This window comes from Thermococcus sp. CX2, assembly GCF_012027555.1.
Classification (GTDB): Archaea; Methanobacteriota_B; Thermococci; order Thermococcales; family Thermococcaceae; genus Thermococcus.
Genome location: NZ_SNUQ01000002.1, coordinates 273,056 through 493,923, shown reverse-complemented (window position 1 = coordinate 493,923; position 220,868 = coordinate 273,056). Strand labels below are relative to the sequence as shown.

Below are 220,868 nucleotides of genomic sequence, written 5' to 3'. Positions count from 1 at the left end.
ACCTCTTCGAAGATGCGCCTGTTCTTCGGGTTGCCTATCCTGAGCGAGGTCTTTATCTTCGGGTTGAGGTGCTTTGCCAGTATGCACGCCAGCAGGTTGGCGTCGTCCTTGCCGGTTAAAGCCGCGAATGCATCCGCCTGCTTTATGTTTGCCTCCTCGAGCGTCTTCGGGTCGGTGGCATCGCCCTCAATGACGAGACCGTTGATAAGGAGGGAGAGCTCCTTGGCCCTCTCCTTGTCCATCTCGATTATGGTCACGTCGTGGCCCTCTTCCTCGAGCATCTTGGCAACGAGATAGCCAACCCTTCCGGCGCCCATTATCACGACGAACATCAGTCCTCACCGAGCAGGTACTTGGCTATTTCAGCATAGGCAGGCCTCGTAACGAGGATTCCTATGACCACGCCCAGTATTGTCGTGAAGGCGAAGCCCTTGAGGGTTCCGACGAAGTATATGAGCAGGAAGCTCATGGCCACTATCGTCGTCGCTGCCGAGGCGAAGATAACGAAGAACGCCCTTCCCATCCTCTTGAGAACGCCCGAGCGCCTGGTTATCCTAGTCTCCTTAGCCCCACCGAGGAGTTCGTCGGTTATTACTATCTGCTGGTCAACGCCCGTACCGATGGCGGCTATGATACCCGCTATGCTCGGCAGGTCGAGGTTCCACTGGATGAGTGCGGCGAATCCAAGGATGATTATTGCCTCGAAGAAGCTGGTTGAGGCAACTGGTATGGCTATCTTCCAGTTCCTGTAGTGGAAGTAGACTATGGCAAAGACCGCTATAAGCGCTCCGATACCGGCGAGCAGGGCCTGGTACTTGAAGTTCTCACCGAGTCTGGGGGAGATAAATTCCATTCCAACGACGTTGAGCTTGACTGGAAGCGAACCGCTCTTGAGGACGGTGTAAATCTGCTTGGCTTCCTGCTCAGCGGTGAGCCTGTCCGGGGCGGTTCCAGTTATCTGAACATCCTGCTGCGGCTGGCCGGTGGCGAGGCCCTCGCCCACAGAGTACGGGCCGTAGAGACCAAGGGTTCTAATGATGAGCGCGTGGTCGCTCTCGCCTGGACCCCTCTGGACGAGTCTGACGGTAACGTTCATGTTCTCGAGCTCACTCTGGAGGCCCTGGTTGAGGTCAACGAGGACTATCTTCTCCTTGCCCTCGGCCATTTCTGCCAGCTCATCGGCGGTCTGATTGGCATAAGCAACGACGGTTATGTTAAAGGCCTTGGTTATCCTCTGAAGCAGTGTCGGGGCTTCAGGAGCCTGGGCGTTGAACTCCGAGCTGTTCATGAGCTTATATACACTGTCAGGAACTACGAGAAGTGAGTTGACGGGTGGATCAAGGAACATGTCGACCGGCCATCCCGTCTTGCCCTTCGCCAGCTCGGCGAACTTCTCGGCGGCACTCTTGGATATCCTGAAGGGGACGCTCCATGTGTTGTCGGGCTTTATCTGGTAGATGCCGACGTACTCAACGTCCTGACCCGTTCCAAAGATTACCCCATCGAACTCCATGTAGAATACACCCTGGCTTTCAATGACGTTTTTAATGGCGTCGGCTTCTTCAGCAGTGGTGACGTTGGCGACCTTGACGAGCACTATCTGGTCCCCCTGGGCCTCAACAGTTATGTCCCTCAATCCCAGGGTGTTGAGCCTCTTCTGGAGCGAATCAACAACGAGCTGCATCGTGTCGGCATCAACGGGGTGCTCAGTCTGAGCGACAAGCGCAACACCGCCGCTTATATCTATTCCAAAGGTGAGCGGCCTAACAGCAAGGGTCACAACCGAGCCTATGAGGAACACGGTGAGAAGGATGATCCTCCAGTTCAGGAGGAGCTTTTTAGTTCTCCTTTTCATGCCTTACCACCCCTGATAGAGCCTCTGGCCAAGTACCACTTCAGCACCCCGGCATTGAGCAGCCAGGTGTTCATGAAGTCCGCGAGGAGACCGAAGATGAGCACCACTGCGATGTTGTCTATAGTCTGAGAGGTCGAGACGAGCCAGAGCACAAAGAGGGCACCGAGAGTGGTGGTGCTCATGGTGAATCCAGTCGAAACCGCCGAGAGGTAGGCATCCTCGATGGTGTCCTCCTTACGCTTCAGGAGCCTCGTGGTCAGAAGGATGTTGCTGTCCACGGTGTAACCAATGAGCATCAGCAGGGCCGCTATGGTTGCGGTTGTTAGCTGGATGCCGAAGATCCCCATTACTGCGACGGCTATCACCATATCCGAAAGGGCAGAGAACATTATGGTGAGCGACGGGACTAAGTTCCTGAAGAAGAGGAACACGACCACGGCCATTCCGATGAACGCCAGTATAAGAGCCCTGATACCCTGCTGCTGAGAAATCTCACCGAAGGTCGGCTGCACCTCGCTGTGAGTATACTCCGCGTCAGGATACCTGGTCTTCATGACCTTGATTATCTCAAGCGGGTCTGTTCCAGTGGGCGCGTAAACCCTCACACCCTTGGTGTCCACACCGCTGAAGCTCTCAACTCTCACATCAACGCCAATCTGGTCGCTGATGTATTTGGCGAGTTCATCCGGGTTGGCATCGACACCGTAAGCGGTGACAACCACACCTCCCTGGAGGTCTATTCCAAGGTGCGGAAAGTGAACCGCGAGGAGAATCAGAGCAACTATAAAGACCGCCAGAGGGTAGGTAATCATTTTCTTATAATCCATCCTGGCGAGAACACTCAGTTTCTTCTGTTTTTTCATTCGAACGGCTTCCCAGGCATCGGGCTCGCCCTTGGTTTTAGGTTTCGACATACCTTCACCCCTTCTTGAGTTTTTGCAAAACTTGTCGTTAGTTGGTCTGGACGAGTTTTAAAATTAGTGGTTCAATGATTAAAGATGGCCAGTGTTCATCGGATAATGCGAGGCTTAACTTTAAAAAGGGAAGGCCAAACCCCTCACTTAGGTGAGAGGCCATGGAGACGATAGGGTTTCACTATGTGGTTGAGGCTGCTGGCTGCGATCCAGAAATCCTTGGTAACGCTGACAAGATAAGGGAAATATTCCTAGAGGCGGCCAAGGTAGGCAAAATGGAGGTCAAAGCAAGCTATTTCTTCAAGTTCTCACCAACCGGTGTGAGTGGTGTAGTCATAGTGGCTGAATCCCACATCTCGATACACACCTGGCCGGAGAAGGGCTACGCGGCCCTGGACGTTTACACCTGCGGCACCACAGCAGACCCAGAAAAGGCCGTTGATTACATCCTCGACAAGATAAAGGCCCAGTACGCCCACGTTTCCGAGATAAAGCGCGGTATTGAGGAGGACGACGGAACCTTCACCCACATGATACTGACCTGGGAAGAGAAGCTCGAAAGAAAGAACGGGAACGGACAGGGCTAAGAGGTCCCTTTCCCTCCCCCACTTTTAAAACGTCAGAGCAGGTTCTTTATCTCCCCAAGTTTCTGCTCAATAGCTGCTATCGTCTCTCTGGCCTTCTCAAGCTTGCCTTTGAGTTCTTCGTTTTCCTTTCTGAGCTCATCAAGCTGGGCCTTAAGCTCAGCCAGGCTCCTCTTGAGCTTCTCGTACTCCTCGAGCGCTACCAGCTGGCCGCCTTTAGCTAAAACCTCGACGTTCCTGACGAGCTCATCAAGCTTTCCAGCCTTTATGAGCTCGTAGGTCTCCCTGACGAGCTGGCCGGCCTTAGTCTCGCCCTTGAGATGCTTCCTTATAGTAGCCTCGGTTCTTCCAAGTTCATCCGCTATCTCCCTCACCGTCATACCGGCCTTCTCCCTGGCTATCGCTCCAGCAGCGACTGCCAGACTGTCAACCCAGGTGAGCCTCTCTGCCGGATCCTTTATGAGCTCAATAACCTCTGGCCTGAAGAGGGTTGCGAAGAGCAAGATGCTTTCGAGCCTGTGTATTTCTTCCCTTCCAAGGGGGTTCAGCGGAACCTCCATCGCCACCACCTCCCCCAGCTTTCACTCGAGCTCGACGACAGTCCCCCTCTTGAGAACTTTGTCTGGGTGGACGACTATTCCCTTGTCAGTTATCTCGAAGGGGTGCCTCCTCATGGAGTGGCTCGTCCCGCGCATCTTCCACACTATCAGCGAGCGCTTGAGCTCGCCGTCGATTTCGTCCAAATCGAGCCTTATTATTCCGTCAACGCCGTGCTCAACTCCCGGTCCACCGAAGCCACGCTCGCCGACGCTTATCTGGCTCACAAGGATACTCGTAACCCCGAGACCGGCCAAAACCCTCTTGAGCTGCATGACTACACTCCTCGCGACAGCCGGCTTGTTGATGTAGAGGGTTGTAACCGAGTCTATAATGACCCTCTTGGCACCGATGTCCTTGATGGCCGTTCTAAGGACGTCTATAAACTCGCGGATGTCGGTAAGGTCGTGGACGATGTATTTCTCATACTCCTTGCTCTTGCCGATTCCGGCTGTGAATGCGTCAATCATGGCAAAAAGGCCTTCCTCCTCGTACTTCCTGACGTCCCAGCCGAAGTTGGCCATGTTCTGCCTAACCTGAACAGGATGTTCTTCTAAAGCCACGTATATTCCAGGCTCGCCGTTCTGGAGGCCGTTCCAGAGAAACTGCTGGCTGAAGATGGACTTTCCCGTTCCGGGCCCACCGCTCAGCAAAACCACGTTTCTCTCCGGGATTCCCCCGTGAAGAACCCCGTCCATACCCGGGATGCCCGTCTTTACCCTCTTCATCATCGGGCATCACCCCCGGAAGTTTTAGTTACCAGCAGTTAATTTAACATTTCAGTTTAAAAGCGTTACGTCGGAGTCAGAACCCTTAAGGACAATCTCCAAATAGTTACAGAAGACAACCCGAGTATTCACCAGGGCCAGTCAAAGAAAGCTGAATATCAGCGCCTCCTCCTGATGAACTCCCCTATGTCAGTAACATTTAGGATGAACTTGTTTCTGCTTTCGGGATTTATACGTCCTATACCGAGTATGATGCCATTTTCGTCATATACCACGAGCTTCTTCGTTCCCTGCCAGTCGTACTTCCTGACGCCGCTCCTGGGGACGTCTTTTCCCGTTGTGAAGAGGAAGCCCGCCCTGGGGCTTAGGATTGCGTAGTTTTTCTTAACATCCACAAAGTAGAAGAACTCGACGTTTGGATAGAACTTCTCGACAAGGTTTTTGTCCACCTTAATCGTGCCGACGAAGGTTCCGTAGGCATAGGGCTTAACTTTCAGGTTTTCAAGTTCTCCCCAAACGCGCTCGTTCACAGCATAGACGTCTCTAAACCTGCCCTCAACGACCGCAAAAGTATGGTGACTAAGCTCACCGTACTTCTCTGCCTCGCGAAGGATGAGGTCGTACTCCCACGCGGAGGCCCGTCTATAGCGGAGTTCATTCATCGACATCGGTCATGAGTTGGGGAAGCCGTTTATAAGGGTTAATCTTCTCAGTCGAGTTCCTCAAGTAGTTTGAGAAAACCGTCCATATCCGTCTTCTCTAATTCGCGCTCAAACTCAAGGCCGAGCTCAGCTATCTCCTCTGGGGTTATGACCGTCTCAGGATCCTCCGGGTTTATTCCTGGGCAGGACTCGTCGTAGTAGAGCCACAGTTTCTCCCCTTTATACTCGAAGGGCTCCTCCCCCTCAACTCCCAGGGGCTTTCTGGAGACCATGAATGGGTAGATGCGGCATATTATCGGGTTCCGGTCATGGATCCTGCACTTGCCTGTTTCCGGGTCGTGGAAGACGCAGCCGAGATCCCACTTACGGTAGGCCATGACAAAGCGAACCTTCCCGCCGTCAAGGGTCAGCATTACGGAGTCCTGTGGATCGTGGCCGGCCTTCACTATTTCTCTAATATCCTTTAAAGTTAAATAGATGAACCTTCCCCTACAGCAGTCAAGGCAGAACTTGCACTTGAAGTGGACGTCTTCTCGAAAAGATTTCGGCTTGAACCTCATAAAAAAACGTTAAAGAGAAGTCTTAAAAGAGTTCCGTTAGCTTTCCTTAGGGTAGGCTACTTTGAACGCTCCCCAATCGGTTTTTTCTCCGTAGGTCACCGTGAAGTTGACCAGCTCATAATTATCCGGGGCCGAATCCCTTTTGTATGCAATCAAATGGTAGCCGCTCTCCACGTACCAGTAGAAGGCACTGCTTATCATGAACAGATACTTTGGTATGACCAACTTCCTAACGCACTCCTCGCTCCTCACGTATTTCTGTCCATCCCAGAAGAGGACGTCGAGGCACCAGTCAGGATTCTGGAGATTCAGCACCACGGAGTTTCCATAATCCTCGCTTCCCTTCAGAATGAGGTGCTTCTGAAGGTCAACTGCGTTGCTCCAAGTGTAATTTCCGAGGGTTATGTTCTCCAGCAGAATTATCTGGCCCTTGGGAGCCGCAACACCGTAGGGAACGAGCTTGTGAGTGATTATCGGCACGAGGAGGTAGTAGAGAACTACTATCGCAATGATTGCGACGACGACAAGAATCTTAAGGGCTGACTCAGTCTCATAGGAGATTCTCATACCATCACCTCTTGGACTTACTAAGATTTTGAATAATAAAAAGGTCAGGATTTCTTTATCGCTACTTTCAGGGAGCCTTCTCCCGTAATTCCTCCGTAGGTAACGGTCAGGTTCACGAGTTCGTAGTTCTGAACGGGTTCAGTTTTGTGGAGAACCAGCACATAGCCAGGCTCGAGGTACCAGTAGAGTATCTCCTTGGCCTCATGGGTGGGCACCCTCCTAAAGGCGTACTGGCTCATTTGGATTTCATTGGAGCAGTTGTACTTCAACTGCCAGCCGTTGTTCGAACCGCCCCACACCCAGAGATCGAGGCACCACCCTGGGCTTGTTACGCTTATTGTCAAGCCATCACCCATGTTGTCATTGCCCTTCAGGACGAGAAGGTTGTTCTGAGAAGTTATAGGCACGGCGTTGGTGTAGTTGATGGAACCCATAGTGAAGTTCTGAGCGAGGACTATCTGGCCCTTGGGAGCCGCAACATCGAAGGGGTTTGGGTTATGAGAGAGGATAGGATAAATAACCGCGAAAAGGACGACCACACCTACTACGAAGACAAGGAAAAGAACCTTGATTCTGAATGAAGTCTCATAGGAGAGACCCTTCTTGGATTCCTCTTTCACTCGGAATCACCTAACTAATTCTAAGGAGTAAGAAGTACTTAAGATTTACTGCTAAGTGTCAGCGGAGGTGATGAGAAAGGCGGCGAAATTCACTGGAGAAGGGGCCCCTACTTGAGGCCCCTCTCATGTGTTTAAGTGGGCATCAAATTTCCCACTCTTTTCAAAGTTTGCATAACCCCTGTCGAGCCTCTTGGCAACATACGGACCGTTCTTGCGATAGCCAAACTTACGGTAATACTCCCTCACGCCGACGCCGCTTATGATGAGCATCTTCTTAACCTCAAACTCCTCGCGGGCTATCCTCTCGGCCTCCGCTAAAAGTTCCCTTCCATAGCCGCGATGCTGCCACTCGTACTTCGGCTTCCCACCTATTGGCACTAGAGGGCCGTAGACATGGAGCTCCCTGACAATGGCTGAAGGACAGCAGTTTATCTCCTTCCGATGGGCTTTTTCGCTCGGAATCCTCAGGCGGAGGAAGCCTATGAGGATGTCATTCTTCGTGTCCTCGAAGCTGAGGAATATCTCCTTCCCGCCGGCTGCGTCGTAGTCCTCTCTTAAGAGCTCGATGTGCTCTATTTCAGGCTCTATTCCGAACTTCTGCATCATATGGCCGACTTCCCTAAAGCGAATCTCCCTCGGGCGAATTCCTCTCTTAATCAGCTCGTTGAAGACGAGCTGTCCAAGGTTGGAGTGCTTGACGCCGTCGACGATGAGCTTCGCCGGGATGTCGCGCTGTATGCGCATAACGCGAACCCACTTGGGGAAGAGCTTGTATGCCTCAACCAATAGTTCAACCGCCTCCTCCGTGCGGTATGGCCTGTATTTCTCCTCCTTCCACCAGAAGTAGAGAGGAGCATCAGCGGTAACGAGCGTCGGGTATATCTTCAGCATGTCAGGCCTGAAGCGAGCATCCTCGAATATTGCTCTGAAGGTGTACAAATCCCTCTCGAAGTTGCTCCCAGGCAGACCGGGCATTATGTGGTAGTTTATCTTCAACCCAGCGTCGCGGAGGAGCTGGGTAGCCTTAACTATCTCCTCAACACCGTGGCCGCGCTTGGTCCTCTCGTGGATGAAGTTGAAAATGGTTTGAACACCGAGCTCAACGCGCGTCGTTCCCAGCTTGAGCATCCTGTCAATCTGCCTCTCAAAGGCCCAGTCGGGCCTCGTCTCTATCGTTAATCCGACCATCCTCACTTTAGCCTTCTCGTTCTTCCTCTGCTCGTCTTCGAGATAGTAATAGGGCTTTCTGTGGGTCTTCTCCCAGGCCTCCTTAAACTTCGGATCCTCATCAAGGACGGACTCGTCGCCGTGGACTATCAGGCGGACGAGCTTCTCCTCGAGGTTTTCTACGTCCCTGAAGTGCGGGAAGTCGTTCATGGCCTTGAAGGCGCACTTGATGAACCACTCCTGGTAATCCAGATCAACCGCAGGAAAAGTCCCGCCCTGGATTATGACCTCGACCTTGTCCACATCGTGACCTATGTCAGTGAGCTGCTTTAGCCTGCGCATCATGATGATATATGGGTGATAAGCGCTCTGGACGGCCCTCAGGGCGGAAGGTTCTTTTCCGGTGTAGCTCTGCGGCGAGCCGACGCTCGGACCGCCCGGGCAGTAGATGCAGCGCCCATGGGGGCAGGGGAAGGGCTTGGTCATCATGGCAACTATGGCAACTCCGCTTATCGTCCTGGTCGGCTTCCTCTTGAGGAGCTCCCGGAAGCGGTCGCGCTCCCCCTCGGGGATGGCTTTGAGAATATCAGAATTACCGGGAATCTTGCTCAGATGATACTTCCGCGAGACGATTATCTTATACCTGTTCAGCTCGTTTCTATCTTTAATCTCGCCCGCCAAAACTGCCCTCGCTATCTCTTCAACCGCTCGCCTGAAGTTGTCATTCTCACCCATACCAACACCTCTCGGAGCGAGTTGGGCAGGCCTTTTAAAAGGTTAGCTGGTCGGAGATGTTGCTCGAGATATTCAGTTAGTGAATACGGAGACGTTAAAAGCTCTCACGGGAATTAAGTTTGGTGGTCGAAATGGTCGCGCGAGACGAGATAGTCGCATTTCTCAACGAATACCTCAACATTAACGCCTTCCCGGACAAGTCAAAGAACGGTCTCCAGGTGGAGGGAAAGGAGGAAGTTGAGAGGATAGCCTTCACCGTCGACACGACGCTCAGGACGATAGAGAGGGCTGCCAAAGCCAGAGCCGACATGATGATAGTCCACCATGGTATCGTGTGGGGAGGAATAGACTATGTTACCGGAATCACCTACCACAGGCTTAAGGCGCTCTTCGATGCTGGCATGAACCTCTACGTCGCCCACGTGCCTTTAGATGCCCATCCAGAGGTCGGAAACAACGTCCAGCTCCTCAAACTTCTCGAACTTGAACCGAAGGAGCCCCTCGGGGAATACGGCGGCGTTTCAATAGGATACATTGGCGAGTTCGACGAGCCAAAGCCGATAGAGGAAGTGGCACAGGTTCTCGCAGAGAAGCTGGACACGACAGTTAAGACCTACGAGTTCGGGGCGAGGGAGATAAGGCGCGTCGGGGCAATAACAGGAGCCGGCGGCTTTGCACTGGAGGAAGCAAAGAGGAAAAACCTCGACCTATTCGTTCTCGGAGAGTTTACACACGCCAACTATTTGACGGCGATGGACTTAGGGATAAGCGTCGCGGTTGCTGGCCACTACAAGACCGAGACGCTTGGCGTTAAGGCTCTCATGCCAATTCTCCGTGAAAAATTTGGCGTCGAAGTTTTCTTCATAGACGAGCCTACTGGTCTCTGAGGCTTTTCACCTTTTCTATGAACTCTTGGGGTCCCAAAACCCTCAGCTCCACCCCAAGCTCCCGCGCATAATCCTCAACCCAGCCAAGAGGGGGCGTTTTGAAGGGATACACAACCCACAGCTCGGGAAAGCCTGCACGGAAGGCCTTGACCGCGTTGTAAAGAACCCTCTGGCGTATCCATTTGAACGAGTTCTCCATCTCAATAGCCACAAGCTTTCTCTCACCGTCGAGAACTGCCAAATCTATCCTGCTCCCGTCGGGAGTGCGGTATTCCCTTATCGCCCTGAGGCCGTTCTCGGAACACAGTGCTTCCGCCTCACGGAGGAGGGTTTTAACTTTAATTTTGACCACCAAGAAAAGTTTGAAAAATCAGCCGAGGCGCTTCTTCACCTCGGCTATGGCCTCTTCTGCCTTAAGGACGTTCTTTATCTTGCCTTGAGCGAGCTCCTTCTTTCCTCCACCGCCGCCGCCGGCTACGGAGGTAATCACCTTCGCCAGCTCTCCAGCTTTGATGTCGATGCCATCCCCTACGGCAACCACGAAGTGGCCCTCCCTGCTTATCAGAACCACGACGCGCTTTTCTTTGCGGAGCTTGTTCGCTGCCTCCCTCAGGTCGTTGATGGTTCCTTCAACAACTGCCCCGATGAACTCAATTTCTCCAACCTTCTCGGCCTTTCCTTCGAGCTCGTAAACGAGGAGCTTGGCCAGCTCCTTCCTGAGCTTCTCGACTTCCTTCCTTGCCTCCTTCCACTCGTTGAAGAACCTCTCCGCAGTCTCTGGCAGCTTCTCCGGTGGAACGCGGAAGATCTCACTGGCCTTCTTGAGTATCCTCTCAGTCTCCTGCATCCAGTTTACGGCGGCCTCTCCCGCGGCGAAGATTATTCTCTCAACACCATCCTGTATCCTCTCAGTGCGGAGTATCTTAATCGGGCCTATCAAGCCGGTGTTCGGTAGGTGCGTACCACCACAGGCCTGGACGTCCCAGTCCTCTATTTTGAGCACCCTGATTTCCCGTCCAGGAACGACACCGCCCTGATAGAGCCTGAAGCCGTACTTCATCTCGGCCTCGGTCCTCGGGAGCCACTCCCAGGTGACCTTCCTGTTCTCCATGACCACTCTGTTGGCGAGGCGCTCTATCTCCCTGAGCTCCTCCTCCGTTATGCGCTTGTAGTGGGCTATGTCCAAGCGGGCCCAATCAGTGTGGAGCTGGCTTCCGCTCTGCCAGACGTGCTTTCCGAGAACTCTAACGAGGGCGCCCATGAGAACGTGGGTACCAGTGTGGTGGCGCATGTGCTGTATCCTCCTAGCCCAGTCGAGCTTTCCGTGGACAGTCATGCCCTCCTTGAACTCCTCAGGCCTCTCAACGCGGTGAAGGATTACCTTGCCGACCTTCTGGACATCAAGAACCTTAACGCCATTGAGCTCACCCGTATCGTAGGGCTGTCCACCGCCCTCCGGGTAGAATGCCGTCTGGTCCAAAATGACCCAATCGTTGATGACCTTCAGAACCTTCGCCTCGAACTCCCTCATGAAGGGGTCCTCGTAGTAGAGCGTCCTCGTATCCGGGAGGTCCTTAACGAGCTCGAAGTCGACTATCTCGACCTTCTTCTCCTCTTTCTTAGTCTGCTTCTCGGCCTCTTTGGCGACGAGGGTGTAGAAGTTGTCCGGAATGTGAACCTTGATGCCTTCTCTTTCGGCTATCTCGGCGACTATCTCTGGCGTAAGCCCGTGGCTTTCGTAGAACAGTATGAGCCTCTCCAGCGGGAGCTCCTCTATTCCCTTTTTCTTGAGCTTCTCTATCTCCCTCTTCACGAGGTCGCTTCCGCGCCTGAGGGTATCGAAGTAGCGCTTCTCCTCGACGTTTATGATGTCGAGGATGACGTCCTCCATCTCCTTGAACTCAGGGTAGGTCGGGGAGAGCTCCTTTATGTGCATCGCGACTATCTCCGCCAGCGGAACCTCCAGACCGAGCTCGCGGAGGTGCCTTATGCTCTTCCTTATGAGGAGTCTGGCCAAATAGCCGGCCTTGACGTTCGAGGGAATAACTCCATCCGCCAGCATGAAGGTAAGGGCCTTAGTGTGATCAGCTATGGCGTAGATGAGCTCGTAGGGCCTTATCGATCTCTCGAGCTCTTCCATGCTTATTCCAACGCGCTTGGCAACCTCTTGACGAAGGGCCTTGAGGTCGCCCATATCCTCGATGTCGAACATTCCGGCTAAACGGGAGTTCTCTATCAGGATTCTCTCGTCTATCCTCTCTATCCCCGCCATCCTCTTGAGAGGCTCGACGACGTAACCGAGGACAGCGTCATAAGCTGTAGGAGTACCGTGACTCATCCAGACTAAGCGCTCGAGGCCGTAGCCGGTATCAACTACTCTCGTCTCCATGGGGACGTACTTGTCGCCCTTTATCTCGACCACCTGGCTCGGATCCGCGTTCTCTGGGGCCTTCTTGTACTGCATGAACACGAGGGTAGCAACCTCAAGACCGCGGTAGAGGACCTCGAAAGCCGGTCCGGCGTTTCCACCGCCAGCCCACGGGTTCTCCTTGAAGGTTATGTCCTCGGCCTTCATGCCGAGCTCCTTGGTGAAGAACTCAAAGGCCAGCTCAACAGTCTCGTCCATCCAGTATATCGGCTTGCCGGGATAGTTGAATGCGTGGTGAGCCATCATTTCGAATATCGTGAAGTGCCTGCCGGTTATTCCGACGTTGTCTATGTCCGTAAACCTTATTGAGGGCTGTGAGATGGTGAGCGGATTGGCTGGAGGATCGGCTTCACCGCTTATGACCCAGGGCTGGAAGTCCATAATTGAAGCACCAACGAGGAGAACGTCGTCTCTCCATCTCGGCAGAATGGGATAGCGCTTCACCCTGCCGTGACCGTGCTTCTCGAAGAAGCTCAGGAACTTTTCGCGCATCTCGTCGAGGGTGTACTTCTTCGGAATACCCGGCTTTCCGATGAACTCATACTCGTCGCACGGCGGGTCTCCGCAGGTTTCTCTATCGGGGTCGAGCGTCCAGAAGGGTTTTCCGCAGACTTTACAGGTCTTCCTCATCCACCCCTCTTCCTTGAACATTCTCGTGGTCATGTCCATGCTCATGAGCATCACCTCTTTTTAAGTTTGAAGTAAAAAGGAGCGGGAGGCTAATTAAGGTTTTTGTTAGTCCTTCAAATCAGCCTCCAAATCAACGTCAACGTCCTCGAACTGTTCCTCATCCACTATGACAAGGGGCACCTTAATCTTCCTGAGAAACTCCCTGAGGCGCTCCTCACGGCGCTCCATCATCTCAAGCTTGTGCCTCAGGCTGGCGTTCTCTACAGCCAGACGGTTGGCCTCGTCCACCTTCATGTTGAGTTGCATTCGGAGCTCTATTATCTGCTCCTCGAGCTCTTGAAGGGAGCGCTCCAGCCTACATATCTCTTCGTAGAGGTCTTTACACAGCCAGTGCTTTATCATTGCGGTCAGCCCCGCGAAACCTCCTCACCGATCAGGGGGCTCCAGAGTCATCATCCCAATACCCTTGGTGCTCTATGGTTTTAACACTTGCCCACACTTAAGGTTAATCTACTGGAACCATGGGGTTCACATGAAAATAGTCTCCGAGGAGCTAGCAGGGGAGCTCATCAGCTACTTCCGGAGCATCCGCTAAGGCTTTAAACTCACTCCACCAACATTTTCGTGGTGAAGATGATGGAGTCGCTGAAGAGGGCCTACTGGAAGTGGCGCTCCCGCTGCCCCTTCGTCAGAAAGCTCGAAGAGTGGAGAATGAAGAGAACGGCGAATAAATTCGAGGTAAAGAGAAAGTGAGGGTTTACCCCCTGAGAAGCCGCGAGAGCTCTTCCGAGACCCTTTCAATTTTAACGGCTATCTGCTCGCCCGTGACCATGTCCCTGACCGTTACCCTGCCCTCTGCGAGATCCTTCTTTCCAACGAGGACAACTATCGGCACGTCGAGCCTTCCCGCATAGTCTAGAGCCTTCTTGAGCTTCCTGCCCATGAGGTCGTAGTCGGCCGTGATGCCCTTCTTCCTCAGGTTCTGAGCTATTTCGATGGCCTTCGCCCTGAGCTCAAGATCTTTGCCTATTGGAACCACGTAGACGTCTGGCCTGAGCTTCGGTTCTGGAATCAGGCCCTTGCTTTCGAGGATTGGTATGAGGCGCTCTATTCCGATGGCAAAGCCCGTCGCTGGAGTTGGCTTTCCGCCGAAGACCTCTATGAGGTTGTCGTAGCGGCCGCCGCCACCTATCGAGCCTATCCCGAGGTCGTTCGGCGCTATCGCCTCAAAGACGACGCTCGTGTAGTAGTCGAAGCCCCTGGCTATGCCGAGATCTATGAGTACGAAGTCGTAGACGCCGTAAGCCTTGAGGAGCTCCACAAGCTCGTAGAGGCGCTTTATTTCCTCCCTCGCCTTCTCGCTCGTGAAGAGCTCCTCCGCCTTCGGGAGAACCTCGTCAGGCTTTCCTTTTATCTCTATCAGCGCCAGAACCTTCTCGATGCCCTCGTCGCTTAGACCGAACTCTCTCAGAGATCCTATGAAGTCTTCCCTGCTCATCTTGTCCTTCTTGTCGATGAGCCTCATCAAACCAACGTCATCACTAACGCCGAGCATCTTCGCGAACTCGTCGAGCAGAATGCGGTCGCCGATGTTGACGGTGAACTCCCTGAGGCCTGTCGCAAGGTAGCTCTCGACGAGGAGGGCTATGACCTCAGCGTCGGCCTCGACCTTGTCGCTACCGATGAGCTCGACTCCAGCCTGCCAGAACTCCCTATAGCGGCCGCTCTGGGGTTCTTCGTACCTGAACATGTTGGCGATGTAGTACCACTTCACCGGCTTTGGTGCGTTCTGGAACTGGTTGACGAATAAGCGCGCTACGCTCGACGTCATGTCAGGCCTCAGTGAGAGGTTCCTGCCGCCCTTGTCCTCGAAGGCGTAGAGCTGCTCCACAACCTCCTCACCGCTCCTCAGCTGAAAGAGGGCGGTGTATTCGAAAGTCGGTGTGAGTATCTCGTGAAAGTTGTAGCGCTCGAAGACGTCTCTTATCCTCTCAAAGACCCATCTCCTCTTCGCCATCTCCTCTGGCAAAAGATCTCGCGTCCCCTTGACCTTCTCAATTCTCATTTCAAACCCTCCCTCTGGTTGAGAAAGTAGGAAGGGGGTTAAAAGATTACCTACCAATTCCCCTTAAATGACAAACCTCAGGGGGCGGTCATCATGATGTATATCCCCACCACGCCCTGAACCATCATCTGCGCTCCAATGGCCATCGTGAACATACCGATTATCCTGATGAAGACACCGAGCGTTGTTTTGCTGATGTTCTTGATAACGTATAGGGTAAGGAACATCACGAGGGCTGTAAGGAGTATAGCAATGAATATAGCAGCGGTGGCGTGGTAGATTCCCTTCTCGGCTGTGAGGGTTATTGCCGTTGTTATAGCCGCTGGGCCGGCTATCAACGGGGTAGCCACAGGTACGGCAGCCAGAGCAAGGATGTTTTTCTCCTTCTTGAGGGTTATCATTCCACCGCTCTCAAGGGCCTCAAGACCTATCTTGAAGAGAACAAAGCCTCCAGCGACACGGAGAGCGTTGAGGTCTATGTGGAAAATCTCCTGGAGGATTATCTGGCCGGAAACCGCGAATAGGAGGAGGAGAAGAAATCCTATGAGGTTGGCCCTAACGATTAGGGCTCTTATATCCTCTATGTGGAAGTCTTCACGCAGCAGACTAACCAGGAGTACCTTATCGCTTGGGTCTATCATGATGAGCATGAAGAGGGCCGAACTCAGTATCGCCGTGAACTCACTCATAGCCTTTCCTCCGGCAAGGATTTTATAAACCTATGCCCTAAAGTGTGCACGCGATGATGAGACCGGCACTGACGGAAGGATGAAGAGCACTCGGTTGGCTGAGCTAATCCTTCGCGAAGGCCCATTTAAGAAGGGGTGGCGTCACGAGGGTTGTTGCCATGACCATCGCTATGGCTATCGAGAATGCCCCCCTGTCGAGGACACCCTCAGCCAGACCTATGTTGGCCATGATTAAGCCGACCTCCATCCTCGGAATCATTCCAATTCCTATCTGGAGGGCCTCTTTCGGATTGAACTTCGAGAGGAGCGCCCCGACACTGCAGCCAAGGACCTTACCCAACACTGCGAGGAAGGAGTAGATGAAGGCGAAGATTCCCGCGGCGAAAACGACCCTGACGTTAGTTTCGGCACCGACGCCGACGAGGAAGATGGGGATGAAAAAGGCGTAGCCGATGGTAACTATCTTGTCCGTTATCTTTCTAGCGTCATCACTTCCAGCGACGAGGATTCCAGCCAGGTAGGCCCCTGTTATTGCCGCTATCTGGAAGTGTTTGGCCAAATATGCGAAGACGAGCATTATGGCCATCGCCACGGTGGTGACCGTTTCGGGGAGATTTATCTTGTGGGACGTCCTGAGGAGCCTTTTCACCGCTTCCCGGCCAAGGAGAGCGCTTATGATAAAAAACGCCGCTATCTCAGCGAGTATTATCCCTATGTCTTGGACATAGACGGTTCCCTTTGTGTTGACGGCCACGAGGATGGTCAGGATTATTATGCCCAGGACATCGTCAACAACGGCAGCGGCCAAAATCGCCGCACCAACGCGGGTGCGCAGCTTTTTGAGCTCCATCAGAACGTTGGCCGTTAGGCTGACGCTCGTCGCGGTCATGACTCCACCGAGGAAGAGGGCCTGCATCTGGGGATAGCCCCACTTAATAGCGATAGCGTAGCCGAACAGGAAGGGAATCGCGACGCCCAGGGAGGCTATGAGAAAAGCCGGCAAGCCAACGTTCTTGAACTCATCAACATCTGTTTCGAGGCCCGCTAAGAACAGAAGCATTATCACTCCCAAATCGGCTATTAGCTTGACGCCCTCGTCGTAGGTAACGAAATCCAGCAGCGATGGGCCCAGGATTATGCCACCGATTATCTGACCTAATGCAGCTGGAAGGCCGAGGCGTGAACTGAGGTAGCCAGAGAGCTTTGCCGTTATCAGTATAACCGCGATCTCTAGGAAGACGTCCATTTTAATCCCCCATCGCTCGATTACAGGGACACTAGGCGGATGAGCCGGATTATGTCCTTGACTTCAAGGAGGCCGTGAACTCTCCCCTCATCATCGACGACCGGTAAATGATGCTTGCCCGTCTCAATCATCAGCCTTATCGCGTGGCCGAGGTTGTCGTTTACATCAACGGTTATCGGCTTGGTCACCATTATGTCCTCTACCCTGGTGGTTCTGTTCACGGAATACCTCTTTAGCAATCCAAGGCCCACTATGGAGTGCCTCCTCGGCGGATGGAGAAAATGTAATATGTCCTTCATGGTTATGAAGCCGATTAACCTGTCCTCGTCGTCCACAACAACGGCAGAGCTCTCCTCCTCACCCATGTTCTCAATAAGGGTTATGAGGGAATCGCTGGGATGAACCTTGAGAAACTCTTTGTCCATAACTATCTTGACGGGAACCTTCTCCACGTAGCGGATATTGTGGCTCAGCTCCGTCTTGCGCTTGATGTGGAGGAGCTTCCTCTTGCTGTGGATTATCATAATCTTCTTCGCCTTGGCGGCGGTTGATTTATCCTCAAGCATATTCTCACTGGAATATTGCTACTGCCCAATTGTGTTTAAAGGTTTCGGGAAGAGTTTTAAATAAAATTGTCAAAAAATTGCCAATAATCTGGAAAAACTCACCAAAAATTTGCCAAAAAGTTTTTAAGGAAATTGTCCCAAACCTCGACAAGGGAAATATGGTTTCTGGAAAGGAGTACGACGTCGTTATTCTTGGAGCCGGACCGGCTGGCCTTTTTGCGGCCTACGAGCTGGCTGAAAGGAGTGATTTTAAGGTTTTGATAATCGACGAGGGCGGTGACATCGACCAGCGCGTCTGTCCAATGTACGAGCTGGGCTACTGCATTGGCTGCCAGCCCTGCCACATCATGAGCGGCATCGGTGGGGCAGGTGGTTTAAGCGATGGAACAATAAATCTCAGACCGGACATAGGCGGTGATTTAACCGAGCTAACAAACGATGAGAACTACTCCTGGCAGCTCGTCTGGGAGGTAGACCAGATTTTCCTCAAACACGGTGCACCCAAGAACCTCTACAAGGGCAACCCAGAGCAGATAAGGGCATGGGAGAGGAGAGCCGCCCAGGCCGGTGTTAAGTTCGTCCCTATAATCCAGAGACATATCGGTTCCGATCACACTCCAGCAGTCATCGGAAGCATAAAGAAGCACCTTGAAGGTAGGGGCGTCGAATTCCTCCTCTGGACAAAGGCATTGGAGTTCGGTCAGGGCTGGGTCAGGGTGAGGCGTGGAAGGGACATCTTCACAATAAAGGCCAGGTACATCATCGTTGCTCCTGGAAGAGGAGGTGCAGACTGGTTCCACGACGTTGCGCAGAGAATAGGGCTGAAGGCAAAGCACGGTCCGATTGACGTCGGTGTTCGTGTTGAAGTTCCGGCGATAGTGATGGAGCCGATAACGAGCATCAACCACGACCCCAAGTTCCACATCTACACCGACACCTACGACGACTTCGTGAGAACCTTCTGCACCAACCCGAACGGCTTCGTCGTCGAAGAGCGCTACGATGGCTACGTTGGAGTGAACGGCCACTCGATGCGCGACAAGAAGAGCAACAACACCAACTTCGCTTTTCTCTCCAGGATTGAACTGACGGAACCCGTGGAGGACACCACCGCCTACGGAAAGAGCATAGCACAGTTAGCAACGACCATAGGTGGAGGAAAGCCGCTCCTCCAGAGGCTCGGCGACTTGAGGCGCGGTAGGAGGAGCACATGGAGCAGGATAAAGAGAAGCGACGTCGAGCCGACATTAAAGCACGTCACCCCCGGAGACATAGCGATGGCTTTGCCCCATCGTGTCGTTACCAACATCCTTGAAGGATTGGACAGGCTCGACAAGGTGATTCCAGGAGTCGCAAGCGACCACACCCTTCTCTACGCCCCGGAGATTAAGTACTACGCCATGCGTGCCGAGGTTGATGAGAACCTCGAGACGAGCATCGAGGGCATATTCGCCGCTGGAGATGGTGCGGGCCTGAGCAGGGACATCGTCAATGCCGCTGCGACCGGCCTCTTGGCGGCGAGGGGCATACTCAAGAAGGAGGGCCTCTACACGGAGAAGGACTTCAGAAAGCCAGGCAACTGGAGACACGTGATAGAGGCCATGTAGGATTAGAGGTAGCTTTTTAACCTCCTCCTTCTTTTCCCGCTTTGGTGAGAGAGAATGCCGATGAGATGCAAGTTCTGCGAGAAGCCAGCCTTCATCAAGCTCCACTACCCAAAGATGTACCTCTGCCCGGAGCACTTCACCGAGTACTTCGAGAGAAAGGTTAAGCGCACCATAGAGAGGTACAAGCTGCTGAAGCCCGATGAGAGGGTTCTTGTCGTTGTGAGCGGCGGAAAGGATTCAGCCGTTACCGCTTACGTGCTGAAAAAACTCGGCTACGATATAGAGTGTCTGTATATAAACCTCGGCATAGGCGAGTACTCGGAGAAGAGCGAGGAGTACGCCAAAAGGCAGTGCGAGATGATAGGCGCTCCCCTCCATATTGTCCGTGTCAGGGAGCTCTTGGGTCATGGAATTGGCGAAGTGAGGACGAGAAGACCCACATGCTCCTACTGCGGCTTAACGAAGCGCTACATCTTCAACAAGTTCGCCTACGACAACGGCTTCGATGCAGTCGCCACAGGCCACAACCTCGACGATGAGGCGAGCTTCATATTCTCCAACATGATGCACTGGAACACGCAGTATTTGGCCAAGCAGGGGCCGCTAACCCCCGGCGAGGGCAAATTCGTGAAGAAAATTAAGCCCCTTTACGAACTCACCGAGAGAGAAGTTGTTGCCTATGCACTTGCCAACGGCATAGAGTATCACATTGAGGAGTGCCCGCACGCTCGCGGAGCCACAACACTTGAGTTCAAGGAAGTCCTCAACGAGATGGAGGAGAAGAGACCGGGAACCAAGATAAACTTCGTGAAGGGCTACCTGAGGAAAAAGCACATCTTCGAGGCCGAGCTTGAAGAGGTAGAGCTGAGGGAGTGCAAGGTCTGCGGCATGCCGTCGAGCGGTGAGGTGTGTTCATTCTGCCGCTTCTGGCGCCTCGAGGAGCCGCTGGACTTCAGGGTAAGAAAAGATTAACGGCAAGGGCCGATGAGGTGAGCCTTTCGGGCCCTGATGGGTGATGAGGGCCTCCCTAGCTGAGGCCTCTCACAACTCCTTAAAGCGGAGCCTGAACCTCAGCTCTCCATCAACCGGGAAGAGCACCGTATAGCTGACGCCCTGCTGGATGAAGTCCCAGCCGGCCTCGCTCTGGGAAAGGGTCTTTATCGGGAACTTCCACACTAAAGCAGACCTGTCCAGCTCCAGGATGACCCTTCCGATGCCGTATGGGTCGTTCACCTCTATCTTATTGGCCTCGAATTCATCCGGCTCCTCCACGACACTGTGGACGGCCAAGTTCAGCTCGACGCCGAACAGCGCTCTGGCCTCGCTCTTCACGTAGTACTCGGCAACGAAGCCGTCCTCGGTCAGCTTTACCGTTTTCTCGACCCTCACAGGTCTCCCGGCAACGTTTCCATCGCGCCAGAGCTTTACTGCGCCACCTCCAAGCTCGAACTCGTAGGGCTTATCGATGAAGTCTCCAAGCTCGGTGTAGCGCACGAGCCTGTAGTCGTCGAGGCTCGTTTCAGCGGGCAGGAAGTGGTCCTGCAGGATGGCCCTGAGGTGACTGTCGTAGGCAAGCTCGCGCTTTATCTCGTCGGGTATCTTCTTTCCGAGCTCGTGTATGCTAGCAACTCCTTCGTCACCCCCTTCCTCAGGCGTAGCCGCCTCTGGAACCTCGTGGTAGTGCTCCCATCTCCTCGCCAAAACGTCGTTGTAGTTCACAGCTTTTCTCTTGGAGCTGAGCTCAAAGAGCGCTCCACCGTAGGGGGGCTTGAAGACGGCTATGAACCCATCGTTCTCCAGGAGAACCTCTTCCCTGCCATCGAAATCTATATCCTTCACGAGGTTTCCAGTGGAAACGTAGCTCTGGGCCCTTATTATGTTCTCCCAGACTGTCCTCCTCAGGTGGGGAAGATAAACACCGCCGAAGATGCCGTGCCAGTAGGCATCGTTGCACTGAGCTTTGAAGATAAACTTCCTCGCCTCCGGATTGTCCCTAACAAGCTTGCTAACCATGAGCATCCTCTTGTGCATGTAGTTGCTCTCCGGGTACTTGAAGAAGAAGTTCTTCCAGATGCCACCCCTGACGAAGACGCGGTACTTCTCGAACTGGCCGCGCTCCTTCAGCCTCTCCACAAACTCGACGAAGAGCTTGGCCTGTTTCGCTGGAAGTGACCACTCGCTCATCTCGAAGTATGAAGCGATTGGTAGGTATACCAGACCTTTCGGCTTGAAACGCCGGAGGTACTCTGAATAGAGCATCAGGTCTATCCTCTCGTCGCTCGAAACCCTGTCGAAGAACTCCCTGAGCCAGCCCTTCTTGTAGACCCACTCGTAGGTTCCAGGCCAGACGCCGAACTTCTCGCCGTCGTCGTGGAAGACCGCAACCTTGCTCTCGTCTCCGTCCTCAAGGCTGTGGAGGTACTCAAGCGTTTTCTCCACCGGTCTGAAGGGGATGAGGTAGCGGAGCTTCTCGTCTATCGGGAAGACCGCTATGACCTCACCACCGTCCTCTGTGTAATACGGCCAAAAGAGCTCCTCCTTCGACAGACCCGCGCTCATGAAGTGGTAGTCGTCAACTATGACGTACTCTATCCCCGCCTCGCGGAGGCTCTTAACCAGCTCCGGCTGCCAGACCCTTTCCGTGAGCCATACGCCCTTGGCGTCGTAGCCGAGCTTTTTCGCAAAGTCCTTGAGGAGCTTAATCTGCTCTATACGGTCTTCTTTCGGGATGGCAGCAAGGACTGGTTCATAAAAACCTGCCACGACTATCTCAAGCTGGCCCTTCCTCACCAGCGAGCGGAGGAGGTCAATGTACTCCGGCTTGTTCTTATCAAGCCACTCCAGCAAGGGGCCGCTTATGTGGACTGCGACTTTCATTCCTGGATACTCCTCGAGAATCTCCATAAACGGGCGATAGGAGCGATCGTAAGCACTCTCAAACACCCATCCGAAGTTGCCGAGAGGCTGATGGTTGTGTATTCCAAAGATGAAATTGACCATCGATGCACCCCCAAAATCATTATCACTACCGGTGATATCGGGAAAGGTATATAAATATTTTATGCACAGGTATCATCAATGGTGAACAGATATCACCAGAGGTGAATCCTATGAGGAAAGGCCTTGGAATTTTGATGGTGGTTTTGCTTTTTTTAAGTTTAGTTCCAGCAACTAAAATGGTAAGCGCCATGTACGGAACGAAGATAATCGACGGTGACTTAAGCGACTGGACGCCGTCGGACCTCATAACCGTTGGCCAAGACAATGGCCAGGCCGGCGCAAATCTAAGTAGGATGTACGTTGCCTGGGACGAGAACTATCTCTACATTGCTATAAAAACGGGCAACACCCAGAGCTGGGACGTGGCTTACGGAATAGGCATTGACGTTGACCCCGGGACCGGAAACGGCTACAACGGAACCAGTGACTCCTGGGGCAGGAGTATAAGCTTCGGAAACGGCTACGCGATTGATTACGAAATCTACTTCTGGTGGGGCTGGGATAGCGGCATGGGCACGGACAACTTCAACACCTGGACAGGAAGCGGATGGAACTACAACAGCATAAGCAGCATCGGCGGAAGCTTCGCTTATACGGGGGACACTTCCACTGGTCTCCAAATCCTCGAGATTAAAATCCCCTGGACGGCACTCGGAGGAAAGCCGGACAAGGTAGCAATTATCGCCTGGGTGACTGGAAGCGGCGGTTCGGCAGTTGACAGCCTCCCGGTGGATCCTGCGATAGACTACACCAACATCGGGAACGAATGGGGAGACGCAGATACATTCACCAACCTCGCCGAAATCTACGTCGCCCCCAAGACCATAGACGGCAACCTCAGCGACTGGGGCCCCTCGGATCTTGTGGTCATTGGCCAGGACAACGGCCAAGCCGGAGCCAATCTTGACAGGATGTACGTTTCCTGGGATGACACCTACCTCTACATAGCCATTAAGACCAACAATACTGCAAGCTGGGACGTCGCTTACGGTATTGGCATTGACGTTGATCCAGGAACCGGAAACGGATACACCACCGGTGGAGACTCCTGGGGTAGGAGCGTGGAGTTTGGAGCCGGGTACGCGATTGATTACGAAATCTACTTCTGGTGGGGCTGGAACACTGGAATGGGTACCGACAACTTTAACACATGGACCGGAAGTGGTTGGACTTACAACAGCATAAGCGGCGTTGGTGGAAGCTTCGCTTACACAGGGGGCACTTCCACTGGTCTCCAGACGCTTGAGATAGCAATACCGTGGAGCGCCCTCGGAGGAAAGCGCTCAAAGTTCGCAATAATGGCCTGGGTTACTGGAAGTGGTGGAAGCGCGGTTGATTCCCTCCCCGTTGACCCGGCAATAGACTACACCAACATCGGAGGAGAATGGGGAGACACCGACACCTTCACCAACCTGCTCGTCGGCGAGTGGTTCCTCATGCCGGACCTGGCCGTCAGCATCACCGGACCCGGCGTGGTTGGCCTCAACAGGATGGGCAACTACAACGTTACGGTCAAGAACGAGGGCTCCCTGCCCGTGACTGGAGCGACGGTCAAGGTCTACATCGACGGAAACCTCTACGCCAACTGGACGACCGACCTCGGAGCAGGAGAGGAGAAGTGGTTCCTCTTCAACTGGACGCCCAACGCTACCGGAACTTACACCATAAGGGCCGTCGTTGACGAGGAGAACGCCATAGCCGAGGCAAACGAGGACAACAACGAGTTCACCATGAGCGTTGACGTTGTATGGGTCGGCAACATCGACGTTGACGGAAACCCCAATGACTGGCTGGCGGTTACCCTTGAACCCAATTCATACACCGTCCAGAACGGATTCTTCATCTGGAGTGACCCCGTCGATGACCAGAGGCATGATAAGGACCCATACCTGCCGGGAGGAAGCTCATCGCACGCCGATCTCACAGAGGTTGGCGTAACCAAAGACGACAGGTACGTTTACTTCCTCTTCAAGTTCGCGGACATGAGCAACATCAAGATAGGAGACAACGGCGCGACCTTCATAGCGGTTCCGATAGACTACAAGGACGGCGGTGCATACTGGTTCGCCGGTGAGATGGACACCAACACTGTCATAGCATGGGACATCCAGATGGCGGTGAACCTTGGCGGAAGCGAATACGTTGGCCAGGAGCAGGCCGTGGCTTCAGCCGGCAACAGCGTTACTTCGCTGCTCTACTTCGTTGACCCCGAAGGAAACGTTATCCCCGTGGACGGGGCTCTTGTTGGAGTTGACCTCACCAAGAACACCGTAGAAGTGAGAGTTCCCCTGAGCGTCTTTGAGGGTGCGAGGAACTTCAACTTCCAGGTTGCCACCGGCTTCAGCTATGGCCCGGCCGTCTGGAACTTCGGAGACCCATTCGCCAACGACGGCAACAGCGATATCGTTGACACCATTACCCTCGAGCCAACCACCACCCAGGAGCTGGTGGACAACATCCCGGACTACTTCGTCCGCATAACCATGGATAACATCATCGAGAGCGCTGGCCTTGTTAGTGTCAAGGTGCAGAGGCTCATCCAGTACCAGAACACCTTCGTCATGATCAACAAGTTCTATGGCATAAGGAATTTCGAGAGGGACTACGCCCGCTACCAGGAGCTCGCCAACGAGCTCAGGAACATGCCGCTAACGGATGACATGCGGAAGAAGCTCGAGCAGTACGATTCCGAGCTGATGGACCTGTTGAAGCTTTACAATGAGGGCAAGTCCACGATAGACCTGCCGAACTACGCCTTCAGCGCCTCGCTCAAGATATACCGCTCTTACACGGGCCTCAAGAAAATGGTGAGGGACCTCGAGGCCATGCTCGAAAAGGCAAAGAGCGGCGAGCTGGAGAAGCAGGGAGAGATGGAAGAGCTCGCCAAGAACCTCACCAAGACCATAGACGGCAACCTCGACGACTGGAGCGTCGAGCCAGTTGCGGAGGACACTACCGGCTTCGGCCAGGACGGTGCGAACCTCAAGGCGCTCTACGTGGACTACGACGACCAGTTCCTCTACATAGCGCTCACCACGGAGAACAAGGCCTCCTGGAGAGTCGCCTATGGCATCTCGCTGGACTATAAGGAGGGCGGCTACACGACCGGTCAGGATTCATGGGCCAAGAAGATGAGCTTCAGCAGGGGCATCGACGCCCAGCTGTACTTCTTCTGGAACGGAGAGTTCTTCGGCGACAGGGGAACCAGCAACATAACCAGCGCCCAGCTCGTCCTCTGGAACGGAAGCTCCTGGATATACAACGACCTCAAGTGGACGGGCTTCTACGCTTACACCGGCGGCGCTGAGAACGGACTACAGACTCTCGAGATAGCCATTCCGTGGAAGGCCCTTGGAGGAAAGCCCTCCGAGATATACATTGTAGCCTACGTGACCGGTCAGGGGGCTGGGGACTCAGCAGTTGACAGCCTCCCAGACGACCCGAGCATTCATGACAGAGCGCCTGGAGAGGAGTGGACCGACGCAGATAACTTCACCACCTTCGCGAAGGTTGCGATAGAGTGAACCTTTCCCCTTTTCTGTTCTTCTTTATCTATTGGAGCTTCAAAGGACAAGAGCGTCCGCGAGATAGAGCACCACAGCTATCGCCAGCTGGTTCGAGAAGTTGTCATCGGGTAGCAGGTTATAGAACTCAGCAACCATCCCCGCGAGCGAACCAACAACTGCCAGCGGGAGACCAACGAGCGGCCAAAGGATGAACACGCCGGAGAGGAAGTAGGCAAGGCTTCCCTCAACGCTCTTGCCATTTTTAAAGCGGTGTCTTCCAAAGGACTTCCCAATTATGGCTGCAAGGGCATCGCCGATGGTAGCCACGGCTATAGCCCCGATGGCTATGTTTTTTGGGAAGAAATAGACCACTATAAAGGCGGCCGCCGCGAAGTATATGTGCGCCGCGACGCGGTATCGCTCGTGCTCACGCGTTATCTCTTCTATCTGCCTCTCAAGCTTCTCCACGCGCTCAATGACGTCGTCGTAGACATAGAGCCTGAGCCGCTCTTTGATTCTGTCCCTGAGCGCCTCGATTATCCTGAATGGCTCAAGGACGACGAATACGAAAAAGGCTACCCCAATCAAAGTGAGCGTCACGTCCTTTCCAAAAAGCAGATACGAAACCGGAACTAACACGCCAGTGAGGTGAAGGGACTTACGCTTCAGCTCGCTTTTCATGCTCATCCTTGATCACCCTTAGAGCCTCGATTAGGTCGTTAACAACGTAATCTGCGTGTTTGTGATGTCTTCCCTTGAAGTAGCCTCTCTTTACGAGTATAGTAACTGCACCAATGTCCTTACCGCCCCTCATGTCGGTGTCGTCCCTGTCGCCGACCATGTAGACCTCCTCTTCGCGGGGGAACTTGCTCCTAGCCAAACGGAAGTTGTGAGGGTCGAGCTTGCTGTGGCCGGTCTCGCCGCTGATTATGAGGGCATCGAAGTAGTCCTTTATGCCGAGGTACTCGAGCTTCTTTCTTTGCCAGTAGCTCGAGGAGTCCGTTATGAGCACTATTTTGGCTCCCATATCTCTGAGCCCCTGAAGAAAGGGGAGGGCATCGGGATAGAGCTTAAGGTTCGAAAAGAAGACTCTATCGACGAGGCTCATTATCTCCTCGAACTCTTCGGGGGTTATGCTCGCGTAGACCTTTCCGAGGAGCTTCTCTAGAATTTTATCGAGGTCCATCATGTGAAACTCCCGCGACTGCTCGAGCTCCCTATAGCGGGCGGTGATTATGTAGAAGAAAGACTTGAACTTCCTCCGTTTAAGAAGGAAAGGTATCAGGCGAATGAGTGTGTACTTTCCAGCATCCCAGGTGTTGCAGAGAGTGTCGTCGAGGTCAACAAGCACGAGCATGTTAAATGATTGGAGGGCTCCATTTTAATTCTTTGGGTTAAAGCTTTAAAAAGCCAAAGGAGAAGCCCCTAATGTATGGAGAAGGGAACCCTGCTCATAGCTCTTGGAATGGGCATGATATTCCTAGGCTTCTTCCTAGTCTTTATTGGAACCCTGCTGAGCGTAGGTGGAGAGGCCGAGGTCGAGGGCGGCGGAGTTATAATGATAGGCCCGATTCCGATAGTCTTCGGCACTGGCAGAGGGGCAACACTTGCGATGGTTCTCGCAGTAGTCCTGATGGTTCTCTGGATAATAGGCGCCCTGATTGCAAGGAGGGGATGATGTGGACTTTCTGGCGGCCCTTGCCATTCTACTCGTCACAGCAAAGAGCATCGAGTGGCTCTTTGAGAGGGTGGAGATACATCCCATCATAGCCCACGTCCTGACCGGAATAATGCTGGGGCCATTCGTCCTCGGACTCATAGAGCCGACTTCCGAGCTCAGCGTTCTGGCGGAGTTCGGGCTGATAATGATGATGCTCTACATGGGTCTCACCAGCAACTTCTCGGCGATAGCCCAGAACACCAAAAAAGCTGTAATAGTTGCAGTCCTTGGCGTGGCTTTCTCCTTCATCCTCGGCTTCGCTACGGTGGAGTTCTTCGAGAAGGGCACCTCAGCGGCGATTTTCGTTGGAGTCACTCTCGGAAACACTGCTATAGAAGTCACAAGCGGTATCCTCGTCAAAGAGCGCGTTAAACGAGAGATCTCGTCCATCCTCATGGGTGCAGCCTTCGTCGATGACATACTCGCGGTTTACCTCATAGGCATCATCACAGCGATGACCAAGGGTAGCTTGGACGCCCGTTCCCTCGGGATACTGACCATCAAGATATTCCTGTTCATAGCAATAATACTCCTAATCTCCGAACTCGTTTTCAAACGCTCCCACTGGTTCTACTCGATAGTCAAGAACCTCAACGTATTTTTCACATTCACACTCATACTGACGTTCGCTCTGGCGATAATAGCCGAGAAGGTCGGTCTTAACCAAATAATAGGAGCATACCTAGCGGGACTCACGATAAGCAGACTTCGCGAGAGGAAGGACCCCCTTGTCGTTACGAGAATAAAGCTCAATGAGCTGATAGAGGACTTGCAAGTTGTCCTCACGGAGTTTTTCATACCGCTGTTCTTCATCTACGTCGGACTGATGTTCAACCCGCCGTTAGCGGGCATCAGCCTGGCCTTGATAGGAACGCTTTACCTGGCGGCGGTCCTTGGAAAGCTCATCGGCTGTGGGCTGGGGAGCAGACTCTTCGGCCTGAGCTGGAAGGATTCAATCCTCGTTGGTATTGGTATGGGCGGAAGGGGAAGCCTAGAGCTGGCGATACTCACCTTCGGCCTCAACACAGGGCTCATCGATCAGACCATCTTCGCGAGCGTCATAGTCGTCTCGATGCTCACTGCACTGACGACGCCCCTGTTCTTTAAGACCTACATCAAAAAGGCAAAAGCTTAAATTGAATTGATTAAAGTAGTTCCGGGCTGGTGAGAGCATGTTCCCAAAAATAGGCGCGAGTGAAGAAGAGGTCCTGGCAGAGCTGGAGAAGAAAACGGCGAAAGATTTAACCTTTGGTTCTGGGCGGATTCTCGGCTCAATGTGCACGTATCCCCATCCCTTCGCCCAGAAAATTGTCATGAAGTACATCGACAGGAACCTCGGCGACCCGGGCCTTCACGTCGGAAGCCAGAAAATAGAAGAAGAAGCCGTGGAGATGCTCTCCAGTCTCCTGGGACTCGAGAAGGGCTACGGGAACATCGTCTCTGGAGGAACAGAGGCAAACATCCTGGCCGTGAGGGCCTTCCGCAACCTCGCCGACGTCGAAAAGCCGGAGCTTATCCTCCCAAGGAGCGCCCACTTCTCCTTCCTCAAGGCAAGCGAGATGCTCGGCGTCAAGCTTGTCTGGGCCGAGTTGAAGGATGATTACTCGGTTGATGTTAAGGACGTCGAAGCTAAAATAACCGAGGGCACTATCGGGATAGTCGGGATAGCAGGAACCACCGGACTGGGCGTTGTTGATGACATCCCAGCTTTGAGCGACCTGGCCCTCGATTACGGAATCCCCCTCCACGTTGATGCAGCCTTTGGCGGCTTCGTGATTCCCTTCGCCAAGGCCCTGGGTTACGATCTCCCCGACTTCGACTTCAGGCTTAAAGGCGTTCAGAGCATAACCATAGATCCCCACAAGATGGGGATGGCCCCGATTCCCGCTGGTGGAATAATCTTCAGAAAAAAGAAGTTCCTAGAGGCGATAAGCGTGCCCGCGCCCTATCTGGCTGGGGGAAAGGTGTGGCAGGCGACGATAACGGGAACACGGCCAGGGGCGAGCGCTTTGGCAGTGTGGGCCCTGATAAAGCACCTCGGCTTTGAGGGATACAAGGAGGTAGTGAAGCGCGCGATGGAGCTGAGCAGGTGGTTCGCGGCCGAGATAAAGAAGATACCGGGGGTTTACCTGATAAGGGAGCCTATGCTCAACATAGTCTCCTTCGGAACGAAGAACCTCGAAGAGGTCGAGAAGGAGCTGAAGAGACGTGGCTGGGGAATCAGCGCCCACCGCGGCTACATAAGAATAGTCATGATGCCCCACGTCAGGAGGGAGTACCTAGAGGAGTTCTTGAAGGATTTAGGGGAAATACTCACTCCGTAACCCCTTTGATATCAACATGCACGAAGACCCTATCCACATCCTTTATCTCCTCTATGCGCCTCTTCACCTCTTCACTTATGTCGTGGGCTTCCTTTAGTGTCAGCTCGGGCGGGACTTCTATGTGCAGCTCGACGTGGAGCCTGTTCCCAACGTAATGGGCCCTCAAATCGTGAACACCAAGGACGTTAGGAACGCTCAGCGCTCTGCGCTTTATCTCTTCGCAGAGCTCGAAGGGGGGCGCCTGACCGGTGAGATAGCCGATATTCTCAAGAAGGATATCAAAGGAAACCTTAACCAGGAAAGCCGCAACCACCAGACCAGCCAGGGCATCACCATATTCGAAGCCCAGCTTTTGAGTTCCCAGTCCAATGAAGACTGCGATGCTGCTCAGTGCGTCGCTCCTGTGGTGGTAGGCATCGGCTATTAAAATCTGGCTGTTGAGCTTCTTGCCGACGTGGAGGGAATAGCGCGCCATGGCCTCCTTCGCAAGGATTGAAAGAATCGTGATGGCAAGCATAATGGAATTTACCTCCACAATGCTTCCGTAAAGCATTCTAAAAAAAGCCTCTCTACCAATCTCATAGGCAACTATAACAAGGCCTTCACCGATGAGAAACGCCACCAAGGGTTCAAAGCGGGAATGACCAAAGGGGTGACTCTCGTCCGGTGGCTTTGAGGATATCCTTATGCCGAAGTAGCCGATGACGCTCGTCACAACGTCCGAGAGCGAGTGAACGCCGTCCGATATAAGTGCTATACTAGAGTACCAGAGACCCACGATGATTTTGATGAGCGCTAACAGGACGTTGCCGACGATGCTAACCCAGATGGGCTTATAGACATCCCTCATCGTATCACCTATTTTTGTGCATATGCACACAATACTTAAACGTTACCGTGCATAGAATTTCCGCCAAACTTTATTAGGTTTTCCAATTTTATTCGGGCCTCCTAATTAAACTGCCATAAAAATAAGGTCAACGGTCAGTCCGTCACTCCCTCATCACAAGCCTCAGGCAAGGCTGAAATCATCATCCCAGAAAAAGTGGAAGGATGGGCCTTAAAAAGGTATGCTCAGCGATCACCTTTCCTTCCTCACCACTCGGTTCGCCCATCATTCATCATCGCAGCATAACATACGTCCGGGGGGTTTTAAAGATACCCCTCCCTCACCGAAAGTTTTATACGCCTTAATGAAATTTAATTAAATGTCATTAAATATCATTAAAGACTGGAGGTGTATCGGATGGCTGACGAAAAGAAGTACACAACCGTTTCCATACCAAAGCCCCTCTACGACAAGATCAAGAAGAGGATAGAGGGCACCGGATTCACTTCCGTCTCAGACTACGTTACCTACGTCCTCCGCGAGGTTCTGGCGAGCCTCGAAGAGGAAGAGAAAGAGGAAGTCTTCACCGAAGAGGAAGAGGAGAAGGTCAAGGAGCGCCTCAGGGCCCTTGGCTACCTCGACTGATTTTCAAAACTTTTTGAGGTGATAGCATGGTCTCAAAGCCCCACGGGGGCAGGTTAGTCAGGAGACTCGTTGCCGACAGGACGAGGGAAAGGATTCTGAGTGAGCAGAAGGAGTATCCCGCCATAAAAATCGACCACGGCAGGGCCATAGATCTGGAGAATATCGCCCACGGCGTCTACTCCCCCCTCAAGGGGTTCCTCACGAGCGATGACTTCCAGAGCGTTCTCGACCATATGAGATTGAGTGACGACACTCCCTGGACCATCCCCATAGTGCTCGATATCAATGAGAGGACCTTTGACGAGGGAGATGCAGTTCTCCTCTACTACGGCGATTTACCCATAGCGAGGATGCACGTTGAGGAGATCTACACCTACGATAAGGAAGAGTTCGCGAAGAAGGTATTCAAGACGACTGACAGCGCTCACCCGGGCGTTGCTAAGGTCTATTCCATGGGCAAATACCTCGTCGGCGGCGAGATTGAGCTCCTCAACGAGGTTCCGAATCCCTTTGCCAAGTATACTCTGAGGCCCGTCGAGACGAGGGTCCTCTTCAAGGAGCGCGGATGGAAGACCATCGTTGCGTTCCAGACGAGAAACGTCCCACACCTCGGCCATGAATACGTCCAGAAGGCGGCACTCACCTTCGTCGACGGCCTCTTCATAAACCCAGTCCTCGGAAAGAAAAAGAAGGGCGATTATAAGGACGAGGTCATCATAAAGGCCTACGAGACACTCTTCGAGCACTACTATCCAAAAGATGCAGCGACTTTGGCGACGGTGCGCTACGAGATGCGCTACGCCGGACCGAGGGAAGCAGTGCACCATGCTATAATGAGGAAGAACTTCGGGGCGACGCACTTCATCGTCGGCAGAGACCACGCGGGTGTCGGCGACTACTACGGGCCCTACGAGGCCTGGGACATGTTCGACAACTTCCCCGACCTCGGCATAACACCGATGTTCATCAGGGAGGCCTTCTACTGCAGGAAGTGCGGCGGAATGGTTAACGCCAAGATATGCCCGCACCCGGAGGAGTTCCACGTCAGGATAAGCGGCACAAAGCTCAGGAAGATGATAATGGCCGGCGAGCAGCCGCCAGAATACATGATGAGGCCAGAGGTCTACGAGGTCATAAGGAGCTTTGAGAAGCCCTTCGTCGAGTGACTTTTTATTTTTGCGGGGTGGTTTAGGTGCACCTAATAGTCCACCACTGGGACACGGACGGGATAACTTCAGCGGCTTTGCTCGTCAGAGCACTCTGTTTAGAAGACTTCACAAACATGACAGCACCAATAGGCGAGTTCCGCTTCGATGAGAGGATCTGGAAGGCAATAGGGCAGGCTAAAAAGCTCTACGTGATGGACTTCAACGTTCCGGGTGAGGTGGAGAGGGTAAATGTCGAAACACTCTTCATAGACCATCACACGCAGCCGAGGATAAGGAACCCGAAGGTCAAGCAGATTAACCCCTTGCTCGACGGTAAATACTATCCATCGGCCTCGCTGGTGGTTTCCGAGTACTTCGGCCTCTGGAACACTTGGAGTGCCCTTGGAGTAATCGGTGACATCGGCGAGAGGGCATTTGAGATTCCTCGCGTTAATGAGCTCCTCGATAGGGAGGGCCTATCAAGGGAGGAGGCTTTAAGGCTCGTCGAGCTAATGGACTCGAACTACATAGCCGTGGACAGAGAAGCCGTTGAAGATGCCGTTGCAGTTCTGCTCAGTCAAGAAACTAAAGAACTCCTTGAATATGAGCCGTGGGTGAAGCGAGCGGATGAGATAAGACGCACAATAGAGGAAGCCCTCTCAAGCGTGACTGAGAGGAACGGCTTCGCGATAGTCGAGTTCGAGAGTCCGTTCAACATAATCTCCAAGGTTGCAAGGAGGCTCGTCTGGGAAATGGGCTTTAGAGGTGCCGTCGTTGTCAATAAGAACTTCCACGGGAAGGCTCAGCTCTACTTCAGGGTCTCGAAGGAGGAAGCCGAAAGGATAAACATGGCAGAAGTCATTGAGAGGCTCCGCATCCTCGGAACAAACGCAGGCGGCAAGAGGGAAGTTTTGGGATGCGTCTGTGAGAGGAAGAAGGTTGATGAGGCATTCAAGATTGTTGAGGAGTACCTGGGGTGATGTTATGAGCTTTGATGAGAAGGTTAAGAACGGGTTGGAGAACGTTAAGAAGGTCTTCGTCATTGGCCTCGACTCCGCTCCACCCGAGCTTTTGTTCAGCCGCTTTTTGGATGACCTACCAAACATAAAATGGCTCGTCGAGAGGTCAATCTATGGCCCGATGCAGAGCACCATTCCAGCCATCACCATTCCAGCCTGGATGGTGATGGCGACTGGAAAAACGCCAGGAGAGCTGGGTCTGTACGGCTTCAGGCACAGGAAGAAGGGCACCTACAACGACATCTGGATTGCTCACAGCCTTATGGTGAAGGAGAAGGCTGTGTGGCACTACATAGCCGAGAAGGGCAAGAAATCGATTCTCGTTGGAATTCCGCCGAGCTACCCGCCGAAGCCGATAAACGGCTGGCTCGTGTCGTGTTTCATAACCCCCGATGCCAGCGTGGACTACACCTATCCAAAGGAGCTCAAGGGCGAGATTGAGAGCCTCGTCGGTGAATACATCTTCGACGTTGTCTTCAGAAAAGAGAACCGCGACGAAGTCAAGGAGCAACTCTGGGAGATGACGGAGAAGAGGTTCGAAGTGATAAGGTACCTAATCGAGGAGAAGGACTGGGACTACTTCCAGTTCGTGGAGATAGGCCTCGACAGGGTTCACCATGCATTCTGGAAGTACTTCGACGAGAATCACCACCTTTATCCTGGCGACGACAACCCCTACCGGAACGTCATCCCCGATTACTATAAGCTCCTAGATAAAGAGATAGGCAAGACCCTGAAGCTCCTCGACCTCGACGAGACGGCTGTACTCATAGTTTCAGACCACGGAATAAAGGCCATGAAGGGAGCTTTCGCCATAAACCAGTGGCTCATCGAGGAGGGCCTTCTCAAGATCAAGAACCCTGAGATACTGAAAGACGGCAGACAGGTTAGATTCAACGAGCTCAAGGTTGACTGGAGCAAAACTACCGCTTGGGCCTGGGGCGGCTACTACTCGAGGGTCTTTCTCAACGTGAAGGGAAGGGAGCCCCAGGGAATAATCCCGCCCGAGAAGTTCCACCCGGTTAGGGACGAAGTCGCAGAGCTTATAAAGAACATACGCGGCCCGAACGGCGAGAAGTGGGACACCAAGGTGTTCTATCCAGAGGACATCTATCCCATCGCCAAGGGAGACAAGCCGGACATGATGGTTTATCTGGATGACTTGAACTGGAGAGCAGCGGGAACCCTTGGATACGAGACACCATACCTCCTCGAGAACGACTTGGGCCCAGACGATGCAGTTCACGCAGAATACGGCGTGTTCTCGCTGTATCTCCCCGGCATGGACGAGTCGAAACAGACCCAGCTCACAATCTACGACTTTGCCCCAACCGTGCTCAGGCTCTTCGGTATGAGAAAGTTGCTCAACGGAAAGAGCATCGTTTGACGGGTGGTAAGCATGGAGCAGAGAAACCTTGAGAAGGGCTTTACGGTATGGCTTACAGGGCCGAGCGGGGCTGGAAAGACGACTTTAGCTGTAAAGCTCGCCAAGAGGCTCAGGGAGATGGGCTACCGCGTGGAGATACTCGACGGCGACACGATAAGGAAGACCCTCTATCCCGAGCTCGGTTTCAGCAAAGAGGCAAGGGAAATGCACAACAGAATCGTCATCCACATGGCCAAGCTCCTCAGTAGGAACGGCGTTATAGCGATAGTCTCGCTGATTTCTCCGTATAGAGCGGTTAGAGAGCACGCAAGGAAGGAAATAGGAAACTTCATAGAGGTCTACGTCTACGCCCCGCTGGAAGTCAGGATCCAGCGCGACCCGAAGGGTCTCTATGCGAAAGCCCTGCGCGGCGAGATAAAGGGTCTCACCGGCTACGATGGCGTTTACGAAGAACCCGAGAACCCGGAGGTAAAGGTGGACAGCTCAAAGATGACGCCTGAGGAAGAAGTTGAACTCGTCATTCAGAAGGCCAAGGAACTTGGGTACCTACCGTAACGCTAACGGGGGAGGGGGCCAATGGAAGAAGCATTGGTTTTTATCGGTCTTGGCTTCTTCGTGGGGTTCCTCGTCGGTCTTACCGGTGTGGGTGGAGGAGCCCTAATGACCCCCTCCCTTATCTTCCTTGGCGTCGAGCCACTGATAGCAGTCGGAACCGACCTGCTCTACGCTACTGTAACGAGGGTTTTTGGAGTGTTCTTCCATCACAGGAGGGGCAGGATAAGGTACGACATAGCACTGAGGCTTTTCGCAGGAAGTCTGCCAGCGATAGCCCTTGGTGGGCTAATACTCAGGGAGATAAACAAGGAGGTCCTCAACGACTATCTCACACTCCTCCTCGGCCTTATTCTGGTCATCAGCGCGGTTCTGAGCCTTCTCAAGGGTGAGCTCCACGTTCCGATAAAGCCGAGGTGGGCTTACGTTTATCTCCTCGGTTTCATCGTTGGACTTACCGTGCAGTTCACCTCCGTCGGAGCTGGTGTCATAGTGAGCTTCACGCTGATGAACGTGGCGAAGCTCGACCCGAAAGAAGTTGTCGGCGTTACGATAGTCTACGGCCTGGCCCTCTCGGCCTTCAGCTTCCTCAACTACGCCCTCCTTGGGAGCGTTGACTACCACCTTGCGGTAGCTTTAATCGCGGGCACTTTGCCGGGCGTTTATCTGGGAACCCACGTCAACATGAAGGCCGAGAAGGAGAAGCTTAAAAGGGCGATAAACATCATAATTCTGCTGATAGGCATAATTACCCTCCTCAACAGGTGACGGGCGTGGATGAAGTCAACCAGGCACTCCACAAGATAGCGAAGGGCACCGGGATCGTATTTGCTGGCACAATCATAGCGACCATCTTGGGCTTCCTGACGCGCGCAATAATAGCGAGATATTTTGAAACGGATCAGTACGGCCTCTTTTCTCTCGCCCTAACTGTTTTAAACATCGGAGTCCTCCTCGCACTTTTGGGTCTTCAAAGCGGCCTATCTAGGGAGATTTCTCTCTACAGAAAACGGGATCCTGAAAAGGTTCCAGAGCTCGTTTCAACTGCCGTCCTTCTGGTCACGGCCACGTCTATCACCGCGGCCCTCCTCATTGCTCTCGGCTCCAGGTGGATAGCAGCCATATTTCAGGAAGAGTCCTTATCGTCAACTTTGAGGATACTCGCCCCTTCGCTTCCCTTCGCGGTCATGATGGCGATCCTCGTGACCGTCTCACGGGGATTTGGCCGGGTTAAGGAAAAGGTCTACTACCAGAACATTGTGTACCCAGTCACGTTTCTGGCATTTACAATTCTCGGAATCCTGGGGGGTTTTGGGTTTACATTCGTTTTTGTAGCTTACGTCCTCTCACAGTTCCTTGGGTTCATTACCTTATTTATCAATCTGTTCAAACTTAAACTGCTGCCCTCCGAACTTCGCTTCAACGTCAAGCTTGGGATAGAGCTCCTCACCTTTAGCCTTCCACTGATGCTTACGGGAATCTTGGACTACGTTATGAGCTGGACTGATACCCTCATGCTCGGCTACTACATGACCTCCGAGGTGGTGGGCCTCTACAACGCGGCCGCACCAATAGCCAGAATGCTCCCAGTATTCCTCAACTCAGCCGGATTTTTATACATCCCAACAGCAACGGCCTTTTTTGCTCAAGGAAAGCTACTCGAGATGAAGAGAATCTATCAAGTCATAACGAGATGGATTTTCCTCCTTACATTCCCAGCCTTCGTCTTGATATTAGTTTTTCCCGAGGCTACCATCGGCGCTCTCTTTGGCCCCAAATACACCGAAGCAAGTCTAGCCCTTGAGATCCTAGCGATTGGTTTCATGTTTCATACTTTCCTGGGGCTCAACGGGATGAGCCTCACTATAATCGGGGAGACGAGGGCTAACTTAGTCGGAAACCTCTTCGCAGCCACCGCAAACATCCTTCTAAACGTCCTCCTGATACCCATCTACGGAATAGAGGGCGCCGCCACAGCCACTGCGGTCTCGTACATAATCGCCAACATCTTCCGCTCAACGTGGCTCTACAAAAAGACGGGGATACACCCCTTCAGCGAGAGCTACGTTAAGCAGCTGCTCATAGGCCTGGGTATGGTAGCGGTTCTCAAACTCGTTAAGGTGCCGGTTGCAAACATCTGGATGGCCCTAGTAATCCTGCTGGCGTTTTTTGCAGTGTACTTTGCACTGATACTTCTCATGAGGAGCGTGGAATTGGAGGACGTCGAACTCCTCTCAGCGGTAGAAAGAAAGTTTGGAATTCGGCTGGGATGGATAAAGGGAATATTGGAGAGGTTCCTCTAGAAGGGAGGTCTCCAGTTTTTAAGGGCATCGTAGTCGGGCTCGGGCTCATTACCATAGAAGTCCATCCCAAACCACGAGACAACCTCCAAAATTGCATCAATTTGCCGTTCGGTAAGCTTCTCACGCCACTTGATGAGCTGTTTTGGAGTGCCGATGTAGGTCTTTCCATAGGTTTTGCGCGTAACCTTGCTCGGAGTTCTGAGCCTTTTTCTTGCCCCTTCAGGCACGTCCTCATTGATATAGCCAAAAATAGAATCCAGCTCCTCTTCGGGGTCGGTGATCAGACGCTCGTATATCACGGTGTACCATGGATACGGCCTCTCGGAGGCCAGCGGGATGTAGTTCTCAAAAGCCCAGATGGCCGCCAAGAGTTCTATCTGGGAGCTAATGCCCGAAAGCTTGTCCATTAGCCACTCACTCCCGGCCAGCTCAGAAACCTTCCTAACCTCGTCCAAGAACTGTTCCTTGGTTATCCGCGAGAAGTATCCAGTCACAAGCTGGGAGGCTATCGTTGCACAGGGATGACGGATTATGAAATAAACAGCCCTTAAATCGAAGGTATTTGCAACCCAAGGAAGCATCGTGTTGGCCCTCACGAACTTCACGAGGAGCTTATTTGCAGTGAGCCTTTTCAGGACTCTACCAGGTGCAAGATAGTGCTTGTAGGGAAACATCCCATAGGCCTTTCCAGTGAAAACACGCCCAAGGTACTCCCGGAGCTTTGGATAGTCTTCAGGAGTTGGGATGTAGGGATCGTAGTGGATGCCGAGTTTTCTGAACTCGGGATACCAGTTTGGATGAAATGGCTCAAAGACAGACTTATAGTCTGGCAGGGACTCAAGAATCTCCATGAGCCATGTGGAGCCCGAGCGAGGTGTTCCGGATATGACTATTGTCTCCATGATTTTGAAATCGTGCATACGTGCGCTGATTAAATCTATGGCGTAGTTAGTTCTGGAGATTGGAAATGAGAACAAGTTCATCGACTTTCTCCCCCCAACAGCAATCAACAAGTGGTTGAAAAAGGCCATTAAATAGTTTGCGACATCTTCATTTAGCTACCTTTTTATATTGTCTAGAGTTTTGTTTTTGATAGTGATACCCATGCTAGTATCAATTGTTATCTCAACGCTCTACAAACGTCCCAGGGAGTTTAGGGAGTGCCTCGAGTCTATAATCTCCCAGACCTTCCCCCCAATAGAGGTTATCATCATTAATGGTAGCTTCGATGGCTCGTGGGAAAGGGTTAGGCATGAGTTTGAAGGCATCTTCAAAAAAATGAAAAACAAGGGAATAGTCGTAAAGCATATTAGCGTCCCGGGAGCGAGTTTACCCCACGCAAGGAACATAGGAGTAAAGTCCTCAAAGGGAGATATAGTGCTGTTCCTCGATGATGACGTTGTACTTGAAGACGACTACCTGAAAAAGCTCGTTGAAGTTTATGAAACGTATCCAACTGCTATGGGGGTTCAAGGATTCATAACCAATAGAATCAACATGCACAATCCCCTAATCAGGTTTAAATTCCTCAAGTTCCTCTGGTGGCTCCTGCAGAGGGGTTACTACGAGGTAGACCTTCACAAACAGCTCCCTTCATTCTTTGAAATTCTCCCCTACAAGGTCACGAAGGTAATAAATAGAGAAAGCTTTAGCGGAACGAACATGTCCTACAGAAAGGAAATTTTTGAACACATGGAGTTCGACGAGCGTCTCAAGCGGTACGCAATCGGAGAGGACAAGGACTTCTCATATCGGGTTCACAAGATTTTTCCCAATTCTCTCTATCAAACCCCACATGCAAGGCTGATACACCAAGAGGCCCCAGCTGGTAGGCTTCCCTCCAAGCAGTTTGAAACGATGAAGCAGGTATACCACCTCTACCTTTTCTACAAGCTCTTCGAGCAAAACCCAAGGAACAAAACCTCCTACATACTCGGTAGAATCGGCGACCTCATGCTCCATTCCATTCTGTTCGTAACTTCCGGCTTTAAAAAGGAAAAAGCTCTCAAAATTGTTTACATGCTTGAGGCAATGTGGCTAGCCCTAGCCAACCGCAACAGGATTAAGAAGGGAGACATAAACTTCTGGATGAACAGGGGGAGCTGACGATGGGAAAGATAATCATACTCGGGATAGACGGACTCGAATACAACCTCATTGAAGAGTGGAATCTTAAGCATCTTAAACAGAAGGCATACACAAAGACCGACCTCTCAGACTTCAAGGTCATAGTAACCCCACCAATATGGGCCGCAATGCTCACTGGCCGAAAAGTTCCCGAGATAGAAGAGCCCTTCGTAAAACGGCAGAAGTTCTTGGCACAAGAAACCAACATAGCAAAGGACATTAAAAAGCCATTTTACGTTAAATTTGGAGCTAAAATCTTGCCCAGGGTAGTAAGAAAGATAATCGGCAACAGGATAGCTCCCAACCCATTTGAACACACCTACGATTACCTCCTCAGAACGAAGAAGTACAAAACAATCTTCGACTACTTCGACAAAACCTGGACCAACGGCGTCCCATCCTATGGGAGAAACGTCTCAAACCCAGAGGTAAAGGCAGCTATGGCGGAAGCCGTTAAGGGCAACCTAAAGCCCCTCGTGGAATACGCGATGAGGACTTACGAGCAGGACAGAAAAGCCCTCTTCGAAGCACTTAACGGAGACTACGAGCTTATCTTCTGGTACACCCCCTTCCTCGACGAGATTTCACACTTCTACATCAGGAAAAAGCTAAAGCTGATGAACCTGTATCTCGACGTGAACAGGCTTGTCAAGAGGGTTTCGGAAAAGCTGGACGAAGGCGACGTGCTCTACATAATCTCCGACCACGGCATGGAGCCCATTCCTGGCGATCCACGTGGGGGTGACCACTCCGACCATGGTTTTTTCAGCAGCAACACGGGGGAGCTTATAGAGAGGCCCCAAGATTTGTTTAAACTGGTCGTTGAGAAGGCGGAGGGGAGGAAGTGAGAAAGCCAAGAAGTTCCCGAACAAAGGGCTACATTATCGTAACTCCCGCAAAAAACGAGGAAAAAAATCTGCCTCTGTTAGCCAAGAGCGTCATCAACCAAAGCATTAAGCCGAAGCTGTGGCTCATTGTGGATGACAACAGTACAGACAGGACGGGAGAGATAGCGGAAGAGCTCTCAAGAGAGTTCGACTGGATTGAAGTCCTCCACCTCAGGGACGAGGTCACCGGCTACGACCTCAAATACCGCTATTCCGATGTCGTGAGGCGGGGCTTTAAAAGGGCCCTCGAAATAGCGCTCGAGCGGAGTTTGGTCTTCGGATACATAGGTGTTCTCGACGCGGACTTCATCCTCGAGAGAAGGTTTTTTGAGGAGCTAATTGACGCGTTCCACAAAAACAACAGACTTGGAATAGCGAGCGGGGGAGGATACTACATCAGAAACGGCCGCTTGGTATGGGAGGGCACCGATCCCAAGAGACCAAAAGGAAGCCCGAGGCTATTCAGGAGGGAGTGCTTCAGAGAGGTCGGGGGATACCGAGAAGGCCCAAGTCCAGATACGGTATCCCATTACCTTGCTAGGTTCCTTGGATGGGAGACTGGGCAGATCGTGGACGCCATAGCAGTTCAGCTCAGGGAAACAGAGGGCAGGTTCGGCTTTTTGAGGGGTTATGAGATGCTCGGGTGGTCGAACTACAAGCTCGGAGCGGCCTTCACTTCGATACTCGCAAGGGCAGCGTTCCTCATGCTGGACAACCCAGTCAAAACCTACGGCCTCATTGCGGGGTACTTAAAAGCGTTTAAAGCCCGGGAGATGAGAATTGAGAACGGAGACCTCAGGGAGATGATAAGACGCGACCTCTCGTTCCGGAGCAACGTGGAGAAGCTGAAAAGGATAAAAGCCGCGGCGAGAACCGTTCCAGTTAAGGAGAGTGGTGTCCGTGGATAGGCCGAACGTAATTCTCATAGTCCTCGATACCCTCAGAAAAGACTACAGCAAAGATATAGAGCGAATGTTAGTGGAGAATTTCGGCTTTACGAGCTATGAAAACGCCGTAGTCCCGTCTCCATGGACTATCCCGAGTCATGCATCGATGTTCACTGGCCTCTACCCCCTCTATCACGGCGTGCACGAGGGCAAAAAGAGAAAAGTGCCGGACGTGAGGTTCAGGGAAGACGGGACGTATCTGCACGAGGTTTTAGCTTCCCTCGGATATACAACCTACCTCTTCACTGCAAACTTCTTTATCGGGCCAGACTTCGGGATAAAGGGCTTTTCCGAATTCCACGACACGCTAAAGCCCCTCATCGAGGACCGGGACAGAGAGGAGCTCAACAGGGTGCTCAAAAAGTATCAGCCCAAAAATGGGCTGGAGCTTGTCAAAGCCTTGATGAAAGAGAAGAAGTTCGTCCTGCCTTTCAAAGTCCTCTGGAGAATTCTAAGCAGGTATGGTGAAGGGTGGCCAAAGGACAAGGGCGCAAAAGTTACGAACGAACTCCTCAGGGAACTCAACTTTGAGGCTCCATCCTACATCTTCATCAACCTGATGGAAGTCCACGAGCCATATTCCCTTTTTGAAGGATTCACGGACGCTCCGGTGGTCAACAGACTCCTCGGAGAAGAGCCCGAGCTGGTGGAGAAGTGGAGGAAAGGGTATCCAGAACAGGTCAAATACCTTGAAAAGAGACTCGTGGAGATGCTCAACATCCTTCAGGAGAAGGGGGTACTCGAGAACTCCATAACCATAGTGACCAGCGACCACGGTCAGCTGCTCGGGGAATACGGGGAAAAACTCGGGCACGGCGTTTTCCTCTATGACGAGCTCCTCAGGGTCCCGCTCCTCATCAGATGGCCCGATGGAGAGCCTCGCGAGGGAGAAAACGGATACATCAGCCTCGCAAGGATAAAGCCCCTAATTTTAAGCACCATTCGGGGCGAGGAATTCAGCCTTACTTCTGAGTACGCCATGGCGGAGAGCTTTGGCACTCACTATCCGTATCCAAACCTGGCGGAGGATAAAAAGGAGCTCGTCCAAGAGCTTGAGAAGTACAGGCTGAAGCTCTACCACAGGGACGGCACGGCAGTCTTCAACGTTGAGGACTGGCGCTTTGAAGAGATAAAAGCTGAGAAAGAGGATGAATTCAAGACCCTGGCCAAAAAGCTCATAGTCAAACATCTAAGCCTCTTCGCAGGCAAGGGGGTGGCCAAGTGAGGCCGGCCGTTTCCGTCGTTATTCCCACATACAACCGAAACGAGCTCCTAACGAGGGCCGTTGAAAGCGTTTTAAGCCAAGAATTCGACGACTTCGAGGTTCTCGTAATAGACGGTGCGCGAAGTGATTCAACGAGGGAACTCGTGCGCTCGTACGGGGACGGAAGGCTTCGCTACATCCCGCAGAGAGGGAAGGGAATAGCCGACGCGAGGAACCTCGGTGTTAAGAAAGCCCGGGGAGAGTACATAGCTTTCCTGGATGACGACGACCAGTGGCTCCCAGGGAAGCTCGAACTTCAGGTAGAGCTTTTTAAGAGCCTACCCATCGCATACGGCCTCATATACACTGCCTTCAACTACTACTATCTCGAGAGAAACAAAATCCTTGGAACCAAAAGGCCAAAGGCCAGGGGCAACGTTTACCGCCACCTGCTGAAGGACAATATAACGGGGACATCGACGATTATGGTGAGAAGGGAGTGCTTCAAAAGGGCGGGGCTCTTTAGGGAAAACTTCGTTACGTGCGAGGACTGGGATATGTGGCTCAGGATGTCGCGGATATGTCTTTTCGAGGCAATAGACAGCCCCCTGGTGAACTACTCAATCCATTCTGGACAGTTCTCTTTCTCCAGATATCTGGCCGGCAGGTACAGGATGATAGAGGCGCATGGGGACATAAGGCATGACCCTCAAGTTTTGAGTTATCACCTTCTCCAGATAGGCATTCTAAAGCTGTTCAGCGGTGACAGAACGGGTGGAACTGATGTACTCCGGGCCTTCAAGCTCAACCCCACAATGAGAGGCAACCTCCAAGATGTCCTCGGCTCTATTTTCGACGTGAGAACAAAGATATACATCCTGAAGTTCCTGGGCAGACTGTGAGTGCGATTACTTTTTAAACTCAGCTCAAAAACGCTTTATTAGGTGACTCAAATGAACAGCACGCTCATCATGATAATCATTGGCATCCTAGCATTTTGGGCCGTGCTCTACGCCCTCTTCGGAAGAAAATACGACGAAGAGCATGAAGAGGGCCTAGCAGTTGATCTTTTTATTGCAATGTGGCGGACAAAAAAGCTGCTGGGCCTCATCGACAATCTCGCCCATAGGTGGAAGCGCTTCTGGAGGATTTATGGAGACGTTGGTATAGTTCTCGGATTCCTTGGCATGGCTTACGTCTTCTATGCCCTTCTAAGGACCGCAATGAATACGATACAGAACGGAGGCGAGCAGGCCGGAGTCCAGCTTGTGATACCAGGCATCACAATCCCTCTCTCATATGGCCTGATAGCCCTTGTAGTTGTTATGGTCGTCCACGAGCTGAGCCATGGCATAGTTGCGAGAGCCGACGGATTGCCCCTCAAGTCGGTCGGCCTAGTCCTTCTTGCAGTAATCCCCGGTGCCTTCGTTGAGCCCGACGAAGAAGCCCTTAAGAAAGCTCCCTTACGTTCGAGACTGAGGGTCTACGGCGCCGGTTCGCTCGCCAACATAGTGACGGCGCTGATAGCGGTTCTCATAATCAACTTCGCCATAACGCCAGTTCTCCAGTCCTCTGGAATACTCGTGACAGGGGTTCTAGATGACGGCCCGGCCTACGGCGTCCTCCACCAAGGGGACGTAATAATCGCGATGGACGGCCAGCAGATAAAGGACATGGAGAAGTTCATCAGCTTCATGAACACCACCAAGCCCGGCCAAGTCGTAACGCTGACGATACTGAGGGACGGGGAGGAGATGAACGTCCAGCTGAAGCTCGGAGCGCATCCAGAGAACCCAGAGAAGGGATACATCGGAATCTACCCAGCCCCATACTACGTCTCAAAGGTAGGACACAACAACATAATCTTTCCGCTGTTCTTCACGTTCTACTGGATATACGTTCTCAACCTCGGAATAGGTTTGATGAACCTCTTCCCATTGATCCCCCTCGACGGCGGCAGAATGCTCGACGATATAGTTAATGCATACCTGCCGGAGAACGTTGCTAAACCCGTAAGGTATTTCACAATCGGGGTAGGGCTGTTCCTGCTGGCCTTGAACCTGTGGCCGGCTTTGAGGAGCCTTGTTGGGTGATCAGTTTAACCTCACGCGCCCCCAATATTATCTTTTCTCTCCCCACAAAAGTCTGGACAGCCCAAACTTTGACAGCCGTCAATAACCTTCGGGGCTGAAGGGAGGTTAGAAAATGAAATACCAGACCAACTTCAAAACTTCATGACCCCGTCGTGAACTAATCTTTTTAAACGGTATTACATTTGCTCCACCGGTGAGGACATGAAGTGCTCCAAGTGCAACCGCGAGGCGGTCTATCATGCACGCTACACCGGGAGATACTACTGTAGGAAACACTTCAACGAGATGGTGGAGAAGAAGTTCAAGGAGACCGTTAAGAAGTACAGGCTCATAGAAAAGGGTGAGAGGATAGCCGTTGGTGTGAGCGGCGGGAAGGACAGCGTCGTTCTGCTCCATCTCTTAGCTAAGCTCCAGAAAAAGTTCCCCTTCGAGCTGGTGGCGGTAACGATAGACGAGGGAATAGCCGGCTACCGTCCACCGAGCGTGGAGATAGCCAAGAGAAACGCCAAGAAGCTCGGAATAGAGCATAGAATCTATTCCTTCAAGGAGTACATAGGCTTCACCCTCGACGAGACGGTTCAAATCATGGGGAGCTTTGAGAGGGGTGAAAGGGTCGGAGCCTGCTCCTACTGCGGCGTCTGGAGAAGATGGCTCCTCAACTACGCGGCCAAAGATGTGGAGGCCGATAAGCTGGCTGTAGGCCACAACCTCGACGATGAGGTTCAGATGTTCATAATGAACATATTGAGGGGAGACATTGCCCGCTTGGGCAGGACCGGGCCTTACTACGAGGAGATTCACCCCGAGCTGGTTCCAAGGATAAAGCCCCTCCGCGAGATTCCCGAGAAGGAGATAATACTCTACGCGGTGCTGAACGAGATTGAAGTCGATTTGAGCGAGTGCCCCTACGCTGTCGAAGCCTTCCGCGCCGAGATAAGGGACTGGCTTAACGAGATGGAGGAGAAGCATCCTGGAACGAAGTACCAGATTCTCAGGAGCTACGACAAGCTCTTCCCGCTCATAGCGAAGACCTACACGAAGAAGACGAGCGAGCTTAACCGCTGCAAGATATGTGGCCAGCCGACGACGGGCGAGATATGCAAGGCCTGCCAGTTCAGGTTACAGGTGGAGAAGAAAGCTAGGGAGAGGGGCTTAACCTTTAGGGTGGAATGAAAGCTCATCACCACAGCCACTTCTCAAGGGACTGGAGTAACTTCTACGGCGTCCCCCGATGGGGGATCGAAATCACAGGAAGTCGAGAAGTTCATGGAGAGGCTCAGGCTCACGAGAGCCGGTGACTGAAGTTTTTTCTGCATTCCAGAGTTTCACCGGGTTATAAATAGCTTTACCGCGTATCTTTAATTGAGGTGAAAGCATGGAGGAAGTTAGGGAGCTTAAGAGTGTGTTGGAGAGGGTTGAGAGAAAACTTATCGCTGCCGGCAAGCTCTACGGGGCATTGAACTTCGCGGTATGGCTGGCAATAATGCTCCTCTACTACGACATCCTGGCACTCCTTGATATACCGTGGCAGTTCAACCTCGTCTACTGGCCGATTGCCTTTATCGTGGCGATAACGTTCACAGGAAGGGTGTGGAAGAGGTTCGTCGAGATAGCAAAGGCAACTGGCAGAGAGGTGGAGTCCTCAAAAAGGGAGGGAATGCTCATTGCCCTCTCGTGGATTCTCGGAATCGTGATAGGATGGGGAGTAATCCCTCAGACCTCAATAGCAGTTAACGCAGAAGCGAGGCTCGCGGTCGGCTTCCTGAGCTTCATAACGCTCTCCATACTCGGCATGTTCCTGGTCATAGCCAAGTTCAGCGGAACTGAGAAGGAGATGATTCCTGCGTTCCTCATTCCAGGAATACACATTCCTGTAGTCTGGAACATGGAGAACGGAGCCATGATTCTGGCCGGCTTCGTCGTGGCCTTAGGCTTCGCGGTCACGGTACTCCTCTACATCCACAACGCCTTCAAGGCCATCGAGTAGGGTGATAGAATGGAGTCCCTGCGGGAGCTGACGAAGAACCACGTCCTCGGAAATCCGATTCGGTTGGGCATTATGCTCTTTCTTCTGCCCAGAGAAAAGGTCCTGTTCCGAGATCTGCTCGAAGTCCTCGAGATAACTCCCGGAAACCTTGACTCACATTTAAAGGCCCTTGAAAAAGCCGGCTACGTTGAGATCTACAAGGTAATCGCCGATAGACCTAGGACTGCAGTTAAAATAACGGAGAAAGGAGCAAAGGAAATGGCAGAGTACCTAGCGACGCTGAAGAAGATCCTCAGCGAGATTTAGACTCGTCCTCAGCTTTTCTCATTAGCTCCTTAACGCGCTCGATGCGGTACTCCTCGATAAGGCGGAGGAACTTTTCAGTTTCCCTCTCGCGGTCTTCCTCCGCCCACTTCGCCAAGAGTTTCTCGATGGCCTTCTCCAGTGTTTCCCTCTCCACGACGGCAAACTCGTCAACCCTCTTGACGTCGAGCTCTTCGGAGGTGAAGAAGGGCACGTGGGCCTCCCTGAGAACCTCGGCAACGGCTAAAGGCAGGGGCTTCTCGGTTATCAAAGCGCGTATCCCCTTAGCCACGAGGGTCTCCGCTATGGCTTTTCCAGCTCCAGCGGGATTAACCACGAAGAGGACGTCACCCTTCCTGATTCCTATCTCCCGCTCAAGCCTCTCAAGCTCGCGCCAGCTGAGAACCTCCATGACCTTGAGCGGAACTGCACTTCCCCGTATCTCAATGACGTTCATCCGCTTAACTTGAGCCAGGTCTCTGCTCAAACGCTCGATTATCGCCTTCGCCTCTCTAAGTTCTCTCTCAAGCCTCTCTATGCGCTTGACCTTGGCCTCAAGCTCCCTCTCGCGGAGAACCTTCTTCCTGACCTCCTCGTCGTAATCCACGAGCCTCCTCTCGAGCCTTCCTATCGTCTTCCTCTGCTCCCTTATGATTCCCCTCAGTTCTTCGTTTTCCCTCTCGAGGAGCTCAATCCTCTTCTCAAGCTCACGGATTCTCCTGAGATAGGGCCCAAGATCAACGCTCGGCTTTTCCTCAGGCTTCTCCTCTTCCCTCTTCGGCCTCTCACGGAGGGTTACACGCTGCATGGCCTCGCCGAGGTTGTAGCCCTGAATCACAAGGGCCTTGACCTCATCCGCCTTTTTGGTCAGCCCTGCCTCCCGGAGCTTGGCCTCAACGTGCTCCAGCTTGGGCTTCAGGCGAAGGTAGGCCTTGTAGGCTGCAGCCAAGGCGTCGCGCTGGTGATCGTCCTCAACGCTTACACTAAGGTTTCTCAAAAGCTCGTTTTTCTCCTCCACGCGGAGGCTCTCCCTCGGGACGAAGAGCTGGGCCTTGAAGGATCGAGCTATCTTCTCGACGAAACCAGGGGCAGGATTAACGTCGGTTGCCACTATCACCGGATGACCGACGTCGCTTATGAAGCGGAAGACCTCGCCGACGGGCATGTTCCTCTCACTGTGGAGCGCCACTATGTTTCCGCTTAAATCTATAGCCGCTATTCCAACGGTTATTCCCGGATCTATGCCGACTATTATGCTTCTGCGCTCCTCTATGGCCCTCTCGCTCTTCAGCGGAGCAAAACCCAGCTCGGCCCTCTCGACGGGGTAAATCCTGACCTCGACGTCGCCGCCGCGCATGGGTCTTATTAAGCCAGCCAACTCTTCCCTGCTCGCGTAGACCTTAAACTCGCCCTTCGCCAGGCCGTAGTCCTTCTCTTCAACTTCTAAATCGAAGGGAACGTCGGCCCTCCTCAGCCTGTCCTCTATCTCCCTCACCTTGTCTCTAACCAGGTTGTGGACGCGCTTCCTATAGCGGTCCTGGCTCCAGCCGCCTTTCCCATGGCTCCTACCGCGTGTTACCTTGATTACGACCTCATCCTCGAAGGCCAGAACTTCATAGCCAACTCCCCTGGCAGCGAGGAGGGCGCATACCTTGGCCTCCTCGTAGGGATCGAACTTATCGCCAGCCCTTATCCCGTGCTCTTTAGCCAAGCTCCAGAGGGAGCGCTGCTCGCCAGGCCTTCCGGTTACCTGAACGAGCTTTGTCTCATTGGGTAGTGCCCGGAGGAACTTTCTCAGGTCATCACCCAGCTCGGTTACGCTGTCCATAGCGACTATATCCGGCCTCTTGCTCTGGATGAAGCGGATTAAGCGGTATAGAGTGAACTCACCCTTTCTCTCGAGTTTGCCGTTGAACCAGCTCACGACGGCAAACCTCTTGGGGTGCTCGCTTATTATGTCAATTCCGAGGATTAGAATAGGCATCACCCTCAGGGGGATTTATAAAAAGTTGGGAAAGGGCTTTAAAAAGATTGTTAGCCCTTCAGCGAGGTTCTAATAGCGACCTCGTAGGCCTTCACTATCGTTTCTAAGGCCATGGAGGGCCTAGGTTTGTCGAGGGCCTGCTCATAGATGAAGGGAACATGGATGAAGCCGGCTTTGGTTTCCATTCCCGCGACGGCTATCGTATGGAGGGCAGTGTACATAGCCGTGTTGCAGACGTAGGTTCCGGCGGTGTTTGAAACGGCCGCGGGTATCTTTGCTTCCCTCAAGGCCTTAACGATGGCTTTTACCGGCAAGGTGGCGAAGTATGCATCCGGTGCCCCCTCGAAAATCGGCTCGTCCTCCGGAACAAAACCCTCGTTATCGGGCATCGTCGAGTCCATTACGTTTATGGCAACGCGCTCCACCGTGATGTTCGGTCTCCCGCCGGCCTGCCCGGTCAGAATGACCAGATCCGGCTTTGTCTCCACTATGAGCCTCGGCAAGAGCTCTCTAACGCCCCTGAAAGTAACTGGAAGCTGGCGCTTTATCAGCTCTGCACCGGCGATCTCGTCCGGCAACCTCTTGACGGCCTCCCAAGAGGGGTTTATCTTCTCCCCACCGAAGGGCTCGAAACCAGTAATCAGCACCTTCATGATGACCACCGAAAAGGTTAGGTTTTTAGGTTTAAAAACGCACCCAGTGTGAGGGATGAGGATGAAGTACGACGTTCTTATAATAGGTGGTGGACCCGTTGGCAATTATCTCGCTAACCTGCTCGCAAGGGACTTCAGCGTCGCGGTGGTGGAGAAGAAGGGCTCCTTCGGAGGAAAAGCCTGCACTGGCATAATAGGGGCCGAGAACTTCGAGAGGCTCGGCCTTCCCGAGAGGGCCATCCTGAACAGGCTGAGGGGGGCAGTCTTCTACTCAAGGATACAGAGCTTTGAGGTGGAAAGGAAGGCTCCCCAGGCCTACCTCGTGGACAGAAAGATTCTCGAAAAGAGCCTCGCTGAGAAGGCCGCTAAGCGTGGAGTGGACTATTACATGGGCACGACTTTCCTAGGCTTCAAGAACGGAAAGGCAGTTCTTCAGAGGTTCGGCGAGAGGCTTGAGATTGAAGCTGGCTTCTACGTCGGCGCCGACGGCGTGAGCAGCACCGTGGCGAAGGCCATTGGAGCTCAGACAAACGCCGAGTTCCTGAGCGGCTACGAGGTTGAAGTAGTCGGTGACTTCCCGAGGAAGGACTTCGTTGAGGTGTGGGTAAACAAGGACATAAACGAGGAGTTCTTCTTCTGGGTTGCGCCGGTTAACGAAGGTCTAGCAAGGGTCGGAACCTTCGGAAGCCTCGATGCACTCTACAGGTTCCTCAAGATCAGGATGCTCAAGCCGAACGCTGTGGTCGAGTTCAAGGCCGGAAGCGTCGGTTTTGGTGTGAGAAAGCCATGGATCCGGGGCAACGTCGCTTTAATCGGTGACGCTGCACTTCAGATAAAACCCACGACGGCGGGGGGAATAGTGTACGGGATGATCTGCGCTCACGCCCTCAGAAGCGCCCTTCTCGAAGGCAGGCCCGAGGAATATGAAAAGCTGTGCAAGAGCATAAAGAGACAGATATCTTTCGGGCTTCGCTTCAGGAAAGTCTTCAAAGGCCTGAGTCAGGATGACATCGAAAAGGTTTTTGAGGTTCTCGGAAGTGAGGAGGCAAAGAAAGTAATAGAGAGTCAGGCCGACTTCGACGACCATGTTAAGACCGCCAAAGCCATACTTAGAAGACCGAAGCTCCTCGCGAAGCTCCTGAGGATAAGCCCGAGCATCGTCAGGTACCTCGTGTGAGGTGGGAGTATGGCAACGTGGAGAATGGGTCTTCAGGAGGAGTACCTCAAGGCAATAGCCGAGGGCAGGAAGAAGGTCGAGGGAAGGCTCTACGACGAGAAGAGGCAGGGGATAAAGCCGGGCGATACGATAATCTTCGAGAACAAGCTCATGGTGGTCGTGAAGGACATCAGAGTTTACTCCTCCTTCAGAGAGATGCTTGAGAAAGAGGGCCTCGAGAACGTCCTGCCTGGAGTAGATAGCATCGAGGAAGGCGTGAAGGTTTACAGAAAGTTCTACAGCGAGGATAAGGAGAAGAAGTACGGTGTTGCGGCGATAGAGGTAGAGCCTGTTGGGTGGGTTGGAGGCTAGCATTATGAAAACACAAAGGTATAAGTGTTCTTTAATTGCGTAAATCTTATGTACCTAAGAGCTTGTTTATTATTTTAGACTGAATGTATAATACAATTTTCATGGAGGAAGAGCAATGCAACCTTTAACCAAATTATACTCATATGCCCTAATTCACGCCCTTCATAGGGAAGGCCATGATTATATTGAAGTATTTTACCCATTTGTTCTTAGGGCTCTCCCCCAAGATTTCTCGTATTCAAAGATCAAAGATATTAGGGACATGATCAATCTCAGATTTGGATTTGATATTCCAAGATACGCCCTCGAAACAATAATAAAAAGGGCAATTAAAGACGAGTATATCGAATATAATAACAAGAAACACGAATATGTCCTTACCAAAAAAGGGCTGGAATTCATACAATCTATAGACGACATAGAGGAGAAACAAAAAAGAAGACTCAACAAATTTTTGCTTGACATGACCGAATTTATTAATAGAAATTCACCCAGTAGCACCCCAAAATATCAAAAAGACAGAGTAGAGGAGGGATTCTTCAGATTTATTGAGTCCAATATCAATCTCCTAATTGGATTCTTGTCGTCCCACATTTCCCCATTCCCTGAGGAAAAAGAGAAAAGTAAAGAACAGAGAAAGCTCGACATTGAAATTTATAAATACATCAAACATATATACGAAAACAATGATGATATGTTTGAGATATTTCAAGAGATAATTCTCGGCTCGATAATATCAATAGCTTTATTTTATGATCATACAGATCAAAATATCAAAGAGAAGTTCACACCATTGACTATTTACTTAGATTCTAATTTTCTGTTCAGTTTATTTGAACTTCATACAAAAGAGAGAAATAAAGCCACAAAGGAACTTTTCGACATGATAAAAAAATATTCTCAATTCAAAATAAAAGTTTTTGACTTTACTTTAGCGGAGATGGTTAGGGTTGTTAAGGGCTATCCAACTGCGATATCTAAATATTCAAGCAAAATCCGTGTCGATTCCTTATATGACATACTTCGAAAGAAAGGGTGGAAAGAACCTCAAGTAAACTACTTCATAGCAACTCTTGAGGACAGCGTGAAAGAATTGGGAATAGAGATTGAACACACCGATATAGACCTAAACAGATATAGCCCAGATTGTGTGGATAACCCATCTGAGATCAGGTTAAAACTGGCAAAATATAAACCACAAAGCATGTACAATTCAGACACGGCATTTTTTGAGTCCCAAAATCATGATTTAGCATCTATATGCCTAATACAAAAGAAGCGAGGAAAATCGCCCAGAAAGATTGAAAATGCAGAATACATATTTTTGACATCAGACCTCAAATTAAGTAAATTTAACTTAGAAACCTTTGGGCACAAAATCTCAGGAACAATACCCGAAGTTATACCAGACAGGCTACTAGCTACTATACTATGGCTCAAGGATCCTACACTAAATCCAAATCTACCCGTGCATGTAATAATCGCCTCATACTCTAATACCCTTTTAGTAGCAAGAGGAATATGGGAGAAGTTTTACCAGATAGTACTTCGTCTAAAGGAGTCGGGAAAGATTTCCCAAGATGACATTGCAACGTTATTTTATCATGACTACATTGAAACAGTACTCTTGGAATTCTCAGAAGAGGAAATAGACGAAATAAACGAAGAGTTTGTTCTTAAGTCCATAGAAGAAGCTACAAAAAAGATGGAAAAGGATATTGAAAAGAGGAAAGAACAAGAGATAGAGAAAAAATACACCACACTGATAAAACAAAAAGAACCTGAACTAATTGAAGAGGGCAAAAGAATACAAAAGGAACAGATACTAAAACGTGTTGAGAAGATATCAAATGAAAAAGCCAATAGATATTCTATTATTGTATGCACCGGAAGTGCAATAGCGCTATCTGCACTCCTAATATATTTATTGGGAATACCTGGAGCTATTGCTGGTTTAATTTTAGGAGGTGGTGGAACAGTACTTGAGATTCTCAAAGGATATCCTAAAATCAAGCCATTCATAAAAGAATGGATTAAGAACAAACAATTAAAAGAACTAGGATTGGAAGACTAAACCTAAACCTCATAGGTACCTCTCCTTCACCCAGCGGACGAAGTAGTCCGGGTTCAGCTCCTCGCCGATGGCCTTCTTTAAGAGCTCCTTCGGTGGGTAGATGCTGCCCCAGCGGTGTATCTTCTCCCTCAGCCAGGCCTTGATGGGCTCGAACTCGGCTCTGGCAACCTTCTCCTCGAAGTCCGGAATGTCCCTCTTCATGTGGTAGTATATCTGCGCTGAAAGGAGCGTTCCGATGCTGTAAGTTGGGAAGTAGCCGACAGTGCCGTGGGCCCAGTGGATGTCCTGAAGTATTCCCTCGGTGTAATTCTTGGGCCTTATGCCAAGGAGCCTCTCCATCTCCTCGTTCCAGAGCTCTGGGAGGTCTTTCGCCTTGACGCCCTCGTTGAGCATCATCCTCTCGAGCTTGAAGCGAAGGAGTATGTGGAAGTTGTAGGTTACAACGTCGGACTCGGTCCTGATGAAGTCCGGCCTGACCATGTTGAAGTAGAGGTAAACATCCTCAGGCGTGTAGGTGGCCATGAAGGGCAGGTTCTCCTTGAGCACGGGATGAATCAGCTCGGCGAACTCCCTGCTCCTTCCGATTACGTTCTCCCAGAACCTACTCTGGCTCTCGTGGATTCCAAGGGAGACGCCTCCAGCGATTGGGCTGAACATGAAGCGCTCATCCTGCTGGAGCTCGTAGAGGGCATGACCGAACTCGTGGACAGTGCTCAGTATGGTCCTCCTGAAGTCGTAGCCCTCGTATCTGGTCGTTATCCTGACGTCCCTTATGCCAAACTCCGTGGTGAACGGATGGGCAGAGACGTCAAGCCTTGAGCGGACGCCGAGCGGGAAGCCGAACTTCTCTAAAATCCAGAGGTTAACGCGCTCCATTTGCTCCCTCTCGTACTTCTCCTTTTCGAGCGGGTGGCTCTGCGGGACCTTTCCCTCCTCCATTATCTTTTCGAGGAGCGGCTTAAGCTCCTTCTCCAGCTTTTTGAACATCCTTTCGACGTCTCTGGTGGTTGTCCCCTCCTCAAAGAGGTCGAGCAGGGCATCGTAGGGCTCGTCCTCGTAGCCTAGGTAGTCAGCGGCCCTCTTGGCGAGGTCTATGATTCTGTCGAGCCAGGGCTCGAACTTGGAGTAGTCGTTGGTTCTTTTAGCCTCTTCCCATGCTTTCGTTGCCTGGCTCGTTACCTCGCTCATCTCCCTGAGGAACTCGGGTGGGAAGGACTTGCTTATCCTGATTGAGCGGTCGAGGACGCGAACGACGCCGCGCTCGTACTCGTTGAGGTCTTCGATTCCCTTCGCCTTCTCGACGAGCTCGACAAAGTCAGGCCTTAGAAGGAACTCCTGGCTAAGAACGGAAAGCTCACCCTGGGCAACGGAGCGCTCGAGTATGCCCTCCCTCGGCATGTTAACCTCCATGTCCCAGCCGAGAACGCTCTGGGCGTGGCTAATGGCCCAGATGCGCCTGTACTTGGCGAGAATCTGCTTGATGGTTTCGTTCTGGAAGACTTCCTCCATGGCAACCACCCCACTGTCTTTGATTCAGCATTGGAATTAGGCTCTTTTAATCTTTTCGATGAACATCTGAACGGAGGGGTAGAAATCGATTACTCAACCGGAAATCGCTTAAAGACCGGTTCATAATGATGGCCAAAATAAAAGACGGTGATGATGATGAACCTCGTCGTGCTCGGTCATGTCTCAATAGATCATCTCAGGTTTCCAGGCAAGGAGGAGATACTCCTTCCAGGAGGAGCCGCAACGGCAGTGGCGACTTCCGCGGCCTTAGCAGGGGCTAAGGTAGGCCTCGTTACCAAGGTGGGAGAGGATTTCCCGAGGGAGTGGCTGGAGAAGCTCTCATTGATCCTCGACGTTAGAGGCGTTCAGGTTCTCCCTGGAAGGACAATACACATCTACATGATATACCACGAGGACGGAAGCGTGGATGCACCCGTTGACATGGGAGTTGCCCAGGCCATGGGGGAAACGCCCATTCCCGAGGAATACCTCAAAGCCGAACTCTTCCACATAGCCCCCATTCCCCCAGAGGAGCAGCTAAAAGCCATCAAAAGGCTCGAAGGGAAAAGGATAAGCCTCGACTTCAACCCGACCTACATGGAAGACTACGAGAGGAAAACCGAACTTATGAAGGAGATAGTCTCGCGCGTTGAGGTTATCTTCCCCAACGAGAGGGAGGCGTTAACGATAACGAAAGCCGAGACCGTGGAGGAAGCCGCGAGGACTCTCCACGACTGGGGCGCGAAGCTGGTGGTCATCACAAGGGGCGAGAGGGGAGTTTTAATCTACGACGGAACCTTCAAAGAGTTCCCAGCACTCCCAATAAGCCCCGAGGAGATCGTGGATCCGACCGGGGCTGGAGATGCATTCGCGGGCGGCTTCCTGGCGAGATACTCGAAGGGAGCACCGCTCGAGGAGTGTGTTAGAACGGGTCTTGAGAGAGCCCGCGAGATCCTCAAAAAGATGGGGAGCTGGAGCATAGAGGTTTAGCTCTCAGCAACGGCCTTCGCGAAGACGTACAGGGCTATGAGCAGGAAAGCGGCCAAGGCAGTAACCTCGAGCCTCGGAAGGGCAGGGGAGATGCTCTCCATGAGGAGGTAAGTTGGAAAAGCCAGCACCACCGCAGCTAAGACGACGAAGTAGTGCTCCTTTGGAGCCCTCTCCCTGTCGAGGTAGCCCATCTCGATGGCCAGAAGGGTTAGGGCCATTATCGCGAGGCCGTAGAGACCGCCGGTGCGCGTGTATATCAGGAATGCTCCAATGGTCACGAGGAAGAGGGAGCCGATGAAGTACCACTGGATTCCCATAAGGCCAAGGGGGATTAGGAAGAGGGTCCTACCATCAATCCTCGCCAGCAGCGCAAAGAGGAGAGCCAATGGAATCACTGAAAAGAGCCGCCTCTTTATTTTCATAGGCTCATCACCTCTGCTATCGCTGACTTGAGGGGCTTCCTGACGTCCCAGTCGATTATTATTCCATAGGCTGCCATCTTCCTCAGCATGGCCTTTCTCTGCAGGTTTAAGAGCTTTAACGCCAGCTCCTCCTCCCTGTTCTTCGGCTCGAGGGCAGTGTATGGGTTGGGACTTATGATAACAACGTTGTAGCCGTACCTCGCCATGGTTTTAAGCGCCTCCCTGCTCTCTTCCGTCAGAAGGGGCGAGAAGTATAGCAGCTGAGCCCTCGCCGGGAAGCGGGACTTTATGAGATGCTCAACCTGGTAGGCAATCAGGTTGTTCTTGTCCGGCTTTGCTGTGCTGAGAAAGTCAACGCACTTGAAGAAGTGCCTCTTTCCGTAGTCCACCCTGATCCAGAGGGGGACTTCTTCAGCCAGTAGCAAACCGAAGCTCGTGCCGTTGTTAAGGGCGTCGAGCATGAGCGAGGCAGCAGCGCGGACGAGATGGTCAAAGACGAGCTCTCCCGTGTAGGAGGAATCGACGATGAAGACGACGTCCACCTTCCTCTCACTCTCGTACTCGTTGGCCATTATCTTTCCAGTCCTCGCAGTGGCCTTCCAGTTGATTATCTTGAGCGGGTCACCGGGCTGGTACTCCCTTATCGCGTGGAACTCGACACCTTCGCCGACCCTTGGCGACGGCAGTGGACCGACGGTTATCTTCGTTCCCCTTGTGGAGTATGGGGTGGGGACGTCCTCGATTATTGGGACACCAACGATTTCCGTGTAGAGCTCAATCTTCTTATCAACCTTGAAGAAGCCAAAGGGGTCACGGTAGCTGAGCTCGACCCAGTTGAACTCGTGGATTCCGCGCTTTATACGGACCTTATATCTAAGCGTTCTCTCCTCGCCCTTCTTTAGGGAGAGCACGTGCTCCCTGCTCCCCTCGACGAGCTCAAGGCCGGGCGGTATGTCCTCCACAAGCTTAAGGCTCGGGATTCTCTCATGGGACTTTATCCTGAGCCGGATCTCGACTTCGGTGCCCTCTAGAAAGCGATCATGGGGAATGATACGCTCTATCTCAACGTTCAGGCTGGGCTTGAAGAAGAAAACGGCTATGAAGAGCAGCCAGAGAATTGGAAGAACGAGGTAAACCATCTCCCAGCGGAGCAAGAGAAAGGCAAAGAGGACGATGAGCCACAGGGCTATCAGTATCTCCTCGGCCTTCTCGGTGGGCATCATTCTCCCAGCTAGTCCTGCAGGCTCTTCCCTGCCCTTGACGTCCGTTGGGGTCCGGAGTATGACCTCACCGCTCTCGGCCACTCTTTCACCTCACTCGAACTTGGGAACGGGAACGCGCTCAAGGAGCTTCTCCATGATGCTCTCCTGGCTGACCTTAGTATACCAGAGCTCGCGCTTGAGGATGAGCCTGTGGCTCAGGGCAGGAACGGCTATCGCTTTAACATCATCTGGAATCACGTAGTCCCTGCCCTCGAGTGCGGCATAGGCGCGGGAGAGCTTGAGGAGAGCAAGGCTTCCCCTCGGGGAGGCACCGACCTCTATCTCCTTTCTGTCCTCCCGGGTGGCGATGACGATGTCCGTTATGTACTCAAGGATGGCGTCGCTGACGTAGACATCCTCGATTGCCCTCTGCATCTTCACGACATCCTCGGGAGTAAGGATGGAATTTATGTCCACCTCCTCCTTCTTCCTTGCCATTCTCCTGCGGAGTATCTCTATTTCCTCTCCCCTGCTAGGGTAGCCAACGCGGAGCCTGACCAAGAACCTGTCGAGCTGGGCCTCTGGGAGCGGGTAGGTTCCCTCCTGCTCTATTGGGTTCTGGGTGGCTATAACTATGAAGGGCTTGGGCAGCTCGTAGGTCTTACCCTCCACTGTGACCTGTCTCTCCTGCATTGCCTCAAGGAGTGCACTCTGGGTCTTTGGAGGGGCACGGTTTATCTCGTCAGCGAGGAGGATGTTGGTGAATATCGGCCCCTTCTTGAACTCGAACTCGAGCGTTTTCTGGTTGAAGACGCTCACGCCAAGAATGTCACTCGGAAGCAGGTCTGGAGTGAACTGGACGCGCTTGAAGTCAACACCCAAAGCCTTGGCGAAGCTCTTCGCCATCAGGGTCTTTGCGAGACCCGGAAGATCCTCGAGCAGTATGTGGCCGTCGGCTAAGATGGTCGTCAGGATTAACTTGAGCACCTCGTCCTTTCCTACTATGGCCTTCTTGACCTCTTCCAAGACCAGATTACCCTTCAGGCTTACCTCTTCTACCTTCATTTAGATCCGCCTCCACAATCGTTAGGGCCTTCTCAAGATTATCGAGAAAGTCGCCCTCAGAGCGGAGAACCCTGAGAGCCTCGTTGGGGTCAGAGTTAAGATTCAGGTATGTCTGATTGTATTCCTCTGAAAGGGTGGCGTATATCTCGATTATCTTCTCTTCTATGAGGGTTCGCGCCACCTTCCCGCTCTTGGCCTTCTCTATCAGAGCAACGGTTCTCTCGACGTCCGTTTTCCTCTCAACTTTCTTGGCCCTCTTGAACTCCGGTCTTGCAACCTGAAGCTCAACGCCAAAGAGGAAGAGCGCCAGCAATACCCCAAGGAAAAGCACAGATAGCCATCTGACCATATAAGAGCCAGCAGTTGCTGCCACAAGCGCTGGAACCGCCGCGAGGAGAAGAAGGTATTTATTGAGCCTCACTCAGTCCACCCCTCATCTTCCTGTAAACATCAAGCGCTCTTTTTGCATCGTCCCAGGTTACCTTCTCCGGAGCGTACTTGGCCTTTTCGAAGAGCCTCGTGAGCTCGACGAAGGCGTCGTGCATGTACCTAACGCGCTCGGCATGCTCCCAGTGAGTCCAGCTCTCCTTGTAAGGAATACCCAGAACCTCAAGCCAGAGGACGGCGTTCTTGTATATGCCAACAACAGCCTCCCTCGAGTCGCTGAACATGTCAAGGCCGAGCTCGTCGAGCTTTTTATCGAACAGCTCCGCTCTGAGCTTCATCTCTTTCCTCTTCCTCTTCTTGAGGGCCTCACGGTAGTAAACCAGTGTGAAGTAGAGAAAGCCAGCGAGGGCAACCAGCAGTGCAAGATAGAGGGCAAACGTCGTGGGAAACATCTCGTTTCCGGGGGTAAGGGTTGAGTTGTGGTAAACCGGTGCTGGAGCGGTGGCTGTTCCTACTGAGGAGGTGTTGTTGGATGCGTTGATTGGAAGGGGCTGAATCCTCATGTTTTCGATGCCGTAGGATATAAAGACGACCCCAACCGCGCTCAGTGCCCAGAGGATATAGTAAAGAGCTTCATTAAAGCGGTACAGGTCCTTTCTCTTCTGGGGAATATCCCTCCAGCTCAAGAAAACCTCAATGATAATTATAAGGCCCACCAGTGCAAGAAGAACGAGGAGGATGCCTGTAAATTTGGCCTCATTCCCCTTAGAAACCTCAGAGGTCGTAGCGCCGTAGTTGAGCATAAGGGTCATCAATGAAAACAGCAGTCCAAAGAGAGCTAGAAATTTTACCCTGGTGGACATTTTTATCGGGTGTAGTATGAAAGGCAGGTTTAAAAACTTTTACCCCTAGGTAAAGGTCAGGTGATATGTATGGAGAGGATGCCAAAGCTTTACGTTGAAGTCCCCAAGGAGGGGTGTATCGAAAACAACAAGGCTTCGAGGGACTGCCTCATCATCATGGACAAGGTTGAGGTATGGCTGAGGAAGGGTGAGAGCGTTCCAGAGTTCGTCGACATCGAGAAGGCCAAGTTCCTCGCCAAGGAAGTCTACGACAGGTTCTACCTTTACGTGGACAGGCTCGAGGGCAGGATGGAGGTAGATGCCGTTCTCGTCCTTCCCGATGGCAGGACGAGGATATATCTGAAGAAAGGTGACGAGCTACTTCTGCTTCCCGTTGAGGGGTTCAGCAAAACGCTGATAGCCAACGTGGGCAATCGTGTTAGAACGGGCGATGCCTTCGCAGCGGTAACGACGAAGAAAGGCGAAGTCCACTACCTCAAGCCCCCCAAGACCGGAACGGTCGTCTTTATCGACGAGATAACCAATAGACCGCACTACGTCTACTACATTCTGCCCGAGGAGTAGCCCCTCTTTGTCCAAATTTTTAGACGTTGGTAGAGGTTCACTCTTTCATCCCAGCGATCATGGCGTCTATGCTCGACTTGAGAGCAAGTTTTATGCCGTCCATTGGATCCAGACCTTTGATGGTTCTCGTATTGTTTGCGCTTGTTATTATGAGAGACCACTGGAAGATACCATCTTTGAGGAGCCGGCTCTGAAACATGGCTATAAACTTCTGCTCATCCTTCGAGACCTCAAGGATCTCAATGTCTGTGTCTCCAAGCTTTGTGGCGTAAACCTCCTTGATCTGAAGGTCTTTATACTCCTCCCGGAGTCTATCTGAGAGATGTCCCATTTCCTATACCTCATTGGAATTAACTCGCTTATTCCTTATATACATTACCTCGCTTCTTTAATAAAAGTACAACCAAAACCGTTATAAAGGATGTAAGTCCACTTCCCCTGAAGGCACTTTTGGAGTTGAAGGAAATGAAAGTAGAAGTTGGAGATTTTGTAGTGTTTAATTATATCGGAAGGTTTGAGGATGGAGAGATTTTTGACACGAGTTACGAGGACGTTGCAAAGGAAAATGGAATATATGTCGAGGACAGGGAATATGGACCCCTCGGCGTTAACGTTGGCGTCGGTGAGATAATTCCCGGCCTCGATGAGGCCCTTATCGGAATGGAAATCGGAGAAAAGAAAACCATCACGATACCGCCTGAGAAGGGCTACGGGATGCCGAACCCTGAACTTATCATAGAGGTGCCGATAACCGAGTTCTCAAACGTGGGCATAGAACCAATTCAGGGAATGTATGTTATGACCGACTCGGGGATCGCCAAGATAGCAAAGGTCGGCGAAGAGAACGTTACGCTCGACTTCAACCACCCGCTCGCGGGCAAAACCCTCATCTTTGAGGTCGAGATCGTGGACATACAAAAGGCGGAGGAATCAGAAACCTCCGAGCTGGAAGCTTGAAGCTCCCTTGAAGACCGCAACACCCATGACCACGAGCAGCAGGCTGTACTTCAGGCCTGCTGAAAACTTTCCTTCTCTTATGACGCCTATTCCCAGGCCGGAAACTATCGCCTGAAGGATGACAAATCCAAGCAGTATCGTTTGTATAGCATCTATTGGAAATGTGACCTCCCCAATGCTCATGGCTTTCATTACCTGCGAAACTATTCCAAGGATCAACGGGCCTATCGCTCCACTGGTAATTATGAAAAACATCACCTGCATGCCAGTTGATGCCTTGCGCTCTTGCTTGATTCTGAGTATTTCCCTGACGTCGTTTCCAACAAAGACCAAGACATCGCTCATCGGGGCACCCCTTTCAAGGGCCTCAATTATAATCATTATGGATCTGTATATAACCGTGGACTTCTTGTTCCTTACGGCAAAGGCCCTGAGGGCGTCGGCCGTGGAGCGGCCCTTCTTTATCTCTGCCACTGTCTTTTTGAATTCCTCAGTTAGTGCCCCGAGTTTGGTAGTGGTAAGCTCTTCAAGGGCCTCAGAGAAGGATATACCAGCCTTCAAAGAGCTGGCAAGATAGAAGAAGGCATCTGGAAGCATCCTCTCCATTTCTTCAATGCGCTTGTTTATCTTCCAGTGGGGGTAGCCAAACGCCATTCCAAAAAACAGCGCCAAAAACGCAACGGCCGCGTATGCTGCGGTGAAGAACATGTCAACTATGAGGGCAACGATTATCCCAACAAGAAACGAAACAACGAGGTACTCAGCAGCTAGGAAGTTTATTCCAGCGGAGTATACGAGCACCTCATAACGCTTCAGCCACTTCTCTGGAAGAAGCTTTTCAACGAGTTTAGTTGAAATTGAAGATATACCTCGGGGCATTGCTTTCACCTCGGCTCTCCCTTCTTAATCATGTTAACTATTATGAAAGACAGTGCTGGGAATGCGAACAGCAGAATCACCGCAAGGGTTTCTAGCGGCATTATGAGAGCCTGAGCCATCACCGAGCCCGCCAGTATTCCAACGACGAACATCGTCGGCATAACTATCGTCATGAACATATAAATGAACGCTATACCGTTGACCTTCTGGACGTACTCTACCAGCTTCATTCTGTACTCAAAGGCAAAATCCTCGGCCAGCTTGTACAGGATCTCCGAGAGGTTTCCACCGAACTTTACAGCCCTCAGTATCTGCTTGACAACTCTACTAACGGTTTCCGAACCCATCTTCTCATCGAACTTTGAAAGTGCCTCCTCAAAAGAGGAGCCGGTTCTCATATCCCTGATTATAAGCTCAAACTCTTCAGAGATAACACCGTAATTGGCACGGGCAACGGAGAGTATCGCTTCGGAGATGCCAACACCAGCACTCAGGAGGGAAGCCATGTGCCTGAGCGCGTACGGCATTGCCCTCTCAACCTCAACTACCCTGCGCTTCCAGGCCATTTTTGGATACTGCCTCATGTATATGAATCCTCCGACAAAACCCAAGAGACCCACCAGTAGGGAAGTACCTATCGGCATGTACAAGAGGTACGCGAAGAGAAATCCGAATATTCCCGCGAATACCGCAACACTGAGCATGAGGGCGACATACTTATCCTTGGGCATAAGAATGTTGGCGCGGTAGAGATCCTGATCCAGGCCCTTGAGGGAGTTGGTAAGAGATTCAACTGGACCCTTGAAATAGCGGAGCACAGCCTCTGCGAGTCTCTCCGAGAAGGGATTCCGAATTTCCTGCTTTCTCCACTCGAGGATTTCTTCTATTTCTTCCTCCGTCTCTACGAATTCTCTCTCCATTTCAAGTTCTTTTTGAAGCTGTTTGAGTGCCCTCAATCGTTCCTGAACGCTCTTTCCCTCGGGAACCCTTCTAATGGGCTTCTCCGCAACCTCTATGGTCTTTCCGCCCAGCCTTTCCAGAAAGTCAGTGAAAGCCCTAACAATGCCCACGATCATCACCCTAAATCAGATTCCTAATCTGCCTGCTGGTTTCGACGCTACTATCGGCTTCGATCTTCTTGAACAGAGCTTCTTCGTCAATGTAAAACTGCCTTATGTAGTACCCTACCTTCTCAATGCTCCTGATGCCTTTTTCAATCATCCAGTCAAGGATTATCTTCCTCTTCTCTTTCTCCAACTCCAGCTCGGATATGCTCATTCCGGTATGGTGGGCCAAGTCGTTCAGAGTCCTGCTCGGAACCCCAGTTGGGACGAGGTCGTCCTTTGCGGGGTCGTACTTGTAGAGCTTGTTGAGCTGAACGCTTTCTCCTTCGATACCAGAGACCTCGGCTATCTCAGTAATTCTCCTGAGGGTTCCCTTCTTCCTGCTGTGGAACCTAACCTGCATTATGATTATGTCGAGGGCTGGAATCATGATCCTCGGAACGTTCATCGGAGGACTTTCCAGACGTATTATGGTTTCCCTCGCGGAGTTGGAGTGGATGGTTCCCATACATCCATCATGACCCGTGTTCATTGCAGTAAACATAGTTCTTGCTTCGGGACCACGAACCTCACCGACGATAATCCTGTCTGGACGCATACGAAGGGTGTTCTTGACGAGGTCATCCATTGTTACCTCTCCCCTGCCCTCGAGGTTCGGTGGTCTGGTCTCAAGCCTGACCCAGTGCTCAACCGGGAGCTGAAGTTCAGCAGTGTCTTCGATCGTGATGACGCGCTCGCTTGGTGGAATGAACATGCCAAGTGAGTTCAATGTTGTGGTCTTACCTGAACCGGTTCCACCGGCGACAAGGACGTTGGCTGGCTTAACACCGAGACCATCGACGAATATCCAGAGGAGGGCCGCTATGTCCGAGTTCATAGTTCCGTACTTAATGAGGTCGATGATCGTGAGTGGATCTTTCTTGAACTTACGGATGGTTATGGTCGGACCATCGAGACTTATGGGAGGTATGGTAGCGTTCACACGGCTACCATCGGGCAGACGGGCATCGAGAAGCGGGCTCTGCTGATCTATTCTCCTACCAACCTCCCTAGCAATGCGTTCGATTATGTTGAGTATCTCCTTGTCTGTGGGGAACACGATGTTGGTCTTACACATGTTGAAACGCCTGTGCCAGACGTAAACGGGTCTGTTGGTTCCGATTACCATTATCTCCTCAAGGTTGTCGTCGCGAACGAGGGGATCGAGCTTGCCGTAGCCTATCATCGACTGGACAATTATTTCTGCGAGTATATCTATCCTGCCCTCCGAGAAGTGGGGTGCCACCTCCCTTATCATCCTCCTAACGGCGTTCATGAATACCCGCCGGCGCTCTTCGAGGTCTGGGAATGCTGTGGGGTCTATCTGAAGCTCAGTTATGGCCCTTTCCCTTACCTGCCTGAGAAGCTCTTCTTCCTCACGACTTAGTTTGGGCAGCTTTATCTCATATATTGGGACAGCTTCACCCTTAACCTTGAGGATACGAACGTTACCGTAGGCGTCAAGGACTTTAGCCCTTCCTGCATAGGCGCTCTCTTCAATACGGACCGATGCCCCTAGTATATCCTGAAGGGTCGACGGAACCTTAGGTTTTGCTTTCTCTAGGGGCTTGGGTTTCTCTGGTGGAGTCTCTTTGGCCAGTATCTCACCCAAAACTTCGGCGCCGGTTGGCCTATTTTCTACTGCTTCCTCCGGAGTGGGGGTACTGAGAATCTCTCCTAAGTCCACTCCTCCCCCTTCCTTAATAAATGAGGGAGATTCTTCCTCATCTTTTTTTTCTTTCTTATTTCCCCTAAGAACGTGTTCTAGGAGATCATCCTCCTCGTTAAGTATCTCATCTATCCATGAGAGGCCTTTCTTCTTCTTTTTCTCCCCCAGCACCAACTCTCACCGTCCCTCATTCTTCCAGCTAACGTGATAGGTTATATCAACACCACTGCCCATGAAGATTATCCACACAGGGAAGTCAAACTCCTCGGACTGTGGAATGGTGACCTGGGGAGCTCCAACTGAGACTCCACTTATGAGAGTGTTTGAGAGCTGGAACATTCCTGGCATAGGAGGAAGAGGCTGTGGCTGTGAAGTCCTCTGGGGAGGATTAAGACCCCTGTACTCCCAGATAAACTTCTCCAGGTATTCCTTGTAGGTCATGGTGTAGTTAGGAACAAAGTCGTACATTTCAGCACCATCGAAGATAACTGGTATCGACGCGGCAAAGAACGTGTTAAACAGCCCCGCCTGATTCGGGACGTTGGTGAGGCGGAAAGTGACCGTTCCATCGTACTTAAGGATCCTGATATGTCCATCAACCATTGGGAACATGCTCCTCAGGTATAAGACCTTGGGAGTGTTTATGAGTTGCGGGTACATGACACCACAGCTCAACACCGAGATGTCATCCAAGTCCTCTATGACCCCGGTAACCTGGCTTCCATTGTACTCAACGGATGTTATTTTAGCCAGATCCCCACAGATGGTCTGATAGTCTGCGGTGGGGACAACGTAGGGATAGTGAGAGGTTATCCTAAAATTCACGACGACCGTCTCATAGGGGAGTATCCAGAAGCCGGTATAGTAGTTGAGGGTTGTCTTTTGGATGTTTGATAGGTTGTGAACCACATTACCCCCTATGAGGAACGCGTTCATCGTCTCAGTATTGTCGAGCCTGTAGACCGTGAATTCATAGCGCGGGTTGAGTATGATGAACTTCGGGAAGGGAGCGGTGTTGACAATAGTAACGTTCAGATTTATCGTGACTTCGCCCATTATGCCAATGTTATTGTAGTTGTCCCCGGGAAGATCGTAGGTCGCTGCACTGACTAGAGACGAAGCTAACAAAAGAATAAAGAGAGGCACTGCGAGGCGTTTCATGTTCATCACCTCAGGTCGCGACCTTCGCGATGTAGATATATTGCTGGTTGGAGAGGATGTCGGGCACGAAGATGGATGGAACCCTCACGATGACGAGGAACTGGGTGTTTGGATCGAGCACGAGCATGCCCGATTCTTTCTCAAGGTCTACTATCTCCCACCCGTAGTTCCTCAGCTGCTCCTTAACGTCCTCGCTGGCCTGTATCTTTCCTGCCGCTATTGCCTTGAGGATCTCAGTGAGGTCAACGGTATAGCTGTAGCTGGCTGAAGCACTCTGGCTGGCGGTCTGGGTGTTGCTGTAAACGTCGCTGATGGCCTGCCCGTTGGTTATAGAGGTGTCTCCTGGAGTGTAAGTGGTGGTGTGGTCCTCAGTGTACTGGGTGGACGAGGAAGTGCTCGAGGAGCTGGTCTGGGTCTGGGCCTCGTTGACGGATATGGCTCCAGCCTCGGTTGGCAAGAGGACGAGTTCGACATAACCCTCGTTTACGATCTCCTGGAACAGTGCGCTGGTGCTGTTCTTGGCGAATATCATTATCTTGTCGCCCGGAGCGAGGAAAGCACCGTTTATCCTGTCCCTCGAGAGGACAAGGGCGATATCAACGAACTCAACCTTGTAAATCTTGTACTGAATGAGCTCCTTGTAATCCAGTATTCCACCAAGAATGGACTTGGCCTCGGCCTTTGTAACGATTTTCTTTGTAGTACCCTTCTCCAGTATGACACTCTGGGTCGGTATAGTGTCGATTATGTAGTAGTAATAATCTTTCCATAGTTCAAGGAGGTACGGAGCCACTGTGATAGAATCAACCTGCTCTATCGTGGTGGAGCTCGCAACCTGCTCTTCGAGGCTCTTCATGGAATCCACAACTTTCTTTTTGAGGTCATCTGGAAGGGGCATCGAAAGAAGTGGCTGGAACTCGAGCTCTATCTGCCGTATTTTCTCTTGCTTGGTCTGGTTGAGTTGCCTCTCATACTCCAAGCGCCGCTGCTCCTCCAGGTGGGCTTGATATTCCTGCCAAGCTTTCTGATAGGCAGCTGCAACGTCTATAGCATTTACTTCGTCAACCGACTGGGCAGAATTAATCTCGTTTATCAGCTGTTGCTTGGTCTGCTGACCAATAGTGCTGTTCATTATTTCCCCCTGGAAGTACTGGTTGACCTCCGCCAGTTTCTCATTCTTCGCCTGAGCAAGCTTCTCCGCGGCACGGTTTTGAAGATAAACGTACGCTCCCACAGAGAGTACAAGAATAACAATTATAACAATAGCCGCACCAGTGAGAATTTTTTTCCTCCTCTCCCTTTCTCTAATGCTCCCGATGGAGCGGGGCTTTTTAGGGGGTTTTTTGACTGGGGGTTTAGCCACCTTTGGAGCATCGGGCTCTGCATTGGCCTTGCCCAGCTCTCTCAAACGGCGAATCTTCGCCTCAATATCCTCGGACACGTTGAGCACCACCATCAACCGTTATCATAAGCTTCTCCTATCAAATAGTTTTTTGAACCTTAAGCTTTATTTAGATTTCGGTGGTGGTATGGAGCGGTTAGAGATTCGAGTAGTGGAAATTCGGGGAAAATGTCCCGTTTTTCGTTCCGGGGACAAAATCGTGATTGACGGCCCAACCATCAACCTAGAGGAGACCGATGCTGTGTGCACGCATGCTCTTGCCTCGCTACTGCCGTACATAGTTGTACTGCGAAAGGGTATTAAGCCCAAGGAACTTGGCCTCGGTAAGGGTGAGAAAGCATACGTGCAGTGCCCTGACCCTGGGCCGCCGTACACTGACGGCGGGACTGTCATCTTTGAGATAACGGTGGTGCGAGATGAAACAGAGGAAAGCGTGGAGAGTTGTGAGGGAAGTAATAGGTGAGGCCGACATAATCATCGAGGTAGTAGATGCCCGAGACCCGATAGGAACGAGGAACAGGAAGCTGGAAAAGCTCGTCCTGGAGGAAGGCAAAAAGCTCCTCATCGTCATGAACAAGGCTGATTTGGTTCCCAAAGAATGGGCCGAAGAATATAAGAGGAAGAGCGAGCTTCCGATGGTCTTTATATCAGCCCGCGAGAGGAAAGGAACTGGGATACTCAGGAGAGAGATCAAAAAACTTGCGAAAGAGCTTTTGAACGAGCAGGAAAAGGTAAAGGTGGCCCTAATAGGTTACCCAAACGTTGGGAAAAGCACGATAATCAACACACTGAAGGGAAAGAAAGCTGTAGGAACCGCGCCCATTCCCGGCTACACGAAGGGGAAACAACTCATACGGTTGAGCAAGAAGATATGGCTTCTCGACAGTCCCGGAGTGGTTCCCATAGATGACTTCGATGAGCTAGTCATCAAAGGAGGCTTTCCCGCAGATAAGATAGAGGAACCAGTTAAGCCGGCACTGAAGCTCATCGGCAGAATCCTGGAGACGAGAAAGGAGGCGCTAACGGAGAAGTTTGGCATTGAAGACTTTTCCAGCGAAGAAGACATCCTTAGGGAGATAGGAAAGCGCAAGGGCATAATCAGGAAGGGCGGCGAGGTTGACCTTGAGGAAACGGCTCGCTGGCTCCTCCGCGAGTGGCAGACCGGAAGGTTCACCCTCTTCGGAAAGGAAGAGGAGAAAGGCCAAGAGTTCGTCTGGGACTTCGAAGGTGTTCTTGACGGCATCGAGGAGGATTTGCTCCTCGACCCAAGGAGGATACTCTGGAAATACGGCGAAGAGCTGAGGGAAAAGCTTGACAACACGAAGCGGGTTGGGGTAAGGGAGATAGAGGGCTTCACCGTTGGAATAGCGACGGGCTTCAAGAAGTGTGACGGCGGAATAAAGCTCCTTGAAAAGCTCACAGGAAAGCAAGTTATAGCTAGCGAGTGCTTCGGAAAGAAGTGGAAGGGTGTCGTTGTGATAATGGAGTGATGAAAGATGAGGCTGTTAGTCACGACCTCCCAGGGGATTGAGGATCTGGCAAAGGCCGAAGTGGAGAACCTTCTCAGCCAGCTTGGAGCTCAGTTTCGAGTGGAGGAGAAGCCGCTGGGCGTAGAGGGTAGAGTCCTGGCCGAGGTAGGCGAGGCCTTCTACACCGACGAGAAGGGCAGAAAGAGGGAGCTGAGCGTTGCGACATATTTAAACGAACGCTCAAGACTGCTCCACCGCGTCATAGTTGAGATAGCGAGCGAGAGGTTCGAAGGAATAAGTGAGGACGAACCAGAGAGCGCGCTGAAGAGAATCGAAGACTTCGTGGCTTCCCTTCCGGTGGAAAAATACATCAAGGTCAGTGAGAGCTTCGCGGTTCGCTCCTTCAGGAAAGGAGAACACAAGATAACCAGTGTTGATATAGCAAAAACCGTCGGAAAGGCAATTTTTGACAGGCTGAGCAGATACGGAACGCCAAAAGTTAACCTCGACCATCCAGCGGTTATCTTCCGAGCGGAACTGGTTGGTGAAGTATTCTTCCTCGGGATAGACACCACCGGCGATTCTTCCCTCCACAAGAGGCCTTGGAGAGTTTACGACCACCCAGCGCACCTCAAGGCGAGCATAGCCAACGCGCTCATAGAGCTGGCCAAGCCAGACGGTGGGCCCTTCATCGACCCCTTCTGCGGAAGTGGGACGATTCCGATAGAGCTGGCTTTGGGAGGCTACGGAGGCAAAATATTTGGCCTTGAGAAGTACAGAAAGCACCTCCGTGGGGCCGAGATGAACGCACTGGCCGCTGGAGTTTACGACAGGATAGACTTTATACTCGGCGATGCGACGAAGCTGAGCGAATACGTTGAGAGCGTTGACTTCGCGGTGAGCAACTTGCCCTACGGCCTCAAAATCGGGAGGAAGAGCATGATACCAAAGCTCTACATGGAGTTCTTTGCTGAGCTGGCCAAGGTTCTTGAAAAGCGCGGCGTTTTCATAACGACGGAGAAGAGGGCCATAGAAAAGGCGATAGGGGAGAACGGCTTCAAGATTGCCCACCACAGGCTCATCGGGCACGGTGGATTAATGGTGCACACCTACGTTGTTGAATAACTATCCCCAATCTTTCTAAAGAGCCAAAACCACCCACAGCTTTTCGCTCCCAAAAAGGGCATAATAACAGCTAAGAAGAAGAGGAAAGAGAGTCAGACCCTCAGGCTCTTGATGGCCTGGAGGGTCTCCTTCAGATCCTCGTAGCCAAAGCGCAGGTACTTCCTTCCCTCCTCCTCATAGCCGTCGGCGAAGGCGCTCCAGGCTCTGTTGAGGGCCCTCTCGCCCCTGCTGAAGACCGTCATTATGGTTCCATAGGTCATGAGGCCCTCTATCCTGAGGGGCTGGGCCTTCTCCGCGAACTCTTCGAGCTCCTCCAGTATGGCGGTGAGTTCACTGAGAACCTTCTCCCTTGGGGCGTCCATTATGGCCTCGAGCCTTGAGAGACTCTCGGTGAGGAGCCTTTCAAGCTCCTTGACGCCGCCGGTTCCGCTCTGGGCAGCTCTGTGGAGCTCCTCTTTGGCACCCTGCCTTCTCAGGACTATGCCAACGGCCATGACGCCGAGCGAAACCGCCAGGCCACTCCACATTGGCGGTATCCTGGCAGCCGTGATAGCTCCCCCAACGAGACCAATGGTGAGTATGACGTTGCCTATGAGCTTCTTCATTTCCATCACCTCATGGGTGAAGGACTCCCAGCACGGTGAGGACCGCGAACAGGAGGGTCATCGCGGCCTCTCCCACCATCAGACCAGCCGCCACTGGGAGGACCTTCTCCGTAATGAACTCGTGTCCCTTCTTCCTCTTGGCGACCTCGTGGACTATACAGCCGATTCCGTAGGGGATGATGTAAAGCATCGGCAGGTACATCGAGAGTCCAACGAGGACTCCAAGTCCTGGAATGCCGCTCATCGAAAGGGCGAAGCCGAGGATTCCACCGGCGATGAACTTGTCCACCGGGACGTTTCCTCCGAGGATGGCCTCGACCATCGACTTGAGGGCCATTGCCTGCGGCGCCGGAACCATCTCGTTTCCTATTCCGTAGGCCTTCCAGATGAGACCGACGACGGTCAGGGCTATTATCGGCCCTATCCAGGCGGTGAGGAGCTCGACCTTCTGCTGCTTTGATGGAATGCCTCCGACGAGGTGGCCCGTCTTGAGGTCCTGCATCATGTCGGCTGCTCCAGAGATGGCGACTCCGACGGTGGCGCCAAGGAGTATAGTGAGCGGGACGTTCTTGTTAGTCAGGTAGAGGAGTATCATGACCGACACGAGCGAGAGGCCGGAAACCGGGCTCCAGTCGGTCATTCCAGTGGACATTGCAACGAGGAGCGAGGCGACGAAAATCCACGCGACGCCGACGAGTGCCGTGAGCAGGCTCCTGCCCAGGCCGAGGTCTCCAAGCTGGTAGGTCGTCACCAGCAGGAGGAGGAACGCCAGGACGATTCCAGCGTAGAGGTAGCTTATCGGTAGCTCCTCGTTCCTAGCCCTTGAACCCAGCTTGCTGGCTCCCGCAATGCTCTTGATGGCAACGACTATGACTGGAAGCGAGAGTATGAGGCCAGCTATGGAGCCTCCAAGGAGCATTCCGATACCGAGGGGCCTTGTCATGTTGGCGTAGACGAAGGAGCTTATCGCACCGTCGGTGACATCACTTGGAATCCATCCAAGGGCCTTGACGAGTGGGGTGATGATGTAGTAGGAGAGCACTCCACCGGCAAGGACTATGAGACCATTCCTTCCGGTTATGAGTCCCATTCCGAAGACCATGAGGGAGAGCGCTATTGTGAGGTTGACCCAGGAGGGCAGGTGAAGGATAGAGCCGAGGTCAACGTACTCCGGGATTATCTCTGGAAGGCCGAGGATGGGGAACTGCTGGACGAGATAAACTCCTGCACTGATTATCATTCCAAGGAAGAGCAGCCTGGCCTTCTCAATTCCGCTTCCCGGGGTCTTGAGGACAGTAGCTACTGCAGTTCCCGTCGGGAACCTGAGGCGGTCTATCTCGATCATCTGCTTCCTCAGTGGGATTATGAAGGTGATTCCCAGTATCGCTCCGGCAGCCGTCGCGATGAAGAAGTAGGGCATGTTGATTTCCTCGTTGAGACCCATTATGTAGAGCGCCGGTATGGTGAATATGACTCCAGAGACCGAGATGTTGACTGCGGAGGCTATTGTCTGGACGATGTTGTTCTCGACGATGGTTCCCTTCTTGAGCAGTCCCCTGAGGATTCCCCAGCCAACTATAGCGGCTATTGCAGAGCCACCGGAGGTGAATCCCATAATCATTCCGGCGTAGGTGAAGCTCGCAGCCATGAAGGCGCCCCAGATCACACCGAGTATTACCGCCGCAGGCGTGACTTCGCGATAGGTTCCCTTTTCTCCACCCATTTCTCAACCCCCTGCACAGTTATGAGCACTCATGTCCACATTGGTATGGAATGCTTAGGGCATAGGTATTGCCTTTTTTAGAATATAAAGTTTGTTAGGACGTTAAAATTCAAGAACGGGAATTTAAAACCAACAAACAGCCAAATCAAGCCTTTATGACAGTTTTTGATATTCCATGAATAAGGATTCATCAGCAGCATGTTCAAATGGACACCGGCGCACATTACGTTATGGGATATCGAATAACATTTGAGCAAGGAAGAAAACAAACGAATGATAGTCAGTGGGAGGGACAGAATCGAAATAAAATCGGGCGGAATTCAAAAAGTCACGAAGGAAGTTCGATACATACCTCCAATTTTATCACCATGTCGAGGGAAGCCGTCTTATCGCCCGGGTTGTGAATCACCACGAACCACTTTCCCTCGAGGAGCTCCACAACGGTATCGACATGGTTCGGGTTTCGAAGTCCTTTAGAAACCTGCCGTTTTCCGAAACTAACCTCAACTGGGGCTGGAGTCTATCTTCATGCTCAGGTTCAGGGGGCCAGAGAAGACGTACTTTTTGGTGCCCTCTGGCGAGGGGTCTTTCCCTTGACGTAGACGAAGTTTCCGCCCTTGAGGCATCCAGATGCCAGAACAGTGAGGATGAGCAGAAAGGCAGGGCGCGCTTCATCCACACCATCAGAAAGATTAAGAAAAAACAAAAAGTTTCTAGCACAGTATCGAGCCCTCGCTTATCACATCTTCCTCCAGTGTTCCGATGCCCTCTATCCAGGCCTCGACTTTGTCCCCGTGCCTCAGGGGGCCAACGCCAGCTGGGGTCCCCGTGGCTATTATGTCGCCCGGTTCGAGTGTCATCACGCTTGAGATGTACTCTATCAGCTCTGGGATCTTGAAAACCATCTCGCTCGTCCTTCCGAGCTGCCTAACTTCGCCGTTGACCTTCAGGCCTATTTCCAGGTCGCTCGGGTCGAGCTCTCTCTTATCGACCACCCTTGGCCCTACCGGGGCGAAGGTGTCGAAGCCCTTAGCTATTGTCCATGGAAGGCCCTTCTTCCTCGCTTCGGCCTGAATGTCGCGAGCGGTTATGTCGAGCAGTATCGTGTAGCCGAGGACGTAGTCCATGGCCTTCTTAGCTGGAACGTTCTTCGCCCTCCTGCCGATGATCACCGCCAGCTCTACCTCGTGGTCAACGCGCTTACTCATCCGAGGGAGGAGTATCGTCGAGTTCGGACCGATGAGCGCGGAGGGCGGTTTTAGGAAGAAGACTGGCTTCTCTGGGACGTCGCTCTCCATTTCCTTGGCGTGGTCGGCGTAGTTTTTGGCCAGGGCAACTATCTTGGTGGGATTTACCTCGTAAAACCCGTCTCGGAATGGAAGGCGAAGCACTGTGATCCACCGGCGGGAGTTATACAAAGGGAATTTAAGGCTTCCCAAGGAACTCACCAGCACACAGTGATATGACTCAGGTCATCAAAGTCATGCCCGCGAAAGCCACACTCCTGTATAGGGATTCCAGGCTGGAAGCTCACGATAGAGCTTGAAAAAAAGAATGGAGTTTGAAAGTATTTTAGCCGTATCTAGCCTCCGCTTCTCTCTCGATTGACGCCAGACCAAGCCTGTCGGCTATGTATATGGCCATAGGCAACACGATGAAGGCCATCAGGTCGCCAGTGTCTCCGGCGATTCCAAGAACGCTCACGAAGTCACCAACGCCCGAGAGGTAAACCGCCAGCGGCGGAATAACCGTCAGGGCCCAGGCAAGCTTCCTGTCCATCCTCAGGTACTCCTCAACATTGCTCAGCTGGGCGAGTCCTATTCCAATGTAGCTGGTCGTTATGGCGAAGAGAGGTATAAGGTTGCCGATTATAAGCCCCGTTCTCCCGTAGATGCTCTCAAGGGCCTGCGTGGCTATCTGGGGCGTTTCGGTGCCAAAGACCAGCAGGAAAGATGCCATGAAGAGTGCATAGATAGCCGTTGGGATCACGAAGGCCCATGTAAGGAGCTTCTTCGTCTCTTCGTAGCTCCCGAGACCCTTGTAGACATCGGGGATGACGGTGTGGCAGCCAAGGGCGAAGATCGAAACGCCCACAATCGCCCACAGACCGCTGTCGCTCATGTATAGGGCGTTCTCAAGCCTTCCACGGGGCAGGAGCATGACCGCGACCGCGAGAAAGAGGAAGAGCATGACGAGGCTCATGACAAGCTCGCTCTTTCCACTCGCCTCGAGGCCAAGGTATATTACCAGGGAGGCAAGAACCCAGAATATCAGTGCTCCCAGAGTCTCACTAACCCCGAAGAGGCTCGCGAAGACGCTACCCATGCCGGCGATGTATGCCAAGAGCGCGCCGAAGCTCATCACCGTGACGCTCACAAACATGAGCAGACCGCCGCCACGCCCGAGGGTTCTTTTGGCTATCGTGCTAAGCTGGGCACCCTTCATCCTAGCCGAGAAGTCGAGAACGACCCTTGCGGTGAAAAGCATGAGCATCATTACCGCGATGAGCACAACTACAGCGGGAATCAAACCAACGCTCTTGGCGGCATATGGCAGGCCGAGGACGCCGGCACCTATTTGAGTCCCGATAAGCACGGCGAGGGCTTCACTTTTCTTCATCTCACACCACCTCCATTAGATGATAGATCTTCGGACCTAATACGTTTTGTCGTTAGAAAAATCGAGACTCGGATGAATTTTATCCCAGCGTTCAACTGCACACATGAACACGAATGGACAGAGAAATGCATTTCTCCATGAAAAAATTTTCATGAAAATGCCAAAAGTCCCGAAAATATGCGGCTCTTTGATGGAAGAAGAAGACAAAAGGAGAGAATAGCGCCTACTAAATCATAGCTTCAGAGGCTCGGAAATAGATTTGTCCCACTGCCCTACGATGTGCTTGGCGTAGTTTTTGCGAAGGACATTATCTTCGTCGACCTCACATCGTAGAACCCATCCCGGAAGGAAAGGCGAGGTATGGTATCACAAGTCGCGTTAGAGATCCAAGCCAAGATTAAAAAAGAAGAGAAGCTCCCTAATTAACAACCACCTCAATCCCGTCGACCTCGAAGTTTCTGTTGATGTTGGCCATCCACTCATTGGGATCGATGACTATTATAGTTGGCCGAGCTTCCAAGGAAAGGGTGACTTCTGCCATTCCCTCATTGACCCACACAGTTTTATCGACAAATTTGCCGTTCTCCATGACTATTCTAAGCTCTACCGGCATGGTGAAGTTGTTCGCATCAATCAGCCTAAAGGTCAGGTTGTAGCCGTTATCGGTCGCCGAGAGGCTCAGGTCAGTGATGTTATAGTCCGGCAGTAGCGTGGAGTTAAACCACTCGTTGAAGAACCAATCGAGGTCTTCGCCGGAGACGTTCTCGGCTATACGCTGGAAGTCCTGGACGGCGCAGTAAGAACCGTGGCACTCCGTTAGCGCCTCGTGGAGAATCTCATTGAACGTTTCATTTCCAAGGACGAAGCGGAGAGAGCGCAGTATGAAGGCGCCCTTCTTGTACAGAACCCCACTGACCTTCCAGTAGGGTAGGGATGGGTCCATGGCCTCAAAGTACGTGTACTGACTCGAATCTCTGACGGCCATCCTTTCCATATCCTCTATCCACGTTGGATAGCGTTTGGGGTCCCAGCGCTGGTAGGCCTCCACCCTCATGTAGTCTGCGAAGGCCTCATTGAGCCGGCCGAAGCTGGCGTATCGGCCGAACCACTCGTGGGCAAGTTCGTGGAAGAGCAGGGAGGCGTAGTTAACGGCCGAGTCCTTTATGTCAATGGGGCAGTTGACGAGGAACGTTCCCTTCAGGTCAATCCCATTGACCGGCTCGCTGAAAAGCCTCTTTGAAAGGGCGGGAAGTCCCGGAACAAAGACCACGTCGAGCCTGTTCGAGGGGAGCACGCCGGTGATGTTGCGATAGAGACCGATCGTGAAGTTCAGCTCCTTCTTAACGAGCTCCAGACCTTCAGGGTTATAGCAGCCAGCGGTGTAGTACACCGTAACGTTGACGTCATTAACCGAGAAATCCGTCCAGTTGAGGTTCTGAAGGTAGAGCGAGAACCCGAGGTAGGGATGTAGAGGTGAGGTATAAATCACCTTCGAGCCATTGCGAACGACACCATGCCCGAAAAGCACGAAAATCGTGTCCCTTGGAAGATACGGAGTCACCACTATGGTGGCGTTCTTCGAGGCAAACTCCCACCAGGAGAAGTCCGTGCCAAAGAGCAATCCATACTTTCCAACCAAAGCCCCTATCTCGTCCTCGTTCTCCAAGTATCTGAACTCGTAGCGCGCAATCCCTCTGAGGGTCGTCAAGTTCGTGGAGACGTTAACAGCGTAGAACTCGATCCCGACCCCTTCATCAAACAGGAGATACCTATCAACGCGGGAGAGGTTTAGGGGAACACCCTCAATGGTTATGTTCAGTTTTATCGGCTCATCTTCCGTCTTAAGCATGGCCAGGTAGAGCGTCCTGTCCGTGAAGTTCGTGAGCACAAAGCGGTAAACACCAGTGAAGACGCCATTGGAGTAGTTGACGGTTATGTTGCCGAACTGGGAGTAGGGAACGCGCGAATACTTTTCCCGGAAAAACTCAGTTGCATCTTCCAGCGTCAGGTTAACGATCTCGGGCTTCTCCGGATAGAGGAACTTCACAGGAGGGAACTGCTCCACGGAAGTCGTTGAAGTGGTTTCAACCGCGGGTGAAGAAGCACTCGAAGGCGTGCTAGTCGGGGTATTCCCACCGCCGAGACAGCCGCTCACTATGACCATGAAGACCACAAGAGGGACCAGAAGCGATGCCCTCCGCATTTTTACCCACCAGTAAAATCCAAACCCGAAGAAGTATAAAAGACTTTCGAAAAGGGAGTAAAAACCGGAGCCTCAGCCCTTCAGCGGCTCCGGGATGCTCCTCTCCCACTGCTCTCTAGCGAGCTCACCGGCGTACTTGAACTTCTCTACCTGCTTTTCGGCCTCCTTGCGCTTCTTTTGGTGGTCGATGAGGAACTCCTGCACCTTCTTTATGAGGTAGCGCTTGCACTCGCCACAGGTCAGCTCTCCGGCCTTACAGGCGTGGTAGCGCTCCATGAGCTTTTTGTCGTCCTCCTCAAAGAATATCTCAAGCCACTTGAAGACGACACACTTCTCCGGGTTGCCGCCCTTCTCGCGCTGCTCCTTGAGGGTTGGCTGGCCGCCGGTCAGGGCGTACTTCCATATCTTCTTGCCGGCCTCCTCCGGATCGTCGGTCAGGTAGATGGCCGTTTCCGGCTTGCTGGCGCTCATCTTGCCTTCAAGACCCATCAGGCCGGGTACGAACTTGCTGTGCAGAGCTGCCGTCTTGTAGTAGCCAAGGCTTTCAGCGAAGTCCCTCTGCAGTCTCCAGTAGGGATCCTGATCTATCGCAGCGGGAATTAAACAGCGCTTCTTCTCGAAGAAGGTCGGTGCAGCCTGAATAGCCGGATAGAAAATCATTCCTATCTTGCTCTGCTCGGTGAAGCCGAACACTGCCCTCGCCATCGAGAAGTTTATCTTCTTGGCTATCGGAATGGCCATCTCGTAGATTTTGGTGAACTCGCTGTTCTGGAAGATGAAGGTCCTGTCAGGGTCGAAGCCGACCGCTATTATGTCGAGGATGTTCTGGTAGGCCCAGTACTTGGTGTCGTCAAAGCTCAGCTTCTCCTTGAAGAGGAACTTCTCGTCGTCGGTTATCTGGATGTAGAGGTTCACGCCGAACTTCTCCTGGAGCCATTTCGTCGCGAAGAAGGGTATGATGTGGCCTATGTGCATCGGCCCGCTCGGACCCCTCCCAGTGTAAAGGAAGAAGCCCTTTCCGCTCTCGTAGTCTTGGAGAACCTTATCGTAGTCCCTGTGGGAGAAGAAGAACCTCCTCCTAAAGTAGAGCGGTAGCTCGCTCTTGGTCAGCTGGGCGGTCTTCTCAAGCAGCTCGTCAGTCAAAGGACTCGTTCCAAACTCCTCTATCAGCTTGTTGTAGTCCACCAAACCCTCAACGTCCCATGGGGTAACCTTAAACTCGTCCATTCAAAGCACCTCCATTTCCAGTGGAAACGAAACTCCAGACTAAGCCGGGGCAGAAGAGGAAGGCTTCACCAAGGCCAAAAACAATCACCAAGCATGGGAAGAAAAAGGAAGGAAGAGGATTTAAAGTTTTTGATGATCTGCTTGAAGTTGTCCATACAACTCAAAACCTACAGCAGAGAAATTTTAAAAATATTTCCTAAAGAAAACCATTAGGAGCCGTCGGCATAAAACATGACGGCCAAAGAGGGATGCCAAGTGAAGCGGCTGATTCCCATCGTTGGGATATTTTTATTGATCCTCGTTTATATCCTCGTTGAAATTCCAAATTTCAACAGCCCCGAAACCGATGAAAAACTAACAAACAATACTAACGTAGCAGGAACAGGGAGTTGCCCCTTTAACATCGCCAAACTCGACACTATTGCAGATGAAATAGCCTCAGAAAAGTTCCCCAACATGACCAATTGCGGCCATGCTGGTTGTTTTAACCTAACAACCTGTACAGCAGTAGTTTTCATCCACATAGGGCCTAATCGAGAAGCCTGCACCGGCAATTACTCCGTCTACAAGGCCGTCATTAACATGAAAAACTGGGAGATTATATCCTTGGAGAACTCAACTCAAGAAGACGAGAAAAATACCCTTTCAAAGTGCGGTTCCACAGGGTGAATTCTCCACAAACTGACTTATTCATTATCCAAAACGCTTATCAGTCTCCAATGCCAAGGGAAAGTTGGTGGGAGCATGGAAGTCATAGTTGAGGCCGTTTATGAAAACGGCGTCCTGAAGCCGAAGAAGAGGCTCAACATTCCAGAGGGAAGTGAGGTTACCCTTAAGATACTGCCCCAGAAGATATCGGATAGAACCTTTGGGATAGTGAAAATGGATAAGGACAAGATTGACGCGATAATCGAGGAGATTGAAGATGAGTGGTAGGGAGAACGTTTTCTTTGACTCAAACGTTCTCATATACCACCTCGGCGGCATACCCAAGGCCAAACCCCGCATTGAAAGTGTGGAAAACGGAAAGATTAAGGGATTCATAAATCCGATAGTTGCTTCAGAGGTTACCTTCTTCTACATAAAGGCCAAAACTGGAATGAAATCCTACGAAATCAAGAGAAACCCTTCAGTTCTGGCTAGCGTTAATTTAGAACCTGTCTTTGAACCCTTCTCCGTTTTCAGCATACTCGAGATAAACCCAGAGATTGTGGAGAATTCAAAAAGCTCCATTGAGAAATATCATCTGCTCCCAAATGATGCGCTCATTGTATCGACCTGCGAGTTCTACGGCATAAACAAAATAGCAACATTTGATGACGACTTTAAACGGGTAAAGACCATGAAAATTGTGGAAAAAGTCTAAAAAGCCCATCAAAGCCGCCCGTTCTCCCTAAGCCACTCGCCGTACCTGACGAGGGCATAAACAGCATCAACTCCGTCCTCAACGGTCTCGTAGACCGGGACGCCCTTCTGCTCGATGTTCCTTGCCATCCTGTGCGGGTAGTCTCCTCCAGGAGCGACGAAGATTATAGGCTTGCCGTACTCCTGCATCCTCGCTACCGCGTCAACTATTCCCTCGTCCAAAGCCGGGCTCTGGAAGAGGGCTATGACAACGAGAACGTCAACGTTCGGGTCCTCCAGGGCGTAGCGCATGGCTAGCTCGTACCTGCTAGACGGGGCGTCTCCGATGACATCAATTGGATTCTTGTAGCTCATGTGGTGCGGAAGCTTTCCTTCCTCTATGCCCTTCCTGAACTTCTCGTTGGTTTCTTCGCTCAGCTCGGCGAGCTTCATGCCGCGCTCAAGCAAACCGTCGCTCATCATGACTCCGGCACCGCCGCCGTTTGTGACTATAGCGACGCGGTTGCCTTTAGCGGGCTTCTGCATGGCAAGGGCCTTAGCGTAGTTGAAGAGCTGCCTCATGCTCTTGGCGGAGAGAACCCCAGTCTGCTCAAAGACGGCCTCGTATATCTTGTATGAACCTGCGAGCGAGCCGGTGTGGGAAGCCGCCGCCTTAGCGCCGGCCTCGGTTCTTCCGGCCTTAAGGATTATGACGGGCTTCCTGAGGGTGACCTCCTTGGCCGTCTCGAAGAACTTCCTTCCGTCCTTGATGCCCTCGATGTAACCGGTGATAACTCCGGTCTTCGAATCCTCGCCGAGGTAAGCCATGAAGTCGCTCTCGTCGAGGTCGGCCATGTTTCCAAGGCTGATGAACTTGCTCATACCTATCATGTGGTTGGCGGCCCAGTCGAGAATGGCAGCTCCGAAGGCACCGCTCTGGCTCATGAAGGCGATTTTTCCGAAGGGCGGCCTCGCCTGCCTCTCCGGCGGGTTGAAGTTGCAGTCGAAGCCGTTCTCAAGGTTGGTAACACCGAGACAGTTGGGGCCAACCAAGCGAATGCCCCACTTCTTAGCCCTCTTAACGAGCTCTTCCTCAAGCTCTATGTTTCCAGCCTCTTTGAAGCCGGCGGAAATAACGACCGCACCCTTGACGCCCTTCTCGCCACACTCATCGATGACATCAGGAACAAACTTGGCCGGAACGGCTATGACCGCGACGTCAACCTCGTCGGGAATATCCTTAATGCTCCTGTAAACGGAGAACTTCCTCCCGTTGACCTCAACCTCGCCACCTTTGACGTTGACGGCGTAGACCTTACCATCGAAGTTGAGGGTTATCGAGCGCATTATCGAGTTTCCAATCTTGCCGGGAACGTTGGACGCACCTATAACCGCGACGCTCTTGGGGTAAAACAGGAAGTCAAGGTTTGGGGTCTCCACCGTATCCACCTCCGAAAGTTTTTCGGTCGGCTTTATTTAAACTTTCCCTCCTAAAAATCAAAAGGGGTAGAGAGAATTATCATGAAGTAGAGCGTTACGAACAGGGAAATCTCGATTATAGCCCCCACGGGAGAGTTCCCTCTTCTCCAGGTCTATCACCCTATGGATATTTTGTCCACAAAGCATTTAACCAGAAGGCAATCTTTACATATATAAGCCCCCGCCAAAGGTCCAAGCATGACCTTAAGCAAAAGGATTATATGCCAGAACGTTCAAAGAACCATTAAAACGTTTAAATTGGGTGGTAGCAATGGCGAAGGTTAAGGTCATTACAGACCCCGAGGTCATCAAGCTGATGCTTGAAGATACTCGGAGGAAGATACTCGGACTGTTAAGGAACAGGGAAATGACGATTTCCCAGCTCAGCGAGATTCTGGGAAAGACACCACAGACAATTTACCATCATATCGAGAAGCTCAAGGAGGCTGGCCTCGTTGAGGTCAAGAGGACCGAAATGAAGGGAAACCTCGTGGAGAAGTACTACGGAAGGACGGCGGATGCCTTCTACATAAACCTCTACCTCGGCGACGAGGAGCTCCGCTACTTAGCCAGGTCGAGGCTCAAAACGAAGCTTGAGATATTCAAGGCCCTTGGTTATGAGTTCAACGACGAGGAGCTGCTGGATGTAATGGACCAGCTCCTCAAGAAGGAGCACGAATACAAGACAGATATATCCAACGAGATAGAAGCCAACGAAGAGAAGCTGAAGGAGTTCTCCAACGAGGACATAATCCACGCTATAGAGTGGCTGGCAATGGCTAAGATGGGTAGGGACGAGGAGGCCATCGAGCTCCTCAAGAAACTCGGGAAAATACTTAAAAAGTAAGGGTGAAACTGGAAGCGATGAACTATGGCAAGGGGAATAAGGCTTCTCGTTTTGGACGTGCTTAAACCACACCAGCCGATAGTGACTGAGCTAGCCCTGGGACTCAGCGAACTTGAGGGAGTCGATGGTGTCAACATCACCCTCGTGGAAATAGACAAGGAGACCGAAAACGTCAAGATAACCATGGTCGGTGACGACCTGGACTACGAGGAGATAGTCAGAACCATCGAGGAATTCGGCGGGGTCGTACACAGCATAGACATGGTCGCGGCCGGAAAGAAAATTGTCGAGGAAGGAGAAACGCCCCAGGACAAGCTGGAGGAGTATTAAGTGAGGGAAGTCCTCATTATCACGGAACCCGAAAAGGCCAAAGTGCTCTCGGAGGAAACCCGATTCAGGATTCTGCAACTCCTCAAGGAGCGCCCAATGACGATTAACGAACTCAGCGAGGCCCTTGGAAAGGACAGAACAACCGTCTATCGACACGTGAAGATGCTCGAGAACGCTGGACTCATCGAGGAGCTCGACAGCGACGGAAACGAGAGGATTTACACCAGGGTGGCGAGGCTGTTCCTCATAAAAGCAGACTTGGACGAGAGCGTAGAGGAGTTCAGACAGGCCTATCTCCAAGTAGAGGTCGAGAAGCTCGTCCAGATTCTTGAAAAAGCGGGCGCCAAAATAAAGGACCGAGAAAAGCTGAAGCAGCTCACCAAAGCCGTACTCAACGAAATCGAACTCAACTCTCAGCCCATAATCAAGAGAGTGTCTCAGGCCGAGGTGGATCTGACTGAGGTAGAGCTCTTCCATCTTCTCAACATACTCGTTTTCCTTCAGAGCTGCGAGCTCTGCGAGAAGGCCAAGGAAGTAAAGAAGCTCGTGGAGTTCTGAGTCCCCTCAGAACTCCACCACCCACCTGACCGCGTGCGGGACTTTTTTCGCAACCTCCAGTGCTGTGAAGTTCTCGCCGAGCTCTTTCTTCACCATATCCCCAGCGAGGCCGTTGAGAAAGGCACCAACGGAAGCGGCCCTTAGCGGCTCGTTGCCCAGAGCCAGCAAGGCCCCAACGAGGCCAGCCAAGACATCTCCAGTTCCTCCGGTGGTCATTCCCCTGTTGCCTGTTCTGTTGTACTTCCAGGTTTTCCCGTCGCTTATGACGTCGTAAGCACCTTTGAGCAGGATAACGCCGCCAATTTCCCTTGCCTTTGCCCTCACGAGCTCTGCTTTTTCCTGGAAGGAACCCTCAGGCTTCACCCCAAAGAGAACCTTGAACTCACCGGCGTGGGGTGTGAGAACGAAGGTCTTGCCTTTCAAAACGCTCAAATCCTCTGCCACCGCCTTCAGACCGTCCGCATCAATCACCATCGGCTTTTCGCAGCGCTTTACAAATTCCCTGACGAACTCCTTAGTTTCTTCCCTTAATCCTATGCCAGGCCCTATGATGACGGCATCAGCCTTTTCTGCCAGTGCCAAGACTTCTTCAAGATGCTCTTTTGTGAAGTTCTTTCCTTCGACTGGCCTTAGAATAATATCCGGGTCGGCTATGCGCTTCGCAGGATATTCCGGCATCACTAAATAAACCAAGTCCACAAGATATGAAGCAGCTTTTGCCGCCAAGTAGGGCGCGCCGAAGTAGTCCTCGCTTCCGCCGATTATTAACAGCCTTCCATTCTGACCCTTGTGCTCGCCCTTCTTCCTTAAAGCGAACTTCGCATCACCGGGGCCGACGAGATGGTAGAGCTCCTTGGGATAGCCTATCTTAACCACAACGCGCTCGAAGCCCTCATACTCCTCCTTGTCCCACTGAAATGTTACGGCGAAGTCGGCCTTAACTTGAACCTTTGAGGGATAGCCGCTCGGCAGGTCAACACTGACTATCTTGGCCTTTCCGGCGTATTCGTTTATCTTCTCGATGGCCGAGCGTATCGGCTCGCGCGGCTCGCCCTTCGTGCCGGCTCCAAGAAGGGCATCCACTATGACATCGAAGCCAGACAAATCGAGGGCCTTAATGTATGTCGAGTCCTTGAGGATCTTGATTCTCACGAAGTCGAGGCCATTCAGGATTTCCCAGTTATGCTTAGCTTCCTCACTTCTAATTTTTACCTCATCGCCAACAAGAAAAACGGTTACATCGTTCTCAAAGCTCAGGTGACGGGCAACAACAAAGCCATCTCCACCGTTGTTGCCAGTTCCAGAGAAGACGGCTATCTTGAGGCCTTTCCCAAACTTTTCCTCAATCGTTCTGGCAACTCCAGCGCCGGCGTTCTCCATGAGCTGGAAGGGTGAGATTCCGAGCCACTTGGCGTTGATGTCCCAGATGTAAACGTCCTCGATTCTCATAGGCACCACCAGTGGAGTAATTGAAAGCGAACGATAAAAACCTCACCCAAAGTCAAGGGCTTTCCTTGCAATCTCATAATCCCTCTCCGAGTACAGCACGAGGTAGACCTTCTCGACGCTCCTCGCTTCCCGCGAGAACTCTTCCACTGTCTCCTTGAACGTTCTCACGACTTGCTCAAGGGGGCAGCCATAGATTCCCGCACTTATCGCCGGAAAGGCTATCGTTTTGACGCCAAGTTCCTCTGCCTTCCTCAGAGCGCCGAGTATAGCCTTCCTCAGCTTTTCCTTTTTATCCTCATCCCACCGCCCACCGCAGTAGGGGCCGACCGTGTGAATGACGTATTTAATCCCGTATCGCTCCAGCCTCAACGCCGGTGTTACAACAACCTCGCCGTGTTCTATCCAGTCTTTTCCGAGCTGTTCACGCATCGCTTCCTTACTTATCCTTATATACTCGCGGGCATCGCCGGCGGCCGCTTTGGCTATCGCGTAGGCTACACCGCCGCCGTGTTCAAGATACCTGTTCGCCGCGTTGACTATCGCCTCGGCCGGGAAGCGGGTGATGTCCCCACGGACGATTTCGAAGGAGAGCACCGCAACCACCCACAGTAATTCTAGAAGAAAAGATTTAAGGGTTGCGCGGGAAAAGGAGTTAAGAGAGCTTTTCTATAACTTTTTCCGCCTCGCTAAGAATTTTCTCCTCGTCAAGGGTGAGAACCTCGCGGTCGAGCATGAGCATCTCGCCGTTAACGATTGTAGTTTCGACGTCGTTGCCGTTGGCCGCGTAAACGAGATGGCTCACCACATTGTTTATAGGCCTCAGGTGAGGTTTGTTGAAGTCTATTATTGCCACATCCGCCAAATAGCCCTCCTTGATGATGCCTGCCTTGAGCCCGAGTGCCCTCGCACCGTTGACGGTCGCCATTCTGAAGACGGTCTTTGCATCGGCAACCGTCGGGTCGAGGTTGTGGACCTTGTGGAGAAGAGCCGCAAGCTTCATCTCGTCAAGCATATCGAGGTTGTTGTTGCTGGCCGACCCATCGGTGCCGAGGCCGACGTTAACGCCCGCATTAAGAAGCCTCTGGAGGGGCATGACGCCGCTGGCGAGCTTCATGTTGCTCGCAGGGTTGTGGGCAACGGTAACGCCACTCCTGGCCAGGATGTGTATGTCCCTGCTGTCGAGCCATACCCCGTGGGCTATAATGACGTCCCTCCCCAGAAAGCCGATTTCGTCGAGGAGGACAACAGGGCTTTTGCCGTAGCGCTCGGATATCTGCCCTATCTCAGCCATCGTTTCGCTGACGTGGATGGTTATCATCTTCCCGTGCTCATTGGCAAGCCTTCTGACCTCCTTCAGCAGGGCCAGGGAACAGGTGTATGGAGCATGAGGACCGAAGACGAACTGAACGCGCTCCGAGTTGAGCCCCTCGATGAACTCCATCGTTCTGAGGGCTTCCTTTATCTCTTTCTCCGTCTTCTCAGGGTCGCCCAGGTCGATCATGCCGTAGCTCAGGTATCCCCTCAGACCGCTCTCGAGGGTTACTTCAGCGACGGCATCCATGAAGAAGTACATGTCTAGAAAAGTTGTGGTGCCAGTTTTAATCATCTCAAGGGCACCGAGGTAGGCCCCAACTTTGGTGTACTCTCTCGTCAGCTTAGCCTCATTTGGCCAGATGTGGTTCTGGAGCCAGTCCATCAGCGGCAGGTCATCGGCCAGGCCCCTGAAGAGGCCCATGGGTGAGTGGGTGTGCAGATTGACGAAGCCAGGGGAGACGACTTTGCCTTTGGCGTCTATTACCGTGTCAGCGCTCTTGTTGATGTTTTTGGCAACCTCTACTATTTTATTACTCTCGATGAGGACGTCCGCTTTGATAACTTCAAGGTTCTCGCCGTAGATGACGTAACCGTTTTTTATTAGAATGCCCATCCAGACCACCCGTGCTTTTTAAGAGGGGATATTCCCCAAGGGAGTTAAAAAGATTGTCGAAAGAAAAGCCTCAAACGAAAGCGTTCTTAAGAACATCAGCACAGCCGCAGTGCCTTTCCTCGGGTATCTTAGGAACCGCCTTCTTGAGAAGCTCCTGAACCTTGTAGTTGTTCTCGGCCATGACCTTCATGACCTCCTGGGCATCAACCGGCTTGTCTGCCCAGACGTCGTAGTCGGTAACGGTTGCGATGTTTACGTAGCACATGCCGAGCTCCCTAGCAAGGTTGACCTCTGGAACGAGGGTCATTCCTATTATGTGGGCGTACTGGCGGAACATGAATGACTCAGCGCGCGTTGAGAACCTCGGGCCCTCGATGCAGACGTAGGTGCCCCTCTCGTGGACGGGGAAGCCGAGCTCTTTAGCCGTCTCGTAGAATATCTTCCTCATCTCGGGGCAGAAGGGGTCGGCCATGCTGATGTGGGCGACCCTTGGCCCGTTGTAGAAGGTGTAGTCCCTCTTTTTGGTGAAGTCAATGAACTGGTCGGTTATGACGATGTCCCCCGGCTTGTACTCCTCGCGGAGCGAGCCGACGGCGGTTACGCCGATGACGCGCTCGACGCCGAGCTCCTTGAGGACCCAGATGTTCGCCCTGTATGGAACCTCGTGCGGCGGGAACTCGTGGTGCTTGCCGTGGCGTGGTATAAACGCAACCTCGACATCCCCGATTTTTCCTATCTCAATCGGCGCCGAAGGCCTGCCGTAGGGGGTGTGGATCTTCACCGTCTCCTCTGGCTCAAAAACTCCGTAAACACCAGAACCGCCTATGATACCTATCCTCGGCATTTGGACATCACCCTGTAAAAATCAGGCTTGAGTTATTTAAGACTTGCCTTTCCAGTGGAAATGAAACTGTTGAATGTCCATGAATGTTTACGCGATTACTCAAGCCTAGATCTGGTCTGGCAGGATGTAAAACAAAGGTTCGAAAAAACCATCTATCTAAGAAATACATAGAAAATTACGCAAAGTTGAAGGGAAAAAGCTATAAGGAAAACCGCGCAACAACAAATGCAGATTTTGGAGGAGGTAATATGGAGCTGACCCAAACAATGAAAGACAGCAGGTGGCAAGCGTGAACGAGCGACGAACTTTAATTCAGGCCGTCTTAGCAGTGTTGGTCGCGTTTTTGATTTCCATCGCAAACCTAGTGGGACAAAACAAGTGGCTAATGTATCTAGGCCTAACTATGCTAATTACCGCCCTCGCGAATCTGACATACGTTGCGAGTAAACCCGAAAAACGATAGGAAACGAGGTGGAGAAACCCACTGGTAACATCCAATCGGTGAAGGAGTGTTAAAAATGACGATCTGGGACCTGCTGGTGCTGGTAGGACTCATCATCTGGCTCGTCGAGCTGGCCCGTAAGGGGAAGAAGTTCTTCAGGCCAGCGGAGTCCAGGGTTCTGAAGCTCGCCTACTGGAAAGGGTACTTCTACGTCCTGGGACTCGCCCTAATCGTTATCCTTGTGACTTCTGGAATCATCGAGATGACAGCCCGCGTCGGAACGTTTATGGTGGCGTGGGCGGTTTTCACGGTGGCGCTTTTAGGCATAGGGCTTGTAGTGGAGCGCATGGTAAGGAATCAGAGGTGCGGTAGGCTGGCTCGTAGGACTACCATAGCCTCTCAGCGGGCCACCTCGGAAGTCGAGCTGTCCATTGTCCAGTTTACGGGTTTCATGCTCGCATGGGCCGTTGGCGGACTTATCAGCTATGAACTCTGGGTCAAGCCAAAAGAAAGCGGGAGGATCCGTCAATGAGCACGTGGGAGATTGTCCTCGGGGCAAGCTTATTCATCATCCCCATCGTGGGGCTGTACCTTTTCATTAGGAGCAGGAACAGGTGTCCCTCGAAGGGCTGCACGGCAATGGTTTACGCCATCCTTATCCTCACGACAGTGTACGGGCTGAGCAGGGTGCTGGAGAAGGAAGGAGTGATAGGTCCGCCGGTTACTGACGCCATAGCACTCGTCGTCCCATGGAGTGTTTTCTTCGCTGCGGTTGCCCTCTGGAGCCAGAAGCCAAGTAAGAACAGGCAGAACGCCTAAGTCCCACCTGACGGAATTGAACAATTCCCGAACATGATTCGGGAGGCTAGTGGATAGAGAACGCGAGAACCAAGAATTCAAACGGAGAGCTGACCGTGGGTGCTCTCTTCCATCGCAGGGCTTACTTATGGGCTTGTATCGCCTTCGATGTACGGACTCTTCCAAGAAATGCTCGGGGGTAGCTGGGCGAGAATTGCGACGAACGCCATTCTGGTGGCGGTTCTCATCCTGCTCTTCCAGAGGCACGGCGACAAAAGCTTCAAAAGAAAGCTTACCTTAATGGTTCTTTTTCTCATAGGGGCATACGTTGGACTAGGAATCTATTCCATACTAACGTGCAGGACAACTCCGGCGAAACTTTAATAACCTTTAGAAACTAAAAATTTCTCGGGGGTGAGAACATGGAGAACGGGAAGCCCGTCAAGATAGTCCTGCCCGAGATAAAGAACCCCATTCTCATCGAGGGATATCCCGGAATAGGCCTAGTAGGCCACATAGCGGCCAACTTCTTAGCGAAGGAACTCGGAATGGAGATGATAGGCTACGTGGAGAGCCCATTCATCCCGCCGATGGCGCTCATCCTTGAGGGGAAGCCCAACCCACCACTCAGGTTCTACGGAAAAGACAATATAATCCTCGCCGTTGCCGATATCTACGTGCCTCCAACTTTGGTAAGCGAGATAGCAAAGGAGCTGGTGCGTTACCTCAAAGATATGAACGCGGAGAAGGTAATCTCCATGGGTGGCATAGGAATAGGCTTCTTCAAGGAGCAGATGGACGTATGGGGCGTTGGAGCGAGGGAAGAGCTCAACAACGAGCTTGAAAGCTTGGGCGTCAAGATACTCCAGTACGGCTCGATAATGGGGATGAGCGGCAAGCTCCTCTGGGAGGCGAGCAGGGAAAACCTAAACGCCTACGTTCTGCTCGGCGAGACCTTCGGCGACAGGCCCGACCCGAGGGCGGCAGCCAACGTCATCGAGATCCTCAAGAAGCTGACGCCTATAGACGTCTCGACGGAGCCGCTGATCAAGGAGGCAGAGATGATAGAGGAGCAGCTCAGGAAGATGCACGAGCAGATGGAGCAGGCGAGGAGAAAGGCCGAGAAGCAGTACGAGAGCATCTACCTGTGAGGTGAGAGCATGGAGGCAGTAACTCTCACCGGAATAGCCAGGCGCGTTCTTGACGAACTCCTCAGGAGTCCGTACAAGACGCTCGAAATCAGGAGCGCAAGAAACGTCATAGCCCTCGAGAAGGCGCGCGAGCTAAGAATGGTTTTCCTCACCCACGAGACGTATCAAGACGTTATGGCCGGAACAGAAGGGCTCCTTGCCGAGCTACTCAAGCTAGAAAGCATGGAGCAGAGGATTCCATGGGAGGAGAGCGACGAGAGGGAAATGACGGTCTGCAGGGCCCAGGTCAGGCTCCTCGGCTTGGGGCGGATAATAGAGGTCAAAAAGAGAAACACGATACTCGTCGTGAAGGTCAGAGAGATGCTCCCCCACGAGATGGACATCGGCTAAAACAGCGTCGTCTGCCGTTCCTTTTTCAGCCTCTCCCTCTTGGGCGGCTGAACCTTCCTGAATTCCAGACCCTCCTTTTCGAGAAGCTTTTTCGCCCCAGAGGTAAGCGATGGGGCAACGAGAATTCCCCTAACACTCCCGTGCTCCAGTTTAAGGGCCTCGACGTAGCGCTTGAGCTGGCTTACAGCGTGGAGGTCAGCTTTTCTGCGCTTTAACTCCAGAACGACCAGGTTTCCGTTTTTGTCCTTCCCGAGAATGTCCACTATGCCGTGGCCGATGGGCTTCTCGCGGAAGAGGGGCTTGAAGCCCTCCTCGATGAGTTCTGGATTTTTGAATATCATCTCGGCCATCTCTGCCTCGCTGCCAGTCAATGCCAGCTCCTCGTAGTCTTCAGCCTTGAAGAGAGAAGCGAGGTAAACCTCCTCCAGTTCGACCTCAAGGACTTCCTTGGGCTTCCTTCGAACAGAGCGGAGAACTAGAATGCCATCGCGCTCCTCGACGGCCACGAAGCTTCCCGGAGGCTGCCAGTTCACGGGCTCGCGCTTCCTGCTCTGATGGATGAGAAAAGCACCGTCAGGCTTGACAATTATGACTCTATCCCCTGAGCCGAGCTCGCTTTTAGCTCTGCCGTCGTAATGAACCTTACACCTGGCGAAAATCGTCAGGATAGCCTCGTTGGAGAGGGCAGAATCGATTATCGCGAGGAGCTCTTCCCGTGAAGGGTTCGTTCGAGCCTCAACTTTTGACATGTACGGGGAATAAAGAAGAGGGGTTAAAAAGCTAACTCAGTCCTCGACGCCCTTGTCCGTTATCCTAAAGATGGCTTCTCCCTCAGGCAGGTGCGGGCTGTCTATCAGTCTCGCCACCCTCTTGCCGGCCTTGCCCTTCCTGAGGTATATCCTGAGAGTCGCCGAGTGTGCTAAGATGTGACCACCGACTGGTCTCGTCGGGTCGCCGAAGAAGGCATCCGGCTTCGCCTGAACCTGGTTGGTGACGAAGACCGCTATGTCGTAGAGGTCAGCTATGCGGTGTAGGTCTGCGAGGTGCTTGGCGAGCTTCTGCTGTCTTTCAGCGAGGGTGCCCCTGCCCACATACTCACTCCTGAAGTGGGCCATAAGTGAGTCTATGACGAGCAGCTTAACCGGCCTGTCGGTCTCGGCCTTCTCCTTGATTATCTCCTCCGCCCTCTCAACCAGGAGCATCTGGTGGTTGCTGTTGAAGGCTCTGGCGACGTAGATGTTGTGGAGAACCTCCTCCGGATCCAGGCCACGGTTCTCGGCGATCTGCCTTATCCTCTCTGGCCTGAAGGTGTTCTCGGTGTCTATCCATATGACGGAGCCGTGAAGTCCACCCTCCTCTGGCGGAAGCTGAACCATAACCGCGAGCGTGTGAGCGAGCTGGGTCTTACCGCTTCCAAACTCACCGAAAACTTCGGTTATCGCCTGAGTCTCAATGCCCCCACCGACGAGCTTGTCGAGGCTCTTGCTTCCAGTGGAAATCCTGCCTATGGTTCTCCTCTTTTCCATGTACTCATCGGCGCGCATAAAAGTTCCGATGTTTGCTGCCTCTCTGGCGGCCTGAATTATCTTAAGCGCAGCGCCCTCGCTTATTCCCGCTATCTCCTTGAGTTCCATTGGAGATGCAACGGCTATGGCCTCGATGCTGTCATAGCCAGCCTCGCGAAGCTTTTCGGCAGTGGCCGGACCGACGCCAGGAAGATCCTCCAGCGTTTTGATTTCCTTCTGGGCCTTTTTCTTGGTTGAGCTTGATGATGACTCCTCAACGACCTCGAGCTCCTCAAATTCCTCGAGCTCTTTTATTTCATCTTCAACCGTCTTTTTCTTCGGCATCTCGCTCACCCACTGGGACTACCTTCCATAGGGGTAAAAAATTGAAGGGTTATATACTTTTCTCAGCAGATAGAACTTTTAAGATTTTGGTCCGATTGGCTTAAAACGCGCCAGATGCCCCACTGCAAATCCGTTTGAAAACCACACAGGAGTAAAGAAATTTTAAAGCCCATTAATCACTTTTCTCCAGTGGAAGTGGACCTCTTTATTACGAGTAGCTTCGCGCCCTCGGGGATTGGCTCACTGAGTCCGGGCATCAGAACAGCCCCATCACGATAGTAGCCAACCAAGAAATAACCCTCGGCATAGAGTCGCTTAAACGCCTCAAAGTAGGGAACCCCCCATAACTCTTTCCTAGTGATCGCCGCGATGTCGTAGCCCCGAGAAGCGGTGGTCAGGTCATCAATAACATCGACAACCTCAGGCTCAAATACTGAGCTCGCCAGGAGCCTACCCGCAAGACTCCTGCTCGTTATGACCCTATCCGCTCCAGCCTGCTTTAGGAGCTCAACGCTCTCGGGTCTGAGAGCCTCAACGAAGACTTTCGCCTTGGACAGGCGCTTTATCATGAGTGTCGTGAAGACAGACTTTGAGTCGTCCTCGAGGGAGAGTATAACATGGGAAGCCCCTTCAACGTGGGCCCGCTCAAGGGTTTCCCTGTTGGTTGAGTCCCCAATGAGAACCTCCACTTCTTCTGGAAGTTCCATCTTCTTGCGCTCCTCATCGCTGGGGAGGACAACCACGATCGGCTTTAGATCCGCATCCCCAGAAGAGATTGCAGACATCAGTTCACTAACACAGCTTGGGACACTACTCCCCTGACCTATGATAACATAATGACCAACATACTTTACTCGGTGCATCCCCATCATCCTCCTTAGAGATGACGATATGAAGTACTCAGCCAAAACCGAAACGAGAGCAGTAAATGTTGAGATACCCGCTACCGCGGCCACCATCGCGACTATCCGTCCGGCCCCAGTTTCGGGAGTTATGTCGCCGTACCCAATGGTGGCCATGGTTATCAACGCCCAGTAGAACGCCGTGAAGAAATCCACCTTTTCAAAATACATGAACAGGGTTGCAAAAACGAGTGCTAGCCCCAAGACAGCCATGGAGATAAGTATGAGTTTGTTTCTGCTCACCCGCACCTTAAATTTCAAGAGCCTTCTAACGAGGAGTGCTGGAATCATGGTTTACAGTTCATAGATTGAGATTTAAAAAGTTATCACCGATGGCTTAAAGTGTCCAGAGATGGAGTTATTTTTCCAGTGGAAATAAAGGTCTTTTTCGATGATAATCTACACGACCCCCCAGAGTTTTATTTCCACTGGAACTCGGTTTTGGAGGAATGGAACGTTTTGAGAAGAGAAAAACAGAAAGTAGCGTTTATAAATGGATTTACAAATACCAAATTAACGTGCTTTTAAGCATCTTCAGGCAAATTTGGAATACATGTTCATGACTTGTTTGTGTTGTTCCAGTTTTGTGAACATTGTTCATGAAAAAATATAAATACACGAAGTCGAAAAGAAGACGGGAGAGTTTCACCAAAAAGAAACGAGAACAGGTGGAGTAGCCATGGTCCGTCTCCACTGGAAACAAAACTCCCAGGGGGTACAAAACCGCTTAACATTTAATAAAATTTTATTGAATGTGTTTATTGCAATTGTACAATAACAGGCATCCATGTGCATAATTTGATGTTCAAAACTGTTCACTTTTCCTTCATTGGAAATGAGCAACTGCATTCTTTGAGTCATTTCCAAACGTAAACTCTTAATGAACAACTATGGTCACAGAACCCTCTCATTTCGTTTGGAACGATACCGTTATTAACTTTTAAAGCAAAACTTCATCTGGTGATTCCATTGGAAGATATTGAAAACCAAGTTCTCAGTTGGCTTAAAGAGGGTGACGATGCGGCCAAGGACATCGTTGACCTGCCGTGGTCTATCACGAATGTTGGCCAAGGTGTCTATATGGCCGAACATCCCAGGATGCCGTTTACTCTCCTCGTAATGTTCTCTGAAGGCTTCGTTCATCTTATCGTGCCGCTTCGGCTGGAGACGCTAGCAATGACCAAGGACGAGCGTTTAAAGGTGTATCACACTCTTCTCCTGCTCAACGATCGGGTTAACCTCATGAAGTTCACGCTTTCGGGCATGAATGACGAGGTGTATCTGAGGGTGGATCTCGATAAAAAATCCCTAGGCAAGGAGGAGTTTAACGATGCACTTGCGGCACTCCTGATTGGTCTCCAAGAGGCGGTCACGGTGTTGGGCATAGAAGAAGCTTTTGCCCAGGAGGTCTTTGACCGCATCGTGTGGATGGTTTATGAGAGGATCCAGAAGGGGGCGACGAAGGAGGAACTCCTCCGCTTCTTGGTTGCCAAAGTTGGAATGCCCGAGAGCGACGCTAAAAAGCTACTTAACGAAATCCTTGCGGCTCAAGAGGAAGCCAAACGTAATGCCATGAGGGAAAACATGTATCTTTGACTATCTACTTGATGTTCCCACATCTTTTTTACATCCCCCTGTTCAACAAGGCATATAAACCCATGACCTATACTACCTACGCTTTCCTCTGTATCCGGTGCTTCCTGTGGAAGGCCTGTCTGATGTCCATAATATTGGGAGATAAGTGCATGGATTTACAATTATCGCAGTTAAAATTTGTCGCATGTTCCAGTAATGATTCGCAACTCTGTACAACAATTATGTCCAGAGTTGGATTTCCAGTGGAATGGGTGATGTTGATGGATGACAATTACCTCGATTCAATCTTCGAAAAGTACCTCCATGCCAAGAAAATCTTCAAAAATAAGGAGGTCCTGAGGCACAGCTACACCCCCAAGGAGCTTCCACACAGGCGTGAGCAGATTGAAAACCTTGCACATATACTCGTTCCTGTTTTGAGAGGAGAGACACCTTCAAATGTTTTTGTCTACGGTAAAACTGGTACTGGTAAGACAGTAACCATTAAGTTCGTTACCGAGGAGCTGAAAAAGATTTCCCAGAAGTACAACGTTCCCGTCGATGTTATCTACGTCAACTGTGAGATTGTTGATACTCAGTACCGCGTTCTTGCCAACATCGTGAACTACTTCAGGGATGAAAGCGGTGTTGAAGTTCCGCTCGTGGGATGGCCTACTGATGAGGTCTACACAAAGCTCAAGGAGGTCATCGATGCGAAGGAGCGCTTCGTCATTATAGTCCTCGACGAGATAGACAAACTCATTAAGAAGAGCGGCGATGACATCCTCTACAGCCTCACGAGGATAAACACCGAGCTCCACCGTGCCAAGGTTAGCATAATCGGAATCTCTAACGACCTCAAGTTCAAGGACTACCTCGATCCGCGCGTCCTCTCAAGTCTGAGTGAGGAGGAGGTTGTCTTCCCGCCGTACGACGCCAACCAGCTCCGTGATATCCTCATGCAAAGGGCAAAGGACGCTTTTAACGAGGGCGTTCTCGATGACGGCGTTGTTCCGCTCTGTGCCGCTCTGGCGGCCCGCGAGCATGGGGATGCCAGGCGCGCCCTCGACCTTCTCCGCGTTTCCGGTGAGATAGCCGAGCGTGAGGGGGCATCGAGAGTAACCGAAAGGCACGTCTGGAAGGCCCAGGAGAAGATTGAGCAGGACACCATGGAAGAGGTCATAAAAACCCTCCCTCTTCACTCGAAGGTTCTCCTCTACGCTATAGTCCTCTTGGATGAAAACGGTGAGCTGCCAGCCAACACTGGCGACGTCTATTCTGTCTACAAGTCCCTATGCGATCACATCGACCTTGAGCCGCTCACCCAGAGGCGTGTCAGCGACCTGATAAACGAACTCGACATGCTTGGCATCATCAACGCCAAGGTCGTCAGCAAGGGCAGGTATGGAAGGACCAAGGAGATACGCCTCAACGTGACACCTTATAAGGTCAAGAACATATACCGCCACGATCACCAGCTCCAGACTATGCTTACCATAAGCATGTCGCGTCAGAGGAGGCTGCTCTGATGGGCCTGATTGAGGATTTAATGGCCAACAACTATCTAATCACTCCCTCCGCGTACTACCTCCTTGAGGGGCACTACAAGAGGGATTTTACGCTGGCCGAGCTTGTAAAGTTCGCCAAAGCTAGGGGCACTTTCGTCATAGACTCCACCATTGCCCGGGAGTTTCTCGTGGAGAAGGGCATCTCTCCATTGGAAAGTGGGACCTCCATTGAGCCCTCTGAAGGGTCAAAATCTGGGGATGAACCCTCAGTGGATGTTCCTTCAGAGGCCGAATTTTCTGGTGAAATGCCTAAATCGGACGAGTTCGCTGCCCAGATGCCTGACTCGGACGAAACCTCAGTTGATGTCTCTTCTTCTGTTGAGAGAACTGAAACCTTTATTTCCAGTGGAGATGCTTTAGAAAGCGGCGAGGAAACGGCTTTAATCTCATCATTAGAGCAAGAAGAGCATCACTTTTCTGGGGGGGAGAGTTTTATTTCCAGTGGAACTGTGGAAGAGTTGGGGGCAGCTGCTGGGCCGACACCTGAAACTGGAGTCGTGAATGCTTCCGCTTTGGATGGAGCAGAAGTTGCCGTTCCAGTGGAAACAGAGGTATCGGCGGAAGAAACTTCTGTCGAGGACAGTAGCAGTTATGCGAGCGGCTACTCAAGCAGTTATGAGAATGTGGATGAGAGCGACCTCAAGCCAAAGATAGTTTATGGGGACTATGGCGTTCCAATAGCTTACGTCAGCGATGAAGTTCTTGAGGAAGAGAAGAGCTATTCGGTATATTCTGATTTTAAACTCTCGCCGAAAGAGGGCTTTCACTACCGGGCCAAGGAGATTCCAGATGACTACGAGGTTGCTTTCGATGTCAAGAACGTCAAGCTGGCCATTCCAAAGGCCAAGAGCGCTGCCGGGAAGGACGGAGAAATAATAGTCAAAGTTTACGCTGACCTATTCAGGAGCAGGCTCAAGAAAATGCGCCGCATTCTGCGGGAGAACCCTGAGGTGGGTAGTGTAATCGATATAGCCAAGCTCAGCTATGTCCGCACCGAAGACGATGTAACCATCATCGGCCTCGTCAACTCGAAGAAGGAAACGGCCAAGGGCTTCATGTTCGAGGTCGAGGACGGGACTGGGGTTATCAAGGTCTTCATAAACCGCCGCAACGAGGACTCGAAGAAGTTCTTTGAAATAATGCCCGACGCGGTAGTGGCCTTCAGGGGCCGCTATTCTGGTAGGGGCATATTCTTTGCGGATAAGATATACCTCCCGGACGTGCCGAAGTTCAAGCGCGACAAGCCACCGCTTGAAGAAAAGGTCTACGCCGTTCTCTTGAGTGACATCCACGTTGGGAGCAACAAGTTCTGCGAGAAGGCCTTTATGCGCTTCCTTGAGTGGCTTAACGGCGACGTGAACAACAAGACGGAAGAGGAGCTCGTCAGCAGGATTAAGTACATGATAATAGCCGGCGACGTTGTCGACGGCATCGGTATTTATCCCGGCCAGTATAACGAGCTGGCCATTCCAGACATCTTTGACCAGTACGAGGCTCTGGCGAATCTCCTCTCCAATGTTCCAGATCACATAACGATGTTCATCGGTCCCGGCAACCACGATGCAGCAAGAACGGCTATACCTCAGCCGGGTTTCTATGAGGAGTACGCTCGCCCCCTGCTCAGGCTGAAGAACGCGGTTATAATAAGCAATCCTGCGGTGGTACGGCTCCACGGGAGGGACTTCCTGGTAGCCCACGGAAGGGGAATTGAGGATGTAGTTAATTTCATTCCCAACAGGAGCCATCACAGGCCGGCGGAAGCTATGCTTGACCTCCTCAAGCTCCGCCACTTGGCTCCGACCTTCGGAGAGAAGGTTCCCATAGCGCCCGACCCCGAGGATATGCTCGTCATAGAAAATGTTCCCGACCTTTTCCAGGCCGGCCACGTTCACGTTATGGAGTACAAGGTCTACAACGGCGTCTTCCTGATAAACACGGGTACCTGGCAGGCCCAGACTGAGTTCCAGAAGATGGTGAACATTGTCCCGACCCCCGCGAGGGTTCCGATAATAGATGTGGAGACCGCCCGCCTTAGGGCGGTTGTTAGGTTTGACCAGTACTGCGAGGGTGTCTGAGATGGAGCTTTACTCCGAGGAGATGAAGGCTTACTTCGAATGGCTCCAACGCGAGATTGACAGGGCCTATGAGATAGCGAGAAAGGCGAGGGCTCAGGGTAAGGATCCGAGCTTGGACGTCGAGGTTCCCCAAGCGACGGACATGGCCGGCCGTGTTGAGAGTTTGGTTGGTCCACCCGGCGTCGCCGAGAGGATAAGGGCCCTCGTTAAGGAGTATGGAAAAGAATTGGCGGCCCTAAAAGTAGTTGATGAGATAATCGAGGGCAAGTTCGGCGACCTGGGGAGCAAGGAGCGCTACGCTGAACAGGCCGTCAGAACGGCGTTGGCTATTCTCACCGAGGGTATCGTTTCCGCTCCTCTGGAGGGGATAGCGGACGTTAAAATCAAGCGCAACGAGTGGGCCGATGGGAGTGAGTACTTAGCCCTCTACTATGCCGGGCCAATAAGGAGCTCCGGTGGAACGGCTCAGGCATTGAGTGTTCTCGTTGGCGACTACGTCAGGAAAAAGCTCGGCCTGGATCGCTTCAAGCCAAGCGAGAAGCACATAGAGAGAATGGTGGAGGAGATTGATCTCTACCACCGCGCGGTTACAAGGCTGCAGTATCACCCAGAGGCGGACGAGGTTCGCCTCGCCATGAGAAACATCCCGATAGAGATAACTGGCGAAGAGACCGATAAAGTTGAGGTGTCCCACCGCGACGTTCCCGGCGTCGAGACCAACCACCTTCGCGGTGGAGCGATTCTCGTTCTGGCTGAGGGTGTCCTCCAGAAGGCGAAGAAGCTGGTCAAGTACATAGACAAGATGGGCGTTGATGGGTGGGACTGGATAAAGGAGTTCGTCGAGGCAAAGGAGAAGGGCAAGACCGAGACCAAGGAAGCGAAGGACGAGACCGCGAAGGAAGATGCGGCCCCAGATGAGGTCAAAGAGAAAGTCGAGAGAGGCTTCTACTACGAGCTTTACGAGAAGTTTAGGGCCAACATCGCGCCGAACAAGAAGTACACTAAAGAGATAATTGGGGGCAGGCCCCTCTTCGCCGAGCCTTCCGAGAACGGCGGCTTCCGCCTGAGGTACGGCCGCTCCCGCGTCAGCGGCTTCGCCACCTGGAGCGTCAATCCAGCCACCATGCTCATCCTTGACGAGTTCATAGCGATAGGCACCCAGATGAAGACCGAGAGGCCAGGCAAGGGCTGTATCGTTACGCCAGCGACCACCGTCGAGGGGCCGATAGTCAAGCTCAAGGATGGCTCGGTTATCAGGGTAGACGACTACGAGACGGCATTGAATGTCCGCGATGAAATCGAGGAGATACTCTACGTCGGCGACGCCCTGGTGAACTTCGGCGACTTCGTGGAGAACAACCAGACGCTCCTTCCAGCGAACTACGTCGAGGAGTGGTGGATACAGGAGTTCGTGAAGGCCATAGCCGAGACCTACGAGGTCGAGCTGAGGCCCTTCGAGGACAACGATAGAGAAGCAATAGAAGAGGCGGCTGAATATATCGAGCTCGATCCCGATTTTTTGGAGAGGCTCCTTAAAGACCCGCTCCGCGTGAGGCCGAGCGTTGAAGAGGCCATACACATCTCGAAGGTTCTGGATATACCGCTTCACCCCTACTACACCCTCTACTGGAACACTCTCAAACCAGAGCAAGTCGAGGAGCTTCAAAGATACCTTCTCGGTGCTCAGATAGAGTGGGACGAGCACATGAAGAACAAGTTCGCCAAAAAGGTAATCCTCGACAACGAGCCTAAAATCAAGCGCTACCTCGAGCTTCTGGGCCTTCCGCACAGGCTTGAGCGTGTTGAGGGCAAGAAAAAGGTCATCGTGATTGAGTATCCCTGGAGCGCCGCCCTGCTGACTCCTCTGGGCAACCTCGAGTGGGAGTTTAAGACCAAGCCGTTCTACACCGTCATTGACATCATCAACGAGAACAACAGGATAAAGCTCAGGGATAGGGGCATAAGCTGGATAGGCGCGAGGATGGGCAGGCCCGAGAAGGCCAAGGAGAGGAAGATGAAGCCGCCAGTGCAGGTTCTCTTCCCGATTGGCTTGGCCGGTGGGAGCTCCCGTGACATCAAGAAGGCCGCCGAAGAAGGCAAGACCGCTGAGGTCGAGATAGCCTTCTTCAAGTGTCCGGAGTGCGGTCACGTTGGTCCAGAGCACCTCTGTCCGCGCTGCGGAACGAGGAAAGAGCTTCTCTGGCACTGCCCGAAGTGCAACGCTGACTACCCGGAGGGCCAGGCCGAGGGCTTCGACTTCCGCTGTCCCCGCTGCGGCGTCGAGCTCAGGCCCTATGCCATGAGAAAAATCAAGCCAGCCGAGCTGCTCCGCCAGGCGATGGAGAACGTCAAGGTCTACGGCATAGACAAGCTCAAGGGCGTCCAGGGAATGACCTCCGGCTACAAGATGGCCGAGCCCCTGGAGAAAGGTTTGCTGAGGGCCAAGAACGACGTCTACGTCTTTAAAGACGGCACGATTCGTTTCGATGCGACCGATGCCCCGATAACCCACTTCAGGCCAAGGGAAGTGGGTGTAAGTGTCGAGAAGCTCCGCGAGCTCGGCTACACCCACGACTTCGAAGGAAAGCCCCTGGTGAGCGACGATCAGATACTCGAGCTCAAAGTTCAGGATGTAATCCTCTCCTATGAAGCTGGAAGGTACCTCCTCAAGGTAGCACGCTTCATCGACGACCTCTTGGAGAAGTTCTACGGCCTGCCACGGTTCTACAACGCGGAGAAGATGGAGGACCTAATCGGCCATCTCGTCATCGGCCTTGCTCCGCACACCTCTGCCGGAATCATAGGCCGGATAATAGGCTTCTCTGACGTCCTGGTAGGCTATGCCCATCCGTATTATCATGCAGCCAAAAGACGTAACTGCGACGGCGACGAAGATGCAGTCATGCTCCTCCTCGATGCTTTGCTGAACTTCAGCAAGTACTACCTACCCGAGAAGCGCGGTGGAAAGATGGACGCGCCGCTGGTCGTTACAACCCGTTTGGACCCGAGGGAAGTAGACAGCGAGGTTCACAACATGGACGTCGTCAGGTATTATCCGCTCGAGTTCTATCAAGCCACCTACGAGCTTAAATCGCCCAAGGAGGTCAAGATAATAGAGCGCGTTGAGGACAGGCTTGGAAAGCCAGAGATGTACGAGGGTATAAAGTTCACCCACGACACCGATGATATCGGCCTCGGCCCGAAGATGAGCCTGTACAAACAGCTCGGCGATATGGAGGAGAAGGTGGCGAGACAGCTGGCTTTGGCGGAGCGCATAAGGGCTGTGGATGAGAACCACGTCGCTGAGACTATAATTAACTCTCACCTCGTTCCAGACCTTAGGGGCAATCTAAGGAGCTTCACCAGACAGGAGTTCAGGTGTGTGAAGTGCAACACGAAGTACAGGAGACCACCGCTAACTGGCAAGTGCCCTAAGTGCGGCGGGAAGATAGTGCTGACCGTTAGCAAGGGGGCAATAGAGAAGTACCTTCCGACGGCTAAAATGCTCGTTACGAAGTACGACGTGCTGGACTACACGAGGCAGAGGATATGCCTGACCGAGAAGGACATAAAGACTCTCTTTGAGAACGTCTTCCCCGAAAGGCAGAGGACTTTGATGGGCTTCTCCGCCGACGTCTGCGAGAAGATGATAAAGGCCAGGACCGGCAAGTCCAACGGCAGGAGCGGGTACCTCGACGAGCTTAAGGCCAATGGCAAGTTCAAGAAGCGCGAGGAGCTCAGGGAGAAGAAAGTTAAATCTGGGAAGGTCGAAAATTGGGCTAAATCAACTGCTGAGGGTCTCGATAAGGAGATCAAGAAGGAGAAGTCCAAGATGAAAAAGCCAAAGAAGAGCATAAGCCTGGACGACTTCTTCGGCTGACGAAATCCATATATATTTTCGTTTCCCACTTTCTTCGTTATGAAGCTCGTCCCCAGCGTGGCCTACCTCAACGTCCAGAGGCAGTACTTCGTCGGCTACTCCATGCCCTTAGCCGGCTGGATAGGGGAGTACCTGATTAACTACCAGAAGCTCCCGCGGCCTAACTTCCTAAACCGTGCGATGGGCAAGCTGGGCTTTTCTTTGGCCGGTGAAGAAAGGGACGAGCGCTACATCACCCAGTTCTTCACAAGGGGGAGCGTCTCAATAAGCACGAGCTGGGACATCGAGAGGGAGAGCCTCTTCCTTCAGCTCATCCCGCTCCGTTCAAGGCTCTCTAAGGGTCTCACAATTAGGGCAGAGAATATAGAGTTCTACGACCAGTATGTGGTCTCGATAGAGCCTGCCGGAAAGCTCCCGCCTGGCGTTAAGAGCATTGGAATAAACGCCCTGATTTTGGAGGACTTCTATCCCGTCGAAACGCCCTACTGGGGCATGCTCCACGAGGACTGGGAAGCCGAGCTGAACCTAATTGTCATGCGCGATGAGGTTTATGAACAGCTCAACCGAGAGGAGTACCGCTGTCCGGTCTGCTTCTCCCCGCTGAGTGAAGAAAAGGGTGTGCTCAAGTGCACTCGCTGCGGCTTCCTCTACGCTCCAGAGAACGACTTCGAGAGGGTTATGGAGGAGTTCTCCGTCGAGGAGTTTGCCTTCTAGCAAACTTTGCGCAAGCAAAGTTTGATCAAAAAAGTTTGCCTCTATTTCAAAGGCTAGAACTGAAGCAAAGATTCGAATGGGGGGTGTTGACCTACCTGTGGACTTAAGGTTTATAAGTCCCTTCTTAGCTTTTCTTATCGGGCAGCCCCGTGGTGTAGCGGCCAAGCATGCGGGACTTTGGATCCCGCGACCCGGGTTCGAATCCCGGCGGGGCTACCACACAAACTTCGCCTTCGCGAAGTTTGATCAAGGTTGGCATGTCCGTTCTAAAACGGCTAATTTCCAGTGGTTTACTCTTCAATTGCTTATCATTACAGTGCTTCACTGCAAATATAACGCCCGAGGGACGTTAAAGGAAGTAGGAAACCCTTTAACTGCCAGCTTTTAGGTTAAACCCACAGTAAGCTCGCAGTTTTTGGAAGGACATGCAAACTCTTTCCAGCCAATTTGGGAGAATTTTACTCTTTGATCAAACTTTACCCTGCAAAGTTTGCTTTGCTGACGCAAAGTGCTGCTTTCGCTAACGCTCAAGCATCCTGACGGATGGCGGAAAATTCTGACTGCTTCTAAAAATGCTGATTTTTGAGTGTGCACTCCTTCAAAAAGGCGATTTTAAGTTGGATTTCTTCTTAACTGGCCAATTTTCAAGAAGTCTCTCAAAGTACGACGCCCAAAGGGCGTCAAAAAGAAAAGCAGACTCCAAATTAAAGTCTCCTGTTAAATGGAAATCCTCTCGAACTTGCAGAATTTAGAGGGGCACTCATCCAAAGGAACATTTTATCGGGCAGTCTCAACTTTGGTCAAGCTTTGCTTTGCAAAGATTGTTCGCATCGGCGCTGAAAATTTTAAGAGAAAAGCTCAGACAATCAGCGACACCAAATCCCTTATCGCCTTCTCCGGGTCTTTTGCCTTGGTAACGCCGCTCGCGAGGAGAACGCCAACGCTTCCGAGCTCCAAAGCCTTCTTGACGTCCTCCCCAGTGGAAATGCCTGCGCCGGTCAGAACCTTGACCTCTGGGTTTACCTTCCTGACGAGCTCGACGGTGTCAGTTATGACTTCCGGCTTGGCCTTGCTGACTGGAATGCCAGTTCCTATCAGTTCAGGCGGTTCAACTGCGACGTAATCTGGCCCCAGAGCGGCGACGGCGGCGCTGACTGCTGGGTTGTTGGAGCAGACCATCGTCATCAGTCCAACTTCCTCGGCGCGCCTTATGGCCGCTTCGAGGTCCGCTAAAATCATCCTGTTCTCCGAATGGTTGAGGAGAGTTCCGACGGCCCCGGCTTCCTTAACTGCCTCCGGGAGGACGTGGCCAGTGTGGCTTCCCGGTTTAATCGGGTCTATGTGCTGGGCAAAGACCGGAATCTCGACCTCCTGGGCAATCCTGTAAAGGTCGGCCAGCTGCGGCGCGACCACTATAGTTATCCCGGTCTCCTTCCAGACCTTCTCGGCGGCCTTGGCTATCTCAAGGGCTCTCTCGCCAGTGGCCTCGATGTATGTCTTGAAATTTATCGCTATTATCGGCTCTTTCAGCTTCGTCATAGGTATCCCCGGGAATGAATTGATGCTCAACCCTTAAATCCTTTTATCCCAAATTTCGTTTGGAAACACTCTGAGCGTGGTGTTGATTATGCAGAATCTGAAAAACTCTGGCCGCCGGCTTGGGGAAGACGAACTGAAAGATCTGATCGCCGGATGTACGCTTCTTGGCTGTGGGGGTGGGGGAAGCCCAGAAAACGGCTGGAAGTGGATTGAACAAGTGCTTAGAAAAGATCGAGAGATACGGCTCATTGGGGTAGAGGACCTGCCTGAGAATGCTTTTACGGTGAGCCCGTACTTCGTTGGGCCCGTGGGTGGGTCTCCAAAGAGAAATATCGCAGCTTTGGCTGTTCTGGAGCTTGAAGAGTTTCTGGGGAGAGAATTTGGGGCCGTTGTCCCTACCGAGCTGGGGGGCAACAGCACGGCAGTTGCGCTCGCCACCGCCGCTGAGCTGGGGATTCCAGTAGTTGATGGGGACATGGCTGGAAGAGCCGTCCCTGAACTCCATCACTCGGTTTATTATCTCCACGGCCACAAGATGGCGCCTTTTTCCATCGTTACTCCTGAAGAGGACGTTCTAATTGTACCCCGCATTGAGGATGACAGGAGGGCAGAAACGCTTGTTAGGGCAGTGGTGAGTGCGGTTGGAAAGGTTGGAGTGGCCTCCCACCCGTTCGATGCCGCGGTTTCGAAGCGGGTTCTTTTAAAGGGCACCCTCAGTAGGGCTATTGCCATCGGCCGGGCCCTGAAAAGTGAGGAGTGGGAGTCTGAACTGATGAAGCTTGGGGGCGTTCTTCTCTTCAGGGGTGTCTGTGCCTCACTTGAGAGGCAGGAAGAACGAGGCTTTACCATAGGGCTAATCGGGCTGGAGGGGATAGGGGAATTCGAGGGTGAGAGATATGAGATTCTGTTTAAAAATGAAAACCTCCTCGGGTTAAGAAACGGAAGCGTAGATGTGACTGTGCCTGATTTGATAACCATGCTAACTTCGGAAGGAGTCCCCGTTGTGAACTCCGAGGTGAGGCTCGGAGAGGAATACGTGGTTTTTGGGTTTTCTGCCCCTGAAGTATGGAGGTCTCAGCGTGGACTTGAATTGCTTGGACCGAGAGCTTTCGGCTTTGACGTGGAGTACGCCCCAATAGCGCGGAGGGCATTACGGTGAATCTTTCTTCCTCGGATTTCCGAGCGGGTCGATGAGGCCTGCCCTGATCAGGGAAGAGCTTATCTTCGCCCCGAGGCTGCTCCTTACGATCCCGATGGTCACTATCTCGAGGGGCTTCAGGCCCCTCTCTTCTCTAGCTCTGTTCACTATGAGTGCCCCCTTGTAGGTCTCCTCACTGACGACTATGGCATCGAGGCTCTTCATCTTATCCGCGAAGCCTATGGCCGTGTGTATCTTGATGACCCGGTAGTTGGAGTAGCCGTTAACCTCGAAGAACTTGAGCAGATCTCTCAGGCGGAGCTCGTAGGGAAGGATTTTATCCGCGTGGGGCTTGTTCCTCACCATCTCGTCGGCGGTCAGTCCAACGTAGACGTACTTCCCCACCTCGAAGGCCTTCCTCAGCAACGCCTTGTGCCCGAGGTGGAGCCTGTCAAAGGTCCCTCCGACGACCACTTTGCGGTACTTTTTCCTCATGGGCTAAAATTAGGCAGACGAACCAATAAGCTTTTTTATCAACCTCCGGAGATTTTTCCTGGAGGTGGTAGAATGAGAAAGCTCATCGTGCTCATCCTGACTCTTCTCCTGATCGGCTCACCCCTTGCTCACGTGGCAGCGGCCGGAGAGCCCCAGCCCCTTTTCAAGATAGACATGATGATTCAGGTGTCCCCCGACGGGCTGGCCCAGTTCAGGATATACGCCACGCTCAAGGATCCGTTTTACAGGGCGTACTTTAATAAACTCGCGGCCAACAACACCACCTTAGCTGAGGAGCAGTTCCAGTCTTTCGTGAAGAGTTTGATCTACGACAACCTGAAGGACAACTTCGAGAAGAGATTCGAGGCAAAGGGGCTCAACAGTACAATATACTGGCCCGAGGGGGGTCCGGTTAAGGTTCTCGACAACTGGTCCGCTGTGGTAGCCTTTGCCATTACCAACTTCCTCGTCAGCGATGGGAAAGTCCTTAGCTGTCCGCTCAGTGGCCCCATGGAATTCGTCTTCAGAGGCCATGTTTTCGCCTACAGCTGGGATAAGCTGACCCTCATCCTTCCCAAGGATTACGAAGTAAGGAACCTCGCCCCGGCTCCAGAAGATTTCAGCAACAACGTCGCGGTCTGGACTAACGGAGACTTCATCCCCCTAATGGAGCTCTACACTCCGCAGTATTCCTATTGGAAGTTCCTGAACGCAACCTGGAGGGAAATCTCCCTCAGGTACGACCCCCAGGAAGGCTACGTCCAGTTCAACGCCACCTTCAGCGGGGCGAACGCCACACCTCTGATTATCAATCAGATAATCTCGAGCTTTAAGGCCCGGATGGAAGTAATTAGCATCGACGCCCGCCAGGAGAACGGCAGTTTGGTAGTCATCGGCGTCGCCAAGCCGGAGGTGTCCCATAGCGAGACCTCTTCAGAGGAGGTGTGGAACGCCCTCGTCAAGCTGCCTATGCCCTTCAACAAGGTGCTCGTTAAAGGCGGCTCATATCAAGTTGGGCCCAACAATACTATAATTATCACGGTGGTGGAGAAGAAGCCAAACTATTTCACCTACCTCTGGATTGGCCTTATTTTGGTGGTGGTCGTTGGAATAGCCTGGCTCAAGAAGCGCAGAACCGCTTCGAAGGAGATGGAAGAGCCAGCCGAAGAAGGGAATGAAAGCTCTATTGAGGAAAGTGAGAGCCTCGATGGCGAGACCTCCGAATCCGGGGGTGAGTGAATGGACTTCTTCTTTTACCCCCGGAGCGTTGCCATCTTTGGCTCTTTCAAAGAAGGCGCCATAGCCTATGAAATCCTGCGCAACATAGTGGAGGGTGGCTTTGAGGGCAGGATAATCCCCGTGAACCCGAAAGGGGGAAAGGTTCAGGTTGGTGGAAAAACCTTTGAAATCCTGCCAAAGCTTGAGGAGCCGGTTGATACTGCCATAATAGCCATCCCCGCCAAGTTCGTGCCTTCTCTCATAGACGAAATCGGTGACTTAATCAATGGTGCCGTCGTTATAAGCGCTGGCTTTTCAGAGGTCGGAAACGTCGAGCTGGAGCGCGAGCTGGTGGAAAAAGCCAAGAGACACGGCGTCAGGCTCATCGGGCCCAACTGTGCAGGCATCTTCGGTGTTCACGGGAAGTTCTTTGGCTCCTTCGAAGTCCGCGTTAATCCCGGGGGGCTTGCTCTGATAAGCCAGAGCGGAGCCTTTGGCGGCGCGGCTTTGGCGATGGGCAACGAGGAAGGAATCGGGTTTTCGGCCTTCGTTTCCTATGGAAACGCCGCCGATCTGAACGAGAGCGACTTCCTGAGATACTTCGCTGACGATGAAAACACTAGGACCATAGCCCTTTACATCGAGGGCGTTAAAGACGGCCGACGCTTCATGGAGGCACTGCGTTACGCCGCGAGCAGGAAGCCGGTTATAGTCCTCAAAGCCGGGAAGAGCGCGAGCGGCGCCAAAGCCGCGGCATCTCACACAGGCTCTCTCGCGGGAAGCTACGAGATTTACAGGGCCGCCTTCAAACAGACCGGAGCCATAGAGGTCGAGGAAATGGAGGAGCTGTTTGATGCCGCTAAGGCCTTTGAGATGTACCCTAAGGCTGGAAGGCGCGTCGCAGTAATCACGAACTCTGGAGGGCCCGGTGTTCTCGCGACAGACAAGCTCGAAAAGCTAGGCCTCGAAATTGCCAAACTGAGCGATGAAACCGTTGAAGAGCTCCGCTCCTTCCTTCCGCCTCAGTGCTCCGTCAAGAACCCCATAGACCTCATAGCAGATGCCGACTACGAGCGCTATAAGCGGACCATCGAGGTTGTTTGCAGGGGCGGGAACGTTGATTCTCTCCTCGTAATCTGCGTTCCGCCGATATTCATCCCGAGCGAGGAGGTAGCGAGGGCGGTAATCGAGGCTGACTGCCCCAAACCCATCATCGTGAACTTCATGGCGGGGGAGCTTGTCAGGGATGGCGTCAATTTACTCGAGAAGCACGGCCTGAAGAACTTTCCGACACCGGAGAGAGCTGCTAAGGCTTTGGCTTGGCTTTCCCTTCGCTGACACTTTTTTAAGATGAAGTTCAATTTATATCTGGTGATGCTCATGAAGCCGTACAGACTCCTCTATCCGATGAGGACTTACCTCGTGGTGGCTGGAAAGGGTGAGGAAACCAACGTAATGGCCGCCGATTGGGTTACCGTCGTGTCCTTTGAGCCCTTTATGGTCGGCGTCGCGGTTTCTCCGAAGAGACACACGTGGGGACTGATAAAGAAGTACCGCGAGTTCGTCATCAGCGTGCCGAGTCTCGATATGCTCCCGGATGTTTGGATAGCCGGCACCAGACACGGTCCTGAGAAGCTGAAAGAGATGAAAATAACCCTCGTTCCATCGAAGGCCGTTGAAACCCCCAGTATAAAAGAAGCCCTGGCGAACGTGGAGTGCAAACTGGTGGATGAGCGGGACTACGGGGATCACACGTGGTTCGTCGGAGAGGTCGTGGGAAGTTCATACAGGAATGATGCCTTTGAAGGTGGGAAGCCAAACCTTGAGGCTGAGTTTCTTGCGCATGCCGCTTGGACGGATTTTGTGACCTTTGAAAAGCGTGTTCATCACCCGCCGGGAATTTGACCCAGATAATCTTTTTATACCCTTTTTACCCTCCCATCCTGATGATAGCGTTAGGTATAGAGGGGACGGCACATACCCTTGGCATAGGTATAGTTACCGAGGATAAAGTCTTAGCAAACGTATTTGATACTTTGACCACCGAAAAGGGGGGTATCCATCCAAAGGAAGCCGCCGAGCACCACGCGAGGCTTTTGAGGCCCCTCCTGAGAAAGGCTCTTGACGAGGCTGGAATAGCTATCGAGGACGTTGACCTGATAGCCTTCTCCCAGGGGCCCGGTCTCGGTCCTGCCCTTCGTGTTGTTGCCACCGCCGCACGGGCCCTGGCCATAAAGCACCGCAAGCCAATAATCGGCGTGAACCACTGCATAGCCCACGTTGAGATCACGAAAATGTTCGGCGTTAAAGACCCCGTCGGCCTCTACGTGAGCGGTGGAAACACCCAGGTTCTGGCATTGGAGGGAGGTCGTTACAGGGTTTTCGGTGAGACTCTCGACATAGGCATCGGGAACGCCATCGATACCTTCGCCCGCGAGCTGGGCATAGGCTTCCCCGGGGGGCCGAAGATTGAGAGGCTCGCCTTAAAGGGCGAGAAGTATATCGAGCTTCCATACGCGGTCAAAGGTATGGATTTGAGCTTTTCTGGAATCCTTACCGAGGCCGTCAGGAAGTACAGGACCGGAAAGTACCGCGTTGAGGATCTGGCATACTCCTTCCAGGAGACGGCCTTTGCCGCGCTCGTTGAGGTTACCGAGAGGGCCGTTGCCCACACAGGCAAGGATGAGGTTGTTCTCGTTGGCGGCGTTGCGGCCAACAACCGCCTTAGGGAGATGCTCAAAACGATGACAGAGGACAGGGGGATAGAGTTCTTCGTTCCCCCGTACGACCTGTGCAGGGACAACGGGGCCATGATAGCTTATACTGGATTGAGAATGTACCTCGGAGGCGTCAGGTTCGGCCTCGAGGACACGGTCGTAAAGCAGAAGTTCAGAACCGATGAGGTGGAGGTTGTATGGAGCTGAAGGTTTCGATCTGGGTCTTTTTTATTGATGTCGTGCTGTTCATCGTCATCGGGTATTCTACGCTCTATGTCGCCAAGAGGATGTCACGTTACGGTGAACCCCTCAACAGGTTCATTGTGGTTGTGGCAGTTTCCCTGTTTACAGCGACAATAGGCCGAGCCCTTGATATCGTTGACGATTTTACTGGGAATGTAGCTACCATTGTGTCTGTGGAGCGGGTTCTCTACTTCCTGTCGATAATTGGCATAGCCTATGGCCTGTTAAGTTACATAAGTCATATTGAAAGAACCATTTTACCAGTCCCTTCAAAAGCTCCCGGGAGCGCGAAGCTCTCTTCTGGAGGTTATCTCTACATGGGGGGAAGCACAAAGGAACTTGTGGAGTTCATTTCCTCAATTGACGCTCCGGTGCTTGTCATCACTAGGAGCCCCTGGAAGTATGAAAACCTCGGAGAGCACGTTCAAATCCTGTGGGTGACCCAGGTCACTGACAAGGGAATCGGCCTGACGAAGCTTCACGTCGTCATTGAGAGTGCAGTAAAGTTCCTTCGGGGCGGGGGCAGGTTGATAGTGGTGGACTGCCTTGAAACTCTTATTCTGTACAACGACTTTACGGCCATCTTTAGATTCCTCACGGCACTGAAAGACCACGCCGTTGAAACAAAGTCTGCCGTGCTCGTGGTTGTTGATAAGGAAACACTGAAAGAAAGGGAGCTGAACGTTCTCCTTAGGGAGTTCGCCCCCGTGAGGAATTTGAAGAGCCTTCTCAAAACTTCCGCTTGATCTTCATTGTGTACTTTGGGTACACCTCGTTCGAGAACCTCACAAACTTTGCTCTCCGTGGGGAGAGCTTTATGGTTATCTCCGTCTCTGGCTCTAGGTAGGTGTAGAACTGCCCATCGACCGCCAGTATTATTTCCCTGGTGAGGGCCATGTTCCTCACGTCTATCTTGCTGTACGACGGCACTATCATTGGCCTCGAGCTCAGCGCTATCGGTGCGAGGGGTGCTATGACGATTACATCAAGCCTCGGATCCACGAAGGGCCCTCCCGCGGACATGGCGTAGCCCGTTGATCCTGTCGGTGTTGAGACTATCAGCCCGTCGGCTCTGATTTCATCGGCGAGGCCTTCGTCTATGTAATACCTCAGATGGATTATCTTTCCGGGTATGCCCGTTAGAATGGCCACCTCGTTGAGGGCATCAGGGACTACGTTCTCGCCGTTTAGGTACGTCCTCAGCTTTATGCGTTCGTCTATATGGTAATCACCCTCAATTAGCTTGCTCAGGGCAAAGAAGGCCTCGTGGGGTTCAACCTCCGTGAGAAAACCGAGCGTCCCCATGTTGATGCCCAACAAAGGTATCTCCTTCTTGGTTTTGTGTTCTACTCTGAGAATCGTCCCATCTCCTCCGATAACGATGATAAAATCGACGTCGAAGTCCTCCAGCGGGAGAACATCCTCCTCCTGAAATTCGGGCAGGTATCTGTGTGTGTCGGTATCCACATACACCTCGTAACCGCTGACCTTGAGGAAGTCGTAGACCCTGTATGCGAGCTTGAGGGCTGCCTCTTTATCTCTCCTGGCCACTATCCCAAACTTCATGGTTGTCAATTCTCCCTTCTTCAGTTAAACCTTTCTTTTTCTTATCCTCCCTGAGCTTAACGCCAAAGTGGGTTGTGAGGAAGCCGCCGAGAACCGTTGGTATCCAGTACGATATCAGCCTATCGATGAGCGTTGCGGTAACGGCGAAGTTCTTATCTATGCCGAGGAGGACGTAGACACCTGAGTTTATGGCCTCTATAAATCCTGCACCGCCTGGAATAATGCTTATCAAACCCGCGACAACGCCTATCATCTGCACGACCATTATCTCCTCAAGGCCAACTGGGTATTTAATGCTCAGGAAGATGAAGTAGGAGCGGAGAAGGGTGAGGAACCAGAAAGCGAAGGAATATGCTAGGGCCAGTAAGAAGGCTTTTTTGTCTTTCAGGAGGAGTTTAAAGCCCTTCTGGAACTTGGGGACGTTTACTTCGATGTTGTGGATGAACTTCTCCTCGTACTTTTTTGCCTTCTTTGGCATCAGCCTGGAGACCAGCCCGAAGAACCAGTAGAGAATCCTCTTGGTTCTCCTCTCGTTCAGGAGTATAACGAGCGTTATTACGATCAAGGCGGCAAGGATTGCATTGAGGACGAGCAGGGTTATCATCAGCGTCGTTGAGCCTAAGCGATAGACGTAAACCGTCGAAAGGAACAGCATAACGATGACCGGAATGAGGTCGAGGATTCTATCGGCCATTATTGTGGCAAAAACTGGGCCGTATGTCTCATTGGAGCGCTTTGAGAGGTAGTACATCCTCATAGGCTCACCGCCGCCGCGGGCCCCGGGTGTGACGTTGTTCACAAAAACACCCACGAATATCGCGCCCAGAATCGTCCTAAAGGAGGCGTTTATGTTGAGGCTCTTGAGGAGCACCCCCCAGCGAAGGGCCCAGAGAACAACACCCGCAATGTAAACGAGCACGGCGAGTATGAAGTAGTCAAGCCTCGCTTTTTTTAGAACGCCTATTACATCCTCTACCCCCGCCCACCAGATGAGTAGGATTATTATGAGGATCCCAAAGGTGAGGAAGCCGACCTTCTTCCAGTCCATGCCTACACCTTCCTAAGTTTTGCTATGAAGAAGCCCTGGGTAAGGTGTTTGTGGGGATAAAACCTCTGGGCCTCGTCCATATCAATACCAGCCGAGCCTATAAAGAGGCTCTGCTCTTCAAGCTTTAAACCTTTGTGCACCATGTAGCGCACGTTGGCCTCGTTCTCCTCGTAGCTCAGCGTGCAGGTGGAGTAAACGAGAATGCCTCCCTTCTTGAGGGACTTTATCGCTGCGTTGATGAAGTGCCTCTGATAGCGGGCGGTGGCTTCAATATCTTTAGGCGTCCTACTCTCCCAGAGCTTGGGCCTTATGCCGAGGGCTGTGCATGGAGCGTCGAGGAGTATCTTATCCGCCTCTATTCCAAGCTCGGGTAGCTTTCGGGAGTCCATGTGGAGGAGCTTGACGTTCTTGACGCCGAGCCTCTTTAGCTCTTCTTCCATCTTCCTCAGTCTGTTCTTGGACTTGTCGATGGCAATTATCTCTCCGCGGTTTTCCATCAACTGGGCTATGTGGCTCGTCTTCCCGCCTGGAGCGGCGGCCATATCGACTATCAGCTCCTCCTCGCTCGGCTCAAGAACCCTCGCCACCACCATTGAGGGTAGGCTCTGGGCATAGAAGAGGCCCTCTTTAAAGCTCTCCAGCTCGCTCAGGCTCGGTAACTTGAACTTCGGCAGGGTTACCTCCACGGCTATGCCCCTGGTCGAGGTTATCATCTCCTTGGCGCTCATCTTTGCTATCCCAATCCCAACGAGAAGGCCTTTCGGATCGCGAATCTCGACCTCGTCGCCTGGCTTTATCTTCTTGTCCGCCTGAAGGACTCCAGGGGCGTAGAGCATTGCTCCTTGATAAACGCTCTCCGCCGCGAACTTGTTGGCCCTCACGACGGGTAAGCCCGGCTCGTAATCATCTGGAAAGTTCGGGCCTTCCCTCTCGAAGTATATACCCTCCTTGAGGTAGGGGCTTCGCTTTGGCTTCAGTCCCTCTTTCCTCAGGATGGACATCAGCTTGGAGCGGCTCGTCTTGAGGGTGTTGACTCTAATGTAGTACTTCTCCACGGGCGTCCTGAGGGAGGCCATTATCTCCTTGGCTTCACTCCCGAAGAGCTTTTGGTAGTACTCCCTGAGCTCGGGCGGAAACGCCTCCTCGTACACGGCTAAACCTCCAGGGCGCCAAGTGCTTTGGCAAAGGTTATGAACTCCATAAGGCCCTTCTTGAGCTCATCAACACTCTTAAAATCGGCCTCGAACTGAAAAACCTCCTCGTCACTCTGGGCTATCAGCTCCATAATCTCATCGACGCTCGCCCTTTTGGTTGGCCCGTAGATGTCGTCGAGGAAGTTGGTTCCCCCGTAGATGAAGGCCTCGTCAAAGCTCTCCACGAACCTCTCAACGAGCTCCCTTCCCACTTTTTCCTTTGGGATCGCAAAGACGAAGTAGTATCCCTGGAGGGTAACGCCCACTTCTCCCTGCGGCTTTATCTCGAAGGCCGGGTGGGGATACTTCATCAGCTTCCACTCGCCGTCGAGGTAGATGTAGGCGCCAAAGACCTCCTCGACGTCCTCGACCTTGAAGCCAAGTTCGGGAAGTTCGGCCTTTAGCTCTTCGTTGAGCCTGAAGATGCTCTCCCACATCCCATTGAGGAACTCGTGAACTTCTCTCACGTCCATTTCTCTCACCAGAAAAGGGAAAAGGTGGGGGGCTTAAAAACTTTCATCCGTTCATTTAATCAGATTCTGGAGCATGTTGTTCAGCTCTCCCATTATATCGGTCTGGATGGTCTCGTCAACGGTCGCCAGCTCCATCTTGTAGCTAATATTCAGCACGGTGACGTCGAGGTATATCTCGGCCCTTACCCTGCTGACCTCGCCGTTCTTTATGTGCTCAGCCCAGACCCTGGGAAGGATCTTAGTGTCAATTAACGTCTCAACGTCGACCGTTCCGTACCCCCTGGCCGGGAGAACCACGCTCTTGACTATGGTACCCTGGCCTATTTTGATGTCGTTTACGTATATCGTGTATCCGACGCCACCTATGGGCAGCGGGAACGGGTTGGGGTTGTAGAGCTTCAGGTGGTTGATTATCACGGCGTTGTCTCCCCGAGTTCCCGCCCAGTCTGTTGTCGTCTCGATTAGTGCCGGGGTCTTGGCGATGCCTACGTCTCTGCTCTCGGCGGTTATGTTGAGATACTGAAGTATGTCCTCGCTTATCTGGGTGGTCACGTTCTCGTCTATCGGCACCACTCCAAAGAGCTTGCCCCGCAGGTGAAAGACGACGTAGCCCTTCTGTCCGTTGTCCATGTATCTCACGAGGGCATCGACGAGGTTTCTGTTGTCTATGGCTATGGCAAGGGTGATGTCCCTTTTCGTGGCCCCGTAGTCGAACCTCTCCACGCTCGCCACAGGGATACCTAGGAAGTCAAGGCTGGTGTTCTCCACCGACGCTGGAACGAGCAGGGGCTTGTTGAGGTGCGCCGTTATCCATATCTCGGTCGTGTTCTCGTCGACATAACCCCATTGGGCCTGGATGCTGGGCTGGATCGTGAGCACCGCGTAGGCGACGTAACCGAGCCACAGGATGATAGCGAGGAATACACCCGCTATGGCGATTTTCCAGTTCATGTCTCTCACCGTTTTTGTTATGGTATTTGTGAGTTTAAATGTTTCCAGGCCATCAGGAGGCCCTGCCTTTCCGGTATGTGTAGATCACCGTCAGCACTACGAGGATTCCCACGACCACCGCAAGGTTCCTGAGGTTGGTGGAGGTCTTGGTGTTTTCCTGAACCGTTACGTCAATCGTCCTCTCAAAGACGTAGACGTTGTCGTCTCCCTGGTTCGGGTCTCCAACGGCCCTGATCCTTAGCTGAATCTTGTAATCCTTCGGGATGGCGTCACTGTCGACCCTCAAGATTATGACCCCTTCTCCCGTCGCCCCCGGTGCAAGGTCACCGACGTAGTCCGTTCTCTTGTCGAGGGTGAAGGGCTGGTCGGCCTTCACAACACCCTCAATGAGCACGCTCGTGGCCTTCTCTCCGCCCGTGTTCTTCAGGGTAATGTAGACCTTGACGCTCTCCCCCTGGAGGGGCTCGGGTTCAAATCTAACGTTTACGACCTCTATATTCGGCTTGGCGGCGATTATAACGGGAACCCTCAGCGTAACGTTCTTCTCCATCCCGAGGTCGTTGGTATACGTCACTAAGAGCGGGATCTCGTAGATTCCCGAGGTGGCGTTCTCTGCAACGTCAACCCTGAAGGAGGCCTTTGCCGAGTCGCCCTTGCCGAGCGTTCCGAGGTTTATTAGCTGCTGGCTCGTTTCACTCAGCTTGAACGGCCACGACGGCTGGGGCTTCAGGATCACCGTCCTCGCGGTTCCTGTTCCAACGTTGTCCACCTGGAGGTCGATTTCCACGTTGCCCGTTCCAGGGAGGACCTTGCCAGGTGATGTTGAGACTTTCGACAGGAGAAGCTCCGCCTTTCCGGTGACGTCTATGCCGACCAACCTCTCGTCGCTTATCTCCTTATCGTCGGGTGCGCTCAGGTACTTCAGCTCCACCCGGAGGGGGTATATCCCGTTCTCGAGCTTGTCGTTGACCTTAATCCTGAACTCCAGCGTCGCGTTCTGGCCCGGTTCGAGCTCGGCAACGTACTTTACGTTGTCCTCCCCAACCGGCAGGAATGCCTCGACGTTCTGTCTGGCGAGCTCCCCCATTATCTGGTTAAGCGCCGTCTGAAGGCTCTCGCTCAGCCCTTCACTCCCCTGGATGGGGATCTGGGAAAGGGCCGAGAGGTCGACGTTCTTGACCTCCCCCTGTATTGGCACCTGGTAGGAGATTATCTTGAGGCTCAGGGCTTTGACGGGTTGGGCCCCGGTGTTCTTTATCGTGAATCTCACCGTGAACGTATCGCCGGGGCTTATCTCTTCCGGAATCGTCTCGACCTTCGTTATCTCGATGAAGCCTTCCCTATTCCTGCTGACAGTCAGGGCAACGAAGTTGTAGCTCTGGACCATCTTCATGTTGGAGCCCAGCCCAGTGAAGTACACGACGCCGACGTAGAGGGGATACGTTCCCACATCCGCGTTTGGGTTTATCTTTATCCGGAAGGTAAGCGTGGCGTTCTCCTTCCCTTCCAAGTACTCGATGTACTGAACCGCGCTTCCTTCGGGGTAGAAGACGCTCTGGGAAACTCCGCTCTGGCTCAGGGCCATCGATATGGCACTCGCTATCGAGGAACTCTCGTTGAAGCTCATTGGTGTCGGGGAGACGAAGACGTTGAGGTAGCGGACCTTTAATGCACCCTCGTTCCTGAGGTGGACCTTAATAGTTATCGTATCGCCGGGCTGAACTGTATCGGGCATTTCAACGCTCGATATCACAACTCCCGGGGCGGTGGCGGCCCTCCACTCCGGCGGCCCGCTTATGCTTACCTTGATTCCGTTGGGATAAACCTCCAGTACCGTTACGTAGACCTTCTCGTCGTCCACATCAACCTCTACCGTCTCGCCTTCCCTGACTGGAGTTATGTCGGGATAGGTTATCTGCATCAGAACGTCTTCCTTCCTGATTCCGAGTTCTGGATGCTCCTCAATGGTCCGCATCACGGCATCGGCGATTTCCGTCGGAGATGCGCTCTGGAGCCACTGGTAGAATCCAAAGGCATTGGCTATCAGGCAGGCGTTGAAGGCGGCGCTGTCGTTGACGTACTGGGAACACGCCTCCACGTCGTAGCCCTGAGTTTCGGCGAGGGCCAGCAGGAACTCCGGGTTGAGGAGGAGCCTCTGAATCTTCTCGGGGTCGGGCACGTATATCGTCTTGTACTCGGCGTTGAGTATCTTCCCGTCCTTTAGTATCACGAGGAAGGCGTAGTACTCCCCGTTTCCGTAGTCCTTCTGTGTGTCCACCAGTGAGATCACGAGCGGCCCCACGAGTATGGCCTCACCCTTGCTCAGGTAGCCCTCGAAGAGCGGGCTTCCCTGCGAGGCGCTTACGCCCGATGCGAACAGGCTTGTGATGAGGAGCAGGATAAGAGTTCCGGCTACTTTTTTCATCTCGAACCACCTCCAAGATCTTTACCATAAAATATCTGCAGTAATGCGGGTGTGACGAGGTAAGATGCCAACACCGAGGCGAATATTCCAAACGCCAGTGTAAGCCCAAAGTCGTGTATGGTTGGCAGTTCCCCCGCGAGGAGCGCTAAGAAGCCCCCGGCCGTTGTCAGCGCCCCCACGAGGATTCCCGGCCCGACGTTCTCGACGGACGTTACTATCGGGCGCGGGTTCCCTTTCTCCCTCTCCTCGAGGAAGCGGTGGCTCAGGTGCATTCCATAATCGACGCCAAGGCCGACTATCATCGAGATGACACCCGCAAGGGTCTGGGTGAAGGGAATGCCGGCCAAGCCCATGAATCCGACCGTCCAGAGGGCACCGAGGAACATTGGGGTTATCATCGCGATGGAAACCTTCGGGCGCTTGAAGAGAATCAGGACTATCAAGATGACAAAGACCGTTCCATAGGTCGAGATGCGGTTGATTTCCTCGTTCGTTAGGCTGTCGAGGACGTAGTTGAGGTAGATGTCGCCGGTCAGGGAGAGGCTCACTCCTGGCGGAAAGTCCGCGGTTTTAATCGCCTCTTCGAAGTAGCTCATTATCCTCCTGAAATCGTTGATGCTCACACCGCCGAAGTCGCCCGTGAACTTAATCAGTGTCATGGAATAGTCGGAGGACACCAGGTTCTGCCCCTCGTAGTCCTTCAGTGCCTCTCTGATTTTTTCCTCGTCGTTCGGGATGTAGCCGTATTTTTCGACGACAATGTCGGCTATGCTCTCCGAGTCGAAGACGTTGTTGTAGTAGGAGTCCGCCGTTATTTCGTTCTCAAAGCGGTAGATGCTCCTCACGAGGGTGGGATCCCTGACGTCGTCCGCCTTGACGAGAACGTAGAGCTCGTCCTGCCCGCCGAAATCACTGCGCACGTCCTTCAGTGCCTCTATCTCGGGCATACCCTTGGGAACGAACTTCTCAAGCCTAACCTCCGTGGTCACCTGCGTTACTCCATAGCCGAAGACCAGGGTTATCAAGAAGACCGCACCGAGGAAAGTGAAGGGTCTCCTCCTGATGCCCTCTCCCAGGGAGCGGAACGCTTCTCCTAAGATGCCCGAGTGGGAGCGTATCTCGGGCACCTCGTAGTGCCCCTTCAGCCTCTTCATCACGTCTTCCTCGAGGATTATCACCGCAGGCGTTATCACGACCGCGTTTAGGGCCGCTAAGCCAAGGCCGAGGATCAAGGTGGTCGCGAGGTTGTGGAGCATCGGGAGGCTGGAGAGATACATCGCGGCAAAGCCTGCAACGGTCGTCAGCGCCGCTCCCAAGAGTGCTTTTCCAGTCTCGGCTATCGCCTCCTCCGCGGCCTCTTCTATGCTCCTTCCCCTCTTTCTCTCCTCATAGTAGCGGTTGGTCACGTGGACTCCGTAGTCTATGCCCATTCCTATGAGCATCGCGCCTATCGTGGTCGTCGCCATGTCGAGGGGTATTCCAAGGAGCCCCATCGCCCCAAGCGTCATGGTAACGCCGAACACTAAGGGGGTGAGCGGAATCAGTGCTTTAACTGGCGAACGGTAGAAGTAGAGCAGCAATCCCAGAACGAGGACGAAGGATATTGCCATGGTCTTGTTCAGGTCGCTCTGGAGAAGCTCCAGTATCCTGTAGGTTATGCCTATGTTGCCAGTCTGGACCACCTTCACGTTCTTCGGAAACTTGACGTCGTTTATGTCCGCTTGAATTCCCTCGTAAACTCTTGCGAGCGTTTTCGAGTTCTTCTCTCTGCTCACGGTTACCACTATTATCGTCATCGTGTAGTCCCTGCTCACGAGCTGGCTTCTTGTCTCTGCGGGAAGCATATCGAGTACGAACTTAGCCTCTTCTTCCGTTTCTGGAAGACGGCCGAGAACCTGCATGTAAACGTCCGCTATGCTTATGGTGTCGGTTACGTACTCCCTCTGGCGGAGCCTCTGCTCGAGCTCGTAGATGGCCTGGATTACTTGGGGGTCCCTAATGTCGTACACTCCTCCTGGCTCTATGGAATCCACCTTGACCACTATCAGCGCGCTGTCGCTGCTCTGAAATTCATTTTGGAGTGTGTTGTAGTCCTCTATCGCTGGGTGCCCCTCAGGGAGCATGCTCCTTAAGTCGCTCTCGAAGCGCAGGTTTTGGATCCCATAGATGGAAACAACCAGCAGGAATATCGCTATGAGTGCAAATGCCACCCTGTACTTCACTATTATCTTTGCGACCTTACGCAGCACTGCCATCAGGTTCCCTCCGAACTTTTGGAAATTTCCGAAAGTTTTAAATATCTGAAACTTTAAAAACCTTTTGCTGATTGACCTTTGTCATTTTCATGTCGAATTCAATCGCTGGAATCGGGGGTGTTGGCTGTGGGAGTTGAAGAAGCACGTCGAATAGTCATGGAGCACTTCGCGAATGCCGCCAGGAGATTTGGCTTCAGCGAGCTTTACGGCTACATTTACGGAGTCCTATTTCTCGCGAGGGAGCCAATGAGCCTCGGCGAGATAGCGGAGCTCACGGGGTATTCACTCTCCCATGTGAGCACGGCCCTCAAGTCCATGGAAAGCCTCGGCCTAGTCGTTAGGATCAAGAAGCCGGGCGACAAGAAGGCCTACTACAAAGCCACCAAGCTCCTGAAGGACTGGAGGCAGGCCGCTTATTACAACAGAATACTCGAAGACATCGAACAGATGAAGGACAACCTTCGAAAGGCTTTGGAGGCCCTGGGAGACGAAACCGGTCCAGAGGCCGATTTCGTCAGGGAGAGCATAGAGGTTGCCATGAAAAGGAACGAGCTGGCGGGAAGGATACTCCGCTTCATCATGAGCCACGACGACGAGGAAGTCCTTGAGAGGCTCATTACCTGCCTTGAGGGTGGGGAAAAGCGGTAGCTTTAAAACCAACCTCTGGGAGTTCAATCGGGGTGAGGAAATGTCGCTTTCATCACTACTCTGGGCCTTCTGGTACATAGTTCCAGCTTACATCGCCAACGCCTCCCCAGTTCTCGTGGGTGGTGGCAGGCCTATTGATGGTGGTAGAACCTGGGGTGATGGCAGGAGGATCTTCGGCGACGGGAAGACGTGGCGCGGCTTCATTGGCGGCGTTGCCATAGGAACGGCCTCCGGAGTCATCCAGTACTTCCTCACGCCCGACTTCTACGGCTCCCTCGAGACGGCCATTCTCCTGGCCTTTCTGTTGTCCTTTGGCGCGCTTTTCGGCGACCTCGTGGGCAGCTTCTTCAAGAGACGCGCCAACCTGCCGAGGGGCTATCCAGCCATTGGCCTCGACCAGCTGGGCTTTTTAATCTCTGCTCTGGCCTTTGCCTATCCCGTTAAGACGCTCGATTCTGGCCAGATAATTTTCCTCCTTATTGTCTCGCCATTCGTCCACTGGGGGGCTAACTACTTCGCCTACAGGATGGGCTGGAAGAGCGTGCCGTGGTGAGCTTTTCTGTTTTCATTCGTCGTTTCTTCCCGTTCCTTATAGGCAAAAACTGACCAAAGGTTGAAAGGGGACCGACGATTAGCCACCAATATCCAGCAACCCTTTTTAACTCCCTCTCCCAAAACTCCTCGGTGGTGCAAGTGAAAGTCAAGGTGAGGTACTTCGCCCGCTTCCGCTCGCTCGTTGGTAAAAGTGAGGAAGAGCTTGAGGTCCCAGAGGGAGTAACCGTGAGAAACTTGATTGATATCCTGAAGGAGCGCCATCCCGTTCTGAAGAACGAGGTCTTCGCCGAGGACGACGACTTGGCCGACGTGAATGTCTCCAGAAACGGTAGGTACGTGAGCTTCGACGAGGTTCTGCGCGATGGTGACATCGTGGCAATCTTCCCTCCCGTGAGCGGTGGTTGATATGCTGACCGAGCGCGAAATTGAGCGCTACGACAGGCAGATAATGATATTCGGAAAAGAGGGCCAGGAGAAGCTCAAGAACTCCAAGGTGGCAGTGGTTGGCGTTGGCGGTCTCGGGAGTCCAGTTGCTTACTATTTAGCCGCCGCTGGAATCGGCACGCTCCTCCTCATAGACGAGCAGGAGCCAGAGCTGAGCAACCTCAACAGGCAGATACTCCACTGGGAAGAGGACCTTGGGAAGAACCCCAAGCCGCTGTCGGCAAAATGGAAGCTGGAGCGCTTTAACTCGGACATAAAAATCGAGACCTTCGTGGGCCGTTTAAGCGAGGAGAACATCGATTCCGTCCTTGACGGCGTTGACATCATCGTGGACTGCCTCGACAACTTTGGAACTCGCTTCCTCCTCGACGACTACGCCCACAGGAGGAGGGTTCCCCTCGTACACGGTGCCGTGGAGGGAACCTACGGCCAGGTAACGACAATATTCCCTGGAATTACGAAGAGCCTCAGGGAAATCTTCCCGAATGTTAGAGAAAAGAAAGAGAAATTCCCGATTCTGGGGGCGACAGCAGGCGTCGTCGGGGCAATTCAGGCCATGGAGGTCATAAAGCTTCTAACTGGCATAGGCGAGCCCCTTATTAATCAGCTCTTGATAGTCGATTTGGCCTTCAACATCTTCGACGTGATCGAGCTCAAGTAGAGGGCTCCTTTACGCTTTTCTTTTCGTTGATGCCCGTTATCTCTATAACTTCGCTCCACGTACCCTCCTGTATTATAGTCATGTTTCCGAGCGTCGGGTCGCTGACCGAGGTTTTTGCGCTAACGGTGTAGCTTATGCTCCCACCAACGAGGATTCCGTCCCTGAACTGGAGCTCCAGAATGCCATCATCTACGCTTATTTCCGTGTCGGGAGTTGATGCGAAGTAGGCACTGGCGAGGACTTTTAGGTCGTCCGCATCGAGCCTGTATCTGAGTGTTAGAACATCCCCTTCGACCCTCTCTTCGGGCTCCCTGGCGAGGTACTTCCTGGCGAGGCTCACGATGTTATATTCCCAGATCAGCTCTCTGAGGGTCTCGTCGTCGGCTTTCATCCATCCGACGGCGGTCTTGACGTAGGTGACGTTGTTCACGGTTATGTACGAGATGGACGTGGAAGCGCCGTCGGGCTGGCTTATCGTCGTTGAGTTTATCCAAGCGCTCCACGAGTCGAAATCTACGTAGCTCTCCTCGATGATGGTGAGGTTCACGTGATCCTTCTGGCTAATTCCTTCCTGTTCAATGGTCACGTTCATCGAGATGGTGGCGTTGCTGGTGTACGTAAACTGCCTTATTTCAGAAACCCCCTTGAGGAGCTCCTCCGTGCTGTAACCTCTTTCTGTGCTCGTTGGAGTTTCAGTCGCGGCAGTTGTTGTGGTGGTCGTTTGCTGGTGTGTGGTGGTCGGTGAGCTCGCCGTTTGTGATTCAGAAACGGGGCTCTCGCTCGATGTCGTGCTGGCTTGACCGTTGGAGGATATACAGCCTGCTGTGAACCCTGTGAGCAAAATTAGAACGAGCACCAACGCGTATTTTTTCATTCCTTTCACCTTTCTCCCTTTGACCGGCGATCACTTAAACCTTTTTATTAACTCGTCAGATTTAAAGCTCCAAGTGAGTAGTTAAATGGGGGATGGATATGAAGGTTAGGATTACCACCGAACCTTTCGACCTCAACGAGGCTCTGAGCTATCTCCTCGTTCCGGAGGCTGGAGGCTACGTGTTCTTCCTTGGGAAGGTCAGGAACGAGAATCATGGCAGGAGGGTCAAGAAGCTCATCTACGAGGCCTACGAGGAGATGGCGGTAAAAGAAATGGAGCGCATACGGGAAGAGGCGCTTGAGAAGTTCCCCATCATCGACATCCTGATATGGCACCGCTACGGTGAGCTTGAAGTCGGGGAAGACACGATACTGATAGTGGCCAGTGGAAAGCACAGAAAGGAAGCGTTTGATGCCTGTATCTGGGCCATCGACGAAGTCAAGAGGCGCGTCCCTGTGTGGAAGAGGGAGGTGACCGACGAGGGCACTTTCTGGATCGAAGGCGACAAGGTACTGCCGGACAAATGAACACTTCTGTTCTCTCCACTTTTTGCAAACTACTGTCAGTAGTGTGCAAAATCGGAATAGAAAAAGTATATATACGCTTTTGTCCATCCCTCCCCCGGTGGGGGTCCAATGGAGAAGGTCGTTTACGATAGCACTAATGCCGCTGGGGTGAACGCCTCGCCGAATATAGTCTCAGTGGGGAAACCACCCTGGAGCCACAGGACACACAGTGGCAAGCTTGAGAGGCTCATACTCCAGCTCGGAGCTGGAAACGGGAGGTTTTCAGAGGTCACTGGCATTCCCCGCTCGATAGGCTGCATCGGGAACAACTCTTTCATACTCAGGCGCGAGCCGCTCAGTCCAGAGCGCGTCAGGGAACTAATAAGGGAGTTCAAGGAGCTCGGTGGGAGGGAGCTGTGGCTCACCAACTACGACCGCATTGAGTACCTCACTAGTATCGCGTCCTATGCGGCGGAAATTGGGGTTCCTGAAGTCTATGCCGTAGTTAAACTCGAGGATCTCGAATTAATCCATCCAGTGGAGGATGTTCACTTCATCGCTGAGCTTGAGTACTCGGAAGAAAACATCAAGCGGCTTGAGGCCCACGGCTGGCTTCATGGAGCGCTGGTTATGGCCACCGCCAAGCAGTACGATGAGCTCAGAAGTCTCAGCACCGCATTTCCCGGAGAAATCTACGTTGACGTATTGTACCCGGGTTCTGCCAGAAAGCTCGACTTCAACGTTATAGAGATGAAGAGGGTTATCAACGCGAGCTCCGAGGAGTACCACGACTGCCTCTCCGGAACGGTTGCTATAACGGCCGAAGGCTACGCCCTTCCGTGCCCGCTGCTGAGGAACTACATAGTGGCGGACGTCAAGGAAGTTAGGCTCAAAAAGGTTCTCAGGAAAAGGCGTCTCAAGGAGTTCTGGAGGCTCACAAAGGATAAGATAGAAGGCTGCAGCCATTGTCCTTTCAAGTATATCTGCCATGACTGCAGGGCCCTGGAGTATCAGGCAACTGGGGACGTCTATGGCCTTGAGTACTGCCCGCTAGAACTCTAGTATCGAGCGGTAGCCGCTCCCATCTTTTTTGACCATCTTGGAGAACCTCGCGTATTTGCGGTTTTTCTCTATGTCCGCCAGTAGATCAAAGTATTCAATGGCGACCTTCTCCACGTAGTTGCTGAATTCGAACAGCTTTGTTCCGAGGTCCTCTTTGGATGAGAAAAACCACTCGAAAATATATTTATTGTTGTCCAGGACGCCAACCATTATCTCGTAGTCCCTAAAGCGCTCGAGAACTGCTTCATCGAGTGTGGACGTTATTCCTAAGACCCCCCTGTCGTAGGTGTCTACCTCTATATTCGCAAAGAAGCCTGTTAATATGCCGTCTTCCTTAAGCTTGTTTATCATGTACCTAATCGTCGGCCTTGTCTTTCCGAGCATTTTGGATATCTCCTTCATCGGAGTTCTGGCGTCCCACTTTAGGATGTCCATCAGCACGGCGTAGTCGTAGCTGTACCTCCACTCTCCGAATTCTCTCTTCTTGGCGGGTGGATATGCCCTGACCTCATAATACTCGTAATCCTCGGAGTATTTGGTCAGCATCTCGTCGATGTATTTGATCTGCTCCTTTGGGATGTGGAGGACGGCGTTTATTCCGTTTTTGAAACCGAAAATCGCGCATTGGTGAACGATGAACGGGTTTTGATACATCCGGTGGGCAACAAATCGGAGATCGTTTTGGGGGACGGAGAGAAAGGCGACGTAACTTCTCAGGCCCAGTTTGGCTATATCGTACATGGCGTTGACTTGAACGTGTTCACCGTAATATCTGTCATAAAGGCGCTTGAGCTTGTAATAATCGATTCCCTCCAGTTCGGCAATCTTTCGGAGGCTCTCCGTGGGATATTTATTCAAGAGCTCGACGAGAAATTCTACTTCTTCTATATTCAGCTCGACCATTTTACCTCACGGAAAAAGTTAAATCATCTGCGATATTAAATTTTTTCCGGTGGTGGCAATGGTGAAGATAGAGGTCGTTGATATTGAGAAGCCCGAGGGCGTTGAGGTAATAATCGGACAGGGCAACTTCTCAATATTCACCGTTGATGACCTTGCCAAGGCCCTGCTCACAACGGTTCCGGGAATAAAGTTTGGTATAGCCATGAACGAGGCCAAACCTCAGCTGACACGCTTCACTGGCAACGACGAGGAGCTTGAGAAGCTCGCCGCCAAGAACGCCCTTAAGATAGGCGCGGGGCATGTCTTCGTGATCCTGATGAAAAACGCTTTTCCGATAAACGTTCTCAACACTATCAAGAACCACCCGACGGTTGCCATGGTTTATGGCGCCAGCGAAAATCCTTTCCAGGTGATAGTAGCTGAAACCGAACTCGGAAGATCCGTTCTTGGAGTTGTGGACGGGAAGGCTGCCAACAAGATTGAAACTGAGGAGCAGAAGGCCGAGAGGCGCGAGCTCGTTGAGAAGATAGGCTACAAGATAGACTGAAAGCTTTTTATCGTCCTCCTCTTCTTCAGTTTTTGGTGATCCGATGAGGCTGGCTTTTATCACTTCTAATCCTGGTAAGGTTGAGGAGGCACGGAAGTACTTTGAACCTCTGGGCGTTGAAGTTTATCAGCTCAGGGTTGAGTATCCAGAGATACAAGCGGAGACTCTTGAGGAAGTTGCTCTTTTCGGTCTCGAGTGGCTGAGCAGGAAGCTGAAGGAACCATTCTTCCTCGATGATTCAGGGCTCTTCGTTGAGGCCCTCGGCGGATTTCCGGGTGTCTACTCCGCTTACGTTTACAAAACGCTGGGCAACGAGGGACTGCTCAAGCTCTTGGAGGGCGTTGAGAACAGGAAGGCATACTTCAAGAGCGTCGTTGCTTACTGGGACGGGGAGGCCCACCTCTTCACGGGAGTCGTTCACGGGGAGATAATCCACGAGAAGAGGGGGGACATGGGCTTTGGCTTTGACCCAATATTCAGACCTTCAGGTTTCGAAAAAACTTTTGCCGAAATGACAACCGCCGAAAAGAACAGAATATCACACAGAGGTCGGGCGCTTAAGGCTTTTTCAGAGTGGCTAAAGGAAAACCTTAAATAAGCATATCCTACCAAGTTTTATGATTGCAGTTGGATAAGTGACGAAGGGGGTCGCGATGGTTTCCTCACTCGATGCCACCGATATGAAGCTGTTGAAGGAACTTAAGGAAAACGCCAGGGAGAACATAGCCTCGCTCAGCAAGAAGCTGGGTATCCCGAGGACCACCGTCCACTACCGCATCAAAAAGCTCGTGGACGAGGGAGTAATCGAGAAGTTCACAGTTAAGCCGAACTACAAAAAGCTTAACCTTGGCACTACAGCATTCATCCTCGCCAGATACGAGCCCGACTCAGGATTAAGTCAGCGCGAAGTGGCCGAGAGAATAGCGGCCCTCGATGGTGTCTACGAAGTCCACATAATAGCGGGAGAGTGGGATCTGCTCATTAAGGTTCGCGCCCCCTCATCCGAGGAGGTTGGAAAGATAGTCGTGGACAGGCTGAGGGAGATAAAGGGAGTGGGCCAGACCGTAACGATGGTCTCCTTCGTTACCGTGAAGGAGGAACTGTAAAAGCCTGGGGGCGATGATTGGCGTTCTCCTTTCTGATTTTATGATGATGCGAGGTTTCCTGAGCCCTACATGACGCAGCACTCGTAGATTATCTCGACTTCCCTTACAGTTTTTGCCCATTCGATAACTTTTCTTGGTGGATTTGTCAGTCTGTCAATGCCAGCCAGAACTGCCCTCCTGTCGAAATCTACGCGCCACTTCCCTAAGGGTCTCATGCATCCTATGCTGAGCTCGCCGTCGAACTTCTTCCTTGCGTATTCAACAACCCTGATGGCTTCATCAACGCTCGGTTTCTGAACCCCCTCCATCTCCGTGCCCTTCGTTGGGATGAGCACATCGAGGACGATGACGTCTATCGGGTACTGAAGGAGCATGTCTATTGCCTTGTACTCCCAGTGAATCCTCCCGAAGTCGAGGCCTATGGTTATGTGCGGCGCAACGCGAACGCCGGCCTCGCTCAGCAGGTCGAGGATTCTGAGGTAGTCCTCGACGGTCTTGTCTATCCTGTAAACGCGCCTTATAACATCGTTATCGCCGACGAAGTCGAGGGAAACGACGTCAACGTATTTGACCCACTCCAAATCGCTCTCGTCTATGAATCCAACGTGGGCGTTGAGCTTTAAGCTCGTCCTCCTCTTTATTTCCTTCAGCTCGTCCGCGTACTTATCCAGTGGTACCTTCAACCTGGAATCCATGCCGCCGCTGAGGAGACAGCCGGTATAGCCTTCCTTTTCCAGATTCATACAGTAGTCGAGGAGCTCCCTTCGCGCGGGTTTTCTCATCCTCTCCAGATAGTGCCTCCCGCAGTGGGCGCAGTTAAGGGAGCAGTAGTTGCCCGTGAGTGAGATTGAGGGAAATTTGATGCCTGGGATGTAGATCTTCAGCTTTTTTCGTTCTGCCATTTAAACCACCTCGCAGAACAGGGGGTTGCAGGGGGCGGAGCCCCCTCCGGTGTTTAGAAAAGAAGGAAGGGCCTGGGAAACGTAGTTTCCCGGTTCACGTGGAGTAAAGCCCCACATCCGGGGGGAGGGGGTTAGCAAGGACGTGGGGGGTGAAACCCCCCGGTCCTGCGAGGGGAACTTGATGCCGGGGATGTAGATTTTGAGCTTCTTCCTTGATGTCATTCAACCACCTCTATAGAACGGGGGTTGCAGGGGGCAGAGTCTACTCGGAAAGTTTGATAGCCATTTTTCATTGGTTGAGGCCTCCCAGGATGAACCCACTCTGCTGGTTCTGGCGAGTTCAAAAAACGTTGAAGCCGAAGTTAAAAACCCTTACTGGCCAATAATGTGGAAAAGAAAGAGAACAGCTCAGAAGAACGGGTTCCTGAACTTCCTGCCCGGATAGTACGCGATGCCCTCGAGCTCCTCTTCGATCCTGATGAGCTGGTTGTACTTGGCGTTCCTGTCGCTCCTGGCTGGAGCACCGGTCTTTATCTGGCCGGCGTTAAGGGCAACGGCAAGGTCTGCTATGGTAGCATCCTCGGTCTCTCCACTCCTGTGGGAGACGACGACGCCGTAGCCAGCCCTAAAGGCTGTGTAGGCGGCATCTATGGCCTCGCTCAGCGTTCCAATCTGGTTGACCTTGAGGAGGAGCGCGTTGGCGGCACCCATCTCGATGCCCTTCCTTATCCTCTTCGGGTTGGTGACGAAGAGGTCGTCGCCGACTATCTGTATCTTGCCGCCGAGCTCTTTGGTGATGAGCTTGAAGCCCTCCCAGTCCTCCTCCTGGAACGGGTCCTCGATGGAAACTATCGGATAGCTCGAGACGAGCTCCTTGTAGAGGTCAACGAGCTCTTCCCTCGTGTACTCCTTGCCGGCAACGACGTACTTGCCGATGTCCGGGTGGTAGAACTCGCTGGATGCGGCATCTATAGCCAGGGCAATCTCGTCGCCGGGCTTGTAGCCAGCCTCCTCGATGGCCTTTATGAGGGTCTCGAGGGGCTCGGTAACCTCTTTCATTGGCGGTGCGAAGCCACCCTCGTCTCCAACGTTTATTGCACCCTTGCCGTACTTCTCGGCTATGACGCTCTTAAGAACGTGGTAGGTCTCGCTGACCCACATTATGGCCTCCCTGAAGGAGGCTGCACCAACGGGCATTATCATGAACTCCTGGAAGTCGAGCTCGTTTCCAGCGTGAACGCCGCCGTTGATGACGTTGCTCATTGGAACGGGCATTACGTAGGCGTTGGTTCCGCCTATGTACTGGTAAAGCGGAAGGCCGAGGGCGTTGGCGGCGGCCTTAGCAACGGCCAGAGAAACGCCGAGGATAGCGTTTGCACCGAGGTTGCTCTTGTTCTCGGTGCCGTCGAGCTCGAGCATGAGCATATCGATGTCTCTCTGCCAGGTGACGTCCATTCCGATGAGCTCGGGGGCGATTATCTTGTTTACGTTCTCGACTGCCCTTCTAACACCTTTCCCGTGGTAGCGCTTTCCTCCGTCGCGAAGCTCAAGGGCCTCGTGGGTTCCGGTGGAAGCGCCACTCGGAACGGCCGCCCTTCCCATGCTTATCGGCGTGTAGACTTCGACCTCGACAGTCGGGTTTCCCCTGCTGTCGAGTATCTCCCTTGCTATAACGGCAGTTATCTCAAAGGGATTCTCCATAGCAATCACCTCGGGTGATATTGGCCGCCCACCATATAAAGCTTTTAGCTTCGAACCTTGCTGAAGAGATAGATAGGCGTATATATTTTGAGGACAATTAATTGCTGGTGAGAGAATGAAAAATGTGTTAGTTCTTGCTGTCCTGCTGATGTTTGCATTCACTCCGCTCGCTTGGGCCTGCATGAGTCCTGCTGATGCCTACGCCGTGGAGGTTGTTCTTAACAAGCCGGGGATAGTTTACAGGCCGTATCCACCATTTGCCGCCCTCCACAACGCACTGATTGAAAACGGCACTTTCATCTACCGCTCGCACTACGACAAAAGGCTCGCTGTCATCCTCTGGAACGCCAGCGACGGTCCCCACCTCAGGATGGAGATTCCGATGGAGTGGAGAGATGTTGGGGTAAGCCAAACGGCATTCAACGCTTCCCTTCTGATAACGGGTGAAGCCCTCGAAAAGCTGAGGGAAGACGGTTGGAGAACTGAGGACAACTTAACTTTCACCAGAGGCAACGTAACAATAACACTGACGCCGCTGAGCGGTGGAGAGTGCACAACTGATGCCGACTGCGCCACGGGTGGCTGTTCTGGGGAAGTCTGCGCGCTAAGGGCTGAGGCGTCCAAGATAGTGACTCCCTGCGTCTACCGTGAGTGGTACAGCTGCCTCGGGATGACCTCCTGCGGCTGCCTGAACGGAGTCTGCACCTGGAAGCCGAACCCGGCATTTGAATCCTGCCTGAGGGAGCACGGGATTGATCCTGAGAAAGTTATCCGGGCGGGTCCCGTGAGGGTGGAGGTTGAAGCTTACGACATGGAGCCTGGAGAGGTTGAAGCCGCCGTTAAGGATTTTCTCTTGGCCTTTGGTGTTGACTGCAACCCGGCGCTGACATTCATGGAACCCATGAGTGGAAGGCTCGTTCCTGTGGTTGATCCCTCCGAGGTGAACTTCTCCGAGGCGGTGAAGGTCGAGCTCCAGTGGCTGCGGGAGAACGGCGTATTGGAGATGAGTGACGAAGACATAGCGGCGATAGCAAAAATTGCAAAGCCGGGGAAGGCTGGGCCGAACTCCCACATTGGCTGGTACGAGACGAAGAACGGCACCTACGCGTGGATACCGTACGATGAGAGCTCCAACCCCATGCTGGTCAGGTGCATCACCGATAAGGCACCCACCTACGACCTTCCAAACGGAACGGCCTATGTTGGTCCAACAATAACCCAGCCTCCATCCACAGATGCTACCACGTCGACGGAGAGTTCACCAAACGGCGGGATATGTGGTCCCGCCTTAATCGTTGGGCTGTCGTTGGCTGTCCTCCTGCGGAAGAGGTGAGCTTTTAAACCTCATCTCCAACTTTTCACCATGGACTGGAAAAGACGGCTTCGTGAAGAGGGTTTTCTCGAGCTGGATGGCTTTAGGGTGGAGCTGAGTCTGGACAACACTTTCATGGACTTGGACTACATACCAAGGATAATCGTCTACGACTACGAGAACGGAAAGTGGCACGTGTTAAGGAACCCTATCGAGGGAGGTTCCAGCTTCGAAGAGCTCTGGGACAATGCCGTGGAAACACTTGAGCGCATAGTTAACGGTGAAGAGGAGCCCATTTTTGGAGAGGAAGAAGTGGGAAAGCGGTTCATAGAGTCCTTAAAAGCCCTGAGGGACTAGTGGTCTGGAGAGGGCCTTTTTGAGTTTCATTTTTGAACTTTTCCAGTGGAAACGAAGCCCCTTCGAAACCTTTGTTGGGATGTCTCTGGAATAGTGAATATTTTTACGGATGCTCGGAAAAACGCTTAAAGCTTGGCTAAGCTCCAAAAAGAGGCCGTGGATTTTCCGGTAGAGTTCTCATTTCTGGGGGAAAAGGTCTAAAATACCTTTCACCGTTGGTAGTATCAGGTGGTACCGATGGCCCATGAGATTGATGTTGCCAAGTACATAGACCACACCAACCTTAAGCCCTACGCTACTGAGGAGGACATAATCAAGCTCTGCGACGAAGCAAAGGAGTACGGCTTCTACGCCGTCTGCGTCAACCCTTACCGTGTTAAGCTAGCCAAAGAGCGGCTCAAGGGGAGCGGTGTCAAAGTCGCGACGGTCATAGGCTTCCCCCTGGGGGCAACACCCACCGAGGTGAAGGTCTTCGAGGCGAGGAAAGCCCTTGAGGACGGTGCCGATGAGCTGGATATGGTGATAAACATTGGCGCGCTGAAGGACAAAAACTACGACTACGTCAAAAAGGACATAGAAGAAGTCGTGAAGGTCGCCCACGAGAGGGGGGCGATAGTGAAGGTCATCATCGAGACCTGCTATCTGAGCGAGGAAGAGAAGGTTAAGGCCTGTGAGCTGGCGAAGGAGGCTGGAGCGGACTTTGTTAAGACCTCCACGGGCTTTGGAACCGGTGGGGCAACGGTAGAGGACGTCAGGCTGATGAGGAAGGTAGTCGGCCCAGAGATGGGTGTCAAAGCATCTGGAGGAATCAGAACCTACGAGCAGGCCCTTGCCATGATAGAGGCCGGTGCGAACAGGATCGGAACCTCGAGCGGTGTAAAAATCGCGGAGGGGGCAAGGAGTGCAGGAAGTTAGGGATATCCTCCAGAGGGCCATCCAGGAACTTAAGACGGAGGGCCTCGAGCCTGACATTCTCCTCGTTGGCCCGGGATTTTTGAAGCACTCAGCCGAATTTCTGAGTCAATGCGGGCTCAAGATTTACAGGATAGAAGAGCTGGGCTACGATGCAGTCGTCGCGGACTCCAAGTATCTCGGCCAGATAAAGCGGGCATCAAGGAGAATCTCCGTGGAACCCCTGCTTGAAGAGAACAAAATGTGGGAAGAAATAAAGAGGTTGGAAGTTTAAATGAGATCCTCGACTTCCGGATATCTCTTCTTTATTGCCTGTGCAAGTCCCGTGCCAACGAGCACTCCGGTAACGGCCTGAACGATATTTGCCGGCACTTCCTGATAAGCCGCCACGACTCCGAACATGTAGGCCTCGAAGAGGAAGTATCCTGATATCATGATTATTCCGCCGACGATGCCCGCGATGACGAGGGTTGAGACGTTGTCGCTTCTCTTGGCGAGGTATCCGACAGCTAAGCCCTCGAGTCCCTTGACTACGAGCGTTATCGGCGCCCATCCTGGGTAGCCGGCTAGGACATCCCCCAGGGCCGAACCGACTCCACCCGCGAAGACTCCAACCACTGGCCCAAAAACCATCGCCGCGAACATGACCATCGTGTCACCGAAGTTGAGGTAGCCCCCGGTGGCAGGAATCGTTACCGTGACGAAGGCCGTTGTAACGCCGACAACTGCCGCCATCATCGCCGATATCGCCATCACGTTGGCGCTCCTGAACTTCTTCCTGTTGGCCCAGAGGTAGGCGAGGTAGACTATGATTGCTCCTCCGAGCACGTAGGGTACGTAAGGCTTGAGCATCTCAGTTAGGTCTGCCATGGCTTACCACCTGGAGAGTTCAATTACAACTTTATAAAAAAGTTTGGGAAGAAGAGATTCACTTGAGAGCGGCCTTGAGGGCCTCCTCGAAGATCTCCATTGCCACGTCTATCTCTTCCTTGGTTATGATGAGTGGCGGGATGAACCTTATGCTGTTGTCGCCGCAGCCGAGGAGAATAAGCCCGCGCTTGACGGCCTCCTTGACGATTCTGTCCCTCAGCCCTGGATTCTTCTCCTTGGTGTCCTTGTTCTTGACTATCTCGACCGCCTGGGCAAGTCCGAGACCGCGGGCGTCGCCGATGACTTCATAGTGCTCCTCGAACTCCTTGAGGTACTTGTGGAGATAGTCGCCGACCTCCTGGACGTGCGGGAGGAGCTCCTTGACTATCTCCACCACCTCTATTCCGGCCGCTATTGCCACTGGGTTGCCGCCGAAGGTCGAGGCGTGCCTTCCTGGCTTGTCGAAGGCGATATCTGCTCTGTGGACGACACCAGCGAGCGGAATTCCACCGCCTATGGCCTTTCCGAACTGGATGGTGTCCGGGGCAACATCGAAGTGTTCAATGGCCCAGAACCTGCCCGTCCTTCCGACGCCCATCTGAACCTCGTCGTCAGCTAGGAGTATTCCGTAGTTGTCAGCCAGCTTCTTGAGCTCCCTGAAGAAGTTCTTCGGCGGGACAACGTAGCCGCCCTCACCCTGGATGGGCTCGAAGACTATGGCGCCAACCTCTTCGGGTGGAACGTGCCTGAACACGTACTCCTCGATGAACTCGATTACCCTGTTAACGAGCTCGTCCGGCTCGGCATAGCCGTCGATGTGCCAGGGGTTCCTGTAGGGGTTCGGATAGGGTACGTGCTCGACGCCGGGCATGGTCGGGAAGAAGCGCTCCTGCTGGACCCACTTGCTCGCGGTCAAGCTCAGAACGGCCTGGGTCCTGCCGTGGAAGGCGTGATAGAAGGCTATGAACCTCTTCCTGCCGGTGCCGTACTTGACGAGCTTCATCATGGCCTCGTTGGCTTCCGCACCGCTGTTCTGGTAGACGACCTTCTTTGGGAAGTCGCCTGGAGCCAGTTCGGCAAGCTTCTGGGCGAGTATGACAGCGTTCTCGTAGAAGAAGTCGTTCAGAGCGAAGTGAGTGAACTTCTCGGCCTGCCTCTTGACGGCCTCAACTACGCGCGGGTGGACGTGGCCGACGTTGAGAACACCGACGCCGCTTCCGAAGTCGTAGAAGACGTTTCCATCGACGTCGTAGACGAGTATGCCATCACCATGGTCGATGACTATTGGGAGGGTCTCGGGGTCCTGGGTGGTAACTGCCAGAGCCTCGAAGTTCTTCTTTATTATCTCCTGAGCCTTCGGCCCGGGGAGCTCCTTAACATTTGGCCTAATCGCCATCATGAATCACCGATGGGAGAAGGAACTCCCCCTATATAATTCTATGTTCATCAATGAACACTTTTGGTCGAAGAATTTTCGGAGAAATCCCTTGATAAATGCCGATGTATACAGACTACTTCATTCCTCAAGAACTGAGTTCAAATGGAACAAATAAAGAAAAATGCTCACTCCAGGCTCTTCCCGTTCCACTCCTCGAGGAGCTCCTTCGCTGAGTTCGCCGCTATGGCACCCTGGCCAACCGCTACCGCTATCTGCTTGAAGACGTTGGTGATGTCTCCAGCAGCGAAGATGCCCTTGACCTTGGTGCGCATGTGCATATCAACCGGAATGTAGCCGTACTCGTCGGTTATGCCGAGGTGCTTGACGAAGTCGGTCTTCGGCTCGTAGCCTATGAAGATGAAGACACCGTCAACGGCCATCTCCGTCTCCTCGCCGGTCTTGATGTTCTTGAGCCTCACCGCTTCGACCTTGTTGGTTCCCTTAATCTCCGTAACGACGGTGTTGAGTATCGTTGGAATGCCGCTCTCCTTGAACCTGTCCTGTAGTATCTTGTCGGCCCTGAACTTGTCGCGCCTGTGGACGAGAGTGACGTCAACACCGATGCTCTTCAGGTAGAGGGCCTCCTGCAAAGCGGTGTTTCCGCCGCCCACAACTATTACCTTCTTGCCCTTGAAGAGCGGGCCGTCGCAGGTGGCACAGTAGCTGACTCCCCTGCCGGTGAACTCGGCCTCGCCTGGAACGTTGAGCTTCCTCGGAGCGGCTCCGACGGCTATGATTACGGTTCTGCCCTTGTACTCCTTTCCGTTCTTGGTCCTGACCACGAACTTGCACGGGCCCTCGTAGTAGGCACAGTCCGTTGGGTCTATCCTCTCGACCTCGTCGAAGATTATCTCAACGCCGAGCTTCTTGACGTGCTCGTGCATCCTGTTGGTTAATTCCGAGCCGCTGATGCCCTCCGGGAAGCCGGGGTAGTTCTCTATGAGGTCCGTCAGTGCCATGTTTCCGCCGAGGTCCTTGCTGATTATCAGCGTCTCCAGTCCGAAGCGTGCCGCGTATATCGCTGCGGTGAAGCCAGCCGGTCCCGCTCCTATGATGAGCACGTCCCAGGTCTTTTTCTCGTACTCGCCTCCGCGTGAAAATCCTCCCAGACTGAACATATACCTCACCTCCTGGCTTAGCTAACATGGGTTATTTAAAAGCATTATTGCCCACTAGTGTGTATTTGGTCATATTACCGCCCAGACCTTTACCTCTCCCTCGGGCGTCTCATCGCCTTGCTCGACGATGATTGGGGTTTTATCATGGACATCGCTCCCCAACGGAACGTCGAGGGTCAGCTCGACGGTGTATTCTCCGTGTCCCTCGAGGAGAACTTCCCTTTTGAGGGCCCGCTTAAAGCTCCTCGGGTCTGCAACGCGTCTGTCTGAGATTACGATGAGCTTCTCCCTCAGGAACTTCCTCTCGAAGTCGCCCCCTTCCTTCGTGTATATTAGCCTCTCCGTTACCTTTGGCTTCTCCTTCTTCAGCTCCACCTTGGCTCCGCGGTTCTTTTGGATGGAAACGTAGAGCCTCCCATGGATTTCCCACTCGTTCGTCTCCAGGTGAAGGTGCGCGAATTCCATGTCCTTGGAGACCTCCAAGGAAGTCTTCTCCATGCTTATCCTGTACGAGGGGATTATTGGAATTATGAGGATTCCATCGAACTCGGGGTCTTTGACAAGGTATGCTGGGACGTCTATAAGGGCCTCCTCGGCCTTGTTAATCAGCAAAGAGAACCTTTCGGGCTTCAGCTCTATTCTATCCGTCTCGATTTCCTCAGATTCTGTGAATTTTCTCTCGATGCTGTAGTGCCTGCTCCTCCCGGAGCTCGACCATCTTCCCTTAAGCGTGAACCTCCCCTTAACGAGCCTCATCCTCTTTGGAAGAATTAGCTCGTTTCCCTCAATCCTGAGGGCTTCCCTGAACCTCTCCGCCCTCTGCTTAGCTGTCCCCACCTGGTAGTGACCCCAGAGGATAATGGCTAATACAATGAACAGAATGAAGAAGAAAAGGAACAACTCCGGATCCATGCAACCACCGATGGGAGTTGCTCCTTAAAACGATAAACCTTTCCTTCACACCAGCGAGACGTCCCTGTCGAGTATCAGGTGCAGCGTGTAGCCGCTGAACGCTGCGAAGCCGAGGAAGAGGGCCTCCTCCGTGCTCATTCCAAGGCCGAAAGCGCCTAAGGCAAACGCGAGCAGGCCGTACACCATTGCGAAGAGCAGGCTGTGGACTATCCCTCTGTGCCCCGGCATTATTGCGGTGAACCCGTACCACGCCACCACTCCGGCAACCGCCCCGATGATCCACGCTAGGATGACGTTCTCCCACTCCGGCCCTATGTGAATCATGTCCACCGTTCTCAGGTAGACCACGCTGCCCACGAGGACTGAAACTATGGGCTTCGTCCCGCGGTGGATGAGGGCGTTTGGATGATCCATGTCCGGAAGGTCGCTCCCCAGGACGTAGAGAGCGTAGCCTAGGATCATCGCTATCGGAGTGAAATGGAAGGGGACGCCGTAGTTTTTGAGGAGCAACGCCACCGCAACCGCGAGGGGGTAGGTTATTATCCCCGCCAGCACGTGCTCCTCGTAGTTCATTCCTTGGCGTCCTCCCTTTCTGCATCTTCCTCGAGGAACTTTCTCACGTATTCTGGAACCTTGTAGTTGCCCTTGGGGTCGCCGACCAGGAAGCCGAGCCTTATGAGCTCGTTAAGCTGGTCATAGACCTGTATTCCAGGCCTCTTGACTTCCTTGGCTATCTGGATGTAGCTTACCGGCCCGCCGTTGAACTTGAAGACTATCGTCTCAACGAGGTCTTTGTAGTTCTTGGGAATCCTCGTGAGGTACTCCTCCAGGCTCTTCGGCTCCTCAAGGATGGTCGTAACCACGTAGTCGTCTATTGGGTCGAACTTGTGTTTGGCCGCCTCGCTGAGCACGTAGTGGAGGAGCCTTAGAATCTGCCTCGGGTTGCCCTTTCCGAGCTCGTGGATGAGCTTTATTGCCCCCTCAGTGAAGGGATACAGCGGGTCGTCCGTGTCCCGTATCCTAACGCGGTTAAGCCTCTTCTTGACGAGCTCGTAGGCTTCATCCAGGCTCATGGGCCTGAGCTTGAACTCGTAGTGGAGGCGCATGAAGAAGGCGGGGAATATCTTTGTGTACTCTTCGTAGGCTTCCGGAACGCAGGCGAAGGCCACTATGCAACCCCTGGGCATGTTGCTTATGAAGTGCCTCAGCATCTCAAAGAACTGTATCTTCTCCTGTTCCCTTGCCGTCTGCATGTTTTCAAGCTCATCGAGGAGGAGGGCGCAGTAGGAATATTTACTCATCTGCTCCGTGAGGAGCTCCGCTATGTCCCTGCTCTTGTACTCTTGGCTTGAGCTGAGCATCTTTTCGAGCCTATCTATGAAGCCAAGCTTCCTGGAGAGGTTCTCGAGGAAGATGTTCGTCCTGCTCTTCGGCGGCTTGAGGGCGTAGAAGATATCGCGCGTGAGTTTGAGGATGTCGTTGGTGTCGACCTTGACGTAGATGGCCTTTCCGTGGTTTTCTTCTATCGCCTTGGCAATGCTCTTGAGGCGCTGGGTCTTTCCCATTCCAAGGGGGCCGACTATAGACAGCGCTATGGAGCTCTTGTTGCCGAGCACCTCTGAGATTATCATCTGGAGGCGCATGTCGATTTCCTGGTAGACGTGTATGCCCTCGACGTCCTGTATTCCTTCGCTTGCGAGCTGCTCAAAGGGGTTTCGAGAAAGGCCGTATATTTCGTATGACTGGTATGGGTAAAGCTTAAGGCCGCGGGGTTCCATTTTAACTCACCGCATAGTTTAGGATGGTGAAATATAAAAACTTGCCCATTGGTGAGCAAAAATGACGGTTCTGCTCGTCACGGCTCCCCAAGGACGGGAGGGCGATGCGATACTCGAGCTGGAGTGGGCGCTGGAGAAGGTTAGAGTTAAGGGAACCGACTGGCACGGTGTTTTACTGGCAGAAACTCCCCTCTCCATGGGAGAAGCCCTCGAACGGCTGAAGAACTTCGAGACGCAGGCGATACAGAGGGTGATACCCCTCATGGAACTCGTTCCCGCGAGGAGGGAGGAGATATTCAAAGCTGCCCTGGGGATCGCTGGAGAAAGGTTGAGGGGCACTTTCGCCGTTCGTGCCAAGGTGAGGGGAAACAAAAAGCTCTCCGCGAGGGAAATCGAACGGGAGCTCGGGGCCCTCATAGTCGATGAATTAAGCGCCAAAGTCGATTTGACGAATCCTGACTTCCTCGTTGTCGTTGAAGTTCTCGGAAAGAAAGCAGGGGTGAGCGTTCTAAAGTCAGGGGAGATACTGAAGTTCGAGGTCCATGAGTGAGTTATAAATAGAATGCCTGCAATATAGAAATATGTGGTGCCGACGAACTGCCTGGCTGGTGATCCTGATGGTTATGCTATCCTCCTTAGTCATTCTCTTCAAGCCTTACTTCAAGCGTCCTTTTCCTGGAGGACTCGGAGAAGGCGAGATTAAACTTCCAGAGCCGCGCTTAACCGGCGAGATGAGTGTTGAGGAGGCCATAGTAAAGAGAAGGAGCGTCCGGGACTATACAGATAATCCTATAACCCTCGAACAGCTCTCTCAGCTCCTCTGGGCGGCCCAGGGGATAACACTGAGGTCAAAAGGTTACCGCTCTGCGCCGAGCGCAGGGGCAACGTACCCCTTCGAGGTCTATGTGGTTGTTGGAAACGTCGAGGGCCTCGAGCCTGGAATTTACCATTACGACCCCTCTACCCACAGCCTGAGCATGATCAAAGCTGGAGACTTCAGGGCCGAGCTCCAGAGCGCTGCCCTTGACCAGGAGTGGGTCGGCGATGCGCCTGTGGACATAATTCTCGTCGCATTCTACGAGAGGACTACCAATGTCTACGGCGAGAGGGGAGTCCGCTACGTCCACATGGAAGCCGGGCACATAGGTCAGAACCTCTACCTTCAGGCGACCGCTCTTGGCCTTGGAACGGTCGCGGTCGGAGCCTTCCATGACGACCGCGTGGCGGCGATCCTTGAAACGGAAGGCGCTCCCCTCTACATCTTCCCAGTGGGTGTTCCAGTTGATTGACCACGGGACCCTTGGCTACATGGCCTTCGCCCTCATGAATTTTGCCATGCTCAGCGGGGCATTGATTTTTCTATCAAAAAGACGGGACTTCTGGATCAAGCTTCACATAGTCATTAGCATCATAGCTTACATCCTGATGGTGCTGACGATATGGGTGGTCCGTTAGAGGTTTGGTGTGAATAGCCCGATCTGTAGAAAAGGTGGCAAACTCGAAAAGGGATAAAATATTGGCTCAAAGGGAAGAAAAGGAGAGGTCACTTATTTTCGGCCTTCTTGGCGGCTTCCTTCGCCTTCTTCTGCTCCTCGAGCTTCTTCTTCAGCTCCTCAATTTCCTCCTCCTTGAACCATATGAACTTCTCGTCGTACTTGTCGTAGCTCGCTAGGAGGAACTCGTCGCTCATCTTGAGGGCGTTGGTGGGGCAGACGTCAACGCACTGGCTGCAGAAGACACACCTGCCCGTCCAGAGGGTAACCTTCCTGACCTCTGGGAGGTAAACGAACACTCCCGCTGGGCAGACGGTAACGCACATCCTGCAGCCGACGCACTTGTCCACATCGTAGATGAGCCTTCCCCTGAAGTTCTCTGGAACTGGAACCGGCTCCACCTTGGGGAAGAGGTTGGTGGCTGGCTTCTTTGCAAGGTTCCTGAGGACCGTTGGGATGAGCGGTGAGAGCCTCACATTATCACCTCCATGGCTATGAGGAGGGAGCCAAGGAGAGATGCAGCAAAGACCCTGCCCCAGAGGAAGCTCACCGCTTGGGTGACCTTGAGCCTTCCCGTCGTTGCCCTGAAGATGCTCTGCACTGCGAAGAGCAGGAGGAACACTTTGAGCGTGTGGAAGAGCAGGTCTGCTATGGTCGCGGCATAGCCAGTCAGTCCGAGATAGCCCGATATTCCCCATGGGAAGAATATGGCCACTACCAAGCTGGCGCTTATGAAGGCCTTTAGGGCTTTGGTCAGCTTGAATAAAGCCAGATACCTTCCACTGTACTCGACGAGCAGTCCCTCGGCTATCTCTTCCTCCGCGTCTGGGATGTTGAAGTATCCCACCTCTATCTCGCTCGCCAACCATACGATGAATACGTACAGCAGTATCAGAGCTCCAACGAAGCTCATTGGGGTTCCTATCTCCCATATGTTGTGCTGGTAGAAGACACTCATGCTGAATGGCTTTTCAATGCCGAGCTTGCCGAGGCGCCACATTATTGCGAACACTGCCAGCATCATCGCAGGCTCCCTTGAGACCATTATGGCGGCTTCCCTCGCGGCTCCTATCTTTGCGTAGGGGTTGCCTGAGCTTATCGCTCCGAGTATCTTGAAGAGGCTGAGGAGGGCAAGGAGGTAGATGAAGACTATGACGTCGCCCTTGCTCGTCAAAATCGGCTCGAAGCCCAGGGGTGTGTAAGCGAGGAGCGCTATGGCCGTGGCGAGGCTCAGTACTGGGGCGGCCCTGAACATGAAGTTTGACGTGTTTGGAATTATGGTCTCCTTGCTCGCCAACTTAAAGAAGTCGTAGAGTGGCTGGAGCAGCGGCGGCCCGACCCTGCGCTGCATTCTGGCAACGAGCTTCCTGTCTATTCCTTCCCAGATGAGCGAAGCTAATGAGACGAAGATATAAAGGCCCACCAAACCTGCAACTGGGTAAACGACGCCCGTCATGATGTCCATCCTCATCACCTCGAGCAGCCCAGACCTATGGGTGTCGGGTCTCCCTTTATCTCGGGGTTTATCTCGCGCGTCTTCTTTATTGACTCCCTCAGCAGGTCCCTCTCAGTGAGGATTCTCTTCTTTCCGTCCTTGACTACCGCGACCCTGTCGGTACAGCTGAGGCACGGGTCTATTGAAGCGACGGCAACGACGAAGTCGGCCACCTGGTCGCCGATGACTCCCTTGGCTACTGCGAAGAGGTTCGGGAAGGTCGGCTCCCTCGGCTTCCAGCGGAGCGGCTTATCCGAGCCCTTCTTTCCGCGGACGTAGTGAACCAGCTCTCCCCTTGGTGCCTCGTACCTTCCAATCCCTTCTCCGTCCACGAGAATCCTCAGCTTGGCGGCGAGAACGTTGTCCTTCGGGAAGGTCTTTATCTTTCCGTCGGGCATCTGGTCCAGTGCATGCTCGATGAGCTCAAGGCTCTGCCAGAGCTCGCCGATTCTCACCGCAATCCTGTCGAAGACATCTCCGTGGGGCCTCTCCCCAGTAACGTCCTGCGGCATGATGGGCTTTATTCCCAGGTCTGGGTAAACGCCGAGTCTCTCACTCCACCTCGCGTCGTCCCTGATTCCACTTCCCCTCGCTGTCGGCCCAACGGCTCCCTGCTCCATGGCAACGCGCTTGCTTATGACCGCGCAGTCCCTGAACCTCGCCTCTATCGTTGGGTCATGGAGGAAGACTTCCTCTATCTGGGGCATAACCTCGCGGTAGTACTTTATCATGTCAAGGATTAAGCGCTTCCTCTTCTCGTCAATGTCCCTCCTGACGCCGCCGATGGTTACCATGGAGTAGTTCACCCTGTTTCCGGCCACCGCCTCGAGTACGTCCATGACCCTTTCTCTCGCGAGCCACGTCAGGTGGAGAACCGTGTCGTAGCCTATGTCGTGACCCATCACTCCGAGGTTCAGGAGGTGGGAGTGGATTCTCTCCAGCTCGCCGATGATGGCCCTTATGTACTCGGCCCTCTCTGGAACCTCTATTCCGGCCGCCTCTTCCACTGCCCTGACGTAGGTGTGGTTGTGGGAGAAGGAACATATGCCGCATATCCTCTCGGCGAGGTACATTATCTGGACGTAGTTCCTCCTCATGGCTATCCACTGGAGTCCCCTGAGGTTGTATCCGAGCTTAACGTCCACATCGACTATTCTTTCGCCATCGAGGGTGAGTATGAACTTCTCGGGCTCCTCTAAACCGGGATGAATTGGACCGAAGGGTATCTTGACCCAGTATTCAACGCGCTCGGTCATGGCTTACCACCCCCTCTGCGCAGAAGGTACGGGTGCCCTGCGTTCTTGACCATCTCCTCGCTGATTCCCTTCTCGTCGAGCCTGAGCGGGTAGATTCCCTCTGGGAAGTCCTCTGGGAGGAACAGCCTCCTCTTGTCAGGGGCTCCCTCGAAGTCAAGGCCGACCATTTCCATAACTTCCCTCTCGAACTGGAGGGCTATGGGGAAGATGTCGCTTATGTCTGGCAACGTTGGGTCGTCCTTTGGCACCTTGACCTCCACGAGCAGGGAAACAGCCGGGTCGTCTTCGTAAAACAGCGTCAGGTGGCTCATGAAGCCCAGGGAATCGCCGAAGTCCTGCTCTATGCCTATGGAGTAGTGGGCCTGGGGGTCGAGCTCCATCAGGAAAGCCATAAGTGGTTTATAGTCCTCCCTGCTCACCCTTACCCAGATTCTCTTTCTGCCCAGCTTGTTCTCTCTAATCTCTGCCTCAACGTTGGGGAAGCGAGATTTTATGGCTTCTACAACCTTCTCTTCCTTCGTTGGCTCCTTGGGAGCCTCAATAACGGTGTGAGCTTCATCCATTACTCCTCACCCTCCTCTGGGAGTTCCCCCTTGATTTGAAGCGCGAGCTTCTCCAGTGCTAAAACAACTCCGTGCAGTATCGCCTCTGGCCTCGGTGGGCAGCCGGGGACAAAGACATCAACGGGTATGACCCTGTCGAGCGGTGCGTTAATGAACGGGCTCTCGTAGAACACACTTCCGCCCGTTGGGCACGCTCCAATTGCCATTACGACCTTTGGCTCTGGTGTCTGCTCGTAGACGAGCTTTACCCTCTCCAGGCTCTGGTCGGTCACTGGCCCGGTGACGAGCAGTATGTCAGCGTGCCTCGGTGAGCCGACGAGCTTAACTCCAAAGCGCTCGGCATCGTAGCGCGGCGTCAGTACGGCGATAATCTCAATGTCGCAGCCGTTGCAGCTGCCGCTGTTCACGTGGAAGACCCAGGGAGAGCGCCCAATAAAGCGGCAGAGCTGGGCTATGCGCTTTTCCAGCCTCTCGCGCTCGGAAGTTTCCTTTGTCTCTCTATTGGCCGGAACCTTGATCGCCATTCATTTCACCCCCATATCAGCACCACGGCTATTACAAAGGCCGCCGTTATGATCAGGTACCCCGCGTAGTCCGTCAGCAGGCCGGTGTGCTCCCGCTGGAAGGCCGAGAGTGGCTTCTTGAGGGAGTAGGTCAGTCCCCACATGACGTTCCTGCCCGTGTAGTGGCCCTCAAGGTGCTCGAAGCCCAGGATTACCTTGTCAGGGTCCTCACCGCTGATGAATATCTTCGTCCCTTCTCCGACTTCCCTCGTCCCCATGCCGGATTTAGCGGCCCACCTCTCGAGCAGCCACGCTAAGATGAGTCCGATGATGAAGATGAAGACGAAATAAAGGGCATCCCAGTAGCCGAACATTTCAGGCACCTCCTATGAAGTTGGGTATAACGGCGGTTATGTAGTGGACTTGATCCTTGAGCATGTCAACCGCTGGAATCATGATTTTCTCGCTTATCTGCCACGGGAAGAGACCCATAACGATTATTGCCAGCACTAGAATGATCATTGGCAGGAGCATGGATCCCTCTGGGTCCTTTGCCTCCATGACCCTCTCGCTGGGCTTTCCGAAGAAGGTGTAGAGCACCCTTACGTATGCGGCGGTACAGAAGGCTGTTCCGATTATGGCTATCGCACCGAGCACGGGGTTGAATATTGCTGAGCTTTCATAGATGAGCCACTTGCTCGCGAAGCCGTTGAGGGGCGGCATACCTATGATGGCCGCGGCACCTATCAGGAAGGCAAAGGTTGTCTTTGGCATGGTTTTCGCTATTCCGCTCAGCTCGTTGAGGTTCCTCGTTCCGAGCTCGTGGATGACCGCTCCTGCGACAAGGAAGAGGAGGGCCTTCATGAGGGCGTGGTTGACCGTGTGGTATATCGCTCCAGCCAGGGCTATCTCACCCGCGTTGGTTCCGTAGGCGGCCAGTCCTATTCCGATTCCAAGGAGGATGTAGCCTATCTGCCCGACACTGGAATAGGCGAGAAGCCTCTTTATGTCCGTCTGTATCACGGCCATGGCGTTCCCGACGATGAGGGTTATGCAGGCGAAAACGATGATTACCCATCCGACGGTCTTCATGCCAACGCTCGTCCCGTAGATGCTGAAGAGTATCCTCGCGAGGGCGTAGGTTCCACCCGCCTTTATGACAAGGCCAGAGAGCATCGCGCTTATTGGGCTGGGCGCTGCCGGGTGGGCATCTGCGAGCCACATGTGGACTGGTGAAGCACCGCTCTTGAAGAGCAGGCCGGCTATGAAGAGACTGAGGGCGACTTTGCCAACAACTGTCGGGTTCTCGGCCATCTTGGCCGCGAGGTAGCTCATTGTCAGCGTTCCGTACTGGCCGTAGAGGAGCGCTATAGCTAGGAGTATGAACGAGCTCGCGATCGAGCCGACGAACATGTATTTTATGCCAGCCTCGATGCCCTCCCAGGTGTCAGTCCTGAAGGCAACGAGGGCGTAGCTGGCTATGCTCATTATCTCCAGGAAGACGTAGAAGTTGAAGAGGTCGCCCGTCATCACTATGCCAAGCATTCCGAGCTCGAGGATGAGTATCAGGGTGTAGTACTTCTCCAGGCCGGTGTCGTGCTTCATGTAGCCAATGGAGTAGAGTATTGCCATGAAGGCCACGAAGGTCACGATTAGGATCATTATCGCGCCGAGTAGGTCAACTTCCCAGACGATCCTGATTGGAAAGTCAACGCCCTGCCCGAGCGGGCTTTTGGCGCCAAGGGTGTAGACTAGAACTTTCTTCGTGCTCCAGATGTCGTAGAACACTGCCCCAGCTACTCCCAGTGTTGCGAGGCTCACAATGACGGCCCACGCTTCCCTGGCCTTTCTTCCGAGCAGGCTCACTATTGGCATCGAGAACGCTCCGAAGAGGGGGATTACGATGAGGAACGGGAGCATCATCCTCTCAACCTCCTGAGCTTGTTAACGTCAAGGCTTCCGTAGTGCCTGTAGGCGTTTATCGTGAGGGCCACAGCAAGAGCAAGGACACAGACTCCGATGACTATGCTCGTGAGAACCAGCGCCTGTGGCAGGGGCCCTACCATTGGAGTCCCTTCGAGAGTCTCGTAGCCAGTGTAGATTGGTGCAGTCGAGAGCTTCCCGACTTCCATACGGTAGCCGAGGCTTATGAGGAGCAGGTGTATGCCTGAATCGATTACGTTGAGGGCCAGGATGAGCTTGATTAGGTTGCGCTTGTAAAGGAAGGCGTATATCCCGAGGAACACCATCAGGAAGGCCGTGATGAACTGGAGGGGTATCATTCCTTCCACCTCCTGTAGGCCGCTATGGCCGCCAGAGCGCTCACCAGTCCCGCGAAGACCTTCAGCCCTACCGCCAGGTTCATTATCGGTAGGTATCCAGCCGAGAGGAGCGTTCCAGGCTGGCCGTTGAGGACGGGCCCGTTGTGCCACAGCGTGTTGTAGAAGAACGCCACGCTGAAACCGAGCATCGCTGCGCCGAGGAAGGTGAGGCCACCGATGCTCTCGAGGACTGAGTAAACCTTGTGGTTGTACCTCTTCCTCATCTCACTCAGTCCAAAGGCCAGCAGGAGGAGCACTCCTGCACCGGCTATTGTTGCTCCACCCTGGAAGCCACCGCCTGGGGTGAGGTGCCCATGTGAAACGATGTAGACGCCGAATATCCCTATGAGAGGTATTGTTGTCCTCGCCATGGTTTTGACTATGAGTCCCATGTCGTTACTCTTCATCCTCATCACCCCTCCAGGGTCTCATGAGGGCAACTGCCCCTGCTATGGCAGTGAAAAGGACTGTGGCCTCTCCGAGGGTGTCGTAGCCACGGTAGTCAAAGACTATGTCCGTAACTATGTTGGTTCCACCGGTCTCGTTAACTCCGTGGGTGATGTAGTAGTCGTCGGTGTAGCGCATGTTCTTCCAATCGTCGCCCCCGAGGCCGAACTTGAGGCCGTAGTCGGGATTGGCCACGTAGAGGAGGACACCGAGGATGAACAGCAGTGAGAGGAAGGCTAAACTCCTCCTCATGGTGCCTCACGCTCCCATCTCTCGGTCTTTGCAATTCCATACACCACTATGGCGGTAACCACGCCGGCTCCGACGGCCGCTTCGGCTATAGCGACGTCAGGGGCGTGGAGCATGTAGAACTCTAAGCTGAGGAGAAGGCTCATCGCAGCCGAAGCTAAAGCCGCGCTCAGCAGGTCCCTAAATGTTATTGTGAGGTAAGCCGTGACCAGTATGCCGATCAGGATTCCGAACTGAATAATGGCATCCACGGTGAGGACGTTCATTCCGCACCACCCCGGAGCTTTTCCTCATAGGCGTCTACGACGGCCTGTGCAGGCTTCACACCGCTGAGATGGGCGGCCTTGGCTATGGCGTGGGCTCCAGTTGGGTTCGTCAGCAGGAGGGCTATCAAAGCGACGACGCTGTGGAGGGTCATCTGGAGGTACTTTGGATCGCCGGTTATTCTGAGCTCGTTTAACGCGTGAACTACCACTGCCAAAACCGCGAATATGGTACCAAAGGTAGTGCACTTGGTCGCACCGTGAAGTCTGGTGTACACGTCGGGGAACCTGTGGAGGGCGAAGCTGCCCAGCAGGTTGAAGGCTATGTTAATGCCGAGGAATGCGTAGATCAGATAGGTCACGTAATCGGTCATTTCAATCCCCCCTGTAGGTATCTCGCTATGGCGAGGGTTCCGATGTAGCTCAGAATGGCGTAGACTATCGCGATGTCAATGTAAATCGTCCTGTCGTAGGCCGCTCCGAGGAGGACCATTCCTGCCACTACGAGCGTGTTGAGCGTGTCAACGCCGACGACCCTGTCCGGAACGGTGGGGCCAAGGAGAACCCTAAGCACCGCGATGAAGGCTCCGACCATTATTATTAGGGCTGAGTAGAAGAACACCGGCGCTATCATCTTCCTAACCTCCTTGCCCATTTTTCAAAGGGGCCCGCTACTGGCTCCGAGCTCTCCGGGTGTGGGTCCGTCACGTTTATCCAGTGGACGTAGAGGGCCTTCTCCTCTGGGCAGGCATCTATCGTGAGGGTTCCTGGCGTGAGGGTTATCGAGTTGCTCATTATCGTGTACTGGGCGTCGTTTTCTAAGTCGACCGGGATGCGGACGATGCCGGGCTTTATCTTGCCGGTAATGACACGGTAAGCAACGTCGAAGTTGGCCTTGACCATGCCCCAGAAGAGCGGGCCGATGGAGTAGATTGTGAACTCTATCCATTTTACTGGGTTGAGGAATCTTCCGGCTTTCTCGCCGATGATGTTTCTGGTAGCGTAGGCCACGATTGCCGAGAATATAACTCCTGCGATGAGTTCTTCTGCGCTCCACAGCATCCCGTTGCTTCCTGCGGTGAGGACCAGCCACAGGATGTAACACCACACGAAAGCTGCAATGAATGCCATATTTCTCCCACCCCAACGTTTGGTTCTAAACACTATTTTACGGTTTTGTTTACCCGCCTTCCAAGGGGTAATTGGGCGCCCGCTTTTAAAAGAGTTTTTTGAAGCTTAGAATTGAAAATAAAAGTATGCAACGCCCCGTTTTAAACCAAAGGTTCAAAAACGCCGAGTTTTCGTAGGTCCTCTTTTCTGTTCACATTGAAGAAACTCTCCCTCCACTCCGCCGGGAGCTCCTCTATCGGCAGATGGCAGGTGTTGATTTTTTCTATAGCCTTCTTTATCATGTACTCCCCGCGGGATATCTGCTCCTCAAGGACCTTCCGGAAGTCTTTAGAATACGCCGCGTGAAGGGGTTCTATGTACCCATTGCTCCAGCGTGGAACACAGGCGGCCTTTCCACTCTTCTTGAATTCGCGGACTATGTAGTCGATGAACTCCGGGACGAGCGTGGGCATATCTCCTGCAACAACGAAAGAATCCCCAAGGCATAGGGTCATAAATATACCTCCAATTGGGCCAACGAGAAGCTCATCAACGAGAACCTGGTAGCCAAAGGTTTTCAGCTTTTCAGCGTTTTCGGGGGAAGCAACAATAACAATCTCGTCTATTTCATCCGCTGATTCAAGTCTCTCAATTGTATGAAGGATCAATGGCTTTCCGTCAATTCTGTACAGAAGTTTGTTTCCACCAAAGCGCTTTGACCTGCCTCCCGCTAGAACCGCTCCGATCAATTCCTTCCCTCCACGTTGGTGCTTTAGTGTGCCTGAAGAATATAAAAAAAGGATTAAAGGCCCATCTTCAGCTTTGCCGCGTATTCCAGTGCCGTCTGGATGTAGAGCTTGTAGTCCATGGCCTGGCTTACAGCGGGGTTGATGTAGTGTTCGATGATGTATGGTGCGAAGAGTCCAAGCAGCAGGCAGGTGACTGCCAGTATCAGCAGAACCCCGCTCATGCTGCCATACTCCCTGACGGTCGCCTTCTCCTTGGGCTTGCCGAGCCAGATCTCCTGGAACACTCTAACGTAAGCCACCAGTGCAATCACAGAGCTCAGCACGAGGACCAGGGCCAGGGCAGGGCTCTCCTCCATGAAGGCGTTGAAGAGCAGTAACTTGCTGAAGAACACGTTGAATGGCGGGATTCCGACGAGGCTGAGGGTTGCTATGGCCAGGCCGAAGGTGGCAACGGGCATCTGCCTGCCGAGGCCTGCCAGGTCTGAGATGTCCCTTGAGCCGACCGCGTGGATAAAGGCACCCGCCGCGAGGAAGAGGAGGGCCTTGGCGATTGCGTGGTTAATGATGTGGAAAGCCGCTGCCTGAAGTGCCAGCTGGGTTCCAACGCCAACCGCCATCGCCAGATAACCCATGTGCATTACCGTTGAATACGCGATGAGCTTCTTCACGTCGCGCTGGACGTTCATCATGAGGGCACCGAAGAGTGCCGAAACCGCACCCAGGACTATCAGGATAACGCTGAGGGTGTGGATAACCCCACCGAGCGAACCGCTGACTTCGCCGCCGTAGACCGTGTAGAGGAATCTAATGAGTGCGTAAATTCCGACGTTGACGACCAGTCCAGAGAGTACGGCTGAGATTGGGCTCGGCGCTGCTGGGTGGGCTTCCGGAAGCCAGAAGTGGTTCGGGGCTATTGCGGCCTTTATGAGGAACGCCCAGGTTGCCAAGGCCAAGGCAACGCCTGAAGCTATCGCGATATTGCCGTAGGTGGTGCCCGCTATCGGGAAGCTCAATCCGTGGATTAATGCGCTCAAGTTGGCCATGTTCAATGTTCCAAACGCCCCGTAGAGTGCCCCAAGCGCGAGGAAGTACATGGTCGTTCCGAGAGCGCCGATAAAGGCGTACTTCAGACCGGCGCAGATTGAATCGCCCCTGTCCCTGTAGAACATGACGAGGGCGTATGCTGCTATGCTTGTGACCTCTATCATGACGAAGAGGTTGAAGGCGTCACCGGTGAGTAAAACGCCCAGCAGTCCGGCCTCAAGGCCGAGGTAGAGCGTGTAGTACCACTCTAAGCCCTCCTCGTGCTCCAGGTAGCGGTAGCTGTAGATTGCAATGAGGAACATTAGCGCGGCAGTAACCAGGGCGAAGAGGGCGCTCATCCTGTCAACTTCATATATTATTCCCACTGGGGCGGCCCAACCGCCGAAAGTGTAGATTAAAGGCTTGCTGGAGTTATAAACTTGTCTGAAAAGCTCGTAGGAGGCGAGTAAAGTCAAGCCCGTGCCTATTAGGGCGTAAGCTTGAGTCACCTTCCTGTTGCCCTTGACTATTATTGACGTGAGCGGGAGAGCAAAGGCGAAGAGTATTGGTATCACAGGGGTGAGTCCCACGATGTCCATTTTTCACCACCTCACTCGAATATTTTCTTCGCGTATTTCTCAAAGTCGGCGGAGATCTCACTTCTAGCTTCTTCTGGGTCTTCCGTGCTCGTGTCAATCCAGTTCACGTAGAGGTACTTCTCGTCCATGTCCACCACAACGGTTCCGGGCGTGTTGGTTATGGAGTTCGCCACGAGGGTCTTGGCGTACTCGGTCTTCACGTCGATAGGCACTTTGACTATTCCGGGCTCGACGTTTCCTGTAATGATTCTGAGCATCACGTCAATGTGGCTTTTGACTTCGGCGACCAGCATGTACCAGATGAAGTAGGCGCCAAGCCAGAGCCACCTGGCCGGATTCAGCGCTTTAGCGTCGTTCTTCACGAGGAACTTGCCCGCTAGCAGTCCTACGGCAATTGCGATGATGGCTCCAGTTGCCAAATCGTAGGGCGTTGCGGAGCCAGTGAACAGGATGTAGGTAATGAACGCGAGCAGTGCGGTGGGAATCACACCCCTCATATCTTCTCACCCTCCAGCGGCGATGAGCGTTTTACACCTATTTCCCTCGCGTCGAGCGTGCCATAGAGCCTGTAAATCTGAACGATTGCGAAGGCTATCAGCACGTTAACTGCCATTCCAATGACGACGGCGGTAATCACCAGCGCCTGGGGGAGAGGGTCAACCGCGGCGCTCAGGAAGCTCCCTAGTGCGCTCTTCTCAAGGCTCGGGAGGATCGGGGGAGCCGTCGGATAGGTCAGGCGGTAGCCGAGCATGACCACGAGCAGGTTCGCGGTGTCACCGATGATAGTCAGTGCTATGAGCTTCTTGACGAGGTTGGGCCTTCTGGCAATTCCGTAGAGGCCGATGAGCAGTGTCGTCATGAGTGAAATTACCACGAGGCTCCAGAGGAAGCCTATCATCTCCTCACCCCCAGGATTTTCTTGAATTTCTCCTCCGGAATCGCCAGGAGGAGGAACACTGCTGTAAAGCCAGCCCCAACTGCGAGGAACTCGAAGAAGTTGTAGTAAATCAGCGAACCGCCAATGAGCTGGCCGTTGATCTCTGCAGGGAATATCGGCTGGTTCTGCATTATGTAGCTCCCGCTGAGGAGTGGAACTAACGCCACTAACGCTATTCCCAGGAGTCCGATAGAACGCAGGATTAACGCCCTGGTCTTGTCTAAGCCATTGTTTTCGAGGGCGTACTTAGAGTAGGCTGCAATTATCAGCAATGGGGCAACTGCTAAAGCCGAGCCACCCTGGAAGCCACCACCGGGCGTTAAGTGACCGTGCAGGGCTATCGAAGCCGAAACGGCAAGGATCATCGCAACGATAACCTTTGTAACCGTCCTAATCGGCAGGGGGAGTGGTTCCATCTGCGTTGGCTCCGTTTTAACCTCTTTCTCCTGCTCCCTGGTGAGCCTGAAGACGGTCAGGCTGCCTATTATTGCGAGGAAGAACACCGCGGTCTCGAAGAGCGTGTCAATGCCACGGTAGTCCCAGAGGATTGAGGTGATAACCTCCGGGCTTTTGGCCGAGTAATCTCCGAAATAGCTGTTTTCAAGGTAGAACTCACCGAGGGGCCTGACGTCCTCTGGCTGGGGGACTTGGAAGACATAGGCCAGCGTGATGACCGCGGCGAGCAGGAGGATGAGCGTGACCCAGCGCTTCATTCACACCACCTCGTACCTTTCGGTCTTGCTTATCACGAAGACGAGCAGGGCAGAGTAGATTCCTACAGCTATGGCAACGTATGCCAGGACAATGTCCGGCGCCATCAGGATGTAGAAGGCTATGGCGTAAGCTATTGCCTGCACGGCGGAAAATCCTACCGCCTTGAGCAGGTCCTTCTCTGTGATGGCCAGGTAGGAGAAGACCATGCCGAGGACTGCGACGGTAGCTAAGATCAGCAGGTGGATTTCAATCATTGCCCCTCACCTCTGCCAGGTGGTCGACCTTTGGCTTCCACTCCACGAGCTTGGCCTTATGGGCAGCGTAGGCTAGTGCAGTAGCTCCCGCTGGCGCTGCGAGGAGGACGATTATCCCCGTGATGAAGCTGGCCCCGGCTATTGCATACCTGTGGGGGAGGAAGTCCGCACCGAGGGCAAGCAGAGCAACGCCAAAGAGGGGAACCACCGCTCCGCCAATCGTTCCAACTGTTGCAGCGTGCAGCCTAACGTAGAAGTTCGGGAAGCGAAGTAAGCCTATGGCTCCAAAGAGGTCGCAGATGCCGCCGATGATTATCATGACTGCTCCAAGGTAGAAGAGTATCTCGCTCATGCTCCCACCTCCCCCCTAGCCAAGTGCTTGGCGACGTAGATGTCCAGCAGGTACGCCCAGAGGGCGAGTGTTATTGCACCGCTTACGAGGAAGGTGGACTTGAAGTAGACTGCCAAGATCGCCATAAAGGCTGCGATATCAAAGCTCATACAGTCCACTGCGAGGATAACATCCGGAATACTCGGCCCTTTAAAGGCCCTAACGGCATAGATGACGAACGCGGCTATGTAGAGGGGAATGATGAACTTCATGAGCGTCATGAACGTGCTTTCGAGCATTTTTCTCACCTCTCACGATGGATGGAAAAAGGAAAAAGTCGTCAGGCCAGCTTGGCCTTCTTGTAGAGGACGAAGGCACCGACGATGTAGTAGGCCGAGAGCACCAGCGGGACGAGGTACATGGCACCCTTGCCGAGGGCCTTGTCGAGGGCTATGCCAATTCCTGCGGGGATGAGGGTCGCGACGGCCCAGAAGGCCATGAAGACGACGAAGAAGTCGATGATTTCCTTGATCATCCTGTCCGTGGTCAGCTCTGGGTGGCTGAGGTACCAGTAGTAGAAGGCCACGAAGAGGAAGCCACCGACGGCGTTACCGAAGGTTACTGGGATTACGTTGTGGAAGAACTGGGTCCAGGTTATGGCGTAGTCGCTGAGGAGTATGCCCGTTGGAATGGCCCACATGTTGGCTATGGCGTGCTCGAAGCCTATGGCAACGAAGGCGAAGATCGGGAACCATATGGCGAGTATCTTGCCGGCACCGTCCTGAACCCTGGCTGACTGCCATATTGCGACGTTGACGAGCCAGTTACAGCCGATACCGAGGAAGAACAACGCCAGTATGTCCTTTGAGACCTTGCCGGTAGCTATGCCTACCGTGACCTGACCGAAGGTGTTCGGGTCTCCGACGTGGCCGAAGAGCCCGGTCAGCGGAACGGCCAGGAGCGCGAGGAATATCGAGCCTATGAAGTTTCCACCGTAGCTTCCGAACCAGTTGTAGAGGACGCACTTGAAGTCGGCGTAGCCCTTCGCCTTAGCCGAGCTGAGGAACTGGACGTTTCCTGTCCAGAGGTCGGCTCCAGCTAAGATAACCGCTATGAGGCCGACCGGGAAGACCGCACCGAGGAGTATCTTAAAGGTGGATATGTTGCCGGTGTCTGGGAAGAGCTTCGGGCTGTATCCGGCAGAGGCAACCACCGCCAGGAGGAATCCGAAGGCGATAAAGGCTCCCGCCATAAAGCCGGCGAAGAGCAGCCTACCCGGGGTTGTCTTAAACTTGGGGGTGGCCTTCTTCGCCACGGCCTCAAATGTCGTGTCTACTCCATACAGGATTTTTTCCTTTGTCTCAGCCATCCAATTCACCTCCTCTCTATTTTGAGCCTTTCATTCTCCCTAAGGCCCCGGAGGGCCTCCAAGATGAGCCGCCTATCCCCCTCATCCAGCTCTTCGAAGGGAATCAGGGGAGCATCGGCGAGCGTGAAGTATGACCGTTCGAAGGATTTTCTAAGCAGGTGGGCTGCTCTGGGGCTTATCTCCCCGACTATTTCCTCTACCTCGAAGTCTCCCTCCGTGTGGGAGAGAGCACTCGCGATGTAGGTCTTAAACCCAATATACGAACTCTTTACCAGCATCCAGGGCATCCCTGACCCTCCAGTACTCTCTTTCGAGGAGCGCCATGCAGAAGCCCAGTCTAACGTCCCCGCATTTGGCGGCGTAGTCCTTGACGAGCCTGGCCAGCTCCTCTCTGGGGTTCTCGCTCTTCTCGGCCTCTTTAACGAGCTCCATGAAATCCTCGAGGATCTTCTCTCTGTCGAGGTATCCCACGAGGTGCCTGAGCCTCTCCATAAGGGTCAGCCTGATGCGCTCCTCCAGCGGCCCCTCTGGGAGCTTGAAGGGAACCAGCTCATCGCTGTACTCCTGATAGCTGAGCTTCTTCTCGACGAGTCCCACGAGCTGTGCTATGCCGTAGATTATCTCCTCCGGCCTCGGTGGGCAGCCGGGGATGTAGATGACCGGGCCGACCTTCTCGCCCTCGTCCCTCAAGTCAGCGATGAGCTCTGCTATACCTCCCCTCCGTGGATACTCGCTTCCCTCCCTGCCGCTCTCGGGCCTTCTGTAGACTGGATAGCCGTTGTAGAATATTCCTCCGCTGCAGGTGCACGTTCCGATGGCGACTATCACCCTCGGCTCCGGCGGCATCGCCTTTATGGTCTCCTTGGCGCCGTAGTAGGCCTGCCTCGTGAGTGGACCCGAGACGAGGAGCGCATGGGCATGTCTCGGTGAGCCAACTAGCTTGATTCCAAAGCGCTCGACGTCGTAGAACGGTGTAAGCACGTCGATTATCTCGATGTCACAGCCGTTGCACGAGCCGGTGTTGAGGTGGAAAACCCATATGGAGCGGAGCTTCGGCTTTCCGCTCATAGAACCACCTCCTTGCTGGCTTCTATGGTTCCATCAACTGTCCCTTTCCTCCTGCAGTCCCTGCAGAGCCAGACCTTCTCTTCCAGAGCCTCCTCCTCGATGATCTCCTCGGGGAGAATCTGGAGGGCCTTCTTCACCTGCCTCTCAGTGAAGTCGGCGTACCTGCCGCAGTTCTTGCATTTCACGAGCCTGAGCCTAACAACCTCCACGTGGTCCATCCTGTCGGGTGAAGCGGCCTCGAAGAGGTTCGTGAGCTTGATCGCTCCAGTGGGGCAGACCTCCTCACAGCGTGCACAGCGGATGCATCTTCCAATATCAAGGACGATTTCCCTAACTCCTCTGTCGTAGTCGTCTATCCTGAGGAGTGCATCTGGCGGACAGGCGTTAACGCAGGCACCGCAGCCTATACAGAGGGTCGCGTCTATCTGTGGAATTCCCCTGTACTCCGGAGGAGCCTCAAGCTTCACGAAGGGGTACTTCAGCGTCACGGCCATCTCAGACCCTCCTTGAGGCCTTTATGGAAAGTTTGTTGAACTGGGATTCCGTGAGAACCCTAACCTTCCCGCTCTCGACGTCGACTATCTGGACTCTCTCCGTACAGGAGTAGCAGGGGTCTATGCTCGCCACTATAAGCGGGGCGTCGGCTATGGTGTAGCCGCGCATCATGTCTGGAACAGCCGGCAGGTTGTTGTAGGTTGCCGCCCTGGCCCTGTACCTGTAGACCTTGTTGTTCTCGCCGGTCATGACGTAGTGAATGTTCTCGCCCCTCGGTGCCTCGGTCATGCCTATCGCTTCCGAGTAGGGGGGTATCTCCTTGTACTCCGCCAGAATGTCTCCTCCGGGCATCTGGTCGAGGGCCTGCTCTATTATCCAGATGCTCTCGAAAACTTCCTCTATTCTGACGAGGGCCCTCGCCAGAACGTCGCCCTCCTTGTAGACTGGAACCTTGAAGTCGAGGTACTTGTAGGCCGCGTACGGGTGGTCCCTTCTCACGTCGAAGTCCCTTCCGGAGCCCCTGCCAAGGGGTCCATCAACGTCCCACTCCTTGGCGACCTTGTAGGGCAGAACTCCAACGCCTTCAAGGCGCTTTACGAAGGTGCTCGTTGAGATTGCCTCATCGACGAGCTCCTCGAACTCGGTCTTTATCTTCTTGAGAACGTCCTCCAGCAGGGATTTTCTGTACTCCAAAAGGTCTCTCCTAACGCCGCCGACGAGGAGCATTCCGTAGGTCTTTCTGTTGCCCGTCAGCCTTTCTGCGAGCCACATCACGTGCTCCCTTATCTTCCAGGCTTTCATGAAGCCGTAGTCGTAGCCAACGAGGTGGGAGGCTATTCCAAAGTTGAGCAGGTGGCTGTGGAGTCTCTCTATCTCGAGGACTATCGTCCTGATGTACTCGGCTCTCTCGGGAACCTCTATACCTCCGGCGTTCTCAACCGCCTGACAGTAGGCTGTGGAGTGTGTGCAGCCGCAGATTCCACATATTCTCTCCGCTATGAAGCAGACCTGATCGTAGGTTAGCCTTCCCTCGGATATCTTCTCTATGCCCCTGTGGGCGTAGAAGCCGCGGTAGTCAACGTCCACTATGGTCTCTCCCTTCACGTAGAGCCTGAAGTGTGCCGCCTCCTCAAGGGCTACATGATACGGTCCGTAGGGGACTATTATCTCGTCCTTCTTCGGCTCCTTGTAGGGGTAGAACTTCTCCCCTGGCGGGCTGTCCGAGTAGTGGAAGTCCTTCCTGAGCGGGTAGACGCAGGACGGCCAGTCGTCCGGAAGGACGAGCCGCCTCGGGTCGGGGTGGCCTTCGGCGGTGAGGCCGAGCATCTCCATGGCTTCCCTCTCGTACCAGTTCGCGCCCCTGTGCTTGGCCGCTATCGAGGTGAACCTCGGGTCGTCCTCCGGCAGGTAAGCCCTGACGCCGAGGTAGAAGTCACCCGCCTTTCCGTTAACGCTGAGCCAGTAGGTGATGCTGAACTTGCCGTTTAGGGGCCTTTCGTCGGTGGCCACCATTGATGAGAGCTGTGTCTCCTTCCACTCCGGGTGGTCGAGGAAGTAGAGGACTATCTCCGGAAGGTCTTCCCTCTCGACGGTTATGATCCACTGGTTGTAAGCGGCCTGCTTGACGTCCCTTATCTTCTCCCCGAACTTCTCGATAATCTCATCTAAGTACTCCCGCGTTACCTTGGCCTTTTCATCTCCCCGGTGTACGCGCTTCTTTTTCAGAGCCTCGTTAAACTTGATAACTTCAGACATGAGCACCACCTCACCATCCCAGGGAAGCTATCACCAGCGCGACTATTCCCGCAAGGAATATCACCGTGTTCTGCCTGATGGCCTGGATTACCTTCATACGGGCCGTCGTTGACTCTATGATGGCCGACATGGCGTAGAAGATCACCAGGAGTACCAGCTGTGCCGCGAGCGTTACTGCACCGCCGTAGGGCGTCGTGATGTCGACGAACCCCTTCATGACCGGAAGGACTATGAAGCTCGCGAACAGCCATATCAGGGCTACGCGCTTTATCAGCATGGCCCACTTGAAGATTCCAAGCAGCTTTCCGCTGTACTCGACGAGTGGACCCTCGAGTATCTCGGTCTCAGCCTCGGCTATGTCGAAGGGTATGAAGGCGCACTCGGTATAGACGGCGTAGGCGAGGAAGATGAAGGCGAGGACAACGGAGGGTGTGAAGCTGAGGTTGAGTGGAATCCCGCTCACGCTGAGCGAGTGGGTCTTGAGCGCGAGTATGCCTATCGCTATTCCCAGTATCGGCTCCACGCTGAGGATGAGCATCATCTCCCTGTTGGCACCTGCGTTGGAGTAGGTGTTGTTCACGAGGAAGCCCGCCATCATCATCGAGATCGAGAATATCGCCAGCACGTAGAGGAAGACGAAGATGTCCCCTGTGAAGGCCACTGGAACGAAGTTCCCGAAGGGGAGGAGCAGGGCGGCTGAGACGGAGGCTGCGAAGGCCACGTAGGGCGCCAGTATGAAGCCGAGCCTCTCGGTTGGGAGTATGGGCTCCATTGAGAGCAGGCTTGAGAGGTCGTAGTAGGTCTGGAAGACTGGGGGCCCCTGCCTCTCCTGGACGGTAGCCTTGATCTTTCTGCTTATTCCGTCGAGGAGGGGCGGAAGGAGGATGATTATCATCAGTGAAACGGCCGCGAATGCAATTTTTTCGAGCGTCATCTTCACCACCTCACAGCACCATCAGTGCGAGTATAACTGCCAGGATTACCAGGGCTATTGTGAGCGCCGCGTTGGGCTTCATGAAGCCTTCATCGAGGAGCACTCCCGAGACCCTCGCTATTTTGACCAGGGGGGCAAGGAAGTACTCGTCAAAGTATACCTCGGGGCACTTCCTCTCGTATGCCTTGCCGACCCCTGCTATTCCCCTGCTTATGGAATCGCAGGCCTTGTGGAGGGCCGTGGCCGTTGAGACGTATGCATTGGCGACTGCGCCGATCAGGGCCGAGCCGAACTCGCTGAGAACATGGCCGGTGTGGTAGAGCGGGTGGATGTACTCCTCGAAGGGCTCGTAGTAGTTTATCGCCTTGAACTTGTAGTGCTCCATCGCCACGGGCTCACCGAGGGTCCAGGGTCTGTAGGTTTTCTTTGAGACCGGGAAGAGCAGGTACATGCCGAGGAGTATCACGCCGAAGAGTGTCGCAAAGAGTAGCGGTTTGAAGTAGCTTTCTGCTCCCGTCGGCATGAGCGGAGCTTTAATCGTAACAAGCCAGTAGTTTGTGTCCGTCAATCCTGAGACATCTATGCCTGCTAGGGCTGCCCCTGGCGAAAGCAGTATCGGCAGGATGAGGCTTGGAACCAGTCCAAGGAGGAGGCAGAGTGAAGCCAGGAAGCCCTTGGCGATGAGCATCGGGGATGGGACTTCCTCAGCGTCCTTCGTAAACTCCGTCGGTTCTCCTCCAAACGCGGTCGTGTAGAACTTGATGAATGAAGCCAGCGTTGCTGCGCTGATGAAGAGGGCCATCACCCCAAAGAACACTATCAGGCCGTTGCCCGAGAGGAACGTTGTCTGGTATATCATCCACTTGCTCATGAATCCGTTGAACGGAGGAGTTCCAGCTATCGACATTGCGGCTATGAATGTGAAGAGGGCCGTAAAGGGCATCAGCTTGGCTAGACCTCTCAGCTGGTTGAGATCCCTGCTGCGGGTTCTGTAGAATATTGAACCTGTCGACAGGAAGAGCAGTCCCTTGAAGAACGTGTGGTTAACGAGGTGGTACAGACTTGATGCTAGGGCTATGGCTCCGAAGGCTGAGTACATATCTCCCCTGGCTATGAAAACTATCCCAACGCCCATGCCGAGCCAGATGTAGCCTATCTGGCCGATACTGTGATAGGCCAAAAGTCTCTTGGCATCGGTCTGCTTCAACGCGTAGAGGGTTCCAACTGTCAGAGTTACTGTTCCAAGCAGGGCAACTGCATATCCGAAAGTCTCGTTTGGCTTCATGATAAAGCATGTAGTCCTTATCAGGGCATAGACCGCAACCTTCTCCAGTGCTCCAGCCATTAGAGCGGAGACGTTGCTCGGGGCGACCGTATAGGCCTCCGGGGCCCAGAAGTGCAGCGGAACAACACCTGATTTGCTTCCAAAGCCTATCAGGAAGAGGGCGTAGAATACTGGGCTTAGTTTTAAGGCTGCTAGACTCTCAAAGTTAAGCCCCTCGATTGAGCCAACGTCTGCATACAGCAGGGCGATGGCGACTATCAGTGGTAGCGTGCTCACTATGTGCATAGTCACGAAGTACTTCCAGCCGGCTTTTCTGACCTCCTCTTTGTCGCTTTCCCAGATCGTCAGGAGGTACGATGTAAACGTCATGACTTCCCAGAGGAAAATGAACCAGAACATGTTGGCTATTGTGACTATGAGTATCATGGAGAGCATAAACACTGAATATATGGTTATGTACATCCAGCCTCTGCCGGACTTCTCGTAGATTGCCATGTACCCTGGGGAATATATTGACGCTGCAAGTCCGAGGGCGCCGAAGATGAAGCACATTATCAGCGAGAGCCCATCAATCTGGAACGGAATCTGGGCCACTCCTAAGTCATAGGTGAATTCGATGGTCTTCCCGCTGAGGACATCTGGTATTGACGCGAAGGTAAAGGCTAACAGGGCTATGGAGGCTAGAGCCGTGAGTATGTGACCGATGCCGATTGAAGTCTTGAAGCTCCTTCTGAAGGCTAACGCCGCAGGTATGGAGAGGAGATACAGGATGACGGCGATCGTAAAGAGTCCCTCCATCTTCACCACCTCACCCATATGTAGTCACAGATGAACTGGCTCACCAGCGAAAGAACGAGCAGTATCACCACGGAGAGCGCTATACTGCCAGCGAGCTGTCTCTTTGCCTCTGGCCTGCCGTCGCTTATGATGTAGGCGTGGACGACCCTGAGGAACAGTATGAAAGCTATCACCCACTCAATGGCTGTGAAGTATGCCAGGGCTGGGCTGACCGCCAGGAGAGTCTTTATCACGTCGAGCTTGCTCAGGAAGAGGTTGAAGGGTGGAACTCCCTCGAGGGCGAATATCGAGGCTATCATTAATCCCGCCGTGAGGCTGTCGGTGTTCATCATGCCCTTTGTCTTCTCCAGGCTTCTCGTACCGAAGACGTAGAGGAGTGCACCGGTCGAGATGAAGGCCGCCGCCTTCGCGAGTCCATGGGCAACGACGTAGTAGTTGATGCTCTTATCCACCCCTGTAACGCCGAGGAGACCTGCCATGATGAGCAGATACATCCAGCCCATGTTGTCAATGGTGGACCACGCGAAGAGCCTCTTGACGTCGTCCTGGAGGGCGTAGCTGAGTATGGCAGCCAGCATGCTGAGCACTGCCATGGCGCCTATGGCGTAGATTATCCAGCTTGAGACGCTCCATTCCACAGCATCGAGAACCCTAATAGTTCCGTAGAGGCCGAGCTCGACCATGGCACCACTCATCAGGGCCGAGACTGGGCTCGGTGCGGCTGGGTGGGCGTCCGGTAACCAGAAGTGGAGCGGGAAGAGACCAGCCTTAGCTGCAAATCCCAGGAGGAAGAGAGCCACTATAGCGTCACTGTATCCCGTTCCCGTTGTAGCTCCGAAGTTGAACGTACCGTAGGCCGAGTAGTAGAGGGCAATGGCCAGTATCAGCGGGGAAGTGTCGAAGAGGTGCATGGTCACGAAGTACTTCCAGCCGGCCTTCTTGACGCTCTCCTCCGGCCAGTCGTAGATTATCAGGAAGTACGAGGCTAGCGTCATTATCTCCCAGAGGAAGAGGAAGCTGAGCCAGTCCTGAACCATTGGGATGAGGAGCATCGAGACTATGAAGATGGCGAGCGTTGGGTAGTAGGGTATCTTTGGCTTGAAGTCGTAGACTTCGAGGTACCTGAACGATGCCACTAGCGCCGCTATGCCGAGTATCGCTACGTTCAGCACGAAGAACACAGCGGTCCTATCGAGTGAAAAGGTGAGCGTTACGTCGAACATCCCTCACCACCCCACCTTGACGACTAACGGATAGGCTATGTAGGGGGCTATCATCGCCAGCAGGAGCAGGATAATCATCACTGCCTTCATCAGGGGCGTTATCTCGACTTCTTCTCCGCCCTCGCTGAAGACCATGCCGTGTATCCTCTTCAGGGACACCATGAGGAATACTGCCGAGTCTATGAGGAGCAGGACGAACATGGCAATAACGAGGGCGCTCTCCTTCATCGCTTCAGCGTTGCTGAGGATGCCGAGCTTTCCGAAGAACACGCCGAATGGTGGAACGCCCGCTAAACCGAGCAGGGCAAAGGTCCAGCCGTAGCCGACCACAGGGGACTTGATGAGGCCCTTTATCCTGTCCATCTCAAGGGTTCCGAGGGCGTAGCTGAACGTTCCAGCCGTCAGGAAGGCAAGACCCTTGATGTATGCATGGTTGAAGAGCTGGAACATCGAGGCCTGCAGTCCGCCCTGCAACCCGAGGACTGCCGTCGCGAGGGCGACGTACATCAGTCCAGATTCTGCTATCGTCGAGTAGGCGAGCAGTCTCTTCGCGCTCTTCTGGAGGGGATACATCAGGATGCAGATTACCTGCGTGGCTATGATTAGGGCGGCCATGACGTAGAAGCCTTCCTTCGGGATGGGCTGCATGAACTGGATGAACCTTGCGAGCAGGTAGACACCCATCTCGACCATTGCAGCACCGTGGAGGAAGGCGCTCGCCGGTGTCGGGGCGACCATGGCATCTGGCAGCCACGAGTAGAGCGGGAACTGGGCGCTCTTCGTGAATGCCGCTATCATAACTGCTATGAATACAATAAGCTTCAGGTCGTCGGTAAGGTTGGAATATGCGAACAGGCTGAGGTCGTGGAGGCGGGTGATTCCTATCCCAACCGCGGTGTATAGGCCGAGCATCGCACCGAAGTTCGTCACGAGCAGGGCCTTGTAGGCAGCCCTCTTGGCCTTTTTACCCCCGTAATAGCTCACCACACCCCAACAGGCTAGGCTCATGATTTCGAAGAATATCAGCAGCTGGAGGACCGACGAGGAGTAGATGAACGCGAGTGTTGCACCGATGAAGAGAACCATCCATGCGTAGAACCTTCCCTTGCCCTCGTAGACGGGGTGCTCTTTGTTCTCTGGGCTCATGTAGTCCTTTGCGTAGAGCATGAAGAGCAGTCCAGCCGTTATCACGACTAGGCCAACGCACACGCTCATGGGGTCTATCAGGAGGCCGTAGACCTCACCGAAGGTTCCGGAGCTCACCATAGTTTTGTGGATGGAGGGCATCCCCGAGGAATAGAACTCATAAACACCCGCGAGGTTCAGCAGAGTGGCCAGGATGACAGTGATGAGCATGAAATAATCTGCCTTCTTACCATCGAGTTTGAATAGCAGGAGCCCGCCAACCAATGGAATTGAAAAGGAAAGAACGAAAAGCTCCTCCATGCTATCACACTCCTGTCAGCTGGATGTTCTCCCCGGTCTTGGCAAGCTCTATGGTCTTCTCCGTGAACTTCTCCCTTCTCTTCCGGATTATCTCGTTGAATTCGCCGTAGAGGAGTGCATCCGTCGGGCAGGTCTCCACACAGGCTGGGAGCTTTCCTTCGGCCCTCCTGTGGGCACAGAGGTCGCACTTGCCCATTACCTTGTTGATGAGGTCGAGCTCTGGTATTCCGAAGGGACAGACTATGCCGCACATGAGACAGCCGATACACTTCTGCGGAGCGAGCAGGACTGCCCCATCCTCGTCGCGGTAGAGGGCGTTGGTTGGACAGACCTCAACACAGGGGGCCTTCTCACAGTGGCGGCAGTTGAGGGCCATGGCTGCCATTTCCTGCCACTCAAAGACGCTGATGAATGACATTCCGTTGTGCTCGCGCTCACAGGCTACCTCACAGGCCCTACATTCGATACACTTGGAAAAGTCGATAAACACGGTCTTTCTGACCATTCAATCACCCCCTAACGACATCAAGCTTCGGTATAACGGATGGAAGCTTCTCTATGAGCCTCTTGGCGTCTTCTTCTGTGATCTTGACGATCCTGCATGCACAGGCCTTGGTCTCCGGTATCTTTGCCACGGGGTCGAGGGCGTCGTTGGTGAGGACGTTGGCTCCCCAGTGCCACGGGACGGCGATGACACCCTTCTTGACGGTCCTCGTTACCTTGGCCTTGCTCGGGTAGGTTCCTCTCCTAGTCTCTATCTTGATCCAGTCTCCGCTCTTTATTCCGAGCTTTTCGGCGTCTTCGGGGTGAATCTCAGCCAGAGGCTCTGGCCAGCGCTTCTTGAGCGCGTCGCTCCTCATGGTCATAGTTACGGTGTGGTACATTCCGACGTACCTGTGGGTCGTGAGGAGGAACGGGTACTCTTCGTCCGGCATTTCGACGGGTCCCCTGTACTCCGGAATGGCCGCGAGGTGGGCCTTTCCGTCTGGGGTAAGGAACTTCTCCTTGTAGAGAACCCTTGTTCCTGGGTGGTCCTCGCTTGGGCACGGCCAGTGGATTCCTGCGAGGTTCTCCTTGAGCCTCTCGGGGGTTATACCGCGGTACTGTGGAGTACAGGCGTTGATCTCCCTGAGAACGTCGGCTGCATCGCCATAGACGAATCCTCTTGATCCGGTCTTGTCAAAACCGATGGCCTTACCGATCTCGCTTATAATCCACCAGTCTGGCCTTGCTTCTCCAGGTGGCTTTGCCGCCTGGAAGCTCCACTGCACGCGCCTCTCGGTGTTGGTTATAGAACCGTCGTTCTCGAGCATGGCGGCAGCTGGGAGAACTATGTCGGCGAACTCAATGGTTGGGGTTGGAACGATGTCCTGAACGACCAGGAACTCGAGCTTTTCGAGGGTGTGCATCACGTGGTTGGCGTTGGCCTCGCTTATGACCGGGTTCTCACCCATGACATAGTAGGCCTTGACCTTACCCTTGTCGGCCGCGTAGGCAGCCTCTATCGTTGTCAGCCCAACTTCGCCGCTCAGCTCAACGCCCCAGAACTCCTCGAAGAACTTCCTCTTCTCAGGGTCTGTGACGGCCTGGTAGCCTGGGAAGACGTTCGGCAGGGCCGCCATGTCACAGGCTCCCTGAACGTTGTTCTGACCGCGCATTGGGGCACAGCCAGCGCCTTCCTTACCCTGGTAGCCGCAGATGGCCGAAAGCGTTCCTAAGAGCCTGACGTTGTCGTGGCCGTGGGTGTGCTGGGTCAGACCCATGGCCCAGGTTATGACGCCCTTTCCGGCGGTTGCGAAGGTTCTTGCAGCCTCAACTATGAGCTCCGCTGGGACGCCGGTTACCTTCTCAACGAACTCGGGGGTGAACTTCTCAACGGCTGAGACGACCTCGTCGAAGCCGACGCACCTCTCGCGGACGAACCTCTCGTCGTAGAGCTTCTCCTTGATGATGACGTGGATGAGGCCGTTTATCAGCGCGATATCGCTTCCCGGATAGTGCTGCAGGTATATGTCAGCGAACCAGGCCGTTCTGGTGAATCTCGGGTCGGCGACTATGACCTTAGCACCCCTCTCCTTGGCCTTGAGGACGTAGCGGAAGCCAACCGGGTGGGTCTCGGCGTAGTTGTGGCCGATGATGAAGATGACGTTTGCCTCTTCGATGTCCTTGTAGGTGTTGGTCATTGCACCGGCACCAAAAACGGCCTTGAGGCCAGAAACGGTCGGTGCATGACAGAGCCTTGCGCAGTGGTCAACGTTGTTAGTGCCGAGCATTCTGGCCAGCTTCTGAATGAGGTAGTTGGGCTCGTTGAAGGTTCTCGCAGAACCGAAGAACATGAGCTGGTTCGGGTCATCCTTGGCGTAGGCCTTGAGTCTCTCGGCGATCTCCTTAATCGCTTCGCTCCAGCTTATCTCAACAAACTTGCCCTGCTCCGTGGCCTTGAGGGGCTTCTTGAGCCTGTCCTTTGCGAGGAGGTACTCAACGACGGCGTTGCCTTTGGGACAGAGCTTGCCGAATTCGTTTGAGATGTTGGGGATGTCGTTGGCGTATTCTATGCCCACTGGGTAGCCATCAACACTCCTGACGTAGAGCCTGCACCCTACACCACAGTAGGGGCAGACCACGGGGACGAGCCTTTCACTCATTCTCCACACCTCCACATTGGAGTCTATTTTTGGACATCAATGTACTCAATATGGTGCACTGAACATTATTTGCTTTTCAACGACAGTTCGCTTTTCAGCTTAAAACGCTTTTTGAACCGCTTAGTTTTTAACAAAAGGTTATGTTCATTGAGAAACAGCGAAATAAAGCCCTCAGAGGGCTTTTTTTAAGTTTGTTTGTATACTGTGGGACATCGGATTAAACAAAAACACTTAAGACCATCTGCGGACGTAGAACATTGAATTAAGAAGGCTATTAATGAACAGGTTTGACTATTCATCAAGCCTTGCCCTTCAGGGCGGGGAGGAGGTCAGAACAAAACAGGGGATAAGTCTCAGAACAGCAACCTATGCTCTCCCGAGTACACGTTGAAGCGCCTTCCCCTCGCGAAGCCTATGAGGGTTACCCCGTGCTCCCTGGCGAGCTCCACGCCCTTGTCCGTCGGCGGTGATTTCGTTATCACTATTGGAATGCCCGCGTTGACTACCTTCCTTACCATGCCGTAGGGCATCCGGCCGCTCGATGCCAGGATAAGCCTTTCAAGGTCGAGTCCGTTGAGGACGGCGTATCCTACGACCTTATCGACGGCGTTGTGCCTGCCTATATCCTCGCTGAAGGCAACGACGTTGGCGTTCAAATCGAAGAGGGCCGCCCAGTGTGTGCCCCCCGTCTTTCTCCACGTTTCAGCCAGCGTTGTCGTCGTGGAGGATATCTTCAATACTAGGTCGGGGGTTATTTTGACCTCCTCGCCCTTCCTGTCGAGAATTTTGCCCTCCCTCATTCTGTAGGGGTCGCCGCAGGGTGTGTGTTTCACAACCAGCTCGCCCGTGGTGATGGGGGTATCCTTCACCTTCACGTAAATCTCCCTGCCCTCAACCCATACGTCAACTATGTCCTCCGGTCTTTCATAGCCTCCGCACACGACGAACCCGGCTCCAAGTTCCTTCAGCTGGTTGGGTGAAGCTGGAAGTTCGGCAAGAAACTCTTCGTCCTTTTCGTGTACTGCGAAGATTTCGAAGGTCTCCTCAACGCAGACGTAGTCTTCGGCAGGAACTGGTCCATCTTGCCACCTGAGAATTTTTACCCTCTTTATCAACTCAACCACCTTCCAGAAGGATAATCCAGATGATAAAATGAAAAAGTTGCCCTCATAGCAGATACATCATGTTCTTCTGTGCCCTCGCGAGCTTTTCCCTGGCCGCTTTGAGAACGTCTCCTATCACGTGAGAGCCGTCGCGTAGCTCTATGTATCCGTCCTTCTCGGCGCTCTTAACGAGCTCTTCTGCCTTAAGGTTGCGCGTTATCAGGACTGTCCATCCCTTCTCGCTCTCCACGAAGCCGGCCGAGATGTCGCCCCAGGTTCCAGTGTAGTCCGTACAGACCAGACAGCCGGCTTGGAGGTACGAGTAGACCTCTTTTATCGGCAGTGAGAGCACCGAATCGCCGTGGTATATCTCGAGGAAGTCTCCCTTAAGGGCTATGTCCTTGATGTCCTGGGCCATTATGCCATGTTTCATCCTGAGGTAGTTGAGGAAGGCCTCGAATGCAAATGTTCCTATGCAGAAGAGGCTGACGATGTACTTTATCCTCTCCCCGAAGTCGCTTTCCAGGAGTGGGAAGTCCCTCATCTGGCCAAAGAACTGGGCCTGGCAGGGGAGGCAAACCACGGCAACGTTCTTTAGGTCTTCCTCCTCTATCTTGGCCTTCATCCTGGAGGCAAAGGGCACTATGCTCCACTTGTTTCCGGCAGTTTCGAGGAGCTCCTCCCTCGTCCTCGCAACTACCGCCTGACCCTCCAGCCCCTCTGTCCTTTTGGCCGTTACAACGCCATCTATGATGCCCTTCTCCAGGGCGTAGGCTAGAAGAGCTGTAACCGCGCCGCCGCTGGCAACCTTTCTTTTGAGGATTTCCTCATCGGTTGCCCGCGCGAGGTAAATCCCAAAGACGTTTCCCAAAAGGTTGTCTGTAACGCTCATCATTTCGCACCACCCATGCACAGAATCTGTGAGGCACGTGGGCACCTTATATAGCAGGTGCCGCAGCGGATGCACTTCTCCTGAACGAGGTTCGGCCTCTTGTCTATCAGCTTGATGGCGTTGGTCGGGCACGATAGTTCACAGGCACCGCAACCTATGCAGAGGCCCGTAAGTACTATGTCGTCTATCAGGTCGAAGCCGCTCAGCTTCTTTATGTCGGCGCTTACCTTGAACAGTCTCAGACGCTTCTCGTCGCCGTTGATGTAGAACTTGAAGAAGGACTGGAGCATCTGCGGCGTCGGCGGGCAGCCCGGGATGGAGTAATCAACTTTAATCACGCTGTTTATGGGCTGGAAGTTCCTGTGGTCAGCCCTTGGCTCCTGCCCGCCGCGACAGAAGCGTAATATTCCACTAAAGGTTGCACACGAACCGAAGGCCACCACCGTGTGGGCCTTCTCCCTTATCTCCTTCAGTTCCTCAAGAATCCTTGGCTCATTCATGCAGGCTCCGCCTGTTATTATCGCCACGTCGTACTCGTCGAGCTTATACTCTTCCTTCCGCAGGTAGGATATGTCGAGCTCTATCAAGTCCATGAGCTTTGGGTACGCGCGGATGATGCTGACGTTGCAGCCTTCACAGCCGCCTATATCAACGTGAAGAACCTTGAGTTTCCCCATACTCATCCCCCCAACCTCACAACGTGGGTCGTACATGGAATACACGGATCATAGAGGCGCATAGCGGCCTCGGCCGCTTTAACGCTCAGTCCCTTGGCCACATCTTCCATGACAGGTATGTTGAACATGGTGGGGACGATTATCTTGGAGGATATCACCCTGCCTTCGTCTCCAAGCTCGATGAAGTGGATGAGCGTTCCCCTTGGCGCCTCGTAGACTCCAACACCCTTGCCCGGCCCGAAGACTATGTTCTTCGTTCTGAACGGCTCGTCCATTTTTATGCAGTCGAGGATTTCTCCGAGCCTCCTAAGGGCCAGTGTTGTATCTTGAACCCTCGCGGTGTGAAGGCCGTAGAGGGATGAGTCATTGAACTCCCTGTACACCTTCATCCTCGCCCTTGGGCCGGCTTCCACCTTTTCCTTGCCGTAGAAGGCTATGAGTGTGGTGGATTCCTTTGAGTACGGGTTCTCCTTTCTGTATTCATAATAGGGCATGGCTTCGATTTTCTCAGCGTTTATGTTGAACCTGTCCCCGTAGAACAGGCTGCTGGCGAGGCATTCACTCTCGGCGCGCTTTTCCCTGAGTTCATCGGCGATTTCCGTCTGGATGTCCTCATCGGTCAGCAGGTGGGCTATTCCCTCCCACTGCTCCATCAGTCCTGGAAGACGTGCCTTGAGGTTGTTGAAAACGCTCCACTTGGGGACGGAGAACATTCCTCCCACCGTTAGATTCGGGGGATGAGTCGCAGCTCCACCAAGCTTGAGAAGGTAGTCGCTGATCTTGGCGTGGAAGTCCATGAGCTGGAACAGAACTTCCTCCCGTTTACTCTCGATTAGCAGGTCTCCGGCCACCATGAGGAACTCAAGTATGTGGCTCTGAATCCTGTTCACAAGGCCGAGGGCTTCTCTCATTAGGATTCCGTTTCTTGGCGGGGTTATTCCGATGGCATTTTCTATGGCCTCGCTCGTCGCTATACCGTGGGATGCATGACAAAGACCGCAAATCCTCATGACAGCCTCGACGGCGAAAAGTGGATTCTTGCCCACAACGAGCTTCTCAAAACCCCTAACTGGAGCAGTGGCGATGAAGAGTGCATCTTGAACTGTTCCGTCTTCTTCATACAGCACGAGCTTCGCCTCGCCGGCGATGCGGCAGACCTTGTTGAGGGTAATCTCGCCCAAACTATCACCTCCCGATGAAATTCACTTCACCCATTTTATCTTAAGAGGCTTCTGGATAAAAGCGTTTTCTGAACCTGAGGTTTAAAACGGAATTTTCGGTCAAAATCTCACTTTTTTCAGCCCTTTTTGACGTCTCAAATATTTTTGTTTACTTATTTGAGAAAGGTAACTCGCTGAAACTTCCCAAAGGTTTATAAAGCCTCAAACTAACTAGGCTCGGTGCTCTTCTGGAGCCCTTCCGAAGAGCCCCGAAAGTTGAAAGAGTTGGTGTTAGATATGTATGGAGATGCATTTGGCGGTGGCTACGAAGCCCCTGTTAAGGTTGGAGAAAGGTATAGAGTTAGGATCGAGAGCCTTGGAAAGGGTGGCGATGGTATCGCCAAGATAAAGGGCTTCGTTATCTTCGTCCCGAACACTCAGGTCGGCGACGAGGTTGAGATTGTCATTAACTCAGTCAAGAGGAAGTTCGCTTTTGGAGAAGTTATTTGATTTCCTTTCCCTCTTATTATTATTGAACCCGCTTATTGGTCGTGCTTTTTGATCCTTCATAATCCCCAGACCTGACCAGCATGCTTTTTAAACCCCCAAGTCCAGGCGAGTGCGATGATCAAGGTTCACATCGAGACCTACGGCTGCACCAGGAACAAAGCGGACGCGGAGATAATGGAGGCAATCCTCCTTAGGGCAGGCTACGAGTTAGTGGAGACTCCGGAAAGTGCCGACTACGTCGTCGTGAACACCTGCGCCGTCAAAGACCCCACTGAGAAGCACATGAGGGAGCGCATCAGGGAGCTGATAAACTCCGGAAAGAGGGTTATTGTAACCGGTTGCCTGCCTCATGTTAATCCTGACATAATAGACGAACGCGTCTCCGGAATGCTCGGCGTCAAGAGCATAGACAGAGTAGCCGAGGCGATAGAGATTGCCGAGCGCGGCGGGAAGTTAATCAGCGTCGAGGGTTGGCGTGAGAGGAGCATCGACAAGCTTGAGCTTCCAAGACTGTGGAAGAACGGCGTCGCCTTCGTTGTCCCGATAAGCGAGGGCTGCCTCAACGCGTGCACCTACTGTGCAACGCGCTTTGCTCGTGGCGTTCTTAAGAGCTACAAGCCTGAGCTAATAGTCAAGTGGGTTAAGGAAGCTTTGGCGAGGGGCTATAGGGAGATACAGCTCTCGAGCGAAGATACGGGCTGCTACGGCTTCGACATCGGAACGAACTTAGCTGAACTCCTCGACGAGATTACTTCTATAGAAGGCGAGTTCAGGATAAGGGTCGGCATGATGAACCCGAACCATGCGATAAAGTTCCTCGACGAGCTGATTGAGGCCTATCAGGACGAGAAGGTCTACAAGTTCCTCCACCTGCCTGTCCAGAGCGGCGACGATGAGATACTGAGGAAGATGGGGCGCACTTACACGGTGGAAGAGTTCGAGGAGATAGTTAACGAATTCAGAAGGAAGATTCCCGGGCTGAACCTTAACACGGACATAATAGTCGGCTTTCCTGGGGAGACAGAGGATGCATTCCAGAACACGGTCGAGCTGGTCAAGAGGGTTAGGCCCGACAAGATAAACGTCTCCCGCTATTCGCCGAGACCCGGAACTATAGCCGCCAAATGGAAGCAGCTCCCTGGCTGGAAGGTCAAGGAACGTTCCAGGCTGCTCCACAGGCTCAGGCTCCAGATAGCCTACGAGATAAACCAGGACTACCTGGGGAAGACGGTCGAGGTTCTGGTTCACGGAGCCGGAAAGAAGGGGGGAGTTGAGGGGAGAACCTTCAACTACAAGGACATAATCCTCGACGAGGGAACTCCGGGTGAACTGGTGAGTGCCCGCGTGGAGTGGGCGGGCTCCACATACCTAAAGGGCATTGTTTTCCACTGAGCGCTCCTTTTGTGAAATCTACAACATTAATTGTGGGATAAATAATGAATTCGTAGTTCATTTGTAGAACTTCCAATGTTTTACAGTGAACCAACATGGTTTGTTTTAGAAAACTATTTATATTCCCGATTCAACCAGTAAGTACAACGCTTTAGTCATAAGGCTCTAGTCACGGGGTGGAATCCAATGAGGAGGACCAATAAGAAGAGGTTAATTCCACTCGCGTTGGCCCTTGTCCTCGCGCTGGTTGGCACCGCACTTGCTGTTCCGACAATAACTGTCACTGTTCAGGACCTTGGCCAGGGAAACGAAATCGTTTCCAGTGAGGTTACCGGCGCTACCGTTAGCTGGAACCTTGACACGAACCTTGATTATGTTGATAGCATCAACGTTGATATAGCTGCGACCACTATCGCCAACACTGCTGGCGGCACCCTCTACGTTAAGATATACAGTGACACCACCCTCATTGCCATGGCCACCATAAACCTCGATGGTAGTACAACTTCCTTTACAAACGTGCCGCTTACCTTAGTTAATGACCCGAACAATGATGGCAAACTTGGCCTCGACGAGTTCGACAGTATCTACGTCGTCTACGAGGGCCCGTGAACCATTGATCTGGTGAAGCTATGAGGAAGAAACGCCTCAGCGATTGGATTTCCGTATTCCTTCTCCTCTTTGTCCTTATCATCGTTGTTCTCAAGTTTATCTTTGGCTTTCAGTACGTTGTCGTTCTCACGGATTCGATGGAGCCTACTATTAAGCCGAATTCTCTGGTGATAACCTATCCAAGCAAGGATATCCATGTGGGGGATGTAATCCTCTACGAGGTTCAGGTGGGCAATTCGACGTATCGCATACTCCACAGGGTTGTGACCATTAATGAAGACTCTTATGGGAGGATGTACTATCTGACCAAGGGCGACAATCGCAAGCGCTTTGACTCTTGGTACGTTTACCCCGATCAGGTCATAGGCAAGCCCCTGATAGTCATCCCGAAGGTTGGGGTTATCTGGTACTACACGCCCTTCCTGGTGCTCGCCCTTCTCCTGGTCGTCATTGCGTCTCTCGCCTATGATTTCGCCTGGGCGCTCATCGAAGAACCCTTAATCCGTCCAAAGTCTAAAAAAGCCGACCTCCTGGCAATCAGGAAAAAGAAAATAAAAGTCCATCACTACAAGCGGCGCTAGGCCCATTCGTCGTCTGGAATGGCCTCTCTCTTCGCTGGGATTAGGCAGAGGAACTCAAAGGTCTCGCTCAGGGCCTTGTAGCCGTGGGGCTCGTTGGGCGGGACGTAGAGGAAGCTTCCAGCCTTGACGTGGTGCTCCTCTTTTCCATTGGTTATTATCCCTTCGCCCCTCAGGATGAATATCTCGTGCTCCCAGTCGTGGCTGTGGAGGGGTATCTCGGCGCCCTTCTTGAGGACGAAGTAGCGCATCGCGAAGTTCTTAGCTCCAAGCTTTGGAGAAACGAGCCACCGAATTGTTACTCCCTCAAAACCGGTGTCCTTCTCGGGAACTTCGGTGTAGTGGCCGACGAACATGGTATCACCGAAGGAATTTCGACGTTGGCATATTTAAAGGTGATGAAAAGTGCTTTAAGCCTTATTTACCATCATTTCCTGGTGAAACCTATGCGAAAAGGCACGGCAGTTTTGGCCATTGTACTCGTCTTTATGGTGCTTCTCTCGGGGTGCATAAGCTCTGATGGAACCACTGAAACGTCAACGTCTCCGACTTCGACCAGTTCTACCCCCACAGGTGCCATAGACTTTGGAAGCTACGAGAAGGGCCAGGTTCTGGCTGAGTGGTACAAGATAGCGGGTGAAGTCTCGAAGGTCTACGTCAGCGAGGGCTACGAGGATTTGGCCAGGCACTACTTCCCGAACGCTCAAATCCTTCCGGCCAAGGATTATGACGGTGGAGTCGCGATACTCTCCCCCGCCGACGGAAGGGAAGTTCTCAGGGGCAAGCCGATTCTGATAACCGTCAACGACTACTTCGGCTACATCATCTACAAGCTCGGTATCAAGTTCGTCGGCAAGGATAAGGGCATCTTCGCTGTCTTCAACCAGGACGGGAAAGCCTATTACGTCTTTACTGGAACGAGCAAGGCCGGTGTTGGTGCCGCACTGGAGTACGCCATGGAGCTCAAGAACGGCGGAAGTGTTAGGACGGACGATGTCCTCAGGATGGGTGACTTTGAGGGAGTTGTGGTTAAGGTCATAGGTGACAACGACTGGAACGGGATTCCAGATGAGGGTGAGCACTGGTATCTAAGCTCCTTCAAGACGATGGAGCCATTCATCTACTACTGGCGCGTTGTTGATGGTGAAAACGTTACCGTTAAGGGAGGCTTCATAAGCCTAGTGAACGGCTCCACCGTTTATATCCATGCCCTTGGCTTCAACGTGAGCGTTGAGGTCAAGGACTCGAAGGGCGTCGAGCTAACCTATGTAGTGGAGAACATCAACCCGGCGGTTATCCAGCTCCCCCAGGGTGCGGAGACTGGCGAGACCTGGGTGAAGCTCACAACCAGTTCCGATTCCTTCAGCCTGGTTCCCAAGGATCTCGGCGATTACAAGATAATAGCCTTCGGCGACCACAGGTCGGATGGAGGCACCGAAGTTCCGGAGGTGTTCCTTAAGATAAGGGATGGGATAAACAACGAAGATGCCGTTTTCGTCATAGATGGCGGCGATCTCGTCTATTCGGGAACCGTCGACCAGTGGGCGGCTTTGCTCAAGGAGTGGAAGTGGAACAAGCCGGTATTCGTTGCTCCGGGCAACCACGAGTACCGGGGAGAGGGAATAAACGTTTATCACCAGCTCTTCGGCCCGACAGATTACTCCTTTGCCCTCGGCGATTACTACTACATCTTCATGAACAACATCGAGAACGACTACCGCCTGAGCGACGAGCAGTGGGCCTGGCTCCAGGATGAGCTGGAGAGGGCCAAGGAAATGGGCAAGAGGCCCGTTATGATCATGCACGCCCCGCCCGTTGATCCAAGACCCGGTGAAGACCACGGTATGGATCCGAGCGACGGAAAGAGGCTCCTTGAGCTCATGAGGGAGTACAACGCCTTCGGAATCTTCAGCCACATACACATGTTCTGGAACGGAACCATCGACGGCGTCCACTTCATAGTGACTGGCGCTGCGGGAGCTCCCCTTTACGCCGCTCCAGACGAGGGCGGCTTCGACCACTATACGAGGCTCTTCATGGCTGCCGATGGGAGCATTGAGGTTGAGCCCGTCAAGGTTGAGTCCTGACTTTCTCTTTATTCTATTTAGCTCTATATAGGCATTGGTAGCGGGCTATATTCTATTTCGACAAGATATTTATATCTACCCATAGAGCTACCCCCGGGTGGTGAGTGTGGATCCATGGTTGCTGATAACCGTAATCCTCGGTTTTGCCATGGCATGGGCGATAGGTGCCAATGATGCTGCTAATTCCATGAGCACTGCCGTAGGTGCGAAGGCGATAACCCCCAAGCAGGCCGTTTTGATAGCGGGCGTCCTTGAGTTCACTGGCGCATACTTCTTCGGAAAGAGCGTCACCGAGACCATAAGGAAGGGAATACTCTATTCCGACAAAATAACTGACCCCCAGGTTCTCGTCTACGGCTCCATAGCTGCTCTCCTTGCGGCGACGATATGGCTTATGGTGGCGACCAAGTTCGGCCTCCCCGTTTCGACGACCCACTCAATCATAGGCGGAATAGCGGGCTACGGAATAGTTTACGCGGGCCTGAGCGTCGTCAACTGGGATAAGATGGGGCAGGTGGTCTTGAGCTGGATTCTCTCGCCGATAATCGGTGCCCTAATGGCTTACCTCATCTTTAAGGCCTTAACAAAGAGCGTCTTCCAGAGCAAAGACCCCGCGAGGAGTGCACGGATATGGTCACCCGTCTGGATAGGCTTGGCTTTCGTGGTCATAGGGACGATGTTTTACATCAAGGTTCTCCACGGTAAGGACCTCAAGACGGGGGTTCTCTTTTACGGTATTCCACTGGGCATAGCCGTTTTCATCCTCAGCTACTTCCTCATAAAGGTCCGCTTCCTCTCGAGTGACCCCTACATAGGTGTTGAGAGCATCTTCAAGAAGGTTCAGGTGGTTACCTCCGGCTACGTAGCTTTGGCCCACGGCGCCAACGACGTCGCCAACGCAATAGGTCCGGTAGCCGCTGTTTATGCAGTCGCCACCATGGGCCTGGCCGGAATGCAGGTGCCCGTTCCGAAGTGGATTCTGGCTCTCGGTGGAGTAGGCATAGCGGTTGGCGTTGCCACCTACGGCTACAAAGTTATGGAGACCGTCGGTAAGAAGATAACCGAGCTCACCAACACGAGGGGCTTCACCATCGACTTCTCAGCTGCAACCGTCGTTCTCATAGCCTCCTGGCTCGGCATGCCGATCTCCACCACTCACACCGTCGTCGGTGCGGTCATAGGCATAGGCCTCGCCCGCGGAGTAAAAGCAATAAACAAGGACATCGTCAAGGATATAATAATCTCCTGGTTCGTCACGGTTCCGGTAGCGGCCGTGGTGAGCGCTGTGATATTCAAAATCCTGATGTTCGTGGGGTGATATCATGCAGGTCTGGACCAAGCTCTTCGCGAAGAGCCCCTTCAAGCCTTTGATAAAGCACTCCGACGTGGTTCTCCAAACCGTCGAGACCCTCGAGAGGGCCCTCCGCCTCTGGTACGAGGGGAACTACGAGGAGATGGAGAAGGTAGCGATTGAAGTGGACCGCCTCGAGGATGTGGCCGACCGGATAAAGGAGGAGATAAGGGACTCCCTCAGCTCGAAATTCCTCATGGCCGTTGCGAGGGAGGACGTTCTCATCTACCTCCACATGCAGGACAAGGTGGCCGATGCTGCCGAAGACACCGCCAAGTGGCTCCTCGTCAAGAGACCGAAGGATATTCCATCCGACGTGAAGGAGTTAATCCTCCAGATGGGGACTGAGAGCATAAAGGCTGCTAAACTAGTCCACGAAGCCATAGTCCAGATGGACAGGGTCATAGAGAGCGGCTTCATCGATAAGGAAATCGAGAGGGAGTACGAGATAATCAAGGCCATAGAAAGCGTGGAGAGCAAGATAGACGGACTCGACACGAAGCTCATGCAGCTCGTCTTCGAGAAGGAGAACGAGCTGAACTGGGGTGAGGGCTTCTACATCCTCAACATAGCGAGAACGCTGAGCAACATCTCGGACAAGGCGAAAGATGCTGCGGAAAGGATAAGGCTCATGATGAACAAGTGAGCCCCTTTTTCTTATCCGCGGCTCAGAAACGAAAGTAGGAAAATCGAGAGAATCAGATGGCTATCATTGTCGAGGTCATCTGTATCTCGGACATCTTCCTTATCTTCTCGGTAATGAACTGGTCGAGGTCTTTTAGCGTGTCTGTCTCAACCTTGACCACGAGGTCATACTCGCCGTAAACGACGTATGCCTCCTTGACCTCGGGCATGGCGAGAAGCTTCTCCATAACTTCCCTTTCCTTTCCAGCGGCCGTAACCATCAAAATAAAAGCCGTCACCATGTGAACCACCAAAAGTATTTTATCGGCGGAGTATTTAAGCTTATCGAGGCCTATGTTCGACCACCTGATAAGTGAAGCCCGGCTAAAGCGCTTTTACTCTTTCCTGAAAGGGTGCGGATACACCGAAATCCGCCCCTTTGCCAAGGGAACGACGAGCCTAATCTTCACCGCAGAGTTAGATGAAAAAAGCGTTATAGTTAAGCTCGAACGTCCGGATTCGCCAAGGCGGAACCTCGCCAGAGAGGCAGAAATCCTCAAAATACTCGAGCCCTACGACGTGACCCCGCCTCTGATAGAGTACGGGACGTTTGAGGGGCTGGAGTATCTCATCAGGGAATTCGCGCCCGGTGAGATGATATTTCACGCCGACATTGAAAAGCGCCACCTCTTTGAGATAGTCCACAAGACTGCCCTCCTTGATAGGCTCGGCATAGACCACGGGCAGATACAGGGCGGAAAGCACATAATAGTGGGCGAGCGCGTCTGGCTCATAGACTTCGAGAAGGCCGGCCTTAGAAAGCCGAAGAACCTCACCTCGGCGATGGCCATGCTGTTTCTGAGCGACAATTACATATCGAGAAGGGTAAGGAGGAAGTTTGGGATCGACGGGGTTTTTCTTGACGAGCTGAGGTATGAATTGGGGAGATATAAGAAAACGGGCGAGCTTTCAGGCGTTTTTAGGCTTCTTTCTCGCCTTTAGCCTGTCGATGTAGAGGGCTAATATTGGAACGAGAACCGCCATCGCTATGAGGCCAACCCTCGGGTCCCAGATGTAGTTGAAGACGAGTATAACGACGACCGCTATGGCTATCATCAGGAAGAAATCCCTGTCGAACAGCCTCGACTTGGCTAAGATGTTCTGCTCCCTCGCGATGTACGCCAGGTAGAGCGGTATTCCAACGGACGCAATGGCCACACCCACGTACGTCTTGAGGATCAGCGAAATCAAGATTCCAATCACGAGTATGATTCCAACTCCACTTTCAACCCTCATATCCCCACCTGTCCATTGGGTTATCCTTATATACTTTTAAGGCTCTCTGCTATATCGGTGATACCGTTATGAGCGACATCGAATGGAATGAGAAGACCTTTTCTAAGTTCGCCTACCTCTCTGACCCGAGGATTTCGAGGGACGGAAGGCTCGTCGCCTACGTTCTGACCAAGGCGAACATGAATGACAACCGCTATGATAACACCGTCGTGATCGAGGAACTTGGGACGGGCGTTAGGAGATTCATAGAGAACGCCTCAATGCCACGCTTTTCCCCGGACGGCACAAAGCTGACCTTTATACGGCCCAACGAGGAGAAGAAGCTTGCCGAGCTCTGGCTGGTTGATTTGAGGAGCATGAGCGCGAAGAAGGTACTCGAGGTCAAGAACGTGAGGAACGTCGAATGGAACGACGATTCGAGAAGGCTCCTCGTGACGGGCTTTAAGAGGCGTGACGATGAGGACTTCATCTTCGAAGACGATGTTCCGGTATGGTTCGACAACATGGGCTTCTTCGACGGGGAAAAGACGACCTTCTGGGTCCTCGACACGGAGAGCGAGGAAATCCTTGAGCAGTTTGAGAAGCCGCGATTCTCGAGTGCGGTCTGGCACGGCGATGGGATAGTCATCAACGTCCCCCACAGGGAGGGGAGCAAGTTAGCGTTCTTCAAGTTCTACGACATCCTTCTGTGGGAGGACGGGAACGAGGAGAAGCTCTTTGAACGCGTTTCCTTTGAGGCCGTTGATTCCAACGGGAAGGCGATACTCCTCCGCGGAAAGCCCGAGAAGAAAAAGCTGAGCGAGCACGACTTCCTTTATCTCTACGAGGACGAGCTTAAGCCCCTCACGGAGCGCTTCGTCTACAACAACGGCATGGCCAGGCTCGACGAGAACGGTAGCGTGTACTTCACGATGGCCAAGGAGGGCAGCGTGAACCTCTACATGCTCGACGGGGAGGAGCTTACCCCCATAGCCGAGGGTGAGCACTGGGTGATGGGCTTCGATGTCAGTGCCGATGGTAGAGTCGTCCTCCTCAAAGAGACGGCAACCCGCCTCAGGGAGCTCTACCTCTGGGACGGCGACCTTAAGCAGATTACCGACTACAACGGGCCCATATTTGCCAGGCTAAAGACCTTCGAGCCGAGGCACTTCCGCTTTAAGTCCCTCGACCTCGAGCTGGACGGCTGGTACATTAAGCCCGAGCTGAAGGAAGGTGAAAAGGCTCCGGTCATAGTCTTCGTCCACGGTGGGCCCAAGGGAATGTACGGCCACTACTTCAAGTACGAGATGCAGATGATGGCTTCCAAGGGCTACTACGTTGTCTTCGTCAATCCGAGGGGAAGCAACGGCTACGACGAGGACTTTGCCCTTCGTGTCCTCGAGAGAACAGGCTTAGAAGACTTCCAGGACATACTAAACGGAGTGGAGAAGTTCTTCGAGCTCGAGCCAACCGCCAACAGGGAGCGCGTTGGAATCACGGGCATAAGCTACGGCGGATTCATGACCAACTGGGCGCTAACGCAGAGTGACCTCTTCAAGGCCGGGATAAGTGAGAACGGAATAAGCTACTGGCTGACGAGCTACGCCTTCTCTGACATAGGCCTGTGGTTTGACAAGGAAGTTATCGGCGACGACCCATTGAACAACGAGAACTACAGGAAGCTGAGCCCCCTCTTCTACGTCGAGAACGTCAAGGCCCCGATACTGCTCATCCACAGCCTTGAGGACTACCGCTGCCCACTCGACCAGAGCGTCATGTTCTACCACGCCCTCAGGGACCTCGGCAAGGAGGCCTACATAGCGATATTCAGGCGGGGAGCGCACGGGCACAGCATCCGCGGAAGTCCGAGGCACAGGGCGAAGAGGTACAAGCTCTTCGTTGAGTTCTTCGAGAGGAAGCTGAAGAAGTACGAGGAAGGCTTTGACGTGGAGGAGATTTTGAAGGGCTCCGAGTGAGCCCATTCATTTTGTCCTTTTCTCCGGCTTTCTCGCCACGACTCCAAGAGCCTCTTCAACCCTCCTGACCCCAACGAAGCCTGCCTTCCTCAACCGCTCCATGACGCCCTTCTGGAGGTCCTTCCGCCTGTACCTCTTCCCAGGGTTGCCGACGTAGTGGAAGAGCCTTCCGCCCGGCTTTAGGATTCTGAATAGCTCTCCATAGAACTCTTGGCTGTAGAGCTGGCCTGCCAAGCTGAAGCGCGGGGGATCGTGGATTATTACGTCAAAGCTCTCGTCGTTGAAGCGCTTAACCACCTCAAATGCGTCGCCGTGTATGACCTGTATGTTCTGGCTCCTGAACAGCTCCTGGCTCCAGGGATTTATCCGGGCCAGCTCAATGACGTTTCTGTCCTTTTCTATTGTTATCACGTACGCCCCGCGCTTTGCCGTCTCTATCGCTGTGTAGCCGAGCCCCATGCAGGTGTCGAGGACGGCTTCCCCTTCCCTTGGCTTGACGGTGTTCACCTTGCTGAGCGTGTCTTGGAGCGGGTTGACGTCCTTGGTGCGGTGCATTCTAATGCCGTTTATCTCTATCGTCGGTGGAATCGTCGGTACGAGCTTGAAGAAGCCCTCCTCGCTAGCTATGGCTGCCTTGTAGACCCCTCCCGCCTTGATGAAGTAGAGGCTCTCGCTGTCTCTGGCTATGCGCTCTATGGTCTTTCTGTCAACGCGCGTCCCGTCTGGGAAAACGAACTCGTCCCCCTCAACGGTGATGAGCCATGAACGTCCCGTTTTCCTTAAATCCAGATTGAGCCTCGCCCCACCCTTGGCGAAGAGCAGCCTTCTCGCGTCCTGGGCAGTTAAGAAGTAGACCTCCTCCATCCGCTCACCGCGAGTTGCTGGAAGAAATGTGGATAAAAAGGTTCCGTCATCCAACAACTCGTTCAAAAACGCGCTCGAAGTTCTCGAAGGTTATGGCCTTTATCTCCTTCTCCGAGAAGTTCTCTCCCAGCCTTTCGAGCAGTGCTGGAATCTTTGATTCATCCTCAAAGCCCTCGACGCTCTTCCCGCTCCAGCCCTGCAAGTAGTATACGAAGTCGAAGCCCAGGCCGACGTGTTTGTACCCGGCCAAATCGACCATGTAAGCTATTTGTTCGACGTATTTTTCTATAGTCGGTCTTTCTTTGTCCACGAAGCCGGGAATGGCCACCGCGCCGATGACGCCATCGCGCTCCGCTATAGCCTTTATCTGCTCGTCGGTGAGGTTCCTGGGGTGGTCGCAGAGGGCTCTCGCGTTGGAGTGGGAGGCTATAACCGGGAAGGCGGTAACATCGAGCGTATCCCAGAAGCCGGCCTCGTTTATGTGGCTAAGGTCTATCAGAATCCCCAGTTCCTCCGCTTTTCCCACAACCTCAACGCCGAAGTTCGTCAGACCGCCACCGGTTCTCTCGAAGACGCCGTCGCCTATAGCGTTCCTGAGGCTCCACGTTAAAGTCAGAACCCTCATGCCAAGGTGGTGGAAAACTTCAAGGAGGTCTATGCTGTCCTCGAGGGGCTCGCCGCCTTCCAGACCCAGCCAGAGGGCGACCCTTCCTTCCTCTATAGTCCTTCTCATTTCCTTAACGTTCGTTACCAGCTCGAAGCGCTCGCTCTCACCCAGATCCTTCATAAGGGCGTTGAGAACTTCCAGCCCGTATCTCAGGGCGGAGCTTCTCCTATCGGGTCTAGTCCAGATGGCCATCACCCTGCTTTTAATTCCATGGGCGAAGAAGCGGTCAAAGGTTTCCTCAAGAACCCGGACCCTTCTGTTCTTTCGTTCATCATAGATAAAAATAGGCAGGTCGGAGTGGGCGTCGAAGATCATATCCATCCCCCCATTAGGATCCTTCCATGGCAGCAAGCTCCGTAAGGGCTTCCTCTCTTACCCTCGGATCTGGGATAATTTCGATGATTTTCCTCGCATCTTCAAACTCCTCTCTCTTGGCCAATTCGAGGGCTATTGCCATCAGCGCCTCACTCCTTTTGCGGGGATCCTTGATTTCTTTCGCGAATCTTAGTGCCCTCTTAAGACTCCCAAGCTCCGTGAGGAGTCTCGCTATGTGCTGGACGTTGGCGTCGGTGAACCTTGGATTCTCACAGTGTTCAAAGGCCTTATCGATGATCTCGAGGTACTCGGGGTCGTTCACTCTCTTCAGCCAGAGGGCTATCTCAAGATCCCCTATGAGCCTCAAAACGCCACTGTACTTCTTTTCAAGAAGGGCTAATGCGTAGTGGTTTCTTCCCTCAAGCAGGGCCGTCCTTATCTCGGGCAGCCCGACGTCGTAGACCGTTTTGGCGAGCTCTATCTTCTTCTCAACTATCGCCGCCTTCTGGCTGACATGGAGCTTCTCGAATATGTCAAACGCCATTCTGTAGAAGTCCAAAGCCTTGTTTGATGGCAGAGTGTCCCCGGCCTTCTCAAGTAGCTCCCCAATCCTTATTATCCCATCGACTTTGTGTGTGTAGCCTATCTCGGCCCCGATTATCGTATCGAAGGCAACGTTGAACATCTCAAAGGCGTTGTCAGAGTAGCCAGCAAGGGCAAGACGGTAGGCGAGGATCGAGAGAACTATGCCCTTTTCTATGGGGCTTTTTATGCTATCTGTTTCGTCTATCGCCCGATTAAAGAAGTCCATCGCGTCATCCTCGTAGTCTATCATCGCGAGTGCGGAGGCAATGATGGAGTAGGCAATGACCTTGTCGGAGGGATCTTTGAGCTTCTTGGCGATGTACATGGCGTCTTCTAAGATGCCAGGAATCCATTCGGCCGGATCGCCGTGTTGATAGATGGCAACCGCTATATCTGCGAGAGCCGTGACCCTCTCTATTGGGTCAGCGAGCTCCTGGATCTTTCCCAGGGCCTCTTCGTAGTGGCCCCTTTCGACGAGTAGGTTTATTTCTTCCAGTGTCGTCATACTAACCTTTTAGTCTATTCCAAATCCTTATAAACTTTTGTTATTCATCTCCCCCTGAGAGACGATGCTGACGGTTGGATTGTACAACACTTACGACCGCAAAAAGCTTCATGAGGCCCATCTTAGGGCCATAGCCCGCGCCGGGCCCATAGCTTACGCCTACGGTTTTCACCTGGCTCTAGTGGGCTTTCCGCTCGAGGGCCGCCCCATAGATGTGGCCGGGGAGATAGCCGGTCATACCACAATAGGCGAGGGCGGGAAATACCTCATAGAGCTGGCCGAGAAGAACCGTTTCCACCTCCTCGACTTCCCCAAGCGGGGCTTTCCACCTCAGTTCGGTACACTGGTCGCTACTACCAGGAAGCCGAGCGAGGAGAAAGAGATTACTCCTCTTGAACTAGCCGAGAGGGCTTTGAGAGGGGAGAGCTTTCTGCTCCTGATAGGCCTCGGCAGACATGGTTTACCGAAGGAAATCTTTAAGATGGCCCGGTATCATATGGACATAACGGAAAAGAGGGTCAGCCTTGAAACGTGCACTGCCATAGGTGCCATACCCGCGAGAATAAGCACTCTGATGGAGGCGTTAAAATGGAAGAGTCATGGAAAAAGGATGTAGCGTGGATTTTAATCGCGCTCATAGCCGTTTTTGCTCTCCAGTTTGGCCTCAAAGTCATCCTTCACACCGAATCGCCCCTGGTCATAGTCGTGAGCGGCTCCATGGAGCCTGTTTTCTACCGAGGTGATGTGGTTCTTCTCAAAGGAATTGACGAGAACAACGCGGACGAGATTAAAGTTGGCGACGTTATCGTCTACAAGCGCCCGGGTTACGAGTACCCGATAATCCACCGCGTCAGGGAGATAAAAACCGTTAAGCTGGGCGGTAAAGAGGAGCTCTGCTTCGTGACATGGGGCGACAACAACTGGGCCCCTGATCCGGATTATCCGACCCCCTACGGGCTAATTCCCTGCGTTCCAGCCTATGCTGTCGAGGACAAAGCTTTACTCGTCTTCCCGAAGATAGGCCTCATCCCGCTCGAGATAAGGGAAATGCTCGGCCTGGGATGATGTGAGGGTAGGTAACTGAGGTGTGATGAGCTAATCGGCCCCTGACCAGCAGCCCTTGCTTGCGCAAGCGCTGGCGGAAAATTTTGACTCCTTTTTAGTTTTTTCTTCTGAGTCCGTGCACCTATTAAAACGGTTGATTTATGGTGATTTCAGCATCAAACAGCCCGGATTTTCTATCGAGTCCCTCAAAGTACGACGCCCTTCGAGCGTCAAAAGAAAGCGAACTCTCTTAAAAGCCAAGATTAATCAGAAAATCGCTTTTTAAAGGCAGGATTATTGAAGGGTGCACTACGAACTTTGACAATCTTAGAGACTGAACCCTTTGGTCAAGCTTTGCGCAAGCAAAGGTTGTTAGGGGGGCTAACGCCCCCACACCCCCAAGCTTTACCTGCTTAGTTTCACCAAAGTTCGTATGTCCTGTTTTATTCACTTTTTTCTTAGAAGGGTTTACAGCTTTAATTGCCATCTTATAAGGTTTCACTCTCGACAAGGCGTCCGAAGGACGCCAGAATAAAACGTGAAACTGCGTAACTAGCTGCTTTAAAGTTAAACTCATGTTAAATAGCTGTTTTTAAAGTGCACGCTCCAATTTTCGGGCCAGTTAAAAGAGAAAGAGACTTTTGATCAAACTTTGCGCTAGCAAAGTTTGCTCAGTGGTGACCGCTCTCATCACCCCTCAGGAGGGCTTGGGCGTCATCATCGCTGGGCTTAAAAACTCGTCTCTCTTTTTAACCTTGGTGATTGTATGAGGTTCATTCCACTAATCGTTGCTAGGCCCGAGGTTCAGATGGCTATAGACGAAGCAATTCTAATGGCGAGGATAGAGGGCAAGGTTCCCGACACGGTCAGGCTCTACGCCTTCAGCCCCAGTTCTGTAACAATCGGCCGCTTCCAGAGCGTCAGGCATGACGTTGACCTTGGCGAGGCCAGAAAGTTAGGAATCCCTGTCGTGAGGAGAATAACCGGCGGCGGAAGCGTCTTCCATGACGAGTTCGGTGAGATAACCTACTCGGTAATCGTTGGCGAGGACTACCATCCTGCCCTGAGGAACGTCGAGGAGAGCTACCGCTATTTAGCCGGACCGCTCGTCGATGCCCTGGAGGAACTCGGCATTAAAGCCGGCTTTTCTGGCTTGAACGACATCGTAGCAAACGGGAAGAAGATAAGCGGCTCGGCTCAAACGAGGAGGAAGGGCGTAATCCTCCAGCACGGCACCTTCATGTACGCGGCGAGGGTGGAGGTACTCGCTAGAGTTCTGAGGATTTCAAAGGCAAAGCTCCAGGACAAGGGAGTTTCGAGCATCTGGGAGAGGGTAACCACACTGGAGCGCGAGGGGGTCAAGCTGAACCGCTGGGAGACATACGAGTTGCTGAGGGGGAAGTTCTTTGAGGCCTTTGAGCTTGAGGAGGGCCAATTAACGGACTACGAGCTTGAACTGGCTGAGAGGCTTGTGGAGGAAAGGTACGGGAATCCAGAGTGGAACCTCTCTCGTTAGACTCCTCTGGGAGCCATATTCCATATTCTTTTGCCAGCTCGTAGAAGAGTTCGTCCCTTCCGAGTTCCTCTTTCAATTTTCTGAAGTTCTCCTCCAGTCTTGGGAGCCTGCCCTTGCTCCTCCTCAGCATGTCGTTTCCTATCCCCACCGCGAAGCGAAGGTACTCGTCATCAACCAGAACCCGCCCGTCCCTGCCGAGCGGAGCGGTGAGGTACTCAGTGGCGTTTATCTCGACGAGGTAGCGCTTCGAGATGACCTTGAAGGTGGTGTATTTGAAGCCGCTCGCGAGGCCGAGTTCGTGGAGCCTCTTGGCCTTCTCGAGGTCTTCTGCAACTACGTGAAAGATGGGCGGCTGGCTCTTGAGGAAGATTATTCCCTCTTTAGCATTTTTCAGGGCTTCTTTTGCTTCTTCAAATTCTATGAGTCTGTGGACCTTTATCAGCCAGCGTGAGAGAGGTTTGGCTCCCAAAGCTGGCTCCTCGATGATTCCAATCCTGCCGGAGCAGGAGGAGGTGGTGTAGATTCCCTTTATCGAGTTGATGAGCAGGAGGAGGTCTATTATGTCTTCATCAACTTTGCCCTCTTTCATGGCTGTGAAGAGGCTTACGAGCGCTTCCCTCTTGGCTTTCATTTCAAAACCTCCCGGTTTCGTTTGGTGGTTCTCAATCTCTCCTCTGCGTTTGGTTATGGAATGTAAAAGGTCTCAGCTCCCTCTTTCAGCCCATTCCGACGAAAACTTTATAAAGCTAACTCAAAAGGTTTAGCTGGACATGGCCGGGGTGGTGTAGCCTGGTCAGCACAGGGGACTGTGGATCCCCTAGCCCGGGTTCAAATCCCGGCCCCGGCCCCAGAACAACGCTTCTCCCAGAATAAAACGCATCCAAAGCCCATTCTAACAAACGCGACATGTTAATCCTGTTATTCTTTGCAAACTCGACTAAATTAACTCGAATTGTCACCGTTACGTTCTTCTTTGGCGCACCTTTCTGTACATTACTCGTGTAAATACACGTGTATTTACCCGTGTCAGGTCCCATAGCTTGATACCACAAGAACATTCTCAGCCACGCTTAAACACTTTCTACCGACTTCAGGATCGCCCAGAGATTGATATTGATTTAGCTTAGGTTAATTAGTCCATACCAAAAGTAATTCTGTTGTGAAACTGCACCGAAGTTAGTCCTGCGGGTCCGTGTAACCCAATTGGTTTTACACTCCGCTCTCACTTGAACTGCTTGGAGAACTTTACCAGGTTTTTCTCGCCATACCCTCTAAGAAAAGCACTTGCCACGTACATCAGAGCATCAACGAACCAGTCTTGCGGTTCGACGGTCGCCATCACAGTCACAGGGCGGTTGTTGAGCGTTCCTGAAGCCCAAACCTCGTCTGCGGAGATTCTAACAAGTACGATATCTGCAAAAGCGCCAGAAGTGAACTTTTTATCCACAAGCTTGTTTGAAATGAACAAAAAGCCCCGTATCAGGTACGCTTGCCTCTCATCCTCGGAGCGGATCTTGAAAACTTTTAGTCTTTTCACGCCAATCTTCACATTAAGGATTGGAGAAAAGTATATGTCGGCAAGCTCGTCAAGATTGAGCTCCTCATCGTGGACTTCTTCGAGCTCAAAACCCTCACTCAATTCGAAAAATGCCCCAGAACTCCTCTGGAACTGCCTTTCCTTCATAATGCCAACCCTCCGACTCTTCATAATATATTAATGGTTCTTCATTTTAAAGTTTTCACTCTCTGTGTAAACCAAACGGTTTACACGAAAAGTTCTTAAACTTATTAGTCCCCAAATTGATTCGCTCAATTGGCCATACAATTGGATCCCTCCGCCCTCCAATCTCATAAATAAGGCATTGGGAGGGTGCCTAAAATGATCGAGGCCAAGATGGTGTTTGAGGGCAGCTTTGCAGAGGCTGAGGCCAAGATTAGGGAAGCCATACCCAGGGCCGGTTTCGGCATTGTCGGAGAGCAGGATTTCCAGGCCGTGGTTAAGAACAAGCTTGGAATCGATATGCCGCCTTACAAGGTCCTTTACCTCTGCAACCCGAAGATATTCTGGAACCTGCACAACAGGAACAAAGACATTGGAATGATTGCTCCATGTCACCTGCTCCTTTACGAGCAGGATGGCAAGACCCACCTCAGGATGGGCGTCCCAGAGGAGTTCTGGGACGAGGAAGTCCTGGCTGAACCGTTTAATAAGGTCGTTGAGACTCTAAAGAGCATCGGGTTTAAAGAAGCTTGAAGACTCCCTTTCTTTTTCTCTTCGTCCTATCCGCTTGCGTGGAGCTTAGGATCGATGGGCTTGCTCTTGTGTCAGCCTTGCTGTAATTCAAATACTCCGTCATTGTACGGAACCCACAGATTATGACCTCTGGGAATATATAACCTTTACTTTTGGTCATTGGGAGGGTTTTATCGAGGTTACGGATATGCTATTAAGAAAACCCCTAAAAACCCTGGCGATTATATCCATCGGTGAACCCCATGTCCTGGAAAGACAAGCTCGGCTTGGTTCACATCTACACTGGCAACGGGAAGGGAAAAACCACAGCAGCCTTCGGTCTTGCGGTGAGAATGCTCGGCTCCGGCGGGAGGGTGATAATCCTCCAGTTCATGAAGGCTCCCGGAGTCTACGGCGAGCAGAAGAAGATAGCAGAGTGCGGCGCGGTCATAGAGTCCTTCGGCCTGCCGAAGTTCGTCCACGGCAAACCTGAGCCAGACGACATAGAGGCGGCCAAAAAAGCTCTCCAGCGCGCGAAGGAAGTCATCTCGAGCGGTGAGTGGGATTTGGTTATCCTCGACGAGCTCTGCGTCGCTTTGGGCTTCGGTATGCTCGACGTCGAGGAAGTTAGGGAGCTCATCAAAAGTAAAGCACCGCACACCGAGCTGGTTCTTACCGGCCGCTACTGCCCGGAGGAGCTGTTTGAGCTCGCTGACTACGTCACCGAGATGAGAGAGATAAAGCATCCATACCAGGAGGGCATCCTCGCGAGGAGAGGGGTCGAGTACTGATTTCCCTCTTTTGGTTTCGACATTGACCGAAAAGCTTTTTAGTTAGGAAAGCTTAAGATAAGGCGAGGAGGTTTTAGTAACAATTCTTTAGAAAAGGGGGTGAGAGAATGAGCGAGCTGATTCACCAGATTGTTCAGGTTCTTAAGGAGCAGGTCGTCCAGGACACTGTCGTTCCGAGGAATATAAGGCGCGCCGCCGAGCAGGCCATAGAGGTCCTCCTCGACGAGAGCAAGGAGCCGGCCGTCAGGGCCGCCGATGCCATAGCCATCCTCGAGGAGATTAGCGAGGATCCGAACATGCCCATGCACACGAGGACCATCATCTGGGAGGTCCTCGGAGCCCTTGAGCAGGTTAAGTGAGCGTTTTTGCTTTTCCCGCTCATTTCCTGCGTTTTGATAACTCGTGTTGCTCATACTTTTCTGCTCAGGTACCACAGCTTCGCGCTCTCCTCAACCAGTTCGGCCTTGTAGAATGCCTCCCTGAGGCTCCTCCCGACGGTGACGATGCCGTGCTTTTCCATCAGAACGGCGTCTGACTGGCACATTACCTCTACGACGACCTTTGCCAGTTCTTCCGTCCCAGCGGGTCTGAACGGTGCGATTGGTATCCTTCTGAGGTACAGCTCCGCCTCGGGCGTTATTATCGGGAGTTCCACCTCAAGCATGGTCGCGGCTATTATGGAATATGGCGGGTGGAGGTGGGCTATAGCCTTGACGTCCGGCCTCTCGCGGTAGATGGCCAGGTGGAGTCTGTACTCTGAGGAGGGTCTAATAGCTGACAGCTGTTTTCCGTTCATGTCGATTACCGCCACCTGCTCCTTAGTCATGTCGTCCATGACGGCTCCCGTGGCCTTGATAAAGATCAGATTCCCCTGTCTTATGCTTAAATTACCTCCAAAGGCGGCCGTTAAGCCCCTCTCGTGGGCGAGGCGGGAGTATTTGACGAGCTGGGACTTAACAGTGCGGCTCATTTTTTCACCACCTTAACTCCATAACCGCAGTCCGGGCAGTATGCCTTCTCGCCCCTCCAGGCCAGCTCCCCACCGCAGATTGGGCAGGTGGTAACGTCTCCTCCCTCCTTCCAGCGCTCGTAGGTTTCTCCGTCGATGACGAGAAACATTCCCTCGTTGTCCTCCTCGAAGTGGCCCAGCACAGGGCTGCTTTCGGGCTCTAGGCTTTTTTCGTCTATGATTATGGGCTCGATGCCGATGTTGCCCTCGTATTCGAGGTCGTTGGTCGGCAGTATCTCCACCACGAAGGCCTCTATCTTCTTGTCGTGGTATGCTATAACCTCGAGGGCGTCGCTCAGCTCTCCGCTGGAGGAGATTACGTCGATGACGAGATTCTCGTTCCTCGCGAAGACCAGCGCAATTAAAAAGCGGCTCCTGTAAACGGCAAGCCCCCTGTCTAAACAGCTCTCCTCAAGGCCGAACTCTTTCATTGCCTCTCTAACCTCTTCGCCGCTCGGCAGACGGCCGTTCTCCCTTATGAAGTCCCCGATCCACTTCGCGAGTGGCATGGCGAGGGTAATGGGTTCGTAAAGCTTCATGCTCCCACCATGGCTAACTCGGGAGAAAAATTTATAAACCTACCCCGTTCACTATGGAACGGGCACAGGTCCCGCGGTAGCCTAGCCTGGGAGCGGCGGCGGACTGTAGATCCGCAGGTCCCCGGTTCAAATCCGGGCCGCGGGACCACCAGAATTCTAATGAACTTGATGTCATCGCCTTCTCCACGAGGAAGGGTTCTAATGGGCCTTTTCTCCACAGGAAAGTTTAGTGGGGAAAAAGTTTTAACCTTTTGATACGTGTTAAACTTAGGTGTTTAAAATGGCAGGGAAAAGCTTCCTCACGGAGCAGCAGATTAAAATCCTCCGTCTGCGCGCGAGAGGACTCAAGCAGAGCGAGATAGCCGAGCTTTTGGGCACGAGCAGGGCCAACATAAGCATACTTGAGAGAAGGGCCATTGAGAAGATCGAGAAGGCCAGAAACACCATCCTCATCTGGGAGCAGATAAACTCCAAGATAAGTGTTGAGGTCAGAAAGGGTGAGGACATATTCACGGTCCCTGATAAGCTCTTCAGGAAGGCGGACGAGCTTCAAATTAAGGTTCCGTACAGCACGGCCGAGGTCATAGCCTTCCTCGTCGAGCATGCCCCAATCGCAGACAGGATCGCCAAGCGTGACTTCACGCTCTTCCTCGACGCCAGGGACAGGCTCAGGATAAGCGAGTGCCTACTTGAGAAGTTCGACGAGATAGGGAAGCACGAGTGACGTGAAGATTCCGTTTAGGGCCATGGCTAAACCGCTCACCGCTCCGCTCAGCTCGTCGTCTAGGATTATCCTGGCCGTTCCGAGTCCATGAGACGTGACTCCCATGGCCAGGCCCTTCGCTATTCTGTCCTTTATCCCGGCCAGGTTCAGCAGTTCCACCCCAACGGCGTTGCCCAGTATTCCAGTTAGGATGACGAGTACTGCCGTCAGAGCTGGGACTCCGCCTATCTTCTCGCTGATACCAATGGCTATCGCCGTCGTCACGCTCTTCGGCGCTATGCTGAGGAGGATGTTCTCGGGGGCCCCGAGAAGCTTGGCGATGTAGAAAGCAGTTAAAATGGCCGTCGTTCCGCCGAAGATTATCCCGAGGCAGATTTCCTTGGCGTAGACCCTTATAGTTTCCCTCCCCTTGTAGACCGGAACCGCGAGGCTCACCACCGCCGGCCCCAAGAGGAAGCTGAGGATCCTCGCGCTGTCCATGTAGTACTCGTACGTCACGCCCAGTCCCCTGAGCAGAACCACTATGGTGATTATCGAGAGGAGCACGGGGTTGAGGTAAAAGGCCTTTTTCCTTCTGTAGAGCTCTGAGAACGCGTAAAAGACTATCAGCGTGAGCGTTATCCCGAAGGGGTTCATTCGCCCTTCCCCCTGGCGTTTTTCTCTCTAACCAACTCGACGGCCTTTGCCGTTGCCACCAGGGTGACGAGGAAGCTGAGGATCAGGGCGGCGAATATCGGGACCGCCTGGCTCTTTATTAGGCCGAGGTAGGTTACTACACCAACTCCTGGGGGGATAAAGAGGATGCTCATGTTCCTCACGAGGAACTCGGCTTCTCTCTCGACCCATTCAAGCTTTACCACACCGCTCAAAAGCGCCAGGATCAGGAGGACCATTCCCACGACGCTTCCTGGAATCGAGAGGTTTAGCCACTCGCCCAGCCACTCGCCGATAAGGAAAAAGCCGAGGATGATTGCCAGCCCCCGGTACATGTTTCCCCCTACGGTGTTGAAGTATAAAAAGCCTCCCGAAATGCCAATAAGGCTGGTCACCCTAATTTCGTTGGGTGATAAGATGCTGCTCAGAAACTACCGCTTCTCACCGCGCTACGGCCCCGAATGGGGCAGTGGCGGGGTATTCGGCCTTAGGTACCACAACGGCGTTCTCTACTTTACCCTAGCATTTGAAGCCGAGGCCCACTTCATCAGGGATGGTGAGGAGAAAACCTACGACTTCACGCTGGTCGGCGATGGGCCAACCTCCGGTGGGGACACCTACAACGCGGTAACTGCCGTCGATGAGTACATCTACTTCGGCGGCTGGGTTCACGCGCCCGCGGTCTATAAAAACCGGACGATAAGCTTTGTCAACAAGTACTCCCACGTGCACGCCTACGACACAGAAAACGACACTGTGAGGCTTCTATGGAAGGAGTCAATCTACCACGAGACCGACTGGACGGGTGAGGTTAGCGATATAATCTACGACCCCTATGGCGACAGGCTCCTGCTGGCCAGGGAGGACGGCCACGCAAACCTTGGCGTTTACGCCCTCGACAGGAGAACCGGCAAAGCTGAGGCCCTGATGCACGAACCGGCCCTGAAGGGAACCCCCGTGCACGACAGCGTATTCTTTGGAGTCGGCAACAACTTCGTGGGTGGGGTAAGGGAGTTCAGAGCGCTTGATTTGATAACCGGGAAGTGGGAGACCTTTGAGCCCGGGGAGAGCGTCGACGGGGGACCCTACATAAGGCCAGAGCTGGGGGCAATGGCAAGCGCTTACAACCGTGCCTTTGCATTCGTCCGCGGCGGACTCTTCGTTGGAAACCCCTTTATGGGCGAGGATTTCACCTTCTTCAGGCTGTTCGATTTCTACACGTTCTACGCACCCTTCAGGGTGAACGCGGTAAACGTCGGGGGAGGTATTCTCACGGCATTCAACGCGCACCATGACGCGGTATACATGTCCGGAAACGAGGAGGTGGCAGTGAACTCGAGGATAACCAACACGATAGTTGGCCCCAGCGTTCTGGTGTACATCGCGCCGCCGATGGTCAAGATAGTTGGCGCCTTTGGGGCGAGGATAACGAGCATAGAGAAGGCCGAGGGGAAGATTCTCCTGGGGACGAACAGCGCACCCAACACCGGTGAAACTGAGGCGACGCCCTTCGATACAGGCGTTAGGGACATCGTCCTCCTCGACGAGAAAATCCTCCAAGAAAGGCCTCCAGCTGTAAGCTTTTCCCTGCCCCTGTCACTCCCGAGCAGGGCCAGAAACTTTGGAGCGGGGACGTTCGGAGGAATTCCCCTCGACGGCTACCGCGAGCCGAGGGCTGTGTTCTACCTGAGTTCTGACAACAGGGTCACCGTTTACGAGTACGACCTCTCGCTTCCTCCCACTAAGGCTCAGGCCGAGACCTTTGAGCTGAAGCGCGGGAAGAACGTCCTGGATCTAAGTTACTTCAGCGGAATCGTTTCGTTCGAACTCGAAAAGGAGGATATGAAAGGAAAAGCCAGAATAGATCTTCGCTGATTCCTTTTTATTTCCTTAGGACTCTGCCTTGCCGAGGAGGTTGTTCCAGCTGTGACTGGACTTGATGAGCTCCGCAACTGTTAAGTGCTCCTCGCCGGTAACCTCGGGCTCAAGCTCCTTCAGCCTTTCGAGGAGCTCCTCCCGGCTCAGCTTTTCCTCATCAAACACCACGTAGCCGTTCCGGGCGAAGCCGTTGATGAAGGCCCGCCATATTCTTGTATCCGTCAGGAGTTCGTACTGCTTTGCTCTGGCTTCCTCGGGGGTTATCCTTCCGAACCTGAAGTCGAGTTTTGTGAGGGTTTTCTCGGGGTTCATTGCCACCACCTCAGGCCTTCGTCTTTATCGTTCCGAAGTAGTCCTCTATGTCGATGTAGGTCTTTTTGTAGAGCTCGCTGTTCTTCATCTTCTCGACGAACTCTTTTGTCCTTACGTACTTGTCCTTCTTGTAGTCCCACTCTGGGTGCAGCTTCTTCCACTCCTCCCAGGTGTAGCTGAACTGGGCCTGGACCTTGTCCCTGTAGAGCTCCGGAATGACGTTGAAGGTACAGAACGGCACTATTCTTCCGTCGGGCAGCGCGTAGTGGATGACGCAGCGCTCAACCCTCTCAACGTCGTAGTTGTACTCGTCCATGAAGTGCATCATTCCGAGGAAGAGCGCGTTGATGTGGAACTTTCCGAGGGCCTCGTAGTTTCCGTGCATGAAGGCGTTCTTGATGAGGCCGAGGACGTCGAGGTCTTTGGGAGCGTACTTTTCGTCGTAGAAGCTCTTGAACTTGAGGAATATCTCGGCTCCGAGCTTGAGCTTCTGGAGTCTGCCGAGTTGCTTCCACTTCTCTATTTCCTCAGCCCTGCTCTCAAGGTACTCGACGAAGCCCTCAACATCGAGGAAGCGTGAGATTGGAACGACGCGCTTCTTCTCCCTGTCGAGGAAGACGTAGGTGGCAGCGCCGCAGCAGTAATGGCTGGTCATGTAGTAGCGAGAGCCGGTGAAGGCCTCGAAAAAGCGCGCTATGTGGCCGGCTATCGGTATCGGGTACCAGTCGTCCATCGCTATTGCCCCGCCGGTCTGCTCCTCTATGCGCTTTATTGCCCCCGGAATAGTTATCCTGAACCTCTGGCGCTCCTTCTTTGGAACCCTGCCGACGAGAGAAATCGGCTGGAAGTTCACACCCCTAACGATGTCGAGGTGGTTGAGGCCGAAGTTGATTATAGCGCCGAGCTCGTGGTCGTTGACGTTCCTTATGGTGGTTGGAACGAGCACTATTCCGGGACCACCTGCCTTCCTAACGTTCTCGAAGATGAGCGGGATCTCCCAGTGATTCTTCCAGTTGGTCTGGGGCGTCATTCCATCGTAGCTCAGATAGAGGGTGTTCACCCCTGCCTCCCTGATCTTCTTGACCAGCTCTGGCTCGAAGGCGAGCTTGATTCCATCCGTGTTTAGCTGGACGTGGTCGTAGCCCTCTTCCTTCGCTATCTTGATGATCTCTATGAGGTCTTCTCTAATTGTTGGCTCTCCACCCGTGAGCTGGACGGCGTTGGCTCCAACTGGGTACTCCTTCTTGGCGTTGCGAAGCATCATGCGAATCTGCTCAAGCGTCGGCTCGTAGATGGGCTGGCCTTCCTTGGCGTAGAAGAAGCAGTACCAGCAGCTCAGGTTGCAGCGGTTGGTGAGAACGATGTTGAGCAGGTTGGTGTGGGAGCGGTGTCTGGCACACAATCCACAGTCGAAGGGGCAGTTGACGCCTGAGTTCTCGACGTTGAAACTGAGGAGCTTCCAGTCATACTTCCATTTCTGGAAGCGGTAGTACTGCTCAACGCTCTCATAATAAACATCGGTGATCATGCCTTCGGGACAGCGCTTGGTTATCCAAACCTTTCCATCCTTCTCCCAGATGAGGGCGGGAACGACCCTCCTCGTCTCGGGACACAGGGAATACGTCTTATGTGGCAGCGGGCCGCCATAATTCCTGCTGGCGGCCTTTATCATCTCCTCAAACTCTTCCTCCGTGAGCTCGGGGAACTCAATTATGTCCCGTACCCTGCGGGTGAGTTGCTCGAACTCCTTTTCCCCGCTGGGTACTTCGCCAACACTCTCTGCCATAGGGGTCACCTCTCCCATCGTCGCCTTTAGTGGATTCTTCAATCGCTGAGTATAAAAACTTTTGCGTAAATATGCAGATTTGCTTTCATAGGTGGGATGGAGGTGGGTGCATCTGGCTTATCTGGCGAAATTTTGAGCATCCCACTGGGTAGGGGCTAAAGTCCGGGCGGGAAGAAACGGTTAAAAGTTCCGGGTCAAACTTAAGGCGGTGGTAGAATGCCAGCGAGAGAGATGAGGATGGAAATGTTCCTCCGGGCGCTCCTCAGGAGGGACTTCAGCAAGGCCAAGGCCCATCTCGAAAAGCTCCAGAAGATGGCTGGGAGCGACGAGTGGGGGCGCGGCTACGGCAAGGCGATAACCGGATTCATGAGCGCCATAAAGGACAACGACCCCGATGCGTTGATAGTCCAGCTTATAAAGGAGCACGACAGGGAGAAGGCCGAGAAGCTGCTGAAACACTTCGAGGGAATTCTCGAGCACGACTTCCGCGACGAGTATGAGAAGGGCTACTACACAGCCTGGATCGAGTTCCTCAAGGCTTACCTCTCTCAGAAGGCACTGACGCAGAAGCGCTGAGGTGTTCCCATGGGGAAAGAGGAGCTCATGAAGAAGCTAGAGGAGAAAATCAGAAGCTGCCGGAAGTGTCCCCTCGGCGAGCTCAGGACGAACGCAGTTCCAGGTGCCGGGAGCTACGAGGCCAAGGTGATGTTCGTCGGGGAAGCTCCGGGCTACTGGGAGGACCAGAAGGGGCTTCCTTTCGTTGGGAGGGCAGGAAAGGTTCTTGACGAGCTTTTGGCGGAGATCGGCCTCAAACGAGAGGACGTCTATATTACCAACATAGTCAAATGCCGTCCTCCAGACAATAGAGACCCAACGGAGGAGGAAATCAAGGCTTGTTCGCCGTACCTTGACAGGCAGATAGACATCATAAAGCCAAAGGTCATCGTTCCACTTGGGAGACACTCGATGCGTTACATACTCGAGAAGTTCGGCTTCGATACTGAGCCGATAAGCAAGATACACGGAAAAACCTTCGAAGCGCACACACTTTTCGGGAAGATCGTCATAATGCCGATGTACCACCCTGCCGTCGCCCTTTACCGGCCAGCTTTGCGGGAGGAGCTCAGGAGGGACTTTCATAAGTTGAAAACGCTGATTGGAGAATCTTCGTGAAAATTTCTTCACTCCTCAATTACTCTTCTGAGTGATTTTCTCCCTCTTAGCGTTTTTTAAGGTTTAATTGCGCTTTTCTGAAGCTTTTTCTGGGAAAGGTTTTTATGATATTAGTGGGCATTAATGTACTTGAAAGTTCCAATTAATGCAGAGATCCATGAAATTCACCTTGAATGCAGTAACTAAGTCTTTAATGGGTGGAAGCGTTCCCGAAAATTTTTCGAGAATACGACAGTATGACAAAGGATCTACAGAAAGCTTTATATTCTCCTCGTATTCCTTTGCATGAAACACTTCAGGAGGTGAAAATGTGTCGGACTTCGGTGTGTTGGCATTACTGCCCCCATTGGTTGCCATTATCTTAGCTATCTGGACAAAGAGGGTCATCCTGGCGCTGTTCGCGGGCGTCTGGATTGGTGGAGTGATGGTCGCCGGCGGCAATCCGGTGGTCGGGACCACCCAGACGCTGGAGTGGATTGTCAGTAGCGTTACAAGCGACTGGAACGCCAGGATACTCATATTTGACTTCCTGATCGGCGCAGGTGTCGGACTTATCTACAAGTCCGGCGCAGTCCACGCGCTAGCGGCTTCCCTGGCAAGGAGGGTCAAAAGCAGCAGGGGAGCCTCAGTCCTCGGATGGATCCTTGGTGTACTGGTGTTCTTCGATGACTACACCAACACCATAGTCGTCGGAAACACCATGAGGCCCATAACTGACAGGATGAGGGTTTCCAGGGAGATGCTCGCTTACATAGACGACTCTACCGCGGCACCGGTAGCTGGACTGGCACTCGTCTCAACTTGGATAGGATACGAGCTGCTCATGATAGGAAGGGGATTCGACAGCGCCAACGTCGTCTACGGAACCTATGACGCTTGGCTCTCAAGCGTTCCCTACAGGTTCTATTCGATACTGGCAATAATACTCGTTTTCATCGTTGCATACACCCACAGGCACTACGGCCCCATGCTGAAGGCTGAATACCGCGCCAGGACCGAGGGCAAAGTCCTCCGCGACGGTGCGAAGCCGCTCATGACGACCGAGGCTGACCTGGGAATGCCCAAGGAGGGCGGAAACCTCTGGGACTTCGTGATTCCTATACTCGTCCTTGTTGGAGTCTCGATGCTGGGACTCTGGTACACCGGAGCGGCTAACCTGGAAGCCTACAGTCAGGATCTCGGCTGGTGGACCGATCTGGAGAACCCGTTCGGTGTCAACTTCCTCAACTACGGCTTCATCGAGTCCTTCCGTGAGGCCGACGCTGCAACAGCACTCCTCTGGGGCTCCTTCGCCATGGTCGTCGTTGCCAGCATAATGCTCCTTGGCAGGAGGAAGATGACCGTTGAGGAGTGGGAAGACACCGTTATAAAGGGAATGAAGCAGATGCTCTTCGCCAACACCATCCTTGTCCTTGCTTGGAGCCTTGGAACCGCCGCTGAAAGCGTTGGAACCGGTGACTACGTCATCAGCCTTGCGACCAGCTCTGGGGCGAACCTCGGACCATGGATGCCGCTGATAATGTTCCTCTCTGCGATGTTCGTTGCCTTCACCACGGGAACCAGCTGGGGAACTTTCGCCATAATGGTTCCGCTTGGAGTCCAGCTCAGCCTGGCCTTCACCAACGGTCAGGTCAACGAGATAGTCTTCGCCACCATCGGAGCCACATTTACCGGAAGCATCTTCGGCGACCACTGCTCACCTATCAGTGATACCACCATCATGAGCTCCATGTTCAGTGGTTCTGACCACATAGACCACGTCACAACCCAGATACCCTATGCCTTCACGGTTGCGGGAATTGGCAGCGTGCTGTACCTCCTGTTTGCCCTGGGAATCACGAGCTGGGTGATACTCCTGCCGCTGGGTATAGCCCTCCTCGTCGGTGCGTGGTACGTCCTCAGCGAGTGGTACGGCAAGAAGTACGGCATACCGCATGGCAAGGTGCCCATCTACGTCGCCGAGGAATGAGCTTTCCCTTTTCTACCATCTTTTTAAGCCCTTGGACTGACTCTTCTTGGAGGTGAGGAAATGCTAATAAGGTCATTTGTCCCGGCACACATCACGGCGTTCTTCGTTCCCAAGTTCCACGATGATCCCCTTAGGGCGGGTTCGCTGGGGGCTGGAGTTAACCTCTCAAAGGGCACAAACGTCTTCGTGAGCGTTGAAACAGGAACACTCGAGCGACACATCCATATAGCGTTTAACGGTGAGCCCGTTGAGAGGGACGAGGCCGTTATAAGCTACTCCGTCGCGGACGAGCTAACGCCAAAAGACTTTGAGGGAGAGGTCGAGGTGTGGCAGTACTTTGATTTTCCAAACGGCTACGGCTTTGGCAACAGCGCCGGTGGAGCCCTGGGGACGGCTCTTGCCCTATCATACCGCTTTGGGGGAACCTACCTAAGGGCCGCCCAAATCGCTCACAAACACGAGGTTCTCAACAAAGGTGGCCTCGGTGACATTGTGGGACAGCTCGCCGGGGGTATAGAGATCAGGGTAAAGGCCGGCGGCCCGGGAATCGGTGTGGTGGACAACCTGTTCTTTGAGGATTGCAGGGTGCTTGTTGTTCCCCTTGGAAGACTCTCGACAAAGGAAGTGCTCGACGGCGACGTAATTAGGGCCATAGAGGTCGAAGGCTCAAAAGCCTTGGAAAGACTCCTCGCCGATCCGAGACCGGAGCGCATGATGGTTCTCGCGAGGGAGTTCGCCGAAAGAACCGGCCTCCTGAGCGGGGAACTCCTCGAGCTGGCGAAGCAAATAGATAAGGTTCTATCCAGCCCAAGCTCAATGATAATGCTCGGCAAAGGTCTCTTCGCCCTTGTGAGGCCGAAGGAGATTGAAATGGTCAGGGAAGTTGTCACCGACCTTGAGGTTCCCTTTGACATCGTGGAGGTCTTCAGGGGAAGGCCAGAAGTCGGGCGGTGGGTGGGGTAGACTTTTATCTTCTTCAGCCCTATTCCCTTCGGTGGTGAGTATGGCAGACATGAAATACAGAGAGCTTTCTGACCTTTACCGCAGGCTCGAGAAGACCACACTCAAGACGCTGAAGACCAAGTTTGTGGCCGATTTCCTGAAGAGGGTTCCCGATGAGGAGCTCCTTGAGATAGTCCCCTACCTTATCCTCGGTAAGGTCTTTCCGGATTGGGACGAGCGGGAACTCGGTGTCGGTGAGAAGCTTCTCATAAAGGCTGTTTCTAAGGCCACTGGCATCCAGGAGAAGGAAATCGAAAACTCCGTCAAAGACACGGGTGATCTGGGCGAGAGCGTGGCTCTGGCATTGAAGAAAAAGAGGCAGAAGAGCTTCTTCTCCCAGCCGCTCACTATAAAGCGCGTCTACAAGACCTTCGTCAAGATAGCCGAGGCGAGCGGCGAGGGGAGCCAGGACAGGAAGCTAAAATACCTCGCCAACCTCTTCATGGACGCCGAGGCCGAGGAAGGAAAATATCTGGCCAGAACTGTCCTTGGAACGATGAGGACTGGTGTCGCCGAGGGAATTCTGAGGGATGCGATAGCCGAGGCCTTCAAGGTCAAGGCGGAGTTAGTTGAGCGCGCCTACATGCTCACTAGCGACTTCGGCTACGTGGCGAAGGTATCCAAGCTTGAGGGCAACGAGGGTCTTTCAAAGGTTCAGATCCAGATAGGTAAGCCGATAAGGCCAATGCTGGCCCAGCTGGCGGCAAACGTCAAAGAGGCTTTAATCGAGATGGGCGGTGAAGCGGCGTTTGAGATAAAGTACGATGGGGCGCGAGTTCAGATCCACAAGGACGGCGATAAGGTTGTAGTCTACTCCCGCAGGCTGGAGAACGTCACACGGTCAATCCCAGAGATGGTTGAGGCGATAAAGTCCCAGATAAAGGCGGAAAAGGCGATAGTCGAGGGCGAACTGGTGGCGGTCGGGGAAGGCGGCCGTCCAAGGCCCTTCCAGTACGTGCTCAGGCGCTTCAGGAGGAAGTATAACATAGAGGAGATGATAGAGAAAATCCCGCTGGAGCTGAACCTCTTTGACGCCCTATACGTTGACGGAGAAGGGCTTATAGACGTTCAATTCCGCGAGAGGAGAGCCAAGCTCGAGGAAATTGTCGAGGAAAGTGGGAAGGTTAAGCTCGCCCAGCAGCTCGTCACGAAGAACCCGGAGGATGCGGAGGAGTTCTACAAGCGGGCCCTTGAGCTCGGTCACGAGGGACTCATGGCGAAGCGCTTGGATTCCGTCTATGAGCCCGGAAACAGGGGCAAGAAGTGGCTCAAGATAAAGCCCACCATGGAGAATCTCGACCTTGTCATTATAGGTGCGGAGTGGGGCGAGGGAAGGCGTGCCCATGTACTTGGCTCTTTCCTAGTTGCCGCCTATGACCCAGAGCAGGGCCGCTTCGTTCCCGTTGGAAAAGTGGGTAGCGGCTTCACGGACGAGGATTTGATCGAGTTCACCAAGATGCTCAAACCCCTTATAGTCAGGGAGGAGGGCAAGTACGTCGAGATAGAGCCCAAGGTGGTCGTTGAGGTAACTTACCAGGAGATACAGAAGAGCCCGAAGTATGAGAGCGGCTTCGCTTTGCGCTTCCCGCGCTACGTGGCCCTGAGGGAAGACAAGGGTCCAGAAGAGGCCGATACCCTGGAGCGCATCGCCCAGCTCTACGAGTTCCAGGAGAGGTTCAAGGCAAAGAGGTGAGTTCCTCTTTCTCTTCTTCCTCTGGGATCAGCCCTGTGGCGAGCTTAGCCGCTTTCTCCGCCATCACCGCGGTGGCGAGCATAAATGCCGTAGATATGGCTGCCAAGGAGGTAACAACCTCAACAGGCAGGCCTTCGATGGCCGCCAGCGGGGGCAAATCGTAGACTGCATGTGCAGCCATGGAGAACGCCAGCCCGCTGAACCTTTTCCATCCGCTCCCACTCAGGAGAAAACTGGCCGAGACTGCTGCCCAAACTGTGTGGAGTCCGACGAGAACCACTCTAACGCCGGCTAAGTATAGGCTCTCTCCGAGAGCTATTATCCCAGCGGTGTAAGCCAATCCCTCTATTAAGCCAAGGAATAAGCCTGTTCCGGCTACCAGTTTCCACTTTTCCCATTTTTGGGCATCCCTGAAGAAGGCTAGGGGAAGGAGCTTAACACTCTCCTCGACGAGACCAGCGGCTGCCGCCAAAGCTAGCCCACTTCCGAGAAGGAGAACCGGAAGCTCAAGAATGGAGGCGAGAATCAACGCCAAGAGTCCCATCCCAAAGGCCCTGCCAAGCCATCCCACTTCTGGGAAGCGCCTCCAGGTTCTAAGCGTGCGCTTTACGCCGAGGAGAACGCTTAAACCACCAACCACCACTACAACCCCGAAGTAGTACTCGATGACCCTTTCGGCCGCTAGCATGGTATAGTTTCTCCTTTATCGCTTATTAACCTGATTTCCTCCCCGCCCTTAAGGGCGAGGCTTGACGGAATAGCCAAGCTTTTTAAGGTTCGTGTCTATCTAATGCTGAATTCATGCCATGATTGACATGAGGGTGTCCAAAATGAAGGACGAGCTCATCGAGCTGATATTCCAGGAGGAGGCAATACTCTTCGGGCACTTCGTTCTCACCTCCGGCAAAGAGAGCGACTACTACATAAACGTCAAGAAGCTCATAACGAACCCGAAGGCTCTGAAGCTCATCGCGCGGCTGATGAAGTCCAGGGTGGAAGAGATGGGCCTGGAGTTCGATAGAATAGCTGGTCCAGAGCTTGGAGCGGTTCCCATCGCAACGGCCCTGGCCCTTGAGACCGACAAGCCTCTCATCATCGTCAGAAAGAAAAAGAAGGAGCACGGCACGGGGAAGCAGATCGAGGGTGAGATCAATCCTGGAGATAGAATCCTCCTCGTTGAAGACGTCACGACGACCGGCGGGAGTGTCCTGAGGGCCGCGGAGATACTTGAAAAGCAGGGTGCGGAAGTTGTTGCGATAAGCGTTGTAGTAGACAGGGAGGAGGGAGCTAAGGAAAAGATAGAAGAGAAGTATACCTTCCTCCCACTCGTCTCTGTATCAGAGCTTTTTGCCCGCAGAGGCCTTGTCCGTATGGAGAAGCGAGAGTAGGCCCTCGTGCAGCTTGTGGAGGAGCTTCTCCCTTTTCTTTTCTCCGAATATCCACCCTTCCAGGATGTCACCCGCCTCGATTATGGCTTTGGATGCCTTTGAGTGAGGTGCGTAGTCAACGACGGGCCTCCCCTTGTTGGTGGCCTCGGGGACCTTGTGGTCGTAGGGTACTATCCCAATGACGGGCACCTCGACGCTGTACTCGAGGAAGTCTACTATATCGTCGACATTTGGTGAGGATTCCCTGACCTTGTTGAGTATGATCCCAACCTTTAGACCGTAGCCCTCTCCAAGGGCCTTTAGTTTCACTACCTCGTTCTCTATCATCCTGTGGATGAAGTGGATCGGACAGCGCTCTATCTCAACTATGATGAGCTGGTACTGAGCCAGTCTGAAGGTCGAGATCGTGTCGAACGGTATTCCAACGGGCGAATCTATTACCGTGACTTGATATCTCGTCTGTATTTCCCTCACGATATCTCTCAGCCTTCTCTGGTCTATGTCTAGGATGTCGTAGAGCTTTGAGCTCCCCGGAAGAACGTCCACATGTGTTTTAACGTCTGGGTATACTGCATCGAGAACTCTCATTTCGGGGTTCTTTATCAGGGTGTGGAGGTTGTAGATTGGGTTGTCTATGCCGAAGTGGAACGCGAGTTTTGGGAGATATAGGTCGCCGTCTATGACGAGTGTTTTGTAGTTCTTCTTGGCGAAGTAGGTGCTTAGATTTGCGGTCATGGTGGTTTTTCCAGCCCCGCCCCTTCCTGTGATAACTACGGATACCATTGGCTTAGTCCTCCTGGTTTTTAAATTATAATAAATGATAATAATGATTTGGAAGAAAAGCCTCAGATGTAGTCCTCAAGCGTTTTTGCCCTGACCATTATTGAGGCCTTTTCTTGGCCGTAGAATATCTCTACAAGCCCGTCAGATTCGAGTTGTTTTACGGTTTTAAGAACCGTAGGCATTGGGGTCTCAAGTTCCTCGCTCAGGTTCTGGAGGGCCACAGCCCCCCTTTTGGTGGCGAGGATTTTATAAACCACATCCTTACGCCTGCCGAACATCAACGGCACCGTTATTTTATTACTCGCTCATCCTAAATAAACCTTCCGAAGGGGGTTTTGACGTTCATTCAAGGTCAGGTTTATAAAGCCTCTCCGAAATGGGCAATTATGCAGGGACTTGTTGAGAGGCTGGACTGGGAAGGACTCGGCATCGTTAAGCTCGGGAATAGGGAAATCCACGTCCCGTTCACTGCCCCAGGGGATGTGGTTGAGATCAAGCGGTGGCGGAGAAAAAAGCGGACGCTTATAGCTACCGAGTATGAAATTGTTGAACATTCCGAAATCCGAGGAAAGCCCGTCTGTCCTTATTTTGGAACCTGCGGGGGGTGCCTTCTCCAGCATCTGCCCTATGATGAGCAAGTCAAGTTTAAATCTGACAAGCTTTCCGAAATTCTTGGGATGGAAGTTGATGTTATACCATCTCCTGAGATATATGGTCATCGAAACCGCATTGATGTTGTCATTTCGACAGGGGGTATAGGCTTCAGGAGGCGCGGCACCTGGTGGGACGTGGTGAACATCGAGGGGTGTCCCGTCTTTGGAGATGCCAGCAGAAGGGTCCTCAGCTCACTCAGGGAGTTCATAGAGGACCACAAACCGAGCCTCTATGAGATAGGCAAGAATAAGGGCTTCCTGCGCTACATCGTCATCCGTGAGGGTAAGTTCACGGGCGAGCTAATGGTGAACCTCGTAACTGGCCAGGGGAGCCTTTCCGAGGATTTTCCGGCCTACTTCGACTACGCCGATTCCATCTACTGGAGTGTGAACAGAACGCCGAGCGATGTTTCCTATGGGGAGGTGGAGAGATTCTGGAAGAACGAATTCATACGCGAGAGGCTCGACGATGTCGTTTACCTCATCCATCCCAACAGCTTCTTCCAGACGAACAGCTACCAGGCGGTTAATCTTGTGAAAGAAGTCGAAAAGGCCGTTGAAGGTGAGAGAGTTCTCGACCTTTACTCTGGTGTTGGGACGTTCGGCGTTTACCTTGCAAAGAGAGACTTTAAAGTGGAGGGCATTGAAATAAACCCCTTCGCTGTGGAAATGGCGAACCGCAATGCCGAACTGAACAACGTTGATGCCATCTTTAGGGTTGGTGAAGACAAGGACGTCGAGAACTTGGCAAACTACGACACAGTAATACTTGATCCGCCAAGGGCAGGTTTACATCCGAAGCTGATTAGGAAAATCTTAAAGGATGAACCGCAAACCATCGTTTACGTATCCTGCAATCCGAGGACTCTCAAGCTGAACTTGGATAAATTACTCTCGAAGTACTCCATAGAGAGTGCTGTTGGCTTGGATATGTTTCCTCATACACCCCACGTAGAAGTGGTTGTCAAACTTAAATTCAAGGTTTAACTTTAGAACCGGTAAGTTCAAAAACTTAATATACTTGGTCTGCATAACATTGGACAGGGGTGATGAAAAATGCTCGATGAAAGAGACAAGATTATAATCGACATGCTCACCAAAGATGCCCGCACTCCTTTCACGGAGATAGCCAAAGTTTTGGGCATCAGTGAGACCGCCGTAAGGAAGAGGGTGCGGGCCCTCGAGGAAGCAGGAGTGATAAGGCAGTACACCATCGTGGTGGACCCATCCAAGCTCGGCTATAACCTCGTGAGCCTGACGGGAGTTGACACCCTTCCCGAGAAGATATTCGAGGTCGCGAACAAGCTTAAGGAGTTCGAGTTCGTCAGGGAGGTCTACCTCACCAGCGGCGACCACATGATAATGGCAGAAGTCTGGGCCAAAGACGGAGAAGACCTCTCCGAGATAATCTCCAACAAGATTGGCAGGCTCGAAGGTGTCACCAAAGTCTGCCCGGCCATAATCCTTGAGAAGCTCAAGTGAGGCCGAGATTTTGCTTCTTCAAACTCTTTTTATGCTCTGCGCTGGATTAGTTAGGCTTTTGATGTTTCATAAAAGTCCAGAGAGAAATGTCCGCGCTGATAACCGCAACTTTAAAACTGTCCAAAACATTCCACCAGCGCTCAAACTTTTGCCCGGCAAAAGTTTGGGGTGGTGCGGTGGCCGGGATTTGAACCCGGGTCACCGGCTTGGGAGGCCGGTGTCCTAGACCAGGCTAGACTACCACCGCGCGGTAAATACTAAGTGGGTCGGGATTTAAAAGCTTTACTTCTTCCTCGCCACGATGAGCCTGATGACGCCCCTGTAATGGCTCTCCTCGTGCTCAACCTTAAAGTATCCTCTCACGAGCCCGTGTGTCTCTCTCAGGGTGCTGTCGTCGATGAGCCAGCCAAGAAAGAGGTCGAGAGGCTTTAGAAAGAGCCAGTTCACAAGTTTACAGTCGCTCTTCGTGTGCTCCAGAAAGATCGCTCTTCCACCTGGCTTGAGGACGCGGTGAACTTCTCTCATAGCCCTTTCCGGATTGGGTACCGTGCAGAAGACGAAGGAAGAAACGACTGTGTCAAAGCTTTCGCTCGGGAATTCGAGCTTTTCTGCATCCATAACATAGAACTTGGCGTTCAGTCCAAGCTCCTTTGCCTTTTCCTCAGCTATCTCGACCATCTCGGGAACCGCATCCACCGCGTGGAGCTCAATCTCCGCTGGATAGTAGGGGAGCATCTTGCCCACGCCAACGCCGATTTCCAGGGTTTTGCCTCGCACAAAGCTTGCCGCCTTCTTTCGCAGGGGACAGAAGAACCTATCGAGGGGCTTTTCCAGCAGGTTGTAGCGTTTGCCGAGCTTGGCGTACTTCTCCTTAAAGCTCATAGAAGCTGGTAAGTGGGAGCACTTAAAACACTTTTTGGGCATCCTGGGACATCGGCAATGCTTTTAAGAGGCTCGGCCTTAGCGTGGCTGGTGGGAAAAATGCCATACCTGATCATTGAACATCTTGAGGATATAAGCGAGTGGCTTTGGCTCGAGTACAGCCACGTTGCTGAGTGGTGGGGAGACAGGCTGATATTCACCAACGTTCGCAAGGACGAGCGCGAGAGGCTTGCAAAGCTCGGGAGCGTCATAACAGAGAGCGTTACGCGCTTCCCCTTCGATAGGTCAAAAATCATAGTGCTCGACCTTCAGGCGGAGGAGGAGCTCAAGCCAGAGGACATAGATGAAGACACTATGATAATCGTCGGCGGAATCCTCGGCGATGCCGTGCCCCGCGGAAGGACTAAGGAGTTCATAACATCAAAGATGGAAGGCGTGAAGGTCAGGCACATAGGAAAGCCCCAGTACTCAATCGACGGTGCAGCAATAGTCGCGAAGCTCATAGCTGACGGAAAAAGACTGGAGGAGATTGAATACGAGGAGAACCCGACGATAAGGCTCGATGAGTTCAGCGAGATAACGCTCCACTACGCGGTGCCGAAGCTCGACGGAAAGCTCCTGCTAACACCTGGCCTCATAGAGCTCCAGAAGAAAGAGCTCGGCTACACGGAAAGCGAGGACATCAGCGACGAGGAGCTGGAGGCGTTTTTCGAGGGGAAGGTGGAGCTTTAAACCTTCTTCCACTCCTCACTCAGCCTTTCGATTTCCTTCCAGACCCTCCCCCTGTCAGCCTTGTCAACGACAAGAAAAACCTCCTGAACGGAACCATCGCTCTTCGCTATCAGCTTTAACCCGGTGGTCGTTTCCCGCGAGACCTTTATCTCGAAGCCCCTTGAGTCGCTCGCATATATCCTGCCTGGGATCACCTTCTTAACTCCGGGAATCTGGGCTATCTCTTCGAGGGGCTTTTCAAGGCCTTTGAGAAAGTGGTGCTCCCTCTTGACGCCCTTCTTAAAGTGCTTGGGCATGTGGGGAGATAAGAAATGGGGTTTTTAGAAGTTACGCCCTCTTCCTGACCTTCACGGCAACGCCCTTCTTTGAGCGAACCATCTCCTCGCCGCTGAGGACGGCCTTCCCGACGCCAATGATCCTTTCGTCCCTAACAATGCCAACGATGTCGTCCGGACGGATTCTCTCATCGGCCTCGCCAACGCCCACTGCGAAGACATCACCGCGAAGGTCGAAGTCCACCTTTACCCAGTATGACTTTATGGCATCGTATATCCTCTGCATTCCGTAGGGCGTTACGCTTATCACGCCGTCCCTGTAGGTTCCCGTCTGCTGGCCGTCAACGAAGAGGCGGAGCATCTTGGAGCCCTTGACCTGGCCGTTCTCTGGGAGAACGGCCTCTCCAGCGCCAGCGCCGAAGTAGAAGTCGAAGACCTTCCTTATGCCCTCAAAGTAGCGGTAGATCCTGTCCTCCTTGGTTCCCTCAAGGTCGAACTGGCTCAGCGTTTCTCTCAGCGAGTTCAGACTCTCCCTGCTCGTGGTCCCGTTCTCGACCTCGGTGAAGATTATCTCCCTGCCTGTCATTTCAGCGGCCATCTTGGCTATCTCGACGTAGGCCTCGTCGAGGTGGGCTATTATCGGGACGTCCTTCGGGTACTTCTCCAGGGTCTTCGCGAGCAGCTCTGCCGCTGGCTTGATCTCCTCCTCACTCCAGTGACCGGTGACGACTATGTCGTACTTGGCCAGCCACTCCCACTCCCTTGGGACGACTCCGAAGGGGGAGGTTAAAATCAGCTCGTGGACCTTTGCTATGCCAGAGCCTAGGGCTTCTTTCATTGCCTTGCGGTAGAGCGTATGGGAGCGCGAGTGGGAGTAAGGCTTTTTAGCTGAGCAGGGGAAGAGGAGGAGCAACTCGGTGTTCTTGGGCGGAACGAATCTCTCCACAACGCGAGCATGCCAGCGCTTAACCTCTGGCCGCCTGATAGAGGCGTCGCTTATGAAGTAGACCGTCTCCTTCTGGATTGGTGTGTACTTCTCGAGGTAATCGGGATGCTCAAGGTCGGCTATTCTGAGTATGCCCGCGTGATACTGGGTGTGGAAGAGGTTCTCAACCAGATAGCGAAGCTTGCCTTCTTCGAGGGCCTTTCTAACGAGCAGTATGGTCTCACGGGCGAAGTCAAGGGAATTGGCCTCTTCGCTCCAAATGAAGGGGCTGTACTGCGTGAATCCCTTACCGTGGAAGTCGTAGAGCTTCAGCGAGCGGGTGTCGAACGCATCAACGCCGAGGTAAACTGCCAAGGGGTAGAAGAAGGGCTCCAAATCGGCGATTATCATGACGTTGGGAAACCTCTCGCGGAGCTCCCTCAGGATTCTCACGAAGTAGCGGTACTCCTTGACGAGAATCTTAGAGTTGCCCAGATAAACGGCCTCGAAGTTGTACCGCTCGATTATCTTGAAGAACTCAGGAAGATACTCGGTTCTCCTTAATGCCGGGAGATAGAAGGCGTTGAAGCCTTCGTAGTTCACGCTCCAGAGCCTTCCGATGGCCTTCTCTATGACCTCGGAAGGCGTGTAAAAGCCGAGTGGTATCGCTGGGGCGAGGTTGAAGTCGTATTCTCCAGGCTCGCTCGGGTGGAAGAAGGAGTTGAAGGGGGAGATGGTAAAATCTACCCCAGCCAAAGCGGGGGTTCTAAAGGAGTAATCTCCCAATCTAACGAGGCCCAGCCTTCCGGGACCTTCGTGCCTGAGTACCTCCATGGTCAGGCCTCAGACAAGGTTGTACCTCTGGAGGAGCAGCAGCTCGTCCAGCGTTAGCTTCTCGCCGCGCTTGAACTTCTCGAGGGCCTCCACTGCCTTCTCGAAGCTGGCGTCTTTCTTGGAGCGCATCCTTGCCACGAGCCTGTAGGCGATCAGCTCCTTGTGCTTCTCGTCGTACTCCCTGATTTTCCTCTCAATCTCACGGAGCTGCTTCCTGACCTCGCGGATCTTCTCGCGGAGCTCGACGACCTTCTGGTGGTACTCGTCGGCCTCCTTCTTGACCTCGTCGGCCTGGTTGAAGGCCTTTATCATCTGCTCGTGGAACTGCTGGCTCTGGTTGGCGAGCTTCTGTATCTCCATGCTGATGGCCCTCCTGGCCTTCTTGAGCTGGTCGACCTTCTTCCTGGTCTCGACGAGCTTGTTGTGGAACCTCTCTGCCTGCTGGATTATCTCGAGCTCAGTTGCCAGAACCTGTATCTGGTCGACTATCTGCTTCTCGCGCTCGGGCGTTATGTTCGGGTTGGTCTGGAGCTCCCACTCGAGCTTCTCTATGCGCTCCTGTATCTTCTCGGGCGGCATCTTGAGCCTTCTGAGCTGGTTGTACTCGTCCCTTTTCGTCCTGTACTCAAGTATCTCCTGGTAGAGGAGGTCAAGCTTAGCGTTGATCTCCTCGCGGTTCTTCTTCAGCTCCTGAATCTGCTGATTGATTTCATCCCTCTTGGCTTTATACTCCCTGCCCTTCTGGCGGAGCTGTTTTACCTCATTGTTCTTTTCGTCCCTCTTCGTTATCCAGATTTGAAGCTCCTTTTCGAGCTCATCAAGTTTGGCGCGAATCTCATTTCTCTCCTTCTCGAGCGCCTCAATCTACCTCTTGATCCTCTTAATTTCTTCTGGGTCTACTTTCACTTGCATCTCTCTTCCCCTTCCCTATTTTTAGAACAGCCCGTGAGCTTCCTCCAAACATCTGGTAGGTGAACGGCGAGAGTAAATAAAAACTTTTTGGCTGAAACTTTTGAGCTGGTTTAGAAATAAATGAAAGTAAACGAAAATTAGGCCTTCAAGGGTTTTCTCCCTTTGAGGTGTATGGCATGAACTCAACCGTGCCTCTCTGTTTCATTGGCTGCTTGTAGAGCTCCATAAGGGCATAGACTTCCTCCGGAACGTTAGTCTCGACGTGGAGGCCCAGCTCCTTGGCGGTCTCGTAGGTTATCGGATAGTCGTGCGTCCAGCGTCCCTCCGTAAGTATCTGCGCCAGCTCCATGGCCTTCTCTTCTCCATACCTGTCCTTCAGAAGGTCGTAAACGAGGTTCCTCACCTGCTTTATGGCCTTCTCGGCGACGTCCGCCAGGATTAACGTCTGGTCGTCGACCTTGTCGACGCCCTTCTTCTCGACGGCCCTCACTATGCTCGGTCCTGGGTACTGGCCAAGTTGCGGGTCAACCGGTCCAAGGACCGCGTGCGGGTCCATTATTATCTTGTCCGCCGCGAGCGCTATCAGTGTTCCGCCGCTCATTGCGTAGTGGGGCACTATAACCCTCGTCTCGGCCGGGTGGTCCTTAAGCGCTCTTGCTATCTGGGTTGCCGCCAGCACTAGGCCGCCGGGCGTGTGGATTATTAGATCTATAGGCTTGTCCTTGGGGGCCATCCTTATGGCCCTGAGTATTTCCTCGCTGTCCTCGATGCTGATGAACTTGTAGAATGGTATGCCGAAGAGGCCGACGCTTTCCTGGCGGTGTATCAGCGTTATAACCGTTGAACCTCTCTTCTTTGAGAGTCTCTGCAGTATCCTCGCCCGTGCCATCTGTAAGCCTCTGTACTGCATCTGGGGCCAGAGGAGCAGGTAGAGGAAGAACAGCCACCACAGGAGTGAACCGAAGAACCCGGTAGTCGCGTCGCTCATGTTCCCACCAAATAAAGAAGGAGTGGAGGATATTTATAGGCTTTGGTTCAGTCCTTTATGACCTGAGTCCCGGTGTTGCCTTCGAGCGCTTCCACGGCCTTATCCAGCGCGGCTATGACGGCCCTCTCGCCGCCCCACTCGACGAACCTTATGGCGGCCAAAACCTTCGGCCCCATGCTGCCCTTCTTGAAGTGGCCCTCATCATAGTAGCGCTTGAGCTCTTCGACGGTGACTTTCTCGAGCCACCTCTCGTCGGGCTTTCCGTAGTTTATCGCCGCACCGTTCACGTCGGTTAGAATCATGAAGATGTCGGCGTTTACCTCTTCTGCGAGCTTCTCTCCGGCCAAGTCCTTGTCTATGACGGCCTCAACTCCCTTGAGCATTCCGTCCTTCTCGATAACGGGGACGCCACCGCCGCCGCTGGCTATGACTATGAAGCCCTTCTCAACTAGATCCTGAATCACTGGGGCCTCGACGTGACCTATTGGATCCGGACTCGGCACAACGCGCCTCCAGCCCCTGCCGGCGTCCTCAACGACCACCCAACCCTTCTCTTTGGCGAGCTTTTTCGCAGTTTCTTCATCATAGAACGGGCCGACAGGTTTGCTCGGGTTCTGGAAATCCGGGTCGTTCTTGTCAACGAGCGTCTGTGTCACTATAGTTGCAACTGGCCTCTCAACGCCCCTCCTCTTCAGCTCGTTTCTTATCGCCTGCTGGATCATGTATCCTATCTGGCCCTGAGTCATCGCTCCGGCAACGTCCATGGGCTGGGCGGGAATTCCGTGAACGCTTTGACCGGCGTCCATGTGAAGGAGGAGCGCTCCAACCTGGGGGCCGTTTCCATGGGTGATTACAACCTCATAATCGCCATCGAGGATTATATCAACGATTTGCTTCGCGGTCTTCATGACGTTCGTCATCTGCTCCTCATAAGTACCCTTCTGGCCGCGCTGAAGGATAGCATTCCCGCCAAGGGCTATTACAACTCTCTTCATACCCTCACCTCCATGCATAACTTTGTCTCAAGGAATAAAAGCGTTCCTTAGTCTTCAGCCTTGTGCATTAGAAAAAGCTTCGGAACTTTCCAGAAAAGGTTTACAAAATGAAAGAAAGCTCACAGATACCACTCGGAGAAGCTTCCAAGGCCGAGCTTTTCTAGAACTCTCATGACTCCCAGGGCTATGCCGTCAACCTCTATTCCGCCGGAGAGCTTGTAGGCGTCGCCGACGACGTAAACGTTCTCAATCGGGAAGTCTTCCACGACCTGCCCGCTCGCGACCCTGTTCACGGGGTTTCCGTCGAGGTAGGTCTGAATCAGCAGAATTTCCCCCTCATTATCAATGTCTGGGAATATCCTGTAAATATCATCGATGCCCTTCTTCTGCTCGGCCTTCACGTTCCTGCTCTGCAAAGCGTGGTGGAGCATTATCAGGGTGTATCCCTCTTTAGCGAGCTCAGGGCTTATCGAGCTCGGCTCGTTGTAGCCGTTTATCCTCTCCGTGTCGAGAGTGAAAACCACCGTGTTGCCTATCCTCGGCCCGCCCTTCAGGGCAATGTTGTACTTTATTCCCTCGCTGGGCTTTAATTCATCGACACGCTTGAGGTAGTCCCTATCGAAGGCATCCCTGCCGATGAGGCTTACCGTCTCCTTTATACCGATGTTTGAAATCAGAATATCATAGGGGAACTCCTCGTTGTCGGCGGTGATTACCTTCTTTCCTTCAACGTCAACCTCGACCGCCTTCTTCTTTGTGAGTATCCTTCCGCCGTTCATGCGGATTATCATAGAGAGTGCCTCTGGAATGGACTTACAGCCGCCCTTGACTAAACCAGGCCCGCCCCATCTCAAAGCGGCCTTTATCTCTTTGGCAAGCTCTATCGCTGGAACGTCCAGAACGCTGTCGGCCCAGCCTAGGAAGCTTTTGATGAAGAGGTCAACGAACTCGTTGTCGCCAATCCTCTTGCGTATCCACTCGCGGCCGCTCATCTCGGCTTCTTCTCCCTGGGGCAGCTTCCCGCGCTTTATGTCGGCCATGAGCTTCAAAGCCCGGGCCTTTTCCATGAAGCTCAGATACTTCCAGCCCTCATGGTAGTGAAAGGTCCTTCCCTCATAGAAAATCATGCCCTTGGGATTGGAGTTCACGATTTGAACATCTGCATTGAGGAGCTTGAGGAGGTAGGCCAAAGGCCCATCCTCGCCGTGGGGTATCATGTGGAATGCTCCGGTTGAGAGACCGAAGCCTTTGTAGTTTAAGTTTGTGCATCTCCCCCCGATGTAGGGTGCTTTTTCGAGAACAGTAACTTCGTAGCCGTTTTTAGCCAGGAATGATGCAGTTAGCAGTCCGCCAACTCCAGAGCCTATAACCACTGCCCTCATTCTATCTCACCTGAAAAGCTGGGGAAGAGGGAGAATATAAGGGTTTAGCTATTGCATGACTATGCAACCCCTTTACTCTGCTTTCTTTTCGTTCATTCTAAGAGTAAAACTTGGCTCTGAAAAATTTGTACTCGAAAAAAACAAAGAAAACTTACTTATAGTAAAAGGAAAAACTTATAAAGGCAAGTTGTTTAAGTGGTAACGCAGAAACTTATAGGAGGTAAGCAACTTGCGATGGAAGCCATTACTAGCAGTTCTCATTGGACTGCTAATGGTTGGAACCTTAGGAAGGGCAGTATACGCAGAGCAGTATCCAACGCCAGAGGCTTCAGAAAAGATTAGTACCAACGAGAAAATTACGGTTGATGGAGTGAATGTTCCGCTGAGAAAGATGAGCAACGGAATGATAATTATAGGGCAAACTTCGAAAGTGGGCAGGGGTGATATATTAGAAAAAGTCAATCAACTGATGGTAAAGCGCGTTTTGAACAAATGGAATGACGTGACAATAGAGAGTGACTATGGAAATGTCATAACTAAATCCGACTATAATTACAGGGTTACAACTCTTAAACTAAATGAAAACGATAACAAGAAAATAAAACTATCGGTAGGTGCGGCACTCTCTGCTAGATTTAGAATAGACTATTACGATCCAGTGGAAACTGTAGACTTTAGCGTGTATCACTATGCTTATAGTACGGCAATCATGGAATATCCACCTTACATTACCTACCAGTACAACTGTAAGAGCATCAAGTTGATCAACAAATTGTCGTTCTACGGAGAAACATACACTGACGGTTGGAGCATAGGGGCTACTATCTCGCTTCCACCGGGACTATCGATTCAAGTGTCCGGCGGTAGTTCATGGGTTTCAATAGATGGTTCTTTTGGAGAAGACAGCGTCAGTAATTACGACTCAATATCCCATTCATACGACGGGACACTAACGGTTCATAATTATTTCAAGGTGCGGATTTATAGGGTAAGTTCTAAGCCCATAGCAACATTTGAGGTCAAAAAGGGTATATTTAGAAGTCTCGATACGAGTACATCCGTGGCAGTAGACTCCTCTGCGTTTTGAGGTGAGACAATGAGAAAGAAAATTCTCTCCTCTCTCTTGATTTTATTGAGCGTCGCGGCTATTGTGGCCTTAACAAAAGTCCCCCACACTGAAAAACCGACCGCTCAGGGAGTGATAAGCCCTTCCTGGAGGAACTGGACGGTAAGACGCCTTGAACTTGCCCAGGATCCGGTTACGGGCGGCTGGAACGGTGACGTGTCTTTTACGATACTCCCCACCCTGTACGCGACGTACCACGGGGTTCTGACGTTGGCCCTGCTGAACCTGAGCCCTGCGCATCCCCAGAAAACCCGGGAATTTTTGAAGGACTACGAGGGGGAGATCTACAACAGGCAGGATTATTTTTCCGTTGTTGATGTCTATTACCTGTTAACGCTCTTCAAGGAGTTTAATTTGAGTCTGGGAAGCAGGGAAACCATTGAAAACTTCATCCTTGAGGATATGAAGAAGTCAAACGAGACCTTCTTGCATGCAAAAAGCCTTATTTTACTGAACTCCCCCCTTGCGAAGAACATTTCCATGTCCCTCTGGCTCTCCCTGAAGCCGGAGCACTCCTTAAATTTTGTGTGGAACTTTCTTCAGCTCAGGAAGCTTCTCGTGATGTCCGGCTATTCCCCTGCGGAGATACCAAATTACACCAGAATGCATGAGCTGGCGAGGACCGTGTTTGATGACGCATCCCGTGAGATAAATAACCTTGGCTTTTATGATCTTCACACCCTTGCGCGCTTTATGAAGGAAGAAAACATCAAAAACGAGACACTCAGGAGAGAAATATTGGCCGATATTTCAAAATACAAGTGCTCCGATGGTTCGTACTCCGATACGAGTGGGGCCAAAAGGGGGTACATCGACACTACCCACTGGGCAGTGGAGGCGATAACATATCTCGGGGGAGAAGTCGGGGCAGACACGGTGCGTTACTTGCGGTCTTTGGAGAGTCCCTTGGGAGGTTTCATAGAGATTCCGTACAGTATAATACCGAACCCGTTGGACACAGCTTTCTCGGTGATGACCCTTGGACTTCTGAACTCTACAGTGCCAAGGGAGGAGAAAGTCAAGGACTACCTGCTCTCAGAGCTTTCAGACGAAGACAAACCGAGTGCAATATGGGCCGAGTACAGAGCCTTAAGGGTATTAGGTGTCCCCAATGAGAATCTCAAGAAGATTGTAAAGCCCCGCTTGCAGAACTTCATCACCAACCTGAATCTGTCCGCTGTTTATCACAACCACTACCTCCTCAAGGATGTATACTATCTGCTTGTAACGAGTAGGGAACTGGGCATTGAAATCGACGAACCATGGAAAGAAACTGTAACCTCCTTCGTTTTGGGCTTGAGGGACGATGATGGTGGCTTTGGCAGCAAAATATCCAAAATAAAAATCGTTAGGTTCGAAACAACGCTTTACTCAGTTTTAATCCTCAACGAGCTTGGGTACGGTTACAGGGATGGAAAGACAGTGAAGTTTATTGAATCCAACAGAAACGGCGCCTTGTGGTGGTCTCTGCCAATAACTAGATACGCGCTGCTGGCTCTAAATTCAATGGGGACCAAAGTTGAAGGCAAAGAAGAGATAGTAAAGGCCCTTGAGCGGAGAAAGTGTCCCTACGGTTTTTTCTCCTACGCTCCCTACGAGAATCCCAAGCAGGGGGATCTGATAGCAACGTTTTTGGCGCTCGATATCCTTAGGCTTCTCGGTTATCGTTAGCCGCCCACGTTTTTGTTTTTCCAACATTTTTGGATTTAAACCCGTTTACAGGGATAGAAGGCTGACAATCGTCTTTCTTCACAATAGATGAAAATGAAAGGTCAGAGCCTCCAATCAACTCCAAGCATCTCGCTGTATGTCGCGAGCACCCCTTCGAGGTATTCTTTCGCCGTTCCGACTTTGTCTATCTTGAACTTCTCGGCCCAGTGTTCGTTGCCGAACTCCTCGCTGCCGGCAGCGACTAGGTCAATGACGCGCATGCTGTCCCAGAAGACCGGGACGTAGCCGGCTTTCTTCGCGAACTCAATGAGGCGCTTTATCTGCTTCTTCGCGTGCTCCTCCATGTCAACGTTCTCTCCGTAGGCGTCCATGAAGAGTGCCTTGAGGACGGGCTTCATCCATCCCCTGTGGAAGCGGCACCAGCCGACGTTGTCGTACCAGAACTCCCAGAGTGCGCTTGCTATTATCCTGCTCGCCAGCTCCTCCGGCTCAAGGAAGACGCCGAACTGGTAGAACGTCCAGTATCTTCCCTGAATCGGCAGCGGGATGTAGTTGCCTATGGCCCAGTACATCGTCGGCGTCATCTCACCGTCCTCGCCGAGCGGGACGAACACGCCGTAGTCCCTGAAGCTCTCGCCGTACTTCAGGCGATCCTTGAACTTCTCGTCGAGTATCTTGCTTGCCTTTCTCTTGCCGAAGCCAATTATCCTCGCTAGCTCGTTTTCGGCAAAGGCAACGCGGTGCGCTAACTCGGCCACGAGCTTAGCATTGACCTCACTCGCCTCGACCGGGCGCTCAAGAAGGGCCTCCTTGGTGAACTCCGGTTTTCCGCTCAGACCGACCTCCTCCGGCTTTAGCAGGTCGCGGTGAACCAGTTCAAGGACCCACGCTGCCGTTCCGCCGAACTCAATCGCGTCGAAGCCCATGGCGTCAACCGCATGAACGCTTATGTCGCTTGCCCTCAGGCTTATGCTCCCGCTCAGCGGTCCGTTGGCCTCGTAGGGCTCGTATTCGACGTGGTGACCGCGGCGGTGCTTCTTACAGACGACGGGACACGGCTCGCCGCAGGTCGTCCAGTTCTTGGTTTCGATGGCTTCCTTATTGAATGGCTCCCAGTAATGCTTCATTATGCTCTCGTGGATCCTTATGCGCTCCTCCTTTGGAATGTACGGCATCTGCCAGTTGAGTATCGGGACGAAGTCGCCCTCTGCCGGATAGTTGCCGCCGAAGGTTCCGCCAGTGTTGAGCTTCGGGTTAAAGCGGTACTTCGTTGTTTTCTCGCTGATAATCTCATTGTAGGGCTTCTTGTGGACGCCCTCAACGATGGTCTTGGCGGTCTTGAAGTTGGAGATGTCTTCTCCTGGGAAGGCCTTCTTCTTCGGCTTTCCTCCGAAGATTATGCCAACCACGTTGTGTGCCCTGAGGAGAACGCTTCCAGAACCACCGCGGGCGGCCCAGTCCTCGCTTCCAACGAGCCTCTTACCGTTCCTCAATGCCTGAGAGAATATTGCGCCGTAGTTGGTGTTCAGCGCGGCCGGGCCAACGACGGCTATTCTGTACTCCATGCCCTGAAACTTCTCGCCGAAGGTGTCGATTAGGTACTGGGTGAGGGCATAGACACCCTCTTCGTCCTTGTAGCCGCGCCAGATTTCGATGACCTTCTCAACATCAATCTCGTGAAGCTCGACTTTGACGTTTTCGCCGTCGTTGTAGAGGAGTACCACGACGGGCTTCTCTGCTTTGCCCTCGAAGGTGACGAAGTCAACCCCGACGTTCTTGAAGGCGTAGGCCGCTCCACCCATGGCCGAGGGGAAGAGCGTTCCATATAGCGGTGAGCGGAAGAAGAACATCAGCCTGTGAGCTCCGGGAAGTGTCGAGCCCGCAAAGGGTCCCATCCCCATGACGACAACATTTTCTGGATCATATGGTTTGAGTTCATAAGTTTTAAGGCTCTCGTGGAGCTCGATTCCATAGTCGATGACTCCATAGATTCCTTCCTTTTCCAGCTCCTCGCTCTCAACTTTATTTTCGCTTAGGTTGAGCTTGAGGACCGTGAACTTCATGGTCTCACCCCTTTGTATCACTCCGAGTGTTGATATCGGAATCAAGAATATTTAAGGCTTCCGGCGAGCCTATCTAAGGAGTAGGTCGTTGGGATATTAAAAGTTGTGTGTCTACATAAGTTAGGAAGAGAAACTGAGAATAGAGCACGAGAAAGGAGAAAGGAAATCACTCTATGTCCTCAAAGCGCTCTTCCAGCTTCTTGAGGACGCCCGGAAGGGTGGTGTACTCCATGTCCTCGAGCGGCAGCCTGTGAGGCTCGAAGGGTCCGTGCCTGCGCATGTACTCGGTTATCTCGAGGGCCTTTTGCCTGGCGTAGTCGAAGGCAGGGTCGTCGAAGAGGTCAACTGGCCCGACGAGCTTTCCTTCTGGGCTTATCTGCCAGCCGAGAGCAACAACCCTCGGTGGGCCGTCGAACCTGGTCGGGTTGGCCTGGTGCATTGGAACGGGCATTATCGGTCCGTTGTGGCTTCCACGCATCCAGCCGCTGACGAGGTGCGGGAAGGCGAAGGGCTCGAGGACTTCTCCAAGGGCCGGAAGTCCGCTCTGGGCCCTGACAATGGCAACTGGGTCATCCTTGCCGACGTACTCGCCGGCTATCTCGTAGAGCTTCTCCGTGCTGATAACAGCTACCGGTTCGTCCTTGCTTATCTTGTGCCCCTCTTTCGGGAAGACGCGCTTTATCACGTAGCGGCTCTTGGCGCCGATGAGAGCTAAGAGGTCGTAAACTTCCTCTGGGGTGTTAAGGATAACGCGCTTGTGCTCCTTAATGTCCCAGACTTCAAACCTGAAGCCCATGTGCATGCTGGGGTCTATGACCAGTCCAGCGGTGTTGAAGGGATCCGCAAATATCCTGAATATCGGCAGGTTGAAGGCTCCAGGCTCGGTCTTGTCCATGTGGAACGTAACTATCGGCTCGCTCTTCCTAAGCGTAATCTCCATCTCGGCAATGCCAGGACCCATACCGCGAATGTTGCCGCTGAAGGCGTCCTTGAGAAGGTCCTGGCCGGCTCCGTAGAGGCCGAGCTCTTTGGCGACCTTGGTGGCCTCCTCGAAGGCCTTCCAGGCGAGCCCGTGAACATCTGGGCTGTCAACGCCCTTCTTGTGGGTCATGATGAGCTGGAGGTCATCACCTGCATAGGCTACGTAGAAGTCAATTATGGTGCCCTCCTCCTTGGCCTTAGCCAGAACCTCTTCAGCCGTCTCGATGAGCTGAGGGTGAACCCTCGAATGCCCGGGCCAGCCGCCTATGTCTGCCTTGATGACGCTGATGGTTATCTTTTCTCCAATGGCCATAACAATCACCTCGGTAGCTCTAATCACTTTTATGCTTATAAAACGTTAATATCACCATAAATGATACACAGAAAGACGTCAAAAACCGAAGTTTTGGGAAGAAGCAAAAGGCTCACTCGCAGATGTCCGTCCAGCCAAACTTTTCTTTGACAACCTTGATGAGGTTCTTCAGCTCTTCCTTTTTGATATTGACGCTTGAGCTGGCGCCAACAAGGGCTATTATTCCGTGAACCTCCTCCTGAACCTGGATGACGTCGTCATGGACTTTGACAACGCGGAGCTCCCTCTTGGCTGTCTCGTCCTCGCTTATCATGAACTTGTCCTTTCCGATGAGGATGGGCTCCTCCATGACAATCACCTTGTTAAATTTTTGTAAGTCAAAGTTAATAAAACTTCCGTCCAACACAAAACTTATAAACCTGCTCTCAGTAAGGTTAGGCTGGATGGGGGCGTGGTGTAGCCTGGTCCATCATCGCGGGCTCCAGAGGTATGAGGACTTGCGGGTTTGCTGATTGGGGATGAGCCTTTGGAGCTCTGACCCGGAGAAACCCGCGGACCGGGGTTCAAATCCCCGCGCCCCCACCATTACAGCCCTTTGCTTTGCAAAGCGCTGGCGGAAAGTGTTTGACTGCTTCAAAAATGCTGGCTTTTGATTGTGCACTCGTTCTAAGTAGTCAATTGCGGTGGATTTCCTGTTAGTTAGCTAGTTTTCCCACTGAGTCCCTCATCATAAGACACCCTTCTGACGTCAAAAAGAAAAGCAGACTCAAGATTCAATGCGCTCCTTACACTGAAATCCTACTTTAGGGGAGTGCATTAGGGAGTGCACACTGGTAATCGGTCAATTTATCGAGCAGTCACAACTTTGGTCAATCTTCGTGGGAAGCGAAGCTTCCCGACGTGTTGAGACGAAAGTCTCAACATGCGAAGGCAAAGGTTGCCGCTAATTCAAAGCTTGTTCACTTCTTTCCAAGCAGTATGCCCCCGACTATCATCGCCAGTCCCACAACCGTTGACGGAGCTATGCTCTCGCCCACGACCGCCGCTATGAAGACTAACGAGAGGAAGGGCACTAAATAAGCCAGGCTCGATGCGAAAGCCACGTCGCTCTCAACGGCTTTATACCAGAGGAGAAACGTTATTCCCATCTCAAAGAGGCCGACATAAACGGCTCCAGCGAGAGCCCTTGCCTCTGATATCT

The 220,868-nt window shown here is 53.0% G+C and carries 237 protein-coding genes, 5 tRNA genes and 1 pseudogene (2 of these 243 running past the window's edge); 105 read left to right on the top strand and 138 right to left on the bottom strand.

Features of this window, described 5'->3' with window-relative positions; all coding sequences use genetic code 11:
- The 3 genes in view from E3E23_RS06885 to E3E23_RS06875 are tightly spaced (each overlapping or abutting the next) and all read right to left on the bottom strand, a layout consistent with a single transcriptional unit that may run on beyond the window.
- Positions 1-332: the start of a TrkA family potassium uptake protein gene (locus E3E23_RS06885; RefSeq protein WP_167907387.1), read on the bottom strand. Its footprint begins 364 nt before the window's first position; 332 of the gene's 696 nt are visible here — the first part of the coding sequence; it begins with the start codon at positions 330-332; its stop codon lies beyond the left edge, outside the window.
- Positions 332-1,855: a preprotein translocase subunit SecD gene (locus E3E23_RS06880; protein WP_167907386.1), complete on the bottom strand. Its 1,524-nt coding sequence runs from the start codon at positions 1,853-1,855 to the stop codon at positions 332-334. The genes E3E23_RS06885 and E3E23_RS06880 overlap by 1 nt, the downstream gene beginning before the upstream one ends.
- The gene (locus E3E23_RS06875; protein WP_167907385.1) at positions 1,852-2,769 is read right to left on the bottom strand and encodes a protein translocase subunit SecF; all 918 of its coding nucleotides are present in this window, start codon (positions 2,767-2,769) and stop codon (positions 1,852-1,854) included. Before E3E23_RS06875 ends, E3E23_RS06880 begins: the two co-directional genes overlap by 4 nt.
- A 161-nt stretch (positions 2,770-2,930) precedes the next feature.
- On the opposite strand from E3E23_RS06875, the gene speD reads away from it, so the two are divergent.
- Positions 2,931-3,356: an adenosylmethionine decarboxylase gene (gene speD / locus E3E23_RS06870; protein WP_167907384.1), complete on the top strand. Its 426-nt coding sequence runs from the start codon at positions 2,931-2,933 to the stop codon at positions 3,354-3,356.
- A 32-nt stretch (positions 3,357-3,388) separates the two neighbouring features.
- On the opposite strand, the gene E3E23_RS06865 is transcribed toward speD, so the two are convergent.
- The 7 genes from E3E23_RS06865 to E3E23_RS06835 form a co-directional block, all read right to left on the bottom strand.
- Positions 3,389-3,913, bottom strand: a complete 525-nt coding sequence (locus E3E23_RS06865; RefSeq protein ID WP_167907543.1) for a hypothetical protein — start codon at positions 3,911-3,913, stop codon at positions 3,389-3,391.
- Positions 3,914-3,934: 21 nt separating this feature from the next.
- Positions 3,935-4,681, bottom strand: coding sequence for a KaiC domain-containing protein (locus E3E23_RS06860; protein WP_167907383.1), 747 nt, complete (start codon positions 4,679-4,681; stop codon positions 3,935-3,937).
- A gap of 155 nt (positions 4,682-4,836) precedes the next feature.
- Positions 4,837-5,346, bottom strand: coding sequence for a PUA domain-containing protein (locus E3E23_RS06855; protein WP_206205650.1), 510 nt, complete (start codon positions 5,344-5,346; stop codon positions 4,837-4,839).
- A gap of 41 nt (positions 5,347-5,387) precedes the next feature.
- Positions 5,388-5,900 carry a YkgJ family cysteine cluster protein gene (locus tag E3E23_RS06850; RefSeq protein WP_167907382.1) on the bottom strand — a complete coding sequence of 171 codons (513 nt, stop codon included), beginning with the start codon at positions 5,898-5,900 and terminating at the stop codon, positions 5,388-5,390.
- 36 nt (positions 5,901-5,936) lie between these two features.
- Positions 5,937-6,467, bottom strand: coding sequence for a hypothetical protein (locus E3E23_RS06845; RefSeq protein ID WP_167907381.1), 531 nt, complete (start codon positions 6,465-6,467; stop codon positions 5,937-5,939).
- A 44-nt stretch (positions 6,468-6,511) separates the two neighbouring features.
- A complete protein-coding gene (locus tag E3E23_RS06840) occupies positions 6,512-7,087 on the bottom strand; it encodes a hypothetical protein (RefSeq protein WP_167907380.1) in 576 nt (191 codons plus the stop codon).
- Positions 7,088-7,210: 123 nt separating this feature from the next.
- Complete coding sequence (locus E3E23_RS06835; protein WP_167907379.1) at positions 7,211-8,989, bottom strand: tRNA uridine(34) 5-carboxymethylaminomethyl modification radical SAM/GNAT enzyme Elp3; 1,779 nt, start codon at positions 8,987-8,989, stop codon at positions 7,211-7,213.
- Positions 8,990-9,120: 131 nt separating this feature from the next.
- Here E3E23_RS06835 and E3E23_RS06830 point away from each other — a divergent pair, with 131 nt between their 5' ends.
- The gene (locus E3E23_RS06830) at positions 9,121-9,876 is read left to right on the top strand and encodes a Nif3-like dinuclear metal center hexameric protein (RefSeq protein WP_167907540.1); all 756 of its coding nucleotides are present in this window, start codon (positions 9,121-9,123) and stop codon (positions 9,874-9,876) included.
- Here the strand turns inward: E3E23_RS06830 and E3E23_RS06825 are convergent.
- Genes E3E23_RS06825 through E3E23_RS06815 form a run of 3 tightly spaced genes read right to left on the bottom strand, consistent with a single transcriptional unit; the run spans position 9,863 to position 13,336 of the window.
- Positions 9,863-10,228 (bottom strand): hypothetical protein, encoded by a 366-nt coding sequence (locus tag E3E23_RS06825; protein ID WP_167907378.1) that lies wholly within the window; start codon positions 10,226-10,228, stop codon positions 9,863-9,865. The two genes, E3E23_RS06830 and E3E23_RS06825, sit on opposite strands and share 14 nt — an antisense overlap.
- Before the next feature lie 18 nt (positions 10,229-10,246).
- Entirely contained in the window at positions 10,247-12,979 is a 2,733-nt protein-coding gene (alaS, locus tag E3E23_RS06820) for an alanine--tRNA ligase (RefSeq protein ID WP_167907539.1), read from the bottom strand.
- Positions 12,980-13,039: 60 nt separating this feature from the next.
- Positions 13,040-13,336, bottom strand: coding sequence for a hypothetical protein (locus E3E23_RS06815; protein WP_167907377.1), 297 nt, complete (start codon positions 13,334-13,336; stop codon positions 13,040-13,042).
- Positions 13,337-13,561: 225 nt separating this feature from the next.
- Here E3E23_RS06815 and E3E23_RS10075 point away from each other — a divergent pair, with 225 nt between their 5' ends.
- Positions 13,562-13,687, top strand: a complete 126-nt coding sequence (locus tag E3E23_RS10075; RefSeq protein ID WP_256366234.1) for a hypothetical protein — start codon at positions 13,562-13,564, stop codon at positions 13,685-13,687.
- 4 nt (positions 13,688-13,691) lie between these two features.
- Here E3E23_RS10075 and hisS read toward each other — a convergent pair whose 3' ends face one another.
- The 4 genes from hisS to E3E23_RS06795 form a co-directional block, all read right to left on the bottom strand.
- Positions 13,692-14,999 (bottom strand): histidine--tRNA ligase, encoded by a 1,308-nt coding sequence (hisS, locus tag E3E23_RS06810; protein ID WP_167907376.1) that lies wholly within the window; start codon positions 14,997-14,999, stop codon positions 13,692-13,694.
- 77 nt (positions 15,000-15,076) lie between these two features.
- Complete coding sequence (locus E3E23_RS06805; protein ID WP_167907375.1) at positions 15,077-15,688, bottom strand: MarC family protein; 612 nt, start codon at positions 15,686-15,688, stop codon at positions 15,077-15,079.
- Between the two features lie 103 nt (positions 15,689-15,791).
- On the bottom strand, positions 15,792-16,934 hold the full coding sequence (locus E3E23_RS06800) for a cation:proton antiporter (RefSeq protein ID WP_167907374.1): 1,143 nt from the start codon (positions 16,932-16,934) through the stop codon (positions 15,792-15,794).
- Positions 16,935-16,954: 20 nt separating this feature from the next.
- Positions 16,955-17,500, bottom strand: coding sequence for an HPP family protein (locus E3E23_RS06795; protein ID WP_167907373.1), 546 nt, complete (start codon positions 17,498-17,500; stop codon positions 16,955-16,957).
- A 158-nt stretch (positions 17,501-17,658) separates the two neighbouring features.
- Between E3E23_RS06795 and E3E23_RS06790 the strand changes: the two genes are divergently transcribed.
- Together E3E23_RS06790 and E3E23_RS06785 are read left to right on the top strand one after the other, a co-directional pair.
- Positions 17,659-19,107 (top strand): NAD(P)/FAD-dependent oxidoreductase, encoded by a 1,449-nt coding sequence (locus E3E23_RS06790; RefSeq protein ID WP_167907372.1) that lies wholly within the window; start codon positions 17,659-17,661, stop codon positions 19,105-19,107.
- Positions 19,108-19,167: 60 nt separating this feature from the next.
- Positions 19,168-20,079 carry a TIGR00269 family protein gene (locus tag E3E23_RS06785; protein ID WP_167907538.1) on the top strand — a complete coding sequence of 304 codons (912 nt, stop codon included), beginning with the start codon at positions 19,168-19,170 and terminating at the stop codon, positions 20,077-20,079.
- A gap of 69 nt (positions 20,080-20,148) precedes the next feature.
- Here E3E23_RS06785 and E3E23_RS06780 read toward each other — a convergent pair whose 3' ends face one another.
- Positions 20,149-22,107: an alpha-amylase/4-alpha-glucanotransferase domain-containing protein gene (locus E3E23_RS06780; protein ID WP_167907371.1), complete on the bottom strand. Its 1,959-nt coding sequence runs from the start codon at positions 22,105-22,107 to the stop codon at positions 20,149-20,151.
- Positions 22,108-22,217: 110 nt separating this feature from the next.
- On the opposite strand from E3E23_RS06780, the gene E3E23_RS06775 reads away from it, so the two are divergent.
- Entirely contained in the window at positions 22,218-25,631 is a 3,414-nt protein-coding gene (locus E3E23_RS06775; RefSeq protein ID WP_167907370.1) for a CARDB domain-containing protein, read from the top strand.
- Between the two features lie 39 nt (positions 25,632-25,670).
- Here E3E23_RS06775 and E3E23_RS06770 read toward each other — a convergent pair whose 3' ends face one another.
- Positions 25,671-26,300 (bottom strand): diacylglycerol/polyprenol kinase family protein, encoded by a 630-nt coding sequence (locus E3E23_RS06770; RefSeq protein ID WP_167907369.1) that lies wholly within the window; start codon positions 26,298-26,300, stop codon positions 25,671-25,673.
- Entirely contained in the window at positions 26,272-26,970 is a 699-nt protein-coding gene (locus E3E23_RS06765; protein ID WP_167907368.1) for an HAD family hydrolase, read from the bottom strand. Before E3E23_RS06765 ends, E3E23_RS06770 begins: the two co-directional genes overlap by 29 nt.
- 75 nt (positions 26,971-27,045) lie before the next feature.
- On the opposite strand from E3E23_RS06765, the gene E3E23_RS06760 reads away from it, so the two are divergent.
- The 3 genes from E3E23_RS06760 to mfnA are packed head-to-tail and all read left to right on the top strand — an operon-like array spanning position 27,046 to position 29,657.
- Positions 27,046-27,291, top strand: coding sequence for a DUF131 domain-containing protein (locus E3E23_RS06760; RefSeq protein ID WP_167907367.1), 246 nt, complete (start codon positions 27,046-27,048; stop codon positions 27,289-27,291).
- A 1-nt stretch (position 27,292) separates the two neighbouring features.
- Entirely contained in the window at positions 27,293-28,468 is a 1,176-nt protein-coding gene (locus E3E23_RS06755) for a cation:proton antiporter (RefSeq protein WP_167907366.1), read from the top strand.
- Between the two features lie 37 nt (positions 28,469-28,505).
- On the top strand, positions 28,506-29,657 hold the full coding sequence (mfnA, locus tag E3E23_RS06750; protein ID WP_167907364.1) for a tyrosine decarboxylase MfnA: 1,152 nt from the start codon (positions 28,506-28,508) through the stop codon (positions 29,655-29,657).
- Here the strand turns inward: mfnA and E3E23_RS06745 are convergent.
- The gene (locus E3E23_RS06745; protein WP_167907362.1) at positions 29,647-30,507 is read right to left on the bottom strand and encodes a cation diffusion facilitator family transporter; all 861 of its coding nucleotides are present in this window, start codon (positions 30,505-30,507) and stop codon (positions 29,647-29,649) included. The genes mfnA and E3E23_RS06745 overlap by 11 nt on opposite strands.
- Positions 30,508-30,903: 396 nt before the next feature.
- Between E3E23_RS06745 and E3E23_RS06740 the strand changes: the two genes are divergently transcribed.
- The 7 genes from E3E23_RS06740 to E3E23_RS06710 are packed head-to-tail and all read left to right on the top strand — an operon-like array spanning position 30,904 to position 37,540.
- On the top strand, positions 30,904-31,131 hold the full coding sequence (locus E3E23_RS06740) for a ribbon-helix-helix domain-containing protein (protein WP_012572670.1): 228 nt from the start codon (positions 30,904-30,906) through the stop codon (positions 31,129-31,131).
- Between the two features lie 26 nt (positions 31,132-31,157).
- Positions 31,158-32,297, top strand: a complete 1,140-nt coding sequence (gene sat, locus E3E23_RS06735) for a sulfate adenylyltransferase (protein WP_167907360.1) — start codon at positions 31,158-31,160, stop codon at positions 32,295-32,297.
- Positions 32,298-32,323: 26 nt separating this feature from the next.
- Positions 32,324-33,259 (top strand): DHH family phosphoesterase, encoded by a 936-nt coding sequence (locus E3E23_RS06730; RefSeq protein ID WP_167907358.1) that lies wholly within the window; start codon positions 32,324-32,326, stop codon positions 33,257-33,259.
- Positions 33,260-33,263: 4 nt separating this feature from the next.
- Positions 33,264-34,685 carry an alkaline phosphatase family protein gene (locus tag E3E23_RS06725; RefSeq protein ID WP_167907356.1) on the top strand — a complete coding sequence of 474 codons (1,422 nt, stop codon included), beginning with the start codon at positions 33,264-33,266 and terminating at the stop codon, positions 34,683-34,685.
- Between the two features lie 12 nt (positions 34,686-34,697).
- Positions 34,698-35,240: an adenylyl-sulfate kinase gene (gene cysC, locus E3E23_RS06720; protein WP_167907354.1), complete on the top strand. Its 543-nt coding sequence runs from the start codon at positions 34,698-34,700 to the stop codon at positions 35,238-35,240.
- Between the two features lie 21 nt (positions 35,241-35,261).
- Positions 35,262-36,005 (top strand): sulfite exporter TauE/SafE family protein, encoded by a 744-nt coding sequence (locus E3E23_RS06715; RefSeq protein WP_167907352.1) that lies wholly within the window; start codon positions 35,262-35,264, stop codon positions 36,003-36,005.
- A gap of 5 nt (positions 36,006-36,010) precedes the next feature.
- Complete coding sequence (locus E3E23_RS06710) at positions 36,011-37,540, top strand: flippase (RefSeq protein ID WP_167907350.1); 1,530 nt, start codon at positions 36,011-36,013, stop codon at positions 37,538-37,540.
- On the opposite strand, the gene E3E23_RS06705 is transcribed toward E3E23_RS06710, so the two are convergent.
- Complete coding sequence (locus E3E23_RS06705; RefSeq protein ID WP_167907348.1) at positions 37,537-38,523, bottom strand: sulfotransferase; 987 nt, start codon at positions 38,521-38,523, stop codon at positions 37,537-37,539. The genes E3E23_RS06710 and E3E23_RS06705 overlap by 4 nt on opposite strands.
- 121 nt (positions 38,524-38,644) lie before the next feature.
- Between E3E23_RS06705 and E3E23_RS06700 the strand changes: the two genes are divergently transcribed.
- The 9 genes from E3E23_RS06700 (at position 38,645) to E3E23_RS06660 (ending at position 47,091) form a co-directional block, all read left to right on the top strand.
- Positions 38,645-39,646: a glycosyltransferase family 2 protein gene (locus tag E3E23_RS06700; RefSeq protein WP_206205675.1), complete on the top strand. Its 1,002-nt coding sequence runs from the start codon at positions 38,645-38,647 to the stop codon at positions 39,644-39,646.
- Positions 39,647-39,648: 2 nt separating this feature from the next.
- Positions 39,649-40,515 (top strand): alkaline phosphatase family protein, encoded by an 867-nt coding sequence (locus tag E3E23_RS06695; RefSeq protein WP_167907346.1) that lies wholly within the window; start codon positions 39,649-39,651, stop codon positions 40,513-40,515.
- Positions 40,512-41,462, top strand: a complete 951-nt coding sequence (locus E3E23_RS06690; RefSeq protein WP_167907344.1) for a glycosyltransferase — start codon at positions 40,512-40,514, stop codon at positions 41,460-41,462. The genes E3E23_RS06695 and E3E23_RS06690 overlap by 4 nt, the downstream gene beginning before the upstream one ends.
- Positions 41,455-42,726 carry a sulfatase-like hydrolase/transferase gene (locus tag E3E23_RS06685; protein ID WP_371807526.1) on the top strand — a complete coding sequence of 424 codons (1,272 nt, stop codon included), beginning with the start codon at positions 41,455-41,457 and terminating at the stop codon, positions 42,724-42,726. The genes E3E23_RS06690 and E3E23_RS06685 overlap by 8 nt, the downstream gene beginning before the upstream one ends.
- A complete protein-coding gene (locus E3E23_RS06680) occupies positions 42,723-43,607 on the top strand; it encodes a glycosyltransferase (RefSeq protein WP_167907340.1) in 885 nt (294 codons plus the stop codon). Before E3E23_RS06685 ends, E3E23_RS06680 begins: the two co-directional genes overlap by 4 nt.
- Before the next feature lie 51 nt (positions 43,608-43,658).
- Positions 43,659-44,798 carry a site-2 protease family protein gene (locus tag E3E23_RS06675; RefSeq protein ID WP_167907339.1) on the top strand — a complete coding sequence of 380 codons (1,140 nt, stop codon included), beginning with the start codon at positions 43,659-43,661 and terminating at the stop codon, positions 44,796-44,798.
- Between the two features lie 201 nt (positions 44,799-44,999).
- Positions 45,000-45,971 carry a TIGR00269 family protein gene (locus tag E3E23_RS06670; protein WP_167907338.1) on the top strand — a complete coding sequence of 324 codons (972 nt, stop codon included), beginning with the start codon at positions 45,000-45,002 and terminating at the stop codon, positions 45,969-45,971.
- Positions 45,972-46,173: 202 nt separating this feature from the next.
- Entirely contained in the window at positions 46,174-46,785 is a 612-nt protein-coding gene (locus E3E23_RS06665) for a hypothetical protein (protein WP_167907337.1), read from the top strand.
- 9 nt (positions 46,786-46,794) lie between these two features.
- A complete protein-coding gene (locus E3E23_RS06660; RefSeq protein WP_167907336.1) occupies positions 46,795-47,091 on the top strand; it encodes a transcriptional regulator in 297 nt (98 codons plus the stop codon).
- Here E3E23_RS06660 and E3E23_RS06655 read toward each other — a convergent pair.
- Complete coding sequence (locus E3E23_RS06655) at positions 47,078-49,072, bottom strand: DUF460 domain-containing protein (protein ID WP_167907335.1); 1,995 nt, start codon at positions 49,070-49,072, stop codon at positions 47,078-47,080. The genes E3E23_RS06660 and E3E23_RS06655 overlap by 14 nt on opposite strands.
- A 50-nt stretch (positions 49,073-49,122) precedes the next feature.
- Positions 49,123-49,725 carry a pyroglutamyl-peptidase I gene (pcp, locus tag E3E23_RS06650; RefSeq protein WP_167907536.1) on the bottom strand — a complete coding sequence of 201 codons (603 nt, stop codon included), beginning with the start codon at positions 49,723-49,725 and terminating at the stop codon, positions 49,123-49,125.
- Between the two features lie 61 nt (positions 49,726-49,786).
- Here pcp and E3E23_RS06645 point away from each other — a divergent pair, with 61 nt between their 5' ends.
- From E3E23_RS06645 to E3E23_RS06635, 3 genes are all read left to right on the top strand, one after another.
- Positions 49,787-50,902: an NAD(P)/FAD-dependent oxidoreductase gene (locus E3E23_RS06645; RefSeq protein ID WP_167907334.1), complete on the top strand. Its 1,116-nt coding sequence runs from the start codon at positions 49,787-49,789 to the stop codon at positions 50,900-50,902.
- 9 nt (positions 50,903-50,911) lie between these two features.
- A complete protein-coding gene (locus tag E3E23_RS06640) occupies positions 50,912-51,253 on the top strand; it encodes an ASCH domain-containing protein (protein WP_167907333.1) in 342 nt (113 codons plus the stop codon).
- A gap of 115 nt (positions 51,254-51,368) precedes the next feature.
- Entirely contained in the window at positions 51,369-53,327 is a 1,959-nt protein-coding gene (locus tag E3E23_RS06635) for a hypothetical protein (RefSeq protein ID WP_167907332.1), read from the top strand.
- A gap of 9 nt (positions 53,328-53,336) precedes the next feature.
- Here the strand turns inward: E3E23_RS06635 and E3E23_RS06630 are convergent, their stop codons facing one another.
- Positions 53,337-54,836 carry a carboxypeptidase M32 gene (locus tag E3E23_RS06630; protein WP_167907331.1) on the bottom strand — a complete coding sequence of 500 codons (1,500 nt, stop codon included), beginning with the start codon at positions 54,834-54,836 and terminating at the stop codon, positions 53,337-53,339.
- Between the two features lie 150 nt (positions 54,837-54,986).
- Here E3E23_RS06630 and E3E23_RS06625 point away from each other — a divergent pair, with 150 nt between their 5' ends.
- On the top strand, positions 54,987-55,826 hold the full coding sequence (locus E3E23_RS06625) for a carbohydrate kinase family protein (protein WP_167907329.1): 840 nt from the start codon (positions 54,987-54,989) through the stop codon (positions 55,824-55,826).
- Here E3E23_RS06625 and E3E23_RS06620 read toward each other — a convergent pair.
- The 5 genes from E3E23_RS06620 to E3E23_RS06600 all read right to left on the bottom strand — a co-directional run bounded on the left by E3E23_RS06620 (position 55,823) and on the right by E3E23_RS06600 (position 59,765).
- Complete coding sequence (locus E3E23_RS06620) at positions 55,823-56,248, bottom strand: hypothetical protein (protein ID WP_167907327.1); 426 nt, start codon at positions 56,246-56,248, stop codon at positions 55,823-55,825. The genes E3E23_RS06625 and E3E23_RS06620 overlap by 4 nt on opposite strands.
- Positions 56,245-57,471: a DUF58 domain-containing protein gene (locus tag E3E23_RS06615; RefSeq protein ID WP_167907535.1), complete on the bottom strand. Its 1,227-nt coding sequence runs from the start codon at positions 57,469-57,471 to the stop codon at positions 56,245-56,247. The genes E3E23_RS06620 and E3E23_RS06615 overlap by 4 nt, the downstream gene beginning before the upstream one ends.
- Before the next feature lie 90 nt (positions 57,472-57,561).
- Positions 57,562-58,515 carry a MoxR family ATPase gene (locus E3E23_RS06610; RefSeq protein ID WP_167907325.1) on the bottom strand — a complete coding sequence of 318 codons (954 nt, stop codon included), beginning with the start codon at positions 58,513-58,515 and terminating at the stop codon, positions 57,562-57,564.
- Positions 58,484-58,936 carry a hypothetical protein gene (locus E3E23_RS06605; protein WP_167907323.1) on the bottom strand — a complete coding sequence of 151 codons (453 nt, stop codon included), beginning with the start codon at positions 58,934-58,936 and terminating at the stop codon, positions 58,484-58,486. The genes E3E23_RS06610 and E3E23_RS06605 overlap by 32 nt, the downstream gene beginning before the upstream one ends.
- The gene (locus E3E23_RS06600; RefSeq protein ID WP_167907321.1) at positions 58,923-59,765 is read right to left on the bottom strand and encodes a DUF4129 domain-containing protein; all 843 of its coding nucleotides are present in this window, start codon (positions 59,763-59,765) and stop codon (positions 58,923-58,925) included. Before E3E23_RS06600 ends, E3E23_RS06605 begins: the two co-directional genes overlap by 14 nt.
- A 69-nt stretch (positions 59,766-59,834) precedes the next feature.
- On the opposite strand from E3E23_RS06600, the gene E3E23_RS06595 reads away from it, so the two are divergent.
- A complete protein-coding gene (locus E3E23_RS06595; RefSeq protein ID WP_167907319.1) occupies positions 59,835-60,329 on the top strand; it encodes a DUF2118 family protein in 495 nt (164 codons plus the stop codon).
- Positions 60,330-60,366: 37 nt separating this feature from the next.
- Here E3E23_RS06595 and E3E23_RS06590 read toward each other — a convergent pair whose 3' ends face one another.
- On the bottom strand, positions 60,367-60,660 hold the full coding sequence (locus tag E3E23_RS06590; protein ID WP_167907317.1) for a hypothetical protein: 294 nt from the start codon (positions 60,658-60,660) through the stop codon (positions 60,367-60,369).
- Between the two features lie 134 nt (positions 60,661-60,794).
- Here E3E23_RS06590 and E3E23_RS06585 point away from each other — a divergent pair, with 134 nt between their 5' ends.
- Positions 60,795-61,286 (top strand): peptidylprolyl isomerase, encoded by a 492-nt coding sequence (locus E3E23_RS06585; RefSeq protein ID WP_167907315.1) that lies wholly within the window; start codon positions 60,795-60,797, stop codon positions 61,284-61,286.
- Here E3E23_RS06585 and E3E23_RS06580 read toward each other — a convergent pair.
- The 5 genes from E3E23_RS06580 to E3E23_RS06560 are packed head-to-tail and all read right to left on the bottom strand — an operon-like array spanning position 61,260 to position 67,554.
- Positions 61,260-62,165, bottom strand: coding sequence for a type II secretion system F family protein (locus tag E3E23_RS06580; protein ID WP_167907313.1), 906 nt, complete (start codon positions 62,163-62,165; stop codon positions 61,260-61,262). The two genes, E3E23_RS06585 and E3E23_RS06580, sit on opposite strands and share 27 nt — an antisense overlap.
- Positions 62,166-62,170: 5 nt before the next feature.
- On the bottom strand, positions 62,171-63,235 hold the full coding sequence (locus E3E23_RS06575) for a type II secretion system F family protein (protein ID WP_167907534.1): 1,065 nt from the start codon (positions 63,233-63,235) through the stop codon (positions 62,171-62,173).
- A gap of 10 nt (positions 63,236-63,245) precedes the next feature.
- Positions 63,246-65,108, bottom strand: a complete 1,863-nt coding sequence (locus E3E23_RS06570; protein ID WP_371807525.1) for a CpaF family protein — start codon at positions 65,106-65,108, stop codon at positions 63,246-63,248.
- 6 nt (positions 65,109-65,114) lie between these two features.
- Positions 65,115-66,104 carry a hypothetical protein gene (locus tag E3E23_RS06565; RefSeq protein ID WP_240920754.1) on the bottom strand — a complete coding sequence of 330 codons (990 nt, stop codon included), beginning with the start codon at positions 66,102-66,104 and terminating at the stop codon, positions 65,115-65,117.
- Positions 66,105-66,108: 4 nt separating this feature from the next.
- Positions 66,109-67,554 carry a DUF515 domain-containing protein gene (locus E3E23_RS06560; protein WP_206205646.1) on the bottom strand — a complete coding sequence of 482 codons (1,446 nt, stop codon included), beginning with the start codon at positions 67,552-67,554 and terminating at the stop codon, positions 66,109-66,111.
- A 73-nt stretch (positions 67,555-67,627) separates the two neighbouring features.
- Between E3E23_RS06560 and E3E23_RS06555 the strand changes: the two genes are divergently transcribed.
- Genes E3E23_RS06555 through trm14 form a run of 3 tightly spaced genes read left to right on the top strand, consistent with a single transcriptional unit; the run spans position 67,628 to position 70,094 of the window.
- Positions 67,628-67,963 (top strand): TIGR04076 family protein, encoded by a 336-nt coding sequence (locus E3E23_RS06555; RefSeq protein WP_167907309.1) that lies wholly within the window; start codon positions 67,628-67,630, stop codon positions 67,961-67,963.
- Positions 67,917-68,990 carry a GTPase gene (locus tag E3E23_RS06550; RefSeq protein ID WP_167907307.1) on the top strand — a complete coding sequence of 358 codons (1,074 nt, stop codon included), beginning with the start codon at positions 67,917-67,919 and terminating at the stop codon, positions 68,988-68,990. The genes E3E23_RS06555 and E3E23_RS06550 overlap by 47 nt, the downstream gene beginning before the upstream one ends.
- Before the next feature lie 6 nt (positions 68,991-68,996).
- Entirely contained in the window at positions 68,997-70,094 is a 1,098-nt protein-coding gene (gene trm14 / locus E3E23_RS06545; protein ID WP_167907305.1) for a tRNA (guanine(6)-N2)-methyltransferase, read from the top strand.
- Between the two features lie 92 nt (positions 70,095-70,186).
- Here the strand turns inward: trm14 and E3E23_RS06540 are convergent, their stop codons facing one another.
- From E3E23_RS06540 to E3E23_RS06510, 7 genes are all read right to left on the bottom strand, one after another.
- Positions 70,187-70,705 carry a cell division protein gene (locus E3E23_RS06540; protein ID WP_240920753.1) on the bottom strand — a complete coding sequence of 173 codons (519 nt, stop codon included), beginning with the start codon at positions 70,703-70,705 and terminating at the stop codon, positions 70,187-70,189.
- Between the two features lie 4 nt (positions 70,706-70,709).
- Positions 70,710-72,422, bottom strand: a complete 1,713-nt coding sequence (locus E3E23_RS06535) for an OPT family oligopeptide transporter (protein ID WP_167907303.1) — start codon at positions 72,420-72,422, stop codon at positions 70,710-70,712.
- A gap of 538 nt (positions 72,423-72,960) precedes the next feature.
- The gene (locus tag E3E23_RS06530) at positions 72,961-73,101 is read right to left on the bottom strand and encodes a hypothetical protein (RefSeq protein WP_167907301.1); all 141 of its coding nucleotides are present in this window, start codon (positions 73,099-73,101) and stop codon (positions 72,961-72,963) included.
- Between the two features lie 34 nt (positions 73,102-73,135).
- The gene (locus E3E23_RS06525) at positions 73,136-73,813 is read right to left on the bottom strand and encodes a fumarylacetoacetate hydrolase family protein (protein ID WP_167907299.1); all 678 of its coding nucleotides are present in this window, start codon (positions 73,811-73,813) and stop codon (positions 73,136-73,138) included.
- A gap of 181 nt (positions 73,814-73,994) precedes the next feature.
- The gene (locus E3E23_RS06520) at positions 73,995-75,041 is read right to left on the bottom strand and encodes an aromatic amino acid transport family protein (RefSeq protein ID WP_167907297.1); all 1,047 of its coding nucleotides are present in this window, start codon (positions 75,039-75,041) and stop codon (positions 73,995-73,997) included.
- A gap of 418 nt (positions 75,042-75,459) precedes the next feature.
- Positions 75,460-77,244, bottom strand: a complete 1,785-nt coding sequence (locus E3E23_RS06515) for a M1 family metallopeptidase (RefSeq protein ID WP_167907295.1) — start codon at positions 77,242-77,244, stop codon at positions 75,460-75,462.
- Between the two features lie 72 nt (positions 77,245-77,316).
- Positions 77,317-78,471 (bottom strand): tryptophan--tRNA ligase, encoded by a 1,155-nt coding sequence (locus E3E23_RS06510; RefSeq protein WP_167907293.1) that lies wholly within the window; start codon positions 78,469-78,471, stop codon positions 77,317-77,319.
- A gap of 20 nt (positions 78,472-78,491) precedes the next feature.
- On the opposite strand from E3E23_RS06510, the gene E3E23_RS06505 reads away from it, so the two are divergent.
- From E3E23_RS06505 to E3E23_RS06490, 4 genes are all read left to right on the top strand, one after another.
- Positions 78,492-78,671 carry a hypothetical protein gene (locus tag E3E23_RS06505; protein WP_167906713.1) on the top strand — a complete coding sequence of 60 codons (180 nt, stop codon included), beginning with the start codon at positions 78,492-78,494 and terminating at the stop codon, positions 78,669-78,671.
- A 55-nt stretch (positions 78,672-78,726) separates the two neighbouring features.
- Positions 78,727-79,140: a hypothetical protein gene (locus E3E23_RS06500; protein WP_167907291.1), complete on the top strand. Its 414-nt coding sequence runs from the start codon at positions 78,727-78,729 to the stop codon at positions 79,138-79,140.
- A gap of 75 nt (positions 79,141-79,215) precedes the next feature.
- Positions 79,216-79,407 carry an antitoxin family protein gene (locus E3E23_RS06495; protein WP_167907289.1) on the top strand — a complete coding sequence of 64 codons (192 nt, stop codon included), beginning with the start codon at positions 79,216-79,218 and terminating at the stop codon, positions 79,405-79,407.
- Complete coding sequence (locus E3E23_RS06490) at positions 79,397-79,837, top strand: type II toxin-antitoxin system VapC family toxin (RefSeq protein ID WP_167907287.1); 441 nt, start codon at positions 79,397-79,399, stop codon at positions 79,835-79,837. The genes E3E23_RS06495 and E3E23_RS06490 overlap by 11 nt, the downstream gene beginning before the upstream one ends.
- Before the next feature lie 8 nt (positions 79,838-79,845).
- Here E3E23_RS06490 and E3E23_RS06485 read toward each other — a convergent pair whose 3' ends face one another.
- Positions 79,846-81,255: an acetate--CoA ligase family protein gene (locus E3E23_RS06485; protein WP_167907528.1), complete on the bottom strand. Its 1,410-nt coding sequence runs from the start codon at positions 81,253-81,255 to the stop codon at positions 79,846-79,848.
- A gap of 310 nt (positions 81,256-81,565) precedes the next feature.
- On the opposite strand from E3E23_RS06485, the gene E3E23_RS06480 reads away from it, so the two are divergent.
- From E3E23_RS06480 to E3E23_RS06470, 3 genes are read left to right on the top strand one after another with little or no spacing between them, the layout of a single operon-like run.
- Positions 81,566-82,141, top strand: a complete 576-nt coding sequence (locus E3E23_RS06480; protein WP_167907285.1) for a winged helix-turn-helix domain-containing protein — start codon at positions 81,566-81,568, stop codon at positions 82,139-82,141.
- A 24-nt stretch (positions 82,142-82,165) separates the two neighbouring features.
- Positions 82,166-82,471 (top strand): DUF211 domain-containing protein, encoded by a 306-nt coding sequence (locus tag E3E23_RS06475; RefSeq protein ID WP_167907283.1) that lies wholly within the window; start codon positions 82,166-82,168, stop codon positions 82,469-82,471.
- Positions 82,472-83,029 (top strand): winged helix-turn-helix domain-containing protein, encoded by a 558-nt coding sequence (locus E3E23_RS06470; RefSeq protein WP_167907281.1) that lies wholly within the window; start codon positions 82,472-82,474, stop codon positions 83,027-83,029. It begins immediately after the preceding gene.
- A 6-nt stretch (positions 83,030-83,035) separates the two neighbouring features.
- Here the strand turns inward: E3E23_RS06470 and E3E23_RS06465 are convergent, their stop codons facing one another.
- The 4 genes from E3E23_RS06465 to E3E23_RS06450 form a co-directional block, all read right to left on the bottom strand.
- The gene (locus E3E23_RS06465) at positions 83,036-84,478 is read right to left on the bottom strand and encodes an NAD(P)H-hydrate dehydratase (RefSeq protein ID WP_167907526.1); all 1,443 of its coding nucleotides are present in this window, start codon (positions 84,476-84,478) and stop codon (positions 83,036-83,038) included.
- Positions 84,479-84,520: 42 nt separating this feature from the next.
- Positions 84,521-85,072 carry a [protein ADP-ribosylglutamate] hydrolase gene (locus tag E3E23_RS06460; RefSeq protein WP_167907524.1) on the bottom strand — a complete coding sequence of 184 codons (552 nt, stop codon included), beginning with the start codon at positions 85,070-85,072 and terminating at the stop codon, positions 84,521-84,523.
- A 58-nt stretch (positions 85,073-85,130) separates the two neighbouring features.
- The gene (locus tag E3E23_RS06455; RefSeq protein WP_167907279.1) at positions 85,131-86,405 is read right to left on the bottom strand and encodes an amidohydrolase family protein; all 1,275 of its coding nucleotides are present in this window, start codon (positions 86,403-86,405) and stop codon (positions 85,131-85,133) included.
- Between the two features lie 70 nt (positions 86,406-86,475).
- The gene (locus tag E3E23_RS06450) at positions 86,476-87,249 is read right to left on the bottom strand and encodes an S-methyl-5'-thioadenosine phosphorylase (protein ID WP_167907277.1); all 774 of its coding nucleotides are present in this window, start codon (positions 87,247-87,249) and stop codon (positions 86,476-86,478) included.
- A gap of 518 nt (positions 87,250-87,767) precedes the next feature.
- On the opposite strand from E3E23_RS06450, the gene E3E23_RS06445 reads away from it, so the two are divergent.
- The 5 genes from E3E23_RS06445 (at position 87,768) to E3E23_RS06425 (ending at position 90,030) form a co-directional block, all read left to right on the top strand.
- Positions 87,768-88,223 (top strand): hypothetical protein, encoded by a 456-nt coding sequence (locus E3E23_RS06445; RefSeq protein ID WP_167907275.1) that lies wholly within the window; start codon positions 87,768-87,770, stop codon positions 88,221-88,223.
- On the top strand, positions 88,220-88,510 hold the full coding sequence (locus E3E23_RS06440) for a hypothetical protein (RefSeq protein WP_167907273.1): 291 nt from the start codon (positions 88,220-88,222) through the stop codon (positions 88,508-88,510). Before E3E23_RS06445 ends, E3E23_RS06440 begins: the two co-directional genes overlap by 4 nt.
- Before the next feature lie 147 nt (positions 88,511-88,657).
- Entirely contained in the window at positions 88,658-88,873 is a 216-nt protein-coding gene (locus E3E23_RS06435) for a hypothetical protein (protein WP_167907271.1), read from the top strand.
- Between the two features lie 38 nt (positions 88,874-88,911).
- Positions 88,912-89,640, top strand: a complete 729-nt coding sequence (locus E3E23_RS06430; RefSeq protein ID WP_167907269.1) for a proteasome assembly chaperone family protein — start codon at positions 88,912-88,914, stop codon at positions 89,638-89,640.
- A 9-nt stretch (positions 89,641-89,649) separates the two neighbouring features.
- Positions 89,650-90,030, top strand: coding sequence for a DUF473 domain-containing protein (locus tag E3E23_RS06425; RefSeq protein ID WP_167907267.1), 381 nt, complete (start codon positions 89,650-89,652; stop codon positions 90,028-90,030).
- Here E3E23_RS06425 and nucS read toward each other — a convergent pair.
- The 3 genes from nucS to E3E23_RS06410 form a co-directional block, all read right to left on the bottom strand.
- A complete protein-coding gene (gene nucS, locus E3E23_RS06420; protein ID WP_167907265.1) occupies positions 90,027-90,779 on the bottom strand; it encodes an endonuclease NucS in 753 nt (250 codons plus the stop codon). The two genes, E3E23_RS06425 and nucS, sit on opposite strands and share 4 nt — an antisense overlap.
- Before the next feature lie 36 nt (positions 90,780-90,815).
- Positions 90,816-91,880 (bottom strand): DNA repair and recombination protein RadA, encoded by a 1,065-nt coding sequence (radA, locus tag E3E23_RS06415; RefSeq protein ID WP_167907263.1) that lies wholly within the window; start codon positions 91,878-91,880, stop codon positions 90,816-90,818.
- Positions 91,881-92,056: 176 nt separating this feature from the next.
- Positions 92,057-93,073 (bottom strand): TrkA family potassium uptake protein, encoded by a 1,017-nt coding sequence (locus E3E23_RS06410; protein WP_167907261.1) that lies wholly within the window; start codon positions 93,071-93,073, stop codon positions 92,057-92,059.
- A gap of 678 nt (positions 93,074-93,751) precedes the next feature.
- On the opposite strand from E3E23_RS06410, the gene E3E23_RS06405 reads away from it, so the two are divergent.
- From E3E23_RS06405 to E3E23_RS06380, 6 genes are all read left to right on the top strand, one after another.
- Entirely contained in the window at positions 93,752-94,378 is a 627-nt protein-coding gene (locus E3E23_RS06405; protein ID WP_167907259.1) for a DNA-binding protein, read from the top strand.
- A 260-nt stretch (positions 94,379-94,638) separates the two neighbouring features.
- The gene (locus tag E3E23_RS06400) at positions 94,639-95,886 is read left to right on the top strand and encodes an ORC1-type DNA replication protein (RefSeq protein ID WP_167907257.1); all 1,248 of its coding nucleotides are present in this window, start codon (positions 94,639-94,641) and stop codon (positions 95,884-95,886) included.
- Positions 95,886-98,000, top strand: a complete 2,115-nt coding sequence (locus E3E23_RS06395) for a DNA-directed DNA polymerase II small subunit (RefSeq protein WP_167907255.1) — start codon at positions 95,886-95,888, stop codon at positions 97,998-98,000. Before E3E23_RS06400 ends, E3E23_RS06395 begins: the two co-directional genes overlap by 1 nt.
- A 1-nt stretch (position 98,001) precedes the next feature.
- Entirely contained in the window at positions 98,002-101,880 is a 3,879-nt protein-coding gene (locus tag E3E23_RS06390; RefSeq protein ID WP_167907253.1) for a DNA-directed DNA polymerase II large subunit, read from the top strand.
- Between the two features lie 39 nt (positions 101,881-101,919).
- Positions 101,920-102,594, top strand: coding sequence for a hypothetical protein (locus E3E23_RS06385; RefSeq protein WP_167907251.1), 675 nt, complete (start codon positions 101,920-101,922; stop codon positions 102,592-102,594).
- 143 nt (positions 102,595-102,737) lie between these two features.
- A tRNA-Gln gene (locus E3E23_RS06380) sits at positions 102,738-102,813 on the top strand.
- Between the two features lie 639 nt (positions 102,814-103,452).
- On the opposite strand, the gene tpiA is transcribed toward E3E23_RS06380, so the two are convergent.
- Positions 103,453-104,133 (bottom strand): triose-phosphate isomerase, encoded by a 681-nt coding sequence (tpiA, locus tag E3E23_RS06375; RefSeq protein ID WP_167907249.1) that lies wholly within the window; start codon positions 104,131-104,133, stop codon positions 103,453-103,455.
- 88 nt (positions 104,134-104,221) lie between these two features.
- Here tpiA and E3E23_RS06370 point away from each other — a divergent pair, with 88 nt between their 5' ends.
- Positions 104,222-105,292: a DUF917 domain-containing protein gene (locus E3E23_RS06370; protein WP_167907247.1), complete on the top strand. Its 1,071-nt coding sequence runs from the start codon at positions 104,222-104,224 to the stop codon at positions 105,290-105,292.
- Here the strand turns inward: E3E23_RS06370 and coaD are convergent.
- The gene (gene coaD / locus E3E23_RS06365) at positions 105,284-105,766 is read right to left on the bottom strand and encodes a phosphopantetheine adenylyltransferase (RefSeq protein WP_167907245.1); all 483 of its coding nucleotides are present in this window, start codon (positions 105,764-105,766) and stop codon (positions 105,284-105,286) included. The two genes, E3E23_RS06370 and coaD, sit on opposite strands and share 9 nt — an antisense overlap.
- Before the next feature lie 72 nt (positions 105,767-105,838).
- On the opposite strand from coaD, the gene E3E23_RS06360 reads away from it, so the two are divergent.
- From E3E23_RS06360 to E3E23_RS06340, 5 genes are read left to right on the top strand one after another with little or no spacing between them, the layout of a single operon-like run.
- Positions 105,839-107,005 carry a hypothetical protein gene (locus tag E3E23_RS06360; protein ID WP_167907243.1) on the top strand — a complete coding sequence of 389 codons (1,167 nt, stop codon included), beginning with the start codon at positions 105,839-105,841 and terminating at the stop codon, positions 107,003-107,005.
- Positions 107,006-108,322: an acetate--CoA ligase family protein gene (locus tag E3E23_RS06355; protein WP_167907241.1), complete on the top strand. Its 1,317-nt coding sequence runs from the start codon at positions 107,006-107,008 to the stop codon at positions 108,320-108,322.
- A gap of 42 nt (positions 108,323-108,364) precedes the next feature.
- Positions 108,365-108,889: a flavin reductase family protein gene (locus E3E23_RS06350; RefSeq protein WP_167907522.1), complete on the top strand. Its 525-nt coding sequence runs from the start codon at positions 108,365-108,367 to the stop codon at positions 108,887-108,889.
- Between the two features lie 41 nt (positions 108,890-108,930).
- On the top strand, positions 108,931-109,908 hold the full coding sequence (locus E3E23_RS06345; RefSeq protein WP_167907239.1) for a bifunctional N(6)-L-threonylcarbamoyladenine synthase/serine/threonine protein kinase: 978 nt from the start codon (positions 108,931-108,933) through the stop codon (positions 109,906-109,908).
- Complete coding sequence (locus E3E23_RS06340) at positions 109,899-110,690, top strand: DUF835 domain-containing protein (protein WP_167907237.1); 792 nt, start codon at positions 109,899-109,901, stop codon at positions 110,688-110,690. The genes E3E23_RS06345 and E3E23_RS06340 overlap by 10 nt, the downstream gene beginning before the upstream one ends.
- On the opposite strand, the gene E3E23_RS06335 is transcribed toward E3E23_RS06340, so the two are convergent.
- Genes E3E23_RS06335 through E3E23_RS06305 form a run of 7 tightly spaced genes read right to left on the bottom strand, consistent with a single transcriptional unit; the run spans position 110,674 to position 119,855 of the window.
- Positions 110,674-111,510, bottom strand: a complete 837-nt coding sequence (locus tag E3E23_RS06335) for an NAD(+) kinase (protein ID WP_167907235.1) — start codon at positions 111,508-111,510, stop codon at positions 110,674-110,676. The genes E3E23_RS06340 and E3E23_RS06335 overlap by 17 nt on opposite strands.
- Positions 111,479-112,558: a flippase-like domain-containing protein gene (locus E3E23_RS06330; RefSeq protein ID WP_167907233.1), complete on the bottom strand. Its 1,080-nt coding sequence runs from the start codon at positions 112,556-112,558 to the stop codon at positions 111,479-111,481. Before E3E23_RS06330 ends, E3E23_RS06335 begins: the two co-directional genes overlap by 32 nt.
- A 2-nt stretch (positions 112,559-112,560) precedes the next feature.
- Positions 112,561-113,709, bottom strand: a complete 1,149-nt coding sequence (locus E3E23_RS06325; protein WP_167907231.1) for an RsmB/NOP family class I SAM-dependent RNA methyltransferase — start codon at positions 113,707-113,709, stop codon at positions 112,561-112,563.
- Positions 113,710-113,711: 2 nt separating this feature from the next.
- Complete coding sequence (locus tag E3E23_RS06320; protein ID WP_167907521.1) at positions 113,712-114,224, bottom strand: DUF3201 domain-containing protein; 513 nt, start codon at positions 114,222-114,224, stop codon at positions 113,712-113,714.
- A 51-nt stretch (positions 114,225-114,275) separates the two neighbouring features.
- Positions 114,276-115,175, bottom strand: coding sequence for an LEA type 2 family protein (locus tag E3E23_RS06315; RefSeq protein WP_167907519.1), 900 nt, complete (start codon positions 115,173-115,175; stop codon positions 114,276-114,278).
- A gap of 52 nt (positions 115,176-115,227) precedes the next feature.
- The gene (locus E3E23_RS06310; RefSeq protein ID WP_167907229.1) at positions 115,228-117,600 is read right to left on the bottom strand and encodes a COG1361 S-layer family protein; all 2,373 of its coding nucleotides are present in this window, start codon (positions 117,598-117,600) and stop codon (positions 115,228-115,230) included.
- Positions 117,597-119,855, bottom strand: a complete 2,259-nt coding sequence (locus tag E3E23_RS06305) for a hydrophobe/amphiphile efflux-3 (HAE3) family transporter (protein ID WP_206205644.1) — start codon at positions 119,853-119,855, stop codon at positions 117,597-117,599. The genes E3E23_RS06310 and E3E23_RS06305 overlap by 4 nt, the downstream gene beginning before the upstream one ends.
- 126 nt (positions 119,856-119,981) lie before the next feature.
- Here E3E23_RS06305 and E3E23_RS06300 point away from each other — a divergent pair, with 126 nt between their 5' ends.
- From E3E23_RS06300 to E3E23_RS06285, 4 genes are all read left to right on the top strand, one after another.
- Positions 119,982-120,503 carry a MarR family transcriptional regulator gene (locus E3E23_RS06300; protein WP_167907227.1) on the top strand — a complete coding sequence of 174 codons (522 nt, stop codon included), beginning with the start codon at positions 119,982-119,984 and terminating at the stop codon, positions 120,501-120,503.
- Between the two features lie 40 nt (positions 120,504-120,543).
- Positions 120,544-121,056: a CDP-2,3-bis-(O-geranylgeranyl)-sn-glycerol synthase gene (locus tag E3E23_RS06295; protein WP_167907225.1), complete on the top strand. Its 513-nt coding sequence runs from the start codon at positions 120,544-120,546 to the stop codon at positions 121,054-121,056.
- Between the two features lie 140 nt (positions 121,057-121,196).
- Positions 121,197-121,463, top strand: a complete 267-nt coding sequence (locus E3E23_RS06290) for a ubiquitin-like small modifier protein 1 (RefSeq protein WP_167907516.1) — start codon at positions 121,197-121,199, stop codon at positions 121,461-121,463.
- A gap of 1 nt (position 121,464) precedes the next feature.
- A complete protein-coding gene (locus tag E3E23_RS06285) occupies positions 121,465-122,163 on the top strand; it encodes a ThiF family adenylyltransferase (RefSeq protein WP_167907224.1) in 699 nt (232 codons plus the stop codon).
- Here E3E23_RS06285 and E3E23_RS06280 read toward each other — a convergent pair.
- On the bottom strand, positions 122,156-123,037 hold the full coding sequence (locus tag E3E23_RS06280) for a hypothetical protein (RefSeq protein ID WP_167907223.1): 882 nt from the start codon (positions 123,035-123,037) through the stop codon (positions 122,156-122,158). The two genes, E3E23_RS06285 and E3E23_RS06280, sit on opposite strands and share 8 nt — an antisense overlap.
- A 98-nt stretch (positions 123,038-123,135) precedes the next feature.
- Here E3E23_RS06280 and E3E23_RS06275 point away from each other — a divergent pair, with 98 nt between their 5' ends.
- Positions 123,136-123,564: a molybdenum cofactor biosynthesis protein MoaE gene (locus E3E23_RS06275; protein WP_167907222.1), complete on the top strand. Its 429-nt coding sequence runs from the start codon at positions 123,136-123,138 to the stop codon at positions 123,562-123,564.
- A gap of 108 nt (positions 123,565-123,672) precedes the next feature.
- Complete coding sequence (locus E3E23_RS06270; protein WP_167907221.1) at positions 123,673-124,605, top strand: SPASM domain-containing protein; 933 nt, start codon at positions 123,673-123,675, stop codon at positions 124,603-124,605.
- Here E3E23_RS06270 and E3E23_RS06265 read toward each other — a convergent pair.
- Entirely contained in the window at positions 124,594-125,508 is a 915-nt protein-coding gene (locus tag E3E23_RS06265; protein WP_167907220.1) for an Lrp/AsnC family transcriptional regulator, read from the bottom strand. The two genes, E3E23_RS06270 and E3E23_RS06265, sit on opposite strands and share 12 nt — an antisense overlap.
- Before the next feature lie 58 nt (positions 125,509-125,566).
- Here E3E23_RS06265 and E3E23_RS06260 point away from each other — a divergent pair, with 58 nt between their 5' ends.
- Genes E3E23_RS06260 through E3E23_RS06250 form a run of 3 tightly spaced genes read left to right on the top strand, consistent with a single transcriptional unit; the run spans position 125,567 to position 127,161 of the window.
- Positions 125,567-126,055, top strand: coding sequence for an adenosine-specific kinase (locus E3E23_RS06260; protein WP_167907514.1), 489 nt, complete (start codon positions 125,567-125,569; stop codon positions 126,053-126,055).
- A 43-nt stretch (positions 126,056-126,098) separates the two neighbouring features.
- Positions 126,099-126,653, top strand: a complete 555-nt coding sequence (locus tag E3E23_RS06255; protein WP_167907219.1) for an XTP/dITP diphosphatase — start codon at positions 126,099-126,101, stop codon at positions 126,651-126,653.
- Between the two features lie 55 nt (positions 126,654-126,708).
- Positions 126,709-127,161, top strand: a complete 453-nt coding sequence (locus tag E3E23_RS06250) for an Lrp/AsnC family transcriptional regulator (protein WP_167907512.1) — start codon at positions 126,709-126,711, stop codon at positions 127,159-127,161.
- Between the two features lie 65 nt (positions 127,162-127,226).
- Here E3E23_RS06250 and E3E23_RS06245 read toward each other — a convergent pair whose 3' ends face one another.
- From E3E23_RS06245 to eno, 3 genes are all read right to left on the bottom strand, one after another.
- A complete protein-coding gene (locus E3E23_RS06245) occupies positions 127,227-128,063 on the bottom strand; it encodes a radical SAM protein (RefSeq protein WP_167907218.1) in 837 nt (278 codons plus the stop codon).
- Positions 128,064-128,285 carry a hypothetical protein gene (locus E3E23_RS06240; protein WP_167907217.1) on the bottom strand — a complete coding sequence of 74 codons (222 nt, stop codon included), beginning with the start codon at positions 128,283-128,285 and terminating at the stop codon, positions 128,064-128,066. It lies immediately after the preceding gene.
- Between the two features lie 186 nt (positions 128,286-128,471).
- Positions 128,472-129,764, bottom strand: a complete 1,293-nt coding sequence (gene eno / locus E3E23_RS06235; protein ID WP_167907510.1) for a phosphopyruvate hydratase — start codon at positions 129,762-129,764, stop codon at positions 128,472-128,474.
- Between the two features lie 115 nt (positions 129,765-129,879).
- Here eno and E3E23_RS06230 point away from each other — a divergent pair, with 115 nt between their 5' ends.
- From E3E23_RS06230 to E3E23_RS06215, 4 genes are all read left to right on the top strand, one after another.
- Positions 129,880-131,097, top strand: coding sequence for a CGP-CTERM-anchored Cys-rich protein (locus E3E23_RS06230; protein ID WP_167907216.1), 1,218 nt, complete (start codon positions 129,880-129,882; stop codon positions 131,095-131,097).
- A 30-nt stretch (positions 131,098-131,127) separates the two neighbouring features.
- Positions 131,128-131,433 (top strand): hypothetical protein, encoded by a 306-nt coding sequence (locus tag E3E23_RS06225; protein WP_167907215.1) that lies wholly within the window; start codon positions 131,128-131,130, stop codon positions 131,431-131,433.
- 237 nt (positions 131,434-131,670) lie between these two features.
- Positions 131,671-132,348: a deoxyribose-phosphate aldolase gene (gene deoC, locus E3E23_RS06220; RefSeq protein WP_167907214.1), complete on the top strand. Its 678-nt coding sequence runs from the start codon at positions 131,671-131,673 to the stop codon at positions 132,346-132,348.
- On the top strand, positions 132,335-132,619 hold the full coding sequence (locus E3E23_RS06215; RefSeq protein WP_167907213.1) for a family 4B encapsulin nanocompartment shell protein: 285 nt from the start codon (positions 132,335-132,337) through the stop codon (positions 132,617-132,619). Before deoC ends, E3E23_RS06215 begins: the two co-directional genes overlap by 14 nt.
- On the opposite strand, the gene E3E23_RS06210 is transcribed toward E3E23_RS06215, so the two are convergent.
- From E3E23_RS06210 to E3E23_RS06185, 6 genes are all read right to left on the bottom strand, one after another.
- Positions 132,616-133,215 (bottom strand): ECF transporter S component, encoded by a 600-nt coding sequence (locus E3E23_RS06210; protein ID WP_167907212.1) that lies wholly within the window; start codon positions 133,213-133,215, stop codon positions 132,616-132,618. The two genes, E3E23_RS06215 and E3E23_RS06210, sit on opposite strands and share 4 nt — an antisense overlap.
- 58 nt (positions 133,216-133,273) lie before the next feature.
- Positions 133,274-134,611: an ornithine aminotransferase gene (locus tag E3E23_RS06205; protein WP_167907211.1), complete on the bottom strand. Its 1,338-nt coding sequence runs from the start codon at positions 134,609-134,611 to the stop codon at positions 133,274-133,276.
- 167 nt (positions 134,612-134,778) lie between these two features.
- The gene (gene trxB / locus E3E23_RS06200) at positions 134,779-135,771 is read right to left on the bottom strand and encodes a thioredoxin-disulfide reductase (RefSeq protein ID WP_167907210.1); all 993 of its coding nucleotides are present in this window, start codon (positions 135,769-135,771) and stop codon (positions 134,779-134,781) included.
- 69 nt (positions 135,772-135,840) lie between these two features.
- Positions 135,841-136,683, bottom strand: coding sequence for a hypothetical protein (locus E3E23_RS06195; protein ID WP_167907209.1), 843 nt, complete (start codon positions 136,681-136,683; stop codon positions 135,841-135,843).
- A gap of 45 nt (positions 136,684-136,728) precedes the next feature.
- Positions 136,729-137,256: a metal-dependent hydrolase gene (locus tag E3E23_RS06190; protein ID WP_167907208.1), complete on the bottom strand. Its 528-nt coding sequence runs from the start codon at positions 137,254-137,256 to the stop codon at positions 136,729-136,731.
- Entirely contained in the window at positions 137,253-138,461 is a 1,209-nt protein-coding gene (locus tag E3E23_RS06185) for an AAA family ATPase (RefSeq protein WP_167907207.1), read from the bottom strand. The genes E3E23_RS06190 and E3E23_RS06185 overlap by 4 nt, the downstream gene beginning before the upstream one ends.
- 61 nt (positions 138,462-138,522) lie before the next feature.
- Between E3E23_RS06185 and E3E23_RS06180 the strand changes: the two genes are divergently transcribed.
- The 3 genes from E3E23_RS06180 (at position 138,523) to E3E23_RS06170 (ending at position 139,916) form a co-directional block, all read left to right on the top strand.
- A complete protein-coding gene (locus tag E3E23_RS06180; RefSeq protein ID WP_167907206.1) occupies positions 138,523-139,011 on the top strand; it encodes a THUMP domain-containing protein in 489 nt (162 codons plus the stop codon).
- A gap of 67 nt (positions 139,012-139,078) precedes the next feature.
- On the top strand, positions 139,079-139,750 hold the full coding sequence (locus E3E23_RS06175; protein WP_240920751.1) for a SagB/ThcOx family dehydrogenase: 672 nt from the start codon (positions 139,079-139,081) through the stop codon (positions 139,748-139,750).
- Positions 139,743-139,916 (top strand): hypothetical protein, encoded by a 174-nt coding sequence (locus E3E23_RS06170; protein ID WP_167906712.1) that lies wholly within the window; start codon positions 139,743-139,745, stop codon positions 139,914-139,916. Before E3E23_RS06175 ends, E3E23_RS06170 begins: the two co-directional genes overlap by 8 nt.
- Before the next feature lie 88 nt (positions 139,917-140,004).
- On the opposite strand, the gene E3E23_RS06165 is transcribed toward E3E23_RS06170, so the two are convergent.
- The 37 genes from E3E23_RS06165 to E3E23_RS05985 all read right to left on the bottom strand — a co-directional run bounded on the left by E3E23_RS06165 (position 140,005) and on the right by E3E23_RS05985 (position 169,639).
- Complete coding sequence (locus E3E23_RS06165; RefSeq protein ID WP_167907204.1) at positions 140,005-140,430, bottom strand: 4Fe-4S dicluster domain-containing protein; 426 nt, start codon at positions 140,428-140,430, stop codon at positions 140,005-140,007.
- Positions 140,427-141,419, bottom strand: coding sequence for a respiratory chain complex I subunit 1 family protein (locus E3E23_RS06160; protein WP_167907508.1), 993 nt, complete (start codon positions 141,417-141,419; stop codon positions 140,427-140,429). Before E3E23_RS06160 ends, E3E23_RS06165 begins: the two co-directional genes overlap by 4 nt.
- Positions 141,420-141,424: 5 nt before the next feature.
- The gene (locus tag E3E23_RS06155; RefSeq protein WP_167907203.1) at positions 141,425-142,705 is read right to left on the bottom strand and encodes a nickel-dependent hydrogenase large subunit; all 1,281 of its coding nucleotides are present in this window, start codon (positions 142,703-142,705) and stop codon (positions 141,425-141,427) included.
- Positions 142,702-143,268 carry an NADH-quinone oxidoreductase subunit C gene (locus E3E23_RS06150; protein WP_167907202.1) on the bottom strand — a complete coding sequence of 189 codons (567 nt, stop codon included), beginning with the start codon at positions 143,266-143,268 and terminating at the stop codon, positions 142,702-142,704. The genes E3E23_RS06155 and E3E23_RS06150 overlap by 4 nt, the downstream gene beginning before the upstream one ends.
- Positions 143,268-143,792, bottom strand: a complete 525-nt coding sequence (locus E3E23_RS06145; protein ID WP_167907201.1) for an NADH-quinone oxidoreductase subunit B family protein — start codon at positions 143,790-143,792, stop codon at positions 143,268-143,270. The genes E3E23_RS06150 and E3E23_RS06145 overlap by 1 nt, the downstream gene beginning before the upstream one ends.
- A 5-nt stretch (positions 143,793-143,797) precedes the next feature.
- Positions 143,798-144,145 carry a hydrogenase gene (locus tag E3E23_RS06140; RefSeq protein WP_167907200.1) on the bottom strand — a complete coding sequence of 116 codons (348 nt, stop codon included), beginning with the start codon at positions 144,143-144,145 and terminating at the stop codon, positions 143,798-143,800.
- Between the two features lies 1 nt (position 144,146).
- A complete protein-coding gene (locus tag E3E23_RS06135; protein WP_167907199.1) occupies positions 144,147-145,694 on the bottom strand; it encodes a proton-conducting transporter membrane subunit in 1,548 nt (515 codons plus the stop codon).
- Positions 145,691-146,053 (bottom strand): NADH-quinone oxidoreductase subunit K, encoded by a 363-nt coding sequence (locus E3E23_RS06130; RefSeq protein WP_167907198.1) that lies wholly within the window; start codon positions 146,051-146,053, stop codon positions 145,691-145,693. Before E3E23_RS06130 ends, E3E23_RS06135 begins: the two co-directional genes overlap by 4 nt.
- Complete coding sequence (locus E3E23_RS06125; RefSeq protein WP_167907506.1) at positions 146,050-146,499, bottom strand: Na(+)/H(+) antiporter subunit B; 450 nt, start codon at positions 146,497-146,499, stop codon at positions 146,050-146,052. The genes E3E23_RS06130 and E3E23_RS06125 overlap by 4 nt, the downstream gene beginning before the upstream one ends.
- Positions 146,489-146,791: a hydrogen gas-evolving membrane-bound hydrogenase subunit E gene (gene mbhE, locus E3E23_RS06120; protein WP_167907197.1), complete on the bottom strand. Its 303-nt coding sequence runs from the start codon at positions 146,789-146,791 to the stop codon at positions 146,489-146,491. The genes E3E23_RS06125 and mbhE overlap by 11 nt, the downstream gene beginning before the upstream one ends.
- Entirely contained in the window at positions 146,788-147,054 is a 267-nt protein-coding gene (locus tag E3E23_RS06115; protein WP_167907196.1) for a DUF4040 domain-containing protein, read from the bottom strand. Before E3E23_RS06115 ends, mbhE begins: the two co-directional genes overlap by 4 nt.
- Entirely contained in the window at positions 147,051-147,425 is a 375-nt protein-coding gene (gene mnhG / locus E3E23_RS06110) for a monovalent cation/H(+) antiporter subunit G (protein WP_167907195.1), read from the bottom strand. Before mnhG (E3E23_RS06110) ends, E3E23_RS06115 begins: the two co-directional genes overlap by 4 nt.
- Positions 147,422-147,685 (bottom strand): cation:proton antiporter, encoded by a 264-nt coding sequence (locus E3E23_RS06105; protein ID WP_167907194.1) that lies wholly within the window; start codon positions 147,683-147,685, stop codon positions 147,422-147,424. The genes mnhG (E3E23_RS06110) and E3E23_RS06105 overlap by 4 nt, the downstream gene beginning before the upstream one ends.
- On the bottom strand, positions 147,682-148,182 hold the full coding sequence (locus E3E23_RS06100) for a monovalent cation/H+ antiporter subunit E (protein ID WP_167907193.1): 501 nt from the start codon (positions 148,180-148,182) through the stop codon (positions 147,682-147,684). The genes E3E23_RS06105 and E3E23_RS06100 overlap by 4 nt, the downstream gene beginning before the upstream one ends.
- A 140-nt stretch (positions 148,183-148,322) precedes the next feature.
- On the bottom strand, positions 148,323-148,910 hold the full coding sequence (mobA, locus tag E3E23_RS06095) for a molybdenum cofactor guanylyltransferase MobA (RefSeq protein ID WP_167907192.1): 588 nt from the start codon (positions 148,908-148,910) through the stop codon (positions 148,323-148,325).
- Between the two features lie 53 nt (positions 148,911-148,963).
- The gene (locus tag E3E23_RS06090) at positions 148,964-150,532 is read right to left on the bottom strand and encodes a proton-conducting transporter membrane subunit (protein ID WP_167907191.1); all 1,569 of its coding nucleotides are present in this window, start codon (positions 150,530-150,532) and stop codon (positions 148,964-148,966) included.
- A gap of 11 nt (positions 150,533-150,543) precedes the next feature.
- Entirely contained in the window at positions 150,544-151,029 is a 486-nt protein-coding gene (locus E3E23_RS06085; RefSeq protein ID WP_167907189.1) for a Na+/H+ antiporter subunit E, read from the bottom strand.
- Positions 151,026-151,430 carry a Na+/H+ antiporter subunit C gene (locus tag E3E23_RS06080; protein ID WP_012572540.1) on the bottom strand — a complete coding sequence of 135 codons (405 nt, stop codon included), beginning with the start codon at positions 151,428-151,430 and terminating at the stop codon, positions 151,026-151,028. Before E3E23_RS06080 ends, E3E23_RS06085 begins: the two co-directional genes overlap by 4 nt.
- Positions 151,427-152,182, bottom strand: coding sequence for an MnhB domain-containing protein (locus E3E23_RS06075; RefSeq protein WP_167907188.1), 756 nt, complete (start codon positions 152,180-152,182; stop codon positions 151,427-151,429). Before E3E23_RS06075 ends, E3E23_RS06080 begins: the two co-directional genes overlap by 4 nt.
- Positions 152,183-152,437 carry a hydrogenase subunit MbhD domain-containing protein gene (locus E3E23_RS06070; RefSeq protein ID WP_068665210.1) on the bottom strand — a complete coding sequence of 85 codons (255 nt, stop codon included), beginning with the start codon at positions 152,435-152,437 and terminating at the stop codon, positions 152,183-152,185. It abuts the gene before it with no gap.
- Positions 152,430-152,789 (bottom strand): monovalent cation/H(+) antiporter subunit G, encoded by a 360-nt coding sequence (gene mnhG, locus E3E23_RS06065; protein ID WP_167907187.1) that lies wholly within the window; start codon positions 152,787-152,789, stop codon positions 152,430-152,432. Before mnhG (E3E23_RS06065) ends, E3E23_RS06070 begins: the two co-directional genes overlap by 8 nt.
- Positions 152,786-153,067: a monovalent cation/H+ antiporter complex subunit F gene (locus E3E23_RS06060; RefSeq protein ID WP_167907185.1), complete on the bottom strand. Its 282-nt coding sequence runs from the start codon at positions 153,065-153,067 to the stop codon at positions 152,786-152,788. The genes mnhG (E3E23_RS06065) and E3E23_RS06060 overlap by 4 nt, the downstream gene beginning before the upstream one ends.
- Before the next feature lie 41 nt (positions 153,068-153,108).
- Positions 153,109-154,137 (bottom strand): formate/nitrite transporter family protein, encoded by a 1,029-nt coding sequence (locus tag E3E23_RS06055; protein WP_167907180.1) that lies wholly within the window; start codon positions 154,135-154,137, stop codon positions 153,109-153,111.
- A gap of 5 nt (positions 154,138-154,142) precedes the next feature.
- Complete coding sequence (locus tag E3E23_RS06050) at positions 154,143-154,424, bottom strand: hypothetical protein (RefSeq protein WP_167907178.1); 282 nt, start codon at positions 154,422-154,424, stop codon at positions 154,143-154,145.
- Positions 154,384-155,205: an NADH-quinone oxidoreductase subunit B family protein gene (locus tag E3E23_RS06045; protein WP_167907176.1), complete on the bottom strand. Its 822-nt coding sequence runs from the start codon at positions 155,203-155,205 to the stop codon at positions 154,384-154,386. Before E3E23_RS06045 ends, E3E23_RS06050 begins: the two co-directional genes overlap by 41 nt.
- Complete coding sequence (locus E3E23_RS06040) at positions 155,202-155,699, bottom strand: 4Fe-4S dicluster domain-containing protein (RefSeq protein ID WP_167907174.1); 498 nt, start codon at positions 155,697-155,699, stop codon at positions 155,202-155,204. Before E3E23_RS06040 ends, E3E23_RS06045 begins: the two co-directional genes overlap by 4 nt.
- 1 nt (position 155,700) lies before the next feature.
- A complete protein-coding gene (locus tag E3E23_RS06035) occupies positions 155,701-157,455 on the bottom strand; it encodes an NADH-quinone oxidoreductase subunit C (RefSeq protein ID WP_167907172.1) in 1,755 nt (584 codons plus the stop codon).
- Between the two features lie 10 nt (positions 157,456-157,465).
- Positions 157,466-158,389, bottom strand: a complete 924-nt coding sequence (locus tag E3E23_RS06030; protein WP_167907170.1) for a respiratory chain complex I subunit 1 family protein — start codon at positions 158,387-158,389, stop codon at positions 157,466-157,468.
- Between the two features lie 10 nt (positions 158,390-158,399).
- The gene (locus tag E3E23_RS06025) at positions 158,400-160,472 is read right to left on the bottom strand and encodes a proton-conducting transporter membrane subunit (protein WP_167907168.1); all 2,073 of its coding nucleotides are present in this window, start codon (positions 160,470-160,472) and stop codon (positions 158,400-158,402) included.
- Positions 160,473-160,474: 2 nt separating this feature from the next.
- Positions 160,475-161,695 carry a complex I subunit 5 family protein gene (locus E3E23_RS06020; protein WP_167907166.1) on the bottom strand — a complete coding sequence of 407 codons (1,221 nt, stop codon included), beginning with the start codon at positions 161,693-161,695 and terminating at the stop codon, positions 160,475-160,477.
- Between the two features lie 3 nt (positions 161,696-161,698).
- Positions 161,699-163,141: a hydrogenase 4 subunit D gene (locus E3E23_RS06015; RefSeq protein ID WP_167907164.1), complete on the bottom strand. Its 1,443-nt coding sequence runs from the start codon at positions 163,139-163,141 to the stop codon at positions 161,699-161,701.
- Positions 163,142-163,145: 4 nt separating this feature from the next.
- On the bottom strand, positions 163,146-163,646 hold the full coding sequence (locus E3E23_RS06010) for a 4Fe-4S dicluster domain-containing protein (RefSeq protein WP_167907162.1): 501 nt from the start codon (positions 163,644-163,646) through the stop codon (positions 163,146-163,148).
- A 4-nt stretch (positions 163,647-163,650) separates the two neighbouring features.
- Positions 163,651-165,786, bottom strand: a complete 2,136-nt coding sequence (gene fdhF / locus E3E23_RS06005) for a formate dehydrogenase subunit alpha (RefSeq protein WP_167907160.1) — start codon at positions 165,784-165,786, stop codon at positions 163,651-163,653.
- A 353-nt stretch (positions 165,787-166,139) separates the two neighbouring features.
- Complete coding sequence (gene fdhD, locus E3E23_RS06000; protein WP_371807524.1) at positions 166,140-166,910, bottom strand: formate dehydrogenase accessory sulfurtransferase FdhD; 771 nt, start codon at positions 166,908-166,910, stop codon at positions 166,140-166,142.
- Positions 166,911-166,953: 43 nt separating this feature from the next.
- Complete coding sequence (locus E3E23_RS05995; protein WP_167907156.1) at positions 166,954-167,784, bottom strand: Coenzyme F420 hydrogenase/dehydrogenase, beta subunit C-terminal domain; 831 nt, start codon at positions 167,782-167,784, stop codon at positions 166,954-166,956.
- A complete protein-coding gene (locus E3E23_RS05990) occupies positions 167,781-168,464 on the bottom strand; it encodes a 4Fe-4S binding protein (protein ID WP_240920750.1) in 684 nt (227 codons plus the stop codon). Before E3E23_RS05990 ends, E3E23_RS05995 begins: the two co-directional genes overlap by 4 nt.
- Positions 168,461-169,639, bottom strand: coding sequence for a nickel-dependent hydrogenase large subunit (locus tag E3E23_RS05985; RefSeq protein WP_167907154.1), 1,179 nt, complete (start codon positions 169,637-169,639; stop codon positions 168,461-168,463). Before E3E23_RS05985 ends, E3E23_RS05990 begins: the two co-directional genes overlap by 4 nt.
- Before the next feature lie 276 nt (positions 169,640-169,915).
- Between E3E23_RS05985 and E3E23_RS05980 the strand changes: the two genes are divergently transcribed.
- The 4 genes from E3E23_RS05980 to E3E23_RS05965 all read left to right on the top strand — a co-directional run bounded on the left by E3E23_RS05980 (position 169,916) and on the right by E3E23_RS05965 (position 172,713).
- Complete coding sequence (locus E3E23_RS05980; RefSeq protein WP_167907502.1) at positions 169,916-170,128, top strand: TRAM domain-containing protein; 213 nt, start codon at positions 169,916-169,918, stop codon at positions 170,126-170,128.
- A gap of 114 nt (positions 170,129-170,242) precedes the next feature.
- Positions 170,243-171,520: a tRNA (N(6)-L-threonylcarbamoyladenosine(37)-C(2))-methylthiotransferase gene (locus E3E23_RS05975; protein WP_167907152.1), complete on the top strand. Its 1,278-nt coding sequence runs from the start codon at positions 170,243-170,245 to the stop codon at positions 171,518-171,520.
- A gap of 186 nt (positions 171,521-171,706) precedes the next feature.
- Entirely contained in the window at positions 171,707-172,132 is a 426-nt protein-coding gene (locus E3E23_RS05970; RefSeq protein WP_167907150.1) for a hypothetical protein, read from the top strand.
- Between the two features lie 20 nt (positions 172,133-172,152).
- Entirely contained in the window at positions 172,153-172,713 is a 561-nt protein-coding gene (locus E3E23_RS05965; RefSeq protein ID WP_167907148.1) for a signal peptidase I, read from the top strand.
- Here E3E23_RS05965 and E3E23_RS05960 read toward each other — a convergent pair.
- Positions 172,710-173,066 carry a cupin domain-containing protein gene (locus tag E3E23_RS05960; protein ID WP_167907146.1) on the bottom strand — a complete coding sequence of 119 codons (357 nt, stop codon included), beginning with the start codon at positions 173,064-173,066 and terminating at the stop codon, positions 172,710-172,712. The two genes, E3E23_RS05965 and E3E23_RS05960, sit on opposite strands and share 4 nt — an antisense overlap.
- 90 nt (positions 173,067-173,156) lie before the next feature.
- Here E3E23_RS05960 and E3E23_RS05955 point away from each other — a divergent pair, with 90 nt between their 5' ends.
- From E3E23_RS05955 to E3E23_RS05945, 3 genes are all read left to right on the top strand, one after another.
- Entirely contained in the window at positions 173,157-174,797 is a 1,641-nt protein-coding gene (locus tag E3E23_RS05955; RefSeq protein ID WP_167907144.1) for a metallophosphoesterase, read from the top strand.
- Between the two features lie 97 nt (positions 174,798-174,894).
- Complete coding sequence (locus E3E23_RS05950; RefSeq protein ID WP_167907142.1) at positions 174,895-176,115, top strand: inorganic phosphate transporter; 1,221 nt, start codon at positions 174,895-174,897, stop codon at positions 176,113-176,115.
- A gap of 4 nt (positions 176,116-176,119) precedes the next feature.
- Entirely contained in the window at positions 176,120-176,794 is a 675-nt protein-coding gene (locus E3E23_RS05945; RefSeq protein WP_167907140.1) for a TIGR00153 family protein, read from the top strand.
- 52 nt (positions 176,795-176,846) lie between these two features.
- On the opposite strand, the gene E3E23_RS05940 is transcribed toward E3E23_RS05945, so the two are convergent.
- A complete protein-coding gene (locus E3E23_RS05940) occupies positions 176,847-177,074 on the bottom strand; it encodes an Lrp/AsnC family transcriptional regulator (protein WP_012572508.1) in 228 nt (75 codons plus the stop codon).
- A gap of 52 nt (positions 177,075-177,126) precedes the next feature.
- Here E3E23_RS05940 and E3E23_RS05935 point away from each other — a divergent pair, with 52 nt between their 5' ends.
- Positions 177,127-177,774 (top strand): phosphotransferase, encoded by a 648-nt coding sequence (locus E3E23_RS05935; RefSeq protein WP_167907138.1) that lies wholly within the window; start codon positions 177,127-177,129, stop codon positions 177,772-177,774.
- Here E3E23_RS05935 and E3E23_RS05930 read toward each other — a convergent pair.
- A complete protein-coding gene (locus tag E3E23_RS05930) occupies positions 177,742-178,068 on the bottom strand; it encodes a hypothetical protein (protein WP_167907136.1) in 327 nt (108 codons plus the stop codon). The genes E3E23_RS05935 and E3E23_RS05930 overlap by 33 nt on opposite strands.
- 68 nt (positions 178,069-178,136) lie before the next feature.
- On the opposite strand from E3E23_RS05930, the gene E3E23_RS05925 reads away from it, so the two are divergent.
- Positions 178,137-180,023 carry a S9 family peptidase gene (locus E3E23_RS05925; protein ID WP_167907134.1) on the top strand — a complete coding sequence of 629 codons (1,887 nt, stop codon included), beginning with the start codon at positions 178,137-178,139 and terminating at the stop codon, positions 180,021-180,023.
- 6 nt (positions 180,024-180,029) lie between these two features.
- Here E3E23_RS05925 and E3E23_RS05920 read toward each other — a convergent pair whose 3' ends face one another.
- From E3E23_RS05920 to E3E23_RS05910, 3 genes are read right to left on the bottom strand one after another with little or no spacing between them, the layout of a single operon-like run.
- Positions 180,030-180,887, bottom strand: a complete 858-nt coding sequence (locus E3E23_RS05920; RefSeq protein WP_167907132.1) for a methyltransferase domain-containing protein — start codon at positions 180,885-180,887, stop codon at positions 180,030-180,032.
- Between the two features lie 46 nt (positions 180,888-180,933).
- A complete protein-coding gene (locus E3E23_RS05915; RefSeq protein ID WP_167907500.1) occupies positions 180,934-181,869 on the bottom strand; it encodes a dipeptidase in 936 nt (311 codons plus the stop codon).
- Positions 181,870-181,882: 13 nt separating this feature from the next.
- Positions 181,883-182,959: a hypothetical protein gene (locus tag E3E23_RS05910; RefSeq protein WP_167907130.1), complete on the bottom strand. Its 1,077-nt coding sequence runs from the start codon at positions 182,957-182,959 to the stop codon at positions 181,883-181,885.
- Between the two features lie 64 nt (positions 182,960-183,023).
- Between E3E23_RS05910 and E3E23_RS05905 the strand changes: the two genes are divergently transcribed.
- Both E3E23_RS05905 and E3E23_RS05900 read left to right on the top strand, forming a co-directional pair.
- Positions 183,024-183,575 (top strand): DUF531 domain-containing protein, encoded by a 552-nt coding sequence (locus E3E23_RS05905; protein ID WP_167907128.1) that lies wholly within the window; start codon positions 183,024-183,026, stop codon positions 183,573-183,575.
- The gene (locus E3E23_RS05900; RefSeq protein WP_167907126.1) at positions 183,548-184,024 is read left to right on the top strand and encodes a signal peptidase I; all 477 of its coding nucleotides are present in this window, start codon (positions 183,548-183,550) and stop codon (positions 184,022-184,024) included. Before E3E23_RS05905 ends, E3E23_RS05900 begins: the two co-directional genes overlap by 28 nt.
- 229 nt (positions 184,025-184,253) lie before the next feature.
- On the opposite strand, the gene E3E23_RS05895 is transcribed toward E3E23_RS05900, so the two are convergent.
- Positions 184,254-184,490 (bottom strand): hypothetical protein, encoded by a 237-nt coding sequence (locus tag E3E23_RS05895; protein WP_167907124.1) that lies wholly within the window; start codon positions 184,488-184,490, stop codon positions 184,254-184,256.
- A gap of 279 nt (positions 184,491-184,769) precedes the next feature.
- Between E3E23_RS05895 and E3E23_RS05890 the strand changes: the two genes are divergently transcribed.
- Positions 184,770-185,519, top strand: coding sequence for a biotin/lipoate A/B protein ligase family protein (locus E3E23_RS05890; protein WP_167907122.1), 750 nt, complete (start codon positions 184,770-184,772; stop codon positions 185,517-185,519).
- Between the two features lie 16 nt (positions 185,520-185,535).
- Here the strand turns inward: E3E23_RS05890 and E3E23_RS05885 are convergent.
- A pseudogene (locus E3E23_RS05885) lies at positions 185,536-186,150 on the bottom strand (hypothetical protein); the annotation flags it as partial.
- 142 nt (positions 186,151-186,292) lie between these two features.
- Here E3E23_RS05885 and E3E23_RS05880 point away from each other — a divergent pair.
- A tRNA-His gene (locus E3E23_RS05880) sits at positions 186,293-186,369 on the top strand.
- Between the two features lie 372 nt (positions 186,370-186,741).
- Here the strand turns inward: E3E23_RS05880 and E3E23_RS05875 are convergent.
- A complete protein-coding gene (locus tag E3E23_RS05875) occupies positions 186,742-187,227 on the bottom strand; it encodes a hypothetical protein (RefSeq protein WP_167907120.1) in 486 nt (161 codons plus the stop codon).
- A gap of 171 nt (positions 187,228-187,398) precedes the next feature.
- Here E3E23_RS05875 and E3E23_RS05870 point away from each other — a divergent pair, with 171 nt between their 5' ends.
- The 3 genes from E3E23_RS05870 (at position 187,399) to E3E23_RS05860 (ending at position 188,902) form a co-directional block, all read left to right on the top strand.
- Positions 187,399-187,773, top strand: a complete 375-nt coding sequence (locus E3E23_RS05870) for a DUF302 domain-containing protein (RefSeq protein ID WP_167907118.1) — start codon at positions 187,399-187,401, stop codon at positions 187,771-187,773.
- Between the two features lie 242 nt (positions 187,774-188,015).
- Complete coding sequence (cobO, locus tag E3E23_RS05865; RefSeq protein WP_167907498.1) at positions 188,016-188,543, top strand: cob(I)yrinic acid a,c-diamide adenosyltransferase; 528 nt, start codon at positions 188,016-188,018, stop codon at positions 188,541-188,543.
- A gap of 107 nt (positions 188,544-188,650) precedes the next feature.
- On the top strand, positions 188,651-188,902 hold the full coding sequence (locus E3E23_RS05860; protein WP_012572490.1) for a UPF0147 family protein: 252 nt from the start codon (positions 188,651-188,653) through the stop codon (positions 188,900-188,902).
- 50 nt (positions 188,903-188,952) lie between these two features.
- On the opposite strand, the gene E3E23_RS05855 is transcribed toward E3E23_RS05860, so the two are convergent.
- Both E3E23_RS05855 and E3E23_RS05850 read right to left on the bottom strand, forming a co-directional pair.
- Positions 188,953-189,513 carry an aldolase gene (locus E3E23_RS05855; RefSeq protein WP_167907116.1) on the bottom strand — a complete coding sequence of 187 codons (561 nt, stop codon included), beginning with the start codon at positions 189,511-189,513 and terminating at the stop codon, positions 188,953-188,955.
- Positions 189,510-190,091 (bottom strand): hypothetical protein, encoded by a 582-nt coding sequence (locus tag E3E23_RS05850; RefSeq protein ID WP_167907114.1) that lies wholly within the window; start codon positions 190,089-190,091, stop codon positions 189,510-189,512. Before E3E23_RS05850 ends, E3E23_RS05855 begins: the two co-directional genes overlap by 4 nt.
- 70 nt (positions 190,092-190,161) lie before the next feature.
- On the opposite strand from E3E23_RS05850, the gene E3E23_RS05845 reads away from it, so the two are divergent.
- A tRNA-Tyr gene (locus E3E23_RS05845) sits at positions 190,162-190,239 on the top strand.
- Between the two features lie 132 nt (positions 190,240-190,371).
- The gene (locus E3E23_RS05840; RefSeq protein ID WP_167907112.1) at positions 190,372-190,815 is read left to right on the top strand and encodes a Tfx family DNA-binding protein; all 444 of its coding nucleotides are present in this window, start codon (positions 190,372-190,374) and stop codon (positions 190,813-190,815) included.
- On the opposite strand, the gene E3E23_RS05835 is transcribed toward E3E23_RS05840, so the two are convergent.
- Both E3E23_RS05835 and E3E23_RS05830 read right to left on the bottom strand, forming a co-directional pair.
- The gene (locus E3E23_RS05835; RefSeq protein ID WP_167907110.1) at positions 190,777-191,451 is read right to left on the bottom strand and encodes a CidB/LrgB family autolysis modulator; all 675 of its coding nucleotides are present in this window, start codon (positions 191,449-191,451) and stop codon (positions 190,777-190,779) included. The genes E3E23_RS05840 and E3E23_RS05835 overlap by 39 nt on opposite strands.
- Entirely contained in the window at positions 191,448-191,804 is a 357-nt protein-coding gene (locus E3E23_RS05830; protein ID WP_167907108.1) for a CidA/LrgA family protein, read from the bottom strand. The genes E3E23_RS05835 and E3E23_RS05830 overlap by 4 nt, the downstream gene beginning before the upstream one ends.
- Before the next feature lie 82 nt (positions 191,805-191,886).
- Here E3E23_RS05830 and E3E23_RS05825 point away from each other — a divergent pair, with 82 nt between their 5' ends.
- Positions 191,887-193,344: a DUF2139 domain-containing protein gene (locus tag E3E23_RS05825; RefSeq protein WP_167907106.1), complete on the top strand. Its 1,458-nt coding sequence runs from the start codon at positions 191,887-191,889 to the stop codon at positions 193,342-193,344.
- A 15-nt stretch (positions 193,345-193,359) separates the two neighbouring features.
- Here E3E23_RS05825 and E3E23_RS05820 read toward each other — a convergent pair whose 3' ends face one another.
- Complete coding sequence (locus tag E3E23_RS05820) at positions 193,360-193,659, bottom strand: DUF3213 domain-containing protein (protein WP_167907104.1); 300 nt, start codon at positions 193,657-193,659, stop codon at positions 193,360-193,362.
- A gap of 10 nt (positions 193,660-193,669) precedes the next feature.
- Complete coding sequence (tes, locus tag E3E23_RS05815; protein WP_167907102.1) at positions 193,670-195,445, bottom strand: tetraether lipid synthase Tes; 1,776 nt, start codon at positions 195,443-195,445, stop codon at positions 193,670-193,672.
- A 216-nt stretch (positions 195,446-195,661) separates the two neighbouring features.
- On the opposite strand from tes, the gene E3E23_RS05810 reads away from it, so the two are divergent.
- From E3E23_RS05810 to E3E23_RS05790, 5 genes are all read left to right on the top strand, one after another.
- Positions 195,662-196,021 carry a hypothetical protein gene (locus E3E23_RS05810; protein WP_167907100.1) on the top strand — a complete coding sequence of 120 codons (360 nt, stop codon included), beginning with the start codon at positions 195,662-195,664 and terminating at the stop codon, positions 196,019-196,021.
- Between the two features lie 9 nt (positions 196,022-196,030).
- Positions 196,031-196,618, top strand: coding sequence for a type-4 uracil-DNA glycosylase (udg, locus tag E3E23_RS05805; RefSeq protein WP_167907098.1), 588 nt, complete (start codon positions 196,031-196,033; stop codon positions 196,616-196,618).
- Positions 196,619-196,928: 310 nt separating this feature from the next.
- A complete protein-coding gene (locus E3E23_RS05800; RefSeq protein WP_167907096.1) occupies positions 196,929-198,587 on the top strand; it encodes a Na+/H+ antiporter NhaC family protein in 1,659 nt (552 codons plus the stop codon).
- A gap of 60 nt (positions 198,588-198,647) precedes the next feature.
- Entirely contained in the window at positions 198,648-199,550 is a 903-nt protein-coding gene (locus tag E3E23_RS05795; RefSeq protein ID WP_167907094.1) for a pantoate kinase, read from the top strand.
- A 49-nt stretch (positions 199,551-199,599) separates the two neighbouring features.
- Positions 199,600-201,282 (top strand): ATP-dependent DNA ligase, encoded by a 1,683-nt coding sequence (locus tag E3E23_RS05790; RefSeq protein WP_167907496.1) that lies wholly within the window; start codon positions 199,600-199,602, stop codon positions 201,280-201,282.
- On the opposite strand, the gene E3E23_RS05785 is transcribed toward E3E23_RS05790, so the two are convergent.
- The gene (locus E3E23_RS05785; RefSeq protein WP_167907092.1) at positions 201,266-201,970 is read right to left on the bottom strand and encodes a hypothetical protein; all 705 of its coding nucleotides are present in this window, start codon (positions 201,968-201,970) and stop codon (positions 201,266-201,268) included. The two genes, E3E23_RS05790 and E3E23_RS05785, sit on opposite strands and share 17 nt — an antisense overlap.
- Before the next feature lie 142 nt (positions 201,971-202,112).
- Here E3E23_RS05785 and pyrE point away from each other — a divergent pair, with 142 nt between their 5' ends.
- Positions 202,113-202,670, top strand: coding sequence for an orotate phosphoribosyltransferase (pyrE, locus tag E3E23_RS05780; protein ID WP_167907090.1), 558 nt, complete (start codon positions 202,113-202,115; stop codon positions 202,668-202,670).
- Here the strand turns inward: pyrE and E3E23_RS05775 are convergent.
- Positions 202,620-203,453: a MinD/ParA family protein gene (locus E3E23_RS05775; protein WP_167907088.1), complete on the bottom strand. Its 834-nt coding sequence runs from the start codon at positions 203,451-203,453 to the stop codon at positions 202,620-202,622. The genes pyrE and E3E23_RS05775 overlap by 51 nt on opposite strands.
- Before the next feature lie 62 nt (positions 203,454-203,515).
- Complete coding sequence (locus E3E23_RS05770; protein ID WP_167907494.1) at positions 203,516-203,731, bottom strand: helix-turn-helix transcriptional regulator; 216 nt, start codon at positions 203,729-203,731, stop codon at positions 203,516-203,518.
- A 108-nt stretch (positions 203,732-203,839) separates the two neighbouring features.
- On the opposite strand from E3E23_RS05770, the gene rlmD reads away from it, so the two are divergent.
- Positions 203,840-205,093: a 23S rRNA (uracil(1939)-C(5))-methyltransferase RlmD gene (rlmD, locus tag E3E23_RS05765; protein ID WP_167907086.1), complete on the top strand. Its 1,254-nt coding sequence runs from the start codon at positions 203,840-203,842 to the stop codon at positions 205,091-205,093.
- A 69-nt stretch (positions 205,094-205,162) separates the two neighbouring features.
- Positions 205,163-205,588, top strand: a complete 426-nt coding sequence (lrpA, locus tag E3E23_RS05760; RefSeq protein ID WP_167907084.1) for an HTH-type transcriptional regulator LrpA — start codon at positions 205,163-205,165, stop codon at positions 205,586-205,588.
- Between the two features lie 169 nt (positions 205,589-205,757).
- Here the strand turns inward: lrpA and E3E23_RS05755 are convergent.
- Positions 205,758-205,835: transfer RNA gene (locus E3E23_RS05755), tRNA-Gly, on the bottom strand.
- Positions 205,836-205,870: 35 nt separating this feature from the next.
- Positions 205,871-206,470, bottom strand: coding sequence for a class I SAM-dependent methyltransferase (locus E3E23_RS05750; protein ID WP_167907082.1), 600 nt, complete (start codon positions 206,468-206,470; stop codon positions 205,871-205,873).
- Positions 206,471-206,569: 99 nt separating this feature from the next.
- On the opposite strand from E3E23_RS05750, the gene E3E23_RS05745 reads away from it, so the two are divergent.
- A complete protein-coding gene (locus E3E23_RS05745; protein ID WP_167907493.1) occupies positions 206,570-207,202 on the top strand; it encodes a hypothetical protein in 633 nt (210 codons plus the stop codon).
- Here the strand turns inward: E3E23_RS05745 and E3E23_RS05740 are convergent.
- The 6 genes from E3E23_RS05740 to E3E23_RS05715 all read right to left on the bottom strand — a co-directional run bounded on the left by E3E23_RS05740 (position 207,199) and on the right by E3E23_RS05715 (position 213,513).
- Entirely contained in the window at positions 207,199-207,498 is a 300-nt protein-coding gene (locus tag E3E23_RS05740; protein ID WP_167907080.1) for a DUF2103 domain-containing protein, read from the bottom strand. The genes E3E23_RS05745 and E3E23_RS05740 overlap by 4 nt on opposite strands.
- Before the next feature lie 31 nt (positions 207,499-207,529).
- A complete protein-coding gene (gene arcS / locus E3E23_RS05735) occupies positions 207,530-209,236 on the bottom strand; it encodes an archaeosine synthase subunit alpha (RefSeq protein ID WP_167907078.1) in 1,707 nt (568 codons plus the stop codon).
- Positions 209,237-209,245: 9 nt separating this feature from the next.
- A complete protein-coding gene (locus E3E23_RS05730; protein ID WP_371807528.1) occupies positions 209,246-210,100 on the bottom strand; it encodes a coiled-coil protein in 855 nt (284 codons plus the stop codon).
- Positions 210,101-210,293: 193 nt separating this feature from the next.
- Complete coding sequence (locus E3E23_RS05725) at positions 210,294-211,136, bottom strand: ATP-dependent Clp protease proteolytic subunit (protein ID WP_167907076.1); 843 nt, start codon at positions 211,134-211,136, stop codon at positions 210,294-210,296.
- A gap of 47 nt (positions 211,137-211,183) precedes the next feature.
- Positions 211,184-212,131, bottom strand: a complete 948-nt coding sequence (gene arcC / locus E3E23_RS05720) for a carbamate kinase (RefSeq protein WP_167907074.1) — start codon at positions 212,129-212,131, stop codon at positions 211,184-211,186.
- Between the two features lie 119 nt (positions 212,132-212,250).
- On the bottom strand, positions 212,251-213,513 hold the full coding sequence (locus E3E23_RS05715) for an NAD(P)/FAD-dependent oxidoreductase (RefSeq protein ID WP_167907072.1): 1,263 nt from the start codon (positions 213,511-213,513) through the stop codon (positions 212,251-212,253).
- 271 nt (positions 213,514-213,784) lie between these two features.
- Here E3E23_RS05715 and E3E23_RS05710 point away from each other — a divergent pair, with 271 nt between their 5' ends.
- Together E3E23_RS05710 and E3E23_RS05705 are read left to right on the top strand one after the other, a co-directional pair.
- Positions 213,785-214,600 carry a hypothetical protein gene (locus E3E23_RS05710; protein WP_167907070.1) on the top strand — a complete coding sequence of 272 codons (816 nt, stop codon included), beginning with the start codon at positions 213,785-213,787 and terminating at the stop codon, positions 214,598-214,600.
- 9 nt (positions 214,601-214,609) lie between these two features.
- Positions 214,610-216,310, top strand: a complete 1,701-nt coding sequence (locus E3E23_RS05705; protein ID WP_167907068.1) for a prenyltransferase/squalene oxidase repeat-containing protein — start codon at positions 214,610-214,612, stop codon at positions 216,308-216,310.
- A 101-nt stretch (positions 216,311-216,411) separates the two neighbouring features.
- On the opposite strand, the gene gor is transcribed toward E3E23_RS05705, so the two are convergent.
- The 3 genes from gor to E3E23_RS05690 all read right to left on the bottom strand — a co-directional run bounded on the left by gor (position 216,412) and on the right by E3E23_RS05690 (position 220,016).
- Positions 216,412-218,373: a glyceraldehyde-3-phosphate:ferredoxin oxidoreductase gene (gene gor, locus E3E23_RS05700; protein WP_167907066.1), complete on the bottom strand. Its 1,962-nt coding sequence runs from the start codon at positions 218,371-218,373 to the stop codon at positions 216,412-216,414.
- Between the two features lie 166 nt (positions 218,374-218,539).
- Entirely contained in the window at positions 218,540-219,667 is a 1,128-nt protein-coding gene (gene fbp, locus E3E23_RS05695; RefSeq protein WP_167907064.1) for a fructose-1,6-bisphosphate aldolase/phosphatase, read from the bottom strand.
- Positions 219,668-219,779: 112 nt separating this feature from the next.
- Positions 219,780-220,016, bottom strand: a complete 237-nt coding sequence (locus E3E23_RS05690) for a hypothetical protein (protein WP_068665380.1) — start codon at positions 220,014-220,016, stop codon at positions 219,780-219,782.
- Between the two features lie 96 nt (positions 220,017-220,112).
- Here E3E23_RS05690 and E3E23_RS05685 point away from each other — a divergent pair.
- Positions 220,113-220,252 (top strand) — tRNA-Trp (locus tag E3E23_RS05685).
- A gap of 374 nt (positions 220,253-220,626) precedes the next feature.
- Here E3E23_RS05685 and E3E23_RS05680 read toward each other — a convergent pair.
- Positions 220,627-220,868 carry the end of a DMT family transporter gene (locus tag E3E23_RS05680; protein WP_167907062.1) on the bottom strand. 586 nt of this gene lie beyond the right edge of the window, so the window shows 242 of its 828 coding nt (coding positions 587-828); its start codon lies off the right edge, out of view; it ends in the stop codon at positions 220,627-220,629.

Bases quoted from the DNA above. Each gene is read 5' to 3' on its own strand.
- E3E23_RS05965 (WP_167907148.1), top strand. From the start codon at position 172,153: ATGAGGAAGAAACGCCTCAGCGATTGGATTTCCGTATTCCTTCTCCTC.
- E3E23_RS06045 (WP_167907176.1), bottom strand. From the start codon at position 155,205: ATGAGCGGAAAGCCGAAGCTCCGCTCCATATGGGTTTTCCACCTCAAC.
- E3E23_RS06850 (WP_167907382.1), bottom strand. From the start codon at position 5,900: ATGAGGTTCAAGCCGAAATCTTTTCGAGAAGACGTCCACTTCAAGTGC.
- E3E23_RS06865 (WP_167907543.1), bottom strand. From the start codon at position 3,913: ATGGAGGTTCCGCTGAACCCCCTTGGAAGGGAAGAAATACACAGGCTC.
- E3E23_RS06205 (WP_167907211.1), bottom strand. From the start codon at position 134,611: ATGGCGATTAGGCCAAATGTTAAGGAGCTCCCCGGGCCGAAGGCTCAG.
- E3E23_RS06610 (WP_167907325.1), bottom strand. From the start codon at position 58,515: ATGAAGGTAGAAGAGGTAAGCCTGAAGGGTAATCTGGTCTTGGAAGAG.
- E3E23_RS06350 (WP_167907522.1), top strand. From the start codon at position 108,365: ATGAAGCCGTACAGACTCCTCTATCCGATGAGGACTTACCTCGTGGTG.
- E3E23_RS06395 (WP_167907255.1), top strand. From the start codon at position 95,886: ATGGGCCTGATTGAGGATTTAATGGCCAACAACTATCTAATCACTCCC.
- E3E23_RS06475 (WP_167907283.1), top strand. From the start codon at position 82,166: ATGGCAAGGGGAATAAGGCTTCTCGTTTTGGACGTGCTTAAACCACAC.
- E3E23_RS06270 (WP_167907221.1), top strand. From the start codon at position 123,673: ATGGAGAAGGTCGTTTACGATAGCACTAATGCCGCTGGGGTGAACGCC.
- E3E23_RS06025 (WP_167907168.1), bottom strand. From the start codon at position 160,472: ATGGAGGGACTCTTTACGATCGCCGTCATCCTGTATCTCCTCTCCATA.
- E3E23_RS06860 (WP_167907383.1), bottom strand. From the start codon at position 4,681: ATGATGAAGAGGGTAAAGACGGGCATCCCGGGTATGGACGGGGTTCTT.
- E3E23_RS06535 (WP_167907303.1), bottom strand. From the start codon at position 72,422: ATGGGTGGAGAAAAGGGAACCTATCGCGAAGTCACGCCTGCGGCGGTA.
- E3E23_RS06600 (WP_167907321.1), bottom strand. From the start codon at position 59,765: ATGTCCACCAGGGTAAAATTTCTAGCTCTCTTTGGACTGCTGTTTTCA.
- E3E23_RS06765 (WP_167907368.1), bottom strand. From the start codon at position 26,970: ATGCTCGTGCTTGTTGACCTCGACGACACTCTCTGCAACACCTGGGAT.
- E3E23_RS06580 (WP_167907313.1), bottom strand. From the start codon at position 62,165: ATGCCCCGAGGTATATCTTCAATTTCAACTAAACTCGTTGAAAAGCTT.
- trm14 (WP_167907305.1), top strand. From the start codon at position 68,997: ATGAGGCTGTTAGTCACGACCTCCCAGGGGATTGAGGATCTGGCAAAG.
- E3E23_RS06180 (WP_167907206.1), top strand. From the start codon at position 138,523: ATGACGGTTCTGCTCGTCACGGCTCCCCAAGGACGGGAGGGCGATGCG.
- E3E23_RS06540 (WP_240920753.1), bottom strand. From the start codon at position 70,705: ATGGAAATGAAGAAGCTCATAGGCAACGTCATACTCACCATTGGTCTC.
- E3E23_RS06620 (WP_167907327.1), bottom strand. From the start codon at position 56,248: ATGAAAATAAAGAGGCGGCTCTTTTCAGTGATTCCATTGGCTCTCCTC.
- E3E23_RS06780 (WP_167907371.1), bottom strand. From the start codon at position 22,107: ATGGTCAATTTCATCTTTGGAATACACAACCATCAGCCTCTCGGCAAC.
- E3E23_RS06210 (WP_167907212.1), bottom strand. From the start codon at position 133,215: ATGGCAGACCTAACTGAGATGCTCAAGCCTTACGTACCCTACGTGCTC.
- E3E23_RS06070 (WP_068665210.1), bottom strand. From the start codon at position 152,437: ATGATTGAAATCCACCTGCTGATCTTAGCTACCGTCGCAGTCCTCGGC.
- E3E23_RS06560 (WP_206205646.1), bottom strand. From the start codon at position 67,554: ATGGTGGTGCTCAACGTGTCCGAGGATATTGAGGCGAAGATTCGCCGT.
- E3E23_RS06245 (WP_167907218.1), bottom strand. From the start codon at position 128,063: ATGGCAGAACGAAAAAAGCTGAAGATCTACATCCCAGGCATCAAATTT.
- E3E23_RS05860 (WP_012572490.1), top strand. From the start codon at position 188,651: ATGAGCGAGCTGATTCACCAGATTGTTCAGGTTCTTAAGGAGCAGGTC.
- E3E23_RS06050 (WP_167907178.1), bottom strand. From the start codon at position 154,424: ATGCCCTGGATGCTGGTAAAGAGTTCGTATATTGGGTTTAAGACCTAC.
- E3E23_RS06330 (WP_167907233.1), bottom strand. From the start codon at position 112,558: ATGGACTGGAAGAAGGTCGGCTTCCTCACCTTTGGGATCCTCATAATA.
- E3E23_RS06670 (WP_167907338.1), top strand. From the start codon at position 45,000: ATGAAGTGCTCCAAGTGCAACCGCGAGGCGGTCTATCATGCACGCTAC.
- E3E23_RS05705 (WP_167907068.1), top strand. From the start codon at position 214,610: ATGAGAAAGAAAATTCTCTCCTCTCTCTTGATTTTATTGAGCGTCGCG.
- E3E23_RS05995 (WP_167907156.1), bottom strand. From the start codon at position 167,784: ATGATGAGCGTTACAGACAACCTTTTGGGAAACGTCTTTGGGATTTAC.
- E3E23_RS06555 (WP_167907309.1), top strand. From the start codon at position 67,628: ATGGAGCGGTTAGAGATTCGAGTAGTGGAAATTCGGGGAAAATGTCCC.
- E3E23_RS06390 (WP_167907253.1), top strand. From the start codon at position 98,002: ATGGAGCTTTACTCCGAGGAGATGAAGGCTTACTTCGAATGGCTCCAA.
- E3E23_RS06020 (WP_167907166.1), bottom strand. From the start codon at position 161,695: ATGTTCGACGTAACGCTCACCTTTTCACTCGATAGGACCGCTGTGTTC.
- E3E23_RS06875 (WP_167907385.1), bottom strand. From the start codon at position 2,769: ATGTCGAAACCTAAAACCAAGGGCGAGCCCGATGCCTGGGAAGCCGTT.
- E3E23_RS06790 (WP_167907372.1), top strand. From the start codon at position 17,659: ATGGTTTCTGGAAAGGAGTACGACGTCGTTATTCTTGGAGCCGGACCG.
- E3E23_RS06010 (WP_167907162.1), bottom strand. From the start codon at position 163,646: ATGGTCAGAAAGACCGTGTTTATCGACTTTTCCAAGTGTATCGAATGT.
- lrpA (WP_167907084.1), top strand. From the start codon at position 205,163: ATGCTCGATGAAAGAGACAAGATTATAATCGACATGCTCACCAAAGAT.
- E3E23_RS05915 (WP_167907500.1), bottom strand. From the start codon at position 181,869: ATGATCTTCGACGCCCACTCCGACCTGCCTATTTTTATCTATGATGAA.
- arcC (WP_167907074.1), bottom strand. From the start codon at position 212,131: ATGAAGAGAGTTGTAATAGCCCTTGGCGGGAATGCTATCCTTCAGCGC.
- E3E23_RS05740 (WP_167907080.1), bottom strand. From the start codon at position 207,498: ATGCCCAAGCACTTTAAGAAGGGCGTCAAGAGGGAGCACCACTTTCTC.
- mnhG (WP_167907187.1), bottom strand. From the start codon at position 152,789: ATGAGCGAGATACTCTTCTACCTTGGAGCAGTCATGATAATCATCGGC.
- E3E23_RS06410 (WP_167907261.1), bottom strand. From the start codon at position 93,073: ATGATTCCAGCACTCCTCGTTAGAAGGCTCTTGAAATTTAAGGTGCGG.
- E3E23_RS06275 (WP_167907222.1), top strand. From the start codon at position 123,136: ATGAAGGTTAGGATTACCACCGAACCTTTCGACCTCAACGAGGCTCTG.
- E3E23_RS06775 (WP_167907370.1), top strand. From the start codon at position 22,218: ATGAGGAAAGGCCTTGGAATTTTGATGGTGGTTTTGCTTTTTTTAAGT.
- nucS (WP_167907265.1), bottom strand. From the start codon at position 90,779: ATGTCAAAAGTTGAGGCTCGAACGAACCCTTCACGGGAAGAGCTCCTC.
- E3E23_RS06100 (WP_167907193.1), bottom strand. From the start codon at position 148,182: ATGGCATTCATTGCAGCTTTCGTGTGGTGTTACATCCTGTGGCTGGTC.
- E3E23_RS05945 (WP_167907140.1), top strand. From the start codon at position 176,120: ATGCAGGTCTGGACCAAGCTCTTCGCGAAGAGCCCCTTCAAGCCTTTG.
- tpiA (WP_167907249.1), bottom strand. From the start codon at position 104,133: ATGACGAAGCTGAAAGAGCCGATAATAGCGATAAATTTCAAGACATAC.
- E3E23_RS06655 (WP_167907335.1), bottom strand. From the start codon at position 49,072: ATGCCTATTCTAATCCTCGGAATTGACATAATAAGCGAGCACCCCAAG.
- E3E23_RS05790 (WP_167907496.1), top strand. From the start codon at position 199,600: ATGAAATACAGAGAGCTTTCTGACCTTTACCGCAGGCTCGAGAAGACC.
- E3E23_RS06490 (WP_167907287.1), top strand. From the start codon at position 79,397: ATGAGTGGTAGGGAGAACGTTTTCTTTGACTCAAACGTTCTCATATAC.
- arcS (WP_167907078.1), bottom strand. From the start codon at position 209,236: ATGGAGGTACTCAGGCACGAAGGTCCCGGAAGGCTGGGCCTCGTTAGA.
- E3E23_RS05745 (WP_167907493.1), top strand. From the start codon at position 206,570: ATGCCATACCTGATCATTGAACATCTTGAGGATATAAGCGAGTGGCTT.
- E3E23_RS05795 (WP_167907094.1), top strand. From the start codon at position 198,648: ATGCTAATAAGGTCATTTGTCCCGGCACACATCACGGCGTTCTTCGTT.
- rlmD (WP_167907086.1), top strand. From the start codon at position 203,840: ATGCAGGGACTTGTTGAGAGGCTGGACTGGGAAGGACTCGGCATCGTT.
- E3E23_RS06145 (WP_167907201.1), bottom strand. From the start codon at position 143,792: ATGGCGATCAAGGTTCCGGCCAATAGAGAGACAAAGGAAACTTCCGAG.
- E3E23_RS06430 (WP_167907269.1), top strand. From the start codon at position 88,912: ATGGAGAACGGGAAGCCCGTCAAGATAGTCCTGCCCGAGATAAAGAAC.
- E3E23_RS05775 (WP_167907088.1), bottom strand. From the start codon at position 203,453: ATGGTATCCGTAGTTATCACAGGAAGGGGCGGGGCTGGAAAAACCACC.
- E3E23_RS06265 (WP_167907220.1), bottom strand. From the start codon at position 125,508: ATGGTCGAGCTGAATATAGAAGAAGTAGAATTTCTCGTCGAGCTCTTG.
- E3E23_RS05750 (WP_167907082.1), bottom strand. From the start codon at position 206,470: ATGAGCTTTAAGGAGAAGTACGCCAAGCTCGGCAAACGCTACAACCTG.
- E3E23_RS06385 (WP_167907251.1), top strand. From the start codon at position 101,920: ATGAAGCTCGTCCCCAGCGTGGCCTACCTCAACGTCCAGAGGCAGTAC.
- E3E23_RS05830 (WP_167907108.1), bottom strand. From the start codon at position 191,804: ATGTACCGGGGGCTGGCAATCATCCTCGGCTTTTTCCTTATCGGCGAG.
- E3E23_RS05955 (WP_167907144.1), top strand. From the start codon at position 173,157: ATGCGAAAAGGCACGGCAGTTTTGGCCATTGTACTCGTCTTTATGGTG.
- E3E23_RS06185 (WP_167907207.1), bottom strand. From the start codon at position 138,461: ATGGAACCCCGCGGCCTTAAGCTTTACCCATACCAGTCATACGAAATA.
- E3E23_RS06135 (WP_167907199.1), bottom strand. From the start codon at position 145,694: ATGATGCTCCCGTTCCTCATCGTAATCCCCCTCTTCGGAGCGTTCTCG.
- E3E23_RS05940 (WP_012572508.1), bottom strand. From the start codon at position 177,074: ATGGTGACGGCTTTTATTTTGATGGTTACGGCCGCTGGAAAGGAAAGG.
- E3E23_RS06195 (WP_167907209.1), bottom strand. From the start codon at position 136,683: ATGGATCCGGAGTTGTTCCTTTTCTTCTTCATTCTGTTCATTGTATTA.
- E3E23_RS05960 (WP_167907146.1), bottom strand. From the start codon at position 173,066: ATGTTCGTCGGCCACTACACCGAAGTTCCCGAGAAGGACACCGGTTTT.
- E3E23_RS05710 (WP_167907070.1), top strand. From the start codon at position 213,785: ATGGTTGGAACCTTAGGAAGGGCAGTATACGCAGAGCAGTATCCAACG.
- E3E23_RS06705 (WP_167907348.1), bottom strand. From the start codon at position 38,523: ATGAACTTGTTCTCATTTCCAATCTCCAGAACTAACTACGCCATAGAT.
- tes (WP_167907102.1), bottom strand. From the start codon at position 195,445: ATGGCAGAGAGTGTTGGCGAAGTACCCAGCGGGGAAAAGGAGTTCGAG.
- cobO (WP_167907498.1), top strand. From the start codon at position 188,016: ATGTCCTGGAAAGACAAGCTCGGCTTGGTTCACATCTACACTGGCAAC.
- E3E23_RS06255 (WP_167907219.1), top strand. From the start codon at position 126,099: ATGAGGCTGGCTTTTATCACTTCTAATCCTGGTAAGGTTGAGGAGGCA.
- E3E23_RS06800 (WP_167907374.1), bottom strand. From the start codon at position 16,934: ATGGACGTCTTCCTAGAGATCGCGGTTATACTGATAACGGCAAAGCTC.
- E3E23_RS06260 (WP_167907514.1), top strand. From the start codon at position 125,567: ATGGTGAAGATAGAGGTCGTTGATATTGAGAAGCCCGAGGGCGTTGAG.
- E3E23_RS06815 (WP_167907377.1), bottom strand. From the start codon at position 13,336: ATGATAAAGCACTGGCTGTGTAAAGACCTCTACGAAGAGATATGTAGG.
- pyrE (WP_167907090.1), top strand. From the start codon at position 202,113: ATGAAGGACGAGCTCATCGAGCTGATATTCCAGGAGGAGGCAATACTC.
- E3E23_RS05715 (WP_167907072.1), bottom strand. From the start codon at position 213,513: ATGAGGGCAGTGGTTATAGGCTCTGGAGTTGGCGGACTGCTAACTGCA.
- E3E23_RS06595 (WP_167907319.1), top strand. From the start codon at position 59,835: ATGGAGAGGATGCCAAAGCTTTACGTTGAAGTCCCCAAGGAGGGGTGT.
- E3E23_RS06440 (WP_167907273.1), top strand. From the start codon at position 88,220: ATGAGCACGTGGGAGATTGTCCTCGGGGCAAGCTTATTCATCATCCCC.
- deoC (WP_167907214.1), top strand. From the start codon at position 131,671: ATGGCCCATGAGATTGATGTTGCCAAGTACATAGACCACACCAACCTT.
- E3E23_RS06060 (WP_167907185.1), bottom strand. From the start codon at position 153,067: ATGCTCGAAAGCACGTTCATGACGCTCATGAAGTTCATCATTCCCCTC.
- E3E23_RS06515 (WP_167907295.1), bottom strand. From the start codon at position 77,244: ATGCGGAGGGCATCGCTTCTGGTCCCTCTTGTGGTCTTCATGGTCATA.
- E3E23_RS06360 (WP_167907243.1), top strand. From the start codon at position 105,839: ATGAGAAAGCTCATCGTGCTCATCCTGACTCTTCTCCTGATCGGCTCA.
- E3E23_RS06665 (WP_167907337.1), top strand. From the start codon at position 46,174: ATGGAGGAAGTTAGGGAGCTTAAGAGTGTGTTGGAGAGGGTTGAGAGA.
- E3E23_RS05980 (WP_167907502.1), top strand. From the start codon at position 169,916: ATGTATGGAGATGCATTTGGCGGTGGCTACGAAGCCCCTGTTAAGGTT.
- E3E23_RS05925 (WP_167907134.1), top strand. From the start codon at position 178,137: ATGAGCGACATCGAATGGAATGAGAAGACCTTTTCTAAGTTCGCCTAC.
- E3E23_RS06115 (WP_167907196.1), bottom strand. From the start codon at position 147,054: ATGAACGTCCTCACCGTGGATGCCATTATTCAGTTCGGAATCCTGATC.
- E3E23_RS06740 (WP_012572670.1), top strand. From the start codon at position 30,904: ATGGCTGACGAAAAGAAGTACACAACCGTTTCCATACCAAAGCCCCTC.
- E3E23_RS05900 (WP_167907126.1), top strand. From the start codon at position 183,548: ATGGAAGAGTCATGGAAAAAGGATGTAGCGTGGATTTTAATCGCGCTC.
- E3E23_RS06160 (WP_167907508.1), bottom strand. From the start codon at position 141,419: ATGGACATCATGACGGGCGTCGTTTACCCAGTTGCAGGTTTGGTGGGC.
- udg (WP_167907098.1), top strand. From the start codon at position 196,031: ATGGGGAAAGAGGAGCTCATGAAGAAGCTAGAGGAGAAAATCAGAAGC.
- E3E23_RS06080 (WP_012572540.1), bottom strand. From the start codon at position 151,430: ATGATAGGCTTCCTCTGGAGCCTCGTGGTAATTTCACTCATGACGACA.
- E3E23_RS06795 (WP_167907373.1), bottom strand. From the start codon at position 17,500: ATGCTTGAGGATAAATCAACCGCCGCCAAGGCGAAGAAGATTATGATA.
- E3E23_RS05905 (WP_167907128.1), top strand. From the start codon at position 183,024: ATGCTGACGGTTGGATTGTACAACACTTACGACCGCAAAAAGCTTCAT.
- alaS (WP_167907539.1), bottom strand. From the start codon at position 12,979: ATGAGCATGGACATGACCACGAGAATGTTCAAGGAAGAGGGGTGGATG.
- E3E23_RS06315 (WP_167907519.1), bottom strand. From the start codon at position 115,175: ATGAACTGGAAAATCGCCATAGCGGGTGTATTCCTCGCTATCATCCTG.
- E3E23_RS06140 (WP_167907200.1), bottom strand. From the start codon at position 144,145: ATGTTCGGCTACTGGGATGCCCTTTATTTCGTCTTCATCTTCATCATC.
- E3E23_RS05935 (WP_167907138.1), top strand. From the start codon at position 177,127: ATGTTCGACCACCTGATAAGTGAAGCCCGGCTAAAGCGCTTTTACTCT.
- E3E23_RS05840 (WP_167907112.1), top strand. From the start codon at position 190,372: ATGGCAGGGAAAAGCTTCCTCACGGAGCAGCAGATTAAAATCCTCCGT.
- E3E23_RS06480 (WP_167907285.1), top strand. From the start codon at position 81,566: ATGGCGAAGGTTAAGGTCATTACAGACCCCGAGGTCATCAAGCTGATG.
- E3E23_RS06085 (WP_167907189.1), bottom strand. From the start codon at position 151,029: ATGAGGGGTGTGATTCCCACCGCACTGCTCGCGTTCATTACCTACATC.
- E3E23_RS06630 (WP_167907331.1), bottom strand. From the start codon at position 54,836: ATGGAGGAAGTCTTCCAGAACGAAACCATCAAGCAGATTCTCGCCAAG.
- E3E23_RS06295 (WP_167907225.1), top strand. From the start codon at position 120,544: ATGTCGCTTTCATCACTACTCTGGGCCTTCTGGTACATAGTTCCAGCT.
- E3E23_RS06125 (WP_167907506.1), bottom strand. From the start codon at position 146,499: ATGAAGAGTAACGACATGGGACTCATAGTCAAAACCATGGCGAGGACA.
- E3E23_RS05870 (WP_167907118.1), top strand. From the start codon at position 187,399: ATGATCGAGGCCAAGATGGTGTTTGAGGGCAGCTTTGCAGAGGCTGAG.
- E3E23_RS06310 (WP_167907229.1), bottom strand. From the start codon at position 117,600: ATGAAAAAAGTAGCCGGAACTCTTATCCTGCTCCTCATCACAAGCCTG.
- E3E23_RS06465 (WP_167907526.1), bottom strand. From the start codon at position 84,478: ATGAGAATCGAGGACGTTTACATCTGGGACATCAACGCCAAGTGGCTC.
- E3E23_RS06035 (WP_167907172.1), bottom strand. From the start codon at position 157,455: ATGTCTGAAGTTATCAAGTTTAACGAGGCTCTGAAAAAGAAGCGCGTA.
- E3E23_RS06015 (WP_167907164.1), bottom strand. From the start codon at position 163,141: ATGGAGGAGCTTTTCGTTCTTTCCTTTTCAATTCCATTGGTTGGCGGG.
- E3E23_RS06130 (WP_167907198.1), bottom strand. From the start codon at position 146,053: ATGATACCCCTCCAGTTCATCACGGCCTTCCTGATGGTGTTCCTCGGG.
- E3E23_RS06345 (WP_167907239.1), top strand. From the start codon at position 108,931: ATGATAGCGTTAGGTATAGAGGGGACGGCACATACCCTTGGCATAGGT.
- E3E23_RS06805 (WP_167907375.1), bottom strand. From the start codon at position 15,688: ATGAGTGAGTTCACGGCGATACTGAGTTCGGCCCTCTTCATGCTCATC.
- E3E23_RS06225 (WP_167907215.1), top strand. From the start codon at position 131,128: ATGGACTGGAAAAGACGGCTTCGTGAAGAGGGTTTTCTCGAGCTGGAT.
- eno (WP_167907510.1), bottom strand. From the start codon at position 129,764: ATGGAGAATCCCTTTGAGATAACTGCCGTTATAGCAAGGGAGATACTC.
- E3E23_RS05930 (WP_167907136.1), bottom strand. From the start codon at position 178,068: ATGAGGGTTGAAAGTGGAGTTGGAATCATACTCGTGATTGGAATCTTG.
- E3E23_RS06845 (WP_167907381.1), bottom strand. From the start codon at position 6,467: ATGAGAATCTCCTATGAGACTGAGTCAGCCCTTAAGATTCTTGTCGTC.
- E3E23_RS06400 (WP_167907257.1), top strand. From the start codon at position 94,639: ATGGATGACAATTACCTCGATTCAATCTTCGAAAAGTACCTCCATGCC.
- E3E23_RS06320 (WP_167907521.1), bottom strand. From the start codon at position 114,224: ATGGACGTGAGAGAAGTTCACGAGTTCCTCAATGGGATGTGGGAGAGC.
- E3E23_RS06640 (WP_167907333.1), top strand. From the start codon at position 50,912: ATGGCAACGTGGAGAATGGGTCTTCAGGAGGAGTACCTCAAGGCAATA.
- E3E23_RS06155 (WP_167907203.1), bottom strand. From the start codon at position 142,705: ATGACCGAGCGCGTTGAATACTGGGTCAAGATACCCTTCGGTCCAATT.
- E3E23_RS06370 (WP_167907247.1), top strand. From the start codon at position 104,222: ATGCAGAATCTGAAAAACTCTGGCCGCCGGCTTGGGGAAGACGAACTG.
- fbp (WP_167907064.1), bottom strand. From the start codon at position 219,667: ATGGCCATTGGAGAAAAGATAACCATCAGCGTCATCAAGGCAGACATA.
- E3E23_RS06675 (WP_167907339.1), top strand. From the start codon at position 43,659: ATGAACAGCACGCTCATCATGATAATCATTGGCATCCTAGCATTTTGG.
- E3E23_RS06625 (WP_167907329.1), top strand. From the start codon at position 54,987: ATGATGATGAACCTCGTCGTGCTCGGTCATGTCTCAATAGATCATCTC.
- E3E23_RS06340 (WP_167907237.1), top strand. From the start codon at position 109,899: ATGGAGCTGAAGGTTTCGATCTGGGTCTTTTTTATTGATGTCGTGCTG.
- E3E23_RS06055 (WP_167907180.1), bottom strand. From the start codon at position 154,137: ATGGCTGAGACAAAGGAAAAAATCCTGTATGGAGTAGACACGACATTT.
- E3E23_RS06785 (WP_167907538.1), top strand. From the start codon at position 19,168: ATGAGATGCAAGTTCTGCGAGAAGCCAGCCTTCATCAAGCTCCACTAC.
- E3E23_RS05920 (WP_167907132.1), bottom strand. From the start codon at position 180,887: ATGGAGGAGGTCTACTTCTTAACTGCCCAGGACGCGAGAAGGCTGCTC.
- E3E23_RS06660 (WP_167907336.1), top strand. From the start codon at position 46,795: ATGGAGTCCCTGCGGGAGCTGACGAAGAACCACGTCCTCGGAAATCCG.
- E3E23_RS06565 (WP_240920754.1), bottom strand. From the start codon at position 66,104: ATGAACATGAAACGCCTCGCAGTGCCTCTCTTTATTCTTTTGTTAGCT.
- E3E23_RS06770 (WP_167907369.1), bottom strand. From the start codon at position 26,300: ATGAGCATGAAAAGCGAGCTGAAGCGTAAGTCCCTTCACCTCACTGGC.
- speD (WP_167907384.1), top strand. From the start codon at position 2,931: ATGGAGACGATAGGGTTTCACTATGTGGTTGAGGCTGCTGGCTGCGAT.
- E3E23_RS06355 (WP_167907241.1), top strand. From the start codon at position 107,006: ATGGACTTCTTCTTTTACCCCCGGAGCGTTGCCATCTTTGGCTCTTTC.
- E3E23_RS05910 (WP_167907130.1), bottom strand. From the start codon at position 182,959: ATGACGACACTGGAAGAAATAAACCTACTCGTCGAAAGGGGCCACTAC.
- E3E23_RS06880 (WP_167907386.1), bottom strand. From the start codon at position 1,855: ATGAAAAGGAGAACTAAAAAGCTCCTCCTGAACTGGAGGATCATCCTT.
- pcp (WP_167907536.1), bottom strand. From the start codon at position 49,725: ATGAAGGTGCTGATTACTGGTTTCGAGCCCTTCGGTGGGGAGAAGATA.
- E3E23_RS06190 (WP_167907208.1), bottom strand. From the start codon at position 137,256: ATGAACTACGAGGAGCACGTGCTGGCGGGGATAATAACCTACCCCCTC.
- E3E23_RS06450 (WP_167907277.1), bottom strand. From the start codon at position 87,249: ATGCCGAGGATAGGTATCATAGGCGGTTCTGGTGTTTACGGAGTTTTT.
- E3E23_RS06635 (WP_167907332.1), top strand. From the start codon at position 51,369: ATGCAACCTTTAACCAAATTATACTCATATGCCCTAATTCACGCCCTT.
- E3E23_RS06725 (WP_167907356.1), top strand. From the start codon at position 33,264: ATGAGCTTTGATGAGAAGGTTAAGAACGGGTTGGAGAACGTTAAGAAG.
- coaD (WP_167907245.1), bottom strand. From the start codon at position 105,766: ATGAGGAAAAAGTACCGCAAAGTGGTCGTCGGAGGGACCTTTGACAGG.
- E3E23_RS06040 (WP_167907174.1), bottom strand. From the start codon at position 155,699: ATGGCCGTGACGCTGAAGTACCCCTTCGTGAAGCTTGAGGCTCCTCCG.
- E3E23_RS05850 (WP_167907114.1), bottom strand. From the start codon at position 190,091: ATGAAGCTTTACGAACCCATTACCCTCGCCATGCCACTCGCGAAGTGG.
- E3E23_RS06250 (WP_167907512.1), top strand. From the start codon at position 126,709: ATGGTTTCCTCACTCGATGCCACCGATATGAAGCTGTTGAAGGAACTT.
- E3E23_RS06075 (WP_167907188.1), bottom strand. From the start codon at position 152,182: ATGAAGCGCTGGGTCACGCTCATCCTCCTGCTCGCCGCGGTCATCACG.
- hisS (WP_167907376.1), bottom strand. From the start codon at position 14,999: ATGAGAATTGAGAAGGTCAAGGGGACGCGAGATCTTTTGCCAGAGGAG.
- E3E23_RS05895 (WP_167907124.1), bottom strand. From the start codon at position 184,490: ATGGCAATTAAAGCTGTAAACCCTTCTAAGAAAAAAGTGAATAAAACA.
- E3E23_RS06495 (WP_167907289.1), top strand. From the start codon at position 79,216: ATGGAAGTCATAGTTGAGGCCGTTTATGAAAACGGCGTCCTGAAGCCG.
- E3E23_RS05770 (WP_167907494.1), bottom strand. From the start codon at position 203,731: ATGTTCGGCAGGCGTAAGGATGTGGTTTATAAAATCCTCGCCACCAAA.
- E3E23_RS05820 (WP_167907104.1), bottom strand. From the start codon at position 193,659: ATGAACCCCGAGAAAACCCTCACAAAACTCGACTTCAGGTTCGGAAGG.
- E3E23_RS05825 (WP_167907106.1), top strand. From the start codon at position 191,887: ATGCTGCTCAGAAACTACCGCTTCTCACCGCGCTACGGCCCCGAATGG.
- E3E23_RS06700 (WP_206205675.1), top strand. From the start codon at position 38,645: ATGCTAGTATCAATTGTTATCTCAACGCTCTACAAACGTCCCAGGGAG.
- E3E23_RS06585 (WP_167907315.1), top strand. From the start codon at position 60,795: ATGAAAGTAGAAGTTGGAGATTTTGTAGTGTTTAATTATATCGGAAGG.
- E3E23_RS06280 (WP_167907223.1), bottom strand. From the start codon at position 123,037: ATGAAAAAATACGCGTTGGTGCTCGTTCTAATTTTGCTCACAGGGTTC.
- E3E23_RS05835 (WP_167907110.1), bottom strand. From the start codon at position 191,451: ATGAACCCCTTCGGGATAACGCTCACGCTGATAGTCTTTTACGCGTTC.
- E3E23_RS06230 (WP_167907216.1), top strand. From the start codon at position 129,880: ATGAAAAATGTGTTAGTTCTTGCTGTCCTGCTGATGTTTGCATTCACT.
- E3E23_RS06105 (WP_167907194.1), bottom strand. From the start codon at position 147,685: ATGATAGCGCCGGTGTTCTTCTACTCAGCCCTAATAATAATGGTCGGA.
- E3E23_RS06425 (WP_167907267.1), top strand. From the start codon at position 89,650: ATGGAGGCAGTAACTCTCACCGGAATAGCCAGGCGCGTTCTTGACGAA.
- E3E23_RS06520 (WP_167907297.1), bottom strand. From the start codon at position 75,041: ATGAAGAAAAGTGAAGCCCTCGCCGTGCTTATCGGGACTCAAATAGGT.
- E3E23_RS06590 (WP_167907317.1), bottom strand. From the start codon at position 60,660: ATGGGACATCTCTCAGATAGACTCCGGGAGGAGTATAAAGACCTTCAG.
- cysC (WP_167907354.1), top strand. From the start codon at position 34,698: ATGGAGCAGAGAAACCTTGAGAAGGGCTTTACGGTATGGCTTACAGGG.
- mnhG (WP_167907195.1), bottom strand. From the start codon at position 147,425: ATGACCGATTACGTGACCTATCTGATCTACGCATTCCTCGGCATTAAC.
- E3E23_RS06175 (WP_240920751.1), top strand. From the start codon at position 139,079: ATGGTTATGCTATCCTCCTTAGTCATTCTCTTCAAGCCTTACTTCAAG.
- E3E23_RS06760 (WP_167907367.1), top strand. From the start codon at position 27,046: ATGGAGAAGGGAACCCTGCTCATAGCTCTTGGAATGGGCATGATATTC.
- E3E23_RS06445 (WP_167907275.1), top strand. From the start codon at position 87,768: ATGACGATCTGGGACCTGCTGGTGCTGGTAGGACTCATCATCTGGCTC.
- E3E23_RS05725 (WP_167907076.1), bottom strand. From the start codon at position 211,136: ATGAGCGACGCGACTACCGGGTTCTTCGGTTCACTCCTGTGGTGGCTG.
- mbhE (WP_167907197.1), bottom strand. From the start codon at position 146,791: ATGAGGAGGAGTTTAGCCTTCCTCTCACTGCTGTTCATCCTCGGTGTC.
- mfnA (WP_167907364.1), top strand. From the start codon at position 28,506: ATGTTCCCAAAAATAGGCGCGAGTGAAGAAGAGGTCCTGGCAGAGCTG.
- E3E23_RS05990 (WP_240920750.1), bottom strand. From the start codon at position 168,464: ATGAGTATGGGGAAACTCAAGGTTCTTCACGTTGATATAGGCGGCTGT.
- E3E23_RS06715 (WP_167907352.1), top strand. From the start codon at position 35,262: ATGGAAGAAGCATTGGTTTTTATCGGTCTTGGCTTCTTCGTGGGGTTC.
- sat (WP_167907360.1), top strand. From the start codon at position 31,158: ATGGTCTCAAAGCCCCACGGGGGCAGGTTAGTCAGGAGACTCGTTGCC.
- E3E23_RS06835 (WP_167907379.1), bottom strand. From the start codon at position 8,989: ATGGGTGAGAATGACAACTTCAGGCGAGCGGTTGAAGAGATAGCGAGG.
- radA (WP_167907263.1), bottom strand. From the start codon at position 91,880: ATGCCGAAGAAAAAGACGGTTGAAGATGAAATAAAAGAGCTCGAGGAA.
- E3E23_RS06830 (WP_167907540.1), top strand. From the start codon at position 9,121: ATGGTCGCGCGAGACGAGATAGTCGCATTTCTCAACGAATACCTCAAC.
- E3E23_RS06030 (WP_167907170.1), bottom strand. From the start codon at position 158,389: ATGACGCTCGAAAAAATTGCATTCGCGGCCGTTTCACTGATGATAATC.
- fdhF (WP_167907160.1), bottom strand. From the start codon at position 165,786: ATGAGTGAAAGGCTCGTCCCCGTGGTCTGCCCCTACTGTGGTGTAGGG.
- E3E23_RS05690 (WP_068665380.1), bottom strand. From the start codon at position 220,016: ATGGAGGAGCCCATCCTCATCGGAAAGGACAAGTTCATGATAAGCGAG.
- E3E23_RS06645 (WP_167907334.1), top strand. From the start codon at position 49,787: ATGAAGTACGACGTTCTTATAATAGGTGGTGGACCCGTTGGCAATTAT.
- E3E23_RS06090 (WP_167907191.1), bottom strand. From the start codon at position 150,532: ATGGACATCGTGGGACTCACCCCTGTGATACCAATACTCTTCGCCTTT.
- E3E23_RS06150 (WP_167907202.1), bottom strand. From the start codon at position 143,268: ATGGATGAAGCTCACACCGTTATTGAGGCTCCCAAGGAGCCAACGAAG.
- E3E23_RS06455 (WP_167907279.1), bottom strand. From the start codon at position 86,405: ATGGGCATTCTAATAAAAAACGGTTACGTCATCTACGGCGAGAACCTT.
- E3E23_RS06615 (WP_167907535.1), bottom strand. From the start codon at position 57,471: ATGATGCCCACCGAGAAGGCCGAGGAGATACTGATAGCCCTGTGGCTC.
- E3E23_RS06435 (WP_167907271.1), top strand. From the start codon at position 88,658: ATGTACGGACTCTTCCAAGAAATGCTCGGGGGTAGCTGGGCGAGAATT.
- E3E23_RS05890 (WP_167907122.1), top strand. From the start codon at position 184,770: ATGAGGTTCATTCCACTAATCGTTGCTAGGCCCGAGGTTCAGATGGCT.
- E3E23_RS05975 (WP_167907152.1), top strand. From the start codon at position 170,243: ATGATCAAGGTTCACATCGAGACCTACGGCTGCACCAGGAACAAAGCG.
- gor (WP_167907066.1), bottom strand. From the start codon at position 218,373: ATGAAGTTCACGGTCCTCAAGCTCAACCTAAGCGAAAATAAAGTTGAG.
- E3E23_RS06240 (WP_167907217.1), bottom strand. From the start codon at position 128,285: ATGACATCAAGGAAGAAGCTCAAAATCTACATCCCCGGCATCAAGTTC.
- E3E23_RS06305 (WP_206205644.1), bottom strand. From the start codon at position 119,855: ATGGCAGTGCTGCGTAAGGTCGCAAAGATAATAGTGAAGTACAGGGTG.
- trxB (WP_167907210.1), bottom strand. From the start codon at position 135,771: ATGTTCAGTCTGGGAGGATTTTCACGCGGAGGCGAGTACGAGAAAAAG.
- E3E23_RS05970 (WP_167907150.1), top strand. From the start codon at position 171,707: ATGAGGAGGACCAATAAGAAGAGGTTAATTCCACTCGCGTTGGCCCTT.
- E3E23_RS05875 (WP_167907120.1), bottom strand. From the start codon at position 187,227: ATGAAGAGTCGGAGGGTTGGCATTATGAAGGAAAGGCAGTTCCAGAGG.
- E3E23_RS05810 (WP_167907100.1), top strand. From the start codon at position 195,662: ATGCCAGCGAGAGAGATGAGGATGGAAATGTTCCTCCGGGCGCTCCTC.
- E3E23_RS05785 (WP_167907092.1), bottom strand. From the start codon at position 201,970: ATGCTAGCGGCCGAAAGGGTCATCGAGTACTACTTCGGGGTTGTAGTG.
- E3E23_RS06695 (WP_167907346.1), top strand. From the start codon at position 39,649: ATGGGAAAGATAATCATACTCGGGATAGACGGACTCGAATACAACCTC.
- E3E23_RS06335 (WP_167907235.1), bottom strand. From the start codon at position 111,510: ATGAAGTTTGGGATAGTGGCCAGGAGAGATAAAGAGGCAGCCCTCAAG.
- E3E23_RS06745 (WP_167907362.1), bottom strand. From the start codon at position 30,507: ATGAGGGATGTCTATAAGCCCATCTGGGTTAGCATCGTCGGCAACGTC.
- E3E23_RS06510 (WP_167907293.1), bottom strand. From the start codon at position 78,471: ATGGACGAGTTTAAGGTTACCCCATGGGACGTTGAGGGTTTGGTGGAC.
- E3E23_RS06855 (WP_206205650.1), bottom strand. From the start codon at position 5,346: ATGTCGATGAATGAACTCCGCTATAGACGGGCCTCCGCGTGGGAGTAC.
- E3E23_RS06550 (WP_167907307.1), top strand. From the start codon at position 67,917: ATGAAACAGAGGAAAGCGTGGAGAGTTGTGAGGGAAGTAATAGGTGAG.
- E3E23_RS05855 (WP_167907116.1), bottom strand. From the start codon at position 189,513: ATGAGCCGCACTGTTAAGTCCCAGCTCGTCAAATACTCCCGCCTCGCC.
- E3E23_RS06285 (WP_167907224.1), top strand. From the start codon at position 121,465: ATGCTGACCGAGCGCGAAATTGAGCGCTACGACAGGCAGATAATGATA.